This window comes from Streptomyces sp. NPDC088097 (assembly GCF_044741845.1).
GTDB lineage: Bacteria > Actinomycetota > Actinomycetes > Streptomycetales > Streptomycetaceae > Streptomyces.
Genome location: NZ_JBIUTJ010000010.1, coordinates 57,672 through 246,844, shown reverse-complemented (window position 1 = coordinate 246,844; position 189,173 = coordinate 57,672). Strand labels below are relative to the sequence as shown.

At 72.7% G+C, this 189,173-nt stretch carries 160 protein-coding genes, 4 tRNA genes, 3 pseudogenes and 1 riboswitch (1 of these 168 only partly in view); of the genes and pseudogenes, 117 read left to right on the top strand and 50 right to left on the bottom strand.

The annotated features are described in order from the left end of the window. Positions 1 to 120 (top strand): annotated as a pseudogene (locus tag ACIOD1_RS25810) (IS5/IS1182 family transposase); the annotation flags it as partial. Positions 121 to 129: 9 nt separating this feature from the next. Here ACIOD1_RS25810 and ACIOD1_RS25805 read toward each other — a convergent pair. From ACIOD1_RS25805 to ACIOD1_RS25790, 4 genes are all read right to left on the bottom strand, one after another. Further along, positions 130 to 477, bottom strand: coding sequence for a hypothetical protein (locus ACIOD1_RS25805; RefSeq protein WP_365626476.1), 348 nt, complete (start codon positions 475 to 477; stop codon positions 130 to 132). 179 nt (positions 478 to 656) lie between these two features. Continuing rightward, a complete protein-coding gene (locus ACIOD1_RS25800; protein WP_401904857.1) occupies positions 657 to 1,808 on the bottom strand; it encodes a chaplin in 1,152 nt (383 codons plus the stop codon). 121 nt (positions 1,809 to 1,929) lie between these two features. Next, positions 1,930 to 2,163 (bottom strand): chaplin, encoded by a 234-nt coding sequence (locus tag ACIOD1_RS25795; protein WP_365626482.1) that lies wholly within the window; start codon positions 2,161 to 2,163, stop codon positions 1,930 to 1,932. Between the two features lie 230 nt (positions 2,164 to 2,393). Further along, positions 2,394 to 2,804, bottom strand: coding sequence for a rodlin (locus tag ACIOD1_RS25790; protein ID WP_365626485.1), 411 nt, complete (start codon positions 2,802 to 2,804; stop codon positions 2,394 to 2,396). Positions 2,805 to 3,146: 342 nt separating this feature from the next. On the opposite strand from ACIOD1_RS25790, the gene ACIOD1_RS25785 reads away from it, so the two are divergent. The 9 genes from ACIOD1_RS25785 (at position 3,147) to ACIOD1_RS25745 (ending at position 14,054) form a co-directional block, all read left to right on the top strand. After that, the gene (locus ACIOD1_RS25785) at positions 3,147 to 4,250 is read left to right on the top strand and encodes a DUF3344 domain-containing protein (protein WP_365626488.1); all 1,104 of its coding nucleotides are present in this window, start codon (positions 3,147 to 3,149) and stop codon (positions 4,248 to 4,250) included. A 19-nt stretch (positions 4,251 to 4,269) separates the two neighbouring features. Beyond that, positions 4,270 to 5,493 (top strand): glycosyltransferase, encoded by a 1,224-nt coding sequence (locus ACIOD1_RS25780; RefSeq protein WP_401904853.1) that lies wholly within the window; start codon positions 4,270 to 4,272, stop codon positions 5,491 to 5,493. Positions 5,494 to 5,495: 2 nt separating this feature from the next. After that, the gene (locus tag ACIOD1_RS25775) at positions 5,496 to 7,031 is read left to right on the top strand and encodes an exopolysaccharide biosynthesis polyprenyl glycosylphosphotransferase (protein ID WP_401904880.1); all 1,536 of its coding nucleotides are present in this window, start codon (positions 5,496 to 5,498) and stop codon (positions 7,029 to 7,031) included. A 3-nt stretch (positions 7,032 to 7,034) separates the two neighbouring features. Beyond that, positions 7,035 to 8,420, top strand: coding sequence for an O-antigen ligase family protein (locus tag ACIOD1_RS25770; protein WP_401904852.1), 1,386 nt, complete (start codon positions 7,035 to 7,037; stop codon positions 8,418 to 8,420). A 13-nt stretch (positions 8,421 to 8,433) separates the two neighbouring features. Continuing rightward, the gene (gene murJ, locus ACIOD1_RS25765) at positions 8,434 to 10,203 is read left to right on the top strand and encodes a murein biosynthesis integral membrane protein MurJ (protein WP_401904878.1); all 1,770 of its coding nucleotides are present in this window, start codon (positions 8,434 to 8,436) and stop codon (positions 10,201 to 10,203) included. Next, a complete protein-coding gene (locus ACIOD1_RS25760) occupies positions 10,193 to 10,969 on the top strand; it encodes a polysaccharide deacetylase family protein (protein WP_365621239.1) in 777 nt (258 codons plus the stop codon). Before murJ ends, ACIOD1_RS25760 begins: the two co-directional genes overlap by 11 nt. After that, a complete protein-coding gene (locus ACIOD1_RS25755; protein ID WP_365621236.1) occupies positions 10,966 to 12,147 on the top strand; it encodes a glycosyltransferase in 1,182 nt (393 codons plus the stop codon). Before ACIOD1_RS25760 ends, ACIOD1_RS25755 begins: the two co-directional genes overlap by 4 nt. 78 nt (positions 12,148 to 12,225) lie before the next feature. Continuing rightward, positions 12,226 to 12,915, top strand: a complete 690-nt coding sequence (locus ACIOD1_RS25750; protein WP_365621233.1) for a lipopolysaccharide biosynthesis protein — start codon at positions 12,226 to 12,228, stop codon at positions 12,913 to 12,915. Further along, on the top strand, positions 12,912 to 14,054 hold the full coding sequence (locus ACIOD1_RS25745) for a GNAT family N-acetyltransferase (protein ID WP_365621230.1): 1,143 nt from the start codon (positions 12,912 to 12,914) through the stop codon (positions 14,052 to 14,054). The genes ACIOD1_RS25750 and ACIOD1_RS25745 overlap by 4 nt, the downstream gene beginning before the upstream one ends. A gap of 29 nt (positions 14,055 to 14,083) precedes the next feature. On the opposite strand, the gene ACIOD1_RS25740 is transcribed toward ACIOD1_RS25745, so the two are convergent. Continuing rightward, complete coding sequence (locus ACIOD1_RS25740) at positions 14,084 to 15,700, bottom strand: glycosyl hydrolase (protein ID WP_401904848.1); 1,617 nt, start codon at positions 15,698 to 15,700, stop codon at positions 14,084 to 14,086. Positions 15,701 to 15,994: 294 nt separating this feature from the next. Between ACIOD1_RS25740 and ACIOD1_RS25735 the strand changes: the two genes are divergently transcribed. The 5 genes from ACIOD1_RS25735 to ACIOD1_RS25715 all read left to right on the top strand — a co-directional run bounded on the left by ACIOD1_RS25735 (position 15,995) and on the right by ACIOD1_RS25715 (position 21,386). Beyond that, positions 15,995 to 17,272, top strand: a complete 1,278-nt coding sequence (locus ACIOD1_RS25735) for an ATP-grasp domain-containing protein (RefSeq protein ID WP_401904846.1) — start codon at positions 15,995 to 15,997, stop codon at positions 17,270 to 17,272. A gap of 31 nt (positions 17,273 to 17,303) precedes the next feature. Further along, positions 17,304 to 18,581: an NAD(P)-binding domain-containing protein gene (locus tag ACIOD1_RS25730; protein ID WP_365621306.1), complete on the top strand. Its 1,278-nt coding sequence runs from the start codon at positions 17,304 to 17,306 to the stop codon at positions 18,579 to 18,581. A gap of 38 nt (positions 18,582 to 18,619) precedes the next feature. Then, a complete protein-coding gene (locus ACIOD1_RS25725) occupies positions 18,620 to 18,979 on the top strand; it encodes a hypothetical protein (protein WP_401904843.1) in 360 nt (119 codons plus the stop codon). 141 nt (positions 18,980 to 19,120) lie between these two features. Further along, entirely contained in the window at positions 19,121 to 21,124 is a 2,004-nt protein-coding gene (locus ACIOD1_RS25720; RefSeq protein WP_365621303.1) for a SpoIIE family protein phosphatase, read from the top strand. Between the two features lie 94 nt (positions 21,125 to 21,218). After that, entirely contained in the window at positions 21,219 to 21,386 is a 168-nt protein-coding gene (locus tag ACIOD1_RS25715) for a hypothetical protein (protein ID WP_365621218.1), read from the top strand. Positions 21,387 to 21,477: 91 nt separating this feature from the next. Here the strand turns inward: ACIOD1_RS25715 and ACIOD1_RS25710 are convergent, their stop codons facing one another. Next, positions 21,478 to 21,924, bottom strand: a complete 447-nt coding sequence (locus ACIOD1_RS25710) for a DUF6299 family protein (protein ID WP_365621215.1) — start codon at positions 21,922 to 21,924, stop codon at positions 21,478 to 21,480. A gap of 287 nt (positions 21,925 to 22,211) precedes the next feature. Here ACIOD1_RS25710 and ACIOD1_RS25705 point away from each other — a divergent pair, with 287 nt between their 5' ends. Beyond that, positions 22,212 to 22,820: a hypothetical protein gene (locus ACIOD1_RS25705; protein ID WP_365621212.1), complete on the top strand. Its 609-nt coding sequence runs from the start codon at positions 22,212 to 22,214 to the stop codon at positions 22,818 to 22,820. A 57-nt stretch (positions 22,821 to 22,877) separates the two neighbouring features. Then, the gene (locus ACIOD1_RS25700) at positions 22,878 to 23,372 is read left to right on the top strand and encodes a DUF5949 family protein (RefSeq protein ID WP_365621209.1); all 495 of its coding nucleotides are present in this window, start codon (positions 22,878 to 22,880) and stop codon (positions 23,370 to 23,372) included. An 83-nt stretch (positions 23,373 to 23,455) separates the two neighbouring features. Here ACIOD1_RS25700 and ACIOD1_RS25695 read toward each other — a convergent pair whose 3' ends face one another. From ACIOD1_RS25695 to ACIOD1_RS25685, 3 genes are all read right to left on the bottom strand, one after another. Continuing rightward, entirely contained in the window at positions 23,456 to 24,712 is a 1,257-nt protein-coding gene (locus ACIOD1_RS25695) for a cytochrome P450 (RefSeq protein WP_365621206.1), read from the bottom strand. A gap of 126 nt (positions 24,713 to 24,838) precedes the next feature. Further along, on the bottom strand, positions 24,839 to 25,996 hold the full coding sequence (locus ACIOD1_RS25690) for a low temperature requirement protein A (RefSeq protein ID WP_401904840.1): 1,158 nt from the start codon (positions 25,994 to 25,996) through the stop codon (positions 24,839 to 24,841). 43 nt (positions 25,997 to 26,039) lie between these two features. Beyond that, complete coding sequence (locus tag ACIOD1_RS25685; RefSeq protein ID WP_365621200.1) at positions 26,040 to 26,774, bottom strand: CbiX/SirB N-terminal domain-containing protein; 735 nt, start codon at positions 26,772 to 26,774, stop codon at positions 26,040 to 26,042. 288 nt (positions 26,775 to 27,062) lie between these two features. Between ACIOD1_RS25685 and nirB the strand changes: the two genes are divergently transcribed. The 12 genes from nirB (at position 27,063) to ACIOD1_RS25625 (ending at position 43,002) form a co-directional block, all read left to right on the top strand. Then, on the top strand, positions 27,063 to 29,846 hold the full coding sequence (nirB, locus tag ACIOD1_RS25680) for a nitrite reductase large subunit NirB (protein WP_401904837.1): 2,784 nt from the start codon (positions 27,063 to 27,065) through the stop codon (positions 29,844 to 29,846). Between the two features lie 147 nt (positions 29,847 to 29,993). Continuing rightward, entirely contained in the window at positions 29,994 to 31,400 is a 1,407-nt protein-coding gene (locus tag ACIOD1_RS25675; RefSeq protein WP_401904836.1) for a NarK family nitrate/nitrite MFS transporter, read from the top strand. 37 nt (positions 31,401 to 31,437) lie between these two features. Next, on the top strand, positions 31,438 to 32,748 hold the full coding sequence (locus tag ACIOD1_RS25670) for an anaerobic C4-dicarboxylate transporter family protein (protein WP_401904833.1): 1,311 nt from the start codon (positions 31,438 to 31,440) through the stop codon (positions 32,746 to 32,748). A gap of 260 nt (positions 32,749 to 33,008) precedes the next feature. Continuing rightward, positions 33,009 to 35,279 (top strand): formate C-acetyltransferase, encoded by a 2,271-nt coding sequence (gene pflB, locus ACIOD1_RS25665; protein ID WP_365621188.1) that lies wholly within the window; start codon positions 33,009 to 33,011, stop codon positions 35,277 to 35,279. A 105-nt stretch (positions 35,280 to 35,384) separates the two neighbouring features. Next, a complete protein-coding gene (pflA, locus tag ACIOD1_RS25660; protein ID WP_401904831.1) occupies positions 35,385 to 36,212 on the top strand; it encodes a pyruvate formate-lyase-activating protein in 828 nt (275 codons plus the stop codon). Positions 36,213 to 36,281: 69 nt separating this feature from the next. Continuing rightward, entirely contained in the window at positions 36,282 to 37,370 is a 1,089-nt protein-coding gene (locus tag ACIOD1_RS25655) for an MFS transporter (RefSeq protein WP_365621182.1), read from the top strand. Then, the gene (locus ACIOD1_RS25650) at positions 37,367 to 39,697 is read left to right on the top strand and encodes a molybdopterin oxidoreductase family protein (protein ID WP_401904829.1); all 2,331 of its coding nucleotides are present in this window, start codon (positions 37,367 to 37,369) and stop codon (positions 39,695 to 39,697) included. Before ACIOD1_RS25655 ends, ACIOD1_RS25650 begins: the two co-directional genes overlap by 4 nt. Positions 39,698 to 39,701: 4 nt before the next feature. Then, the gene (locus tag ACIOD1_RS25645; RefSeq protein WP_365621176.1) at positions 39,702 to 40,301 is read left to right on the top strand and encodes a 4Fe-4S dicluster domain-containing protein; all 600 of its coding nucleotides are present in this window, start codon (positions 39,702 to 39,704) and stop codon (positions 40,299 to 40,301) included. Then, positions 40,298 to 40,942, top strand: a complete 645-nt coding sequence (locus ACIOD1_RS25640; RefSeq protein ID WP_365621174.1) for a Rieske (2Fe-2S) protein — start codon at positions 40,298 to 40,300, stop codon at positions 40,940 to 40,942. Before ACIOD1_RS25645 ends, ACIOD1_RS25640 begins: the two co-directional genes overlap by 4 nt. Next, on the top strand, positions 40,939 to 41,307 hold the full coding sequence (locus ACIOD1_RS25635) for a hypothetical protein (protein WP_401904827.1): 369 nt from the start codon (positions 40,939 to 40,941) through the stop codon (positions 41,305 to 41,307). Before ACIOD1_RS25640 ends, ACIOD1_RS25635 begins: the two co-directional genes overlap by 4 nt. 2 nt (positions 41,308 to 41,309) lie before the next feature. Then, positions 41,310 to 42,737, top strand: a complete 1,428-nt coding sequence (locus tag ACIOD1_RS25630; protein ID WP_365621168.1) for a NarK family nitrate/nitrite MFS transporter — start codon at positions 41,310 to 41,312, stop codon at positions 42,735 to 42,737. 43 nt (positions 42,738 to 42,780) lie between these two features. After that, entirely contained in the window at positions 42,781 to 43,002 is a 222-nt protein-coding gene (locus tag ACIOD1_RS25625) for a hypothetical protein (RefSeq protein WP_365621165.1), read from the top strand. A gap of 13 nt (positions 43,003 to 43,015) precedes the next feature. On the opposite strand, the gene mscL is transcribed toward ACIOD1_RS25625, so the two are convergent. The 6 genes from mscL to ACIOD1_RS25595 all read right to left on the bottom strand — a co-directional run bounded on the left by mscL (position 43,016) and on the right by ACIOD1_RS25595 (position 49,165). Continuing rightward, positions 43,016 to 43,528: a large conductance mechanosensitive channel protein MscL gene (gene mscL / locus ACIOD1_RS25620; protein WP_401904825.1), complete on the bottom strand. Its 513-nt coding sequence runs from the start codon at positions 43,526 to 43,528 to the stop codon at positions 43,016 to 43,018. Positions 43,529 to 43,660: 132 nt separating this feature from the next. Further along, complete coding sequence (locus ACIOD1_RS25615; protein WP_401904876.1) at positions 43,661 to 44,359, bottom strand: hypothetical protein; 699 nt, start codon at positions 44,357 to 44,359, stop codon at positions 43,661 to 43,663. A 234-nt stretch (positions 44,360 to 44,593) separates the two neighbouring features. Continuing rightward, positions 44,594 to 45,427, bottom strand: a complete 834-nt coding sequence (locus ACIOD1_RS25610; protein WP_365621159.1) for an S-methyl-5'-thioadenosine phosphorylase — start codon at positions 45,425 to 45,427, stop codon at positions 44,594 to 44,596. A 106-nt stretch (positions 45,428 to 45,533) separates the two neighbouring features. Continuing rightward, positions 45,534 to 45,851, bottom strand: coding sequence for an FmdB family zinc ribbon protein (locus ACIOD1_RS25605; RefSeq protein WP_365621157.1), 318 nt, complete (start codon positions 45,849 to 45,851; stop codon positions 45,534 to 45,536). A gap of 67 nt (positions 45,852 to 45,918) precedes the next feature. Then, entirely contained in the window at positions 45,919 to 47,250 is a 1,332-nt protein-coding gene (locus ACIOD1_RS25600; RefSeq protein WP_365621156.1) for an MFS transporter, read from the bottom strand. Between the two features lie 436 nt (positions 47,251 to 47,686). Further along, positions 47,687 to 49,165 (bottom strand): potassium/proton antiporter, encoded by a 1,479-nt coding sequence (locus ACIOD1_RS25595; protein WP_401904874.1) that lies wholly within the window; start codon positions 49,163 to 49,165, stop codon positions 47,687 to 47,689. A gap of 269 nt (positions 49,166 to 49,434) precedes the next feature. Here ACIOD1_RS25595 and ACIOD1_RS25590 point away from each other — a divergent pair, with 269 nt between their 5' ends. Beyond that, positions 49,435 to 52,320 carry a penicillin acylase family protein gene (locus ACIOD1_RS25590; RefSeq protein WP_365621154.1) on the top strand — a complete coding sequence of 962 codons (2,886 nt, stop codon included), beginning with the start codon at positions 49,435 to 49,437 and terminating at the stop codon, positions 52,318 to 52,320. Here ACIOD1_RS25590 and ACIOD1_RS25585 read toward each other — a convergent pair. Further along, positions 52,317 to 52,886, bottom strand: a complete 570-nt coding sequence (locus ACIOD1_RS25585) for a 5-formyltetrahydrofolate cyclo-ligase (RefSeq protein ID WP_401904821.1) — start codon at positions 52,884 to 52,886, stop codon at positions 52,317 to 52,319. The genes ACIOD1_RS25590 and ACIOD1_RS25585 overlap by 4 nt on opposite strands. Before the next feature lie 145 nt (positions 52,887 to 53,031). Here ACIOD1_RS25585 and galU point away from each other — a divergent pair, with 145 nt between their 5' ends. From galU to ACIOD1_RS25550, 7 genes are all read left to right on the top strand, one after another. Further along, a complete protein-coding gene (gene galU, locus ACIOD1_RS25580; protein ID WP_365621151.1) occupies positions 53,032 to 53,934 on the top strand; it encodes a UTP--glucose-1-phosphate uridylyltransferase GalU in 903 nt (300 codons plus the stop codon). A 4-nt stretch (positions 53,935 to 53,938) separates the two neighbouring features. After that, positions 53,939 to 55,279, top strand: a complete 1,341-nt coding sequence (glp, locus tag ACIOD1_RS25575; RefSeq protein ID WP_365621150.1) for a gephyrin-like molybdotransferase Glp — start codon at positions 53,939 to 53,941, stop codon at positions 55,277 to 55,279. Between the two features lie 81 nt (positions 55,280 to 55,360). Continuing rightward, entirely contained in the window at positions 55,361 to 55,840 is a 480-nt protein-coding gene (gene moaC, locus ACIOD1_RS25570) for a cyclic pyranopterin monophosphate synthase MoaC (RefSeq protein ID WP_401904818.1), read from the top strand. 50 nt (positions 55,841 to 55,890) lie between these two features. Next, positions 55,891 to 56,439 carry a MogA/MoaB family molybdenum cofactor biosynthesis protein gene (locus ACIOD1_RS25565; protein WP_365621295.1) on the top strand — a complete coding sequence of 183 codons (549 nt, stop codon included), beginning with the start codon at positions 55,891 to 55,893 and terminating at the stop codon, positions 56,437 to 56,439. 17 nt (positions 56,440 to 56,456) lie between these two features. After that, complete coding sequence (locus ACIOD1_RS25560) at positions 56,457 to 57,059, top strand: GNAT family protein (RefSeq protein WP_365621147.1); 603 nt, start codon at positions 56,457 to 56,459, stop codon at positions 57,057 to 57,059. A gap of 145 nt (positions 57,060 to 57,204) precedes the next feature. Beyond that, positions 57,205 to 58,251, top strand: a complete 1,047-nt coding sequence (locus ACIOD1_RS25555) for a hypothetical protein (RefSeq protein WP_365621145.1) — start codon at positions 57,205 to 57,207, stop codon at positions 58,249 to 58,251. Positions 58,252 to 58,348: 97 nt separating this feature from the next. Then, positions 58,349 to 58,422 (top strand) — tRNA-Ala (locus ACIOD1_RS25550). 179 nt (positions 58,423 to 58,601) lie between these two features. Here ACIOD1_RS25550 and ACIOD1_RS25545 read toward each other — a convergent pair. Continuing rightward, positions 58,602 to 58,675: transfer RNA gene (locus tag ACIOD1_RS25545), tRNA-Met, on the bottom strand. Positions 58,676 to 58,823: 148 nt separating this feature from the next. Between ACIOD1_RS25545 and ACIOD1_RS25540 the strand changes: the two genes are divergently transcribed. The 21 genes from ACIOD1_RS25540 (at position 58,824) to ACIOD1_RS25440 (ending at position 77,901) form a co-directional block, all read left to right on the top strand. Beyond that, the gene (locus ACIOD1_RS25540) at positions 58,824 to 59,633 is read left to right on the top strand and encodes an endo-1,4-beta-glucanase (RefSeq protein ID WP_401904815.1); all 810 of its coding nucleotides are present in this window, start codon (positions 58,824 to 58,826) and stop codon (positions 59,631 to 59,633) included. 54 nt (positions 59,634 to 59,687) lie between these two features. Continuing rightward, entirely contained in the window at positions 59,688 to 61,067 is a 1,380-nt protein-coding gene (locus ACIOD1_RS25535; RefSeq protein WP_401904814.1) for a polysaccharide lyase family 1 protein, read from the top strand. A gap of 85 nt (positions 61,068 to 61,152) precedes the next feature. Then, entirely contained in the window at positions 61,153 to 61,695 is a 543-nt protein-coding gene (locus tag ACIOD1_RS25530; protein ID WP_365621139.1) for a SigE family RNA polymerase sigma factor, read from the top strand. Continuing rightward, positions 61,692 to 62,363 carry a hypothetical protein gene (locus ACIOD1_RS25525; RefSeq protein WP_401904811.1) on the top strand — a complete coding sequence of 224 codons (672 nt, stop codon included), beginning with the start codon at positions 61,692 to 61,694 and terminating at the stop codon, positions 62,361 to 62,363. Before ACIOD1_RS25530 ends, ACIOD1_RS25525 begins: the two co-directional genes overlap by 4 nt. Positions 62,364 to 62,971: 608 nt before the next feature. Further along, the gene (locus tag ACIOD1_RS25520) at positions 62,972 to 63,151 is read left to right on the top strand and encodes a hypothetical protein (RefSeq protein WP_401904809.1); all 180 of its coding nucleotides are present in this window, start codon (positions 62,972 to 62,974) and stop codon (positions 63,149 to 63,151) included. A gap of 82 nt (positions 63,152 to 63,233) precedes the next feature. Further along, positions 63,234 to 64,316, top strand: a complete 1,083-nt coding sequence (locus ACIOD1_RS25515; protein WP_365621292.1) for a PqqD family protein — start codon at positions 63,234 to 63,236, stop codon at positions 64,314 to 64,316. Between the two features lie 25 nt (positions 64,317 to 64,341). Continuing rightward, positions 64,342 to 65,706, top strand: a complete 1,365-nt coding sequence (locus ACIOD1_RS25510) for a TldD/PmbA family protein (protein ID WP_365621133.1) — start codon at positions 64,342 to 64,344, stop codon at positions 65,704 to 65,706. Continuing rightward, entirely contained in the window at positions 65,703 to 67,043 is a 1,341-nt protein-coding gene (locus ACIOD1_RS25505; protein WP_401904806.1) for a metallopeptidase TldD-related protein, read from the top strand. Before ACIOD1_RS25510 ends, ACIOD1_RS25505 begins: the two co-directional genes overlap by 4 nt. Next, complete coding sequence (locus ACIOD1_RS25500) at positions 67,040 to 67,987, top strand: ABC transporter ATP-binding protein (RefSeq protein WP_365621129.1); 948 nt, start codon at positions 67,040 to 67,042, stop codon at positions 67,985 to 67,987. Before ACIOD1_RS25505 ends, ACIOD1_RS25500 begins: the two co-directional genes overlap by 4 nt. Next, positions 67,984 to 68,784 (top strand): hypothetical protein, encoded by an 801-nt coding sequence (locus ACIOD1_RS25495; RefSeq protein ID WP_365621127.1) that lies wholly within the window; start codon positions 67,984 to 67,986, stop codon positions 68,782 to 68,784. The genes ACIOD1_RS25500 and ACIOD1_RS25495 overlap by 4 nt, the downstream gene beginning before the upstream one ends. A gap of 3 nt (positions 68,785 to 68,787) precedes the next feature. Beyond that, entirely contained in the window at positions 68,788 to 69,582 is a 795-nt protein-coding gene (locus ACIOD1_RS25490; protein WP_365621125.1) for an ABC transporter permease, read from the top strand. A 20-nt stretch (positions 69,583 to 69,602) separates the two neighbouring features. After that, a complete protein-coding gene (locus ACIOD1_RS25485; RefSeq protein WP_365621123.1) occupies positions 69,603 to 70,883 on the top strand; it encodes a hypothetical protein in 1,281 nt (426 codons plus the stop codon). A gap of 54 nt (positions 70,884 to 70,937) precedes the next feature. Further along, complete coding sequence (locus ACIOD1_RS25480) at positions 70,938 to 71,882, top strand: hypothetical protein (protein ID WP_401904803.1); 945 nt, start codon at positions 70,938 to 70,940, stop codon at positions 71,880 to 71,882. Beyond that, complete coding sequence (locus tag ACIOD1_RS25475) at positions 71,879 to 72,097, top strand: (2Fe-2S)-binding protein (RefSeq protein WP_365621117.1); 219 nt, start codon at positions 71,879 to 71,881, stop codon at positions 72,095 to 72,097. The genes ACIOD1_RS25480 and ACIOD1_RS25475 overlap by 4 nt, the downstream gene beginning before the upstream one ends. Next, positions 72,084 to 73,058: an acetylxylan esterase gene (locus ACIOD1_RS25470; RefSeq protein WP_401904801.1), complete on the top strand. Its 975-nt coding sequence runs from the start codon at positions 72,084 to 72,086 to the stop codon at positions 73,056 to 73,058. The genes ACIOD1_RS25475 and ACIOD1_RS25470 overlap by 14 nt, the downstream gene beginning before the upstream one ends. Next, a complete protein-coding gene (locus ACIOD1_RS25465; RefSeq protein WP_401904799.1) occupies positions 73,055 to 74,029 on the top strand; it encodes a hypothetical protein in 975 nt (324 codons plus the stop codon). The genes ACIOD1_RS25470 and ACIOD1_RS25465 overlap by 4 nt, the downstream gene beginning before the upstream one ends. Then, positions 74,026 to 74,682, top strand: coding sequence for an MOSC domain-containing protein (locus ACIOD1_RS25460; protein WP_401904797.1), 657 nt, complete (start codon positions 74,026 to 74,028; stop codon positions 74,680 to 74,682). The genes ACIOD1_RS25465 and ACIOD1_RS25460 overlap by 4 nt, the downstream gene beginning before the upstream one ends. After that, positions 74,679 to 75,341, top strand: a complete 663-nt coding sequence (locus ACIOD1_RS25455) for a hypothetical protein (RefSeq protein ID WP_365621106.1) — start codon at positions 74,679 to 74,681, stop codon at positions 75,339 to 75,341. The genes ACIOD1_RS25460 and ACIOD1_RS25455 overlap by 4 nt, the downstream gene beginning before the upstream one ends. Then, positions 75,338 to 76,084 carry an HAD family hydrolase gene (locus ACIOD1_RS25450; protein WP_401904794.1) on the top strand — a complete coding sequence of 249 codons (747 nt, stop codon included), beginning with the start codon at positions 75,338 to 75,340 and terminating at the stop codon, positions 76,082 to 76,084. The genes ACIOD1_RS25455 and ACIOD1_RS25450 overlap by 4 nt, the downstream gene beginning before the upstream one ends. After that, complete coding sequence (locus ACIOD1_RS25445; protein ID WP_401904792.1) at positions 76,074 to 76,544, top strand: adenylate cyclase; 471 nt, start codon at positions 76,074 to 76,076, stop codon at positions 76,542 to 76,544. Before ACIOD1_RS25450 ends, ACIOD1_RS25445 begins: the two co-directional genes overlap by 11 nt. A gap of 40 nt (positions 76,545 to 76,584) precedes the next feature. Further along, positions 76,585 to 77,901, top strand: a complete 1,317-nt coding sequence (locus ACIOD1_RS25440; protein WP_401904790.1) for a CoA transferase — start codon at positions 76,585 to 76,587, stop codon at positions 77,899 to 77,901. Positions 77,902 to 77,926: 25 nt separating this feature from the next. Here the strand turns inward: ACIOD1_RS25440 and ACIOD1_RS25435 are convergent, their stop codons facing one another. Continuing rightward, complete coding sequence (locus tag ACIOD1_RS25435) at positions 77,927 to 78,421, bottom strand: GNAT family N-acetyltransferase (protein ID WP_401904787.1); 495 nt, start codon at positions 78,419 to 78,421, stop codon at positions 77,927 to 77,929. 38 nt (positions 78,422 to 78,459) lie between these two features. Between ACIOD1_RS25435 and ACIOD1_RS25430 the strand changes: the two genes are divergently transcribed. Then, on the top strand, positions 78,460 to 79,263 hold the full coding sequence (locus ACIOD1_RS25430; RefSeq protein WP_365621092.1) for an exodeoxyribonuclease III: 804 nt from the start codon (positions 78,460 to 78,462) through the stop codon (positions 79,261 to 79,263). 39 nt (positions 79,264 to 79,302) lie between these two features. Here the strand turns inward: ACIOD1_RS25430 and ACIOD1_RS25425 are convergent, their stop codons facing one another. Beyond that, positions 79,303 to 80,028: a MerR family transcriptional regulator gene (locus ACIOD1_RS25425; RefSeq protein WP_401904784.1), complete on the bottom strand. Its 726-nt coding sequence runs from the start codon at positions 80,026 to 80,028 to the stop codon at positions 79,303 to 79,305. A gap of 183 nt (positions 80,029 to 80,211) precedes the next feature. On the opposite strand from ACIOD1_RS25425, the gene ACIOD1_RS25420 reads away from it, so the two are divergent. The 4 genes from ACIOD1_RS25420 to ACIOD1_RS25405 all read left to right on the top strand — a co-directional run bounded on the left by ACIOD1_RS25420 (position 80,212) and on the right by ACIOD1_RS25405 (position 83,796). Continuing rightward, positions 80,212 to 81,744: an NAD(P)/FAD-dependent oxidoreductase gene (locus ACIOD1_RS25420; protein ID WP_365621289.1), complete on the top strand. Its 1,533-nt coding sequence runs from the start codon at positions 80,212 to 80,214 to the stop codon at positions 81,742 to 81,744. Continuing rightward, positions 81,741 to 82,667 (top strand): alpha/beta hydrolase, encoded by a 927-nt coding sequence (locus tag ACIOD1_RS25415; RefSeq protein WP_365621086.1) that lies wholly within the window; start codon positions 81,741 to 81,743, stop codon positions 82,665 to 82,667. Before ACIOD1_RS25420 ends, ACIOD1_RS25415 begins: the two co-directional genes overlap by 4 nt. Beyond that, positions 82,664 to 83,551, top strand: coding sequence for an SDR family oxidoreductase (locus ACIOD1_RS25410; RefSeq protein ID WP_365621083.1), 888 nt, complete (start codon positions 82,664 to 82,666; stop codon positions 83,549 to 83,551). The genes ACIOD1_RS25415 and ACIOD1_RS25410 overlap by 4 nt, the downstream gene beginning before the upstream one ends. Positions 83,552 to 83,628: 77 nt before the next feature. Further along, positions 83,629 to 83,796 carry a hypothetical protein gene (locus tag ACIOD1_RS25405; RefSeq protein WP_365621080.1) on the top strand — a complete coding sequence of 56 codons (168 nt, stop codon included), beginning with the start codon at positions 83,629 to 83,631 and terminating at the stop codon, positions 83,794 to 83,796. 73 nt (positions 83,797 to 83,869) lie between these two features. On the opposite strand, the gene ACIOD1_RS25400 is transcribed toward ACIOD1_RS25405, so the two are convergent. Continuing rightward, on the bottom strand, positions 83,870 to 87,157 hold the full coding sequence (locus tag ACIOD1_RS25400) for a S41 family peptidase (RefSeq protein ID WP_365621078.1): 3,288 nt from the start codon (positions 87,155 to 87,157) through the stop codon (positions 83,870 to 83,872). Between the two features lie 228 nt (positions 87,158 to 87,385). Here ACIOD1_RS25400 and ACIOD1_RS25395 point away from each other — a divergent pair, with 228 nt between their 5' ends. Beyond that, positions 87,386 to 87,988, top strand: a complete 603-nt coding sequence (locus tag ACIOD1_RS25395; protein WP_365621075.1) for a TetR/AcrR family transcriptional regulator — start codon at positions 87,386 to 87,388, stop codon at positions 87,986 to 87,988. A 126-nt stretch (positions 87,989 to 88,114) separates the two neighbouring features. Further along, positions 88,115 to 90,325 carry an MMPL family transporter gene (locus tag ACIOD1_RS25390; RefSeq protein WP_365621073.1) on the top strand — a complete coding sequence of 737 codons (2,211 nt, stop codon included), beginning with the start codon at positions 88,115 to 88,117 and terminating at the stop codon, positions 90,323 to 90,325. A 120-nt stretch (positions 90,326 to 90,445) separates the two neighbouring features. Here the strand turns inward: ACIOD1_RS25390 and ACIOD1_RS25385 are convergent, their stop codons facing one another. Further along, positions 90,446 to 90,835, bottom strand: a complete 390-nt coding sequence (locus ACIOD1_RS25385) for an SsgA family sporulation/cell division regulator (RefSeq protein ID WP_365621070.1) — start codon at positions 90,833 to 90,835, stop codon at positions 90,446 to 90,448. A gap of 176 nt (positions 90,836 to 91,011) precedes the next feature. Between ACIOD1_RS25385 and ACIOD1_RS25380 the strand changes: the two genes are divergently transcribed. The 4 genes from ACIOD1_RS25380 (at position 91,012) to ACIOD1_RS25365 (ending at position 94,889) form a co-directional block, all read left to right on the top strand. After that, a complete protein-coding gene (locus ACIOD1_RS25380) occupies positions 91,012 to 92,067 on the top strand; it encodes an energy-coupling factor ABC transporter permease (RefSeq protein WP_365621067.1) in 1,056 nt (351 codons plus the stop codon). 1 nt (position 92,068) lies between these two features. Continuing rightward, positions 92,069 to 92,830 carry a cobalt ECF transporter T component CbiQ gene (gene cbiQ / locus ACIOD1_RS25375; protein WP_365621064.1) on the top strand — a complete coding sequence of 254 codons (762 nt, stop codon included), beginning with the start codon at positions 92,069 to 92,071 and terminating at the stop codon, positions 92,828 to 92,830. After that, complete coding sequence (locus tag ACIOD1_RS25370; RefSeq protein WP_401904776.1) at positions 92,818 to 93,609, top strand: energy-coupling factor ABC transporter ATP-binding protein; 792 nt, start codon at positions 92,818 to 92,820, stop codon at positions 93,607 to 93,609. The genes cbiQ and ACIOD1_RS25370 overlap by 13 nt, the downstream gene beginning before the upstream one ends. A gap of 104 nt (positions 93,610 to 93,713) precedes the next feature. Beyond that, positions 93,714 to 94,889: a serine hydrolase domain-containing protein gene (locus ACIOD1_RS25365; protein ID WP_401904774.1), complete on the top strand. Its 1,176-nt coding sequence runs from the start codon at positions 93,714 to 93,716 to the stop codon at positions 94,887 to 94,889. 6 nt (positions 94,890 to 94,895) lie between these two features. Here the strand turns inward: ACIOD1_RS25365 and ACIOD1_RS25360 are convergent. The 4 genes and pseudogenes from ACIOD1_RS25360 to ACIOD1_RS25345 all read right to left on the bottom strand — a co-directional run bounded on the left by ACIOD1_RS25360 (position 94,896) and on the right by ACIOD1_RS25345 (position 100,536). Further along, a pseudogene (locus ACIOD1_RS25360) lies at positions 94,896 to 95,381 on the bottom strand (YbaK/EbsC family protein). Then, positions 95,378 to 97,000 (bottom strand): penicillin-binding transpeptidase domain-containing protein, encoded by a 1,623-nt coding sequence (locus ACIOD1_RS25355; protein ID WP_365621052.1) that lies wholly within the window; start codon positions 96,998 to 97,000, stop codon positions 95,378 to 95,380. Before ACIOD1_RS25355 ends, ACIOD1_RS25360 begins: the two are co-directional and overlap by 4 nt. Before the next feature lie 146 nt (positions 97,001 to 97,146). After that, positions 97,147 to 98,613, bottom strand: a complete 1,467-nt coding sequence (locus ACIOD1_RS25350; protein WP_365621049.1) for a membrane-associated oxidoreductase — start codon at positions 98,611 to 98,613, stop codon at positions 97,147 to 97,149. 153 nt (positions 98,614 to 98,766) lie between these two features. Next, a complete protein-coding gene (locus ACIOD1_RS25345; protein ID WP_401904771.1) occupies positions 98,767 to 100,536 on the bottom strand; it encodes a dolichyl-phosphate-mannose--protein mannosyltransferase in 1,770 nt (589 codons plus the stop codon). 134 nt (positions 100,537 to 100,670) lie between these two features. On the opposite strand from ACIOD1_RS25345, the gene rsmI reads away from it, so the two are divergent. The 13 genes and pseudogenes from rsmI (at position 100,671) to ACIOD1_RS25280 (ending at position 116,766) form a co-directional block, all read left to right on the top strand. After that, on the top strand, positions 100,671 to 101,588 hold the full coding sequence (gene rsmI / locus ACIOD1_RS25340) for a 16S rRNA (cytidine(1402)-2'-O)-methyltransferase (RefSeq protein WP_365621043.1): 918 nt from the start codon (positions 100,671 to 100,673) through the stop codon (positions 101,586 to 101,588). Positions 101,589 to 101,727: 139 nt separating this feature from the next. Then, entirely contained in the window at positions 101,728 to 102,219 is a 492-nt protein-coding gene (locus ACIOD1_RS25335) for a hypothetical protein (protein ID WP_401904769.1), read from the top strand. A gap of 10 nt (positions 102,220 to 102,229) precedes the next feature. Next, a complete protein-coding gene (locus ACIOD1_RS25330; RefSeq protein WP_365621040.1) occupies positions 102,230 to 103,174 on the top strand; it encodes a TatD family hydrolase in 945 nt (314 codons plus the stop codon). 701 nt (positions 103,175 to 103,875) lie between these two features. Beyond that, positions 103,876 to 105,009, top strand: a complete 1,134-nt coding sequence (locus tag ACIOD1_RS25325) for a ubiquitin-like domain-containing protein (protein WP_365621283.1) — start codon at positions 103,876 to 103,878, stop codon at positions 105,007 to 105,009. Further along, positions 105,006 to 105,929 (top strand): 16S rRNA (adenine(1518)-N(6)/adenine(1519)-N(6))-dimethyltransferase RsmA, encoded by a 924-nt coding sequence (gene rsmA / locus ACIOD1_RS25320; RefSeq protein ID WP_365621037.1) that lies wholly within the window; start codon positions 105,006 to 105,008, stop codon positions 105,927 to 105,929. The genes ACIOD1_RS25325 and rsmA overlap by 4 nt, the downstream gene beginning before the upstream one ends. Next, positions 105,926 to 106,837, top strand: coding sequence for a 4-(cytidine 5'-diphospho)-2-C-methyl-D-erythritol kinase (locus tag ACIOD1_RS25315; protein WP_401904767.1), 912 nt, complete (start codon positions 105,926 to 105,928; stop codon positions 106,835 to 106,837). The genes rsmA and ACIOD1_RS25315 overlap by 4 nt, the downstream gene beginning before the upstream one ends. 106 nt (positions 106,838 to 106,943) lie before the next feature. After that, positions 106,944 to 108,095: pseudogene (locus ACIOD1_RS25310) on the top strand (acyltransferase). Between the two features lie 28 nt (positions 108,096 to 108,123). Further along, positions 108,124 to 109,920 carry an ABC-F family ATP-binding cassette domain-containing protein gene (locus tag ACIOD1_RS25305; protein ID WP_365621028.1) on the top strand — a complete coding sequence of 599 codons (1,797 nt, stop codon included), beginning with the start codon at positions 108,124 to 108,126 and terminating at the stop codon, positions 109,918 to 109,920. A gap of 176 nt (positions 109,921 to 110,096) precedes the next feature. Beyond that, entirely contained in the window at positions 110,097 to 111,794 is a 1,698-nt protein-coding gene (locus tag ACIOD1_RS25300; RefSeq protein WP_401904764.1) for a PQQ-binding-like beta-propeller repeat protein, read from the top strand. A gap of 58 nt (positions 111,795 to 111,852) precedes the next feature. Continuing rightward, positions 111,853 to 113,523 (top strand): PQQ-binding-like beta-propeller repeat protein, encoded by a 1,671-nt coding sequence (locus ACIOD1_RS25295; RefSeq protein WP_365621022.1) that lies wholly within the window; start codon positions 111,853 to 111,855, stop codon positions 113,521 to 113,523. A gap of 158 nt (positions 113,524 to 113,681) precedes the next feature. Continuing rightward, the gene (locus ACIOD1_RS25290) at positions 113,682 to 114,389 is read left to right on the top strand and encodes a response regulator transcription factor (RefSeq protein ID WP_401904871.1); all 708 of its coding nucleotides are present in this window, start codon (positions 113,682 to 113,684) and stop codon (positions 114,387 to 114,389) included. A 119-nt stretch (positions 114,390 to 114,508) separates the two neighbouring features. Continuing rightward, positions 114,509 to 115,465 (top strand): UDP-glucose 4-epimerase GalE, encoded by a 957-nt coding sequence (gene galE / locus ACIOD1_RS25285; protein ID WP_401904761.1) that lies wholly within the window; start codon positions 114,509 to 114,511, stop codon positions 115,463 to 115,465. 533 nt (positions 115,466 to 115,998) lie between these two features. Continuing rightward, a complete protein-coding gene (locus ACIOD1_RS25280) occupies positions 115,999 to 116,766 on the top strand; it encodes a response regulator transcription factor (RefSeq protein ID WP_365621016.1) in 768 nt (255 codons plus the stop codon). Here the strand turns inward: ACIOD1_RS25280 and ACIOD1_RS25275 are convergent. Next, positions 116,725 to 117,222: a MarR family transcriptional regulator gene (locus tag ACIOD1_RS25275; RefSeq protein WP_365621013.1), complete on the bottom strand. Its 498-nt coding sequence runs from the start codon at positions 117,220 to 117,222 to the stop codon at positions 116,725 to 116,727. The genes ACIOD1_RS25280 and ACIOD1_RS25275 overlap by 42 nt on opposite strands. Before the next feature lie 146 nt (positions 117,223 to 117,368). On the opposite strand from ACIOD1_RS25275, the gene ACIOD1_RS25270 reads away from it, so the two are divergent. Beyond that, positions 117,369 to 118,235 (top strand): trans-aconitate 2-methyltransferase, encoded by an 867-nt coding sequence (locus tag ACIOD1_RS25270; protein ID WP_365621010.1) that lies wholly within the window; start codon positions 117,369 to 117,371, stop codon positions 118,233 to 118,235. Between the two features lie 2 nt (positions 118,236 to 118,237). Then, complete coding sequence (locus ACIOD1_RS25265; protein WP_401904868.1) at positions 118,238 to 118,618, top strand: VOC family protein; 381 nt, start codon at positions 118,238 to 118,240, stop codon at positions 118,616 to 118,618. A 76-nt stretch (positions 118,619 to 118,694) separates the two neighbouring features. On the opposite strand, the gene ACIOD1_RS25260 is transcribed toward ACIOD1_RS25265, so the two are convergent. Together ACIOD1_RS25260 and ACIOD1_RS25255 are read right to left on the bottom strand one after the other, a co-directional pair. Continuing rightward, entirely contained in the window at positions 118,695 to 119,369 is a 675-nt protein-coding gene (locus tag ACIOD1_RS25260) for a TetR/AcrR family transcriptional regulator (protein ID WP_365621007.1), read from the bottom strand. Next, entirely contained in the window at positions 119,366 to 120,355 is a 990-nt protein-coding gene (locus tag ACIOD1_RS25255; RefSeq protein ID WP_365621004.1) for a fatty acid desaturase, read from the bottom strand. Before ACIOD1_RS25255 ends, ACIOD1_RS25260 begins: the two co-directional genes overlap by 4 nt. A 409-nt stretch (positions 120,356 to 120,764) precedes the next feature. Between ACIOD1_RS25255 and ppc the strand changes: the two genes are divergently transcribed. Continuing rightward, complete coding sequence (gene ppc, locus ACIOD1_RS25250) at positions 120,765 to 123,458, top strand: phosphoenolpyruvate carboxylase (RefSeq protein ID WP_365621275.1); 2,694 nt, start codon at positions 120,765 to 120,767, stop codon at positions 123,456 to 123,458. A 73-nt stretch (positions 123,459 to 123,531) separates the two neighbouring features. Here the strand turns inward: ppc and pth are convergent, their stop codons facing one another. The 5 genes from pth to ACIOD1_RS25225 form a co-directional block, all read right to left on the bottom strand. Next, positions 123,532 to 124,122 (bottom strand): aminoacyl-tRNA hydrolase, encoded by a 591-nt coding sequence (gene pth, locus ACIOD1_RS25245; protein ID WP_365621001.1) that lies wholly within the window; start codon positions 124,120 to 124,122, stop codon positions 123,532 to 123,534. Between the two features lie 95 nt (positions 124,123 to 124,217). Next, positions 124,218 to 124,799: a 50S ribosomal protein L25/general stress protein Ctc gene (locus ACIOD1_RS25240; RefSeq protein ID WP_365620998.1), complete on the bottom strand. Its 582-nt coding sequence runs from the start codon at positions 124,797 to 124,799 to the stop codon at positions 124,218 to 124,220. Between the two features lie 198 nt (positions 124,800 to 124,997). Beyond that, on the bottom strand, positions 124,998 to 125,975 hold the full coding sequence (locus ACIOD1_RS25235; protein WP_112451977.1) for a ribose-phosphate diphosphokinase: 978 nt from the start codon (positions 125,973 to 125,975) through the stop codon (positions 124,998 to 125,000). A gap of 134 nt (positions 125,976 to 126,109) precedes the next feature. Continuing rightward, entirely contained in the window at positions 126,110 to 127,558 is a 1,449-nt protein-coding gene (gene glmU / locus ACIOD1_RS25230; RefSeq protein WP_365620995.1) for a bifunctional UDP-N-acetylglucosamine diphosphorylase/glucosamine-1-phosphate N-acetyltransferase GlmU, read from the bottom strand. 110 nt (positions 127,559 to 127,668) lie between these two features. After that, positions 127,669 to 127,740: transfer RNA gene (locus tag ACIOD1_RS25225), tRNA-Gln, on the bottom strand. Positions 127,741 to 127,872: 132 nt separating this feature from the next. Here ACIOD1_RS25225 and ACIOD1_RS25220 point away from each other — a divergent pair. Next, positions 127,873 to 129,138 carry a histidine kinase gene (locus ACIOD1_RS25220; protein ID WP_365620993.1) on the top strand — a complete coding sequence of 422 codons (1,266 nt, stop codon included), beginning with the start codon at positions 127,873 to 127,875 and terminating at the stop codon, positions 129,136 to 129,138. Between the two features lie 54 nt (positions 129,139 to 129,192). On the opposite strand, the gene ACIOD1_RS25215 is transcribed toward ACIOD1_RS25220, so the two are convergent. Then, positions 129,193 to 129,717 carry an SUKH-3 domain-containing protein gene (locus tag ACIOD1_RS25215; protein ID WP_401904754.1) on the bottom strand — a complete coding sequence of 175 codons (525 nt, stop codon included), beginning with the start codon at positions 129,715 to 129,717 and terminating at the stop codon, positions 129,193 to 129,195. 4 nt (positions 129,718 to 129,721) lie between these two features. Continuing rightward, the gene (locus ACIOD1_RS25210) at positions 129,722 to 130,261 is read right to left on the bottom strand and encodes a YwqJ-related putative deaminase (protein ID WP_365620987.1); all 540 of its coding nucleotides are present in this window, start codon (positions 130,259 to 130,261) and stop codon (positions 129,722 to 129,724) included. Positions 130,262 to 130,491: 230 nt separating this feature from the next. Between ACIOD1_RS25210 and ACIOD1_RS25205 the strand changes: the two genes are divergently transcribed. From ACIOD1_RS25205 to ACIOD1_RS25195, 3 genes are all read left to right on the top strand, one after another. Then, entirely contained in the window at positions 130,492 to 131,487 is a 996-nt protein-coding gene (locus ACIOD1_RS25205) for an SMI1/KNR4 family protein (RefSeq protein ID WP_365620984.1), read from the top strand. Between the two features lie 7 nt (positions 131,488 to 131,494). After that, on the top strand, positions 131,495 to 133,942 hold the full coding sequence (locus ACIOD1_RS25200; RefSeq protein ID WP_401904752.1) for an SUKH-4 family immunity protein: 2,448 nt from the start codon (positions 131,495 to 131,497) through the stop codon (positions 133,940 to 133,942). 136 nt (positions 133,943 to 134,078) lie between these two features. Next, positions 134,079 to 134,957, top strand: coding sequence for a DivIVA domain-containing protein (locus ACIOD1_RS25195; protein ID WP_401904750.1), 879 nt, complete (start codon positions 134,079 to 134,081; stop codon positions 134,955 to 134,957). An 88-nt stretch (positions 134,958 to 135,045) separates the two neighbouring features. Here the strand turns inward: ACIOD1_RS25195 and ACIOD1_RS25190 are convergent, their stop codons facing one another. Next, complete coding sequence (locus ACIOD1_RS25190; RefSeq protein ID WP_365620975.1) at positions 135,046 to 135,903, bottom strand: alpha/beta hydrolase; 858 nt, start codon at positions 135,901 to 135,903, stop codon at positions 135,046 to 135,048. A gap of 88 nt (positions 135,904 to 135,991) precedes the next feature. Between ACIOD1_RS25190 and ACIOD1_RS25185 the strand changes: the two genes are divergently transcribed. Further along, on the top strand, positions 135,992 to 136,546 hold the full coding sequence (locus ACIOD1_RS25185; RefSeq protein WP_365621272.1) for an ABATE domain-containing protein: 555 nt from the start codon (positions 135,992 to 135,994) through the stop codon (positions 136,544 to 136,546). Next, complete coding sequence (locus tag ACIOD1_RS25180) at positions 136,543 to 137,280, top strand: DUF6193 family natural product biosynthesis protein (RefSeq protein WP_365620972.1); 738 nt, start codon at positions 136,543 to 136,545, stop codon at positions 137,278 to 137,280. Before ACIOD1_RS25185 ends, ACIOD1_RS25180 begins: the two co-directional genes overlap by 4 nt. Positions 137,281 to 137,301: 21 nt before the next feature. On the opposite strand, the gene ACIOD1_RS25175 is transcribed toward ACIOD1_RS25180, so the two are convergent. Together ACIOD1_RS25175 and ACIOD1_RS25170 are read right to left on the bottom strand one after the other, a co-directional pair. Beyond that, positions 137,302 to 138,189: a hypothetical protein gene (locus ACIOD1_RS25175; RefSeq protein ID WP_401904748.1), complete on the bottom strand. Its 888-nt coding sequence runs from the start codon at positions 138,187 to 138,189 to the stop codon at positions 137,302 to 137,304. Positions 138,190 to 138,297: 108 nt separating this feature from the next. Beyond that, positions 138,298 to 139,989: an MFS transporter gene (locus tag ACIOD1_RS25170; protein ID WP_401904746.1), complete on the bottom strand. Its 1,692-nt coding sequence runs from the start codon at positions 139,987 to 139,989 to the stop codon at positions 138,298 to 138,300. Positions 139,990 to 140,320: 331 nt separating this feature from the next. Here ACIOD1_RS25170 and ACIOD1_RS25165 point away from each other — a divergent pair, with 331 nt between their 5' ends. Next, positions 140,321 to 141,097 (top strand): ABC transporter ATP-binding protein, encoded by a 777-nt coding sequence (locus ACIOD1_RS25165; protein WP_401904744.1) that lies wholly within the window; start codon positions 140,321 to 140,323, stop codon positions 141,095 to 141,097. Beyond that, positions 141,094 to 143,670 carry an ABC transporter permease gene (locus ACIOD1_RS25160; protein ID WP_365620945.1) on the top strand — a complete coding sequence of 859 codons (2,577 nt, stop codon included), beginning with the start codon at positions 141,094 to 141,096 and terminating at the stop codon, positions 143,668 to 143,670. The genes ACIOD1_RS25165 and ACIOD1_RS25160 overlap by 4 nt, the downstream gene beginning before the upstream one ends. Positions 143,671 to 143,801: 131 nt before the next feature. On the opposite strand, the gene ACIOD1_RS25155 is transcribed toward ACIOD1_RS25160, so the two are convergent. Further along, a complete protein-coding gene (locus ACIOD1_RS25155) occupies positions 143,802 to 145,268 on the bottom strand; it encodes a DUF2079 domain-containing protein (protein ID WP_401904741.1) in 1,467 nt (488 codons plus the stop codon). Between the two features lie 203 nt (positions 145,269 to 145,471). Here ACIOD1_RS25155 and mfd point away from each other — a divergent pair, with 203 nt between their 5' ends. The 3 genes from mfd to ACIOD1_RS25140 all read left to right on the top strand — a co-directional run bounded on the left by mfd (position 145,472) and on the right by ACIOD1_RS25140 (position 151,591). Beyond that, complete coding sequence (gene mfd / locus ACIOD1_RS25150; protein WP_365620941.1) at positions 145,472 to 149,032, top strand: transcription-repair coupling factor; 3,561 nt, start codon at positions 145,472 to 145,474, stop codon at positions 149,030 to 149,032. 400 nt (positions 149,033 to 149,432) lie between these two features. Then, complete coding sequence (locus tag ACIOD1_RS25145; protein WP_401904739.1) at positions 149,433 to 150,086, top strand: hypothetical protein; 654 nt, start codon at positions 149,433 to 149,435, stop codon at positions 150,084 to 150,086. Then, a complete protein-coding gene (locus ACIOD1_RS25140) occupies positions 150,083 to 151,591 on the top strand; it encodes a serine/threonine-protein kinase (RefSeq protein WP_365620935.1) in 1,509 nt (502 codons plus the stop codon). The genes ACIOD1_RS25145 and ACIOD1_RS25140 overlap by 4 nt, the downstream gene beginning before the upstream one ends. Positions 151,592 to 151,606: 15 nt before the next feature. On the opposite strand, the gene ACIOD1_RS25135 is transcribed toward ACIOD1_RS25140, so the two are convergent. Further along, positions 151,607 to 154,003 carry a YfhO family protein gene (locus ACIOD1_RS25135; protein WP_401904737.1) on the bottom strand — a complete coding sequence of 799 codons (2,397 nt, stop codon included), beginning with the start codon at positions 154,001 to 154,003 and terminating at the stop codon, positions 151,607 to 151,609. Between the two features lie 176 nt (positions 154,004 to 154,179). On the opposite strand from ACIOD1_RS25135, the gene ACIOD1_RS25130 reads away from it, so the two are divergent. Beyond that, positions 154,180 to 154,806 carry a SurA N-terminal domain-containing protein gene (locus ACIOD1_RS25130; protein WP_401904734.1) on the top strand — a complete coding sequence of 209 codons (627 nt, stop codon included), beginning with the start codon at positions 154,180 to 154,182 and terminating at the stop codon, positions 154,804 to 154,806. 112 nt (positions 154,807 to 154,918) lie between these two features. Beyond that, a complete protein-coding gene (locus ACIOD1_RS25125) occupies positions 154,919 to 155,893 on the top strand; it encodes a nucleoside triphosphate pyrophosphohydrolase (protein ID WP_401904866.1) in 975 nt (324 codons plus the stop codon). Here ACIOD1_RS25125 and ACIOD1_RS25120 read toward each other — a convergent pair. Then, on the bottom strand, positions 155,883 to 157,088 hold the full coding sequence (locus tag ACIOD1_RS25120; RefSeq protein ID WP_401904732.1) for a globin domain-containing protein: 1,206 nt from the start codon (positions 157,086 to 157,088) through the stop codon (positions 155,883 to 155,885). The two genes, ACIOD1_RS25125 and ACIOD1_RS25120, sit on opposite strands and share 11 nt — an antisense overlap. 121 nt (positions 157,089 to 157,209) lie before the next feature. Between ACIOD1_RS25120 and ACIOD1_RS25115 the strand changes: the two genes are divergently transcribed. The 9 genes from ACIOD1_RS25115 (at position 157,210) to ACIOD1_RS25075 (ending at position 167,912) form a co-directional block, all read left to right on the top strand. After that, complete coding sequence (locus ACIOD1_RS25115; RefSeq protein ID WP_365620920.1) at positions 157,210 to 158,487, top strand: cytochrome P450; 1,278 nt, start codon at positions 157,210 to 157,212, stop codon at positions 158,485 to 158,487. A gap of 135 nt (positions 158,488 to 158,622) precedes the next feature. Beyond that, positions 158,623 to 159,645: a transglycosylase family protein gene (locus ACIOD1_RS25110; RefSeq protein ID WP_401904729.1), complete on the top strand. Its 1,023-nt coding sequence runs from the start codon at positions 158,623 to 158,625 to the stop codon at positions 159,643 to 159,645. A gap of 277 nt (positions 159,646 to 159,922) precedes the next feature. Continuing rightward, positions 159,923 to 160,094, top strand: a riboswitch (cyclic di-AMP (ydaO/yuaA leader). A gap of 2 nt (positions 160,095 to 160,096) precedes the next feature. Further along, positions 160,097 to 160,825: a transglycosylase family protein gene (locus ACIOD1_RS25105; RefSeq protein ID WP_365620915.1), complete on the top strand. Its 729-nt coding sequence runs from the start codon at positions 160,097 to 160,099 to the stop codon at positions 160,823 to 160,825. 255 nt (positions 160,826 to 161,080) lie between these two features. Continuing rightward, positions 161,081 to 162,367, top strand: a complete 1,287-nt coding sequence (eno, locus tag ACIOD1_RS25100) for a phosphopyruvate hydratase (protein WP_365620912.1) — start codon at positions 161,081 to 161,083, stop codon at positions 162,365 to 162,367. A gap of 104 nt (positions 162,368 to 162,471) precedes the next feature. Continuing rightward, the gene (locus ACIOD1_RS25095; RefSeq protein ID WP_365620910.1) at positions 162,472 to 162,960 is read left to right on the top strand and encodes a septum formation initiator family protein; all 489 of its coding nucleotides are present in this window, start codon (positions 162,472 to 162,474) and stop codon (positions 162,958 to 162,960) included. 42 nt (positions 162,961 to 163,002) lie between these two features. Then, positions 163,003 to 163,542, top strand: a complete 540-nt coding sequence (locus tag ACIOD1_RS25090) for a DUF501 domain-containing protein (protein WP_365620907.1) — start codon at positions 163,003 to 163,005, stop codon at positions 163,540 to 163,542. Further along, the gene (locus ACIOD1_RS25085) at positions 163,539 to 164,480 is read left to right on the top strand and encodes an exopolyphosphatase (protein ID WP_401904727.1); all 942 of its coding nucleotides are present in this window, start codon (positions 163,539 to 163,541) and stop codon (positions 164,478 to 164,480) included. The genes ACIOD1_RS25090 and ACIOD1_RS25085 overlap by 4 nt, the downstream gene beginning before the upstream one ends. A 531-nt stretch (positions 164,481 to 165,011) precedes the next feature. Then, positions 165,012 to 166,397 carry an NAD(P)/FAD-dependent oxidoreductase gene (locus ACIOD1_RS25080; protein ID WP_365620901.1) on the top strand — a complete coding sequence of 462 codons (1,386 nt, stop codon included), beginning with the start codon at positions 165,012 to 165,014 and terminating at the stop codon, positions 166,395 to 166,397. A gap of 135 nt (positions 166,398 to 166,532) precedes the next feature. Continuing rightward, positions 166,533 to 167,912 (top strand): cyclopropane-fatty-acyl-phospholipid synthase family protein, encoded by a 1,380-nt coding sequence (locus tag ACIOD1_RS25075; RefSeq protein WP_365620898.1) that lies wholly within the window; start codon positions 166,533 to 166,535, stop codon positions 167,910 to 167,912. A gap of 85 nt (positions 167,913 to 167,997) precedes the next feature. Here ACIOD1_RS25075 and ACIOD1_RS25070 read toward each other — a convergent pair whose 3' ends face one another. After that, positions 167,998 to 170,550, bottom strand: a complete 2,553-nt coding sequence (locus tag ACIOD1_RS25070; protein WP_365620895.1) for an FtsX-like permease family protein — start codon at positions 170,548 to 170,550, stop codon at positions 167,998 to 168,000. Between the two features lie 53 nt (positions 170,551 to 170,603). Then, on the bottom strand, positions 170,604 to 171,368 hold the full coding sequence (locus tag ACIOD1_RS25065) for an ABC transporter ATP-binding protein (protein ID WP_365621266.1): 765 nt from the start codon (positions 171,366 to 171,368) through the stop codon (positions 170,604 to 170,606). A 463-nt stretch (positions 171,369 to 171,831) separates the two neighbouring features. On the opposite strand from ACIOD1_RS25065, the gene ACIOD1_RS25060 reads away from it, so the two are divergent. Continuing rightward, a tRNA-Leu gene (locus tag ACIOD1_RS25060) sits at positions 171,832 to 171,913 on the top strand. A 172-nt stretch (positions 171,914 to 172,085) separates the two neighbouring features. After that, a complete protein-coding gene (locus tag ACIOD1_RS25055; RefSeq protein WP_365620892.1) occupies positions 172,086 to 172,940 on the top strand; it encodes a Bax inhibitor-1/YccA family protein in 855 nt (284 codons plus the stop codon). A 97-nt stretch (positions 172,941 to 173,037) separates the two neighbouring features. Here the strand turns inward: ACIOD1_RS25055 and ACIOD1_RS25050 are convergent, their stop codons facing one another. After that, the gene (locus tag ACIOD1_RS25050; protein ID WP_365620889.1) at positions 173,038 to 173,268 is read right to left on the bottom strand and encodes a DUF4287 domain-containing protein; all 231 of its coding nucleotides are present in this window, start codon (positions 173,266 to 173,268) and stop codon (positions 173,038 to 173,040) included. A 101-nt stretch (positions 173,269 to 173,369) separates the two neighbouring features. Between ACIOD1_RS25050 and ACIOD1_RS25045 the strand changes: the two genes are divergently transcribed. After that, on the top strand, positions 173,370 to 173,720 hold the full coding sequence (locus ACIOD1_RS25045) for a hypothetical protein (RefSeq protein WP_401904724.1): 351 nt from the start codon (positions 173,370 to 173,372) through the stop codon (positions 173,718 to 173,720). Here the strand turns inward: ACIOD1_RS25045 and ACIOD1_RS25040 are convergent. The 3 genes from ACIOD1_RS25040 to ACIOD1_RS25030 all read right to left on the bottom strand — a co-directional run bounded on the left by ACIOD1_RS25040 (position 173,704) and on the right by ACIOD1_RS25030 (position 177,281). Then, a complete protein-coding gene (locus ACIOD1_RS25040) occupies positions 173,704 to 174,510 on the bottom strand; it encodes a hypothetical protein (RefSeq protein ID WP_401904864.1) in 807 nt (268 codons plus the stop codon). The genes ACIOD1_RS25045 and ACIOD1_RS25040 overlap by 17 nt on opposite strands. A gap of 413 nt (positions 174,511 to 174,923) precedes the next feature. Continuing rightward, positions 174,924 to 176,141 (bottom strand): acetyl-CoA C-acetyltransferase, encoded by a 1,218-nt coding sequence (locus ACIOD1_RS25035; protein WP_365620883.1) that lies wholly within the window; start codon positions 176,139 to 176,141, stop codon positions 174,924 to 174,926. 141 nt (positions 176,142 to 176,282) lie between these two features. Next, entirely contained in the window at positions 176,283 to 177,281 is a 999-nt protein-coding gene (locus ACIOD1_RS25030) for an SGNH/GDSL hydrolase family protein (protein WP_401904721.1), read from the bottom strand. A gap of 122 nt (positions 177,282 to 177,403) precedes the next feature. Between ACIOD1_RS25030 and ACIOD1_RS25025 the strand changes: the two genes are divergently transcribed. Then, positions 177,404 to 178,786, top strand: coding sequence for a cystathionine beta-synthase (locus ACIOD1_RS25025; RefSeq protein ID WP_365621260.1), 1,383 nt, complete (start codon positions 177,404 to 177,406; stop codon positions 178,784 to 178,786). A 354-nt stretch (positions 178,787 to 179,140) separates the two neighbouring features. Here ACIOD1_RS25025 and ACIOD1_RS25020 read toward each other — a convergent pair whose 3' ends face one another. Next, positions 179,141 to 179,524, bottom strand: coding sequence for a hypothetical protein (locus tag ACIOD1_RS25020; protein ID WP_365620877.1), 384 nt, complete (start codon positions 179,522 to 179,524; stop codon positions 179,141 to 179,143). A gap of 167 nt (positions 179,525 to 179,691) precedes the next feature. Here ACIOD1_RS25020 and ACIOD1_RS25015 point away from each other — a divergent pair, with 167 nt between their 5' ends. Beyond that, a complete protein-coding gene (locus ACIOD1_RS25015) occupies positions 179,692 to 180,534 on the top strand; it encodes a MurR/RpiR family transcriptional regulator (RefSeq protein ID WP_365620874.1) in 843 nt (280 codons plus the stop codon). A gap of 52 nt (positions 180,535 to 180,586) precedes the next feature. Here the strand turns inward: ACIOD1_RS25015 and ACIOD1_RS25010 are convergent, their stop codons facing one another. Next, positions 180,587 to 181,789, bottom strand: a complete 1,203-nt coding sequence (locus ACIOD1_RS25010; protein ID WP_401904719.1) for an FAD-dependent oxidoreductase — start codon at positions 181,787 to 181,789, stop codon at positions 180,587 to 180,589. Positions 181,790 to 181,895: 106 nt separating this feature from the next. On the opposite strand from ACIOD1_RS25010, the gene ACIOD1_RS25005 reads away from it, so the two are divergent. Continuing rightward, positions 181,896 to 182,489: a TetR/AcrR family transcriptional regulator gene (locus tag ACIOD1_RS25005; protein WP_401904717.1), complete on the top strand. Its 594-nt coding sequence runs from the start codon at positions 181,896 to 181,898 to the stop codon at positions 182,487 to 182,489. Here ACIOD1_RS25005 and ACIOD1_RS25000 read toward each other — a convergent pair. Then, on the bottom strand, positions 182,486 to 183,856 hold the full coding sequence (locus ACIOD1_RS25000; protein ID WP_365620865.1) for a diaminopimelate decarboxylase: 1,371 nt from the start codon (positions 183,854 to 183,856) through the stop codon (positions 182,486 to 182,488). The two genes, ACIOD1_RS25005 and ACIOD1_RS25000, sit on opposite strands and share 4 nt — an antisense overlap. Before the next feature lie 152 nt (positions 183,857 to 184,008). Here ACIOD1_RS25000 and hutU point away from each other — a divergent pair, with 152 nt between their 5' ends. The 4 genes in view from hutU to hutI are tightly spaced (at most 38 nt apart) and all read left to right on the top strand, a layout consistent with a single transcriptional unit that may run on beyond the window. Beyond that, positions 184,009 to 185,673, top strand: coding sequence for a urocanate hydratase (gene hutU / locus ACIOD1_RS24995; protein ID WP_365620862.1), 1,665 nt, complete (start codon positions 184,009 to 184,011; stop codon positions 185,671 to 185,673). A 38-nt stretch (positions 185,674 to 185,711) separates the two neighbouring features. After that, positions 185,712 to 186,902 (top strand): allantoate amidohydrolase, encoded by a 1,191-nt coding sequence (locus ACIOD1_RS24990; protein ID WP_401904860.1) that lies wholly within the window; start codon positions 185,712 to 185,714, stop codon positions 186,900 to 186,902. Continuing rightward, positions 186,893 to 188,248, top strand: coding sequence for a formimidoylglutamate deiminase (locus ACIOD1_RS24985; protein ID WP_365620859.1), 1,356 nt, complete (start codon positions 186,893 to 186,895; stop codon positions 188,246 to 188,248). Before ACIOD1_RS24990 ends, ACIOD1_RS24985 begins: the two co-directional genes overlap by 10 nt. A 25-nt stretch (positions 188,249 to 188,273) precedes the next feature. Next, on the top strand, positions 188,274 to 189,173 hold the 5' portion of the coding sequence (gene hutI / locus ACIOD1_RS24980) for an imidazolonepropionase (RefSeq protein ID WP_401904714.1). 279 nt of this gene lie beyond the right edge of the window; only the first 900 of its 1,179 coding nucleotides appear in the window; the start codon lies at positions 188,274 to 188,276; its stop codon lies off the right edge, out of view.

The following is a 189,173-nucleotide window of genomic DNA, read 5'->3' as shown; positions in this document are numbered from 1 at the left end:
ATGGCCTGGCTCGCCGGCTGCCGACGCCTCCACCGTCGCTACGAACGCAAAGCCGAACACTTCCTCGCCTTCACCAGCATCGCCTGCACCCTCATTTGTTACCGCAGACTCACCAAATGAGATGACTTCTCAGTGCGCGCCGCCGTTGAGCTTCACTCCGCCGAGCAGCGGGGACGCCTGGGTGGCGCCGTTCGCGAGGCCCAGCACCTCACCGGGGGCGTCGTTGCGCACCTTGTTCACGCGCTGGGCGGTGTCGAAGACCTTGCCGACGTTGTCGCCCTGCTCGGCCAGGCCGTTGTTGACGGTCTGGGGGAGCGCCTCGGTGACCGGACCGACGGCGTTCAGCGCCTCGGTGATCCCACCCGTCGCGCTCATCGGAGGCATCGCGGCGGGGACGTCCGTCGCGAAGGCCGGGGACGCGGCGCCGAGGGCGGCGACGGATCCGACGACGACAGCGGCGACCTTGGAAAGCTTCATTATCGAAATCCTCATTCTTTTCGATGGCAGAGGTGTCGGCGGCGACCGTCGCGCCGCTTTCGCCCTGGGTAACGATCGCCCGCCGCTGCGGAAACGCCGGCGGGGCGTACGTCAAACGGCCGGAGAATCCGACGAGGGATTCTCCGGCCGATATTTCTTCTGATTACCGGTATTCCCGGTCAGGCGATCCGGGACCGCCGGTACAGAATCGCGCCGCCCAGGACCAGGGCCGAGGCGAGGGCCGCGGCGGCCCCGGCCTGACCCGCTCCGGTGGCCGCCAGCTCCGGGGCCGTCGCCACGGCGGGCGCGGGGGCGACCTCCGCCGGCGTGACCACCGAGGGGGCGGGGGCCGGCGCCGGCGGGGGCGCGGGAGCCGGGGGCAGGGTCACCGGGAGGTCGCCGGCGGGGGCCGCCGGGGGCTGGTCGGCCGGGACCGCCGGAGCGGCCGGCGCCGCCGGGACGACGGGGGCCTCCGCCACGGGCGCGGGCACCGGCGCGGGCCGCTCCACGGGCAGGCTGCCGTGCGGCGGCCCGGGAGCGGGAACCTCCGCGGGCGGCGCCGGGGCGGGGGCCGGGAGCGTGTGGGGCTGCTCCTCGGGCCGCGGCGGAACCTCCTGGACCGGGGCGGGAACGGGGGCGGGCTGCACCTCGGGCGCGGGGACCGGAACCGGAGCCGGCAGGGGCACCGGGTGTTCCGCGACGGGGCCCGGCTGGTGCGCGGGCCGCGGCTCGGGGTTCGGCTCGGGCTTCGGGGGCGCGGGCGGCGCCGGGTGCGGATGCGGGGTCGGGTGCTCCGCGTGGGGGGCCGTCGGGGTCGGGTGGTCGTCGCACTCCTCCTCGCCCCCGCTCTCGGCGGAACCGCCGTACGCGTCCTCCTCGTGGCGGGGCGCGGCGTGCCGCGGGGCCGCGTGCCGGGGGGCGTGGGCGCGGGGTTCCCCGTCACCGCGCTCGGTTTCCCGGCGCTGCTCGGGCAGCGCGTGACGGCCGCTCCCGCGCTCGTCGAGGTAGCGCTCGAAGGCCTCGGCGTTCTCGGGGCTGAGGTAGCGCTCGTAGTCGTGGTGGGTGTCGGAGCCGGTCGTGGTGACGCAGGTGTTCCCCATGGAGGGGTTGAGCGCGGCGCCCCCGTCCACGCTGTTGCCGCAGACGTTCGGCGCGAAGGTGATCGGTACCGAGACGCTGTTGCCGGCCAGCACGCCCGGTGAGTGCGAGGCCTCTGACATCGCCCCGGGATGCGCGTAGGCGGCGCCGGCCGCGATCGACAGCAGGCTGGAGGCGGCCGCGGCCGTGAGCACCCCCTTGCCCAGTACCTGTCGGCTCAGTACCTGTCGCATGGGTCGTTCCCTGTCTACCGGCGCTCGGGCCGGTGCTGAATCGAAGGTGGCCTCGGAGTGCACCGCCGTGCACTCCGAGGCCACCACGAGGAGGTCCGCCCTGGCGGGCGCAGGTGCTGCGTCAGTCGTTGACGCAGGTGTTGCCGAACGCGGGGTTCAGCAGGGCGATCACGTTGACGGTGTTGCCACAGACGTTCACCGGGACGTGCACGGGAACCTGGATGAGGTTGCCGGACAGGACGCCGGGAGAACCCGCGGCCTGACCCTGTGCCGCGGAGTCGGCCATGGCGGGGGCGGCGGCACCGGCGGCCATCAGGACGCCGGCGGCCAGCACAACTGCCTTCTTGTACGTCATTTTGTTTCGATCCTTCCCGCAGAGGTCTATCCGCTGCACCAATGACAACGAGTGGCTCCGGGAAAAGAAACCGAAGTTTTTCGGGGGGTGTCCGGCAATTCACTCCGATGCCCTCGGAGGCCCTTGCGTGAAATTCCGCAGGGGATTTATGCGGGGGAATTGGGGTGCCCGACATGCGGCGAGGCCGCCGCGACCCGAGGGTGCGACGGCCTCGCGGGCGCGGTCTGCGGTCAGCTGCCGGCGGAGGCGTTGCCGGAGAGGACCGGGATGTTGCTGAGGATGTGCGAGAGGGCCTCGTCACCCTTGGCCTGGGTGGAGTTCTCGGTGCACTGCTGGTTCTGCGGGCTGGACAGGACGGGGATGTCCTGGACGCCGACGTTGACCAGGGCGAGGATCGACTGCACGTTGGCCTTGGCCGGCAGGGCGATGCAGGGCTTGTTGAACGAGCCCTGGATCAGCGCCATCTGGGGGCTCATGTTGCCGTAGGTGGCCTGGTTGCCGTAGATCTGCGCGGCGTTGTTGCCGTTCGCGGTGTTGATGCCGTTGTCGTTCCCGATGGCCATCGCCTGGGGGGCCATGGCGGCACCGAGACCCACGACGGAGGCGGCAACCGCTGCGCCGGCCACAAACTTCTTGATCATTATCGTCCCTTTTTTGCAGGATTGCCCGGTACTGGAGCACCAGGAACAACGCCCGTCCCCCCGCTCGGGTTGCGTGACTTCACTCGGATGCCGACGTTTCGGGCCACGCGGTTGACGCTCGGGCGTTCAGGCGGGTGTTGCCGGACGAGGGGTTCGGCAGGGCGGATCCGCCCGCATTTGTTTTCGGTTCGAGCAATGGTGCACCGCATAACGACCCGCCCGGGGGGAGGGTGCGTGCCATCGCCCAAAAGGCCGTACGAGCGAGTCCGGCGTGATTTCCGGCCTGATTTCTGACAAAGTTCACTCCTGTTTTGCCCCCTTGATCGAAAATGGAGACAGGGCATGGGTTCCTCCCGCAGAATCCTCGGCACACTCGGCCTGCTGTCCTGCCTCACGCTTTCCGCCCACGTCCCGACGGCGGGGGCCGCGGCCCCCGCCGCGCAGCGCGAAGCGACCCGCGTTCCCTTCACTCAGCGTTACCAGGCCGTCCAACACGGAGGGCTGGTCAGGGCCTCCAACTCCGCCATCGGCTGCCGCCGGGTGGAGACCGAGCGGGCCGAGCCGTGCGAGGAGGTCGCGAAGGGGGCCGCCGGGGTCAACGGCGACTACGAGATGTTCTACGACGAGGTCGACAAGGACCCCGACACCTACAACTCCACCCGGGCCGAACTCCGGGTGCCGCGGGGCGCGAAGGTCTCGTACGCCCGGCTGTACTGGGGCGGGAACCTGCGGGTGGGGGAGCAGAAGCCGCCGGAGGACAGCGGGCGGGTGCTGGTCGCCGAGCCCGGGGGCGCGTACAAGGAAGTGCTCGCCGACACGGTGATCGGGCACCGCAGCGACGCGGGCAGCGATGCCTACCAGGCCTCCGCCGACGTCACCCCGATGGTGCGCAGGGGCGGGACCGGGATGTGGACGGTCGCCCAGCTCAACATCGCCATGGGGCACTCCGAGGTGGGCGCCTGGGGCGGCTGGACCCTGGTCGTCGCCTACGAGCACCCGCAGGAGCCGGTGCGCCGGATCTCGCTGTGGGACGGCTTCGAGTCGCTCGCGGCCGGGGCCGGCGAGGCCGCCGGGGAGACCGTCGAGCTGGCCGGGCTGGACGTGCCGGCCGGGGCCTCGGGCCGGGTGGGCGTGGTCGCGTACGACGGGGACCGGGGGGTCCTCGGTGATTCACTCACGGTGACCGCCGACAGTGGTCGCCGGGTCAGCATCAGTGATGCGGAAAATCCTTTTAATGATGTTATGAATTCCACGATCACGGAATTCGGACGTCACCCGTTCGTGCGACAGCCCGAACATATGAATAATCTCGGATATGACGCTGATGTGTTCGATCTGAGTCCCGCCCTGTCCGGTGGCGCCCGCAGCCTGAGTTTCAGGTTCACGGGCGAAAGCCAGGGTCAATTCCTCGGCGTGCTCTTCGTTCAGACAGACGCGCGCCGCTGAACGCAGGAGACCACTCCACGTGCACGAACAACCCGCTTCAGCCTCTCCCGATCCCTCCCCCTCCCCGGCCGCGCCCAGGCGGCCCCTCACCGTCCTGCACCTCTCCCAACCCGTCGACGGCGGCGTGGCCCGGGTCGTGACCGACCTCGTACGGGCACAGACCGCGGCCGGGCTGCGCGTGGTCGTGGGCTGCCCGACCGGCGGCTCCCTCGCCGACACGGCCGCGGCGGCCGGCGCCGAGGTGCTCACATGGCGCGCCGGGCGCTCCCCGGGTCCCGCGCTGCCCGCCGAAGTCCTCGGCGCCGCCCGGCTGGTGCGCCGCGTACGGCCCGACCTGCTGCACGCCCACAGCGCCAAGGCGGGCCTGGTCGGGCGCCTCGCCGTACGGGGCTCCCTGCCCACGGTGTTCCAGCCGCACGCCTGGTCCTTCGACGCGGTCGGCGGGGCCACCGCCGCCCTGGCGCTGCGCTGGGAGCGCTTCGGCGCCCGCTGGGCCGACCGGGTGCTCTGCGTCAGCGAGTCCGAACGCCGGGCCGGGGAGACCGAGGGCATCACCGCCCGCTGGACGGTGGTCCGCAACGGCGTCGACCTCGACCACTTCCGCCCCGAACACCCCGACCGCGACCAGGACCGGGCCCGGGCCCGCGAGGCGCTCGCGCTGCCCGCCGACTTCCCCGGCGAGGGCCCGCTCGTGGTCTGCGTCGGCCGGGTCTGCCCCCAAAAGGGCCAGGACGTGCTGCTGCGCGCCTGGCCGGAGCTGCTCGGAACCGTCCCCGACGCCCGCCTCGCGCTCGTCGGGGACGGCCCCGACGCCGAGCGGCTGCGGCGCGGCGCGCCACCCCGCGTGCTCTTCGCCGGAGCCGCCCGCGACATCCGACCGTGGCTTCGGGCCGCCGATCTCGTTGTACTGCCGTCGCGGTGGGAAGGCATGGCGCTCGCCCCGCTCGAAGCCATGGCCTGTGCTCGACCGGTCCTGGTCTCCGACGTCAGCGGTGCCCGGGAGAGCCTGCCGGCCGGCCAGGGACGGCTCTGCCTGGTGCCGCCGGAGGACCCGACGGCCCTGGCCAAGGCCCTGGGGCGGCTGCTCTCCGAACCGCGGCTGCTCGCCGAACTCGGGGAGCAGGCCCGGCAGCACGCCCGGACGGACTGCGACGTGCGGCGGACCACGGACGCGGTCACCGGCCTGTACCACGAACTGCTGGGCAGGCCCCGGCCCTTGAACCAGGAGCGCATCAGCCGATGACGATGGACAGCGCACCCGCCCGGCACACCGGGCAGGGCGGTACGGGGCCCGCCGGCGGCAGCGCCGCCTTCGCGCCCGCGCCCGCGGCGGAAGCCCGCCGCGCGGTGACCGCCATCCACCCCCCGCGCGGTCCCCGCGCCGTCCGGGCACGGCCCGCCGTCCGGCCGCAGCGGGTCCGCCGCCGTGGTGGGACCGCCCCGCTGGTGGCCTCCGACGCGCTGGCCGCCGCCGTCACCGTCGCGGCCCTGTCCGGACCCCGGCTCCCGCTCCTGGCCGCGCTGCCCGCCGCCGCCGCGCTGACCGCCCTGCACGCGCGGGCCGGGCTCTACCGGCCCCGGCTCGCGCCCTCCGCTCTGCTGGAACTGCCCGCGCTGCTGGGGCGGGCGACCGTGCTCTGGTGCGGGGCGGGCGCCGTACTCGCCGCCGCCGCGCCCGGCAACGGCCTGGACCGGGGCCTCGACTGGGGCACCCTGCTCGGCGCCGTCTGCCTCCAGGTCGTCCTGGTCTGCGCGGGACGCGGCCTGGTGCACCAGCTGCGCCGCCGCTCCGCCCTGCGCCGTCCCGTCTCCGCGCTCGTCGTCGGCCCCGGGGACGGCGCCGGGGCGGTCGCCGCCGCCCTGCACGGCCGGCCCGAATACGGGCTCAGGCCCGTCGGGATCGTCGGCGCGGACGCCCCCGCCGACGGGGAGGGCGGTCCGCTGCCCGTCCTCGCCACCCATGAGGACGTCCGGCGCGCCGTCATCCAGAACTCCGTCCGGGACGCCGTCTTCACCCGGCCCCCCGAGGCCGACGAACGCACCGCCTCCCTGGTCCGCCTCTTCCACGACCACGGCTGCCGGCTCTGGCTCGCCGACCCCGCGGGGACCGCCAAGGTCACCGGCATGCGCGTGGCGCAGCCCGCCGACCAGCTGTGGGGGTACGCCGTCCAGCCGCTCCTGCCGCGCCCCGCCCGGCTGCTGGAGCGGTCCGCGAAGCGGGTCATCGACTCCTCCCTCGCGGCCGTCGCCCTGCTCGCCGCCGCCCCCGTGATGGGTCTGTGCGCGCTCGCGGTCCGGCTCTCCGACGGCCCCGGGGTGATCTTCCGCCAAGAGCGGGTCGGCCTCTACGGGCGGCCCTTCACCCTGCTCAAGTTCCGCACGCTGAGCGCCGACGCCCACGAGTCGGCCACCCGCTGGACGGTGGCCGGCGACCGCCGGATGAGCCCGATCGGCTCCTTCCTGCGCAAGTCCTCGCTGGACGAGCTGCCCCAACTGTGGAACGTCGTAAGGGGTGACATGAGCCTGGTCGGGCCCCGCCCCGAACGGCCCTTCTTCGTCGCCAAGTTCAGCAGCGTCCACCCGGGCTACGAGGCCCGCCACCGGATGCCCGTCGGGATCACCGGGCTCGCGCAGATCAACGGGCTGCGCGGGGACACCTCCATCGAGGACCGGGCCCGCTTCGACAACCACTACATCGACACCTGGTCGCTGTGGCAGGACCTGTGGATCCTCGCCCGGACCGCGGCCTCCTTCTTCCGCTTCCGGCTCGGAGGGAGTTGAGCCATGAGCCTCGCCGCACCCCGCCCCGGGGCCGGAGTCCTCGCGCGCCTGGACGTACCGGGCCTGCTGCGCCGGCACTGGCCGCTGCTGCCGCTCGCCGCGACCGTCCTGTTCCTCCTCGCACCGCTGCCGGCGGGCGATGCCGCCGCCTCCGGCAAGGTCGGGCCGGCCGACGCCGCCTCGCTGCTGTTGGCCCTGGTCTGCGGGGTGCAGGCGCTGCGCGGCCGGGTGCGGACGCTGACCCCGCTCGGGGTGCTCGTCCTCGGCGCCCCCGGGGTCGGGCTCGCCGTCTCCACCATGACCGCCGCGGACCCGTACGCCGCCCTGCCGGGCTTCGTGCGCTACCTCCAGGTCTTCGTGCTGGTCCCGGCGGCCGTGGTGCTGCTGGTGCGCGACGCCCACGAGTTCCGGCTCGCCGCAGGGTGCTTCGTGGTGCTGGGCCTGGTCCAGGGCGCGGTCGGCGTGATCCAGTTCGCGACCCACACCGGCGCCTCCTACCAGGGCGCGGACATCCGGGCCGTCGGCACCTTCGGCCCCGGCGACGTCATGGGCATGGCCACCGTCGTGGCGTACGGGCTGATCGTGGCCACCGCCGCCGCCCTCGCCGTCGGGCTCCCGCCCAAGGTCCGGCGGATCGCCGGGGGCTGCGCGTTCGCCCTGGTGGTGCCGCTCGTGCTGTCCTTCAGCCGGGGCGCCTGGATCGCCACCCTCGGGGCGGTCGTGCTGGTCATGGTCATGGCCGGGATCCGGCGGGCGCTCAAGGTGCTCGTCGCGCTGGCCGCGGTGGGCGTGGTCCTCGTCGGCGGGCTCGGAGTGGGCTCCGAGATGGTCGCCGAGCGGCTGACCTCGATCACCCAGGTCTCCAGCGCCCCCGACCAGTCGGTGACCGACCGCTACACGATGTGGGCCGCCGCCGAGTCCATGTGGCGCGAGCGCCCCGCCGTCGGGGTGGGCCTCAAGGGCTTCCCCGCCAACCGGGACGGCCACTCCTCCCTCGGGCTCTCCTCCGGCAGCGACACCGCGGGCGCCGGACAGGCCTTCATCAAGCAGCCGCTGCTCTCCCCGCACAACATGTACCTCCTCGTCCTGAGCGAGCAGGGGTTGATCGGCCTCCTCGCCCTCGCCGGCGGCTGGGCCGCGGTGCTCGTCGCCGGGCTGCGCCGGTACGCGGCCGGCGAGGGCATCCGCGACTGCGGGCTGATCGCGATCGGTCTCCTCGTCTGGCAGCTCACCGACTTCCTCTACGCCGACATCGGAGGCCCGTCCACCGTCCTGACCGGTGTGATCGTCGGCCTCGCCGCCTGGTGGGCGCTGCCCTCCGGGGACGGCGCGGGGTTCGGCGCCCGCGTCTCCGGCCGGCCGGCCCCCGACGGGCCGGCCGCCCGGTGACCGACACCACTCCCTGGCGGCGGGCCAGGCCGCTTCCCCCGCGCCCACGACCCCGCCCGGCGCCCGGCGCCGGGCACAGGGGGCGCCCGGGCCGGGCGAGGGCTCCGGCGGCGCGGGAGGTTCCGCACCCGGTTCCCCCGGGGGCGCTCCCGCCCCGCTCGGGCGGTTCCTCGCCAAGGCCGCCGCCGTCACCGCCGGACTGAGCGTCGCCGGCGCGGTGTTCGGACTCGTACGGGACCAGACCATCGCGCACCTCTTCGGGGCCGGCCACGACAGCGACGCCTTCCTGATCGCCTGGACCGTGCCCGAGATGGCCTCGACCCTGCTGATCGAGGACGCCATGGCCCTGCTGATGGTCCCCGCCTTCAGCCACGCGCTGGCCCGGCGGGCCGCCGGCCGGGCCGGGCTCACCCGCCGGGAAGCCCGCGCGGCCGACCCCGTACGCCTGCTCGTCGCGGCCACCCTGCCCCGGCTCGCCGTCCTCCTCGCCGCCGTGGCCTCCGTGCTCGTCGTGGCCGCGCCGCTCGTCGTCGGCGTCCTCGCGCCCGGCCTGCCCGATCCCGAACTGGCCGTGCAGTGCACCCGGATGACCGCCCTGACCGTGCTCACCTTCGGCGTCGCCGGATACTTCAGCGCCGCCCTGCGCGCCCACCGCTCCTTCCTGCCGCCCGCCGCGATCTACGTCGCGTACAACGTCGGGATCATCGCCACGATGGTCGCCCTCCACACCCTGTGGGGGGTACGGGCCGCCGCCGCCGGGGTCGCCGTCGGCGGCGCGCTGATGGTCCTCGTCCAACTCCCCGCATTCATCCGCAACGTCGGCTTCGGGCCCGCCCGCGCCAAGGGCGCCCCGCGCAACCAGCGCGACCGCGACCGGCCGACCCTGATCGCCTTCGGGCTCATCGCCCCCGTTGTCTTCTTCGCCGTCTTCCGCCAGTCCCAGGTCCTCGTCGAGCGGTTCCTCGCCGCCTCCCTGCCCCCCGGCGCCATCTCGCACCTCAACTACGCGCAGAAGGTCGCGCAGATGCCGATGGTGCTCTCCCTGATGATCTGCACCGTCACCTTCCCCGTCGTGGCCCAGGCCATGGCCGGCGGAGAACGGGAGAAGGCCCGGCGCCGGGTGGAACAGGACCTCGCCCTCGCCTCCCTGGCCGTGCTCATGGGCAGCGCCCTCGTCATCGGCTACGCCCCGCAGATCATCCAGGTCCTCTTCGAACGCGGGGCCTTCACCCACCGCGACACCCTCGCCACCGCCGACGTCATGCGCGTCTACGGAGTCGGACTGCTCGGCCACTGCCTTGTCGGGGCGCTCTCCCGGCCCTTCTTCTCGACCGCCCGGCCCACCTGGTTCCCGGCGCTCGCGATGGGCGCCGGGCTGCTCGTCAACATCGTGGCCGGGGCCCTCGCCGTCGGCTGGTGGGGCACCTACGGGATCGCCGCCGCCAACGCCGCCGGCATCTCCACCACCGCCGTCCTGCTCCTCACCGGACTCGGCTCCCGCATCATCGCCATCCACGTGCGCCGGGTCGCCGTCAGCATCGGACGCCTCGCCGTCTCGGCGGCCGCCGCCTGCGGCACCGGTTGGCTCGCCGGGCCGATGATCCCCGACCCGCTGCTCAGCGTCGCCCTCGGCTGCCTGCTCGTCCCGGCCATGTTCGGGGCCACCGGCATGGCCATGCGGGCCATCGAGGTCACCGCACTCCCCGGGCAGCTCGAACGGCTCAACGCACAGCTCCGCTCCCAGCTCACCCAGCTCACCCAGAGGTTCCGCAATGTCCGCTGACACCGACACGGCCCCCGTGGCCGTGCGGGGCCCCGCCCGCCGGAGCCCCTCCCCGTGGGTCCTGATGTACCACTCGGTCACCGAGTTCACCGATCCCGCCGAGGACCCGTACGGGATCACCGTCACCCCTCGCGCCCTGGAGACCCAACTGCTCTGGCTGCGCTCCCGGGGCCTGCGCGGAGTGTCCGTCGGCGAGCTGCTGCGCGAACGTGCCGCCGGTCGCGGCCGGGGCCTGGTCGGGCTCAGCTTCGACGACGGCTACACCGACTTCCTCACCACGGCCCTGCCCCTGCTGCGCCGCCACCACTGCACCGCCACCCTCTTCGTCCTGCCGGGCCGGCTCGGCGTGGACAACGTGTGGGACCCGCTCGGGCCCCGCAAGCCGCTGCTCACCGCCGAGGGGATCCGCGCGGTCGCCGCCGCGGGCCAGGAGATCGGCTCCCACGGCCTCCTCCACCAGGACCTCACCACCACCCCCGACGACGTCCTCCAACAGGAACTGCGGGGCAGCCGCGACCTGCTGCGCGAGCTGACCGCGACCCTCCCCGCCGGCTTCTGCTACCCCTACGGACACCTCGACACCCGCGTGGTGGAAGCCGCCCGCACCGCCGGGTACGCCTACGCCTGCGCCATCGTCCCCGGCCCGCTGACCGGCCCGCACGCCCTGCCCCGCACCCACGTCAGCCAGGCCGACGGACCGGCCCGCCTACGGATCAAGCAACTGCGCCACCAGGCGCGCGAGCTGCGGCGGACGGTGCTCCGATGAAGGACGTCAAGGCCCTCCACGTGATCACCGGACTCGGCGTCGGCGGCGCCGAGCAACAACTGCGCCTGCTGCTGCGCCACCTGCCGATGCACTGCGACGTCCTCACGCTGACCAACCCCGGGCCGGTCGCCGAAGGGCTGCGCGCCGACGGGGTCCGGGTCGTGCACCTGGGCATGCGCGGCAACCGCGACCTGGGCGCGCTGCCCCGGCTCGTCCGGTTCATCCGCCACGGCCGCTACGACCTGGTCCACACCCACCTCTACCGGGCCTGCGTCTACGGGCGCATCGCCGCCCGGGCCGCCGGGGTCCGGGCCACCGTCGCCACCGAACACTCGCTGGGCGCCGCCGAGATCGAGGGCCGCCCGCTCTCCGCCGGGGTCCGGGCCCTGTACCTGACCGGCGAACGCCTCGGCGCGGCCACCGTCGCCGTGTCCGACACCGTGGCCGCCCGGCTGGAGGCGTGGGGGGTCCCGGCCCCCCGGATCCACGTGGTCCCGAACGGCATCGAGGCCGCCCGCTTCCGCTTCGACGAGGGCGTCCGCCGCGCCACCCGGTCCCGCACCGGGCTGCCCGAACGGGCCTTCGTGGTCGGCGGCGTGGGCCGGCTGGTGCCGGGCAAGCGGTTCGACGTACTCGTACGGGCCGTCGCCGCGCTGCCCGGAGCGCACCTGCTGCTCGCCGGGGACGGGCCGGAGCGGGCCGCGCTGCGGCTGCTGGCCGCCGAGCTGGGCGCACAGAGCCGGATCCACCTCCTCGGCGAGCGGGACCCGCTCGGGGACAGCCCCGACGGGCGTACCCCCGGCATCCCCGCCCTGCTGGCGGCCATGGACGTCTTCGTGTCCCCGTCCAAGGAGGAGGCGTTCGGTCTGGCCGTCGTCGAGGCGCTGGCCGCCGGGCTCCCCGTCCTGCACGTCACCTGCCCCGCCGTCGACGACCTCCCCGCCGGCGAGGCCCCCGGCGCGCGGCGCATCGGCCCCGGCACCGAGGAACTCGTCGCCGCCCTGCGCGGGCACATGGAGGCCGGCTCCCGCCGGCTCCCGCCACCGCCCGTGGCGCGCCGGTACGACATCGCGCGCAGCGCGGAGCGGCTCCTGCCCGTCTACGAGATCGCGCTGGCCGGGCGCGGCACGGCGGCCGGGGCGGGCCCCTCGCGGGCCGTCCGCGCCGGGAGCGGCTGACCCCCCCCGTACTCCCACTCCGGCCGGGTCAACGGCCGGACGAACGCACTCCCCTCCACCCAGGAAAGGGCACCGCACATGGCCGACACCGCCGACCAGAAGAAGTCCGACCACCGTTCCGGCAGGAAGCGCCGGCTGCTCCCGCCGCCCGCCTGGTGGCCCCTGCCCGCCTGCGCCCTCCTCGGGCTGGCGGCGGGCGGAGCGTACGGGGTGCTCAAGGCCCCCGAATACGCGGCCACCGGCTACGTGGTCGCCGTACCCAACGAGACCACCGAACCGGCCACCGCCCTCGGCTTCGCCCAGGCCTACGGCCGCATCGCCACCAGCAGTTCCACCCTCGCCTACGCCCAGCCCCGCGCCGGCATCGGGCCGCGGCAGCTGCGCACCCAGGTGCGCGCCGAGACCTCCCCCGACTCCCCGATGATCGCCATCACCGGCACCGCCAAGAGCGCCTCCGAGGCCGCCGACATCGCCAACGCGGTCGCCGACGCGCTCACCCTGAGCAGCAACCAGGCCGCCAAGAACACCGGCGTGCAGCTGCTCCTCTTCAACCAGGCCGTCGCGCCCTCCGAGCCCGCCTCGCCCTCCGCCGCCATCAGCGGGGCCGTCGGGCTGTGCGCGGGCGGGCTGCTGGGCGGGCTGTGGCTGCTCGCCCGGCCCGGCCGTCGCAAGGGGGACGGGCCGGCGCACGCGCCGGTCGAGGAGTACGCCACGCTGCCCGCGCAGGGTGAGCACGCCGAGACCAAGGAGAAGGAGTCCGTGCGATGACCGGGGGCTCCACCGGGGCCCTGTCGGTGACGCTGTGCCGCGACCCCCGACAGTTCGCCGCGCTGGAGGAGCCGTGGAACCGGCTCGTCCGCGCGTGTCCCTCCGCCACCCCCTTCCAGAGCCACGCCTGGCTGCACTCGTGGTGGCTGTCCTACGGGAAGGAGGGCCGGCTGCGGATCGTCCTGGTGCGGCGCGGCGGGGAACTCGTCGGCGCGGCCCCGCTGATGCTCGTGCACCGGCCGCTGCCGCGGCTGGTGCCGCTCGGCGGGCCGATCACCGACTACTCCGACGTGCTCGTGGCCGCCGGGGACGGCGAGCAGGTCGTCCCGGCGCTGGCGCGCGGCCTGCACCGGGCCGCCCGCAGCGCGGTCGTCGACCTGCGCGAGGTCCGGCCCGGTGCGGCGGCCGAGGCCCTGTTCGAGGCGTGGCCGGGCGTGTCGAGCAGGCTGGCCGACTCCACCTGCATGGAGCTGCCCGCGCTGCCCTTCGACGAGCTGGTCAAGCGGATGCCGGCCTCCGGGGCCCAGCGGGTGCGGGCCAAGCTGCGCAAGACCGACGCCGCCGGGATCGAGGAGCACGAGGTCACCGAACAGGAGGTGCCGCAGGCCGTACGGACCCTGCTGCGGCTGCACGAGAAGCAGTGGCGCGGTCGCGGGGTGACCCCCGAGCACCTGCGGCCCCGCTTCGCCGAGCACCTGACCCGGGCCACCCGGCGGATGGTGCGGGCGGGGGAGGGGCGGCTGACGGAGTTCCGGCTGGACGGGAAGGTGGTCGCCGCCAACGTCACCCTGCTGTCGGCCGGGCTCAGCGGCGGCTACCTCTACGGAGCCGACCCGGACCTGCGGGAGCGCAAGGTGGACGTCGCCACCCTGCTGCTGCGCTACGAGGCCGGCCGGGCCCTCGCGGACGGCCGGCCCGTGGTGAGCTTCCTGCGCGGCAACGAGCCGTACAAGAACCACTGGCGGCCCGAGACGGTCGTCAACCAGCGCCTCCTGCTGGCCACGCACGCGCTCGCGCCCCTGCTGCGACTGCACGAGTCGCAGATCTCGGGGCGCGAGCGGGCGGTGGACGCGCTGCGCGAGGCGCTGCCGGCCGCCCGGGACTGGCGCGCGCGGCTCAACGAACTGCGCGTGCGGTGACCCGTCCCGGGGGGTCGGACGGACGGGTCCTAGAAGGGCCAGAGGCCGGATTCCTTGCCCCAGTCGAGCTTGACGCAGACCGCCTGGTTGCCGACCAGCTTGGAGAGCCACTCCCCGAAGTTGAGGGGGACGCACCACTGCTTGCTGTTGGTGGGGGGCTTCGGCGCGGGCGGCTGCGGCTTGGGCACGAGCGGGCTGGGGACGGGGGCCGGGGACGCCGGCGCGGACACCTCCGGGGAGGGCGCCGGAGGGAGCACGGGCGGTACGGAGACCTCCGGAGTCGGGGTGGGGCTCGGCTCGACGACGGGCGGCTCGACGACCGGCGGGACGGGGACCTCGGGCGTCGGGGTGGTGGGTGCGGGCGTCGGCGTGGGGTCGACGAGCGGCGGGACCGAGGGGGTCTCGGGGCTCGGGACGGGCGCCGGGGTGGGCACCTCGGGCGCGGGCACCGACGGGGTCGGGACCTGCGGGGTCGGGATCGCCGGGGTCGGGACCTGGGGCTTCGGGATCTCGGGCTTCGGGATCTCCGGCGTGGGCACGGACGGGGTCGGGACCTGCGGGGTCGGCACGGCGGGGGTGGGGACGACCGGCGTCGGGACGACCGGGGTCGGGACCACGGGCGTCGGGATCACGGGCGTCGGGACCACCGGCGTCGGGACGACCGGCGGGACCTGCGGGGTCAGCGCCTCGCGGAAGACCCGCGAGGAGTCCGGGTTCTGCTTGCACTGCCAGACGCCGTGCGGGCAGTAGTCGGTGATGGTGTGGTAGATCGGCTTGTGCTGCTCGATCCACTTCAGCATGCGCCGGACGTACTCCGGGTTGTCCCCGTTGCGGAACAGCCCCCACTCCGGGTACGAGATCCGCTTGCCGTGTGCCTTCGCGAAGTCCACGTGCTGCTGGAGTCCGTACGGCTGGCTGATCTGCTCGTCGAAGGTCCGGCCGGGGGCTTGGTCGTAGGAGTCCATGCCGATGATGTCGACGACGTCGTCACCGGGGTAGCACTTGGTCCAGCCGATCGCGTCCGTACCCCTGTTCGGGGCGAAATCGAACTTGAACTCCTGGCCGGGCACCGCGCGCATCGCGTTGACGACGCGCTTCCAGTACGCCTTCCAGTTCTCCGGGTCCGGCCCGCAGCGGTGGGTGTAGGTGGTGCCGTTCATCTCCCAGCCGAGCACGATCACCGTGTCCGGCACGCCCAGCGACACCAGCCGCTCGGCCAGCTTCGTGAAGTGCGCGTCGTTCTGGCCCTCCGCGCCCTCCCTGATCAGCCGGGCCACCTGCCGGTCGGGGATCCGGCCCTCGTTGCGGGCCTGCATCGGCACGTTGAGGACGAACATCCGGTCGTCCCCGTCCTTGCGCCACGCGGCCCAGTCGGCGAGGAAGGAGACGTTCCCCTCGATGCCGGCCCACTGGTCGCCCGGGAGGTAGGTGTGGCCGACCCGGATCTCCTTGCCGCCCAGCCAGCGCGACAGGGTCGGGATCCGGGCGACGCCCTGGGGACCGAAGTCGAGATAGGCGCCCATCGCGATGTCGGAGCCCTGGGGGAGGTCCTCGTCCGGCGCGGTGAGCGCGGCGCCGGTGGCCAGCAGTCCGGCCGTGACCGTACCGATGCAGGTGCTCGCCAGTCGGCGGCGTGTTCTGGGCATGGCGTCTCCCGAGCTTTCCTGAACCGGTGTGCTTACCAAAGACGTTAGGCATCACATCTGACGAATGGCCTGTCCGATGGCCGCTGCGTAGGCCATTCGCAGGTGCGCATCCATCCCGCTTGGTCCGACTAGGTGAAAGACACCGTTTCCATGCACGCGTTCGCCAACCATGTGCCCGCCGTTCTGCTCCGACTCGATCGCAATCCGTTCCACCACGGAACCCTCGGCGCCGTCAGGTCCCTTGGGCGCAAGGGCGTGGAGGTCCATGCCGTCGTCGAGGCCGGGGGAGGCCCCATGGGACGTTCGCGGTACCTGCGCGCCACGCACCCGGGGCCGGAGGGCGGCATCGACCCCGAGGCGCCGGAGGCCTTGCTGGAGTGTCTGACCGCGGTGGCGGAGCGGATCGGCCGGCCGGCCGTGCTCGTCGCCATGGACGACCTCAGCGCCATCGCCGTCTCCCGCATCGGCCCGAAGCTGACGGACCGTTTCCGGATCCCCCATCAGCCCGACAACCTGCCCGCCCGGGTGGCCGACAAGGCGGAGCTCGCACGGCTGTGCGCCCGCTGGGACGTCCCGCACCCGGAGACCGTGATCCCGGCGGGCGGGGCCGAGGCGGCCGAGGCCGCCTGGCGGCTGGGGCTGCCGGTGGTGGCGAAGTGGAGCCGGCCCTGGCTGCTGCCCGCCGGAACCGGACTGCGCAGCACCACCCTGGTGCACACCGCCGCCGAGGCGCGGCGGCTGTACGAGCGCACGGACGAGGCCGGGAGCCGGCTGCTGCTCCAGCGGTTCCTGCCCGCCGGGCCGGACACCGACTGGTTCTTCCACGGGGCCTTCACCCGGGGCGGGCACCCGCTGCTCGCCGGTTCGGGCCGCAAGGAGCTGTCCTGGCCGGTGCGGACGGGGCTCACGGCCGTCGGGCGCTGGCTGCCCGACCCGGCGGTGGAGGAGGCCGGGCTGCGGCTCGCCGAACGCCTGGGCTATCAGGGGATCCTGGACCTGGACTTCCGCCGGGACGAACGGGGCACCTTCCGCCTGGTGGACTTCAACCCGCGCCCCGGAGCGCAGTTCAGGCTCTTCACCGACGACTCGGGGCTCGACGTGGTCCAGGCGATGTACCTGGACCTGACGGGGCAACGGGTCCCGGAGCCCTCGGGCGGTCCGGGCCGGGTGTTCGTCGCGGAGAACTACGCGCTGCTGGCCGCCGTACGGGGACGCTCGCTGCCCCGGCGCCGGCCCCCGACGCTCGCCCCGGTCCCGGCCCCCGCGCCCGCGTCCGGCAGGGTCGCGGCCGCGGCCCCCGTACGGCGGGCGGCGCGGGGGGAGCGGGGGCGGACGGAGGCGGCCTGGTTCGCCGCCGACGACCTCGGCCCCTTCGTGGCGATGCTCCGGGCCTTCCTGGGGCGGGGACTGGACAAGGGGGCCCGTGCCCTGCGCGGGGTGCCGCAGCAGGGGCGGCGCACCGCCCGCGCGGTGCGGGCGCCCCGTCAGCGGGGCAGCGAACGGCCGGCGTCCCCGGCCCCGCAGGCCCCGCCGGAGGCTTCGGCCGAGCCGGACGAGCTGGTGACCCGGTGACGATCGAGCTGGAGGTGCGCCCGTGAGGCGGATGGAGGACCTGGTGGTGGTCGGCGCAGGCCCGTACGGGCTGTCGATCGCCGCGCACGCGGCCGCGGCCGGGCTCGGGGTGCGGGTGCTGGGGCGGCCCATGGCCTCCTGGCGGGACCACATGCCCGAGGGCATGTACCTCAAGTCGGAGCCCTGGTCCTCCAACCTCTCCGCGCCCGGCGGGCGGCACACGCTGGCCGACTTCTGCGCGAGCCGGGGCGAGAGCGCCGAGCACGGCAGCCCGCTGCCGATCGGCACCTTCAGCGCGTACGGCCTCTGGTTCGCCCGGCACGCCGGGATGCCGGAGGTGGAACAGGCCACGGTCACCGAGGTGGTCCCCGAGGGCGGGGGCTTCCGCGTCGGCACCGCCGAGGGACCGCCGGTGCTGGCCCGTACGGTGGCCCTCGCGGTCGGGGTGATGCCCTTCACGCACGTGCCCGAGCCCCTGCGGGAGCTGCCCGAGGGGCACTGGTCGCACAGCAGCGGCCACCGGGAGCTGAGCTCGTTCGCCGGGCGGGAGGTGGCCGTCCTGGGGGCCGGGCAGGCCGCCCTGGAGACCGCCGCGCTGCTCGCCGAGCTGGGGGCCCGGCCCTCCCTGGTGGCCCGGCGCACCACGCTGAACTGGAACTCCGTCCCGCAGCCCCTGGCGCGACCGCCGCTGCGGGCCCTGCGCGACCCGCACAGCGGCCTGGGCACCGGATGGCGCAGCTGGGCCTGGTCGGAGCTGCCGTGGGCGGTGCGCCGGCTGCCCGCGTCGACCCGGGAGCGGATCGCCGCCACCGCGCTGGGGCCGGCCGGGGCCTGGTGGCTGCGGGAGCGCTTCGAGCGGCGCGTGCCGGTGCTGCTGGGGCACCGGTTGCACCGGGCGGTCGCGGTGGGCGGGCGGACCCGGCTCGCGCTGACCGCGCCGGGCGGAGGGGCCGTCGTACTGGACACCTCGCACGTGATCGCGGCGACCGGCTTCGCCCCCGACCTGCGGCGCCTGCCGCTGCTGGACGCGGGGATGCGGGCGGCGCTGGCCACCGTGGGCGGCGGCGGGAGCCCCGAGCTGAGCGCCCGCTTCGAGTCCTCCTGGCCCGGACTCTTCTTCGCGGGGCTGCTGACCGCTCCCTCGTTCGGCCCTTCCATGCGATTCGTACACGGTGCGGGCTTCACGGCGGGGAGACTGGTCAAGGGGGTCCTCGGACACCTCGGTTCCCGCCGCCCGCCGGCGGGTTCCTCCGGCGGTCCCCGTTCGATCGGGGCCGCCGCCGGGCATCCCGACACGTATGGACGCTGAACTTCTACGCTGAACTCCACCGGTGAGAGGGGTCCGCGATGGGCGCGGAGCGAGCACAGGGCGGTCGTGGCTGGGTGCGCATTCCGGCCAGCCGCGCGGAGCAGTCCCCGGCGCGGCCCGCCGGGCCCGCCGGGCCGGGCGGCCCGTCCCGGGCGGCGCCCTACGGCTCCGCGCCGTACGGGTCGCCGCAATACGGCTCCGCGTCGTACGGGTCCCCGCAGTACGGGTCCCCGCAGTACGGGGCTCCCGGCTCGTACGGCTCCTTCGGCGCGGGCGATCCGGCCGCCATCTACCTGGCCCTCGTCAAGCGCTGGCGGGAGGCCGGGCGGACCCTTCCGGGGCATCCTGACGAGGAGTGGGAACGGCTCATCTCCCAGCCGTGCTGGCCCGGCCGTTAGGTGGTGTGACGCGTGGCAGCGGCGGAGCACGACAGGCCCCCGCACAGCGGGGCGGACGGGTCCGGCCGGCCTGACCCGTCGGGCGGCGCGGGCGGAACCGCGAGGGTGACCGGTCCGGGCGAGCGGCTGGCGCTCAACGGCATGGGCAGCTTCGAATGGGACCTCGACGCGGGCACCCTGGACCTGGACGAGGCCGGGATGACGGTCTTCGACCTGGACCCGGCGGAGTTCGACCGGACCCCCGAGGGCCTCGGGGTGCGGATCCCGCCCGAGGACTCGGCGCGGCTGGCGGACTCCGTGATCGGGGTGCTGGACGACGGCGGCGACACGTACGGGTCCTACTTCACGGTGCGCCGGCGCGACGGGCGCGACCAGTGGACGCACACCCAGGGCCGGGTGCTGCGGGATTCCGACGGGCAGCCCCTGCGGATCGTCGGGATCGTGCGGGACGCCACGGCGGAGCTGGCGCACGCCACCGTGCTGCGGAAGCTGGAGACGGCGCGCACCCAGCAGGCGGCCATCGTGCAGCGCACCACGGACGCCCTCTCGCGGGCGGTGACGGTCGACGACGTGACGGCCGCCCTGACCGGCGTGGGGGCGCTGGAGCGGCTCGGCGCGGAGGGGCTGGCGCTGGGACTGGTCGAGAACGACGCCATCAAGATCATCGCGCTGAGCGGGGAGTCCCTGGAGATCCTCAGCGAGCGCCAGTTCACCCGCATGGACGGATCGCTGCCGCTGTCGCAGGCGGTGATCACCAGGAAGGCACGTTTCGTCACCTCCCTGGCCGAGCTGGCGCAGGAGTTCCCGGCGCTCGCCGACTACCTGAACCGGATCCAGTACGACGCGGCCGCCTACCTCCCGCTGATCGCCCAGGCCAAGGCCATCGGCGGGCTCGTGCTCTTCTACCGGCGGCGCACCGACTTCAGCCCCGAGGAGCGCAACCTCTGCCTGGGCCTCGCCGGCATCGTCGCCCAGTCCCTCCAACGGGCGCTCCTCTTCGACCAGGAGCGCGAGTTCGCCACCGGCCTCCAGGCCGCGATGCTGCCGCGCCGGATCCCCGAGATCACCGGCGGGGAGATCGCCGTGCGCTACCACTCCGCCTGGAGCGGGCGGGAGGTCGGCGGGGACTGGTACGACGTGATCGCGCTGCCCCGCGACCGGGTCGGGATCGTAGTGGGCGACGTACAGGGCCACGACACGCACGCGGCCGCCATCATGGGCCAGCTCCGCATCGCGCTGAGGGCCTACGCGGGCGAGGGGCACCCCCCGTCCACCGTCCTGGCGCGGGCCTCGCGCTTCCTCGCCGAGCTGGACACCGAACGGTTCGCCACCTGCATGTACGCACAGGTGGACCTGGAGACCGGCAGCGTACGGGCGGTCCGCGCGGGCCACCTCGGGCCGCTGATCCGGCACACGGACGGGCGTACGGGCTGGCCCAACGTGCGCGGCGGACTGCCGCTCGGCCTGGCCACCCTCTTCGAGCGCGAGGAGTTCCCCGAGACCCGCCTGGACCTGGTGCCCGGCGAGACCCTCGTGCTGTGCACGGACGGCCTCGTGGAGGAGCCCGGAACCGACATCTCCCAGGGCATGGAGGCCCTCGCCCACGCCGTCCGCAGCGGCCCCGAGGAGGCCGGGGCGCTGGCAGACCACCTCTCGGACCGGCTGTGGGAGCGCTGGGGCTCCGGGGACGACGTGGCCCTCCTGGTCCTGCGCCGGGCCCCGGACCCGGGGACCCACCGGGCCCCGCGCATCCACCAGTACGTCCACCAGGCCGACCCGGAGGGGCTCTCCGAGGCCCGCTACGCCCTGCGGCTGGCCCTGCGGGACTGGGGCATGTCCGAGCTGGCCGACGACATCGAGCTGGCGGCGGGGGAGCTGCTGGTCAACGCCCTGCTGCACACCGACGGCGGGGCGGTGCTGACCATGGAGGTGCTGCCGGAACCCGTCCGGCGGATCCGGCTGTGGGTCAAGGACCGCTCCAGCGTGTGGCCGCGCCGGCGCACCCCGGGCGAGGCGGCCACCACCGGGCGCGGACTGCTGTTGGTGGACGCCCTGGCCACGCACTGGGGGGTGGAGTCCCGGGGCGACGGGAAGGCCGTCTGGTGCGAGTTCGACGTCGCGAGCACCCCGCGCGGCGACGGGTGACCGGTCGGTCACTCCGAGTTGTGGGGCGCCCGGCGCGGGGTGATGATGCGGCCATGGAACCGAAGCTTGTTCTTCTCGTCGCGGGGAGCGTGCCGTGCGCCGTCTGAACCGGGGCGCGGTCACGGGCCTGCTGGCGGCCCTGCTGCTGGTGGCCGGGGTGCCGACGGTCGTGGACTGGACGACGGGGCGCCCGCACGCGGCCCCCCGGTGCCAGACCATCGCGTTCATGTCCATGACGGGCGAGGCACCCGCCTGCCGTTGAGGCCCGCCCGCCGTTGAGGCCCGCCCGCGCTGAGGCCCGCGTGCCGGTAGCGGCGGCTACCGACCGACGGGCGCACGGCGACCGGACGGTGTCAGCGGTGGTCGCTCACCTGGACGTCCCGCTCGTCGAAGGCGACCTGGTCCACCGCGCGGGGCAGCAGCCCGCCGCCGTAGTGGATCTCCTGCAGCTCGGCCTGCACGCGCGCCCCGCCCTCGTGGATCCCCGGGGTCAGGCGCAGGGTGCCGTGGGCCGCCCACTCGTGGTCGCGGCCGTCGCAGACCGCGTCGCCCGCGCCGAGACCGAGGCGGATCCGGTCCTGGATGACGGTCGCCCTGATCTGAACCGCCCCCACGGGTGACGCGGGCTCGCACCGGTAGGTGCCGGAAAGAGTGATCGTTCCGTCCCGGGCGATGTCGACCGCCGGGTGGACGGAGATCGCCTGCTGGTAGACGGTCGCGGCGGCGGGGGCGGCGAACAGGGCGGTCGCGGCAAGGGCGGAGAAGGCCGAGAGGGCCATTCGGCGGGCGGGCGTACGCATTCTTCCTCCAGATGGGTGCGGGGGGCGGCATTCCGCCGGAACGCATTGTGCTGGCAGATGGCGGGCAACATCTCGCACCCCGGCTCCGGGCCGCTCGTGTCGGTGTGTGCAATTCTCCGCTCGGGCGCGTGAGACTGGCCGAAATGCCTCCCGGCCTTTTCGTCCCGCCCCGGTGTTCCGCCTCCGTCGCGGCCCCGTGTTCCGCCGTTTCGAATCCCCGTCGCCCCGTCGCCCCGCTTTTCCGCCGCCCGGCCTTCCTGCTCGCAGTTCCCCGAAGGGGTTCCCGCATGCGTCAGCCCGTTTCCGTACTCGCCGCCGCCCTCCTGCCCTTCCTGCTGCTCGGCGCCACCGGCTGCCAGAGCGCCTCCGAGGGGGCCGCGCTCGCCCCCGCCGCCGCGCCCGCCGTCCCGATCGACGACGGGGCGCCCGGGGCCGAGGAGGACCCCGCCACGCCCGAGGGCCCGGGGGCGGCCCGGGCCGCGAAGGACGCCCGTGTGGGTGACTCCGTACGGGTGCGGGGGCGCGAGGTCGGCCGCCACCTCCAAGCGGTGCTGGCCGCGTACGTGGACCCGGCGGTCAGCGTCGAGCCGAACTACGCGCCGCCCTCGGGCAAGCGCTGGGTGGCCGCCTCGATGTCGTTCGTCAACGTCGGGGGAGCCTCGTACGGGGCGCTCGGGCGCATGTGGGCGTACGACAGCGCGGGCAAGCGGCACCCGGCGGTGCGCACGGGCGAGCTGACCACCGGCAAACCGCTCGTCTTCGATTCCCTCGCGGTCGGTGAGCGGGCCGAAGGATGGGTCGTGTTCGAAATCCCGGAAAAGCTCCGCATTGTGCGGCTCCAGTACCAGGACACGAACATGCAGGCGAATTCCGGAGGTGGATACTGGACGGTCTAGCCCGCCCGGGTGAAAGGCCGTGAAAGGGCCGGGCGGTGGAGCACTAAGGTGCCGCCCATGACTTCAACGCAAGCCGAAATCGACCGTACTCAGCTCGGCACCCTTTCGGTGCTCGCCTGGATCGGCGACCCCTCCGAGGGCCACGACATCCCCTACCTCCTCGCCTACACCCTGGGCGACGGCCCCCAGGGCCGCGCGGCGGGCGAGGCGGCGGCCCGCGGGCTGCTGGAGGAGATCGGCCTGCCGATCGGCGACATGGTCATGGACGGCACCCGCAGCCCGCGCACCTTCGCCGTGCAGATCGTCCTCGCCGGCAACCAGGTCGCGTTGACCCTGCCCGGCCTGAACGCCACCTGCACCGCCCCCGACGAGTGGGTCGAGGCGGCCCAGGAGAGCGGCCGGGCGTACTTCCTCTTCGCCACCCGGGCCTGGCCCGAGGCGGTCCCCGGCAAGCCCGTCGCCCCCGAGGTCCTCCAGGCCTTCGCCGGCGACGAGGCCGTGCTGACCGGCAGCGCCCACTGCGTGCTGACGGTGCAGACCCTCCAGCGCTGACGGGGGCGTTCTCCGGCCGCCGGGCCCCCAGCCCGCCCGGCGGCCGGTCACCCCCCCCGCCCATCTGTGGTCGCTCCCCCTCGTCAGGGGCGTTCGAAGGCGAACCGGAGGGATCGGACCCGGTTGTCGAAGTTCGATCCCGCCAGATCGGGCAGCCCCACCGCCCGCAACCCCACCGGCCGGGTGAGCAACTCCCGGAACAGGGCCCTCATCTCGACCCTGGCCAGGTGCGCGCCCAGGCAGAAGTGCGGTCCCCCGCCGCCGAAGCCCAGGTGGGGGTTGGGGGAGCGGGTGATGTCGAAGCGGTCCGGGTCGGGGAAGACCGCCTCGTCCCGGTTGGCGGAGGCGTAGTACAGCACCACCTTGTCGCCGGGCCGGAACAGGTGCCCGCCCAGGCGGTGTTCGGCCGCGACCGTGCGGCGGAACTGGATGATGGGTGTGGAGTGGCGGATCATCTCGTCCACCGCGCCGTCCGCGTACTTCTCGAAGTCCGACAGCAACAGCTCCCGTTGGTCCGGGAAGTCGGTCAGCAGGGCCAGCCCGTGGGTGATGGCGTTGCGGGTGGTCTCCACCCCGGCCACCATCAGAAGGCTGAAGAAGGCCCCGAGTTGACGGGCGCCGAGTGCCTGACCGTCCACGTTCGCGCAGACCAGTGCCGAGATCAGGTCGTCGGTGGGGTGCTTGCGCCGCTCCCGGCCGATGCCCGCGACCATCCGCTGCATCCGGGCCAGCGCCCGCAGTCCCCGACCGGGCATCCGCAGGCGCGCCGCGAGGTCCCGCTCCACGCCGATGTTCTCGGAGGCGTGGTTGACCCGGTCGGAGATCTCCGCCCGGTAGTGCTCGGGGATGCCCATCATGTTGCAGATGACCTCCAGGGGCAGCCGGGAGGCCACCGCGGAGACGAACTCCTCGGGCCCTTCGGCCAGTACGTCGTCCACGATCCGGGCCGCCACCGCGTGGATGTCCTCCTCGGCCGCCGCCAGGAGGCGGGGGGTGAAGGCCCGCTGCACGACCTTCCGCAGCCGCGCGTGGTCCGGGCCGTCCAGGTTGACCATGGAGTCCCCGAACAGGGCGCGCACCCAGCGGGGCGGCTCGGGCGTGGTGACCCCGGGGGCGCTCGCGAACACCTTCGGCAGCCGGCTTGCCTCCTGTACCTCCGCGTGCCGTACGAGGGCCCAGTGGCCGGCTCCGCCGCCGCCCTCGGGGACGAACGCCGGTCCGTCGAGGGCGCGCAGGCGGGCGAACGCCGCCAGCCGGCGCTCCGGGGGGAGCTGCCAGAAACCCGGCTCGGCCAGTTCCCTGCCGGTGGCCCCGCCGTGCCGTGGTGGGGGGAGTGTCATGGCCTGCCTCTTCCTGAGCCCGTCGTACGTGTCGCCCCGCGCGCGGTCCGACCGCCGCGGGCGCGCTGTCCTGCGCTGGAGAACGCCGGGGGCGGCGCGGGGTGACGGCCTCGGGTCGGGCGTGCCTCAGGCGGTGGCGTAGTGCGCCTCGTGCCCGCCTCCCCGTACCGCCAGGGTCAGGCCGACGGCCACGGTGACCGCCGCCACGAGGCCCGCGTAGAAGACGGCGTACGCGCCCGTCCAGGTGCAGCAGAGCACCGCGAGGGCGGAGACCGGGAGCACCAGTTGCTGGGCGGCGCCGCGCTTGAAGTGGCGGGAGTGCAGGAGCCACACCATCATCAGGAACAGGGCGCTGGGGACGGTGACGGCGGCGTTCGCGGCGATCTGGGAGATGTGCGCCTTGCCGACGGCGTGCTCGACCGCGACCTCGATGCCCGCGCCGATCGCCGCGCCCGCGGCGAAGACCAGCAGGTGGCCGTAGCCCCACGGGATCGCGTCGCGGTTGGTGTGCAGCCGCTGGTGCATCGGCACCGCGAAGTAGATCCACCAGGCGGCGAAGACGATCAGCAGCCCGCCCGCCGCGATGGGCAGCAGTTCGCCCAGGGCCTCGTGCTCGTCGAGGGCCGACTTCACGGCCACGGTGCTCGCGGCGATGGTCTCACCGAGCACGATGATGGTGAACAGGCCGTACCGCTCCACGATGTGGTGGGCGTGCCAGGGGGTCTGGTGATGGCGCTCGGCGATCACGGGGACCAGCAGTTCCAGCACCACCATCAGGAAGAAGAGCCAGCGCTTGGAGTTCGCCGGGGCGAACAGCAGCCCCACCCAGCCGGCCTGGCAGAGCATCAGCCCCACCGCGTACTGCAGGGCCGCCGTGCGAGCCGGACCGCTCTCCCCGGCGGCGGCGCGCAACCACTGGGCGGTGAGCGCCACGCGCATGATCAGGTAGCCGATGACGGCCACGGTCCAGTCGTTCTGGTCGAAGGCGCGGCTGACGCCCGCCGCGTAGACGAGGACGCCGGCGATCTGGACGAGCGTGGCGATGCGGTACGGGACGTCGTCGCAGTCGTAGGCGGAGGCGAACCAGGTGAAGTTCATCCACGCCCACCACACGCCGAAGAACACGAAGAAGTAGCCGAGCACCCCCGTCCCGGGATGTCCTTCGGCCAGCGCGTGCACCAGGCGCTGGCCCGCCTGGGCGATGGCGACGACGAAGCAGAGGTCGAAGAACAGCTCCAGCGGGGTCGAAGCCCGGTGGCTCTCGTCCCGGCTGCGTGCGGTCATGGGTACGTATGTCATACCGCCCAGGAGATCAGGGCCCCGACGGCTACGCGGCGAGGCGCGCGGCCCGCGACCTCCGGGTGCCCCGCCCGGACTCGTGGGCCTCGTAGCGGGCCAACACCAGGCGGGCGACCCTGGGGTGGTCGGCCAGCGGGTCGGACACCGTCCAGGCGTCCGACGCGGCCAGGGCGCGCGTGAAGCGGCCCGGGGCCAACAGGTGCGCCGCCACCGCGATCCGCTCGTGCCCCGCCGCGCGCAGCGCGGAGACGGCCTCGGGGACGGTGGGGCCGGCGGAGGTCAGGTGGGCGGGGACCACGGGGACGGCCGGGCCGGGCGCGCGGTCGTACTCCAGCAGGGCGGCCAGGCGCTCCGCGCAGTGCGCCGTGCCGGCGTTGCCGCCGGGGCGCGAGGAGCCGGCGCCCGCCACGACCACCGCGTCCGCGCGGAGCCAGGCACCGCGGCGGCGCTCGGCCTCGCGGAGGCGCTCGTACAGGGCCAGGGTGATCTCCCGCTCCCCGCTGAGGCCCTCGGTCAGGACGCAGTCCGTGCCCTCCAGGACGGCCGGGACGTCCACGCGCCGGTGGTAGCCGTCGCCGAGCAGCAGCGGGACCACCACGGCGTGGGGGTGCTCCCGGACGACCTCGGCGAGGCAGGGGCGCTGGACGTCGAGGTGGCCGACGACCGCGCGGATCCCGCTCAGGGCCTCGATGGCGGCGGTGAGCCGGCGGACGGTGGCGGCGGCGGCAGGTGCGGCGCTGCCGTGCACGGCGAGGACGAGCATCCGGTGCCTCCCGTTCGTGGTGCGCGATCCTGGTTCGCGTCCCTTCCACGCTAGGGCGGCGCGGGGCGGCCCCGAGCCGGCCCAAGGGCCTCCGTCGCAGGCCACAGGTCCTGTGCGGAAGGGGCCCGGCGGCCCCCGCGGGCGGGCCCTTTTCGGCCCCCCGGGGCCGCGGGACGCACCTACCGTCAAGAGGGTCGGCGATGCGCCCGCGCATCTCCGAACATCCCCGCGAACACCCCCGCGCTTGCCGGCGCGACCCCGCACATCCACGGACACGGAGTGAGAACCATGGCGCAGACGCTGGTTGTCATCGGCCACGGCATGGTGGGACACCGCCTGCTGGAAGCGCTCGCCGAGCGCGACGCGCTCGCCGGTCCCGCCCGGCCGGGCGGGACCGGCTGGCAGGCCGTCGTCCTGGCCGAGGAGGACCGGCCCGCCTACGACCGCGTCCACCTGTCCGCCGCCTTCACCGGCGCCACCGGGGAGGAGCTGACGCTGGGTGAACCCGGTTTCGTCGAGCGGCACGGCATCGACCTGCGCCTCGGGGACCCGGCCGTCGCCATCGACACCACCGCCCGCACCGTCACCAGCCGCTCCGGCGCCGTCCTCGACTACGACGCGCTCGTGCTGGCCACCGGCTCCCACCCCTTCGTACCGCCCATCGAGGGCGCCGACGCCGAGGGCTGCTTCACCTACCGCACCCTCGACGACGTCCGGGCACTGACCTCCTACGCGGCCGCCGCCCGGGTGAGGAACGGCGTCGTCATCGGCGGCGGGCTGCTCGGGCTGGAGGCCGCCGGCGCGCTGCGCACCCTCGGCCTGACCACGCACGTCGTGGAGTTCGCCCCCCGGCTGATGCCGCTCCAGGTGGACGACGGGGGAGCCGCCGCGCTGCGCTCCACCATCGAGTCCATGGGCGTGGCCGTGCACACCGGCGTCGGCGCCGTGGGCGTCCAGGTCCACTCCGACGGGCGGGCGCAGGCGCTGCGGCTGACCAACGGCGAGGAGATCAGCGCCGACGTCGTGGTCTTCTCCGCCGGCGTGCGGCCCCGCGACCGGCTCGCCCGCGAGTGCGGCCTGGCCGTGGGCGACCGGGGCGGCGTGGTCGTCGACGCGCACTGCCGCACCAGCGACCCGTACGTCTACGCGGTCGGCGAGTGCGCGCAGACCGTCGACGGCAAGGTGTACGGGCTGGTCGCGCCCGGCTACCAGATGGCCGAGACCGTCGCCGAGGCCCTGGCGGGCGAGGGCGGACTGACCTTCACCGGGGCCGACACCTCCACCAAGCTCAAGCTGATGGGCGCCGACGTGGCCTCCTTCGGCGACCCCTTCGCCCCCGAGGGCCGCGACGGGGCCGTGTCCGTGGTCTTCTCCGACGCCCGCGAGGGCGTCTACAAGAAGCTGCTGCTCGGCCCGGACGGGGCCCTGCTCGGCGGGATCCTCGTCGGCGACGCCGAGGCCTACGGCTCCCTCAAACCGCACGCCGGACGTCAACTGCCGGCCCCGGCCGAGGCCTTCATCCTGCCCCTGTCCGACGGGCCGGCGCTGCCCGGCGCCGACTCCCTGCCCGACGACGCGGTGGTGTGCTCCTGCCACAACGTCACCAAGGGACAGGTCCGCGAAGCGGTGGGCGCCGAATCCCTCACCGACATCGGCGGGATCAAGAAGTGCACCAAGGCGGGCACCGGCTGCGGCGGCTGCGTCGGCACCCTCCAAGCCGTCTTGGACGTCGAGTTGGCGGCCGCGGGCATCGAGAGGCCGCGCGGGCTGTGCGAGCACTTCACCCTGACCCGGGCCGAGATCTACGAGAAGGTCCGCACCGAGCGCATCCGGGGCTTCGGCGAGCTGCTGGAGACCTATGGAGAGGGCGGCGAGGGCTGCGCCGTCTGCAAGCCGGTCGTCGCCAACGTCCTGGGCACCCTCGCCCCCGACCTGGGCCTCGGGCACATCCTGGACGGCGAGCAGGCCGGCCTCCAGGACTCCAACGACCTCTTCCTCGCCAACCTCCAGAAGGACGGCAGCTACTCCGTCGTCCCGCGCGTCGCCGGCGGGGAGATCACCGCCGACCAGGTCATCGCCCTCGGCGAGGTGGCCCGCGACTACGGCCTCTACACGAAGATCACCGGCGCGCAGCGGATCGGCCTCTTCGGCGCCCGCAGGGAACAGCTCCCGGACATCTGGCGACGCCTGGGCGGAGCCGGCTTCGAGTCCGGCCAGGCCTACGGGAAGTCCCTGCGCGCGGTGAAGTCCTGCGTCGGGGCGCGCTTTTGCCGCTTCGGCCAGGGCGACTCCATCCAGCTCGCCATCGACCTGGAGCTGCGCTACCGCGGCCTGCGCACCCCCCACAAGTTCAAGGGCGGGGTCTCCGGCTGCCTGCGCGAGTGCGCGGAGGCCCGAGGCAAGGACATCGGCGTCATCGCCACCGCCAACGGGTGGAACCTGTACGTCGGCGGCAACGGCGGGGCGACCCCCCGCCACGCCGACCTGCTCGCCTCCGACCTGACCACCGGGGAGCTCCTCGCGCTCGTCGACCGCTTCCTCATGTACTACGTCCGCACCGCCGAACGCCTGGAGCGCACGGCGGCCTGGGTGGAGCGCCTCGGCGGCAGCACGGCCGGGATCGCGCACCTCAAGGAGGTGCTGATCGAGGACTCGCTGGGGATCCGCGCGGAGCTGGAGGCGCAGATGGAGCGGCACGTGGCGGCCTACCAGGACGAATGGCAGGCCGTCCTGGAGGACCCGGCGGCGCTGGAGCGGTTCGGCGCCGTGGACTTCGGGAGCGGGCGGGCGACCGGCGACGCCCGGGACGCCCTGGAGCCCGGCCGCGGCCGGACCGTCGTCCTGGCCGACGGGACCGAGGCGGCCGTCTTCAAGGACCGCGCGGGCACCGTGTACGCCGTCGGCAACCGCGACCCCTTCTCGGGCGCCGACGTGATCGCCAACGGCATCATGGGCTCCCGTGACGGAGTGCCGGTCGTGGCCTCCCCGATGCACAAGCAGGTCTTCGACCTGCGCACCGGTGTCTGCCTGGACGACCCGGAGGTCTCCCTCCCGGTGCTCGACGTGCGCTGAGGCGCACGCGCCCCGGGGGGCGACCAACGTCGTGTGGGCGACAGGACCTTGTCCTGTCGCCCACACGACGTTCGCCCCTGATGCCGGGGCCGTCGCAGGGCGGAGTCTGGATAGGTCAGGACCCCTCTCAACGTTCAGGACCACGCCATGAGTTCCGCCACGCAGCAAGCGCCGAAGGTGCTCGCCGATCCGGCGCAGTACCGGCCGGGGGGCACCATCACCGAGTGGACCCCGGAGGATCCGTCCTTCTGGCGCGCCACCGGCAAGAAGGTGGCCACCCGCAACCTGTGGATCGCCGTTCCGGCGCTCTTGGTGGCCTTCGTGGTCTGGCAGGTCTGGAGCATCACCGCCACCAACCTCAAGGACGTCGGCTTCGGCTTCTCCCAGTCGCAGCTGTTCTGGCTGACGGCCGTCCCGGGCATCACCGGCGGTACCGCCCGCATCTTCTACACGTTCCTCGGCCCGATGATCGGACAGCGCCGCTTCACCGCGCTGTCGACGGTGGTCCTGATCGTGCCGCTGCTGTGGCTCGGCTTCGCCGTGCAGGACCCGAACACCTCCTACGGCACGATGATCGCGATCGCAGCGCTCTGTGGCATCGGCGGCGCGAACTTCTCCTCGTCCCTGGCCAACATCGGCTTCTTCTACCCGAAGCAGGAGAAGGGCAACGCGACCGGCATCAACGGCGGCCTGGGCAACCTGGGCGTCTCCGTGGTCCAACTGCTCACCCCCATCCTGATCACCTCCTCCGTCCTGGCGATCGGCGCGGGCCAGAAGAAGGCCGACGGCAGCGAGATCTACCTCCAGAACGCCGCCTTCGTCTGGGTCCCCGTCCTGATCGTGCTCGCGGCGCTCGCCTGGTTCGGACAGAACGACCTGAAGGTCGCCTCCACCCCCTTCAGCCAGCAGAAGATCATCTTCAAGCGCAAGCACAACTGGCTGATGACCTGGCTCTACGTGGGCACCTTCGGCTCCTTCATCGGCTTCGCCGCCGCACTGCCGCTGCTCATCAAGACCACCTTCCCGGACTACTCGGTCGCCACCTACGCCTGGATGGGCCCCGCCCTCGGTGCGCTGGCCCGCTGGGGCGGCGGCTGGATCGCGGACAAGCTCGGCGGAGCGCGCGTGACGATCCTGTCCTTCGTGGGCATGGGCATCTCGATCATCGGCGTCATCAACTTCCTTCCCGGCGGGTCCGACCCCGGCTCCTTCTACGGCTTCTTCTTCTGCTTCCTGGCGGCTTTCTTCTTCTCCGGGATCGGCAACGGCTCGACCTTCCGGCAGATCCCGGTGATCTTCCGGGGTCAGCACCTCAAGGGGCTGACCGAGGGCACGCCCGAGCACGCGAAGGCGCTCAAGCAGGCGGAGATCGAGTCGGGCGCGGTGACGGGCTTCACCGCCGCCATCGCCGCCTACGGCTTCTTCTTCATCCCGGCGATGTTCGCCAACTTCGCCGTGACCAGCGCCATGTGGGGCTTCGTGGCCTTCTACGCCAGCTGCGTCGTCGTCGCCTGGTGGTTCTATGCCCGCAAGGGCGCCGAGGCCCCCAGCTAAGGGCTGTCCCGTACCGAAAGGCCACGCCGTGCTCGGCATGTTCCTGCAACTCGCCGTCATGGTGGCGGCCATCGCCCTGGGGTCCCGCAAAGGCGGGGTGGCCATGGGGCTGTGGGGGGCCGTCGGGGTGTTCGTGTTGGCCACCTTCTTCGGGGTGGCCCCCGCCGACACCTCCGGCATCGTGGACGTGATGCTGATCATCCTCGCGGTGATCATGGCCGCCTCCGCCATGGAGGCCGCCGGCGGCATCGACCACCTGGTCGGCCTGGCCGAGCGGGCGATCCGCCGCAACCCCCGCCGCGTGGTCTACGTCGCGCCCCTGGTCTCCTGGGCCTTCACCCTCGGGGCCGGCACGGCCCACGTCTTCTACCCCCTCCTGCCCGTCATCCACGACGTGGCCCGCGAGGGCGGGGTCCGCCCCGAGCGGCCCATCGCCGTCTCCTCCATCGCCGCGACCTTCGGCATCACCGCCTCACCGGTCTCCGCGGCCATGGCCGCCATGATCGTGATGTTCGACGGCGACGGCTGGAACCTCCCCCGGATCATGGCCGTGGCCATCCCCTCGACCCTGCTCGGCGTCCTCGTCGCCGCCACTCTCCAGTCCCGGATCGGCAAGGAACTCGGGCAGGACGCGGAGTACCTGCGCCGACTGGCCGCCGGCGAGATCGAGGCCGTGGCCCCCGCCGAAGCCACCGCGCGGCCACCGCTGCGACCGCGGGCCCGCTGGTCCGCGTACCTCTTCCTCGGCGGGACCGCGGCCGTGGTCGTCAGCGGTATCTTCCCGGCCCTGCGCCCCCACTCCGGCAAGGGCCCGCTGTCCATGCCCGCCACCATCGAGATCCTCATGATGGCCGTGGCCGCCCTGATCCTGCTGTGCTGCAAGGTCGACGCCAAGCGGATCCCCGCCACCGACGTCGCCCGCTCGGGACTGGTCGCCGTCATCGGTGTCTTCGGGCTGTCCTGGCTCGGGCTCTCCTTCATCGGGGCCAACGAGGCCCGGATCACCGGCGCCCTCGGCGGCGTCGCGCAGGACCACCCCTGGTTCTTCGCCGTCATGCTGCTGCTCCTCTCCGCCCTCCTCTTCAGCCAGGCCACCACCACCAAGGCCCTCATGCCCCTCGGGCTCGCGCTCGGCATACCCGCCCCCTTCCTCATCGCCATGTGGCCGGCGGTGAACGGCTACTTCCTGCTGCCCACCTACGGAACCTTCATCGCCGCGATCAACTTCGACCGGACCGGCACCACCCGGGTCGGCCGCTTCGTCGTCAACCACTCCTTCATGGTGCCGGGCCTCGTCACGACGTGCGTCGCGGTATCCACAGGCTTCGCTCTGGTTCGGATCATCTGACTTACGCACCTGCCGACCCGCCCTTCAAGCCCCTCCCGCAACCCTTCCGCCACCTCCCTCCAAATTCTTGTGAAAGTTTTCACAAGCGCACGAAGGACCTTTGACCCACATGAAATGCCAGGTCAGCAGTGCCGGGGGAGTCGGGGGAGCGTTGACCGAGGGACTTTCGGGCCCCAGCTCAGGACCAACGCGGCCACAAATGATCGATCAAAAGGCGTGCAATGGATACAAGCAATGAGGCGACTCGGAAGGTGCCGGCCATGACTGCCACCCCTGCGGAAACCACGAAGAACGGCGAAGCCTGGGACGGCTTCAAGGGCGGACTGTGGCGCGACGCCATCGACGTCCGCGACTTCATCCAGCAGAACTACACGCCGTACGAGGGTGACGACTCCTTCCTCGCCGGTCCCACCGAGCGCACCACCGCCGTGTGGAAGGCGATCACGGACAAGTTCCCGGAGGAGCGCGAGAAGGGCGTCTACGACGTCGCCCACGACATCCCCTCCACGATCACCTCCCACGCCCCCGGTTACATCGACCGCGACAAGGACCTGATCGTCGGCCTCCAGACGGACGCCCCGCTCAAGCGCGCGATCATGCCCTACGGCGGCTGGCGCATGGTCGCCGGCGCCCTGGAGACCTACGGCTACCCGGTCTCCGAAGACCTGGAGAAGGTCTTCACGGAGTACCGCAAGACCCACAACGCCGGTGTCTTCGACGCCTACACCCCCGAGATCCGCGCCGCCCGCAAGGCCGGCATCGTCACGGGCCTCCCGGACGCCTACGGCCGTGGCCGGATCATCGGCGACTACCGCCGCGTGGCCCTCTACGGCGTCGACCGCCTCATCTCCTTCAAGAAGGAGGAGAAGGAGGAGCTGAACGCCCTCCCCGCCGGCAACCGCTCGCTGGAGGAGACGATCCGTCTGCGCGAGGAACTCTCGGAGCAGACGCGCGCCCTGGCCGAGCTCAAGGCGATGGCTGCCTCCTACGGCCACGACATCTCCGGCCCGGCCAAGACCGGTCGCGAGGCCGTCCAGTGGCTGTACTTCGCCTACCTCGCCGCCGTGAAGGAGCAGAACGGCGCGGCCATGTCGCTCGGCCGCACCTCCACCTTCATCGACGTCTACCTCCAGCGCGACATCGAGGCCGGTCTCCTCACCGAGGAGCAGGCCCAGGAGCTGGTCGACGACTTCATCATCAAGCTCCGCATCGTCCGCTTCCTGCGTACCCCGGACTACGACGAACTGTTCTCCGGCGACCCCACCTGGGTCACCGAGTCCATCGCCGGCATGGGCGAGGACGGCCGGCCGCTGGTCACCAAGTCCTCCTTCCGCTACCTCCAGACCCTCTACAACCTCGGCCCGGCCCCCGAGCCGAACATGACGGTCTTCTGGTCGCCCCAGCTCCCGCAGGGCTTCAAGGAGTTCTGTGCCCGCGTCTCGATCGACACCTCCTCGGTGCAGTACGAGTCCGACGAGCTGATGCGCCCCCGCTTCGGCGACGACACCGCCATCGCGTGCTGCGTCTCGGCGATGCCCGTCGGCAAGCAGATGCAGTACTTCGGCGCCCGGGTGAACGTCGCCAAGACCCTCCTCTACGCGATCAACGGCGGCCGCGACGAGAAGTCCGGCGACCAGGTCGGCCCGCGGACCGGGGCGCTCACCTCCGACGTCCTGGACTACGACCAGGTCATGGCCAAGTTCGACGAGCAGATGGAATGGCTCGCGCAGACCTACGTCCACGCGCTGAACGTCATCCACTACATGCACGACAGGTACGCCTACGAGCGCATCGAGATGGCCCTGCACGACCGCGACGTGCGGCGCACCATGGCCTGCGGCATCGCCGGCCTCTCCGTCGCCGCCGACTCCCTCGCGGCCATCAAGTACGCCAAGGTCACCGCGCTGCGCGACGAGACCGGCCTCGTCACCGACTACGCCATCGACGGCGAGTACCCGGCCTTCGGCAACAACGACGACCGCGTCGACGACATCGCCGTCTGGCTCGTCGAGGAGTTCATGAAGAAGGTGCGCAAGCACGAGACGTACCGCGGCGCCGAGCACACCCAGTCCGTCCTGACCATCACCTCGAACGTGGTCTACGGCAAGAAGACCGGCAACACCCCCGACGGCCGCCGCGCCGGCGAGCCCTTCTCCCCGGGCGCCAACCCGATGAACGGCCGCGACACCCACGGCTACGTCACCTCGGCGCTGTCGGTCGCCAAGCTCCCCTACGAGGACGCCGAGGACGGCATCTCGCTGACCAACACCGTCACCCCCGACGGCCTGGGCCGCACCCCCGAGGAGCGGATCAAGAACCTGGCCGGCGTGCTCGACGGCTACATGGCCAGCGACGGCTTCCACATGAACGTGAACGTGCTCAACCGCGACACGCTCATGGACGCCATGGAGCACCCCGAGAACTACCCGCAGCTGACCATCCGCGTCAGCGGCTACGCGGTGAACTTCGTCCGGCTCACGCGGGCCCAGCAGCTCGACGTGCTGAACCGCACCTTCCACGGCTCGCTCTAGAGCCACCAGGCCCGCGCGGCCCGGGGCCGGGTCCTCACCCCGGCCCCGGGGCCGCGCGACTCCACCGGACACCAGATCAGCGAACCCGAATCTGGAGCACCCGCCATGACCGTCCTCTTCGGTACGAGCATCCCCGTCGGCCAGGCCAACGCCGTGGCCACCAGCGCGGGCCGGACGCCCGCGGCGGCCGCCACCCAGCGGCCCAGCGAGGGCTCGGTGCACTCCTGGGACCTCTCCACCGGAGTCGACGGCCCCGGCACGCGGTTCGTGACCTTCCTCGCAGGCTGCCCGCTGACCTGCCTGTACTGCCACAACCCCGACACCATGCGGATGCGCAACGGCAAGCGCACCTCGGCCGACGCCGTCATCGCCGAGGCCCGCAAGTACACCCGGTTCATCTCCGCCTCGGGCGGCGGCGCCACCATCTCCGGCGGCGAACCCCTCCTCCAGCCCGTCTTCGCGGGCGAGCTGCTGCACCGGATGAGGAACGACCTCGGCCTGCACACGGCCCTGGACACCTCCGGCTTCCTCGGCGCCCGCGCCACCGACGCGCTGCTGCGCGACGTGGACCTGGTGCTCCTCGACATCAAGTCCTGGGACCGGGAGACCTACAAGAAGGTGACCGGCCGCCCGCTGGAGCCCACCCTGGACTTCGCCCGCCGCCTCGCCGACCTCGGCAAGGAGGTCCACCTGCGGTTCGTGCTCGTGCCCGGACTAACCGACGCGCGCGAGAACGTCGAGGGCGTCGCCGCCTTCGCCGCGCGCCTCGGCAACGTCTCACGGGTCGACGTACTGCCCTTCCACAAGCTCGGCGAGAGCAAGTGGGAGGCCCTGGACATGCCGTTCTCCCTGCACGACACCCCCTCGCCGACCGCCGAGCAGGTCGCCGAGGCCAAGGCCGTCTTCGAGGCGCAGGGGCTGAAGGCCGTCTGACCCCCGTTCGGAGCAACCATAAAGGGGATATAACGGGCTGAAACGGTACTGACCACCTAGCGTGGTGCTGTGTCCGAGCCCACAGAAGTCCTCGCCGCAGCCCCGCCGCCACCCGCGGCCCCACCGCCGGCCCGGCGGTCCGTCAGCGCACGGGCCACCCTGGCCGGCACCGTCGTCTCGCTGCTGCTCGTCGTCGCGATCGTGCTGGGCAGTCGGCTGCTGAGGGACTTCGACTCCGCCCTGTTGCCGTACGCCGTCGCCGGCGTCTTCCTGGCCTTCGGCGTGGCCTACCGGTACACGGTCTGGGTCTCCGCGCCCGGCGCGCGGCGCCTCTTCAAGAAGGGCTTCGGCAGCTTCTTCTCGGTCGCCAACTTCAAGAAGGCGCCCACCGCCCTGCCGAAGATGATCGCCACCTACCTGGGCTTCCAGAAGTTCCTCGGCGCACGCTCCCGTGCCCGCTGGGCCGCCCACCAGCTGATGTTCTGGGGCTGCCTGCTGGCCGCCGCGATCACCTTCCCGCTGACCTGGGGCTGGTTCACCTTCACCTCCGCCACCGGCTCGGGCCCCGGCTACGAGATGCGGATCTGGGGCATCAAGGTCCTCGGCTTCGACTCCCTCGACATCCTCGGCTGGCTGATGTTCCACGGCCTGGACATCGCCGCCGTGCTCGTCATCCCCGGCGCCTCCTACTTCCTGTGGCGCCGGATGAAGGACCGCGGGGCCATCACGGGCCAGCGCTTCGCCTACGACCTGCTTCCGCTGATCTGCCTCATCGTGATCTCGGTGACGGGGCTGCTGCTGACCTTCTCGTCGATCTTCCTGCACGGCGGCGGATACGAGTTCCTGGCGCTGCTGCACATGGTCTCGGTGGTCTTCACCCTCATCTACATCCCCTTCGGGAAGTTCTTCCACATCGTCCAACGCCCGGCCGCCGTCGGCATGCAGCTGTTCAAGTACACGACCCGCGAGGACGAGCAGATCTTCGCCTGCAAGCGCTGTGGCGAACCCGTGGACACCGCGCCGTACGTCGAGAACCTGCGCGGAACGATGAAGGACCTGAACCTCGGCTTCGACGCCTGGGCCGAGTACTGCCCGCGCTGCAAGCGGGTCCTGCGCGGCAACGCCTACCTGAACCACGTCAAGAAGGGCTTCAAGTGACCGCGACCGACCCCGCCCGGGTGGCGCAGGCCGCTCCCGCCCCGTCCCTCGACCCGTCCATCGCCCCGCCCGGCACCCGCAACTTCCGCGATGCCGGGGGCATCCCCGCCGACCAGTGGCACGCCGACCAGAACGGCGAGACCCTCGTCCCCACCCACTGCTGCTTCTGCGGCGTGCAGTGCGGGATGTACCTGCGCGTGGACAAGGGCGGCAAGGTCTTCGGCGTCGAACCCCGCAACCACGACATCAACCGGATGCGGCTGTGCCCCAAGGGCATCAACGCCTACCAGCAGGTCAACCACCCCGACCGGCTGACGGCCCCGCTGATGCGCCGCTCGCGCGAGGAGGAGTTCAAGGAGGTCTCCTGGGACGAGGCCCTCGACTTCACCGTCGCCGAGGTCCGCCGCATCCAGGCCGCCCACGGCAACGACGCCTTCGGGCTGCTCGGCGGGGCCAGCCTCTACTCCGAGAAGACCTACCTGGTCGGCAAGTTCGGCCGGGTCGCCCTCAAGACCCGGCACGTCGACTACAACGGCCGCCTGTGCATGGTCAGCGCCGCCGGGGCCAACAAGCTGTCCTTCGGCATCGACCGGGCCGCCAACCCCTTCGCCGACATCCTCCTCACGGACTGCCTGCTGATCGCCGGGTCGAACGTGGGGGAGTGCTTCCCCGTGATGACCCAGTACGTCTGGGGAGCCCGCGACCGGGGCGCCTCGCTGATCGTGGTCGACCCCCGCGAGACGGCCATCGCCCGCACCGCCGACATCCACGTCGCCCTCAAGCCCGGCACCGACTCGGCGTTCTTCAACGCCGTCCTCCACGTGATCGTCGCCGAGGGGCTGACCGACGAGGCCTACCTCGCCGCGCACACCACCGGCTGGGAGGAGGTCCGCGAGACCGTCCAGGCCTATCCTCCCGCCCGGTCGGCCGCCATCTGCGGCGTCCCCGAGGAGCAGATCGTCCAGGTGGCCCGCACCTTCGGCCGCGCGGGCAAGGCCATGGCCTTCCACGCCCGGGGTGTCGAGCACCACTCGCAGGGCGTCGAGAACTGCCTGTCGATCATCAACATGTGCGTCGCCACCGGGAACCTCGGCAAGCCCGGAGCCGGCTACGGCACCATCACCGGTCAGGGCAACGGCCAGGGCGGACGCGAACACGGCCAGAAGTCGGACCTGTTGCCCGGCGGCCGTTCCATCATGAACGAGGAGCACCGCCTGCAGATCTGCGCCATCTGGGGCATCGAGGAGTCCGAACTCCCGCTCGCCGGCACCTCCATGATGGAGATGGTCTGGCAGATGCAGCGCCGGGAGATCCGCGGCCTCATCGGGATCTGCAACAACCCCTTCGTGTCCCTGCCCAACTACGCCGTCGTCAAGGACGGGTACGACGCCCTCGAATTCCACGCCCAGTTCGACTTCTTCCTCTCCGAGACCGCCGACAACGCGCACGTGGTCTTCCCCGTCACCGTCTGGGCCGAGGACGAGGGCGTCATGGCCAACACCGAGGCCCGCGTCGTCAAGCACAACAAGGCGCAGGAGCCGCCCCCGGGCGTCCGCACCGACACCTGGGTGATCTGCGAACTGGCCCGCCGCCTCGGCGCGGGCGACAAGTTCGACTTCCCCGGCTCCCGCGAGGTGTTCGAGGAGCTGCGGATCGCCTCCGCCGGCACCGTCAACGACTACTACGGCATCACCTACGAGCGCCTGGAGGAGACCGGCGGGATCATGTGGCCCTGCCCCTCCACCGACCACCCGGGCACCCCGCGCCTGTTCGAGGGCGGCCAGACCTACCATCCCGACGGGAAGGTCCACCTCCAGGTCGTCGAATGGCACGCCCCGATGGACCCGTACACCGAGGAGTACCCGCTCTCCCTCACCACCGGTCGGACCGTGGCGCACTTCCTCTCCGGCAACCAGACCCGCCGGCTCGGCGCACTCGTCGAGCAGACCCCGCGCCCCTGGGTGGAGGTGCACCCCTCCCACGGCTTCCGCAACGGCGATCCGGTCCGGGTGGTCACCCGCCGGGGCAGCGAGGTCTTCCCGGCCCTGGTCACCGAGGCGATCCGGCCCGACACCGTCTTCATCCCCTACCACTGGCCCGTCCCGACGGCCGCGAACGCCCTCACCATCGACGCCCTCGACCCCCGGTCGAAGATCCCCGAGTACAAGGTCTGCGCCGCCCGGATCGAGGCGGCCGAACGGGTCGACGAGGTGCCCGCGCCGCCCATGCCCCCCGGCCGCGAGGCCTATCCGGAGACCCAGGTATCCCGTACCGATCCCCTGCCTCCCACGTCCCCGCAGGGTCGTGGCACGGCGGAGAGGAACTGACGCCATGATGGGTCGCACGATCTTCATCGACCCGGGCCGCTGCATCGGCTGCCAGGCCTGTGTCTCCGCCTGCCGCGAATGCGACTCGCACCGCGGCAAGTCGATGATCCACCTGGACTACACCGAACCCGGCCAGTCCGTCGCCTCCCTCCCCACGGTCTGCATGCACTGCGAGGACCCGGTCGCGCCCTGCGCCGAGGTCTGCCCCGCCGACGCGATCCTGGTGACCGCCGACGGGGTGGTCCAACAGGCCGACACCACCCGCTGCATCGGCTGCTCCAACTGCGTCAACGCCTGCCCGTTCGGAGTGCCGAAGATCGACCTCCAGGCGAAGCTCCAGATGAAGTGCAACCTCTGCTACGACCGCACCGCCTACGGACTCGCGCCGATGTGCGCCACCGTCTGCCCGACCGGAGCCCTCTTCTACGGAACCCTCGAAGAGCTGCAGGCCGAGCGCCCCGGCGTGCAGGTCGCCGACTCCTTCACCTTCGGGGACGTGGTGGTCTCCACCGGAGTGGCGATGGTCGTTCCCGCAGACAAGGTCCGTTGGCCGGTCCCCGGCGGCCTGCCCATCGTCGAGGTGAACGGAGTGGACGTCCGATGAGTGTGACCGAACAGCCCTCGCCCGGGCAGGAGCACGGCTCCGACGCCGCGGCCGACCAACTGCGCGACCGGATCAGCGCCGACTCCCTCACCACCCGCCGCGACTACCTGCGGATCGTGGCCACCGTCTCCGGCGGCCTGGCCATCGGCGGCGTCGGCGTGGCCGCCGGCATCCTGCACCGGCACGGCGACAGCGACTCCCTGCCCACGCCGAAGCGGGTCACCGACGCGCTGGCGCCCGGCCAGTCCGTGGCCTTCCGCTTCCCGGGCGAGGAGGACCGGGCCATCGCCGTCCGCCTCTCCGACGGCAACCTCGTCGGCTACTCGGCCGTCTGCACCCACCTGGCCTGCGCCGTCCTCTGGCGCGAGGACCGGGGCGCCGACGGGGAGCTGTACTGCCCTTGCCACGAGGGCGTCTTCGACGCCCGCAGCGGCGAGGTGACGGCCGGACCGCCGCCCCGTCCCCTCCCGAAGGTCTTCCTGACCGAGCAGGCCGACGGCAGCGTCTGGGCCGTGGCCACCGCCCGCTCGGGAGAACCGGCCAAGGAGGCCCTGTGCCGACAGTTCGGCCCGTCCAGTCCCGAGGCGGCCCGACTGGGCTGTCCCGGGGCGGCCCCCGGCCCCGAGAGCAGGCGGACATGAGCGACCTCCCCCCGCCTCCCGGCCCCGACTACCGCCCGGGGAGCGCCCAACCCCGGCTGAACCGGCCGGTGCGCGAGAGGTACCCGCAGATCCGCTCCACCAGCGGTTACGGCGACCCGCGGATCCGGCACACCGGCCCGGGCCCGGGCGCCGGCAGCGAACAGGAACCGGAGCGCTCCTCCAAGCTCAACGCCCGGCTGGTGCTGGCCCTCACCGTGGTGATCGGGCAGCTCTGGGCGCTGACCGTGACCGTCGACGAGTGGATGAAGGGAAACACCCACACGGCGTGGTGGGGGGCGGGGTTCCTGGTCCTGTCCTTCCTCGTCGTGATCGGCCTGTGGCTCCTCGACCCGAAGGACCGATGACCATGACCATCCCCACGCCCACCCCGCCCGCGGTGCGTTCGCACCGCGCCGAGACCTACAAGCCCGGCGCCACCATCGCGGACTGGCGGCCCGAGGACGACGGCTTCTGGCAGTCCACCGGCCGCCGGGTCGCCCAGCGCAACCTCTGGGTGTCCATCCCGGCCCTGATGCTCGGCTTCGTGGTCTGGCAGGTCTGGTCGGTGACCGTCGTCAAGCTGAACGACGTCGGCTTCGGCTTCACCAAGTCGCAGTTGTTCTGGCTGACCGCGATCCCCGGCCTCACCGGCGGCACCTTCCGGATCCTCTACACCTTCATCGGGCCCATCTTCGGCGAGCGGAAGTTCACCGCCTTCAGCACGATCATCCTGGTCGCCCCGATGCTGTGGCTGGGCTTCGCCCTCCAGGACAACGGCACCCCGTACTGGGAGCTGGCGCTCATCGCGGCCGTCTGCGGGATCGGCGGCGCGAACTTCGCCTCCTCCATGGCCAACATCGGCTTCTTCTTTCCCAAGCGGGAGAAGGGCAGCGCCAACGGCCTCAACGGCGGCCTCGGCAACCTCGGCGTGAGCGTGGTCCAGCTGGTCGCGCCGCTGGTGGTCACGGCCGCCGTGCTGGGCGCCCCGGCGGGCGGCCCGCAGCACGACGGCAAGAAGGACACCGACATCTGGTTGCAGAACGGCGCCTTCCTGTGGGTGCCGCTCCTGGTGATCATGGCGCTGCTCGCCTGGTTCCTGATGAACGACCTGAGGGTGGCCGCGGCCCCCTTCAGCCAGCAGAAGATCATCTTCAAGCGCAAGCACAACTGGCTGATGACCTGGCTCTACGTGGGCACCTTCGGCTCCTTCATCGGCTTCGCCGCCGGTCTGCCCCTGCTGATCAAGAACAACTTCGAGGCGCAGGGCTACCAGGCCACCACCTACGCCTGGATCGGCCCCTTCGTGGGCGCGCTCATGCGTTGGGCCGGTGGCTGGTTCTCCGACAAGATCGGCGGCGCCAGGGTCACCATGCTGTCCTTCGTGGGCATGGCGGCGGCTCTGGTGGTCGTGATCTTCGCGCTTCCCGCCGGTGACGACCCGGGCAGCTTCTGGGCCTTCTTCATCGGCTTCCTGGTGGCCTTCGCCTTCTCCGGGCTGGGCAACGGGTCGACCTTCCGACAGATCCCGGTGATCTTCCGGGACCAGCACATGCAGGCGGTCGAGGGTCAGGGCCCCGAGGCGCAGGCCGCCGCGCTCAAGCAGTCGGAGATGGAGGCGGGCGCCGTCACCGGCTTCTCCTCCGCCATCGCGGCCTACGGCTTCTTCTTCATCCCCGCGATGTTCGCCGCCATGGCCGTCACCAACGCGCTCTGGCTGTTCATCGGCTTCTACGCCACCTGCCTCGTGGTGTGCTGGTGGTTCTACGCGCGCAAGGGCGCGGAAGCCCCCAGCTGACCGGCGCCGGAAGAGGGGTCGGGTGCGGCCGTACCCTGGAGGCATGAGCACCGCGCCCACCCCCGCCCCGGACCCGCAGTCCCCCAAGCCCGGGTCCGAGCCGAAGCCCCGGCCGAAGGCCAAGCCCGGGCTGGTCTTCGACGACCCGCTCGACCGGCAGTCCTCCGACGACACCGACCGGGGCTGGGGCGAGCGGCCGCCCGCCGGCGGAAGCGCGGGCGACCTGGCCCGCTTCCTCGACGAGAAGCCCCCGCACCACATCTGAGCCGCGGGGACGGTCAGAAGGCGTCGCGCGCCCCCGGCGACCCGCCGTTGTTCGCGCCGCCGCCGCCGTTCGCGTTGCGCTGGGCGACGAGGGTGTCCCGGATCTCCTTGAGGACCTCCAGCTCGGTGATCTCGATGGTCTCCTGCACGCCTTCCTTGGCCTTGCGGCGCGCCTCCTGCTTGGCGAGGTACTTCGCCATCGGGAGCACCATCAGGAAGTAGACGACGGCCGCGGTGATCAGGAAGGTCAGCGTGGCGTTGAGCACCGAACCCCACAGGAGTTCCACGCCCGTCGGCTTGCCGTCGGCGCCGATCCCGCAGGGGTCCTTGATGCAGCTCTTGTAGGCATCGAGACTCTGCGTGCCCGCGAGGCCGATCACCGGGCTGATGAGGCCCTTCACGACAGAGTTCACAATGTTCGTGAACGCGGCGCCGATCACCACGGCGACCGCCAGGTCGACCACGTTGCCGCGCATCAGGAAGGCCTTGAAGCCCGCCAGCACGCTCACTTTCTTCGTCTCGCTCATCGTCGAGCCTTTCTTCGTATCCACGGAACACGGAGTCAACGGTTCCGAAAGCTACGGCAGTCGAGGCCCGGCCTGTCCAATCGAGGCCCTTGCGCAGGTGACTTGCGCGCGCGGATGTGCGAATTGTCGTGGTCAGCACAGGGTCACCGCCAGTCGTGCCGTCGCGCCCGCGCCCACCAGGGCCCGCGCCGTCTCACGGGGGACGGAGAGCACCACCAGGGCCCCGCCGTCGCCCACGTCCTTCTCCGGGGCGGGTACTTCGGAGACCCGGGCCCCCGCGGCGACCACCCTCGGCGGCCCGGACCGCTCCGCCGCGACCACGTCGACCCGGTCCCCGGGGCGCAGCAGCCGCACCGTCGCCGCGTCCGCGATGCGCACCGGAGCCGACACCGGGCGGACGGCCGCGGGAGGCGGTTTCACCTCCGGAGGCGGGGCGCCCCGGGAGGCCTGGGCTTGGGTCCCGCCCACCGCGAGGGCCGCCGCGGCCATGGCCAGCCCGGCCGCCCCGGCCCGCCGCCGACGCCGTACCGCGCGCCGCAGCCGGCCTCCCGCCCGACCCACGCGCAGCGGGGGGAAGAGGGGAATCGCACGGGCGGGGGGACAGGTGGCGAAGTGGACCGGGCCGGAGGGGCCTGCCGAACGACCGAAGTCCGAGGGATGCGCCATCTGCGCCACCTGCGCCACCCGCGCGACCTGAGCCACCTGCGCGGCGTACGGGCCGTACGAGGACGAGGAGGCCGGCGCGGGTGACGAGGCCGGCGCGGCCGACGGGGGGAGCGCGGGTGAAGCGGTCGCGGGGGAGGGGGAGTTCTCGTAGGGCAGCATGGACATGGCGAGCACCGCCGAATCGTTCGGAACGAAGCCCGGGCCCAGCGCCCGGACATCCCTCACGATCGGCCGGCCCGCCCGATCCCGCTCGGGCCTGTGGACGATCCCCAGCCTGTGGACAACTTCCCCACCCTCAAGGGTGAGCCGCCCCGGAGTTCCAGGCACCCGGCCCCGGCCCCGGCACCCGGCCCCGGCACCCGACGCCCCGACCCCGCGACCCCGGCCGCCCCCGCCCCCCTACGGCAGCTCGATGCCCAGGTCCCAGCCGTCGTGGGCGTGGGTGCACAGGCAGGCGCGGGAAGCGGTCTCCGGCAGGGCCGCCACCGCGTCGAAGAGGACCTCGCGGAGCCGGCCGACGTTCTCGCCGAACACCTTCAGGACCTCCGTGTGCGAGACCCCCTCGCCCGTCTCGGCGCCCGCGTCCAGGTCCGTGACCAGGGCCATCGAGGTGTAGCAGAGCCCCAGCTCGCGCGCGAGGACCGCCTCCGGGTGGCCGGTCATGCCCACCACCGACCAGCCGGCCGCCGCGTGCCACCGCGACTCGGCGCGCGTCGAGAAGCGCGGCCCCTCGATGACGACCATGGTGCCGCCGTCCACCGGCTCCCAGTCCCGCCCCCGCGCCGCCGCGAGCGCCACGGAGCGCCCGACCGGGCAGTACGGGTCGGCGAAGGTGGTGTGCACGACGTTCGGGACGCTGCCGTCCGGCAGCGGCTCCCCGTCGAAGAAGGTCTGCGCGCGGGACTTCGTACGGTCCACCAGCTGGTCCGGCACCAGCAGGGTCCCCGGGCCGTACTCCGTCCGCAGCCCGCCGACCGCGCAGGGGCCGAGCACCTGACGGACGCCGACCGAGCGCAGCGCCCAGAGGTTGGCCCGGTAGTTGATCTTGTTGGGCGGCACGGTGTGGCCGCGCCCGTGGCGCGGCAGGAAGGCCACCTGGCGTCCGGCCAGCTCGCCGACGTAGAGGGAGTCGCTCGGAGGCCCGTACGGGGTCTCCACCCGGACCTCGGAGACGTCCTCCAGGAAGGAGTAGAAGCCCGAACCGCCGATTACACCGATCTCCGCGTTCACCATGGCGCCACCCTAACCGGGTACGCGTGAGGCCCCGCTGCCCAGGAGGGCGTACGGGGCCTTGCGAAACACTGACGGAGCGTGCGGCGCTCGCGCGCCGCGCCCGACCTCAGGCGGCCGAGGAGCTGCCGGAGGAGGAGGACGAGGACGACGACGACGTCGAGGACGACGACGAAGAAGACGACGCGGCCGGAGCGGCGGTCGACGTCCCCGTCGACGGCTTCGAGGCAGGGGTGCTGCTCGACGAAGCGCCACGGCTGTCGTTCCGGTAGAAACCGGATCCCTTGAAGACGATGCCGACCGCGCTGAACACCTTCTTCAGGCGCCCGTCACAGTTCGGGCACACGGTCAGTGCGTCATCGGTGAACTTCTGCACGGCCTCAAGGCCCTCACCGCACTCGGTGCACTGGTACTGGTAGGTCGGCACGAATTTCCTCCTGGCACTCTGACTCAATGAGTGCTAACGACGCTCCATGGTGACGTATTCCGGCGGATCAGTCCACCGTCACCGGCGTGCGGTGACCGATCCCACGCTCGTTCACCCGGTTACGGGAGACCGCCGGGGCGGCCGGAGCGGATGAGCTGACGATACGGCTAGGGGCCTTCGGGGCCAGCTTCGCGCGCAGCGCCAGCAGGGTGACGAGGGCCAGCGCGGTGGCGACCAGGGGTACCAGGAAGCCGTACGAGGACCCGTGCGCGTCCGTCAGGCGGCCGGCCAGGGTCACGGCGACGGCCTGTCCGAAGGCGACCGCGCCGGTCAGCCAGGTGAAGGCCTCGGTGCGCGCGGCGGCCGGGATCAGCTGCTCGATCATCGTGTAGCCCGTGATCAGCGCCGGGGCGATGCACAGACCGACGACCAGGCCGAGCCCGCCCAGCACGATCGCGGAGTCGGCGGCCCACAGGACCGAGGCGGCGGCGGTGAGGCCGATGTAGCCCATGATCAGGCGGCGGCGGGGGCCGATCTTCCAGGCGATGGCGCCCATCGTGATGCCGGCGATCATGTTGCCCGCGGCGAAGACGCCGTAGAGCAGGCCGTTGGCGCCCGGGTTGCCGATCTCGTTGGCGAAGGCGGCGAGCGAGATCTGCATGCCGCCGAAGACGGCGCCGATCCCGAGGAAGGCGACGATCAGGACGCGCAGGCCGGGGAAGGACAGGGCGGAGGCGTGCCGCTGACCGTCGGCCGCGAGAGCGGCCGGCTTGGGCTCGCTGGAGCGCTGGGCGGCGAAGAACAGGCCGCCGAGCAGGCTCAGGGCCGCCTCGGTGGCCAGACCGGCCGCCGGGTGGATGCCGGTGCACAGCGCGGTGGCGAGCACCGGGCCGACGACGAAGGTGAACTCGTCGGTGACGGACTCGAACGCGGCCGCGGTCGGCAGCAGCGGGGAGCCCTCCAGCTTGGCGGCCCAGCGGGAGCGGACCATGGGCCCGACCTGCGGGACGGAGGCGCCGGCCGGGACGGCGGCCAGCGCGAGCGCCCACAGGGGGGCGCCGAGGAGCGCCAGCACGGTCAGAGCGGAGACCGTGGCGGCGTGGACGAGGGTGACCGGTACGAGAACGGCGCTCTGGCCGAGGCGGTCGGTGAACTTGCCCATGACCGGGGCGCACAGGGCCATGGAGACGCCGGTGACGGCGGCGACGATGCCGGCGTCGCCGTAGGAGCCGGTGGCGTGCTGGACGAGCAGCAGGATGCTGATGGTCAGCATGCCGAAGGGCAGGCGAGCGGCGAAGCCGGGGAGGACGAAGCCGAGGGCACCGGGGGTGCGCAGGAGCTGTCCGTAACCGGGGCGGGTGGACGTGGCGTGCTTGTCGGTCGTGACCGCGGATGTCACGGCCTGGCCTTTCCGCTGCCTGGTAGAACTCCCCGTCTGCGGACGATGCGTCGCCTTGTGAGCGACCGCACCCGTACATGTGGGAGCCCCGAGAGCTGTCCTCTTGCGCAGAACCGAGTGATACCTGGGCGCCCACTGCGGGAGGGAGCCACGGCCGCTTTGCGGTCGCGCCAGCTCTGCGTCAGGCAGAGTTGGTTCGATCTGTTGTGCCTTCATCGTACAGGGAGATTCACTGCAACGCCCTGTGATTACGACGACAAGGCATGTCTTCACCTGCGATTAACTGGAACTTCGCATTCCCGAGCCCTGGATATGGGGGCAATAGTGGGCACAGGCCACCGAAAGTGGCCGAATTAGAGCGTCACTCAAACGAGAAATGCTCCACCGGGCCTCCAGCCGCCCGGCCGCCGACCCCCTCGGCGGCCCGTCCCGTCACCTAGAGCGACGGCCCGCCCCCGGTGCCCAGCCAACCCGCCAGCTTGCCGCCCCGCGCCACCGCGCGCAGCCGCGCCTCGGCCGCGTCCCGCACCGGGTCCGTGGCCACCACCAGCAGCTCGTCTCCGCGCCGCAGCACCGTCGAGGGCGCCGGTACGAAGCTCTTCGCGTCCCGGACCACCAACGTCACCGAGGCTCCCGCCGGGAGCCGCAGCTCGCCGACCTCCACGCCGTGCATCCGCGAGGCGGACGGGATCGCGAAGGACAGCAGGTGCCCGCGCAGCTTCTCCAGCGGCGCCGACTCGATTCCGAGGTCGGCCGCCGTCTCGTCGGAGTCGCGCAGGTTCAGCTCGCGCGCCAGCCAGGGCAGCGTCGGGCCCTGCACCAGTGTGTAGACGACCACGAGCACGAAGACGATGTTGAAGACCCGGTCGGAGCCCTCGATCCCCGACACCATCGGGATGGTCGCCAAGATGATGGGCACGGCCCCGCGCAGCCCCGCCCAGGACATCAGGGCCTGCTCCTGCCAGGGCACCCGGAAGGGCAGCAGGCTGACGAAGACCTCCAGCGGGCGCGCCACCATCGTCAGCACCAGCCCGATGATCACCGCGGGCCAGAAGTCGTGCACCAGCTCGTGCGGGGTGACCAGCAGGCCCAGCAGGACGAACATGCCGATCTGGGCGATCCAGCCGAGCCCGTCCGCGAAGCCTCGCGTCGCCGGCCAGTGCGGCAGCTTCGCGTTGCCCAGCACCATCGCCGCCAGGTAGACGGCGAGGAAGCCCGATCCGTGGGCCATCGCGCCCGCCGCGTACGCGGCCACGGCGATCGCCATCACCGCGATCGGGTAGAGGCCAGAGGCGGGCAGTGCCACGTGCCGCAGTCCGTACGCCCCCATGAAGCCCACCGCCAGGCCGATCGCGGCGCCGATGGTCAGCTCCAGGGCGATCTTGCCTATCAGCACGTACCAGTCGTCCACCGGGCCCACGGTGGCGAAGGCCACCACCAGGATCACGACGGGAGCGTCGTTGAACCCGGACTCCGCCTCCAGCACGCCCGTCACCCGTGACGGCAACGGCACCTTGCGCAGGACCGAGAAGACGGCCGCCGCGTCGGTCGAGGACACGACCGCGCCGATCAGCAGCGCCTGGCGCCATTCCAGTCCGACGAGGTAGTGCGCGCCCAACGCCGTGACGCCCACGCTGATCGCGACGCCCACCAGGGACAGCGAGATCGCGGCCGGCAGGGCCGGCTTGATCTCTTTCCACTTGGTGCCCAGACCGCCCTCGGCGAGGATCACGACGAGTGCCGCGTAGCCGATGACCTGGGTGAGTTCGGCGTTGTCGAAGACGACGTTGCCGATCCCGTCCTGGCCTATGGCGATGCCTATGCCGAGGTAGATGAGCAGGCTGGGAAGGCCGCTGCGCGAGGAGATGCGCACCGCCGCGACGGCGACGAGCAGGACGAGCGAGCAGACCAGCAGGAGCTCGTTGAGCGTGTGGACAGTCAGCGGGCGACCCTTTCCTCAATGCGCGGACGGATTGGACGAAACGTTCCTCCCGAGGCGACGGGAGGCAAGTACTTCGTTACCTTACCTAATCTTTGACGATTTCTTGACGCGCTCCTCACATTGTGAAACGGGCATTCCCCCTTGTCCTCGGGACCGTGACCCCTGGCGGATCATCGGGGGTGGTCCTGCGCCTATGGTTGCTCCCAGCAATCCCAGGACCACCTGCCCCGCTAAGGACAGCGATGCCCGCCAATGAATCCGGACCTTCCGTCAAGAAGAAGGGACGCCGCGCACGCCTGCTCGTGCTCGTCATGGTCCTGGCGCTCTTGGCGGTCCTCGGCTACGGCGCGTACTGGAGCGCGGACACCGTGCGCTCCTCCTTCCCCCAGGCCACCGGCTCCCTCAAGGTCCCAGGCCTGACAGGGACCGTGGACGTCAAGCGCGACGAGCACGGGATCCCCCAGCTCTACGCCGACAACGACGAGGACCTCTTCCGCGCGCAGGGCTTCGTGCACGCGCAGGACCGGTTCTGGGAGATGGACGTACGCCGCCACATGACCTCCGGCCGTCTGTCGGAGATGTTCGGCTCCGGCCAGGTCGAGACCGACGCCTTCCTGCGCACGCTGGGCTGGCGACAGGTCGCGCAGGCCGAGTACGACACCAAGCTCTCACCCGAGACCAAGAAGTACCTCCAGGCCTACGCCGACGGGGTCAACGCCTACCTCAAGGGGAAGTCCGGCAAGGACCTCTCCGTCGAGCACGCGACCCTCAAGCTCTCCGGCGATTACGCCCCCGAGCAGTGGACGCCGGTGGACTCCGTGGCCTGGCTCAAGGCGATGGCCTGGGACCTGCGCGGAAACATGCAGGACGAGATCGACCGCTCCCTGATGGCGACCGCCCTCTCGCAGCAGCAGATCGACGAGCTGTACCCGCCGTACCCCTTCGACCGGAACAAGCCGATCGTCGAGGGCGGCACCGTCGCGGGCGGCAAGTACGCCCCGCAGGGCACGGGCACCGGTACGGGCACGGGCTCCGGTACGGGCACGGGCACCGGAACCGGAACCGGAACCGGTTCCAGCACGGGCACGGGCACCGGATCGGGCACGGGCACCGGAACGGGCACCGGCACCGGAACCGGCACCCAGTCGGGCACCGGCCTCGCCAACAACGCCTCCGCCCAGGGCGCCACCGTCGGCCTGCGCACGCAGCTCGCGGCCCTCTCCAAGTCCCTGGACGAGATCCCGGCCATCCTCGGCCCCAACGGCAGCGGCATCGGGTCGAACTCCTGGGTCGTCGCGGGCAAGTACACGACGACCGGCAAGCCGCTCCTCGCGAACGACCCGCACCTCTCCCCGCAGCTGCCCTCGGTCTGGTACCAGATGGGCCTGCACTGCCGCACCGTCTCGGCCCAGTGCCAGTACAACGTCTCCGGCTTCACCTTCTCCGGCATGCCGGGCGTGGTCATCGGCCACAACGCCGACATCGCCTGGGGCATGACCAACCTCGGCGCCGACGTGACCGACCTCTACCTGGAGCAGGTCAAGCCCGACGGCTACGTGTACGACAACAAGACGCTGCCCTTCACCACCCGCGAAGAGACGATCAAGATCGCGGGCGGCAAGAGCAAGAAGATCACCGTCCGCAGCACCAACAACGGGCCGCTGATCTCCGACCGCAGCGACGAGCTGGGTACGGTCGGCACCCGCGCCCCCGTCCCCAGCTCCGCCCCCGACCGCGGCAACGGCTACGCCGTCGCCCTGCGCTGGACGGCGCTGGACCCGGGCAAGTCCATGGACGCGGTCTTCAGGCTGGACAAGGCCAAGGACTTCGCCTCCTTCCGGGCCGCCGCGGCCGACTTCGAGGTCCCGTCGCAGAACCTGATCTACGCCGACAACAAGGGCCCGAGCGGCAACATCGGCTACCAGGCCCCGGGCCGCATCCCCGTCCGCGCCGCCGGCGTCGACGGCCGCATGCCGGCTCCGGGCTGGGACCCGAAGTACGCCTGGAAGGGTGGCAAGGACGGCGCTTCGGGCTACATCCCGCAGAACGAGATGCCCTGGGAGGCCAACCCGGCCCGCGGCTACATCGTCACCGCCAACCAGGCCGTCACCGAGTCCGGCCCCGGCAAGTACCCGTACGTCCTGACCACGGACTGGGGCTACGGCGCCCGCAGCCAGCGGATCAACGACCTCATCGAGGCGAAGATCAAGGACAGCGGCAAGATCTCCACCGACGACATGCGCACCATGCAGATGGACAACAGCAGCGAGATCGCCACGCTGCTGACCCCGATGCTGGCCAAGATCCAGGTCTCCGACCCGGACGTGCGCTCGGCGCAGAAGCTGCTGGAGGGCTGGAACTACACCCAGGAGCCCGACTCGGCCGCCGCCGCCTACTTCAACGCGGTCTGGCGCAACATCCTCAAGCTCTCCTTCGGCGACAAGATGCCCAAGGAACTGCGCATCGAGGGCGACTGCGTCAACGTCACCGAGGGCAGCGGTCCCGACGACGACCTGGCCGAGGTGGTCCGCGAATGCGGCACCCGCGGCCCGGACTCGGCGCAGCCCGACGGTGGTGACCGCTGGTTCGAGGTGGTCCGCCGGCTGGTCAAGGACGAGAAGTCGCCCTGGTGGAAGTCCCCGGCCCGCAAGCTCGGCGAGAAGGAGACCACCACCCGCGACCAGCTCTTCGCGCGGGCCATGGAGGACGCCCGCTGGGAGCTGACCGCCAAGCTCGGCAAGGACCAGTCCACCTGGAGCTGGGGCCGGCTGCACCAGCTGAACCTCAAGAACCAGACGATCGGCACCGAGGGCCCCGGCTTCATGAAGTGGCTCCTCAACCGCGGCCCGTGGAACCTGGGCGGCGGCGAGGCCACCGTCAACGCGACCGGCTGGAACGCCTCCAGCGGGTACGGGGTCACCTGGGTGCCGTCGATGCGGATGGTCGTGAACCTCAACGACCTGGACAAGTCCCGCTACATCAACCTGACGGGCGCCTCCGGTCACGCCTACCACTCCAACTACACGGACCAGACGACCCTGTGGGCCAAGGGCGAGCTGCTCGACTGGCCCTTCGGCAAGGAAGCCGTGGACAAGGCGACGGTCGAGACCCTGACCCTCAAGCCTTAGAAGCGCACCACCCCCGACGGGGTGGCCACCGCCCGGACGGGGTGGTCGTGCGGCTCCTCCGGGACCCGCGCGACCACCTCTTCGTCGTAGAGGAGCACCACCAGCGCGGGATGCGCCCCGGCGCGCTCCAGTCTGGCCAGCACCCGGTCGTACGAGCCCCCGCCGCGCCCGAGCCGCATCCCGCGCCGGTCCACGGCCAGCCCCGGCAGCAGCACGGCGTCGGCCCCGGTGACGGCCTCCGGGCCGAGCGGCGGGCCGCAGGGCTCCAGCAGGCGCATCTTCCCGGCGTGCGCGGTCTCGGCGAGGCTCTCCGGACCCTTGTAGAGCGCCCAGTCGAGGTCGTTGTCGGGCAGCAGCAGGGGGAGCAGCACCCGCTTGCCGGCGGCCCGTAGCGCGTCGAGCAACTCGCGCGTGCCGGGTTCCGCGCCGACGGAGACGTACGCGGCCACCGTGTGCGCGCCGGTCAGTTCGGGCAGGGCCAGCGCCGAGTCGGCGAGCGCGCGGGCGGCGGCGCGACGGGCCTCGGGGGACAAGGCCCGGCGGGCGGACCGGAGTTCGCTTCGCAAGGCGGCCTTTTCCGGTGAAACCGGCAGATTCCCGGTCGGGTCTTCTGTCACAGCTGCGTCACATCTCCTTTGGTATTACCCCATAACGGGATCTATTCACCGGAATCTTGCTGAGCGTTCGGTGCGAACCACTATCGTTCTGCCCATGAATCAGTCGCACCCCGTGATCAAGAAGGCCGTCATTCCGGCTGCGGGCCTCGGCACTCGCTTCCTCCCGGCGACCAAGGCGACCCCGAAGGAAATGCTTCCCGTCGTGGACAAGCCGGCCATCCAGTACGTGGTGGAGGAGGCCGTCTCGGCCGGCCTCGACGACGTGCTGATGATCACGGGGCGCAACAAGCGCGCCCTCGAAGACCACTTCGACCGGAACTACGAGCTGGAATCGGCCCTGATCGCCAAGGGTGACGACGACCGGCTGAAGAAGGTCCAGGAGTCCAGCGACCTGGCCACCATGCACTACGTCCGCCAAGGCGACCCGCGCGGACTCGGCCACGCCGTGCTGTGCGCGGAGCCGCACGTCGGGCGCGAGCCCTTCGCCGTCCTCCTCGGCGACGACCTCATCGACCCGCGCGACCCGCTGCTGCGCCAGATGGTCGACGTCCACGCGCGCACCGGCGGCACGGTCATCGCGCTGATGGAGGTCGACCCGGCCAGCGTGCACCTCTACGGTTGCGCCGCCGTCGAGCCGACGGACGACGGGGACGTCGTCCGGATCACCGGTCTCGTCGAGAAGCCGGAGCCCTCGGAGGCCCCCAGCAACTACGCGGTCATCGGACGGTACATCCTCAATCCCGCGATCTTCGGCATACTGCGGGAGACCGAGCCGGGCCGCGGCGGGGAGATCCAGCTCACCGACGCCCTGCAGAAGCTGGCCGCCGACGAGAGCGTGGGCGGCCCGGTGCACGGCGTGGTCTTCCGGGGCCGCCGCTACGACACCGGGGACCGCGGGGACTACCTGCGGGCCATCGTCCGACTCGCGTGCGAACGAGAGGACCTCGGCCCGGAGTTCCGCACCTGGCTTCACCGTTACGTCACGGAGGAGATGTAGGACCTTGAGCAGTTCCGCACCGCAGGACAGCGCCCACCACCGCCTGTGGTCGGTCGACGAGCACCTCGCGGACGTCCTCGCCGCCGTCCGGCCGCTGGAGCCCATCGAGCTGCAGCTCCTCGACGCCCAGGGCTGCGTCCTGGTCGAGGACGTCACCGTGCCCGTCGCGCTCCCGCCCTTCGACAACAGCTCCATGGACGGGTACGCCGTCCGCGTGGCCGACGTCCAGGGTGCGAGCGAGGAGTTCCCCGCGGTGCTCGCCGTCATCGGCGACGTCGCCGCGGGCAGCGGTGAACTGCCCACCGTGGGACCCGGCCAGGCCGCGCGCATCATGACCGGCGCCCCGCTGCCCCCCGGCGCGGAGGCCGTCGTACCGGTCGAGTGGACCGACGGCGGCACGGGCTCCGGCGCCGCCTCCGGGATGACCCCGGCCAGCGCCGCGCCCGACGGCGCGCGGGGCGACGTACGGGTCCACCGGCCCGCCGAGGCGAGGGCGCACGTCCGCTCGCGGGGCAGCGACGTACAGGCCGGGGACCTGGCGCTGGCCGCCGGTACCGTCCTGGGGCCGCCCCAGATCGCCCTGCTGGCCGCCATCGGCCGCGGCACGGTCCGGGTCCGGCCGCGCCCCCGGGTGGTCGTCCTGTCCACCGGCAGCGAGCTGGTCCAGCCGGGTGAGCCGTTGACCCCGGGGACGATCTACGACTCCAACAGCTTCGCGCTCGCGGCCGCCGCCCGGGACGCGGGCGCCATCGCCTACCGGGTCGGAGCCGTCGCCGACGACGCCGACACCCTGCGCTCGACCATCGAGGACCAGCTGGTGCGGGCCGACCTCCTCGTCACCACGGGCGGCGTCAGCGTCGGCGCCTACGACGTGGTCAAGGAGGCCCTGACCTCGGTCTCCGCCGGGGACGAGGCCGCCGAGGCGGGCAGCGTCGACTTCCGCAGGCTCGCGATGCAGCCCGGCAAGCCCCAGGGCTTCGGCACCATCGGCCCCGACCACACCCCGCTGCTGGCCCTGCCCGGCAACCCGGTGTCGTCCTACGTCTCCTTCGAGCTGTTCGTGCGCCCCGCGATCCGCGCCCTCATGGGCCTGCCGGAGTCCGAGGTCAGCCGCCCGGCGGTACGGGCCGTGCTCAAGGCCGACCGGCCGCTGGGCTCGCCGGCCGGACGGCGCCAGTTCCTGCGCGGCAAGTACGACGCGGAGAGCGGGACGGTCAGCCCGGTCGGCGGATCCGGCTCGCACCTGATCGCCGCCCTGGCACACGCCGACTCACTGATGGTCGTACCGGAGGAGATCACGGCGGTGGAGCCCGGGACCGAGCTGGAAGTGATCCTGCTCGGCTGAGGGGCCCCCGGTGCGGGTAGCGTGTTGCACCACACAGGCCCCAGGGCTCCAGGGGCCCGGAGCGGGAGCGGCACGACAGACATGAGTACGCAGAACAGGCTGACCCACATCGACGAGGCCGGCGCGGCCCGGATGGTCGACGTCTCGGACAAGGACGTCACCACCCGCACGGCGCGGGCCAGCGGACGCGTCCTCGTCTCGCCCCGGGTGATCGAACTGCTGCGGGGCGAGGGCGTGCCGAAGGGCGACGCCCTCGCCACCGCGCGGATCGCCGGGATCATGGGCGCCAAGAGGACCCCCGACCTGATCCCGCTGTGCCACCCCCTCGCGGTCTCCGGGGTGAAGGTGGACCTCACGGTCGCCGACGACGCCGTCGAGATCCTGGCCACGGTCAAGACCACCGACCGCACGGGTGTCGAGATGGAGGCGCTGACGGCCGTCGCGGTCGCCGGCCTCACCGTGATCGACATGATCAAGGCCGTGGACAAGGGCGCGGTCATCACCGACGTCCGGGTGGAGGAGAAGACCGGCGGCAAGTCCGGCGACTGGAACCGCGCGTGAACCCCCCGCGCGGCGGCGAGGCCCACTCGCACGTCCACACACCTCCCGCGGTGGGAGAGGCCTGGCGGGCGCCGGGTCCCGCCGACGGGGCTCCCGCGCCGCGCGGTCTGGTGGTCACCGCCTCCAACCGCGCCTCGCGGGGCGTGTACGCCGACAAGGGCGGTCCGCTGCTGGCCGAGGCCCTGGAGAAGCTCGGATTCGTGGTGGACGGTCCGCGCGTGGTCCCGGACGGGGACCCGGTGGAGCAGGCCCTGCGCGAGGGCGTGGCCGCCGGGTACGACGTCATCCTGACCACCGGCGGCACCGGGATCTCCCCGACCGACCGGACCCCGGACGCCACCGCCCGGGTGCTGGACTACGAGATCCCGGGCATCCCGCAGGCCATCCGCGCCGAGGGCCTGGCGAAGGTGCCGACCGCGGCCCTCTCGCGCGGGCTCGCGGGGGTCGCCGGGCACACCCTGATCGTCAACCTGCCCGGTTCCACCGGCGGGGTGAGGGACGGCCTCGCCGTCCTGGCCCGGATCCTTCCGCACGCCGTCGACCAGATCCGGGGCGGAGACCACCCCAGACCGGCGGATTCCCCCGGGAGCACGAGCTGAACGGCCCCTCTTGGCCGGTGGTGCTGGCGGACGGCGATGTCACGCTCCGGCCGATAAGGTTCCGCGACCAGGCCGCCTGGCGGGAGGTCAACCGCCGCAACCGTGACTGGCTGCGGCCCTGGGAGGCCACGATCCCGCCGCCCGCGCCCTGGGGTCCGGTGGTCCAGCGGCCCACGTACCGCCAGATGGTCCGCCACCTGCGGGCCGAGGCGAACGCGGGCCGGATGCTGCCCTTCGTCATCGAGTACCAGGGCCGGCTCGTGGGCCAGTTGACGGTCGCCGGGATCACCTGGGGCTCGATGTGCGCCGCCCACGTGGGCTACTGGGTGGACCGGGACGTCGCCGGGCGCGGGGTGATGCCGACCGCGGTCGCGCTCGCCGTCGACCACTGCTTCCGCAAGGTCGGCCTGCACCGGATCGAGGTCTGCATCCGCCCGGAGAACCGGCCGAGCCGGCGCGTCGTGGAGAAGCTCGGCTTCCGCGAGGAAGGGATGCGCCCGCGCTACCTCCACATCGACGGTGCCTGGCGGGACCACCTCGTCTTCGCGCTCACGGCCGAGGAGGTGCCGGAGGGATTGCTGAGCCGCTGGCAGCGCCGGAGGAAGCAGGAAAGCGCTTAATCGCAAAAGTGTTCGAATTCTGGGCGGATTCATCCATAACCTGATCCGAAGAATCACAAAAAAAGTCCGTGATATCAGACTGATCGTGCGACACACCGGCGCAATTGGCTGATCCCCTCGGTCGCGCCCCTCTACGGTGTGGGGTGTGAGCAGCAGCGGCCTCATCTACGCAGTCATCGTCGGGGCCTGGGCCGCCTACTTGGTGCCCATGTGGCTCCGGAGGCAGGACGAGCTGAACGAAGCCCGTCCGACGGAACGCTTCTCCACCGCCATTCGGCTGCTTTCCGGCCGGGCGGGAATGGAGCGCCGTTACGCCAAGGGACTGCGCGAGCGCGGTGAGGAACAGGCGGAGCCCGAGCCCCTGACGGACCCGGACGCGGCGACGGAAACGGTGAACGCCGTGGAAGCCGACGACCGGGTCTTCGGCGTGCCCCCGACCAGGAGCGAGCCGAGGTCCGCCGAGGCGGAACGGGTCGAACGCAGCGAACGGGCCCGCCGTCAGCAGCGCCTCGCGGTGCTGGCCCGCCGTCGGCGCACCACCGCGCTGCTCTTCCTCGTCTTCAGCGTCGGCGCGGTCTTCGCCGCCGTCGGCGGACTCCGGTACCTGTGGGTGCCGGCGGTGCCCGCCCTGCTGCTGAGCACGTACATCGTGCACCTGCGGGTCCAGGAGCGGCGGCGCTACGAGTTCACGATGGACCGCCGTCGCGCCGAGGCCGCCGCCCGCGCCCTGCGCGAGAACCGCTCGCGCCGCCGGGAACCCGATCCCGCGCCGGCGACCTCCGCCGAGCCCGATCCCGCTCCGCCGCTCTCCCCACAGGAGGCCGGCCGACGAGCACTGGTCGAGCAGACCGATCACGCCGAGTGGGTGGACCAGCAGCGCGAGCGCGAGCGCGGTCCGGCGCGCGGGGACAGCTGGGAGCCCGTACCGGTCCCGCTGCCGACCTACGTGACGGCCCCGGTCGCCCCCCGGGCCACCGGCCCCGCGTCCCCGGACGGCTGGAGCTCGACCCGCTCCAGCACCGCCGAGCCGACGGAACCCCGCCTGCGCGCCCAGCCGGGACCGCCGGCTCCGCAGCCCGCCCCGGACCCCAAGATCCCGTCCACGCCCCGCCCTCGGGGTCAGGGTCGCGGTCGTACGCCGCTCTTCGACCAGTACGAGAGCGACGACCGCCCCCGCGCCGCGAACGAATGACCGTACGTCCGACCGTCGGTCGGTGACCTGCGCGGACGCTCCTGACAACCGGTTTTGGAGCACCCGCGCGGGGATGCTAATGTTTCACACGTCGCAAGGGCCTGTGGCGCAGTCTGGTAGCGCACCTCGTTCGCATCGAGGGGGTCTGGGGTTCAAATCCCCACAGGTCCACAAACGACAGTTCGCGAGTAGCTCTCGGGAACGTCATGAAATCCCGTTCAGCCGAAAGGCTGGGCGGGATTTCTGCGTTTCCCCGGTGGGGGTGAGCGGGTGGGGGCGAGCGGGGCGCGCGTGCGACGGCGCCGGGCACGCAGAAGGGGCCCGGCTGATGCCGGGCCCCTTCGCCTTTGTAGCGGGGACAGGATTTGAACCTGCGACCTCTGGGTTATGAGCCCAGCGAGCTACCGAGCTGCTCCACCCCGCGTCGGTAACGCCACTCTACGTGGTCCGGGCGGGGTGGCTTGACCAGGGTCGGCCGCGGACCGGGACGCAGTGGTGTGGATCACGGCAACGTATCGGGCGCGGGCGGCGACTGAGGGGGGCAAGGTCACCGAGCGAAAGGCTCCACCCTCATGGCAGCTTCCGGACGCCACCGACTCATCCGCACGCGGCTCACCGCCGGAGCGGTCGCCCTGGCCGCACTGGCAGGCGCGGTCGCCTACACCGTGGCCTCCCCGGCCGAGCGGGCGAGCGCGGCCGGCGGATGCGCACCGTACGAGTCGATCCCGATGGGCAAGTACTGGATCAACAACAACACGTGGGGCGCGAAGAACGGCCGGGGCTGGAGCTGTAGCTGGGACGTCTACCGGTCGGGCTCCACCATCGGGTGGGGCACGAACTACGCGTGGTCGGGGGACCCGAACGCGGTGAAGTCGTACGCGAGCAGCGTTCTGGGGTGGCACTGGGGCTGGAAGGTGCAGCAGAGCGGACTGCCGGTGCGGGTCTCGGACCGCAAGCCGGTGCGGACGTCCTGGTCGTACCGGGTGAGGGAGGCCGAGGAGAGCGTGTACAACGTCGCCTACGACCTGTGGCTGCACGACTCGGACCGTACGGACTGGCAGAGCGAGCCCAAGCACGAGGTCATGGTCTGGCTCGCGAAGGACGGCGGGGCCGGGCCGCTGGGCACCAAGCGCGAGCGGCTGGAGATCGGCGGCGCGGCCTGGGACCTGTACGTCGGCGACATCGGCTGGAACGTCTACTCCTTCGTCCGGGTCGGCAACACCGACTCCGCGCACCTGAACCTGGACGACTTCCTCCAAGCCCTGGTCCAGCGCGGGCTCGTGGACCGGACCGACTACCTCAGCGGGATCGAGGCCGGTACGGAGGTCTTCACCGGCAAGGCGCAGCTCGACACCACCGCCTACTCGGTGGACGTGGGCTGACACCCCCGGCCGGCCCCCTCCCCCCTCCCCCCTCCCAGGCAAGGAACGCTCCGCATGTCCGCTCCCTCGCACCGTCGCCCCCGTGCCCGCCGCTTGACCGTCCTGGCCGCCGCTTCCGTGGCCGCCGCGGGTGCGCTCAGCGCCCTGCCCCTGACGGTGAGCGCGCACGCCGCCCCCGATCTCGCGCACGCCGCGCTGCCCGCACGCGACGGGTGGGCGGCGAGCGGCAAGGGGACCACCGGTGGCTCGGCGGCCGGCGCTTCCCGCGTGTTCACCGTCTCCACCCGGGCCGAGCTGGTCCGGGCGTTGAGCGCCGGCTCCGGGACCGCGCCGCGCGTCATCCGCGTCAGGGGCTCCCTCGACGCGAACACCGATGACGACGGCCGCTCCCTGCGCTGCGAGGACTACGCCAAGGGCACGGGCTACTCGCTCGCCTCCTACCTGAAGGCGTACGACCCGAAGGTCTGGGGGCGCTCCGAGGTGCCCTCCGGCGCGCAGGAGTCGGCCCGGGCCGCCGCGCAGAAGAAGCAGGCGGCGCGGATCGTGTTCAAGGTGCCGTCGAACACCACGATCGTCGGCGTACCGGGAACAGGCGCCGGGCTGACGGGCGGCAGCCTCCAGGTCAAGGGCGCGGACAACGCCATCATCCGCAACCTCTCCTTCACCGACGTCCGCGACTGCTTCCCCCAGTGGGATCCCACGGACGGTTCGGACGGCAACTGGAACTCCGCCTACGACGCGCTCTCCCTGCGGGGCGCCACCCATGTCTGGGCCGACCACAACACGTTCACCGACGGCCCCCGCTACGACGGCGCCAACCCCCGGTACTTCGGGCGCGAGTATCAGGTCCACGACGGGGCGCTCGACATCACCAACGCCTCCGACCTGGTCACGGTCTCGTACAACCGGTTCGCCGACCACGACAAGACGATGCTCATCGGCGGCAGTGACGAGGACACCGGGCTGCGGGTCACCCTGCACCACAACGTCTTCCAGGGGACCGTCCAGCGCGCCCCGTTGGCCCGCGTCGGAGAGATCCACCTGTACAACAACCTCTTCGAGACGGCCGAGCGCCACGGCTACGCCTTCAGCTACTCCATCAGCTCCCGGGCGCGGGCCCAGGTGGTGGCCGAGTACAACCACTGGACGCTCCCCGAGGGCGGGAAGGTCTCCCGGCTGCTGACCGGCGACGGCACCGGCGCGCTGGCGGGCACCGGCAACCTCGTGAACGGCCTGAGCGCCGATCCGGTCGCCGCCTACAACGCCGAGAACCCCGGCAAGCGGATCCACCCGACGGTGAATTGGCGGCCCACGCTGTCCGCCGGGCTGGAGACCTCCGCGGCCGGACTGCCCGGCTCGCTCGGTCGGGCGGCGGGCGCCGGCGTCCTGACCGCCGCCGGTGGTCTCGCCGGGCCCGCCGTCCGGACTCCGTGAGGCGAGGTTCCCGGACATGGCTGTTACCGTCGCCGCCGTTGCCGTCCTGCGGCATGACATGGGCACAACGAACGGAGGGTCGCGCATGGTCCCCGTCCAGGAGATCCACGACAACGCCTCCATCGAGTTCCACGCCTTCTTCGAACGACACCACGCCGAACTCTCCCGGCTGGCCTGCATGCTCATCGGCGAGCCGGACGCCGCCGACGACCTGGCCGCGGACGCCCTCGTCGCGGTGTGGCACCGCTGGGACCGGGTGCGCCGTGCCGAGCACCCCCTCGCCTACGCCCGCGGGATCGTCGCCAACATGGCGCGTACGCGGATCCGGGCGGCGGTGCGCGAGCGCAGGCGCGTCGTCCTCTTCTGGTCGAGCCGTCCCGAGGAGGCCCACGCCCCGGACGTCGCCGCCGCCGTGGACGTACGAAGGGCCCTGGCCGGGCTGCCGTTTCGAAAACGGGCCTGTGTGGTCCTGCGCCATGCCCTGGACCTGTCCGAGAAGGACACGGCGCTCGCCCTCGGCATCTCGGTCGGAACGGTGAAGAGCCAGACCTCCAAGGGCATGGCGGAACTGCAGAAGCTGCTCGGCCCGCGGGCCGTCGGGGAACTCGCCGAAGGGGGGAGCCGGTGAACGACGTGGAGGGAAGGCTGCGGGAAGCCGCCCAGGGCCACGAGCCCGACCGGGAGCGGATGCTCGCGCGGCTGCGGCACGGCATGGCCGCGGTCGACACCGACGCCCGGCGCGCGCGTCGGCCGTCGCGGGCCCTCTCGTGGAGCCGCGTCGCCCTCGCCACGCTCGCCGTCGGCGTCACCACCCTCGTGGCCGGGGTGTTCACCGCCTCGCACGCCCCGGACGACGGGGAACGCGGCCGACAGCAGGCGACGGCGCCCGACGGCACCGGCGCCCCGAGCACCCGGAGCGGGCCGCTGTGGTCCGACGGCTCGGTCGACCCGCACAGCAACACCTACTGGGCCCAGAGCAACATCACCCTCCAGAGCGGCGAACCGCTCGCCGCGTTCACCCTGGAGGTCCGGATCGTCCAGACCGGCGGCGTGGCGACGACCGGCACCTGGCAGACCCTGCCGGGGGACGACTTCGAGGTCAGTGTCCGTCGGAGCGGCGCTGCGACGGTCTACCGATGGACCCTGAAGGCCGGCAGGACCGTCCCGGCCGGCCGGCACGTCTTCGCCGGCCAGTACAACCACGCCCCGGGCGGGCGCGACGCGGGGAAGGACACCTACGAGGCGACGGCCACCACGGCCGCGGGCGGCTCGTGCGAGGTCGGGGGCGCGTTCTGACCGGCGGGCCGCCCGCCGGTGGTTCCCTTCGGCCGATCGGTGGCGAGGAGCGACGCATTCCGGCGGGCGTCGTCCGACATGTCCGCTACACCACCATGAACCGGGAAGGCTCCCCTTTTGGAGCGGTAGAGCCGCAAGGCGCCATGTTGAAGTCAGTTGTGCATTTAGCCTTCGCTTTGCGGGGTGGTGTACCTCGCGAAGCGCGGAACCAATAAATGGAATCCTTTAATCCGCGAGCGAGTTCTTGACCTAAGCGGTTGATCATGCCTAAGGTTCAGGTGATCTTCACGGGGGAAAGACGGTACGGCCCGAACGGCGCTGTATCGGAAATGGGGGAGTAGCGAAGTCCGCGGTTGGATAGCCGAGGGACCGCATCACGATCATCGCTCTGGTTGGGCATTTGCGTATCTGCGCCGTCGCGCAATTGATTCCGCATGCCCGCCGGTCATTTCTCTTCTTCTTTTCACGTGTGGTGGCTGCATCCATCGAACTTCGGGATCGCTCTGTGCGCTGACGCGTGCGGGGTGCGACCGATGGGAGGCCTGCGCGTTTGTAGGCCTCCTCTGAGCGCCCGACCGGGCGACTACGTGTACGGGGAGGTGAAGAGCATGGAGAACCTGGACGTCATCGAGGTCGAGGACGACATCGTCGAGTTCGAGTCCGCCGAGGACAATGCCGCGAACGTTGGCAACATCGGCAACATCGGCAACATCGGCAACATCGGCAACATCGGCAACATCGGCAACATCGGCAACATTGGGAACATCGGCAACATCGGCAACATCTGATGAAGTCGGCTGGCGGGGGCCTTTCGGCCCCCGCCACATTACGGGGAGGCCGGACGTGGCGCGCTCGATCATAGAAGAGAAGATGGAAGCGGCGCGCAAGTTGGCCCGCGTGCTTTCCGACGGCAATGACGGATCGATCGACTCGATCTATATAGCGGGAAGCCTGACGGCCGGCCTCGGAAATCCCACCAGTGACGCGGACTTGTTCGTCCTCTATGCCGAGGAATCGGCAATGGGTGACGACGTGTCGCAATACAACGTCGACGGGCACCGGGTCGATGTCGAGCGTTACACCCTCGCTTTTGTCGAGGAAGCCGTCGAAGAGGTCACCTCTTTCCGGCTGCAGCGCGACAATCTGACGGACTTGCACAAGCTCCCGTCGAAGTTGGATTTCGTCTGTCGTCTCCACACCTCGGAGATCCTGCTCTCGTCCCCCGCGCTCGACGCTCACACGCGGCGCATCGACGAGTCCATCGGCGACATCCGCCAGGTCGCGGTCAACTATTCGGCCATCGCCATCAACGGACACCTGGAGGACTTCCTCGGCGCCTCCGTCGACGGTGACCTGGAGACCGCCGCGCTCGTCGGCCAAGACCTCACCGCGTACGCCGGCAAGGCCGTCGCGGCCGCCTCGGGGGACCTCTACCACAGCAAGAAGTGGGTCTACAAGCAGCTCGCGCGCACCCCCGTCGAGGGCTTCCCGAAGGACACGTTCGCGGACTTCCAGCGCGGTACCTGGACCGATCGGGGCTCTCAGGGCGCCGAGGACCTGGTGTTCTTCGTGCAGACCTGCATCGCGGTGAGTCAGCTGCTCAGCCGCCAGGGCGTCCCGCTGGGCGTGTGGCCGGCGTGGACCGCCCCGTCAGTGCCCGCCGCCGACGGACTGTGGCGCAACCCCTCGTACAACGTCCTCGGGCAGAGCGACGGGATCCTGCTCCACTGGGAGCTGCGTCGCCAGCTGATGCTGCGCGACCCCGCCGCCTTCGTCTGGGCGCTCTGCGACGGACGCGGGAAGCAGGACGTGGTCGAGGCCGTGGCACGGCTCGCCGAGCACGTCCCCGTGCTGAAGACGATGACCGCCGAGCGCGTCGAGAAGCTGCTCCGGTCGCTGAGCGAGCGCGACCTGGTGCGGGCAGAGCCGTTCTCCGTCCTCGACTCGATCTGATCGGCCCCGGGGGATGGGAAGCGTGATGAGCGGGGGATCCGCGCGGACCGGCGGCGCCGAGGGGCTCCTGGAGCTGGCCCAATGGGCGGTGGAGCGGCTGCGGGACTCGGCCGACTACGTGCAGGTCTACGCCGAGAGCACCCTTGAGGTGCGCGTCGAGTGCCTGGACGGCGAGGTCCTCGCGACCTGCGTCGAACCCCGCGAGGGGCTCGGCTGCATGGTCCGCAAGGACGACCGCTGGCGTCACCGGGCCTTCTCCGCGGAGGAACTGGCGGAACTGCCCTCCTGGCAGGCGGGATCCACCCCGCTCGGGCCGGAGGCGGTCGCGGCGCGGTGGCCGGAGCGCGAGGACGTGCCCTTCACGCCGGTCGCCGCACGCGACTGGCTCGTCCACGACACGAAGACGCCCCATTCCCTGCGCACGATGGAGGACTTCACCGCGCGCGCCGTCGCCGTCGTCGACACCGAAGGCGTACGGGCGAGTTCCGCCACCCGGCTGGTGCGACGCCGCGCCGAGGCCACGGTCACCGTCGACGGCGGACGCTACCGCGGCCTCAACCGGCAGCTGGAGCGCGGTCCGAAGGCGGGTCTCGGTCTCGGTGGCGGCGCCGTGCTCCCCGCCGACGTGGCCCGCGAGGCCCTCGGCCACGCGCAGGACTCGGCGCGCGCCGCGCTGCGGGGGAGCCACCGCACCCCCGTGGTGTTCGGCCCCACCGCCGCGGTCGGCTTCCTGCACGAACTCGTCGGCCACGCCCTCGAAGGCGACAACTTCGCGATGCGCAGCGACTACATCACCGCGCTGCGCAAGCCGGGCGCCATCCCCGCCGGACTCTCGCTGTACGACGACGCCACCCTGGCCGACGGCTACGGCTCGTACGCCATCGACGACGAGGGCCACGCCGGCCGCTCCACCGTCCTGGTGGCCAACGGGGAGATCGGCTCACCGCTCACCTCCGTACGGGCCGCGCAGCGCCACGGCTACACGCCCACCGGCAACGGACGCCGCCGGGACCACCGCGAACTGCCGCTGCCCCGCGCCAGCAACACCGTGGTCCCGCCCGGTGCCGAAGACCCGGCCGCGCTACTGGGGGCCGTCCGTGAGGGAGTGCTCCACGTCGGCAGCCTGGGCGCGGGGATGATCAACCTGGCCACCGGCGAGTTCTCGTTCGCGGCCCTCAACTGCACCTACCTCACCCCCGACGGCCACCGCGTCCCCGTTCGCGACGTCAGTCTCTTCGGCGACGCGCTGGACGTGCTGCGCCGCGTGGAAGGCGTCGGCTCGGATTTCGGCGGCGACAGCATCACCTGTGGAAAGCAGGGCCAGATGATCGGGATCGGGCTCTTCTCGCCCTCGATGCGCTACTCCGCACTGGATTGGAGCGCGGCATGAGAGTGCTGGAGACCAGGACCGCCCGCGGTCTGGCCACGGTGGACGCCGTCCAAGGCGCCCTGCGCGAGGGCGAGTACGCGGCCACCCACGTCGAACGGACCGCCCGGCGCCGACTCACGGCCGACCAGGACGGCCGCAAGCGCCTCTTCGTCGATGACCCGGGGTTCGGCGGCTTCGTACGCCTGGGCCGGGGCGGCCGGGAGCTGTACCTCAACGCGAACGACCTGAGCGAGCGGGGTGCGGCCCCGCTCCTGGACAGCGGGCGCCGATTCTTCGGCCTCGGCACCCCCGCCCCCGTCACGGAAGCCGGCGCGGCGCACGTCGTCGCCCCGGGCGCCGACGGGGGTTGGGAGACCACTGCCGACCGCCTCGACATGGGCGCGGCGGCCTCCGGGGCCGCCGGGCTGTCGGACGCCCTCGCCGCTCGGCTGCACGCCGGGCAGGGTGTCGGCAGCCTGCAGATCTCCGACGTCCTGCGGGAGTCGGTGTACGCGGACGGCTCCGGGACCCGGCGCTGGGAGCGTTGCTACGGGGTCGAGCTGACGGCCGTCGCCACGAGCGCCGACGGCGCCCGCGCCGTCTCCGCCTCCCGCTACGCCACCGGGCTCGACGGGATCGACCCGGCGTGCCTGGGCCGCGAACTGAGCCTGATGGAGAGCGGCACGGGCCCGGGGGAGCGACCCTTCGAGGGGTCCCGCGTCGTCTTCGCCCCCACCGCGACCGCGCAGTTGCTGCGGGCCCTGACCCAGACGATCCTGCTCAATCCCGTTACGCGGCCCGAACCCCTGGCCACCTCGCTCGTGGACGAGGGGCCGCGCCGTGACGCGTACGGCGCCCGCTCCTTCGACTGCGAGGGCACCCCGACCGGCCGGACGGAGCTGATCGGGCACGACGGCGCCCAGCGCGCCGTCGTCACCCGCAAGGGCCGCGCCGGTTGTGGTCCGGCGGACGGCCGGTCGCTGACGGGGCACGCCCGGTGGAACCCGCTGAAGAACTTCCCGCAGCCGACGGCCGGCAACGTCCGGCTGACACCGACCGGCGGCGGCGACCTGCTGGCCGGCGCGCGGTGCGTGGTCGTGGACGCCCGGACCCTGGGCGTCGAGGAGTTCCGCTCCGGCGGCCAGCTGGCGTTCCGACTGATGGCGGCCCACGTGGTGGACGGGGTCCCACAGGGCCCCTTCCGCCCCATGTCCGTCGAGGGCGAGGCCATCGACTTCCTGGCCTCCGTCACGGCGGTCGCGGACCACGTCTCGTACTTCCCCGGGCAGATCTCGGCCGGGGGCGGCTACCTGGAGATGGACCTCACCCGGGTCACCTCGAAAGCGAGAGAGCGATGAGCACGAACGGCACGGGCCTCGAAGCCCGCGGACTCGTCCGCGAATTCACCACCAAGGACGGCGCCGTGCGGCGGGCGGTCGACGACGTCGCGCTGACCGTCCGGCCCGGTGAGCTGGTCTCGGTGCTCGGCCCCAACGGGGCGGGCAAGACCACCACCGTCAAGATGCTCACCGGCCTGCTGCTGCCCACGTCGGGCACCGTGCTGATCGACGGCCACGACGTGGTGCGCGCGCGCCGGCGCGCCTCGCTGGCCTGCGGTTTCAGCCTGGGCGGCGACACCGGTCTCTACCCGCGGCTGACGGCCCGGCAGAACCTGGAGTTCTTCGGGCTCATGTACGGCCTGCGCGGGTCGCGGTTGGACGCCCGCGGTCGGCTGCTGCTGGAGGAGGTCGACCTCGCGGACCGCGCCGGTGACCTCGTGGGCTCGTTCTCGCGGGGCATGAAGCAGCGCCTGCACCTGGCGCGCGCCCTGCTGCACGACCCGGCCGTGCTCATCCTGGACGAGCCGTCCGCGGGGCTCGACCCGCAGTCCGCCGCCGCCATGCGCGCCCTCGTGGCCCGGCTGGCGGGGGAGGGCCGCAGCATCCTGCTGACGACCCACGACATGCGCGAGGCCGAGGAGCTCAGCAACCGCATCGTGCTGATGAAGGGCGGCCGGGTCCACACCGAATCCACGGCCGCCGAACTGCGGCTCACCGCGGCGGAGCGGCTCGGCCACGTGGTGAACGCCGTCTTCTCGGCGGGCGGGGCCCCCGAGGCGATCGGGGACTGCCCGGGGCTGACGCGGTGGGAGCAGAGCGGCGGTTCGGTCACCCTGCGGGTCTCCGACGGGGCCGCCGCGGTCCAGTGGCTGCTGGCGACCTTCCCGGGCGCGACCAGCAGCGTCGCCGTCACGCCGCCCACCCTCGAAGAGGTCTTCCTCGACATGGTGGCCGCGAAATGACGACCGCGACCCAGAAGCGCACGGGCGCCGCGCTCGGCCGGACCGGCTGGTTCCTGCCCACCTTCACGCGGGCGCTCACGGACCAGGTGCGCATCCACGCCTCCAGCCCGATGGCAGTCTTCTCCACCCTGGCGATGCCGTGCGTGTTCGCCTTCATCGTGCACGCCAACGCCAGTGGCGGTGCGGCGCGCGACACCACCGGTGACATGGCCGTCGGCTCCGCCGGGATCGGCATGCTCGACTCGATCATCGTGCTCGTCGTCGTCAGCCTGATGGGCGAGAAGCAGTGGAAGACGCTGTACGCGGCGCTGGGCAGCCCGGGCGGACTCGTCCCGGTGGTGCTCGGCCGGTTGACCGGCACCGCCGTGCAGTCGCTGACCGCGCTGCCCGGAACGCTGATCATCCTCGTCCTGCTGTTCGGCCTCGGTGACGGCTTCGACTGGGTCCGCTGGTCCGTCGGCGGAGTGCTCCTGGCCTTCTCGACCGCGTCCGTGGTCGGACTGCTCGGCTTCGCCGTGCTCCGCTACCCGTACTCGGCCGGCATGACGAACGGCCTGACCGGCCTCGTCATGGCCCTCAGCGCGCTGATCGTGCCGCAGTCCGCCCTGCCGGGACCGGTCCAGAAGATCGCGCTCGTGATCCCGCAGTCCCACGTCATGGCCTGGGTCCGCGGCGGTGGCACGGGCGAACTGTTGGCGGCGCTCGCGCTGACCGGCCTCTTCTGCGGGCTCGTCGTCCTCGCCATCCGGCGGCTGGAGCGCACAGCCCGCCACCAGGCCCTGCCCTTGGAGGCGTGACCCATGCCGATCAGTACCGAGGAACGTCCGGGCAGCGCGGCCAGTGCCGCCCTGCGGGGCGCCACGCTCTCGTACCGCGCCCTGTTCACCTGGCTCAACCCGCTCGGCTACCTGAGCTCGCGCATCGTCCGGCCCATCGGCATGGCGATCGCCTTCATCTCCCTGTCCACCCACTACGGGGCCGCCGCCGGACGCATGCTCGTGGCCTCCAGCCTGCTGGCAGGGGCCGGGGCCGTCGTCTACGGGATGGCGCTGTCGATCGGCAACGAGCGCTCCTTCGGCACCCTGGGGATCTGGCTCGCCTCACCCCAGAACAAGTTGGCCTCGGCCTGCCAGCGGGCGCTGCCGCACGTGGTGGACGGATTCGTCGGCGGGCTGTGCACCTACCTGGTGTGCTGCCTGCTCTACACGACACTGCCGATCGGGTTGGCCGAGTTCGCCGGCCTGCTGGCCGTCGCGGTCGTGACCACCGCCGGCTTCGGCCTCTCGCTGTCCGCGTTCGCCCTGGTCGTCGAGGACCTCTTCGTCGGCCCGAACATGGCCGAGCTGCTCCTCATGGTCCTGTCGGGAACCCTCGTTCCCCAGGACCGGCTGCCGGACTTCCTGCGGCCCGTGAGCGAGGCCATGCCGCTCAGCCACGTGATGGACGCGGTCGAGCGGAGCCTGGACGGGCGCCCGTACGGGTCGGCCCTGCCGCTCGAACTCCTCGTCGGCGCCGCCTGGTTCGCGGCCGGCGTGATCTTCCTGCACTGGGCAGTCAGCCGTGCGTCAGCCCGCACCGCGCTCGGCGACGCCTAGAACACCCAAGAAAGAGAGAAATGAGCAAGATGTCTACCTTCAGCCGTGCGGCAACCGCCTGGATCGACCCGCGGGGGACTTTCGGGGCCACGGCCGGTCGACGTGACGGTCTGATCACCCGCGACCACCTCGCGGCCCGTCCCCTGGCAGCCGCCGAGTCCTACTTCACTCCCTCCCTGCCGGTCGAGGTGCACTGCCACGGGCTGGGAGACGTCGATTTCTCCAACTTCGCGGAGATCGACCTCTTCGCGGTCGACAAGCACGCCGCCTCCGAGGGCCTGCTGTGCATCCCCACCCTCTACCTCCGCCAGGAACGGCTCGACGGATTCGTCGAGTTCATGCGGGGCTTCGCCGCGCTGAAGGCCGACGGCAAGCTGCCGTTCGTCCCCGCCATCGCGCTGGAAGGGCCGCTCGTCGCCAGCTTCGGCGGCACCCCGGCCTCCTCCGTGTGGGCCCCCTCCAAGGCGGAGTGGGAGAAGCTCGCCGGCTGCGGACCGCTCGGCCTCGTCTACATCATGATCTCGCCGGACGCGCTCCAGTCCAGCTCCTACCTCGCGGCCCAGTTCACCCCGGACCACCCCTCGCTGGAGTGGATCGTCACGCGCCTCGTCGAGAACGGCGTTCGCCCGGCCCTGGGCCACTTCGCCAAGGAGAACCCGCAGATCGGGGCGGACTGCGTCGAGGAGGTGCTCGCGACGGCCGAGGCCGCCGACTGCCCGCACTCCGGCGTCCGCGTGGTCACCGACCACCTCTTCAACGAGATGCCGCTGCTGATCAAGCACGCCTTCCGCACGTCCAAGGCCCGCGCCAACCGCGACGCGCTGCTCGCGAGCTACGACCTGCCGTCCTGGAACTTGAAGGACCTGCACGAACAGGTCGGACCCGTCCCGGCGGCCATCATGCGCGGCGCCCACGCGGGCCGCATCGCGGCCTGTCTCAACTTCGACGGCGAGCACGTCGACTTCGCCATCGCCAAGCGGGCCATCGAGATCGTCGGTCCGCGGAACATGATGCTGATGACCGACCGCAGCGACACCGCGCGCCTGGCCGGTCAGGACCTCCACCAGGAGGCGGGCAGCGACCTCTGGTACCAGGAGGCGGGAGTGGTCGCGGCCGGCACCCAGCCGATCGACCAGCAGATCGCCAACGTCCGGGCCCTCGGCGTCTCGGAGGAGGACATCTGGCACCTGGTCTCCTTCACCGCCTACCGCACCTTCTTCCCCGAGGTCGACCTCGGCGCCGAGCAGTACCGCACGGGCTGTCACGTCGACGCCGAACGGCAGCGCGTCGCGCTGATCTGAACCCGGCGCGTCCGACGAGGAAGCGAAAGCACAGCGAGGAGAACAGCCATGGGGATGGGGACGACGCGGAACCCCGAAGAGCGGGCCCACGACATACCGCCGCAACTCCTGGCGGCCGTGACCCGGTCGCCGGTGAAGGCGCGGTTGTTCGGAGCGGACACCTACCTGAGGGAAGCCGCCTGGACCTTCGCAGAGGACGCCGACGTCCTCGGGGGCACCACCCTGTGCGTCCTCAAGCCGGACGCCGCCGTGGGACGCCGGTACGGGACGGCCCTGGAAGCGCTGCGGGACAACGGCTTCCACCCGGCCGACGTCCTGCGGGTGCGCCACTCCAGGCTGACGATCCGCGAGACGTGGCGCTTCCAGCTCAACTTCGCCGACCGCGAGCGGATCGCCGCCATGGACCTGTACCTGGGCTCCCTGGACTGCGTCCTGCTCGTCCTGCGCGACGAACGCCACCGGCCCGGCGACGTTCCGGCATCCGTCCGGCTCGCCGCGCTGAAGGGCCCCGCCACGGCGGAACTGCGCCGGCCGGAACACCTGCGCGCACGGCTCGGGGCGCTCAACGGCCTGTTCAACTTCGTACACACGGCCGACGAGCCCATCGACGTCCTGCGCGACCTCGGGCTCCTGCTCGAACAACCCCGACGCGAACGGGTACGGGAGCGCCTCCTCGCACGCCACGACGCGTCCGAGGAGGCCCGGCGGATCTGCGACACGATCGAAGCCGAGACCCCGCCCCACGACCTCGACCCGGAACGGAGCCTGCACCGCCTCACGCGGTCCGCCGGACCCGCCGGCGACGTGGCGCGCGCGGGCCGGGCGGGGGCCACCGTCACCCCCGCGGACCTGCTGCGCGCCGCGCACCACCCCGACGCGGACCCGGCGGACCTGTGGGACCTGCTGTCCGTCCTCACCGCGACCCTGCGGTTCAACACCCCCGGCATCGAGCGCATCTTCCCCAACGTCCTGCTGGGCGCCTGGCAGGAGGAGCGGTGAGCGTCCCGAACCTCTGCGTCTGCCTCCACGTCACCGAGGAGGAGGTCGTCTCCCTGATCCGGCGCGGCGTCACCACCGTCGACGCCATCGGCGAGCGGTGCGGCGCCGGGCAGGGCTGCGGCGGCTGCCGGGACGACCTCGCCGAACTCATCGAGGACTTCGCCGACGCGACGGACGACCGTCCGGTGGAGGCGGTGACCGGTGCCCGGTACTGAGGAGCGCCCCGCGTCCTTCTGGCGCACCGCCCTGGAGGAAGCCGCGGCCTTCGCGCTCGACACGGTGACCGTCGAGGAGGCGACCCCGCTCGTCGGCGCCGAGGTGTACGACCTGTCCTTCGCCGGAGCCCACGGCCACCGGATCGGCGGCCGGCTCCTCCTCCCGCGCGGCGCCGACGGCCCGCTCCCCTGCGTCGTCCAGTACCTCGGCTACGGCGAAGGCCGGGGGCACGCCCTCGACGGGCTGCTGTGGCCGGCCCTGGGCTACGCCACGCTGGTCGTCGACACCCGGGGCCAGAGCGGCGCCGGCGGTCGCCGGGGCACCACCCCGGACCCCGTCGGCCTCACCCACCCGCAGATCCCCGGGTTCACCACCCGCGGCGTCCTGGATCCGCGGACCTACTACTACCGGGACGCGTACGTCGACGCCGTACGGGCCGTGGAGGTCGCCGCCGCGCACCCGGCCGTCGACCCCGAACGCATCGCCACCGCCGGCTGCAGCCAGGGCGGCCAACTGGCCCTGGCCGCAGCCGTCCTGAGCCCGTCGGTCGCCGCCGCGCTCGTGGAATCGCCGTTCCTGTCCGCCGTCACCGACCTGGCGGCGCTGCCCGACCGGCAGCCGTACCGCGAGCTGTTGCGGTTCCACGCGTCCTACCCGGACCTCGCCCCGCGGGCCCTGCGGACCCTGCGCCTCTTCGACGTCGCCGAACTGGCCGCCCACGGACGCTGCCCCGCGCTGTTCTCCGTCGCGGGCCGCGACGTCCGGTGCGCACCCGAGACCGGCTACGCCGCCCACGCCCGCTACCCGGCCGACAAGCGGCTCCTGACGTGGCCCACGGCCGAACACGCGGCCCCCAACACTCCCTTGCGGCTGGCCGAGGCGGAGTTCCTCGCGGACGTCTTCACCCGACCGCCGGCACCGGGCGTACCGGCTTTTTGGCAGGAAGGACAGGACATATGACACTGCCGCGCTCAGACAGCCCGCCGGTCGACCGGCTGACCGAGATCGACCCCCGGATCCGGGAGGCGGTCACCTGGTCGCGGGAGAAGGCCGACCTGTACGCGGTCGACCAGTACTTCCGCGAAGCGTGCTGGGCCTTCGGCGACATCGTCCCGCAGATGCTCGGCATCGCCCTGTGCATGCTCAAGCCCGAGGCGACGGCCGGACGCAGACTGCGGCCCGCGTTGCGCATCCTGCGCGAGGAGGGGTTCCATCCCGTCGACGCGGTGCGCTTCCGGCACGACCGGCTGACGATCCGCGAAGTCTGGCGCTACCAGTTCAACATCGCCTCCCGCGAGCGGATCGAGGCCATGGACGCCATCCTGCCCAGCACCGACACCGTCGCGCTGGTCCTCAGGGACGAGCGGTGGTCCCCCGGCGCCCTCCCCGCGGCGGTACGCCTCAACGCGCTCAAGGGGCCGGCGGACCCGGCGCTGCGCGGCCCGCAGCACCTGCGGCACCGGCTCGGGGTCGTCAACGGCCTGTTCAACTTCACGCACATCTCGGACGAGCCGGCCGACGTGCTCCGCGAACTGGCGGTGATCTGCGACGAGCCCCGCCGCGACCTCGTGCGCCGCCGCGTCCTCGCCGGGCACAACGCCCGCCCCGAGGTCCTCGCCACCTTCCAGGACCTCGAAGGCGAGCACCCCGAGCACGACTTCGACCTGGAAGCGAGCTGGCGGCGGCTGGAGGCGGCCCCCGGAGCCCCGGGTGAGCCTGCCCGCCGCCGCGCGCGCGGAGAGCGACCGTCCCTGGACACCGTCCTCGCCCTCACGCGCGCCACACCGGTGGACAGCCCGCACCGCTGGGACCTGCTGACCGTGGTGACGCACCTGCTGACCGAGATGAACGTGCCCGGCGTGACACCCTCCGTGCCCAACGTCACGGAGGCCTGGCGCCCCGAGGGCGTCGCGGTCGGAGCCGCCTCGTGAGCGCCGTGCTCGCCACCCTCAACCTCGGCATCGAGAGCACGGGCCCGTGGACGGACGTCGGCCGCAGCGGCATCGACAAGCGTCCCGTCGCCCACCGGGTGACGGCCCGCACCTGGGGCCTGGAGGGCGACCTGATCGCCAATCCGAAGGTGCACGGCGGCCCGAACAAGGCCGTGTACGCCTTCGCCCGCGAGGACGCCGTGTTCTGGGAGCGGGAACTCGCGCGCGAGATCCGACCCGGCAACTTCGGCGAGAACTTCTCCACCCTCGGCCTCGACATCACCGGCGCCGAGGTCGGGGAACAATGGGCCGTCGGGGACGCCGTGTTCGAGGTCATCCGGGCCCGCAAGCCGTGCCGTGTCTTCGCCGGGTTCTGGGACGTGCCCGACCTGATCAAACGCTTCATCGCACACGGGGCCCCCGGCGCGTACCTGCGCGTGCTGAAGGAGGGCGACGTCGGGGCGGGGGACCGGATCGAGGTCATCAGGCGCCCCGGCCACGGGGTCACCATCGGACTGATGCTGAAGGCCCTGACCACCGAGCGCCACCTGCTGCCGCGTTTCCTCGACGCGCCCGAGATGCTCCCCAAACACCACGAGAAGGCCCGCCAGTGGCTGGCCGCACAACAACCCACGGAGAGTGCGACGCGATGACGACGACCGACACACAGCCGCTGATCGCCCCGGCCCGGCTGGCCGCGCTGGACTGGAGCGACATGCCGGCCCTGCACGGCCCCATGGAAGCGCTGCTCGACGAGCTGGTGACCCCGACCTGGCTGAACGAGGCCTTCGACCACGTGCTGCGCACGCCCGAGCTGCTCGACCAGTGCGAGCGGCTGGAGGAGCTCGACCGGGTCGTCCTGGTCAACGACAAGGCCAGCGACGTGCGCGTGCGGCTGCACGTCTTCACCGGCAGCGGCTTCGACCGCCCGCACAACCACCGGTGGAGCTTCGGCAGCCGCATCCTGTACGGCAGCTACGAGCACTACCTCTTCGGCGACTACGAGGACCTGGACACCGACACGCGCATCGGCTCCCCGGCGCTGGTCCGCGAGGAGACCGCCGGGTCCGGCTACGTCATCCGCCACACCATGGTCCACACGGTCAGCTCGGCGCCCGACACTACTTCGTTGATCGTCCGCGGCCCCTCCGAGAAGGACCGCTTCGTCGTGATGAACCGGGACTCGGGCGAGGCCTGGTGGCAGTACGGCCAGAAGGCGGAGAAGCCGGAGGACCAGGCGGGGCGGAGGCTGGGCGCGGCCCGGGTCGAGGAGATCCGGCAGCTGCTGATCAGCCAGGGCTGCATCCGATGACCGGGCAGCAGGTGAACGAGGCCGAGGCGGCCGTCGAGGCCGTCGAGCGCGTGCAGCCCGTCGAACTCGTCGTCTTCGACTGCGACGGCGTCCTCGTCGACAGCGAGCCCATCGCCGTGCGCACGCACGTCGCGCTCGGCGCCGAGCTGGGCTGGCCGCTCGGTGAGGCCGAGGTCATGGAGCGCTTCGTGGGCCGCTCCACCACCTCCATCGGCGAGCAGATCGCCGAACGGGTCGGCCCCGACACCGCGCGGATCTGGGACGAGCGCTTCCGCGAGGAGCACGCCCGCGCCGTGGACAGCGGGCTGACGTCGGTCGACGGCATCGAGGAGGCCCTCGACGGCCTGGAGGCCGCGGGCCTCGGGCCCCGGCAGTGGTGCATCGCCTCCAGCGGCAGCCACGACAAGATGCGGCACACCCTGGGCCGCGTCGGACTGTACGAACGCTTCGAAGGCCGGATCTTCAGCGCCCACGAGGTCGAGCGCGGCAAGCCCGCCCCCGACCTCTTCCTGCACGCCGCCCGTTCCATGGGCGTGGACCCGGCGCTCTGCGCGGTCGTCGAGGACAGCCGCTTCGGCATCCAGGCCGCCACGGCCGCCGGCATGCGCGGCTTCGGCTACGCGGGCGGCCTGACCCCCGCCGAGTGGTTGACCGTCCCGGGCACGGTCGTCTTCACCGACATGAGGCGGCTCCCGCGTCTGCTGGTGGCGCACGGGGAGGGCACGGTCGGACATGCCGCTTGAGATCGAGCGCAAGTTCCTGCTGGACGGCTTCACCCCGCCGTCCTCGGTGGCGGCGGAGCCCATCGAGCAGGGCTACATCGCCATCACCGCCGACGGCACCGAGGTGCGCCTGCGCAGCATCGCCGGCGCGTACGTCCTCGGCGTCAAGCGGGGGACCGGCTCGCTCGCGCGCACCGAGGTGGAATGCCCGCTGACGGAGTCGGAGTTCGACGAGCTGTGGCCGTCCACGGCCGGCGCCCGTCTGGTGAAGACCCGCTACGCCGTGCCGCTGGACGCGACGACGGCGTACGTGGACGTCTACGCGGAGTCCCTGGCGGGCCTGCACACCGTCGAGGTCGAGTTCGGGTCGGAGGAGGAGGCCGCGGACTTCACCCCGCCGACCTGGTTCGGCCGGGAGATCACCGGGGTCAAACGCTACAAGAACCGGGTCCTGGCGACCGAGGGGCCGCCGCCCGCCTGAAGTGGCCGTGCGGGGCGCCGCCGGTCGGCATCATGGGCGCATGACGGTCATGGACGGTGCGACGGCGCAGGCGTGGGAGGCCCTCGGCGGGGCCGCCGCCTCGGTGGGGCGGGTGGGTTACCGGGGGGCCGGTGGGTTGGAAGGTCCGTTGCCCGTGCGGGAGTTGGCGCGCGCCACCGTCGCCGTGTGCGGGCTGGCCGCCGCCGAGCTGGCCGCGGTGCGGGCGGGGACGCCCGACGTGGCGCCGGTGGTGGTGGACGAGGGGGCGGTGGCGACCGCGTTCGTCAGCGAACGCCACCTCAGGATCGACGGGCGGGCGCCGGTCTCCTTCGCGCCGCTCTCCGGTTTCTGGCCGGCCGCCGACGGGTGGGTGCGCACGCATGCCAACTACCCCCACCACGAGGCCGCGTTGGTGCGGGCGCTCGGCGTGCCGGCGACCCCGGACGCGGTGCGGGAGGCGCTCGGCGCGCTGAGCGCGGTCGAGGCGCAGGAGCGGGTCTACGGGGAGGGCGGGCTCGCCGTCGCCGTGGCCGACCGGTACGGGGCGCCGCAGCCGCTCGTGGAGACCGTACGGGGCCCCGGGCGCGGGCGGGCCCTGGGGCCGGGGGCGTCGCCGGCCTCCGGGGTGCGGGTGCTCGACCTGACCCGGGTCATCGCCGGACCCGTCGCCACCCGCACCCTCGGGGTGCTGGGCGCCGACGTGCTGCGGATCGACCCGCCCCGGCTGCCGGAGTCCGACGACGCGTACGCGGACACCGGCTTCGGCAAGCGGTCGGCGCTGCTGGACCTGGCCCGGGCGCGGGACCGTGCCGCGCTGGAGGGGCTGCTCGACGGGGCCGACGTGGTCGTCTCGGGCTACCGGCCGGGCGCGCTGGAGCGGTACGGGCTCGGCGGCGAGGAACTCCTGGCGGGCCGCCCCGGCCTGGTCGTGGCCGAGCTGTGCGCGTGGGGGCGCGGGGCGCCCGCGCCGTGGGCCGGGCGCAGGGGCTTCGACTCGCTGGTGCAGGCGGGCTACGGGATCGCCGCCGCGTGCGGGGGACCGCAGGGCCCGGGAGCGTTGCAGGCGCAGGCGCTGGACCACGGGACGGGCTACCTGGTGGCGGCGGGCGTCCTGCGGGCGCTGGCCGAGGGGGGCGGGCAGCTGCTGCGCTTCTCCCTGGCCGGGACGGCGTCGTGGCTGGTGCGGGAGGTCCCGCGGGCCGGGGAGCCGGCCTCGGGGTACGCGGCGGAGCCGTGGCTGAGGCAGACGGGGGAGTCCGGCTACGGGCCGTTGCGGTACGCCGCGAGCCCCTTCGGGGAATGGCCCACCGGCCCCGCCCGCTGGGGCACCGCCCCCGCCCGCTGGCTCCCGTCCTAAGGGCTGAGGGCGGGCCGGGGCGAGGTCAGGGGCGCAGGGTCTTCGCCATGCAGCGGCTGGAGTCGTGGAAGCGGTAGTGGCCGAACTTCTGCGCCGGGGCGTAGCCCGACGACAGGTACAGCGCGATGGCCTCCGGCTGCTGGTCGCCCGTTTCGAGGACCATCCGGGTGCGGCCCGCCGCGAGGGCGTCCGCCTCCAGGGCCGCCAGGATGCGGCGGGCCAGGCCCAGGCCGCGGGACCCGGGGACCACGTACATGCGCTTTATCTCGGCGTCGCCGTCCGAGTAGCCGTCCTCGTTCTTCTCCTGACGGCGCCACGCGCCGCTGGCCAGGGCCGAGTCCGAGGCGTCGTAGGCGAGCAGGTACAGGCCGTTCGGCGGCACGAACATCGCCGGGTCGAGGAAGGTGGCGTCGCCTTCGCCCTGGTAGCGGACCTGGTACTCGACCTGGACCTGGGCGTCGAGCTCGACCGAGTCGGGGTGGTCGTAGGTGACGGTGCGGAGGTGTATCCCGTGAGACATCAGGACATCGTACGGAAGCCTGCGGCTATGGTGCTGTGATGCTCATCGTGACCTCCGTGAATGTGAATGGGATCCGCGCCGCCGCGAAGAAGGGCTTCGTGGAGTGGCTGGCGGGATCCGACGCCGACGTCGTGTGCCTCCAGGAGGTGCGGGCCGAGGAAGCGCAGATTCCGGCGGAGGCCCGGGAGCCCGAGGGCTGGCACACCGTGTTCGCGCCGGCCGCCGCCAAGGGCCGGGCCGGGGTCGCGCTGTACTCGCGACGGGCGCCCGAGCGGGTGCGGGTGGGCTTCGGCAGCGAGGAGTTCGACGCGAGCGGGCGCTACGTCGAGATCGACCTGCCGGGCGTCACCGTGGCCAGCCTCTACCTGCCGTCCGGCGAGGCCGGCACCGAGAAGCAGGACGAGAAGTACCGCTTCATGGGCGAGTTCCTCGTCTACCTCAAGGGGCTGCGGGAGCGCGCCGCCGCCGACGGGCGGGAGGTCGTCGTCTGCGGTGACTGGAACATCTGTCACCAGGAGGCCGACCTCAAGAACTGGAAGACCAACCGCAAGAACGCCGGCTTCCTCCCCGAGGAGCGGGAGTGGCTGGGGAAGGTCTACGAGGAGGCCGCGTACGTCGACGTCGTGCGCGCGCTGCACCCCGACACGGAGGGGCCGTACTCCTGGTGGTCCTACCGGGGTCGGGCCTTCGACAACGACGCCGGCTGGCGCATCGACCTTCAGGTCGCCACCCCGGGGCTGGCCGCCAAGGCCGTGAAGGCCTTCGTCGAGCGGGCCGAGACGCACCCCGAGCGGTGGTCCGACCACGCGCCGGTGACCGTCGCCTACGAGCTGGGCGTCTGAGGGCCCGGGTCTACGAGCCGGGCGTCCGAGGGCCCGCGTCTACGAGCCGGGTGTCCGAGGGTCCGTCGGCGGGGCCGGTCGCCGGGCGTGGAGGCGGTCCATCGCCATGGTGAGTTCCGCCTCGACCACGCTCTTGGCCAGCGGCCGCATCCGGGGCACGGCCTCCGCCGAGACGTGGGTGGAGATCAGCTCCGTGAACAGCTCCGCCATCGCGTCGGCGTGCTCGCGCACCCGGCGGCCGGCCTCCAGGACCGCCGCGAGGGGGACGCCCTCGCGGACCAGGGCCGAGGAGACGTCCAACAGGCGACGGCTGACGTGGACGATCTCCTCGCCGTCGGTGGCGAGGTAGCCCAGTTCCAGGGAGGCCGCCAGGTTCTCCGGGGTGACCTCGCCCTCGAAGCGGTCGGCCAGGGCCTCGGGCGAGAGCCGGACGGGGGTCTCCTCCGACCAGCCGATGCCGAGCAGCTCGCCGAGCTGGGTGACGTCGCGGCCGTTCTCGAAGGCGGCGGTCAGCTCCGCGATGCCGCCGAGGGTGTGGCCGCGTTCCAGGAGGCCCGCGATGGTGCGCAGGCGGGCGAGGTGCCGGTCGTCGTACCAGGCGATGCGGCCCTCGCGGCGCGGGGGCGGCAGGAGCTTGCGCTCGCGGTAGAAGCGCAGGGTGCGCACCGGGATGCCGGCCGCCTCGGCCAGTTGCTCCGTCCGGAATTCGCGCACCGTGCCGCCCGCCTCCGTGATGCCTGCCTCCTCAGTCCGTATCTTCGCCACAGGCCGCAGCCTAAGGGCGGGACAGCCCTTGGGCCGTGTCCGTGGAACGTACCCGCAGTAACTTTCCCGGCGTGACCCCTACCCATGAGTACGGGGCTGCTCTACTCTCCCGATTGTGCCAGTGATTGCTGGCAACGTTGCGAAGACTGCGGGAGCGGAAGGCGGCGGGCGGGCATGGGCGGCTTGGCAGGGCGTGAGCACGTACGTGTGGCGGTGATCGGGTCCGGGTTCGGCGGACTCGGGGCGGCCGTGCGGTTGCGGCGGGAGGGGATCACCGACTTCGTCGTGCTGGAGCGGGCCGACTCCGTCGGCGGGACCTGGCGCGACAACAGCTATCCGGGGTGCGCCTGCGACGTGCCGTCGCACCTGTACTCCTTCTCCTTCGCACCCAACCCCGACTGGCCCCGCACCTTCTCCGGCCAGCCGGCCATCCGGGAGTACCTGGAACACGTCGCGGACGTCTTCGGACTGCGCCGCCACATCCGGCTGAACCACGAGGTCCGGATGATGCGCTGGGACGCCGAGGAACTGCGCTGGGAGATCGAGACCTCGGCCGGAGAACTCACCGCCGACGTGGTCGTCTCCGCCACCGGGCCCCTCTCCGACCCGAAGATGCCCGAGATTCCCGGGCTCGCCGGTTTCCCCGGCAAGGTCTTCCACTCCGCCCGCTGGGACCACGACTACGACCTGCGCGGCAAGCGCGTCGCCATGATCGGTACGGGTGCCTCCGCGATCCAGATCGTGCCGGCCATCGCCCCCGAGGTGGAGCGCCTCACGCTCTTCCAGCGGACCCCGCCGTGGGTCATGCCGCGCACCGACCGGGCGATCGGCTCCGCCGAGCGCTGGCTGCACCGCCAACTGCCCTTCACCCGGGCGGCCCGGCGCGGTCTGCTGTGGGGGATCCGCGAGCTCCAGGTCAGCGCCTTCACCAAGCGGCCCAACCAGCTCGGACTCGTCGAGTCCCTCGCCAAGGCCAACATGGCCCGCTCGATCAAGGACCCGGAGCTGAGGGCCAAGCTGACGCCCTCGTACCGGATCGGCTGCAAGCGGATCCTGCTCTCCAGCACGTACTACCCGGCGCTGGCCCGGCCCGACGTGGACCTGGTGGCCTCCGGGCTCAAGGAGGTCCGCGGCTCGGTGCTCGTCGCCGCCGACGGCACCGAGACCGAGGTCGACGCGATCATCTTCGGCACCGGCTTCCACGTCACCGACATGCCGATCGCCGACCGGGTGGTCGGCGCGGACGGGCAGACCCTCGCCGAGGCCTGGAAGGACGGGATGCAGGCGCTGCGCGGGGCGACCGCCGCCGGCTTCCCCAACTGGATGACGATCATCGGCCCGAACACCGGGCTCGGGAACAGCTCGATGATCCTGATGATCGAGTCCCAGCTGAACTACATGGCCGACTACATGCGCCAGCTCGGCGTCCTCGGCGGGCGCACCGCCCTGGCGGCGCGGCCCTCCGCGGTGAACCGGTGGAACCGGCACGTGCAGGCCCGCATGGAGCGGACGGTCTGGAACACCGGCGGCTGCACCAGCTGGTACCTGGACTCCTCGGGCCGCAACACCACGGTCTGGCCGGGCACGACGGGCGAGTTCCGCAAGGAGACCCGGACCGTGGACCTGTCGGAGTACGAGGTGGTCCGCGCCCGGGACCGGGACCCGGAGCGGGCCCCCGCCCCGGTGGCGGCCGTCGCCGAGGAGGGCGTCGCATGAGCCGGCCCCCGTACGCGACCGCCGGGCGGTACGCGCCCCGCGCGCCGGAACGCGAGCTGAGCGCCGTCTCCGCCGACGGGTCCCGGCTGCACGTCGAGGTGCACGGACCCGAAGGGGCCCCGGCCGTGGTGCTGTCCCACGGCTGGACCTGCTCCACCGCCTTCTGGGCCGCGCAGGTGCGCGACCTGGCCGCCGACCACCGCGTCGTCGCCTACGACCAGCGCGGCCACGGCCGCAGCCCGGCCGCCGGCGCCTACAGCACCACCGCCCTCGCCGACGACCTCGCCGCCGTGCTGAAGGCGACCCTCGCCCCTGGCGAGCGGGCCGTCGTCGCCGGGCACTCCATGGGCGGCATGACCGTCATGGCCGCCGCCGGGCGCCCCGAGTTCGCCGAGCACGCCGCCGCCGTCCTGCTGTGCAGCACCGGCAGCGGGCGGCTCGTCGCCGAGGCCACCGTGCTGCCGATGCGCGCCGGGCGCGCGAGGACCCGTATGACGCGCGCGGTGCTCGGCTCGCGCGCACCCCTCGGGCCCGTCACGCCCGTCGCCCGCTCGGTGCTCAAGTACGCCACGATGGGCCCCGGATCGGCCCCGGACCGGGTGGAGGCCTGCGCCCGGATCGTGCACGCCTGTCCGCCCCGGGTCCGACACGCCTGGTCCGAGGTCCTCGCGGGGCTGGACCTGGACGCCGAACTGGCCGCGCTGACCGTTCCCACCGCCGTCATCGCGGGCAAGGCCGACCGGCTCACCCCCCTCGCGCACGCCCGGGCGCTCGCCGCCGCCCTGCCGCACTGCGTCGGGCTCACCGAGCTGACCGGCATGGGCCACATGACCCCCATCGAAGCCCCCGAGGCCGTCACCGCCGCCATCCGCGAGCTGGTCGACCTGCACCTCCCCAGCGCAGAGAAGGAGAAGACCGCGTGAGCGCTCGCAGGAGTCTTGAAGGCCAGGTCGCCGTCGTGACCGGAGCCGCCCGCGGCGTCGGCGAGCTGCTGGCCCGCAAACTGTCCGCCCGGGGTGCGAAGGTGGCGCTGGTCGGACTGGAGCCGGAGGCCCTCAAGGAGGTCTCCGAGCGGCTGCACACCGAAAGCGACCACTGGTACGCCGACGTCACCGACCACGAGGCGATGGCCCGGGTGGCGCAGGAGGTCAAGCAGCGGTTCGGCAAGGTGGACATCGTCGTGGCCAACGCGGGCGTCGCCTCGGGCGGGCCCTTCGTGGACTCCGACCCGGTGGCCTGGCGCCGGGTCATCGAGGTGAACCTGATCGGCGGGGCCGTCACGGCCCGCGCCTTCCTGCCCGTCCTCACCGAGAGCCGCGGCTACTTCCTCCAGATCGCCTCCCTCGCCGCGATCACCCCGGCGCCGATGATGACGGCGTACTGCGCCTCCAAGTCCGGGGTCGAGGCCTTCGCGCACTGCCTGCGCGCCGAAGTGGGCTACAAGGGCGTCAAGGTGGGCGTCGGCTACCTCTCCTGGACCGACACCGACATGGTGCGCGGGGCCGACCAGGACGAGGTCATGCGCGAACTGCGACAGCGGCTGCCCTGGCCCTCGAACCGGACCTACCCCCTCGGGCCCGCCGTCGACCGGATCGTCGCCGGTATCGAGCGTCGCTCTCCGCACGTCTACGCGCAGTGGTGGCTGCGGGGCATGCAGGGCGTGCGCGGCTACCTCCCGGCGGTCATCGGCGGGGCGGTCGGACAGCGCGAGGTGAAGCGGTTCGCGCCCCGACTGGCCGGGGTTCCCAAGGGACTCGTGGGTGCCGGCGGGGCCGCCGACGAGGAGGAGCGGGCCCGGACCCGCTGACCGGAATGCGCGGTATGTCGGTGCGTGTCAGTCTGGTCGGGTTCCCCTTGCCGAACATTCTTCCGGGAGTGCACACCATGGGTATCAGGGACCAGTTCCAGGACAAGGCCAAACGGCTCGCCGAGCAGGCCAGGCAAGCTGCCGAGGGCCAGCAGGAGAAGACCCCCGAGCGCGCCGCGACACGGAGCGCGGAGCGGACGGAGCCCCGGGCCCGCGACACCTTCGACGACACCTTCGACAAGTAGCCCGCACCACCCAGGAGGGGCGCGACCCGGTACGCCGGACCGCGCCCCTCCGTCGTGTCGTGCCGCCGCCGGCCTACGGCCTCGGCGGGAGCTTCGGGCGCCGGCGGTCGGGGACGTCCGTGTACCCGGGCGGGACGGCCGCCGGGTCCTGCTCCAGAAGCTCCAGCGCCAGGTGCACGGCGTCGTCCAGTTGCGCGTGCCGGCCCTCCGCCCAGTCCAGCGGGCTGCGCAGGATGGCGAGGTCGGGCTCGACGCCGTGGTTCTCCACCGACCAGCCGTACTCCGGGAACCAGGCGGCGTTCATCGGCACCGTGATCACCGTCCCGTCGCCCAGGGTGTGCCGGCCGGTCATCCCGACCACCCCGCCCCAGGTGCGCTGGCCGACCACGGGGCCCAGCCCCAGCAGCTTGAACGCAGCGGTGATCATGTCCCCGTCGGAGGAGGTCGCCTCGTCGGCCAGGGCGACGATCGGGCCGCGGGGCGCGTTGGAGGCGTAGGAGACGGGCTGGGCGTTGCGGGTCAGGTCCCAGCCGAGGATGGAGCGGGTGAGCTTCTCCACCACCAGCTCGCTGATGTGCCCGCCCGCATTGCCGCGCACGTCCACGATCAGGGCGGGCCGGGACACCTCCAGGCGCAGGTCGCGATTGAACTGCGCCCAGCCGGAGCCGCCCATGTCGGGGATGTGCAGGTAGCCGCAGCGACCGCCGCTGATCTCGCGGACCACCGCCCGGCGCTTGGAGACCCAGTCCTGGTAGCGCAGCGGCCGCTCGTCGATCAGCGGCACGATCGCGACCCTGCGGGGCCGGCCCTCCCCTTCCGCCGGCCGGAAGGTCAGCTCGACGGTGGTGCCGCCGGCCGCCGCGAGCAGCGGGTAGGGGCCGGTCACCGGGTCCACGGGCCGGCCGTCCACGTGGGTGAGGGCCGCGCCCTCGCGGATGCCGGTGCCCGCGAGCGGGGAGCGGGCCTTGGAGTCGGAGGACTCGCCGGGCAGGATCCGGCCGAGGGTCCAGACCCCGTCCCGGGGGACCAGGTTGGCGCCGAGCAGCCCGATCGCCCGCTGGTAGTGGGGCGGGCCCTCGTTGCGGCGGGCGGGGGAGACGTAGGCGTGGGAGGTGCCGAGCTCGCCGAGGACCTCGCGCATCAGGTCGGCGAACTCGTCGGGGGAGGCGACCCGTTCGACCAGAGGGCGGTACTGGCGCAGCACCTCGTCCCAGTCGATCCCGCACATCCCCGGGTCCCAGAAGTAGGCGCGGATGATCCGCCCCGCCTCCTCGAAGGCCTGGCGCCACTCGGCGGCCGGGTCCACCTCGTGGAGGATGCGCCGCAGGTCGAGGTAGACGGTTGAGTCGTTGTCCCCGGACTCGGTGGACGGGACGGCGCGCAGTTCCCCGTCGTCGTGCACGACCAGGCGGGTGCCGTCGCCGCTGGGCGCGAACCAGTCCAGCCCGGAGGCCAGTTCGCTCTTGCGGGCCTTGGTGATGTCGAAGTGTTCGAGGGTCGGCTTGCCGCTGGTGTCGGCCGGGTTGGCGAAGGTCTCGCCGAGGGCGCCCGAGATGGGCCAGCGCAGCCACACCAGACCGCCGCCGCTGACGGGGTGGAGGGCCGAGTACTTCGACGCGGAGACCGGGAAGGGCGTGACCCGGCTCTCCAGGCCCTCCAGCTCCACGGTCACCGAGCCGTCGCCGTCGCCCGACTCCCCCTCGACGGGGTCGAGTCCGCCCGCCGCCGGGCGGCCCTCGGCGGAGAGGGCGAAGGGGGAGGGGGTGGCCGAGGACAGCGGCACCAGGTAGGGGCGGCAGCCCAGCGGGAAGGACAGGTCGCCGGTGTGGACGTCGTAGACCGGGTCGAAGCCGCGCCAGGACAGGAAGGCGAGGTAGCGGCCGTCGCGGGTGAAGACCGGACTCTCGTCCTCGAAGCGGCCGTTGGTGACGTCGATGATCGTGTGGGCGCCGGGGCCGGAGATCCGGGCCATCTTGATCTGCCGCAGGGAGCGTCCGATGCCCGGGTGCGCCCAGGTGAGCCAGCAGCCGTCGGGGGAGAAGGCGAGGTCGGTGACGGGCCCGTTGATGGACCGGATCAGCTCGCCGACCTCCCCGTCGGAGTCCTCCGTCGCGTCGAGGAGCAGCAGCCGCCCGTCGTGGGAGGCGATGGCGAGGCGCTCCCCGTCGGGGTCGGACAGCAGTTCCAGTACGCGGCCCAGTCCGCCCGAGGCCAGCCGGCGCGGCTCCCGGTCCCCGGAGGCCCGGGGCAGGTAGGCGATCTCGACGGCATCCTCGCCCTCCGCGTCGGTGACGTAGGCGACCTGCCCGCCGCTGCCGAGCATCTCGGGCAGCCGCACGCGGACCCCGGGGGTGTCGGCGATGGTGCGGGCCGGGCCGTCGCGGTGGGTGAGCCAGTACAGGCTGCCGCGCACGACGACGGCGCTGGCCCGGCCGGTGGCGTCGACGGAGAGCGAGTCCACGTGGGCGGCGGCGGGCACCTGGTACGTACGCCGTCCCGCGCGCGGTCCGCCCAGGCGGACCCGGAGCTTGCGGGGCACGGCGCCGGCCGCGAGGGAGTCGACCAGCCAGAGGTCGCCGCCGCACTGGTAGACCACGCGGGAGCCGTCGCTGGAGGCGTGCCGGGCGTAGAACTCGGCGTGGTCGGTGTGGCGGCGCAGGTCGCTCCCGTCGGGGAGGCAGGAGTAGAGGTTGCCGATGCCCTCGTGGTCGGAGAGGAAGGCGATCCGGCCGTCCACGAACATCGGCGAGTCCAGGTGGCCCTCGATGTCCTCCAGCAGCCGCTGCCCGTGCAGCCACAGCCGGCCGGTGGCGCCGCCCCGGTAGCGCTTCCAGGCGGCGGGCTCGTGCGGGGGCTTGCCGGTCAGGAGCAGGCTGCGGCGCTCGCCGCCGGGCCCGTCGGGGGCCTGGACGGCGATGTCGGAGACGGGGCCCCAGGGGAGCCGGCCGCCGGGGCCGCCGTCGGTGGGCAGGCTGTAGGCCCACGCGAAGTAGGAGAAGGGCTGGCCGTGCGAGGACACCGCCAGGATGTCGCTGCGCCCCTCCTCGTCGGGCGGGGTCCAACCGCAGACGCGGGTGTCGGTGGCCCCCCAGTAGCTGAGCCGGCGGGCCGGGCCGCCGTCCACGGGGGCGAGGTGGATCTCGGGGTCGAGGCTGCGCCAGGTGGTGTAGGCGATGTGCCGTCCGTCGGGGGAGAAGCGGGGGTGGCCGACCCGGGTGCGGTCGACGGTGATCCGCCAGGCCCGGCCGGGGCTCTGGCCGTCGGGGACCAGCGGGGCGACCCAGAGGTCGTCCTCGGTGGCGAAGCACAGCAGGTCGTCGTGCAGGTGCGGGAACCGGAGGTACGCGACGTCGTGACTCACCCCCCAATGCTTTCCGCGGCAGGGGGGCGCGGCAACTCGTACAGGTGTGCAGGCGTGTCGGCCGGGGGCGCGGGGGCGCGTCCGGGCGTGACGGACGCCACTCCCGCTGCGAAACGGAACGGTTTCGTTTCGCTGGGAGTTGAGGGTATGGTCGACGGGTACGGTAAGCGTACGAAACGGTTTCGTTCTGGTGGGATGGGAGGCGGCGTGGTGAAGGCGGCCTGCAAGGTGACCGACAAGGTGACCGACGCGATCTCCGCCCGGCGCAGCCGGATCACTCCCGAACGGGAGGCCGAACTCCACGGGGCGGTCCTCGACCTCCTGCGCGAGGTCGGCTACGAGGCCCTGACCATGGACGCCGTCGCCACCCGCACCAAGTCCAGCAAGGCCACCCTCTACCGCCAGTGGGGGAGCAAGCCGGAGCTGGTCGCCAAGGCCCTGCGGTGCACCCAGCCGGTCTCCCTGCGGGAGATCGACACGGGCAGCCTGCGCGGGGACTTCGCCCTCATGGTCGAGCGCTCCGACGACGCGCAGATGGCCAAGGACACCGCGCTGATGCGGGGTCTGGCCCATGCCGTCCACGAGAGCCCCGAGCTGCACAGGGCGCTGCGCGACCTGCTGGTGGACCCCGAGCTCAACGGCCTCCAGGAGATGCTCCAGCGCGCCGTGGCGCGGGGCGAGGTCCGACCGGAGTGTCCGGCGCTGGACTTCGTACCGCACATGCTCATCGGCGCGTTCATCGCGCTCCCGCTGATCGAGGACCGGTCCGTCGACCGGGCCTTCCTCGGCCAGTTCATCGACGCCGTGGTCTTCCCCGCCCTCGGCGTCTGACTCCCTCCCCGACCCGGACCACAGTTCTCCGCTGCTCCTGACACGCCGCTCTCGTCGTCGGGCCGGCCCTCCACGCCCTGATCCGTCCCGGATCCATCCCACGACCTGAATCGGGAGCACCACGACGTGGCTACCTTCCTCTACCGGCTCGGCCGCGGAGCCTTCCGGCGCCGCGGCCTCGTCGCCCTGCTCTGGGTGGCGCTGCTGTTCGCCGCGGGCTTCGGCGCCGCTACGGCCTCCGCGCCCACCTCCGGCTCGTTCTCGATACCCGGCACCGAGGCCCAGAAGGCCTTCGACCTGCTGGACCAGAAGTTCCCGGGCATGTCCGCCGACGGCGCCACGGCCCGCATCGTCGTCAAGGCCCCGGCCAACGCCAAGGTCACCGACCCGGCCGCCAAGACCGAGGTCGAGAAGCTCATCTCGGACCTGAAGGCCGGCCCGGGCGCCGACCAGATCGCCAGCCTCGACGACCCGTACCAGACGAAGGCGGTGAGCCAGGACGGCTCCACCACCTACATCAGCGTCAAGTACAAGGTCAGCGGGATGGAGCTGAAGGACGACGCCCGCGAGGCGCTCAAGGACTCGGGCCACGCGGCCCAGGCGGCCGGCCTCCAGGTGGAGATCGGCGGCGACGCGCTGATGTCCGTTCCCGAGACCGGGCCGGGCGAGATCGTCGGCATCGCGATCGCCGCGGTCGTCCTGGTCATCACCTTCGGCTCGCTCATCGCGGCCGGACTGCCGCTGCTGACCGCGCTGATCGGCGTGGGCATCGGCGTCTCCTCCATCACCGCCCTCGCGAACGTGCTGGACCTCGGCTCCACCACCTCCACCCTCGCGATGATGATCGGCCTCGCGGTCGGCATCGACTACGCCCTCTTCATCGTCTCCCGCTACCGCGCGGAGCTGGCCGACGGGCACAAGCGCGAGGAAGCCGCGGGCAGGGCGGCCGGCACGGCCGGTTCCGCCGTGGTCTTCGCGGGTCTGACCGTGGTCATCGCCCTGGTGGGCCTGGCCGTCGTCAACATCCCGATGCTGACCAAGATGGGCTTCGCCGCCGCCGGCACGGTGGTCATCGCGGTGCTCGTCGCCCTGACCCTGGTCCCGGCCATCCTGGGCTTCGCGGGCAAGAAGGTGCTCCCCGCCGGGGAGAAGAGCAAGCTCTTCGGCAAGGGCAGGTCGGGCAAGGGCGCGGCGGCCGGCGCCGAGCCCAAGCCCAACGGCGGCACCCGCTGGGCCCGTTTCGTCCTGCGCCGCCCGGTGACGGTCCTGCTGGTGGGTGTGATCGGCCTCGGCGCGATCGCCCTGCCCGCGAGCAAGCTGGAGATGGGCCTGCCGGACGACGGCGCCCAGCCGGTCTCCACCACCCAGCGCAAGGCGTACGACCTGCTCTCCGACGGCTTCGGCCCCGGCTTCAACGGCCCGCTGATGGTGGTCGTCGACGGGGACAAGGCCCTCGCCGACCGTACGGTCGACCGGATCAAGGGTCTCGACGGCGTGGTCGCGGTGATGCCGCCCATGCAGAACAAGGCCAAGGACGCCGCGGTCATCAGCGTGATCCCGAAGGAGCGTCCCTCCTCCACAGGCACCGAGGACCTGGTCCACAAGATCCGCGAGGGCAGCGACGGCGACGTCTACGTCACCGGCGCCACCGCGATGAACATCGACTTCTCGCAGAAGATGAACGACGCGCTGCTGCCCTACCTGGCGCTCGTGGTCGGCCTGGCCTTCCTGCTGCTGATGCTCGTCTTCCGCTCGATCCTGGTCCCGCTCAAGGCCGCCCTCGGCTTCCTGCTCTCGGTCGTCGCCGCCCTCGGCGCGGTCGTCGCGGTCTTCCAGTGGGGTTGGCTCGGCTCGGTCTTCGGGGTGGAGCAGACCGGCCCGATCATGTCGATGATGCCGATCTTCATGGTGGGCGTGGTCTTCGGCCTGGCCATGGACTACGAGGTGTTCCTCGTCACCCGCATGCGTGAGGCGTACGTCCACGGCGAGCGTCCCGGCCAGGCCATCGTCACCGGCTTCCAGTACAGCGCCCGGGTGGTCGTGGCCGCCGCCGTCATCATGATCGCGGTGTTCTCCGGCTTCATCGGGGCCGGCGAGCAGATGATCAAGATGATCGGCTTCGGGCTCGCGATCGCCGTCCTCTTCGACGCCTTCGTGGTCCGCATGGCCATCGTCCCGGCCGTGCTCGCGCTGCTCGGCCACAAGGCCTGGTGGCTGCCGAAGTGGCTCGACCGGATCCTGCCGAACGTGGACGTCGAGGGCGAGAGCCTGCGCAAGCACCTCGGCGAGGCCGGCTCCGACGGCCCCGACAAGGACCGCGAGCTGGTCGAGGTCTGACCTCCGGGGTCCGACCCCGCGGCCCGCGACTCCCGCCGCTCCCGCACGAAGGCCCGGCCCCGTACCGCCCGATCACCGGGTGGTACGGGGCCGGGCCTTTTCCGGCGGGTCCGCCTGCTCCTACCGGGTGACGGGGGCGTTCGTACGGCGCAGGAAGCGGCGCAGGGCGGCGATGTCGAACTGGACGACGGCCACCCCTTCCGGGGAGTGGAACTCGACGACGGCCTGGACCCGGCCGCAGGGCCACACGCGCACGTCCCCGGTCCCGGTCGGGGCCGACAGCCCCGCCTCCAGGAGGGCCCGGGGGAAGACCCACTCGTTGTCGGTGCCCTCGGGGGACAGCTCGGCGGGGAAGACGATCCGCACGGCCAGCGGCTCCTCGGGCGTGAACCGCAGGGAGACCGGGATCGCGCGGTAGAGCGGGTCGTCCGTGATCACTCGGGCGCGCACCCGCTCCTCGATGGCGGTCGCGATCGTCGTCGCGGCGGGATTCTCGGCGCTGGCTGACATCGACAAGACTCCTCGAAATCGGAACATATGAGTCCGTTTGTCCGTCCAGCCTCGCACATTCCCACGAAAGCGCGAGGCTCTATTTGTGACGCAGCCGCTCTTGCCAACGGTTTGCAAGTGGGCACTATTCTTGAACGGTTAAAGACTTTGTGAGGAAGAGGAAGCGGAGCCACTCCATGCATGTGCCCGACGGATTCATCAACGCACCCGTCTCGGTGGCCGCTGGAGCGGTGGCCGTGGCCGCTGTCGCGGTCAGCCTGCGGGGCGCCCGCCGCGAGCTCGACGAACGCACCGCCCCCCTGGCCGGACTCGTCGCGGCCTTCATCTTCGCCGTTCAGATGCTGAACTTCCCGGTGGCCGCGGGCACCAGCGGCCACCTCCTGGGCGGGGCCCTCGCCGCCATACTCGTCGGCCCCTACACGGGCGTGCTGTGCGTCTCCGTGGTCCTGCTCATGCAGGGCATCCTCTTCGCCGACGGCGGCCTGACCGCCCTCGGCGTCAACATCACCGTCATGGGCGTCGTCACCGTCGTCATCTCCTACGCGATCTTCCGCGGGCTCCTCAAGGTGCTGCCCCGCACCCGCCGGTCGGTGACCGTCGCCGCCTTCCTCGGAGCCCTCCTCTCCGTGCCCGGCGCCGCCACCGCCTTCACCGCGATCTACGCCATCGGCGGGACCACCGACGTGCCCGTCGCCAAGGTCTTCACCGCGATGGTCGGCGTGCACGTCCTCATCGGCATCGGCGAGGCCGTCATCACCGCCGCGACCGTCGGCGCCGTGATCGCCGTCCGGCCCGACCTGGTGCACGGCGCGCGCGGACTGACCGCCCCGCTGAAGCTGCGCGTCGACGGCGAGCTGGTCGACGCGCCGGCCGCCGCCCCGGTCCCCGTCGCCGCCCGCTCCACCCGCCCCGTCTGGATCGCCGGCCTGGTCACCGCCCTCGTCCTGGCCGGGTTCGTCTCCTTCTACGCCTCCGCCAGCCCCGACGGCCTGGAGAAGGTCGCCGCCGACAAGGGCATCGACGCCAAGGTCGAGGGCCACGCCGCCGCCGACTCCCCGCTCGCCGACTACGGCGTCAAGGACGTCGGCAACGCCCGCCTGTCCGGCGGCCTCGCCGGGATCATCGGCGTCGGGGTGACCATCGTGGTCGGCACCGGGATCTTCTGGACCGTGCGCCGCCGCCGCGCCGAGGACCTCACCGCCACCTCCACGGCCGCGCCCTCGGTCCACTGACATGGGAGCGGGTCACGCGCACAAGCTCTACCGGCACGGGCACTCGCCGGTGCACGAGCTGCCGCCGCACTGCAAGCTCGCCGCGACCTTCGCGTTCGTGGTCGTCGTCGTGTCCACACCGCGCGAGGCGATGTGGGCCTTCGGCCTGTACGCCGTCCTGATCGCCGCCGTCGCGGCCGCCGCCCGGATCCCGGCCGGCTTCCTGCTGCGGCGGCTGCTCATCGAGGTCCCGTTCGTCCTGTTCGCCGTGCTCATGCCCTTCGTGGCCGAGGGTGAGCGGGTGGACGTCCTCGGCATGTCGCTGAGCGTCTCCGGCCTCTGGGGCGCCTGGAACGTCCTGGCCAAGGGCACCCTCGGGGTCGCCGCCTCCGTCCTGCTCGCCTCGACGACCGAACTGCGGGCCCTGCTGCTGGGCCTCCAACGCCTCAAGCTGCCGCCGCTGCTCGTCCAGATCGCCTCCTTCATGATCCGGTACGGCGACGTGATCACCGGCGAGCTGCGCCGGATGTCCATCGCCCGCCGCTCCCGCGGCTTCGAGGCGCGCGGGATCCGCCACTGGGGGGTCCTGGCCAAGACGGCCGGCGCGCTCTTCATCCGTTCCTACGAGCGCGGCGAGCGGGTCTACCTCGCGATGGTCAGCCGCGGCTACGCCGGCTCGATGCCGGTGATCGACGAGGTCACGGCCAGTCGCGCCCAATGGGCGTACGCGGCCGTACTCCCGGTGACGGCCCTCGCCGTCTGTCTGATGGGATGGACGCTGTGACCGCTCCCTCCGCCTCCGCTCCCGTTCCCGCCGCCGCTCCCTCCCTGGAGGTCTCCGGGGTCGCCTACGCCTACCCCGACGGGCACCAGGCCCTCTTCGGGGTCGACCTCACCGTCGGTCACGGCGAGCGGGTCGCCCTGCTCGGACCCAACGGCGCCGGCAAGACCACCCTCGTCCTCCACCTCAACGGCATCCTCGGCGGCGGGGTCGGCAGCGTCACCGTCGCCGGCCTGCCCGTGGAGAAGCGCAACCTCGCCGAGATCCGCCGCCGGGTCGGGATCGTCTTCCAGGACCCCGACGACCAGCTGTTCATGCCGACCGTCCGGGAGGACGTGGCCTTCGGCCCGGCCGCCGCGGGCATGCGCGGGGCCGAGCTGGAGGCACGGGTCGCCGAGGCCCTGGAGCAGGTCGGCATGGCCGCCTTCGCCGACCGGCCCCCGCACCACCTCTCCTTCGGCCAGCGCCGCCGGGTCGCCGTGGCGACCGTCCTCGCGATGCGGCCCGAGATCCTCGTCCTGGACGAGCCCTCCTCCAACCTGGACCCCGCCTCCCGACGCGAGCTGGCCGACATCCTGCGCTCGCTGGACGTCACCGTGCTGATGGTCACCCACGACCTGCCCTACGCCCTGGAGCTGTGCCCGCGCGCGGTCATCCTCAGCGACGGGGTCATCGCCGCCGACGGTCGCACCCACGACCTGCTCTGCGACGAGGCCCTGATGGGCGCGCACCGCCTGGAGCTGCCGTTCGGCTTCGACCCCCGGTCGGTCTCCTCCGGCTGAACGGCCTTCGCGGGGCGACGGGCGTGCCGGCGGATGCCGGCGGGTGCCTTCCTCGGGCGGGGTCGCGGCGGCATAACCGCACGTCCGCGGGCGTTGGACGGCGTGTGGACATCCAGGGTGTGGTGAACGAGGGCTACGAGCCCGTCAGGGACGCCTTCGCGCGCAACTTCGAGGTGCTCGGGGACCGGGGAGCGGCCGTCGCCGTCTACCGGGACGGCCGCAAGGTCGTCGACCTGTGGGCGGGCACGAAGGACGCGGACGACACCCGGCCCCCGGCCCCCTGGACCGAGGACACCGCGCAGATCGTGCGCTCCGCCACCAAGGGCGTCGCCGCCGCCGTGCCGCTGCTGCTGCACCAGCGCGGACTGCTGGACCTCGACGCGCCCGTGGGCTCGTACTGGCCGGAGTTCAAGGCGGGCGGCAAGGACAGGACCCTCGTGCGGCACCTGCTCGCCCACCGGGCGGGCGTGCCGGCGCTGGACCGGGGCCTCACCGCCGCGCAGGCCGCCGACGGGGTGTCCGGGGCGCGCGCGGTCGCCGCGCAGCGGGCCTTCTGGGAGCCCGGGAGCGCGCACGGCTACCACGCGCAGACCTTCAGCTGGCTGCTGTCCGAGCTGGTGCTGCGGGTGACCGGGCGCACCGTCGGCGGGATCCTGGCCGACGAGATCGCCGAGCCGCTGGGTCTGGACTTCTGGATCGGCCTGCCCGAGACCGAGGCGCCCAGGGTGGGCCGGGTGGCCCCCGTCGAGCCGCCGGCGGGCGCGGGCCTGCTCAAGACCCGGCCGAGGAGAAACGTTTCCGAGGCCTACGCCGACCCGGACTCCCTCACCCGCCGCGCCTTCGCCGCCATCGACCCCCTGCCGGACGAGAACGACCCCGCCTACCAGGCCGCCGAACTCCCCGGCTCCGCGGGCATCGGCACCGCGCGCGCCCTGGCCCGCTTCTACGCCGCCACGATCGGGGTGGTGGAGGACGGCGCGCGGATCTTCAGCCCCGCCACCACCGCGCTGGCCGGCACCGAGCTGTCGGCCGGCCCCGACCGGGTCCTCGTCGTGAACACCCGCTTCGGACCGGGCTACATGCTGCACGGCCCCGCCTCCCCGCTGCTGTCGCCGACCTCCTTCGGCCACCCGGGCCGGGGCGGCTCGCTGGCCTTCGCCGACCCGGAGGCGGGCATCGGCTTCGGCTACGTCACCAACGCCCACGCCAAGTCGGTCACCGCCGACCCGCGCGCGCAGGCCCTGGTCCGGGCGGTACGCGGCTCCCTGCGGGATGCCTAGCGGCCGCTACCCGGGGGTGTTCGCGGCGCCCTCGCGGACGTCGGTCGGCGTTGCCGAGGCGTGCCGGATCACGTCCCGCGGGGCCATCGCGAACACCGTGTGCGGGGTGCCGGCCGCCGCCCAGACGACCTCGTGAGCCAGGAGCGAGCGGTCCGCGAGCACCCGTAGGCGGGTGGTGTGCCCGAAGGGCGGGACCCCGCCGATGGCGTAACCGGTGCTCGCGCGGACGAGCGCGGCGTCGGCCCGGGTGACCTTCCCCGCCCCGAGCTCGCGGCGCACGGCCTCCACGTCGACGCGGGAGGCGCCGTCCATGAGGACCAGGACGGGCACCCCGTCGGCGGCGAAGACCAGCGACTACACGGTCTGGCTCAGCGCGCAGCCGATCGCGGCGGCGGCGTCGGCGGCCGTACGGGTCCCTTCGGGGAAGGCGCGCACGGTGAGGTCGGCCAGGCCGAGGTCTTCGAGGGCCCGGGCGAAGAGGGGGTGGGTCAGGGGGTGAGGACCTGGGCGACTATGGGGCCCGCCGTGTCCACGCCGTGGCCGCCGCCCTCGACCATCGCCGCCGCCGCGACGTCACCGCTGAAGCCCGTGAACCAGCTGTCGGGGGCGGTCGCGCCGTCGACCTCCGCCGAGCCGGTCTTCGCGCCCTTGTCCCCGCCGACGGAGGCCATCGTCCCGGCCGCCGTCCCCGAGGTGGCCGTCTGGCGCATCATCTTGACCAACTGGGCCGACACCCCCGGAGCCAGCGGGCGCGCGGCCGTCGCCAGGGTGCGCCCGTCCAGGTCGGCCTTGACGAGCACCGGCTGGCGGAACGTACCGGTGCGCGCGGTGGCCGTGATGGAGGCGATGTTCAGCGGGTTCATCGTGATCGCGCCCTGACCGATGTACTCGGCCGCCGCGGCGGCGCCCGAGGCCGACGGGACCGACCCGTCCTGCGAGGGCACGCCCGTCTTCCAGTCCAGGCCGATCCCGAAGGAGTCCTTCGCCACCCTCGGCAGCGCCCCGTTCTCCTTCACCTCGTCGATGAGGCCGATGAAGGCGGTGTTGCAGGACCGCGCGAAGCTCGTGGAGAAGGGCTGCCCCTGGAGGGAGAAGTTGTTCAGGTTGTGGAAGACCTTGCCCTCCCACGAGACGGTCGCCGGACACGCCGCCGGACGGTCCGCCGCGACCAGGCCCTTCTCCAGCAGCATCGCCGCCGTCACGATCTTCATCGTCGAGCCCGGCGCCCGCTTGCCCTGCATCGCCGCGTTGAAGTTGTCCCGGCGGTGGTTGGCCACCGCCAGGATGTCGCCGGTGCTCGGCTGGACCGCGACCACCGAGGCCTCCGCGTGCTGCGCCACGGCCTTCTCCGCCGCCGCCTGCACATCGGCGTCGAGCACCGTCTCGACCTGTCCCGGCTTGCCCTCGACCAGGGTCAACAGCGTCCGCTTGGGGGCGTCCTGCGCGGCCGGTTCGATCCACAGCTCGACGCCGGAGGTGCCGCCCGCCTTCTCCCCGTACGTCTTGCGCAGGGTGTCCAGGATCGGCCGCAGCGAGGGGTAGAGCTCGCCGGTCAGCTCCTTGCCGTTGCGGTCGACGGCCTTGACGGGCGGGGCGGCGGGGCTGCCCGCGCGCAGGGTCTCGCCCGTCTGGAGCTGCGGGTGGAGCACGGAGGGCTGCCAGTCGACGAGCGCCTTGCCGGTGGTGGCGCCGCGGACGACCGTCAGCCGGGACGCGTACGCGAGGGGCTTGGTCGTGCCCTCGTAGGTGACCTCGGCGTCGACCGTGAAGGGCACGACGGTGCCGTTCGGGGTGCCGGGGGTGATGACCGCCTTCGACACGTACGCCTTCGTCTTGAACTCCCCCACCGCCGCCTGCGCCGCCTGCGCGTTGTTCGTCAGGTCCGCGGCGGCCCGGTCGTCGCCGGAGGCCCACGCGGCGAGGAAGGCCTTCGCGGTCTCGGCCGTCTCCTCGTCGGTGACGGGGCCGGTGCTCTGCGCCCGGGGGGTCGCCCGCCCGCCCCCGTCGCCGGCGTCGCCGTCCGAGACGAGGGTGTACGCCCCGTACCCCGCGCCCGTGACCATCGCGAGGAACACCCCGCCGACGATCGCGCCCTTGGCCGCCCCGTTCATCTACGTCCCCTCCCCAGGAGCCCCGTTCCCTGAACATGTTCAAAGAACTTCGGTACGGACCTTACTCTGTGCGAGCGGTGACAGCGGTCCTCGTTACCGGACCGGAACATCCCCCCGGGGCCGGCGGAACGGGTCGACCCCGAGGGTCATGGGCGGTTGATCGCGCGGGTCACGCCCGCGACGACCGTCGTCGCGAGGATCCAGCCGGTGATGACCAGGGCGTACGACAGCCACTGGTACGGGCCTTGCGGGGCGAAGGCCGACTCCTGGCCGAAGTTGATGATCGGCAGGAGCAGGTCGAGGGTGTAGAAGACGGGGTTGAAGTCGGGCGTCTCGTTCGCCTTGACGGGGCGCGGGTGGTGCAGGCCGTACGCGATCGACCCGACGGCCAGAAGGGCGGCCAGCCAGCCGGCCGCGCGCATCGGGCGGAAGCCGTAGCCGACGGTGGCGTCCTGGAGCCGGCCCCACAGCCGTCCGTACCAGGCGAGCGCGGCCCGTCGGCGGCGCTGCCCGGCGAGTTGGACGAGCCGGGCCGCGTCGTCGTCGCCGACCTGCCGGTAGGCCGCCGCCAACTGCGCGTACCCGTGCGGCTCGAACCGTTCGCCGTCCCGCTCCAGCATCGGAAGGCGGCTCGCGGCCGGCTCGTGCGGGGTGAGCGCGGTGTAGGTGAGATGGGCGAGGTGGACCCGGTCCGGCAGCATCCGCGGGTCGAGGTTCAGGACCTCCAGGTGGGAACGCCGCAGGTTCAGGGCGCCCTCGATGCGAGCGCCGTCGAGCAGCCACAGCTCGCCGATGACGCAACTGCTCGCCCGCAGCGCCGTGTCCCCCGGATGCGACAGGCGGGCCTGGAGCAGGTCCAGACGGCCCGCTATGCGCGAGCCGCGCAGCTCGATCCGGCCCCGCGCGCGCAGCCGCCGCGCCCGGACGTGGGCCCCCACGCCGAGGTTCTGCGCGTCGAGCGCGGTGCCGCCGGGACGGTCGAGCACGGCATCCTGGATGTTGATCCGCCCGGTGACGGAGGCGCCGGTGAGCCGTACCTGCCCCCGCGCGCGCATCTCCGGCGCCCACACGTCGGCCCCGAGCACCGCCTGGTTGAGCTGGAGCGCCGGCTCGGAGTCGTCCGTCGCCGTGAACTGCGCCCGCTCCATGAACAGCGCCCCGGAGATCCGCGCCCCGCCGAGCCGAACCGGCCCCCGCACACGGCAGTCCGTCAGCCGCAGTACCCCCTCGACCCGCAAGGTCCCCGCGGTCAGGCCCGGCAGGACGGACCCGCTCAGGTCGAGTTGGCGCAGCCGGGCGCCGTACAGGTCGGGGACCTCGTCGAACCGGCAGTGGCCCAGCAGGACGGCGGCCTCGATGGTGGCGTGCCCCAGGTCCAGGACGCCGGTGATCCGCGCCCCGGTGACCCGGAGCGCGGCGATCTCCCCCTCCTCCTGCGGAGCCCTGACCAGCAGCGTCCGCAGCACGCGCGCCCGTACGGTCCGCTCCGGGCCCCAGGCGGCGTCGAGCGCCGGGTCCTCGTCCCCGGCGGGGCGGAAGTCCACGGACCCGCCCCGCCGGAAGGCGCGCCACACGCGGGCCTCGGCCGGCGTCAGGTCCCCGGGCGGGCTCACCGCGGGATCCCGACGTGTCGCGTTCGAGCTGTCGTCTGCCGAGCCGAGCACGCCATGCCGTCCGAACCCCCCCGTACCGCCCGGCCCGCGCCGAGTCCGGCGTCAAGCTATCAACCGGCGCTCACCGCAACCGGGTTGACGGGATCGGCGCGGTCAGACCCAGGTGTCCAGCCACATGCGGCCGCGCCAGGAGTCCATCGGGAGGGTGGCTCCCGTGTAGATGGGCCAGAAGTAGATGAAGTTCCACACGATCAGCAGGACCAGGACCCCCGCCCCGATCGCGCCCAGCGTGCGGCGGCGTTCCGAGGAGCCGGACGGGCCCAGGAGGGCGCCGATCATCATCGCCACCGCCAGGCACAGGTACGGGACGAAGACCACCGCGTAGAAGTAGAAGATGGTCCGCTCCTGGTAGTTGAACCAGGGCAGCAGGCCGGCGGCCAGCGCGCAGGCGATCGCGCCCGCCCGCCAGTCGCGGCGGAAGAACCACCGCCACAGCACGTACAGCAGCGCGAAGCAGCCCGCCCACCACAGCAGCGGCGTGCCCAGGGCCAGGACCTCGCGGGCGCACTTGCCCGCCTCGGTGGCCGGGCAGCCGTCGGTGCCGGGGGAGGGGGACTCGTAGAAGTAGGAGACGGGGCGGCCCAGGACGAGCCAGCTCCACGGGTTCGACTCGTAGGTGTGGCCGTCGGTCAGGCCCACGTGGAACCGGTAGACCTCCGTCTCGTAGTGCCACAGGCTGCGCAGCCACTCGGGCAGGAACGACAGCGAGCTGTGCCGGTCGTTCTTGGCGGCCCAGTCGCGGAAGTAGCCGCCCTTGCCGTTGTCCGGGCTGAGGATCCAGCCGAGCCAGGACGCCAGGTACACCGCGATGGCCACCGGCGCCGTCGACAGGAAGGCCGGCAGCGCGTCGCGGCGCAGCATCGAGGCGTACGGGGTGCCCGCGCCCGCGGTGCGGCGCGCCGCCGCGTCCCACAGGACGGTGAGCAGCCCGAAGAAGGCCAGGACCACGAGGCCGTTCCACTTGGTGCCGAAGGCCAGCCCCAGGCAGACGCCGGCCAGCAGCCGGTAGGGCCGCCACCCCAGCCGCAGGGTCTCTGCGATCTTCGGGTCGGGGTGCGCGCGGCCGTACTCGTCGACGGGGAGGGCGGCGGCGAGCCGGGCCCGGGCCCGGTCCCGGTCGACGACCAGCGCTCCGAAGGCCGCGAGCACGAAGAACATCAGGACCAGGTCGAGCAGGGCGGTGCGGCTCATCACCAGGTGCAGGCCGTCCACCGCCAGCAGGGCGCCGGCGAGGCAGCCCAGGAAGGTGGAGCGGAAGAGGCGGCGCCCGATCCGGCAGAGGAGGAGGACGGAGAGGGTGCCGAGCACCGCCGTCATGAACCGCCAGCCGAAGGGGGTGAAGCCGAACATCCACTCGCCGAGCCCGATCACCCATTTGCCGACGGGCGGGTGCACGACGTAGCCCGGGTCCAGGGGGAGGGGGACGGCGTCCGGGTTGGCGAGGATCGACTTGTCGATGTCCTTGGGCCAGCTCGCCTCGTACCCCTGGCGGACCGTCGCCCAGGCGTCCTTGGCGTAGTACGTCTCGTCGAATATCACCGCCTTCGGGCTGCCGAGGTGCGTGAACCGCAGCACCCCCGCCACCAGCGTGACCAGCAACGGACCCGCCCAGGCCATCACCCGCTGCCAGTTCTCGCGGGCTGCCCCCTCGATCCCGAGCGCCGTCCAGAGCTGGAGCGAGGGCCGGGCGTACGGGGGAACGAGGCGCGTCCGGACGTCCGCCGCCGGGCCGGCCGGTGCGTAGCCGAAGCCGCGCAGGCGGCGCAGCCACGCGGACTGCGGGTCGGGCTCGGGTGCGTGGCCGCCCGGGGGGACGGGCGGGGCCCCCGCGGGGCTGGGCGGCGGCGTCGCGGTACTGGTCACCGGGTCATCGTAGGGAACGCCCCTGTGGGTACCCCAGTCCCCACGAGCATCGGCTTCCTCCGGGGGGCCGTCGCACCCGGGGCGCCGGGCCCCGGCCCCGGAGGCGGGCGCGTCGCGGATGAGAGGATGTCCGGGTGACTGCTGACCAGCCCCGCCCCGCCGAAGGCCCCTCCTCGATCGGCGTCCTCGTGCTCGCCGGCACCCCCATCGGGGACCTCGCCGACGCCCCGCCACGGCTCGGGACCGAGCTGGAGCGGGCCGACGTGATCGCGGCCGAGGACACCCGGCGGCTGCGCCGGCTGACGCAGGGACTCGGGGTGTACACCACCGGGCGGGTGCTGTCGTACTTCGAGGGGAACGAGTCCGCCCGCACTCCCGAGCTGGTGGAGGCGCTGGAGGCGGGCAAGCGGGTGCTGTTGGTGACGGACGCCGGGATGCCCTCGGTCTCCGACCCGGGCTACCGGCTGGTCGCCGCCGCCGTGGAGAAGGACATCAAGGTCACGGCCGTCCCCGGGCCGTCCGCCGTGCTCACCGCGCTGGCCCTGTCCGGGCTGCCCGTGGACCGGTTCTGCTTCGAGGGGTTCCTGCCGCGCAAGGCGGGCGAGCGCCTCGGCAAGCTCCGCGAGGTGGAGGGCGAGCGGCGCACGCTCGTCTACTTCGAGGCCCCGCACCGGCTCGACGACACCCTGGCGGCGATGGCCGAGGTGTTCGGCGCCGACCGCCGGGCCGCGGTGTGCCGCGAACTGACCAAGACCTACGAGGAGGTCAAGCGCGGCGGGCTCGGCGCGCTGGCGCTCTGGGCGGCCGAAGGCGTACGGGGCGAGATCACGATCGTGGTCGAGGGCGCTCCGGCGGCCGCTCCCGGCGACGTCGACGTGGAGGAGCTGGTGCGCAGGGTGCGGGTGCGCGAGGAGGCGGGGGAGCGCCGCAAGGAGGCCATCGCGGCGGTCGCCGCCGAGGTCGGGGTACCCAAGCGCGAGGTGTTCGACGCGGTGGTGGCGGCAAAGAACGCGGCACAAAAGGTGCCTCAGGTCGGTAAAGAGCTAGCCTGAAAGGCAAAGCCCAGACCGCGCACCGGGCGCTTTGGGCATGAGTGGCCCAAAGACCGTCCAACAGTCGACAGGGCCTGATGCGCTCCCGCCCGAAGAGGCGTCCACTGGCAATGGCACCAGTGGAACAAGAGGAGCTGGCATGAGTGAGATCGCAGACACCCCGGTACCCGCCCCCGCCGCCGCCGCGGCGCTCTCCGCACCCCCGTTGCAGATCGTGCACGAGGCGTACTCCTTCGCGTGCATGAAGTGCGGGTACGGATGGGAGCAGGCCTACGCGATCGAGCACCACGTCGACGGCAAGGGTCAGCCCTTCATCATGTACATGGCGCAGGGGGAGCGGGTTCCCTCCCCGCTGTCCAACCCGACCTGCCTGAACTGCGGCGGCCACGTCGTACGGATCATGCGGGCGGGCCAGGTCTCCTCGGTCCAGGGCATGCTGGACCAGCTCTACCACCACCCCGTCGCGCCCGGGATAGCCGGACCGGTCCCCGCGGGGGCCAACGTCCCGCGAGCCCCGAAGCCCCGCAAGGCACCGCGGGCGCACTCCTCCCCGGGACCGGTCGCCCTCGACGGACCGGAACGGCGCCGGGGCTGGTTCGCCCGACTGATGGGCCGGCTGCGCCGGTCATAAGATCGGCCGTATGAGTACGAGCCCCTCCGGTCCCTCCGCCCCGTCCTCCGGGCCCGCGTCCGCCAAGGCCGCCAAGGCCCCGAAGGACGGGCCGCCCCCGCTGCCCGAGCCGCTGCGGGTGGCGGTGGCCGACTCCCACACCCACCTCGACATGCAGGCGGGCACGGTCGAGGAGGGCCTCGCGAAGGCGGCCTCGGTGGGCGTGACCACCGTGGTGCAGGTCGGCTGCGACGTGAAGGGCTCGCGCTGGGCCGCCGAGACCGCCGCCGCGCACCCGAACGTCCACGCGGCGGTGGCCCTGCACCCGAACGAAGCCCCCCGGATCGTGCTCGGCGATCCGGACGGCTGGTCGCGCCAGGGGGCCCGGCCCGGCGGCGGCGAGGCCGCCCTCGACGACGCGCTCGCCGAGATCGAGGCACTGGCGGCGCTCGACCACGTGAAGGCGGTCGGCGAGACCGGCCTCGACTACTTCCGCACCGGACCCGACGGCATGGCCGCGCAGGAGCGCTCCTTCCGGGCCCACATCGAGATCGCCAAGCGGCAGGGCAAGGCCCTGGTCATCCACGACCGCGAGGCCCACGCCGACGTGCTCCGCGTGCTGCGCGAGGAGGGCGCTCCCGAGCGCACCGTCTTCCACTGCTACTCGGGGGACGCCGAGATGGCCCGGGAGTGCGCGGCCGCCGGCTACTACATGTCCTTCGCCGGGACCGTCACCTTCAAGAACGCCGCCCCGTTGCGCGAGGCCCTCGCCGTGGCCCCGCTGGAGCTGGTCCTGGTCGAGACGGACGCCCCGTTCCTGACGCCCGCCCCGTACCGCGGCCGGCCCAACGCCCCGTACCTCATTCCGTTGACGGTGCGGGCGATGGCGGCGGTCCGCGGGATCGACGAGGACGCCATGGCCACGGCCCTGGCCGCCAATACGGCGCGCGCATTCGACTACCGACCCACCTCCTGACACACCTGTTCGTTCGACACGCTGGGTAGTCGAACGGCTTTGGTGCGTGACGACCGCTCCCGTTAGGGTGCCGTGCCCGAACCAGCCTGGGCCGGACCAGTGGAGCGAACGACGTGAGCGATACGCAGGGCAGTCACCGCCGTGTGTCCTGGCCGGACGCGGCACCGGAGCCCGCTCCGGACCCGCGCTCCGGCCCGTCCGAGCCCGACCAGGACGGCGGCGCGTACGACCACGACGCAGATCCCGACCGCGCCTTCGACCCCGACCGCGACCGCGCCTTCGACCCCGACCGCGCGGCCTTCGAGCCCGCCGGGGCCGTCGCGGACGCCTCGGGGGAGCCGGCCCACGGCGCCCCGCCCGGCGCCCCGCCCGGCATCGAGGGCGGCTTCGCCTTCGGCTTCGCCTCCGAGACCGCGCCGCCCGTGCTCGACTCCGCCCCCGTACCGGGGGTCCCCTCCCCCCGGGGCGAGGGCCGCAGGGCCGCACGCCGCCGGGGCTCCGTCCGTACGGCCGCGATCCCCGCGCCCGCCGCCCCGCCCGGCCCGCCCGACACCGAAGCCCCCGCCACGGGCAGACGTCGCGGCCCGGCCTCCCCCCTCGACGGGGAACTCGCCGCCACCGCCCCCGCCCCCGCCACCGGCCGGCGCCGCGGCGCGCTCGCCGCCCCGCCGGCCCCGCCCGCCTCCCCGGAGCCCGCCCCCATCACCGCGGCCCCCGGCCGGGCCCGCCGCGCGCCGGGCGCCCGCGACAGCTGGCGGCGCATCCTCCCGCAGGCCCTCGTCGTCGCCTTCCTCGCGGGCGGCACCACCGCCTTCGTCGCCGCCGACAAGGCGGTCCGCCTCACCGTCGACGGAGTGCCCCGCACCCTCCACACCTTCGCCGGGACCGTCGACGAACTCCTCGCCTCCGAAGGCCTCGGCGTCGGCGCCCACGACCTCGTCGCCCCCGCCCGAGGCTCCGCCCTCGACGACGGCGAACAGATCGCCGTCCGCTACGGCCGCCCGCTGCGCCTCACCCTCGACGGCGGCACCCGACAGCTGTGGACCACCGCCCGCACCGTCGACGGCGCGCTGCGCCAACTCGGCGTCCGCGTCGAGGGCGCGTACCTCTCCGCCCCCCGCACCGCCCCCGTCCCGCGCTCCGGACTCACCCTCGGCGTGCGCACCGAACGCGGGGTCACCTTCATGGCCGACGGTCGCGAGACCACCATCCGCACCAACGCCGCCACCGTCCAGGAGGCCCTCGGTCAGGCGGGCATCACCCTGCGCGGCGAGGACACCACCTCCGTGGCCCCGCAGTCCTTCCCCCGCGACGGCCAGACCGTCACCGTGCTCCGCATCACCGGCACCCGCGAGGTCCGCGAGGAGCGCGTCCCGTACGCCACCGAGCGGATCGAGGACGACGACCTCTTCGCCGGCACCGAGGTCGTCGAGCGCTCCGGCCGCCCCGGCGCCCGCAGGGTCACGTACGGCCTGCGCACCGTCAACGGGGTCCGCCAGCAGCCGCGCAAGATCGCCGAGGAACTGGTCCGGGAACCCGTCAGCCAGGTGGTCAAGGTCGGCACGAAGCCCCTGCCGCGCGCCGTCTCCGGCGCGGACGGCCTCGACTGGGCGGCCCTGGCCCGGTGCGAGTCCGGCGGCCGGGCCTCCGCCACCGACGCGTCGGGCACCTACGGCGGCCTCTACCAGTTCGACGTGCAGACCTGGCAGGCCCTCGGCGGCAGCGGCCGCCCGCAGGACGCCTCGGGATCGGAACAGACGTACCGGGCCAAGAAGCTCTACGTGCAGCGGGGGGCGAGTCCGTGGCCGCACTGCGGCCGTAGGCTTAACCGGTGAGCACCGCAGAGCAGCAGCCCGACCAGACCCCCCAGACCCCCGCCGAGACCCCGTCCGACGCCCTCCTCGGGCCGGCCGAGATCCGCGAGCTGGCCGAGGTACTCGGCGTACGACCGACGAAGCAGAAGGGCCAGAACTTCGTCATCGACGCCAACACCGTCCGCCGGATCGTCCGCACCGCCGGGGTGCGGCCGGACGACGTGGTCGTCGAGGTGGGGCCGGGACTCGGCTCGCTGACGCTCGCCCTGCTGGAGGTCGCCGACCGGGTCGTCGCCGTGGAGATCGACGACATCCTGGCCTCCGCGCTGCCCGCGACCATCGAGGCGCGGCTGCCCGGCCGCAAGGACCGCTTCGCGCTGGTCCACTCCGACGCCATGCTCGTCAAGGAACTGCCCGGCCCGGCGCCGACCGCGCTCGTCGCGAACCTCCCGTACAACGTGGCCGTGCCGGTGCTGCTGACCATGCTGGACCGCTTCCCGACCATCGAGCGCACCCTCGTCATGGTCCAGGCCGAGGTCGCCGACCGGCTCGCCGCCGAACCCGGCAACAAGGTCTACGGCGTCCCCTCCGTCAAGGCCAACTGGTACGCGCACGTCAAGCGCGCCGGCTCCATCGGCCGCAAGGTGTTCTGGCCGGCGCCGAACGTCGACTCCGGGCTGGTCTCGCTGGTCCGCCGCACCGAACCGGTCAAGACCACCGCCACGAAGGCCGAGGTGTTCGCCGTCGTCGACGCCGCCTTCGCACAGCGCCGCAAGACCCTGCGCGCCGCGCTGGCCGGCTGGGCCGGCTCTGCCGCGGGCGCCGAGGTCGCGCTCGTCGCCGCCGGGATCTCCCCGCAGGCGCGCGGCGAATCCCTCACGGTGGAGGAGTTCGCGGCCATCGCCGAGCACAAGCCGGCGGCGGAACGGCCCGCGCTGTGACCGGCGCGTCCTGCGTCACCGTCCGGGTCCCCGCCAAGGTCAACGTCCAACTGGCCGTCGGCGCGGCCCGCCCCGACGGCTTCCACGACCTGGCCAACGTCTTCCTCGCCGTCTCCCTCTTCGACGAGGTCACCGCCACCGCGGCCGACGCGCTGACCGTGAGCTGCGAGGGCCCGGACGCCGACCAGGTGCCGCTGGACCGTACGAACCTGGCCGCGCGGGCCGCCGAGATCCTCGCCGCCCGCGCCGGCATCGCCCCCCACGTCCACCTGCACATCGCCAAGAGCATCCCCGTCGCGGGCGGCATGGCCGGCGGCAGCGCGGACGGCGCGGCGGCGCTGCTGGCCTGCGACGCGCTGTGGAAGCTGGACACCCCGCGCGCGGAACTCCTCGACATCTGCGCGGAACTGGGCAGCGACGTGCCGTTCAGCCTGGTCGGCGGCGCGGCCCTCGGCACCGGGCGGGGCGAGATCCTCACCCCCGTCGACGCCGGCACCTTCCACTGGGTCTTCGCCGTCGCCCACGGCGGGCTGTCGACCCCGGCCGTCTTCCGCGCGTTCGACCGGCTCACGGCCGACACGGTGGTCCCGGTGCCGCGGGCCTCGCCGGAGCTGCTCGCGGCCCTGGCCTCGGGCGACCCCGACGCGCTGGCCGCGACCCTGGTCAACGACCTCCAGCCGGCCGCCCTCTCGCTGCGGCCGGAGCTCGCCGACACCCTGGCGGCGGGCACCGGAGCCGGGGCCCTGGCCGCCCTGGTCTCGGGATCCGGCCCGACGACCGCGTTCCTGGTGCGCGACGCCGAGTCCGCGGCGAAGGTCGCCGCCGCGCTCGAAGCCGTCCCGACCTGCCGCGCCACCCGCCCGACCACCTCCCCGGCCCCCGGCGCCACGGTGGTAGCCGCTTCCTGACGCGGTCCGGGGCCGGGACCGCCCGGCGGGCGGGCGGGGGTACTCATCCGGGAGATGAGTAGGCGCGCTCTGTCGGGGGTTCCGGGGTGCCGGACACCGTGGGGCCATGACAGTCAGCGCACGCGCCGCGGCCGCGGCCACACCCGACTCCCGGGACCGGTACGTCGACCTGCTCCGGGTCGCCTCGCTCGCCGCCGTCGTGCTCGGGCACTGGTTGATGGCCGCCGTCAGCGGCGACGGCATAGGGAACCTGCTCGCCCTCGTGCCCCCGCTCCAGGTCCTCACCTGGGGGTTGCAGATCATGCCGGTCTTCTGAGGAAGGCGGCGTAGACGGGCCCTTGCGCACGGCGCTCCAGGGAGCGGTGGGAGAGGGCGTGCGAGAAGCCGCCGACGAAGACCGCGCCCGGCTGCGGCGACTGCTGCGGCCCACCCTGGTGTTCATCCTCGTGTGGGCGGCGCTCGCGCCCGAGGGCGAAGCGCAGGACGTCGACCAGCGCGGCCGCTCCGGGTGCCGTACGTGGAGTTCCTGAACTTCGCCCTCGTCTGGCTCGCCGTCCACCAGCTCGGCTTCCTGCGCGCCGACGGCCGCCTCACCCGCCCCGCCCTCCTCGCCGCCGCGGGTCTCGCCGGCGCCGTCCTGCTCGTCGCGTTCGGGCCGTACCCGCTGTCCATGGTCGGGATGCCGGGCGAGAAGGTCTCCAACATGGCCCCGCCCACCCTCGCCCTGCTCTGTCACGGCCTGTGGCTCGTCGGCGCCGTCCAACTGCTCGCCCGGCCCGCGACGGCCTGGCTCGCCCGGCCCCGCGTCTGGCGCGGGGTCGTCGCCGCCAACGGCGTCGCCATGACGGCCTTCCTGTGGCACCTCACCGCCATGCTCGGCGTCTACGCCGCCCAGCTCGCCCTCGGCCTGACCCTGCCCGAGCCCGCCACCGCCGCCTGGTGGGCGCAGGTCCCGCTCCGGATCCTGGCCGCCGCCGCGCTGACGGCCGCCCTCGTCGCCGCCTTCCGCCGCCACGAGGCCCCCGCGCGCGACGCCGCCCACCCCGGCAGCGGCCCCGCCGCCGTCCTCGGCATCACCCTGTGCGTGCTCGGCGTGCTCGGCCTGTCCGTGACCGGCCTCGGGGGCCTCCTGGAAGGCCACACCGCCACCCTGATCGCCCTCCCCGTCACCGCGCCCGCCGCCATCGGCATGGCGCTGGGGGGCCTGCTCCTGGTGGAACGGTCGGGGTCGGCCCGGAGGGTTAGGCTGGGGGGCTGATCCACACCCCTTCCCTGGAGCGCGTCTGATGGCCGTCAATCTGGTCAATGTCGAGGCAGTCAGCAAGGTGTACGGCACCCGTACCCTGCTCGACGGCATCTCCCTCGGCGTATCCGAGGGGGACCGGATCGGTGTCGTCGGCCGCAACGGCGACGGAAAGACCACCCTCATCCGCATGCTCGCCAAGCTGGAGGAGCCCGACACCGGCCGGGTCACCCAGAACGGCGGCCTGCGCATGGGCGTGCTGACCCAGCACGACTCCCTCGATCCGACGGCCACCGTCCGCCACGAGATCATCGGGGACATGGCCGACCACGAGTGGGCCGGCAACGCCAAGATCCGCGACGTCCTCACCGGCCTGTTCGGCGGCCTCGACCTGCCCGGCTTCGGCCAGGGACTCGACACCGTCATCGGCCCGCTCTCCGGTGGCGAGCGCCGCCGCATCGCGCTCGCGCAGCTGCTCATCGCCGACCAGGAACTCCTCGTACTCGACGAGCCCACCAACCACCTCGACGTCGAGGGCATCTCCTGGCTGGCCCGCCACCTCCAGGAACGCCGCTCCGCGCTCGTCTGCGTCACCCACGACCGGTGGTTCCTCGACCAGGTCTGCACCCGCATGTGGGACGTGCAGCGCGGCGACGTCCACGAGTACGAGGGCGGCTACAGCGACTACGTCTTCGCCCGCGCCGAGCGCGACCGCATCGCCGCCACCGAGGAGGGCAAGCGGCAGAACCTGATGCGCAAGGAGCTGGCCTGGCTGCGCCGCGGCGCCCCCGCACGGACCTCCAAGCCGCGCTACCGCATCGAGGCGGCCAACGAGCTGATCGCCGACGTGCCGCCGCCGCGCGACACCTCCGCGCTGATGAAGTTCGCCAACGCCCGCCTCGGCAAGACCGTGTTCGACCTGGAGGACGTGACCGTCCAGGCCGGGCCCAAGACCCTCCTCAAGCACCTCACCTGGCACCTCGGCCCCGGTGACCGCGTCGGTCTCGTGGGCGTCAACGGCGCCGGCAAGACCTCCCTGCTGCGGGCCCTCGGCGAGGCCGCCCGCACCCAGGGCGAGGTCCAGCCGGCCGCCGGCACGGTGACCGTCGGCAAGACCGTCAAGCTGGCCTACCTCTCCCAGGAGGTCGGCGAGCTGGACCCGTCGCTGCGCGTCCTGGAGGCCGTCCAGCGCGTCCGCGACCGGGTCGACCTCGGCCAGGGCCGCGAGATGACGGCCGGGCAGCTGTGCGAGCAGTTCGGCTTCACCAAGGAGAAGCAGTGGACGCCCGTCGGCGACCTCTCCGGTGGCGAGCGCCGCCGGCTGCAGATCCTGCGCCTGCTGATGGACGAGCCCAACGTGCTCTTCCTCGACGAGCCCACCAACGACCTCGACATCGAGACCCTGACCCAGCTGGAGGACCTCCTCGACGGCTGGCCCGGCTCGATGATCGTGATCTCCCACGACCGGTTCTTCATCGAGCGCACCACCGACACGGTGATGGCGCTGCTGGGCGACGCGAGCCTGCGGATGCTGCCGCGCGGCCTGGACGAGTACCTGGAGCGCCGGCAGAAGATGATCGAGGCGGCGGCCCCGGCGGCTCCCGTCGCCTCCGCCAAGTCCTCCGCGTCCGGTGACTCGCGCGCGGCGAAGAAGGAACTCCAGAAGATCGAGCGCCAGCTCAACAAGATGTCCGACCGCGAGTCGAACCTGCACGCGCAGATCGCCGAGAACTCGACCGACTACGACAAGGTCGCCAAGCTCGACGCGGAGCTGCGCGAACTCATCTCGGAGCGGGACGAATTGGAAATGCGCTGGCTGGAACTGGCCGAGGACGCCTGAGGTCCGGACCGGCCGGACACCGGTCGGAGCGATAACGGCCACATCACGGGCCGGTCCGCCCTTGGGAACAGGGGACGGACCGGCCCGTCGCATGTCGGCCACGAGTGATAGAAAGGGTCGGTTCTCCTGGACATCCTCGTCCGTTCCGGACCGCCCGACGTCGAAGGTATGCGCTGATGACCGAGCCGCCCCAGCCGCCGAACCAGCCGCCTCAGCCGCCCGGTTACGGACATCTGCCGGGCCCGCCCCAGCCGGGTTACGGCTACCCGCAACAGGGCGCCAACCCGTACGCCCAGGAGCCCCGGCCCCACCCTCAGCAACCCCAACAGCCCCAACAGCCCCAACAGCCCCATCCGCAGCAGCCGCCCCCGCCGTACCAGCAGGGCGGCTACGGGTTCCCGGCGCAGCCCCCCGGCATGCCGCCCACCGTGCCGATCGCCCCGCACCCCGGCCCGCCGCCGGGCGGGGGCCGGCGCAAGGGCCCGTTGCTGATCGCCGCCGCCGTGGCGGGGGTGCTCGTCCTCGGCTCCGTCGGCTACTTCGCGTTCCTCAAGGACGACGGCTCCGCGACCGGGACCCCCGTCGCGAAGGCCTCCACGCCCGCCGCCCCCGAGCCCTCCGGCTCCGCCCCGGTGGACAAGGGCGACGGCAAGGGCGTCGGCGACGCGGACACGACCGACCTCAACGCGGGCCGCAAGGCCGGCGAGGACAAGGCCCTGTGGCTCAAGACGTCCAACCTCGTGGGGCCCGGCGCGGGCATCCCCACCAAGGGCCAGTGGGTGGTCGGCGACACCGTCGTCAAGACCGTCGACAAGGGCTTCGTCGCCTATGCCGTGACCGACGGCAAGGAGAAGTGGAAGCTCGACGCCCGCGGTGAGATCTGCGGAGTCACCGGCCAACTGACCTCCGACGGCAAGACGGTCGTGATCGTCAAGGACGGCGACAACTGCAACCAGATGAAGCTGGTCGACCTCAAGGCGGGCAAGGAGGTCTGGACGAAGGAGGTCCAGAAGGAGGGCCTCTTCGAGAGCGACATCGACGCCTCGGTGACCTTCACGGGCGACACCATCGCCGTCAACCGCATGGGCGGAACCGGTGCCTACCGGCTCGCCACCGGCGAGCGGCTCTTCTCCGGGATCGGCCCCGAGGGCTGCCAGCCCGCGAGCTACGCCGCGGGCAACGGCAAGATGATCGGCTTCGCCACCTGCATGGACGCCGACAACATCGTCGAGATCCAGGACGCCGACCCGAACACCGGCAAGAAGACCTGGTCCTACCGGCTCCCCAAGGGCTACGCGGTCACCGCCGTCTATTCGGTGAACCCGATCGTCGTCGACGCCTCCAACCGGGAGACCAGCCAGCGCGCCATCCTCGCCCTCAACAACGACGGCACCAAGCGCTCCACGATGTCCGGCGAGGGTTCCTTCCAGCTCAACTGCGGCGGCTCCAGCAGCAGTGAGGGCCTGCAGAACTGCGGCGACGCCGCCGTCGACGGAGCCACCCTCTACCTGAGCACCGCCGCCGAGGGCGGCTTCAACAACGAGATCGTCGCCTTCGACCTCGGGAGCGGCAAGGTCAAGTGGCGCACCGCGGCCGGCGACAAGCGGAACTACGTCCCGGTCAAGGCCGCGAACGGGCAGCTGACCGCCTACCGTCGGGGCGCCCTGGACCAGCCCGGCGAGATCGTCTCGCTGCCGGCCGCCGGCGGGGGCCCCAAGGTCCTCCTGCGCATGCCCTCCGGCTCCTCCGCGAAGATCGAGGGCTCCTTCAACGACGCGTACCGGAGCTACGAGGGCGGCCGGTTCTTCCAGTCCACCACCTCGCTGCTCGGCAACGGCAAGGACGAGAGGCTCCTGATGGTCTTCGGCAAGTGACGGCCTCCGGCCAGCGAACGAGTCCACCGAGCCGCCCACCGAGAGGCAGTAGTACCGCATGAGCATCCCGCCGCCCCCCCACCAGCCGCCGGGCCCCCCGCCGAACCAGCCGCCGAACCAGCCGCCCGCCGGCGGCTTCGGCGGCCCCCCGCCGGTCCCGCCGAACGCCCCGGCCGGCGCGCCGTCGTACGGGTACCCGCAGCAGCAGCCGGGCTACGGCTACCCGCCGCAGCCTCCGCAGACCGTCCCGCAGCCCTCGCTCGGCGCCCCCGCGGCGTCCGGCGGCAACGACAAGCGCACCCAGCTGATGATCGTCGGGGCGGCCCTGGTCGCGATGGCCCTCATCATCGGCGGCGGCTTCTGGTACGTCTCGGGCGACGGGGACGGCGGCGGCACGCGGCCGATCGCCCAGGACGGCCCGAGCGGCTCCCCGGACCCCAAGAACCCGGCGGGCGCGGGCGGCACCGAGAAGGTACCGGCCAACCCCAAGTCGAAGACCCTGCTCAACGTCCCCAGCCCGGCGCCGGAGGACGTGGTCTCCGTCGACGGCTCCTGGCTCACCGACACCACGTACGTGAAGTCGGACCTGGCCAAGGTCGTCGGCTACAACCTGGTCGACGGCGGCAAGAAGTGGGAGCTGCCGCTCCCCGCCAACGTCTGCGGTGCCACCAAGCACATCAGCGACAACAAGACCGCCATCCTCTTCGAGGAGGCCAAGGCGACCCCCGAGAAGAAGTACCCGCAGTGCACCCAGGTCGGCGTCGTCGACCTGAACACGGGCAAGCTCCTCTGGTCCGCCAACGCCAAGTCCGCCACCGGCGGCGACCGGTCCGTGGCCTTCACCGAGGTCACCCTCTCCGGCCAGACCGTCGCCGCGGGCGGCCTCTCCGGCGGCGCCGCCTGGAACCTCACCGACGGCAAGTCGCTGTGGAGCCCCAAGGTCGACGGCCAGGGCTGCTACGACCTCGGCTACGCGGGCGGCGAGGCCCTCGCGGTCCTGCGCAAGTGCGGTCAGAGTCCCAACCAGAGCCTGCTCGCGCAGGTCCTCGATCCGGCCACGGGCGCGCCCAAGTCCTCGTACAAGCTGTCTCCCGGCATCGAGTGGGCGGGCATCATCTCCACCAAGCCGCTGATCGTCGCGGCCGACGTCGGCGACACCGCGAAGAACGCCACGGGCGTCAGCGACCTCTTCGTCATCGACGACGCGGGCCAGCTCAAGTCGCGCATCGGACTGTCGTCCGGCAACTACGCGCCCGAGTGCCCCGCCACCGAGGTCGAGAAGTGCTCGAAGATGGTCGTCGGCAACGGCAAGGTCTACATGCCGACCTACGAGCACGAGGGTTCCTCGGGCTCGGTCGGCCGGACCAACGAGATCGTCTCCTTCGACCTGGAGACCGGCAAGCCCACCTCCGACCGCGCCGACGCCGGTGACCGCTACACCGTCGTCCCGCTGCGCATGGACGGATCGAACGTCATCGCCTACAAGGAGCCCCCGTACGACGGGGGCGGACAGATCGTCAGCATCGACGGCAAGACGATGAAGCAGACCGTCCTCATGCAGAACCCCGCCGACAAGGCGAGCCAGCGGGCCGAGAGCGGCTTCTCGCTGGACCACTCGGAACTGCTCTACCACAACGGCAAGTTCTTCCTCTCCCGCACCATGGTCCGCAAGCCGTACTCGGACAAGGCCGACCCGGAGTACCTGTTCGTCTCCTTCACCGCGAGCTGACACCGGCTCCCGCACCGCGCGACGGGCGCACACGCGCCGAAAAGCACCGAAGCCCCCGGAAGGTCCGCCCTTCCGGGGGCTTCTGCGCGGTATCCGGGACGGCCCGTCGAACATGCGTGTAGCTTGCCGGGTCAGAAGGATCTGGGGTGGGAGCCTTGATGGGCGTACGGGTCATGGTGGTCGACGAGCACCGCCTGCTGGCCGAGGCGCTCGCCTCGGCCCTGAAACTGCGCGGGCACCGGGTGCTCGCGGCGGCCGCGCCTGCGGCCGGGGCGGCCGAGCTGGTCATCGGCCGCGCCCCGGAGGTCTGTCTCTTCGGCACGGCCACCCCCGCCGAACCGGGCGTCTTCGAACCGGTCGCGCGGATCAAGCGGGAGCGCCCGCAGATCGCCGTCGTGGTCCTCGGACCGGTCCCGAGCCCGCGCGGGATCGCGGCCGCCTTCGCCGCCGGCGCCTCGGGCTACGTGCGCCAGGACGAGCGCATCGAGGGCGTCGAGCGGGCCCTGGCCAAGGCCCGGGCGGGGGAGTCGGCCATCTCCCCGCAACTGCTCCAGGGGGCCTTCGCGGAACTCCTCAACCCCGCGGCCCAGCCCGACGACGAGGGCAGCAGGCTGCTGCGGCTGTTGACCCCGCGCGAGGTGGAGGTGCTGGTCCGGGTCGCGGAGGGCGAGGACACCCGGCTGATCGCCGCCGGGATGGACATCGCGCCGAGCACCGCCCGTACGCACGTCCAACGGGTCCTGATGAAGCTCGGCGTGGGATCCCGGCTGGAGGCGGCGGCCATGGCCGCCCGTACGGGACTGCTCGACCGGGCGCTGCTCCCCGTGCGCGAGCAGTGGGAACAGGGGCAACCGGGGCGCTCGTGAGGGGCGGGCCCGTCCGGGGGGCGGTCCCGGGCGACGGGCGATTTCCCCGGAGCCGCGGAATCCGGTAAGCCAGTGCCTGCACGCGTGCCCGCGTGCGTCCGCGAGAGGTAGGAGTGCGCGTGAGCAAGTACCTGGTCACCGGCGGGGCCGGCTATGTGGGCAGCGTCGTCGCCGCCCACCTGCTGGAGGCCGGCCACGAGGTCACCGTCCTCGACAACTTCTCCACCGGCTTCACCCGGGGCGTGCCCGCGGGCGCCACCCTGATCGACGGCCGCATCCAGGACGCCGCCGAGCACCTGGACCCCTCCTACGACGCGGTGCTGCACTTCGCGGCCTCCTCGCAGGTCGGCGAGTCGGTGGCGAACCCCGGCAAGTACTGGGACAACAACGTCGGCGGCACCCTGGCCCTGCTGACCGCGATGCGGGAGGCGGGGGTGCGCAGACTGATCTTCTCCTCCACCGCCGCCACCTACGGGGAGCCGACGGACGGCCCCCTGACGGAACGTTCGGTCACCGCGCCCACCAACCCCTACGGCGCCTCGAAGCTGGCCGTCGACCACATGATCGCGGGGGAGTGCGCGGCGCACGGCCTCGCGGCGGTCTCGCTGCGCTACTTCAACGTGGCCGGCGCCTACGGGGAGTTCGGCGAGCGGCACGACCCCGAGACCCACCTGATCCCGCTGGTCCTCCAGGTCGCCCTGGGGGAGCGGGAGTCGATCTCGGTCTACGGTGAGGACTACCCCACCCCCGACGGCACCTGCGTGCGCGACTACATCCACGTGGCGGACCTCGCCGAGGCCCACCTGGCGGCGCTCACCGCGGCCGCCGAGGGCGAGCACCTGGTCTGCAACCTCGGCAACGGGAGCGGGTTCTCGGTCCGCGAGGTCATCGAGACGGTCCGCAAGGTCACCGGCCACGAGGTCCCCGAGGTCGTGGCCGCGCGCCGGCCGGGAGATCCGGCGGTCCTGGTGGCCTCCGCACGCACGGCCCACGAGCGCCTCGGTTGGACCCCGACCCGCTCCGACCTCACGCGCATCGTCACCGACGCCTGGGGCTTCGCCCGCGCCCGCCGCTGAGCCCGCCGCTGGGCCCGCCGCTGGGCCCGCCGCGCCCCGGCCGCACCACAGGTCCCTCCCCTCCTGTTCGAACCGCGGGCCCCACCCGTACGCGCCTCCCGTACCCCGGTGCGGGGGGCGCGCGTGCGTACGACGGGCGCTGTGCGCGGGCGCTGTGCGCGGGCGCCCGGCGCGCGTACGCCGGGTGAAACCGTCCCCGTGCAACTGCCCGTGGCACTCGCACGGGACGCAATCACCCATGAGCCCTCCCGAATGGGCGAAATCAAGCCACCGCCACGCCCGTTCCGGACCGTCCCACCGGAAAATCGCTCGAAAAACTTCCGCTATTCGGCCAACCACGGGACGTCACCGGGCCTACGCTGATGCGTGACACCGGTGGGGGCCGGTGTTGATTCAGGGGTCGAGACACGCCGGGTACGGCGTCCGGTCCGGGGTAGTGCACAGATGTCGCGGCGGCGGCCGCGGCGGCTCGTGGGCCACCCGGTCCGGGCGTCGTACCAGCAGCAGTCCGTTCCCCGACCCTTGGGGGTTTTGTGGTCCGTATCCGGGTTCTGGTGGTCGACGACCACCGCATCTTCGCCGAGTCTCTGGCAGCCGCGCTCGCGGCCGAGCCGGACGTGGACGTGTCCGCGGCCGGCAGCGGTCCCGCCGCCACGCGCTGCCTGGAACGAGCGGTGGCCGAGGGTCGCCGCTTCGACGTGCTCCTCGTCGATGCCGACCTCGGCGCCGTCGTCGGGGCCCTGCCCGCGCAGCGGGGGTCGGGCTCCGGCCCGCCGACGCCAGTGTCCGACGGGATCGCCCTCGTCGCGGGCGTACGGGTGGCCCACCCGGGCGTCCGTACGGTGGTCCTCGCCGAGCGCGACGACCCGCGCCGGGCCGCGCTCGCCCTCCAGGCGGGAGCCTCGGGGTGGGTGGCGAAGGACTGCTCGCTGTCCCGGTTGCTGGCCGTCGTGCGGGGGGTGCTCCGCGAGGAGACCCACCTGCCGCCCGCGCTGCTCACCGGGGTGCTGCGCGAGCTGACCGCCGCCCGCAAGCACCGCAGCGACAGCGAACAACTGGTGGAGTCCCTCACCCCGCGCGAGCACGAGGTGCTGCGCTGCATGGTGGCCGGCCTGGGCCGCAAGGACGTGGCGGCGCGGTTGTTCCTCTCCCCGCACACCGTCCGCACCCACATGCAGAACGTGCTGGGCAAGCTGGGCGTGCACTCCACCCTGGCCGCGGTGGCCCTGGCCCGGCGGGCCGGGGTGCGGCCCGCGGAACTAGCCGGGGATGTTGTCGAACGGAGCGGTCAGCCGGCGTAGCAGCCCGGCCAGATCGCCCCGTTGGCCCGCGGAGAGGCGGCCCAGGATCGCCCGTTCCTGGGCCAGCAGGCCGGCGAGCGACTGGTCCGCGCGGTCGCGCCCCTCGGGCGTGAGTCGAACCAGTACTCCGCGCCGGTCGCTGGGGTCCGGGAGGCGCTCGACCAGGCCCTTCTTCGCGAGCCGGTCGATGCGGTTCGTCATGGTGCCCGAGGTGACGAGCGTCTGGGTCAGGAGTTGCCCGGGGGAGAGCTGGTACGGCGCGCCGGCCCGGCGCAGCGACGTCAGGACGTCGAACTCCCAGGGCTCCAGTCCGTGCTCGGAGAAGGCGAGCCTTCGGGCGCGGTCGAGGTGGCGCGCGAGCCGGCTGACCCGGCTGAGCACCTCCAGCGGTTCCACGTCGAGGTCAGGGCGCTCCCGCCGCCATGCCGCGACCAGTCGATCGACCTCGTCCTCCATGCCGATCAGTGTAAGGGGTCTGTCGACATGAAGTCTCTTCAATTCAAGAATCTTGACATCGAGATATATTCTCGCCGAGCATGGGGCATGGAGGGGGCCGGAACGGCTTCCGCTTCCGACCGCCCCACCAGTAGGGAGGCTCGAACATGCATTCCGACACCGCACCCGCCGAGCGCACCGCCGCGTTCGACGGCTCCACCCCTTCCGCGCCCACCTGGGATCCCCAGCAGTACCTCCGCCACGCGGGACACCGCACCCGCCCCTTCCTCGACCTGCTGAACCGGATATCCGAGCTGCCGACCCGCCCCGCCCGCATCGCCGACCTGGGCTGCGGCCCCGGCAACGTGACCGCGCTGCTCGCCGAACGCTGGCCCGACGCCCGGATCACCGGCTACGACCTCTCCCCGGAGATGCTCCACCGGGCCGCCGAGGAGTACGCCGGACCCACCTCGGGCGGCGGCAGCCTCGACTTCGCCCACGGGGACCTCGCGAGCTGGCTGCCCGAGGAGACGTACGACCTGATCGTCTCCAACGCGGCCCTCCAGTGGGTGCCCAGCCACCCCGGCTCCTTCGCCCCCTGGATCAACGGCCTGCGACCCGGCGGCACCTTCGCCTTCCAGATCCCCGGCAACTTCACGGCGCCCAGCCACCGGCTGCTCGCCGAGCTGTGCGACACCCCGACCTGGCGGCACCGGCTCGCCGGCCACGGCGCCCGCTACATCCACATCCTGGAATCCGCCGAGTACTTCACCCGGCTCACCGAGCTGGGTTGCGCCGTCGACGTGTGGGAGACCACCTACTACCAGCTCCTCGAAGGGCCCGACCCCGTCCTCGACTGGGTCAAGGGCACCGCCCTGCGGCCCGTGCTCACCGCCCTCGGGGACGACCGCGAGGCCGTCGAGCGCTTCCTGGCCGAATACCGCGAGGCCCTGCGCGCGGCCTACCCGCCCGGCCCGCACGGCACCGTCTTCCCGTTCCGGCGCATCTTCGCCATCGCACGCAAGGAGGCATGACCGTGCTCACCGCCCTGGACCACGTGCAACTCGCCGCGCCTCCCGGATCCGAGGACAGGCTGCGCGCCTACTACCAAGAGGTCCTCGGCATGACGGAGGTCCCCAAACCGCCCGTCCTCGCCGCCCGCGGGGGCTGCTGGTTCGCCGCCGGACCGGTGCGGCTGCACCTCGGGGTGGAAGAGGACTTCACACCCGCCCGCAAGGCCCACCCCGGACTGCGGGTGACCGGCATCGAGGGGTACGCGCGCAGACTCCGCGACCGCGGCGCCGAGGTCGTCTGGGACGACGCCCTGCCGGGCCACAGGCGGTTCTACTCCCAGGACCCGGTGGGCAACCGGCTGGAGTTCCTGGAGGCCGCCGGCCCGCCGGCCCGCGAGGCCTGACACGACGGCGCCCCGCCACCGGAGGTCCGGTGGCGGGGCGCCGTCACGGCGGGGGCGGCTCGTGCGCGCCGCCCGCTCAGCTCTTGCGGTGGCCCACCAGCCGGGGCCGGGCCTCCAGGTTCTCCAGGCCGTGCCAGGACAGGTTCACCAGGTGCGCCGCGACCTCGGCCTTCTTCGGCTGCCGGGTCTCCAGCCACCACTGGCCCGTCAGCGCCACCATCCCGACCAGCGCCTGCGCGTACAGCGGGGCCAGCTTCGGGTCGAAACCGCGGGCCTTGAACTCCAGCCCGAGGATGTCCTCGACCTGGGTGGCGATATCGCTGATCAGCGAGGCGAAGGTGCCCGTCGACTGGGCCACCGGGGAGTCCCGGACCAGGATCCGGAAACCGTCCGTGTAGTTCTCGATGTAGTCGAGCAGAGCGAACGCGGCCTGCTCCAGCAACTCCCGCGGGTGCCCCGCCGTCAGCGCGCCGGTCACCCCGTCCAGCAGCTGGCGCATCTCGCGGTCGACGACCACCGCGTAGAGCCCTTCCTTGCCCCCGAAGTGCTCGTACACCACCGGCTTGGACACCCCGGCCTTCGCCGCGATCTCTTCCACCGACGTCCCCTCGAAGCCCTTCTCGGCGAAGAGGGCGCGGCCGATGTCCAGCAGTTGCTGGCGCCGCTCGGCGCCCGTCATCCGGACCCGGCGGCCCCGCCTGGGCTTGTCGCTGCTGGAACTGTTGCCGTCGATCGCCACGTCCCCCATCATGCCGCGTTCGAGGTCTCTTCCTTGCGCCGGGCATCGATCCTGGCGTCCGAGGGCCAGCGCACGTCGCTCGCCCATCCCAGCTGTTCGAACCAGCGGATCAGGCGCGCGCTGGAGTCGACCTGGCCGCGCAGCACCCCGTGCCGCGCCGACGTCGGATCGGCGTGGTGCAGGTTGTGCCAGGACTCCCCGCAGGACAGCACCGCCAGCCACCACACGTTGCCCGAGCGGTCCCGGGACTTGAACGGTCGCTTGCCCACCGCGTGGCAGATCGAGTTGATCGACCAGGTCACGTGGTGCAGCAGCGCCACCCGCACCAGCGAGCCCCAGAAGAACGCGGTGAAGGCGCCCCACCAGGACATCGTCACCAGACCGCCGACCAGCGGCGGGATCGCCAGCGAGACGTTCGTCCACAGCACGAAGTCGCGCGAGATCCGCCGGATCGCCGGGTCCTTGATCAGGTCGGGGGCGTACTTCTGCTGATCGGTCTGCTCCTCGTCGAAGAGCCAGCCGATGTGGGCCCACCACAGGCCCTTCATCAGCGCCGGCACGGTCTCGCCGAAGCGCCACGGCGAATGCGGGTCGCCCTCGTGGTCGGAGTACTTGTGGTGCTTGCGGTGGTCCGCGACCCAGCGCACCAGCGGACCCTCCACCGCCATGGACCCCATCACGGCCAGCGCGATCCGCAGCGGCCGCTTCGCCTTGAAGGAACCGTGCGTGAAGTAGCGGTGGAAGCCGATCGTGATGCCGTGGCACGCCAGGAAGTACATGAACACCATCAGCCCCAGGTCCAGCCAGCTCACCCCCCAGCCCCAGACCAAGGGGACGGCCACCAGCAGCGCGAGGAAGGGCACCGTGATGAACAGCAGCAGCGCGATCTGCTCGATCGACCGCTTCTGCTCGCCGCCGCGCGTCGCGGACGGATCCGGGGCTGACTCTTGGGAGGGCGACGCGGAGGCGTCCTCGACCAGATCGGGACTGCGGGTCATGGGGTTCCCTGGGGGGTGAGAGGTCGGCAGGCTCCGGGTCCACGGACCTACGGGCCCGTAACCTACGGCAACGTAAGTATGGCAAAGCCGGCTCACAGGGCAAGAGGAGCGCGCTCGCGTCGCCCGTACGCGGGCCCGCGCGTGTCCGCGTACCGGTCGCTCTACCGGGGCACGGGCACGGGCCACCTATCCTGGTGTCGTCGGACAGCGCGGTCCGCACGGGCAGCCCGGGCTGCGCACATCAGGACGGCATGCGCCGCGCGTACCCGGGAGCCCCCCGCCCAGTAGCGCTCGAACACTGCAAGGAGCCGCACCTGTGAGCAGTGCTGACCAGGCCGCCCAGGCCCCCGCCAGCCAGGCCCCCGCCACGCCGGCCGCCGCCTCGCCCGCCGAGACGGCCAACGCGGAGCTGCGCGCGGACATCCGCCGCCTCGGCGACCTCCTCGGGGAGACCCTCGTCCGCCAGGAGGGCCGAGACCTCCTCGACCTCGTCGAGCGAGTACGCGCGCTCACCCGGACCGACGGCGAAGCCGCCGCCGAGCTGCTCGGCGACATCGACCTGGAGACCGCCGCCAAGCTGGTGCGCGCCTTCTCCACCTACTTCCACCTCGCCAACGTCACCGAGCAGGTGCACCGCGGCAAGGAGCTGAGGGCCCACCGCGCCGCCGAGGGCGGCCTCCTCGCCCGTACCGCCGACATGCTCAAGGACGCCGATCCCGAGCACCTGCGCGACACGGTCAAGAACCTCAACGTCCGCCCGGTCTTCACCGCGCACCCCACCGAGGCCGCCCGCCGCAGCGTCCTGAACAAGCTGCGCCGCATCGCCGCCCTGCTGGAGGAGCCCGTCGCCGGCGCCGGCGAGCGCCGCCGCCACGACCTGCGGCTCGCCGAGAACATCGACCTCGTCTGGCAGACCGACGAACTGCGCGTCGTGCGCCCCGAGCCCGCCGACGAGGCCCGCAACGCCATCTACTACCTCGACGAGCTGCACGCCGGCGCCGTCGGCGACGTCCTGGAGGACCTCGCCGCCGAACTCCAGCGCGTCGGCGTCGAGATTCCGCCCGGCACCCGCCCGCTGACCTTCGGCACCTGGATCGGCGGCGACCGCGACGGCAACCCCAACGTCACCCCCGAGGTCACCCGGGACGTGCTGATCCTCCAGCACGAGCACGGCATCACCGACGCCCTCGAACTCGTCGACTTCCTGCGCGGGCTGCTCTCCAACTCCATCCGCTACACCGGAGTGACCGAAGAGCTGCTCCTCTCCCTGCAGGGCGACCTGGAACGGCTCCCCGAGATCAGCCCGCGCTACAAGCGGCTGAACGCCGAGGAGCCCTACCGCCTCAAGGCCACCTGCATCCGGCAGAAGCTCGTCAACACCCGCGAGCGCCTCGCCAAGGGCACCGCCCACGAGGAGGGCCGCGACTACCTCGGCACCGCCGAGCTGCTCACGGACCTCACCCTCATCCAGACCTCCCTGCGCGCGCACCGCGGCGCCCTCTTCGCCGACGGCCGCATGGACCGCACCATCCGCACGCTGGCCGCCTTCGGCCTCCAGCTCGCCACCATGGACGTCCGCGAGCACGCGGACGCCCACCACCACGCGCTGGGCCAGCTCTTCGACCGCCTCGGCGAGGAGTCCTGGCGCTACGCCGACATGCCCCGCGACTACCGCGGCAAGCTGCTGGCGAAGGAACTGCGCTCGCGCCGCCCGCTGGCCCCCACCCCGGCCCCCCTCGACGCCGCCGGTCAAAAGACCCTCGGCGTCTTCGGCGCCATCAGGGACGCCTTCGAGAAGTTCGGCCCCGAGGTCATCGAGTCGTACATCATCTCGATGTGCCAGGGCGCCGACGACGTCTTCGCCGCCGCCGTCCTCGCCCGCGAGGCCGGCCTGATCGACCTGCACGGCGGCTGGGCCAAGATCGGCATCGTCCCGCTCCTGGAGACCACCGACGAGCTCAAGGCCGCCGACGTCATCCTCGACGAGATGCTCGCCGACCCCTCCTACCGGCGCCTCGTCTCCCTGCGCGGCGACGTCCAGGAGGTCATGCTCGGCTACTCGGACTCCTCCAAGTTCGGCGGCATCACCACCTCCCAGTGGGAGATCCACCGCGCCCAGCGCCGGCTGCGCGACGTCGCCCACCGCTACGGCGTGCGCCTGCGCCTCTTCCACGGCCGCGGCGGCACCGTCGGCCGCGGCGGCGGCCCCTCGCACGACGCGATCCTCGCCCAGCCCTGGGGCACCCTGGAGGGCGAGATCAAGGTCACCGAGCAGGGCGAGGTCATCTCCGACAAGTACCTCGTCCCCTCCCTGGCCCGCGAGAACCTGGAGCTGACCGTCGCGGCCACCCTCCAGGCCTCCGCCCTGCACACCGCCCCGCGCCAGTCCGACGACGACCTGGCCCGCTGGGACGCCGCCATGGACATCGTCTCGGACGCCGCGCACGACGCCTACCGCGCGCTGGTCGAGGACCCGGACCTGCCGTCGTACTTCTTCGCGGCCACCCCCGTCGACCAGCTCGCCGACCTGCACCTGGGCTCGCGCCCCTCGCGCCGCCCCGACTCCGGCGCCGGTCTCGACGGACTGCGTGCCATCCCGTGGGTCTTCGGCTGGACCCAGTCCCGCCAGATCGTCCCCGGCTGGTACGGCGTCGGCTCCGGCCTCAAGGCACTTCGCGAGGCCGGCCAGGACGCGGCCCTCGGCGAGATGGGCGAGCGCTGGCACTTCTTCCGCAACTTCCTCTCCAACGTCGAGATGACGCTGGCCAAGACGGACCTGCGGATCGCCCGCCACTACGTCGACACCCTCGTGCCCGAGAACCTCAAGCACGTCTTCGCGCGCATCGAGGCCGAGCACGAGCTGACCGTCCGCGAGGTCCTGCGGATCACGGGCGGGCAGCGCCTGCTGGACTCCAACCCGGTCCTCCAGCAGACCTTCTCCGTCCGCGACGCCTACCTGGACCCGATCTCCTACCTCCAGGTCTCCCTGCTGGCCCGCCAGCGTGCCGCCGCCGCCCGCGGCGAGGAGGCGGACCCGCTGCTGGCCAGGGCCCTGCTGCTGACCGTCAACGGCGTCGCCGCCGGTCTGCGCAACACCGGCTGAACCGCCCCGTACGCGAAGGAGCCCCCCGCCGGATCGGCGGGGGGCTTCCTCGTGGGGCCGTGGGACGGCTCCGTCAGGAGTTGTAGGAGGACTGAGCGCGCTCCAGGCCCTCCTGGAGTAGGCACTCCACCGCGTCCGCGGACCGGTCCACGAACCAGTCCAGCTCCTTGCGCTCCGTTGAGGAGAAGTCCTTCAGGACGAAGTCCGCGACCTGCATCCGGCCCGGCGGGCGGCCGATGCCGCAGCGCACCCGGTGGTAGTCGGGGCCCATCGACTTCGTCATCGACTTCAGGCCGTTGTGGCCGTTGTCCCCGCCGCCCAGCTTCACCCGCAGCGTCGGGTAGTCGATGTCCAGCTCGTCGTGGACGGCGACGATCCGGTCCAGGGGCACCTTGTAGAAGTCGCGCAGGGCCGTGACCGGGCCGCCCGACAGGTTCATGAACGACATCGGCTTCGCCAGCACCACCCGACGGTTCGCCGGTCCGGGCGGGCCGATGCGGCCCTCGACCACCTGGGCCCGCGTCTTGTGGGCCTTGAACTTCCCGCCGATCCGCTCGGCCAGCAGGTCGGCCACCATGAAGCCGATGTTGTGGCGGTTGCCCGCGTACTCCGGCCCCGGGTTGCCCAGGCCCACGATCAGCCAGGGTGCCGCGTCGTCCGACATCAAAAGCTCCTCGGTTCCTCTACGAAGACGACCGCCGTCCCGCTCCAGTGGAGCCGGACGGCGGTCGGTCGGCAACTGCTGTGGTGGGGCGAGGCTCAGGCCTCGGTGCCCTCGGCGTCGGCAGCCGGCTCCTCGGCCTGCGGGGCCACGACCTGCAGGACGGCCAGGTCGCCGTCGACGGCCAGGGTGGTGCCCTTCGGGAGGACCAGGTCCTTGGCGTGGATGGTGGCGCCGGCCTCCAGGCCCGCGATCGAGACGGTGACCTCGGTCGGGATGTGGGTGGCCTCGGCCTCGACGGAGACGGTGTTCTGGAGGGTCTCCAGCATGTTGCCGCCCGGGGCCAGCTCGCCCTCGGTGACGATCGCGACGTCGATGGTGACCTTCTCGCCCTTCTTGACGATCAGGAAGTCGACGTGGGAGATCGAGCGCTTCAGCGGGTGCTTCTGCACGGCCTTCGGGATGACCAGCTCGGTGCCGCCGTCCGCGAAGTCCAGGGAGATCAGGACGTTCGCGGTGCGGAGCGCCAGCTGCAGGGCGTGGGCGTTGACGCTGACGTGGCGGGACTCGGTGCCGTGGCCGTAGATGACCGCGGGGGTCTGACCGTCACGACGGGCCTGGCGGGCAGAGCCCTTGCCGAAGTCGGTGCGGGTCTCGGCGGCAAGCTTGATCTCGGGCATCTTCACTCCTCGTGGGGTGACGGAAACGGACGAGTCACCCGGCCGGAACGGCCTGCTACGAAGAGCGCGTCGATAACGGAGCATCCGTACCGGAAAACAGGTACGGCCTCCCTCGCCGAGCAACTCGTGGAGTGTACCCGGCGGGGAGGCCGTACCCAAAAACGATCTACGGCGCCATGAGCGCCACGACCGGTGCTCCTACTGCTGCTCTTCGAAGAGGCTGGTGACCGAGCCGTCCTCGAAGACCTCGCGGACCGCGCGGGCGATCATCGGGGCGATCGACAGGACCGTGATCTTGTCGAGCTCCAGATCGGACGGGTCCGGCAGGGTGTTCGTGAAGACGAACTCGCTGACCTTGGAGTTCTTCAGGCGGTCGGCGGCCGGGCCCGACAGGATGCCGTGCGTGGCCGTCACGATGACGTCCTCGGCGCCGTGCGCGAAGAGCGCGTCGGCCGCGGCGCAGATGGTGCCACCGGTGTCGATCATGTCGTCGACCAGGACGCAGACGCGACCCTTGACCTCACCGACGACCTCGTGGACGGTCACCTGGTTGGCGACGTCCTTGTCGCGACGCTTGTGCACGATGGCCAGCGGCGCGTCCAGGCGGTCGCACCAGCGGTCGGCCACGCGCACGCGGCCGGCGTCCGGGGAGACGATCGTCAGCTTGGAGCGGTCCACCTTGGCGCCCACGTAGTCCGCGAGGACCGACAGGGCCGAGAGGTGGTCCACCGGGCCGTCGAAGAAGCCCTGGATCTGGTCCGTGTGCAGGTCGACCGTCAGGATGCGGTCGGCACCCGCGGTCTTCAGCAGGTCGGCGACCAGGCGGGCCGAGATCGGCTCGCGGCCCTTGTGCTTCTTGTCCTGGCGGGCGTAGCCGTAGGACGGGACGATCACGGTGATGGAGCGTGCCGACGCGCGCTTGAGCGCGTCGATCATGATCAGCTGCTCCATGATCCACTTGTTGATCGGAGCCGTGTGGCTCTGGATCAGGAAGCAGTCCGCGCCGCGAGCCGACTCCTGGAAGCGGACGTAGATCTCACCGTTCGCGAAGTCGAAAGCCTTGGTCGGCACGAGGCCGACTCCCAGCTGGTGTGCGACCTCCTCGGCCAGCTCGGGGTGGGCGCGGCCGGAGAAGAGCATCAGCTTCTTCTCGCCGGTCGTCTTGATCCCGGTCACAGCACTGTCTCCTCAGACGTGTGGAAAGCTGCTCGCCCCCGTGTGCGTCCGTCCCGCACACGGTGAGCCAGCCGAATTGCGTTCACCTATCACGGTACGCCGTCACGGGCGCACCTGTTTCCGGTCAGTTCACCTCAGCGGTGGCCGGAGTCCTCCTGCGGCGACGACTGCGCCGCCGTCGCGGCCGCGCTGCCGGGCCGCTTGCGGGCCACCCAGCCCTCGATATTCCGCTGCTGGCCACGGGCCACGGCCAGGGCACCGGCCGGGACGTCCTTGGTGATCACCGAGCCGGCGGCCGTGTAGGCACCGTCCCCGATGGTGACGGGAGCCACAAACATGTTGTCCGAGCCCGTCTTGCAGTGTGAGCCGACGGTCGTGTGGTGCTTGTGTTCCCCGTCGTAGTTCACGAAGACGCTGGCCGCGCCGATGTTCGTGTACTCGCCGATCGTCGCGTCGCCCACGTACGAGAGGTGGGGGACCTTGGTGCCCTCGCCGATCGTCGCGTTCTTCATCTCCACGTACGTGCCGGCCTTGGCCTTGAGGCCGAGGTTCGTGCCCGGACGGAGGTAGGCGAAGGGGCCCACGGTGGCCTGCTCGCCGATCACGGCGCTGTCGGCGACGGTGTTGTCCACCCGGGCGCGCGGACCCACGTGGGTGTCCTTGAGCCGGGTGTTGGGGCCGACCTCGGCGCCCTCGGCGACGTGGGTGGAGCCCAAGAGCTGGGTGCCCGGGTGGACCAGGGCGTCCTGCCCGAAGGTCACCGTCACGTCCACGAAGGTGGACGCCGGGTCCACGACCGTCACGCCCGCGAGCATCGCCCGCTCCAGCAGGCGCGCGTTCAGCAGGGCGCGGGCCTCGGCCAGCTGCACCCGGTTGTTGATCCCGAGGATCTGCCGGTGGTCGGCGCCGACCGCCGCGCCGACGCGGTGGCCCGCCTCGCGCAGGATGCCGAGCACGTCGGTGAGGTACTCCTCGCCCTGGCTGTTGTCCGTGCGGACCTTGCCGAGGGCGTCCGTGAGGAGGGCGCCGTCGAAGGCGAACACCCCGGAGTTGATCTCGCGGATCGCGCGCTGCGCGTCGGTGGCGTCCTTGTGCTCGACGATCGCGGTCACGGCGCCGGTGGCCGGGTCGCGGACGATGCGGCCGTAGCCGGTGGAGTCCGGCACCTCGGCGGTGAGCACGGTGACGGCGTTGCCGTCGGCCTCGTGCGCGGCGGCGAGCGCGTGGAGGGTCTCGCCGGTCAGCAGCGGGGTGTCACCGCAGACGACGACCACGGTGCCGGTGATCTCGCCGCCGAGCTCTTCGAGGGCCATGCGGACGGCGTGCCCGGTGCCGTTCTGCTCGTACTGGACGGCGGTGCGGACGCCGGCGTCGGCCTCGGCGAGGTGCGCGGTGACCTGCTCGCGGGCGTGGCCCACGACGACCACGAGGTGGGTCGGGTCCAGTTCGCGGGAGGCGGCGACCACGTGACCGACGAGCGAACGCCCGGAGATCTCGTGCAGAACCTTGGGAGTGGCCGACTTCATGCGGGTGCCTTCACCCGCTGCGAGTACGACGACGGCTGCCGGGCGGGTTGCGCTCACGGGTGTGCCCTTCGGCTTCGGGTGGTGGACGCACGAAGGATACCGGGGGGTTGCCCACCGAAAACGAAGCCGGGTCCCGACCGAGGAAGTCAGGACCCGAACAAGTGAAGCTCCCCCGCCAGGACTCGAACCCGGACTTAAGGCACCAAAAGCCTCAGTGCTGCCAATTACACCACAGGGGATGGCAATCCAGGTTGAATCGGACATCCTTGCCCTGCCGCTCAACCGGACGCCCCTACTATGCCGCACCACCGGCCCCGGACGCGACGGTAAACCCCCCGGGTGTTCCGGGGCCCCTGCGTAGGCTGGACGGCATGACCAGTACGGGGGAAGAGCGGGGCGGGGTCGGACGGGACGGACCGTGGTGGTGGGGGCGGCCGAGGGCCGCCGCGTTGGACGTGGGACTCGGCGCGGTGTCCGCCGTCGAGTGCGCGCTGGAAGGGGTGCCCTTCGCCCACGAGGCGGGGATCCCGGTCCCCCTCGGGGTGTTGTTCGGACTCGTGGTGGGGGCCACGCTCGTCCTGCGCCGCCGGTGGCCGGTCGCGGTGGTCCTCGTCGGCATCGCCGTCGCGCCGGCGATGATGGGCTTCCTGCTCGGGGTGGTCGGGCTCTACACGCTGGCCGCCTGGGAGGCGCCCCGCCGGGTGGTCGCGACCCTGACCGCCATGTCCCTCGCCGGGACCTTCGTGGTGACGTACCTGCGCACCCGCGGGGACGTGGACGCCGACACCACGCTCGTCGTCGTGCTGTCCGGCTTCATGGCCGTGGCCCTGACCGTGCCGCCCGTCCTCCTCGGCCTCTACCTCGGCGCGCGGCGCCGGCTGATGGAGAGCCTCCAGGAGCGCGCGGACTCCCTCGAAAGAGAACTGTCGCTGCTCGCCGACCGGGCCGAGGAGCGCGCCGAGTGGGCCCGTACGGAGGAACGGACGCGGATCGCCCGCGAGATGCACGACGTGGTGGCGCACCGGGTGTCGCTGATGGTGGTGCACGCGGCGGCCCTCCAGGCGGTGGCGCTGAAGGACCCCGCCAAGGCCGCCCGGAACGCGGCGCTGGTCGGCGACATGGGCCGGCAGGCGCTGACCGAGCTGCGGGAGATGCTCGGCGTGTTGCGGTCCGGGCCTGCGGCGCCGCGCCCCCGGAGCGTGCCCCCGGCGGTGGTGGTTCCGGTGGGCGGGACCGAGGACGGGCCCTCGCTGGCCGAGCTGGAGCACCTGGTGGGGCAGTCCCGGGCGGCCGGGATGAGCGTGGAGATGGTGGTGCAGGGGGACGCGGGGGCGTATCCCGGGGAAGTGGAGCAGACGGCCTACCGGGTGGTGCAGGAGGCGCTCACCAACTGCCACAAGCACGCCCCCGGCGCCCGGGTCGTCGTACGCCTCGCCCACCGGGACGGGGAGGTGGCGATGCAGGTGGAGAACGGGCCCTGCGCGGCGGACGCGGGCCGGCCCGAGCTGCCGAGCGGCGGCAACGGGCTCGTCGGGATGCGCGAGCGGGTGCTCGGGCTCGGCGGGGTGTTCGTCTCGGGGCCGACGGACGCGGGCGGCTTCAGGGTGTCGGCGGTGCTGCCCGGCGTCGCGGGCTGAGGTGTCGCGGGCTGGGGCGCCGCGGGTCGGGGTGTCGCGGGCTGGGGCGCCGCGTCAGGACTCCGTGGTGAGGCGGGCCGGCTGGAGGCCCGTCAGCAGGAGGGTGAAGGCCTCGTCGAGGCTCGCCCCCAGGTACCAGTCGCCGGTGTGGTCGATCCCGTAGACCCGGCCCTCGCGGTCGATGGCCAGATGGGAACCGCCGTCGGAGTCCGTGCCCAGCGGGCTGAGCTCCGTGGACAGGGCCCGGCCGAGGTCGGCGAAGGTACGGGCCAGGTGGAGGCCGGTCAGCGGGTCCAGGCGGACCGGCGTCGGTGCTATCTGGCGTCCCGGCCCGGGGGCGCTCACCGTCAGCCCGCCGAACTCGGCCCAGGCCTCGACGGCGGCCGGGAAGACGGTGTGCCGGTGGCCGGCCGGGGTGGTGTGGTCGCGCAGGGCGTCGGCCCAGTACTCGGCCTGCTTGATGTCCCAGCGGCCCGGCTCCCACCCGGCGGTGCGCAGGGCGGCGTCCACGGCGGCGGGGAAGCGGGTCGCCGAGGAACGGCCGTAGGAGGAAGAGGAGGAGGGTGCGGTGGCGGTCATGTGACTACTCGGGGTGGGTGAGGTCGACGGGACGTACGCCGAAGTGGTTGAGGAGGGCGTCGCAGGAACGGCACGGGGGCGCGTAGCTGCCGTGGAGCGGGTCGCCGTCCTCGCGGATGCGGCGCGCGGTGATGCGGGACTGCTTCAGGGAGCGACGGGCCTCGCTCGCGGTGAGGGGCTTGCGGGAGGCGCGACGGCTGCGGGCGCCCTCGACGGCGGCGAGGTGGCGGGAGAGCAGGATGGCCTCCGGACATCGGCCGGTGAAGCGTTCCCGCTGGCCGCTGGTGAGGGTGTCGAGGAAGTCCTGGACGAGGGGGTGGAGGGCGGGCGGCTGGTCGCCCTTGCCGGCCGTTCCGGTGAGGGTCTCCCCGCGCACGGACAGGGCGGCGGCGACGGTGGGCAGGATGCCGTCGCGGCGGAACTTGAGCACGGGCGCCGCGGTGGGCCCGTCGGCGCTACCCCAGCGCAGTCGGGGGTCGCCGACGGCTCCGGCCTCGGCCGCGTCGGCGCGATCTGCCGTGTGGTGCGTGGTCGCGGTCTGCATGGTCGCTTCTTCCCTCCCGTGGCGGCGGTGGTGGCCGTGGTGACGCGGGCCCCCGTGCCGGGGGGACAGCCTGTCAAATGTCCCCTGTGGTGTGGAAGCGGGGTCGAATATTCGTATCAATTCGGATGTTCCCGCCCGGTGCGCGCCACCGTGGCCGGCGGACGGGTGAGGGTCTTGCCGGAACACATAGGCTGTGGTGAACCAGCCGGATCCAGCAGGGGGCTACCGCCATGACGACAGGTCGGCTCGGGCAGCACGCCGCGCCACCCAACGCCGCTTACTCGGGGCAGGTCGTGCACTTCCCGGACCCCGTCCGGGCCGCTCGGCATCCCCGCGGAGTCCGCATGGACGCGGAAGGGCATCCCGACTTCGCCCCCTACGCGCGCGCGGCGGTGGAGATCGCCGAGCCCCCGGAGGGCTTCGGCGTGGACGAACTGCGACTGACGGACTGCGTGTCCGCGAACGCGGCGATGAAGGCCTCCGGCCACGCGCTGTGGGACACCGTCGGACCGGTGGCGACCCCGCACGGATGGACCTGGCACCACGTGTCCGGCTCGCGCCGGATGGAGCTGGTCCCGGTCGAGGTGAAGGCGCTGCTGCGACACCACGCGGGCCTGGTGACGGCCCCGGTGGACCACGACAAGCGCGGCACACGGGCGTTGCAGGAGCTGCGCCCGGTGCACATGGGGCTGCCCAAGACGGTGGTCTCGGTGTCGGAGGAGCAGGTGCAGGGGGTCGAGGAGGACCTCGGCTACCGGCTGCCCGAGGCGTACCGATCCTTCTTGAAGGCGGCGGGCGGTTGCGCGCCGGTGGGCGCGGGCCTGTTCGTGGAGCTGGGCATGCTCGTCGACCAGCCCTTCTTCACGGTGCGCGAGGAGGCGGCGGTCAACGACCTCGTCTACGCGAACAAGTGCCTGCGGGACCACCTCACGAAGGACTACCTGTGCGTGGCCTTCGTCCAGGGCGGGTTGCTCGCGGTGAAGGTGCGCGGCGAGGGGGCCGGATCCGTCTGGTTCTCCCCGTACGACGACGGCCGCGACCGGGACGGCTGGTCGGTCCAGGAGCGCGTGGAGCGGCTGTTGCTTCCGTGCGGTGCCGATTTCGACGCCTTCCTGGAGGGTTTGGCGGGCAATCCGCCGGAGCTGGAGACGGTGGCCGGTCTGATGGTGGACGGCGGATTCGCGCGCGCGGTTCCGGTGTCGCCTTCCACGTCGGGTGAGGGGTGATCGCGCGGTGGTGACCTTCGCGCAGGCGCAGGAGCGCGCCGAGGAGTGGATCAACGGGGACGTGCCCGGCTACCAGCACCGTGAGGTGCGGGTACGGGAGTTCGGCCTCGGGTTCGTCGTGTGGGCCGAGGACCGGCCGGCCGGACCGGTGTCCGGCGGTGGCCGGCAGCGGCTGGTGATCGCCCGGGACAGCGGCGAGGTGACCCTGTGGCCCGGCCTGCCGGTGGGCGAGGTCATCCGGCGCTACGAGGAGGAGTACGGGGCCGCGGCCGCGGCCGCCGCCTCGGAGGCATCGGTTCCGCCGCCGCGCATCGACGCGGAGCAGACCTCCTTCATGCTGAGCCCGCCCGAGTGGCTCCAGGAGGCGGCGGACCGCGCGGGGATCCCGCCGGCGAACCCGGCTCCCGCGCCCGCGCCGGCCGCCCCGGCCTCCCCGGTCGAGGCGCCCGTGGCTCCGCCGGCTCCGGTGGGGGCGCCCGGTCCGGTGCCGTTGCGGCGCGGGGGAGAGGTGCCCTACGAGCCCACCGCGAACGACGGGGTCCCCTCCGGGAACACGCCGTGGGCCGGTACCGATGTGAACTCCGGTGCGGACCAGGGGTCCGTACCGCTGCCCGCGACCGTGTTCGCGCCGCCGCTGTCCGGCTACGACCTGGACGAGGCCCCGGGCTCCGGCTCCGGGGTGGCCCCGGAGGCCCGGACCACGCTGATGCCGGGCGGCAGCCGGTTGCCGCGGACCACGATCGCTCCGGCGCTCAACGCTCCCGACAGCCAGGGGGGTCAGGCCGGTCCCGCGGGTCAGGCCGGTCCCGCGGCCGGGGCTCCGGCCCCCGCCCCGGTCGCGCAGGGCGCGGCCGACATCGCCGACGCGCCGACCAGCCGGGCCTACGTGTCCCGGCCGGGCGGCTCGTCCGGTGGGCCCGGCGCCCCGACCCCGCCCGGTCCGCCCGGCGCTCCGGGTGCTCCCGGCGGCGGTGCGCCGCAGCACGCGGCGACGATGCTGGCCGGTCCCGGTGGCGTGCCCGCCCCTCCCGGCACCCCGCCCGCGCCGCCCGGTCCGCCGGGCGCTCCCGGCTCCCACGGTGGCCCGGGTGCGCACCGGTCCTCGGGCAGCGGGCTCGACCACGCCGCCACGATGTTGGCCGGTCCGGCCGTCGTACAGCCGCCGGGCGCTCCCGGCACGCCCGCTCCTCCCGGTCCGCCCGGCGCTCCGGGTGCTCCCGGCTCCCACGGTGGCCCGGGTGCGCCCGGCGCTCCGGGGGGCGGGCTCGACCACGCCGCCACGATGTTGGCCGGTCCCGCCGTCGTCCAGCCCCCCGGTCCGCCCGGCGCTCCGGGTGCTCCCGGTGCTCCCGGCGGCGGTGCGCCGCAGCACGCGGCGACGATGCTGGCCGGTCCCGGCGCGGTGGCCCCTCCCGGACCGCCCCCCGGCCCGACGGGTCCGCCGCCCGGTCCCGCGCGGACTCCGGCGCCGTCCGGGCTGCCCACCGTCGGACCCGGCTACCAGGCCGTACTGCGCTACCGCGCGCCCGACGGCTCCGAGCAGCAGATCATCCGCCGCTCGGCGCCCGGCACCCCGCACCCGGAGTGGCAGATCCTGTACGAGCTGCGCGCCATGAACGTGCCGCCGCAACAGGTGTTGGAACTCCACACGGAGCTGGCCTCCTGCGAGCTGCCGGGCGGCTACTGCGCCCGGATGATCCGGGAGACCTGGCCGCAGGTGCGGATCACCAGCGTGGCCCCGTACGGGACCGACCACGCGGGCCGTCAGCAGGGCATGCGGCACCTCCTCACCCATCAGGGTGAGCTGCACCAGGTGGCGGACGGTCCGGCGCGCCCCGCGCCGCTGCGGATCCCGCCCGCGCAGGTCCCGCTCCAGCCGGCGATCCCGATGGACGCCATCGGGCAGGAGCTGGCCGGGGCGTTCGGGCCGCAGGGCGTGTTCCGCTTCGACCAGCGGGCCGTGTCCCGTCAGGGCGTGCCGGAGATCGTGGCGCAGACCCTGATGTGGGCGGGCCTGCCGGTCGATTTCGGGCCGTTCTTCTGGGCGCAGGCGGTGCCGGGACAGCCGGTGCCGACGCTGGCCGAGCTGGCGGCGCAGCGGCAGGTGCTGCCGGCGTCGGACGCGGGCTCGTACCTCGTGATCGGCAGTGACTTCGGCAAGGCGCTCTGCGTCCAGTACGGGACCGCGCACATCGTGGCGGTGCCGGTGGAGGCCGGTCCGGGCGGAGCGCCCGTACCGCCGCAGTTCGTGAATTCGAGCCTGCCGCAGTTCGCGCGGTCCCTGGCGATGCTGGGTCACATGTGGCGGCTGCGCCAGCACCTGACGCCGGAGCAGGCGGGCCGCTGGACGGTCGATTTCCAGGCGAACCTGGCGGGCCTGGACAGCGCCGCGCTGGCCTCCCCGGAGAGCTGGTGGTCGGTGCTGCTGGAGCAGATGTGGGACGGGCTCCTCTGATCCGATGATCGGATCGTTGGCCGGGCCGGGGCCCCCCGAGAGGGGCCCCGGCCCGGCCATTCGGGCTTCCGGGAGCAAATGACGCATCCTTGACAGGAATCCCCGCGAGAGAGGCGCTTCCAGGATGAGTGCACCCATGTCACCTCACGGACCTCAGGGGTTCTCGACCGTCCGCGGTCGCGGCTACCGCACGGAAGAGGTCGACCGGTACCTGGCCCGGCTGTCCGGCAGCCGGGACGAGGAGTGGGAACGGGTGGCGCGGCTGACCGTCCTGGCCCGGCGGATGGAGGCGGAGGCCGAACGGCTCCGGGAGGTCGTCGCCGGCCTGTCCCCCCAGACGTACGACGAACTGAGCGAGCGCGCCCGGCGGATCCTGCAGCTGACGCACGAGGAGTCCGACATCCTGCGGAGCGAGGCGCGGGCGGACGCGTCCGACGAGGCCGCCGCGGCGCGGGCCCACGCGGACCGGGTGGCGGAGCTGGCCCGGCACGACGCGGAGGCGGTGCGGGAGCAGGCCGAGGTCCGGGCGCGGCAGGGGCTGACGCGGGCGCGGAGCGAGGCGGACGGCACGCGGGCGGAGGCCCGCGAGGACGCGGAGGCCTGGCGGGCGCAGGCGCAGGCCGATCTGGTCGAGACGGACCGCCGGGCGGAGGCCCTGCTGGCCGAGCAGGCGCGGGAGCAGGCGGAGCGGCGGGACGCGGAGACGCGGGCCGAGGCGGAGCGGGAGGCCGAGCGGGAGACGCGGGCCGCGGAGCTGGAGCGGTACGCGCAGGCGCGGCTGGAGGAGGCCCGGAGGGGCTTCGCGGAGACGCGGGAGGCGGCGCGCCACGGCCAGGAGGACGCGGAGGCGCGGGCGGCGGAGCTGATCGCGGAGGCCAGGGCCCGCGAGGAGCGGACCGGCCGTGAGACGGACCGGATCCTGCGGGAGCACACCGAGGCGCAGGAGGAGATGCGGGCCCACATGGACCACGTCCGCTCCAGCCTGGCGGCGCTGACGGGCAGGGCCTCGGCGTAGCGCGGGCGGCCCGGCCCGTCCCTCAGGGCCGCACCGCGCCACCGCGAGGGGGCCGCACCGCCACCGCGACGGCCCGGCCCGGGGTGCGTCAGGGGAGGCGGCTGAGGAAGGTGGAGATCAGGGGGGCGATCTCCGAGAGGTGGGTCTCCAGGGCGAAGTGGCCCGCGCCGTCGAGGAGGTGGACCTCGGCGTCCGGGACGTCGCGGAGGTACGCCTTGGCGCCCGCCGGGACGAAGAGGGGGTCCCCCGCGCCCCAGACGACCAGCAGCGGCGGCCGCGCGGCGCGCAGCCAGGCCTGCCAGGCGGGGTACCGCGTCAGGTTGGAGGCGTAGTCGAAGGCCAGGTCGACCTGCGCGTCGGCGCGGCCCGGCAGGGCGAGGTGGTGGAGGTCGAGCGCCTGGCCGTCGGGGGAGACCAGGGAGGTGTCCGCGACCCCGGTCTCGTACTGGAAACGGACGCCCTCGGGGCCGAACAGCCCGCGCACCGCGTCCTCGTCGCCCGGCACCTCGCGCCGCAGTTCGGTGAAGCCCCGGGCGGCGTCCGAGAGGCCCTCCTCGTACGCGTTGCCGTTCTGGACGATCAGCCCGCTCACCCGCTCCGGCCGGCGCTCGGCCAGCCGCAGCCCGACGGGGGCGCCGAAGTCGAAGACGTAGAGGGCGTAGCGCTCCAGGCCGAGGGCGTCCGTGAAGCCCTCCAGGACGTCCGCGAGGCGGTCGAAGGTGTAGGTGAAGTCCTCGGGCGCCTCGGTCCGGCCGAAGCCCGGGTAGTCGGGGGCGACGAGTCGGTACGGGGTGTCGCCGAGGGCGTCCATCAGGCGGGTGAACTGGTGGGAGGAGGTGGGGAACCCGTGCAGGAGCAGCAGGGTCGGGGCGTCGGCGGGGCCGCTCTCGCGGTAGGCGACGTGCACGCCGTCCACGGTGACGGTGCGGTGCGCGATCACGGTCATCACATGCCTCCTTGAGGTGTTGTGGCATTAGTCTGGCCGAAGATCACCTAACGGGTCAAGGGTGTTGGGTAGCATTAGTTCCGTGACGATGTTTCCGCTCACCGGTGAGCCCCTCGCCCTGGACCTCCTCAACACCCGATCCGCCCTCGGCGACCTCCTCGCCGACCCCGCCGACCTCGCGGCCTGGCTGACCGAGGAGACCGGACGGCTGGGGCCGGTCACGGAGGTGGGGCCCGCGGAGCTGGCCGCAGCGTGCGCCGTACGGGAGGCCGCGGGGCCCCTGTTGGCCGCCGCCCGCTGCGGCGAGCGGCCCCCGGCGGCGCCGTTGCGCGTGCTGAACGCGATGCTGGCCGCCGCCCCCGCCCACCGCGAGGTGGCCTGGGCGGAGCCGGGCGGCGCCCTGGCGGCGGTGGCCCACCGCAGCGGCGACCCGGCCCGGCGGTTGGCGGCCGAGCTGGCCGAGGCGGTGGCCGACCTGCTCACGGACCCCCGGGTCGGGCAGGTCAGGGAGTGCGAGGGGGAGGGCTGCGTCCTGCTGTTCCTGCCGGCCCACCCGCGCCGCCGCTGGTGCGTGGCGGCCGTCTGCGGCAACCGGGCCCGGGTGGCCCGCTACTACGCCCGACACAAGGAGGCCGGCGCATGAGTTCCCCGACCCCGTACCCCGCCCCGGAGCCCGGGGACGACCTGCCCGCCGCCGTCGAGCGGCTGGCCGGCGAACTCGGCGTCGCCCTCAGGCTCGTCCCCGACCGGTGGGGGGCGGCGAACGCCGCGGGCATAGCCGCCTCCGTCCCGGGCCGGGAGCCGCTCTTCGTGGAGTTCGTCGTCGGCGAGGAGAGCCGCTGGTTCGACGTCTCCGGCCGCAGCGAGGGGGTCCAACTCGTCACGGGAGGGACCACGGACCTGCGCGAGGTCATCGCGGCGGGCGTGGCCTGGGGGAGGGGCGCCAGCCTGCGGGAGATGCGCGAGCAACTGCCGTTCCTCCGCTTCGACGAGCTGGCCGAGGCGCACGAACGCGGGCCGGCCGACGCGGTCGACGTGCGGTGGCGCCGGATGTTGGAGGAGGTCGCGACCGAGTGGTCCTACCCGGGCTTCCGCCCCCTGTTGGAGGCCGCGCACGCCAGCCCCGAACTGCGGCGGCTGTACCCCTTCGCCAGCCACTGGATGCTCTGCTTCAGCGCCTGTACCGGCTACCCGTACGCGGTGAAGGCCGCCGTGTGGCCGTTGAAGGGCGGCCGGTACGCGGTGCAGCGGGGCATGTCCCAGTCGAGCGCGGTCGGCGAGGCCGACACCGTCGCGGAGGCCGTCGCCCTGGCCGTGTCCCAACTCCCGTCCGGCCTCGGGCCGGCCGTCGCCGGAAGCGCCGACCGGGACGGCTGACCCGGCCGGCCGGCCGGTCCCTCAACCGCCCTGTGCGGCGGCGCGCTCCGGCTGTGGCTGTGCCTGTGGTTCCGGCTGGGGCTCCTGCTGCGGTTCCTGCTGGGGCTCGTAGCGGTACGGGTCGCCGCGCAGGCCGCGCGAGGTGACCACCACCGTGAACGGTGGCCTGATCGCGGGCGGGAGCGGGGCCGTCAGGGCGCCGGTGAGCGGGTCCGCGGTGACCGGGAGCGGGACGTCGTCCACGGTGAGGCGGGGCTCGGTGAACCCGCCGCCCTCGACGGTCAGCACCCCGTCGCGGACGCCGACGTCGGTGACGACGGGGTTGGCGCGGGTGGCCAGCTTGTTCACCAGGTACGCCCCCGCCGGCGCGCCCGTCAGCGCCCACATCTCGGCGGGCAGCCGGGGCAGTCCGGCGCGCACGTCGGTGAGGAAGAACAGCACCACGTAGAGCATGGTGACGACGCCGAGGGCCACGTACTGGAGGTCGACGAGGTCGGTGCGGCCGCTGTCGTTGGAGATCAGCTCGCGCAACGGGCGGCGGCCACCGGGGGTGGGCTTCGGCGCGGGTTTGGCCATGCTGCCGTTCTCCACGCGCGTCCCGACCACCGTCTTCGCGCCGATCATGGCCAGGTACGGACCCCCGAGCAGCGGCAGGTACACGTCGTTCAGCGAGGACAGGGGCCCGTCGGCGCCCTGGAAGTAGGCGGTTCCGCCGCCCGCGGTCAGCCCGTAGGCGAGGATCACGAGCAGCAGCCAGACCAGGATCACGGTCCAGGCCAGGGCGAGGCTGGTGGAGGTGGAGAGCCGTCCGTCGCGGCCGGTCACCAGGCCGGACCCGCGGCGCAGGCGCAGGACCACGGGTGCGGTCAGGGCGGCCAGTAAGGCCAGAGCGAAGAGTGCGGAAACCATGCGTCGTCCCCCCGGGTGCGGTCGTCGGCACGAGGGTCACCCATCGGCCCTGCACATGACAAGCCGACGCGACCGGAGACGACGGGATCCGGAAGGAGCCGAGGCGGCCTAGTCGTTCTCCTGGAGGACCGGGAACGTGCGCGGGGCCACCAACAGCAGGGCCAGGAGCGCCGCCACCCCCGCGACCGTCGCGCACAGGAAGATGTTGTCCACCGCGGCCGCCACCGCGGTCCGCAGGTGCGTCGAGGCGGCGGCGCCGAGGCTGCCCGGCTGCGCCAGCGCCCGCGACACGTCGTCCAGCCGGTCCGGCAGTCCCGGCATCGGGGCTGCCGCGAGGCGGGCGGAGACGGTCGCGTTGGCCACCGCCCCCAACAGCGCGGCCCCCACGCTCTGTCCGACGGTGCGGCAGAACAGCACCGAGGCCGTGGTGGTGCCCCGCTCGGCCCAGCCCACCGTCGACTGCACCCCGATGATCAGCGGGAGTTGGAACAGCCCGAGCGCGGCGCCCAGCAGCAGCATCACCAGGGCCGGTTGCCACGGCCGGGCGGGGTGCGGGAGCAGGGTGAAGGAGAACATGATCACCGTGGCCAGACCCATGCCGAGGACGGCGCTGTCCCGGAAGCCGATGCGCCGGTAGACGTGCTGGCACAGGGCCGCCGACACCGGCCAACTGAGCGTCATCAGGGCCGTCAGGAAGCCCGCCCCGACCGGACCCAGACCGAGCACGGACTGCGCGTAGGTCGGCATGAACACCGCCGGGGCGACGATCACCACGCCCAGCGCCCCCAGCGCCAGGTTCACGGCGGCGATGGTGCGCCGGCGCCACACCCAGCCGGGCAGGATCGGATCCTCGGCCCGGCGCTCCACCCCGACCACCACCACGGCCAGCGCCGCGCTCGCCCCCAACAGCCCCAGCGAGGGCGCCGACAGCCAGGGCCAGGCCACTCCGCCCTGCACCAGCGCGAAGAGCAGCACCCCGCCGCAGGCGAAGACGCCGAGCGCCCCCGCCCAGTCGATCCGGCTGCGGCGGGCGGGCGAGCGTACGGGTTCCACGAGGTGGCGGGCGATCAACCACAGGGCGAGACCGGCGAGCGGGACGTTGATCAGGAAGGTCCACCGCCAGCCCGCGTACGCGGCCAACAGGCCGCCGAGCGCGGGGCCGAGCAGGGAGGAGCCGGCCCAGACGGTGGTCATCCGGGCCTGGATGCGGGGGCGTTCCCGCAGCGGGTAGAGGTCGGCGGCCAGGGTCTGCACGGTGCTCTGGAGGGCGCCGCCGCCCAGCCCCTGCACGACCCGGAAGGCGATGAGCGCGGCCATGTTCCAGGCGCAGGCGCACAGGACGGAGCCGACGAGGAAGAGCGCGATCCCGAAGAGGAGGACGGGCTTGCGGCCGAAGGTGTCGCTCAGCTTCCCGTACACGGGGAGGGTGACGGTGACGGCCAGCAGGTAGCCGGAGAAGAGCCAGGTGAAGTACGAGAATCCGCCGAGGTCCCCGACGACCTGGGGGATCGCGGTGGAGACGATCGTGCTGTCCAGGGCCACCAGCGCCATGCTCACCATCAGCGCGGCCACCACCCGTGTCGGCGGCTGCACGCGCGGCGCGGCGGCCGTCGCGCTCGCCCCGGTGCCGGCCGTCGCGCTCGCCCCGGTGCCCGCCTGTCCGCCGCCCTCGGCCCCCGCCTGTCCGCCGCCCTCGGCGCCCGCCTTCCCGCCCGCCGGCGCTCCCGTCGCCGCGGCCCCCGTTCCCGCTCTGTTCTCGGCTGCCTCCACCCCTGCCCCCTCCGCTCGGAGAATCACCATCTCACCGGGGGTGTGTCCGGCGGTATCCCCGACCCCGGATGGTTCGAAGGGTGGACAACCCCTAGGGGAGGCTCCGCACAACGGACCAGGGGTCTTTCGTCCCGCCGGAGGAGGCCGAAGGTCCCGCGGCGTTCTTAACTGATTCATATGAACGGGGTCGTGGGGGTGGGGTTAACCCCCCGGCCGATACGGCGACGCGCACCAGCGCGCCGGGCGGCCCCGCCCAACAGACTTCATGACGGCGAAGAACGCGAGCACGCGGTCGGATCCGGATCCGCGACGCGGCGGAACGAACGAGCCACCAACAGGGGAGAAGACCGTGACAACGGCGATGACCGAAACCAGGCACGAGGGCACGGGAGGGCACGGACCCGCCGCGGCCCGGGCGCGCGGGGTCGTCAAGGCCTACGGCTCCGGCGAGACCCGCGTCGTCGCCCTCGACTCCGTGGACGTGGACATCCACCGCGGCCAGTTCACCGCGATCATGGGCCCCTCGGGCTCCGGCAAGTCCACGCTGATGCACTGCCTCGCCGGCCTGGACACGGTCACCAGCGGGCGGATCCACCTCGACGAGACCGAGATCACCGGCCTCAAGGACAAGAAGCTCACGCAGCTGCGCCGCGACAAGATCGGCTTCATATTCCAGGCCTTCAACCTGCTGCCGACGCTGAACGCCCTGGAGAACATCACCCTCCCCATGGACATCGCGGGCCGCAAGCCCGACCAGCAGTGGCTGGACCGGGTCGTGGACACGGTGGGCCTCGCGGGCCGCCTCAAGCACCGCCCGACCGAACTGTCCGGTGGCCAGCAGCAGCGCGTGGCCGTAGCCCGCGCCCTCGCCGCCCGCCCCGCGATCATCTTCGGCGACGAGCCCACCGGAAACCTGGACTCCCGGGCGGGCGCCGAAGTCCTCGGCTTCCTGCGCCAGTCCGTCGACGAGCTGGGCCAGACCATCGTCATGGTCACCCACGACCCGGTGGCCGCCTCCTACGCGGACCGCGTCATCTTCCTCGCCGACGGCCGCATCGTCGACGAGATGTACGGGCCCACGGCCGACCAGGTCCTGGACCGGATGAAGGACTTCGACGCGCGCGGGCGGACCTCGTGACCGTCATGAAGACCGCGCGACGCAACTTCGTCGCGCACAAGGGCCGGATGGCGCTGTCCGCCATCGCCGTACTGCTCTCCGTCGCCTTCGTCTGCGGAACCCTCGTGTTCACGGACACCATGAACACCACCTTCGACAAGCTCTTCGCGGTCACCAGCTCCGACGTCACCGTCAGTCCCAAGAGCGCCGCCGAGGGGGAGGACACCCCCGACACCGGCAAGCCGGACACCCTGGAGCCGGCCCTCGTCGCCAAGGTCGCCGCGGCCGAAGGGGTCCGGGCGGCCGAGGGCGCGGTCATGTCCTCCGCCGTCACCGTCGTCAACGCCGAGAACGAGAACGTGGGGTCCACCACCGGCGCCCCGACCCTCGCCGGCAACTGGAACGACAACGAGCTGAAGTCGATGAAGATCACCTCGGGGCACGCCCCGCGCGGTCCCACCGAGATGATGCTCGACAGCGACACGGCCGAGAAGCACCACCTCGCCCTGGGCGACGAACTGCGCACCATCACCGTGACCGGTGACCTCCGCGCCAGGATCGTCGGCATCGCCACCTTCCAGGTGACCAACCCGGGCGCGACCCTCGTCTACTTCGACACCGAGACCGCCCAGCGCCACCTGCTTGGCGCCCCCGGTGCCTTCACCCAGATCAACGTCACCGCCAAGGACGGGGTGAGCGACGAGCAGCTCAAGAGGAACGTCGCCCAGGCCGTCGGCGCCGACACGTACAAGCTCCAGACCTCCAAGGAGGCCGCGGACGCCAACCGCAAGGACGTCGGCTCCTTCCTCGACGTCATGAAGTACGTGATGCTCGGCTTCGCCGGGATCGCCTTCCTCGTCGGCATCTTCCTGATCTTCAACACCTTCTCGATGCTGGTCGCCCAGCGCACCCGGGAGATCGGCCTGATGCGCGCCATCGGCGCCGACCGCCGGCAGATCAACCGCTCCGTCCTCGTCGAGGCCTTCCTGCTCGGGGTCTTCGGCTCCCTCCTCGGTGTCGGCGCGGGCATCGGCCTCGCCGTCGGCCTGATGAAACTCATGGGCCAGATGGGCATGGAGCTGTCCACCGACGACCTGACGGTCGCCTGGACCACCCCGGTCGCCGGCCTGGTCCTCGGCATCGTCGTCACCGTCGTCGCCGCCTACGTCCCCGGCCGCCGCGCCGGGAAGGTCTCCCCGATGGCCGCCCTGCGCGACGCCGGCACCCCCGGCGACCGCAAGGCCGGCGTGGTCCGCGCTGTGCTCGGACTGGTCCTCACCGGGACCGGCGGCGCGGCCCTGTTCCTCGCCACCGGCGCCGACAAGGCCTCCGCGGGCTCCCTCTGGCTCGCCCTCGGCGTCCTCTTCACCCTCATCGGCTTCATCGTGATCGGCCCGCTGCTCGCCGGCGGGGTCGTCCGGGTGCTCGGCAGGGCGGTCCTGCGGCCCTTCGGCTCCGTCGGCCGGCTCGCCGAGCGCAACGCGCTGCGCAACCCGCGCCGCACCGGCGCCACCGCCGCCGCGCTGATGATCGGACTGGCCCTGGTCGCCTGCCTGTCGGTGGTCGGCTCCTCGATGGTGGCCTCCGCCACCGACGAACTCGACAAGTCGGTCGGCGCGGACTACATCATCGCCTCCGAGACCGGACAGCCCGTCATGCCGCAGGCCGAGAAGGCCCTGCGCGACAACGGCCGGCTCGACCACGTCACCGCCTACCGCCAGCTGCCGGTCACCATCACCGCCCCCGACGGGAGCAGCGAGAAGACCGACGTGGGCGCCACCGACCCCACCTACGCCACGGACCTGCGGCGCAAGATGGTGGCCGGCGAGCACGCGGCGGCGTACGGCAAGGGCGCGATCGGGGTCGGCTCGATCTACGCCGACGCCCACCACGTCAAGCTGGGCGACGAGCTGACCGTCGCCTTCACCGGCGGCAGCACCGTCAAGCTGAAGGTCGCGGCCATCACCAGCGACGAGGGCAACCTCGACAAGGGCATGAAGTACGTGAGCACCGCGCTCGCCGAGGCGAACGTCCCGGCCGACAGGATGCCGCGCCCCTTCATGCTGCTGGCCGCCGCCAAGTCCGGTCAGGCCGACGCCGCCTACGCGGAGGTCAAGAAGGCCCTCGCCGAGTACCCGCAGTACAAGGTCCGCAACCAGGCCGACTACAAGCAGGCGCTCAAGGACCAGGTCGGCCAACTGCTCAACATGGTCTACGGCCTCCTCGGCCTCGCGATCGTCGTCGCCGTCCTCGGCGTGGTCAACACCCTGGCCCTCTCGGTGGTCGAGCGGACCCGCGAGATCGGCCTGATGCGCGCCATCGGCCTCTCCCGCCGGCAGCTGCGCCGCATGATCCGCCTGGAGTCGGTGGTCATCGCCCTGTTCGGCGCCCTGCTGGGCCTCGGCCTGGGCATGGGCTGGGGCGCCGCCGCCCAGCGGCTCCTCGCCCTGGAGGGCCTGAAGGTCCTGGAGATCCCCTGGCCGACCATCCTCGGGGTGTTCGCCGCCTCGGCCCTGGTGGGCCTGTTCGCCGCACTGGTGCCGGCCTTCCGGGCGGGGCGGATGAACGTACTGAACGCGATCGCCACCGAGTAACCGGACGGGCGGTCGTACGGGGGACCCTCCGCGGGGGAGGGGGTGGGCGCCGGCCCCGGGCCGTCCGAGAGGACGGTCCGGGGCCGGCGTCGTGCGCTGCTCCGGCGGGAGCGGGCCGGACCGTGCGGGAGCTACCGCACCCGTTCGAGCAGGACCATCCCGCCCGCCTCGCCCACCCGCACGAAGCGCGAGCCCGGGTGGAGCTGCTCGGCGTAGGCGGGGAGGTCCTCGCCGGCCCAGCCCGAGGAGTTGTCGAAGGCCAGGAAGGCCGGGAGCCGCCCCCGGGCGTCGCCGATCCAGAAGACCCGGCAGCGCGAGGTCAGCCGGGTCAGCGCGGCGTTGTCGGCCTCGACCTCCGATCCGTCCGGGATCCGGTCGAGGAGCCGCTCCGCGGCGAGCACCCGGGCGGGCTTGCGGTAGAGGCTCCCGTCCCCGAGCCGGGCCAGCGGCAGGCTGGTCGCGCTCAGGGCGAGGGCGGCGGCGAGCACGGCGGGGGGCAGCTGGAGGGCGTACGCGCGCATCCGGGGCCGGCTCCCGCGCCGGACGGTGTCGAGGGCGTCGGCCAGGGCGAGCGCGACGACCGGCATCAGGACGGCGCTGTAGTGCCAGTCCGTGGACCAGTAGTGGGACTCCCCGGACAGGAAGCGCCAGCCCAGGGTGGGGACGGCCACCAGCAGCAGCGGGGAACGCAGCGCCAGCAAGCCGGTGGTGGGGACGAGCACCCAGGCGAGGGTGGCGAGCTTCGTGCCGAGCCCCCGGAAGGGTCCGCCGCCCGCCCCGTCGAGCTTGTTCCAGTACGGGTAGCCGTCGGCGGCGAAGGCCGGGATCACCACGGTGAACACCAGGGCGGCGACGGCCACCCCGGCCACCGCCACGGCGAGCGCCAGTCGGGCGGCCCGCCGGTCGACGCCCCGGGCCCGCCAGGCCACCACCAGGGCCAGCGCCGCGAGGGTGACCCCCAGGTCCTCCTTGACCAGCAGCAGCCCCGCCCCCCACCCCAGGGCGGCCCGCCAACGACGCGCGAGCAGGGCCTCCAGGGCGAAGGCCAGCAGCGGGACGGCGAACGCGATCTCGTGGAAGTCGAAGGCGACGGCCCGCTGGACCCCCCAGGACAGTCCGTACGCCGCCCCGAGCGCGAGCCCCCGCGCCGGCCCGAGCAGGCGCGCCGAGGCCCGGGTCACGGGGAGCGCGGACAGGGCGAACAGGAACGCCTGCGCCACGAGCAGGGTCTGCGGACCGGGGAAGACCCGGTAGAGGGGCGCGAGCAGGGCGACGACGGGGCTGAAGTGGTCCCCGAGGATGTTGAAGCCGGGGCCCTTGAGCTCGACCACGGGCGCCCGCAGGTACGCGTAGGCCCGTACGGCCTGCTCGAAGATCCCCAGGTCCCACGAGCTGTTCTCCATCCGGCGCAGGAGGCCCAGGGAGAGCGCGGTGTAGACGAGGAAGAGCAGCGCCGCGAGGAGGTACGGGGACGCGCGCGCGACCCGCGCGGCCCGGAGCCCGTCCCGGTCGGCCCGGTCGGCGGCGACGACGAGGGGGCCGACGACCACGGCGGTCATCGGCTTCCCGGCGCGTGCCGGGCCCCCGGATATGGACATAAAGAAAGATTGTCACCCCGCACGGCGGCCTCCGAAGGCGCCCCCTCACCCGCGCGGGTGCTCACACCGATGAGGGGGGCGGGCCCCGGGCGTAGGGTGGGAACCCCCGGCCCGTTCACGTGTCGGGTCCTTCGCGTTGTCCCGCTTCCACGCCTCGGCGTGGCCCCGCTCCACGCCCCTCCACCGGATGGAAAGCCTCCTTCATGAGCCTGCAAGGACTGCTCGACGCCGTCACCCGGGACCCCGCCCTCGCCGAGGCGATCACCGCGGCCGGCCACGGCAACCGCATGCACGTGGACCTGGTCGGCCCCGCCGCCGCCCGCCCCTTCGCGATCGCCGCGCTGGCCGCCCGCACCGGGCGGACCGTGCTCGCCGTCACCGCCACCGGGCGGGAGGCCGAGGACCTGGCCGCCGCGCTGCGCTCCCTGCTGCCCCCCGACGAGGTCGTGGACTACCCGTCGTGGGAGACGCTGCCGCACGAGCGGCTCAGCCCGCGCAGCGACACCGTCGGCCGGCGGATCGCCGTCCTGCGCAGGCTCGCGCACCCGAGCGAGGACGACCCGGCCACCGGCCGCGTCTCGGTGATCGTGGCGCCGATCCGCTCGGTGCTCCAGCCCCAGGTCCAGGGCCTGGGCGACCTGGTGCCGGTGAGCCTGCGCCAGGGACAGAGCGTGGACCTCGGGGAGATCACCGCCGCCCTGGCGGCGGCCGCGTACGCCCGGGTCGAGCTGGTGGAGAAGCGCGGGGAATTCGCCGTGCGCGGCGGGATCCTCGACGTGTTCCCGCCCACCGAGGAGCACCCGCAGCGCGTGGAGTTCTGGGGCGACGAGGTCGAGGAGATCCGCTACTTCAAGGTCGCCGACCAGCGCTCCCTGGAGATCGCCGAGCACGGCCTGTGGGCCCCGCCGTGCCGCGAGCTGCTGCTCACCGACCAGGTGCGCGCCCGGGCGGCGGCCCTGGCCGAGGCCCATCCGGAGCTGGGCGAGCTGCTGCACAAGATCGCCGAGGGGATCGCCGTCGAGGGCATGGAGTCCCTGGCCCCGGTCCTCGTCGACGACATGGAACTGCTCATCGACGTGCTGCCGGCCGGGGCGATGGCCGTGGTCTGCGACCCGGAGCGGGTCCGCACCCGGGCCTCCGACCTGGTGGCGACCTCCCAGGAGTTCCTGATGGCCTCCTGGGCGGCCACCGCCGGCGGCGGCGAGGCCCCCATCGACGTGGGCGCGGCCTCCCTGCGCGGGATCGCCGACGTCCGCGAGCACGCGCGCGAGCTGGGCATGATGTGGTGGTCGGTCTCCCCCTTCGCCGCCGACGAGACGGACCCGGCGGGCAGCGCGGTGACGTCGGCGGGCGAGCCGGCGGTCCTCAGGCTCGGCATGCACGCCCCCGAGGCCTACCGGGGCGACACCGCCCGCGCGCTCGCCGACACCAAGGGCTGGATCGCTGACGGCTGGCACACCGTCTACCTCACCGCGGGCCACGGCCCGGCCGCCCGGACCGTCGAGGTGCTCGGCGGGGAGGGCATCGCCGCCCGCCTGGAGGCCGACCTGAAGGTCCTGGAGCCCTCGATCGTGCAGGTGACCTGCGCCTCGATCGACAACGGCTTCGTGGACCCGGCCCTGAAGCTGGCGGTCCTCACCGAGACCGACCTGACCGGACAGCGCACGGCGACCAAGGACCTGGGCCGGATGCCGACCCGGCGCCGCAAGTCCGTCGACCCGCTGACCCTGGAGGTCGGCGACTACATCGTGCACGAGCAGCACGGCGTCGGCCGCTACATCGAGATGGTGCAGCGCACCGTCCAGGGCGCCACCCGCGAGTACCTCCTCGTCGAGTACGCGCCCGCCAAGCGCGGCCAGCCCGGCGACCGGCTCTACATCCCCACCGACCAGCTGGAGCAGGTCACCAAGTACGTCGGCGGCGAGGCCCCCACCCTGCACCGGCTCGGCGGCGCCGACTGGACCAAGACCAAGGCGCGGGCGAAGAAGGCGGTCAAGGAGATCGCCGCCGACCTCATCAGGCTCTACAGCGCGCGCATGGCGGCCCCCGGCCACACCTTCGGCCCGGACACCCCCTGGCAGCGGGAGCTGGAGGACGCCTTCCCGTACGCGGAGACGCCCGACCAGCTCACCACCATCGCCGAGGTCAAGGAGGACATGGAGAAGTCCGTCCCCATGGACCGCCTGATCTGCGGAGACGTGGGCTACGGCAAGACCGAGATCGCGGTCCGGGCCGCCTTCAAGGCGGTGCAGGACGGCAAGCAGGTCGCCGTCCTCGTCCCCACCACCCTGCTCGTGCAGCAGCACTTCGGGACCTTCTCCGAGCGGTACGCGCAGTTCCCCGTCAACGTGCGGGCGCTGTCCCGCTTCCAGAGCGACACCGAGTCCAAGGCCACCCTGGAGGGCCTGCGGGAAGGGTCCGTCGACATCGTCATCGGCACCCACCGGCTGTTCTCGCAGGAGACGAAGTTCAAGGACCTGGGCCTGGTCATCGTCGACGAGGAGCAGCGCTTCGGCGTCGAGCACAAGGAGCAGCTCAAGAAGCTCCGTGCCAACGTGGACGTGCTGACCATGTCCGCTACGCCGATCCCGCGCACCCTGGAGATGGCGGTGACCGGCATCCGCGAGATGTCGACGATCACCACCCCGCCGGAGGAGCGCCACCCGGTGCTGACCTTCGTCGGGCCCTACGAGGAGAAGCAGATCGGCGCGGCCATCCGCCGCGAGCTGCTCCGCGAGGGCCAGTGCTTCTACATCCACAACCGGGTCGAGTCCATCGACCGGGCCGCCGCCAAGCTGCGCGAGATCGTGCCCGAGGCGCGGATCGCGACGGCGCACGGGCAGATGTCGGAGCAGGCCCTGGAACAGGTGGTCGTGGACTTCTGGGAGAAGAAGTTCGACGTCCTCGTCTCGACGACCATCGTCGAGTCCGGCATCGACATCTCCAACGCCAACACCCTGATCGTGGAGCGCGGCGACAACTTCGGCCTCTCGCAGCTGCACCAGCTGCGCGGTCGCGTCGGCCGAAGCCGCGAGCGCGGCTACGCGTACTTCCTGTACCCGCCGGAGAAGCCGCTCACGGAGACCGCGCACGAGCGGCTCGCGACCATCGCCCAGCACACCGAGATGGGCGCGGGCATGTACGTGGCGATGAAGGACCTGGAGATCCGCGGCGCAGGCAACCTGCTGGGCGGGGAGCAGTCCGGCCACATCGCGGGCGTCGGCTTCGACCTCTACATCCGGATGGTCGGCGAGGCGGTGGCCGACTACCGGGCCGCGATCGACGGCGGGGTGGAGGAGGAGCCGCCGCTGGAGGTGAAGATCGAGCTGCCGGTCGACGCGCACGTCCCGCACGACTACGCGCCCGGCGAGCGGCTGCGCCTGCAGGCGTACCGCTCGATCGCCTCGGCCAACTCCGAGGAGGACGTCAGGGCGGTGCGCGAGGAGCTGACCGACCGCTACGGCAAGCTGCCGGAGCCGGTGGAGAACCTGCTGCTGGTGGCGGGGCTGCGGATGCTCGCGCGGGCCTGCGGGGTCGGCGACATCACCCTGGCGGGGCCCAACATCCGCTTCGGCCCCGTGGAGTTGCGCGAGTCGCAGGAGCTGCGGCTCAAGCGGCTCTACCCGGGGACGCTCCTCAAGCCGGCGACCTCACAGGTGCTCGTCCCGAGGCCGAAGACGGCCCGGGTGGGCGGCAAGCCGCTCGTCGGGCGCGAACTGCTCGGCTGGACCGGCGAGTTCCTGACCACGATCCTCGGGTCCTAGGCGTCGAAACGCCGCCGTCGCGGGCCCCGCGCGACGGGCCCCGCGACGGCTTCGGCGTGGCGGCCCGTGGCGCGGGCGCCCGCGCTCGGCGAGGGCCCGACGTCACGGGCCCGAGCGCTCAGGCGGCCCCCGGGCTCGCGGTGGGCGAGGCGCCGCCACCGTCCGCTCGGCAGTCGGTCCGGGTCGGCGGGAGCGTGTCGCGCGCGCTGAAGCGCCGCACCGGGTACGGGGTCGACCGGCGCCGCCCGGAACGTCGTGCGCGGCCGTGGCCGCCGGGTTCCCGGCCCGGTCCGGCGGCCGTGCTGCGACCCTGCAACGGTTGGGTCCATCCCTCACCGGCGGCGCGAAAGCGTGTATACGCTCAGACCCGAAACTTCCGTACGGCCCGTCAGGAGCATCGATGCACGGCCCCGGCATCCCGCCGCAGCAAGGCCCGCAAGGCCACCGTCCCGTCTCGTCGACGACGATGACGCTGCGCGTGCTGTTCACCGCGCTGCCCGTGCTCAGCTGCGGTTTCTTCGCCTGGGGATCGCTCGTGCGGCTCGCGGTGCTCACCCGCAAGGGGAGCGACTGGGCGCTGATGGTGTTCACCGCCCTGCTGTTCTTCGTCTGGATCGCCTTCATCGAGGCCGACCCCACGGCCGACACCAGCGGCTGGCAGGGCAACGTCGGCGCCGGCGGCACCCTCCTCACCGGGTTCGCCGTCGCCGTGTACTACCTCGTCGCCGACATCAAGCACCACGAGCGGGCTGCCCTCGTCACCGTCCAGGTGCACGGCGCCGCCCCCTGGTACCCGGCCCAGCAGACCCCGTACGGACAGCAGCAGACCGGACCCGCCTACGGCTACCCGCCCGCCGGGACCACCGCGCCCGTCCCCCCGCAGGTCCCGCAGACGCCCCCGCACCACACCCCGCCGCCCCGCATCGGCCAGGTGCGCGCCGAACTCGACGAACTCAGCGAGCTGCTGCGCCGGCAGCCCCCCGCGGGCCCGCCGCAGCCCGGCGGCCCCTACCGCGACCCGAACAACACCTCGGTCCAGGACCCGAATCAGTGACCGAGGGGCAACGGACCATCGGCGAGCGCTACCAGCTCGCCGCGATCCTCGGGCAGGGCGGCATGGGCCAGGTGTGGACGGCCTACGACCGCCGACTGGACCGCCGCGTCGCCGTGAAGCTGCTGCGCCCCGACAAGGTGGCCGGCCCCGGCACCGTCGCCGAGGAACTGCGCCGCCGCTTCGTGCGCGAGTGCCGGGTCACCGCGCAGGTGGACCACCCCGGCCTGGTCACGGTGCACGACGCGGGCAGCGACGGCGACGAACTCTTCCTGGTGATGGGCTACGTGGAGGGCTCCGACCTCGCCGACCACCTCGCCGCACACGACCCGTACCCCTGGCCGTGGGCGGTCGCCGTGGTGGCGCAGCTGTGCTCGGTGCTGTCCGCCGTGCACGCGGTGCCGATCGTCCACCGCGACCTCAAGCCCCGCAACGTGATGGTCCGCCCCGACGGGACCGTGCTGGTCCTCGACCTCGGCGTGGCCTCCGTGATGGACACCGACACCACCCGCCTCACCAGCACCGGCACCCCGATCGGCAGCCCCGCCTACATGGCCCCCGAGCAGGCCATGGGCGGCGCCGTCGGCCCCTACACCGACCTCTACGCGCTCGGCGTGCTGCTGTACGAACTCCTCAGCGGGAACGTCCCCTTCGCCGGATCCACCGCCCTCGGCGTCCTGCACCGCCACCTCTACGAGCCCCCTCTGCCGGTGCGCGGCCGGCGCCCCGAGATCCCCGCGGAGTTGGAGGCGCTGCTGCTGCGCCTGCTCGCCAAGGACCCGCAGGACCGGCCCGGCTCCGCGCAGGAGGTCTACGAGGCCCTCGAACCGTTGCTACCGACGCGCGGCAGCCGCGCCCCGGCGGGCCCCCTCGACCCGACCCGCCCCTTCCTGCGCCCCTCGGCCCCCTGGCCGGACCGGGCCACCGCGGTGATCCCCCCGCAGCCCACGGCGCCGCCGCGGCCCGACATCCCGGGGGCGGTGGACGAGGCCCGCAAGCTGCTGGACCAGGGCCGCCTGACCCAGGCCGTGGACATCCTCGGCGGGATCCTCCCGGCCGCCGCCGCCGAGCACGGGCAGCACTCCCCGGTGGTGCGCTCGCTGCGCAAGCAGTACGCGGCCACCCTGATGGACGACGGGCAGTACCGCCGGGCCCTGCCCGAACTGCGCCGCCTCGCCGACGAGTTCCCCGCCGGCGACCCCCAGGCCCTGCGCTTCCGCTACGACGCGGCCCAGTGCCTGGAGCAGCTCGGCGAACCGGCCGCCGCCTTGGCGGAGTACCGCTCGCTGCTGCCCCTGTTCGAGAACCACTACGCCAACCCCGACCCGGGGCTGCCGCTGGAGGTCCGCCGCCGGATAGCGCACCTGCTGCTCTCGCTGGGCGACCGCCCGGCGGCCCACGACACCCTGGTCCGCCTGCTGTTCGACGCGGACCGGCTGCACGGACCCAACCACCCCCTCCCGGTGGAGGTCCGCCGCACCCTGCAATGGCTCGGCCAGGTGCGCTGACGCCGTCGGCCGGCCCTACGCCGCCGTGCCCCGCCGCCGGCGCCTGAGCGCCAGAGCGAGCACCACCAGCGCCGACAGGGCCGCCGCCGCCGTGCCCGCGAACAGCCCCGGCGGGCGGAAGGTACAGCTCACGGTGGTGCGGCCGTCCAGGGGGACGGCCAGGAGGCCCAGGTACGAGCCGCCCGGGCGGCCGTCGCAGCTCCAGCCCGCGACCGCCGGGGTGGCGATGACGGCCGTGCCCGCGCTGCCCGGCGGGAGGGTGGCGCGCACCCCGGAGTCCGTCACCTCCACCGCGCCGGCCCCCGAGGCCCGCAGGGCCGCCACCGCCGGTTCCAGGCGGCCCCGGTCCAGGCAGGACAGGGCCCAGGAGGCGGGGGCGGGCCGGTCGAAGCGGAGCTTGGAGGCGGAGCCGTTCGAGGTCCCCATCGGCTGGAGCGCGGCCCGGTTGCGGGGGGCGTAGCCGTTCAGCCGGACGGGGAGGCCGTCGCCGAGGCGGGCCGTGGCGTTGTACTCCGGGGCCCACAGGAAGGCCTCGGTGCCCGCCCGGCAGACCCCGGGCGCGAGCGGATCCTCGTAGACCGGCGCGCCCAGCAGGGCCTCCTGGTTGGCGAACGGGGAGTCCCCGTAGGCGCGGGGCGGCCCCGCCGGACGGACGGTGACCAGCGGCGGGACCTCCGTACGGGCGATCGTGCCGTCGGGGCGCAGCCGGGCGCCCACCGCGAACACCGCGTCCGTGACGGGGTTGTCGAGGCTCTGGACGTTGCGGCCGCGCGAGGTCCAGCCCGCGCCCAGCGCCGCCATCGTCCGGGTGAACACGTCCGGGGTGTGACTGCTGTAGTACGAGCCGCCCTCGCCGCCGAGCAGCATCGGGTCGTTGCCGCTCAGCGCGGGCCGGCCCGCGTCCGTCCGGTAGGCGGGCCAACCGTCGGCCCCCGCCAGCGCCTCGGCGCGCGCGGTGTGGGCCCCGTTCCAGGACGGGTAGTCGTCCAGGCCGGCCAGCTTGCCCTTGTGCCCGTACGCCGTCGTCGCCGCCGCCTGCGCCACCAGCACCGCCGCGAGCAGCCCCGCCGCGGGCACCAGGAGCCGGCGCCGGCCCAGCGACCACCAGGCCCAGGCCGTCACGGCCAGGCCGCCGCCGAACAGGGCGTAGCCCCAGGTCGTGGCCAGTGCGCTGGAGCCCGCCGACAGCACGGCCGCCGTCAGCAGCCCCGCCCCGGCGATCAGCGGCCTTGCCCCGGGCGGGCTTTGGGACAGCCCCGTCCAGGCGGCGATGACGACGATCCCGGCCAGTACGAAGGTCTGCCGGTACGCGCTGCCGTTCGGCGTCGCGAACAGGTGCCAGGCCAGGTGGGTCGGCTCCCACTGGAAGGACAGCGCCACCCCGACGACCAGCCCCGTCCACCCCCACCGGGTCCGCGCCGGCACCGCCCGGTGGAAGGGCAGCGCCGCCGCCAGCAGCAGGGTCCCGGTCCCCACGAACACGGCGGGGGAGTTGAAGGAGTACGTCGCCGGCATCAGCCGCGCGAACAGGTCCGCCCACGACACCGGGGAGAACTCCCGGAACCACCCCGGGTAGGCCTGCTTCGAGCTGAGGAACAGCGGCGCGAGCACCGGAGCCGCCAGCGCGATCCCGAGCACGGTGGTCACCGCCGCCCGGCCCACGACCAGGGCCCGCTCGCGCGTCCCCTCCCGTGTGAGCACCACCCGCAGCAGCAGCACCAGCGCCGCGCCCAGCGTCGCCATGTAGGCGGTGTAGAAGTTCGCCGTCCAGGAGACGGCCACCACCAGCACCCCGAGCACCGGGCGCCGCGAGCGCAGCGCCCACTCCCCGGTCAGGCACAGCAGCGGGAAGGCGATCATTCCGTCCAGCCACATCGGGTTGTAGGCGGCCTCGATCACCGACCAGCCGCACAACGCGTACGAGGCGCCGAGCAGCCCGGCCGCCCACCACGGTCCTCGCGCCTGGGTGCGCAGCAGCCAGGCCATGGCCGCCGCCGCGGCCGCCATCTTCAGCACGGTCACCACGTACACCGCGAGGTCGATGTCCTCGCGCGGGAACAGCGCCACCAGCACGGCGAACGGACTCGTCAGGTACGTGCCCAGGTCCGGCAGGAAGCTGGTGCCGTACCCGGACTGCCAGTTGAAGAGCAGCCCGCCCTCGGCGCGCCCGTGCAGCAGGTCCCACAGGTGCGCGTGGAAGGGCACGAACTGGTTTCCGAGGTCGTTGACGCTGCGGTGGCGCGAGCCGTACGGGAACACCCGCGCGACGGCGTCCCCGCCGGCCACGGCGACCGCGGTGACCAGGGCGGCGAGGGCCGAGCCGAGCAGACCGGGGCGCCGGCCGGGCCGGGCCGCGGGGGGCGCGGGGCGCCGAGCGGGGGTGCGCTGTGGGGCGAGCTGCGGTGTCGACATGGTGGACCGACGATCCCAGGAACGGTGGTCCCGGCGGTAGCCGGGGGTGAACTCGCACCCCAACACCCCCGGAATCGTTGGTCGAAGCGGTGGCCCGGACCATCCTGACCTCATACCATCGATCACCGCACGGCCCTTGTGCACTGACGCACAATCTCCCGGCCCTGGAGGCTCCTTTGCACCGTCGCACAGCGCTCTCCGTCTCCGCCGCCCTCCTGGTGGCGGCCCCTCTGCTGTCCGCCTGCTCGGGCGGAACCCGCCCCGGCACGGCGGCGGTCGTCGGCGGCGACCGCATCACCACCTCCGCCCTCCAGGCCCAGGTCAACGACGTCCGTGACGCGCAGAACCGTTCCGGGCAGGGCGCCCAGCTCATCCAGGCCACCGCCGGCCTGGAGCGGCTCAAGCTCAACAAGATGATCCAGTCGGCCGTCCTGGAGCGGGCCGCGAAGGACGCCGGGTTGAGCGTGAGCACCAAGGAGATCGAGGACGTCCGCAAGGCCCAGCTGAAGACGGCCGGCGACGAGAAGACCCTCGTGGCCGCCGCGCTCCAGGAGGCGCAGCTCGCCCCGGACCAGATCGCCGCCGACGCCCGCTTCAAGCTGCTGCGCGACAAGGTCTTCGCGCACTTCGGCAGCCAGGACAAGGCCCTGGTCGGCCTCGGGGAGGCGGCGAAGGCCCTGCACATCGAGGTCAACCCGCGCTTCGGGCGCTGGGACTCCCAGCAGCTCCTGCTCGGGGACCAGGAGACGCCCTGGATCACCCAGCGCACCCAGCCCGAGCAGGCGGCACCCGCCGGGGCCTGACCTCCGCGCGCGGAGGTAGGTTCGGAGGGTGACCGACCACACCGCCGAACCCGCCTCCGCAGCCTCCGCGGCCTCCGCCGGGGACTCCGCTCCCGCCGTTCCGACCGGCCGGATCGTCCTGCTGACCGCCAGCCACCGGGTCGCCCCCGGCCTGCTCTCCTGGCCCGCCTGGCAGGCGCTGCGCGCCGCCGACCGGGTGCTGTGCTCCGACCCGGCCCACCCGCAGCTGCCGTACCTGCGCGAGGCGGGGGTGGAGGTGGCGTACGAGGACCCGGACGCGCACGCGCTCGTCGAGGCCTGCGCCGGGGGCCGCACCATCGTGGTGATCCCGGGCGGCGAGGGCGACCGGCGCCTCACCGACGGCTTGGCCCGGCTCGCGGGCTCGGGCCGGCTGTCCATGCCCGACCTGGAACTGCTCCCCGGCTCCTACGACCTGCCGGGCGCCCGCCTGCTCGACCTGGTCCAGGTCATGGACCGGGTCCGCCGCGAGTGCCCCTGGACCTCGGCGCAGACCCACGAGGGCCTCGTGAAGTACGCGCTGGAGGAGGCGTACGAGCTGGTCGAGGCGATCGAGGACGGGGACCGGGCCGCCCTGCGCGAGGAGTTGGGCGACGTACTGCTCCAGGTGGTCTTCCACGCGAGGATCGCGGAGGAGGGCGAGGCCGCGACGGAGGACGAGGACGGGGACGACGGCGAGGGGCCGTTCTCCGTGGACGACGTCGCCGGAGACCTGGTGGACAAGCTGATCCGGCGCCACCCGCACGTCTTCGGGGACGCCGAGGCCACGACTCCGGAGGACGTCAACGCGCACTGGCAGGCCACCAAGGCCGTGGAGAAGCGGCGGGAGTCGGTCACCGACGGGGTCCCCCTCGCCCAGCCCGGACTGGCCCTCGCGGCCAAGCTCGCCGGCCGGGCCCGCGCGGGCGGCCTCGCGGTGGAACTGCCCCGGGGCGAGGGCATCGGCTACGAACTGCTGGCGCTCGCGGCGCGGGCCGAGGAGGCGGGGACCGACCCCGAGACGGCACTGCGTGCGGCGGCCCGCGCCTACCGGGACGCGATCCGCGCCGCCGAGGGCATCAAGGACTAGGCCGTGGAGCGCGCCCCGACGGGTTGTGCCAGTGGGGGGCGGGACGGTTCAGGAACCACTCGCCGAAGCCCACCGGGCGGCCCGGGGAGGAGCCGGAGGCGGGGACGGCGTCACAGAAGAGCCGGTCGGGTCGGGCCCCGAGTTCCTCCAGGAGGTAGGAGGTCTCCTCGACGAACTCCGCCGGGCCGCTGAGGTAGACGTCCTGCTCCCGCCACAGCCCCCGGTTGCCGAGCGCGGTCCCCAGCCGGTCGGTGGCCTGGGTGCGGTGCTGCCCGGGGGCGGGGGTGATGTAGGTGACGGCGAGCCAGTCGAAGGCGGCGGCGTACCGGTCGATCAGCGGCCGGTCGTAGAGGTGGGCGGCGTCCCGCGCGGTCACGAAGAGGCGTACGTCGTGATCGGGAGGGTGCTCCGCCAGCTCCTCCACCATGGCCCGCACCGGCGCCCACCCGGTGCCGGCGGCGATGAAGGTGACGGGCCGGTCGTCGCGGCGCAGGGTCGCGTGCCCGCCGGGCGCCCCCAGCCGCAGCACCTCGCCGGGCCTGACCTCCCGGACCAGGGCGGTGCTCAGCCGGCCGCCCTCGATCCGGCTGACGTGGAGGTCGACGGTGTGGTCGGCGCGGGGCGCGTTGGCGAGGGAGTAGGTGCGCCAGGTGGTCGGCACCCGCTCGCTGCTCACGCTGACGTACTGGCCGGGTACATAGGGGAGCGGTGCGTGCGGCAGCAGGGTCAGCACGCCGATGTCCTCCCCGTACTGGAGGTGACGGACCACCTCGGCGTCCCACCACGGCGGATCGGTGCTCCCGGCGGCGCCGGCGGTCATCGCGTCGGCGATCAGCTGGTAGGCCTCCGCCCAGGCCTTCTCCACGGGCGGGGTCCACGCCTTCCCGGAGGTCTCCGCGAGGGCGGCGAGCAGGCTCGCGCCCACGGCCGCGTAGTGCTCGGGACCGACCAGGAACTTGCGGTGGTCACGGCCGAGGTCGTGGAGGTAGCCGGGGAGGGTGTCGCTCTCCAGGTGGGAGATGACGTGGGTGAGCGCGGCGAAGAGCCGGTCCCGCTGCCGTTCCATGTCCGGGGAGGAGCCGGGGAAGAGCGGGCGGATGTCCGGGTTGTGCCAGAAGAGGTGGGAGTAGAAGAACTTGACGGCGTGCTCGGCCCGTCGCTCCACCACGGCGAAACTGCTCTTCAAGATCCTCACGTCCACAAAACCGAAAGTAGGAAGGCCGGGGAACGTGAGGTCAAGACCTCACCGATCTACGGACAGCCGCGACGAACCACCTATATGGGATGGCCGCTCCGCGCCGGGATACGGTCGTCGGGTGCATGAGCAGACCTCCGCGGACCCCGCCGACACCCCTTCCTCCCCGGAGGGCCCCACCCTCTTCGACTGGGAGTTCGCCACCGACCCGTACCCGGCGTACGCCTGGCTGCGCGAGCACTCCCCGGTGCACCGCACCACGCTCCCCAGCGGGGTCGAGGCCTGGCTCGTGACCCGCTACGCCGACGCCCGCCAGGCCCTCGCCGACCAGCGGCTCAGCAAGAACCCGGCCCACCACGAGGGGACCGCGCACGCCAAGGGCCGCACCGGGATCCCGGGGGAGCGCAAGGCCGACCTGATGACGCACCTGCTGAACATCGACCCGCCGGACCACACCCGGCTGCGACGGCTGGTGTCGAAGGCGTTCACCCCGCGCAGGGTGGCGGAGTTCACCCCGCGGGTGCAGGAGCTGACCGACCACCTCATCGACGCCTTCCAGGAGAAGGGGGAGGCCGACCTCATCCACGACTTCGCCTTCCCGCTCCCCATCTACGCCATCTGCGAGATGCTCGGCGTTCCGCGCGAGGACCAGGACGACTTCCGCGACTGGGCCGGAATGATGATCCGGCACGGCGGCGGTCCGCGCGGGGGCGTGGCCCGTTCGGTGAAGCGGATCCGCACCTACCTCGGGGAACTGATCCACCGCAAGCGGGACGATCCAGGCGACGACCTCATCTCGGACCTGATCCGGGCGAGCGACCACGGGGACCACCTGACGGAGGCCGAGGCCACCGCGATGGCCTTCATCCTGCTCTTCGCCGGCTTCGAGACCACCGTGAACCTCATCGGCAACGGCATCCACTCCCTCTTCGTGAACCCGGACCAGCGCGAGCGCCTCCAGGCCTCCCTGGCGGCCGGGGAGAGCGCCCTGCTGGAGACGGGGGTGGAGGAACTGCTGCGCTACGACGGCCCGGTGGAGCTGGCCACCTGGCGGTTCGCGACCGAGCCGCTGACCCTCGGCGGGCAGGAGGTCGCGGTCGGGGACCCGGTGCTGGTCGTCCTCGCGGCGGCCGACCGTGACCCCGAGCGGTTCGCGGACCCCGACACGCTGGACCTTTCCCGAAGTGACAATCAGCACCTCGGCTACGGCCACGGGATCCACTACTGCCTCGGCGCCCCCCTGGCCCGACTCGAAGGCCAGACGGCCCTCGCGACCCTGCTCACCCGCCTGCCTGATCTGGAACTTTCCGTTCCGTCAGAGGATCTGCGCTGGCGCGGCGGACTGATCATGAGGGGCCTGCGCACCCTCCCGGTCCGCTTCACGCCCCGAAACGCCTGAGTCGGGCATCCCGGGTCATCCCGGGCCGCCACGGCCCCCGTTGACCGGAAGCCGGGCCCCTTCGAACTTGTGACATCCGTTCGAAGGGGACTAGGTTCTGCCGTTACCCCGCCGTTATGCGAAAGGTGCATCCTCATGCTTCCCGGGAACGGCCGCCACAGACGCCCCCGCCAGGTACCCGCCCTGGTCGTCACCGCCGGAGTTGCCGGCTCCGCTCTGGCCCTGCCACTGCTCGCCACGACGAACGCGAGCGCGGCCGACATCGCCACGTGGGACAAGGTCGCCGACTGCGAGAGCGGCGGCACCTGGAGCGCCAACTACGGCAGCGGTGCATACGGAGGACTCCAGTTCACCCTGGAGCAGTGGAAGGCCGCCGGCGGACTCGCCTACGCGGCGCGCCCCGACCTCGCCAGCCGCTCCCAGCAGATAGCCGTCGGCGAACGGGTCCTCGCCTCCCAGGGCCCCCAGGCGTGGCCGCTGTGCTCCACGTCGGCCGGGCTGACCCGGACCGGCCCCGCGGCCGAGGTGGACCCGGGCCACGAGCCCGCGCCGATCACGCCCACCCCCTCGCGCCCCGACGCCTCGGTCCCCGTCACCGGGTCCGGTTCGAAGGCGACGGACTTCGGCGCCCCGACCCCGCAGCCCGCCGACCCGCAGGGCGGCGGCCCCAGCGGCCTGCCGGACTACCCGCTCGGCCCCTCCAGTGGACTGCCCGTCATGCCCGACCCGGACTACACCACGCCACCCGCCGTCCCGACGGTTCCGCCGTCCACCGCGCCCGGCACCCCGACCGCGCCGGGCACTCCCACCGCGCCCGGCACCCCCACCGCCCCGGTGGACCCGACGGCCCCGGTCACCCCGACCGCCCCCGTGGACCCGAGTGCCCCCACCGTTCCGGTCGACCCGAAGGCCGAGGCCGGTGACGGCGCGGGCAAGCACCGCGGCCCGGCCGCGCTGGAGCTCCCCGGCACTCCTGGCGCGTCGTCAGGGACCGCTGAGCCCACGTACACGGTGAAAGCGGGCGACAACCTGACCGACATCGCGAAGGCCAAGGGACTCGGCGGGGGCTGGAACGCGCTCTACGAGGCCAACGAGCAGGTCATCGGCGGGGACGCAGACCTCATCAAGCCCGGCCAGAACCTGGATCTAACCAAGTAATAGGGGCAGTTCGGGCATCCAGAAAGAGCTGAATGTCCGTTATCGCCAAATGAGACATGCGTCTCTTCCGGTCAACTGGCGTGTCCCGTTCCGGAACTTCCGCAAACCCCGTCCTCACCTGCGCAAACGTGGTTCGCAACGGTGCAAGTGGGGCGGTTTCTCCCCGATGTCGCGCGTTGAACATCGGGGAGAGACCTGCCTACCTTCTGAATCGCTCGCCACCGCGGGCTCCTTCGACCGCATCGCCGAATCCTGCCGGCGGACGGAGGGAACACACGTCGCGTAAGCGCCGAAGGCAGGAGCGGGGGAACCAAGGTAGGCGCCGGGAACGGCCGTTGAGAGACGGTCACGAACCGGCTAGGGGTTAAGACGTGCGCTAGGTCGCACGGCCGGGCAACTCATCCGCCCGAACCCGACAGCTCACCTCGAAGGCGTCGGTGAGGAGAAATCCATGCTGCTTTCCGGCAAGGGCAAGCACCGCCGCGGCTCCAAGGCCGTCCGTATCGTCACGCTCGCCGGTGTCGCCGGTGTCGCCGTCGCCGCCCCGCTGATGACCGCGGGTGCCGCGAGCGCCGCCACCGCCTCCGAGTGGGACAAGGTCGCGTCCTGCGAGGCCGGTGGCAACTGGTCCATCAACACGGGCAACGGCTACTACGGCGGCCTGCAGTTCTCGTCGTCCACGTGGGCGGCGTACGGCGGCAAGGCGTACGCCTCGCAGGCCAACCAGGCCAGCAAGTCCCAGCAGATAGCCATCGCCGAGAAGGTCCTCAAGGGCCAGGGCAAGGGCGCCTGGCCGTCCTGCGGCGTCGGCCTGTCCAACTCCTCCTACAACGGCGGCGGCTCGACCACCACGCCCGCCAAGCCGAAGCCGGAGACCCCCAAGCCCGCGAAGCCGGCCACGCCGAAGCCGACCGCGCCGAAGACGCAGACCCCCCGCGACGAGGCCCCGGTGACCCGCTCCGAGCGCACCGAGACCCCCGCGCCGACGAAGACCGAGACCTCGACCGAGGCCCCCAAGACGGGCAACGGCTCCTACGTGGTCAAGTCGGGCGACACCCTCGGCTCCATCGCCAAGGCGAACAACGTCAAGGGTGGCTGGGAGAAGCTCTTCGAGCTGAACAAGGACATCGTCAAGGACGCGAACCTGATCTTCCCGGGTCAGAAGCTGCACCTCGGCTGAACCTTCGGGTAACAGCACCCCCGCACCACCCGCCGCCCGGCGCGCCGTTCGCGCGCCGGGCGGCGGCATGTCCCGGCCCGGGGCCCGGCTGATCAAGAGTCGTATGTCCTGGATGAAGGGTATTCGGGCCCTTTTTCGTCCCAGGACCCGGGCGGTCGGCCGGTCGACCGGCCCGATCCGGTTAGGCTCTAGTCGGCAAGGCCGTCCCGCGGCCTGACACACCACCGCACACCCAGCGTCACATCCCAGAAGGAGATGCTCGTGCCCTCCATCGACGTCGTCGTAGCCCGGGAAATCCTGGACTCCCGAGGCAACCCCACGGTCGAGGTCGAGGTGGGCCTCGACGATGGCAGCACCGGCCGTGCTGCCGTTCCGTCCGGCGCCTCCACCGGTGCGTTCGAGGCCATCGAGCTGCGTGACGGCGACCCCAGCCGTTACTTCGGCAAGGGCGTCGAGAAGGCCGTCCTCGCCGTCATCGAGCAGATCGGACCGGAGCTCGTCGGCTACGACGCCACCGAGCAGCGCCTGATCGACCAGGCCATGTTCGACCTGGACGGCACCGACAACAAGGGCTCCCTCGGCGCCAACGCCATCCTCGGCGTGTCCCTGGCCGTGGCCCACGCCGCGTCCGAGGCCTCGGACCTGCCGCTCTTCCGCTACCTCGGCGGCCCGAACGCGCACCTGCTGCCCGTTCCGATGATGAACATCCTCAACGGGGGGTCGCACGCCGACTCCAACGTCGACATCCAGGAGTTCATGATCGCCCCGATCGGCGCGGAGTCCTTCTCCGAGGCGCTGCGTTGGGGTGCGGAGGTCTACCACACCCTCAAGAAGGTCCTGCACACCAAGGGCCTCTCCACCGGTCTCGGCGACGAGGGCGGCTTCGCCCCGAACCTGGAGTCCAACCGCGCCGCGCTCGACCTCATCGTCGAGGCCATCAAGCAGGCCGGCTACGTCCCGGGCAAGGACATCGCGCTGGCGCTCGACGTCGCCGCGTCCGAGTTCTACAAGGACGGCAAGTACGAGTTCGAGGGCCAGTCCCGCTCGGCCGCCGAGATGACCGAGTACTACGAGGAGCTCGTCTCCGCGTACCCGATGGTCTCCATCGAGGACCCGCTGTACGAGGACGACTGGGCCGGCTGGAAGACCCTCACCGACCGCCTGGGCTCCAAGGTCCAGATCGTCGGCGACGACCTCTTCGTCACCAACCCCGAGCGCCTCGCCCGCGGCATCGAGGAGGGCTCCGCGAACGCCCTGCTCGTCAAGGTGAACCAGATCGGTTCGCTGACCGAGACCCTCGACGCCGTCGAGATGGCCCAGCGCAACGGCTTCAAGTGCATGATGTCGCACCGCTCCGGCGAGACCGAGGACGTCACCATCGCCGACCTCGCCGTCGCCGTGAACTGCGGCCAGATCAAGACCGGCGCCCCGGCCCGCTCGGACCGCGTCGCCAAGTACAACCAGCTGCTGCGCATCGAGGAGATCCTCGACGACGCCGCCGTGTACGCGGGCCGTTCCGCGTTCCCGCGCTTCAAGGGCTGACGGCTCCCGGGCGAAGGCCGCGCCTAGCCTCCGTACGTCCCCGCACTCGGTCCCGTACCGTGGGCGGGGACGTATTGCGTACTGCGCACAGGGGAGGCGGGGCGATGGCCGGGAACCGTGATCGGTTCTCCACCTTCTCGACGGCGACCAGGCTCAAGGAGCTCGGCGAGCGGACCGCGGCGCACGTCTACCGCTCCCAGTCGCGCCGTCACATCCGCCGCAGCCGGCTGACGGGCCGTGCGGCGCTGCTGGTGCTCGTCCTCTGTACCCTGGTCGTCGCCCTCGCGTACCCGATGCGCCAGTACGTCTCCCAACGCTCGGAGATCGCCGACCAGCAGCGGGGCGCCCACGACGCGCGCAAGCGCCTCGACGAGCTCCGCGACGAGAAGGCCCGCTGGCAGGATCCGGCGTACGCGGAGCAGCAGGCGCGCGAGCACCTGCACTTCCTGCGCCCGGGGGAGATCGGCTACATCATGACCGACCCCGGTTCCGGGGCCGCGGAACACCGCCGCGGCGGCCAGGCCGGTGCCGACCGGCCCTGGTACTCGAACGTCTGGGACGGGGTCGACAAGGCCGACCGCCCGGGCGAGTGATCCCGCAACCCACCCACGAGAACGAAGAGACTTCCTCCAGGCATGCAGACGCCCCCGCCCCAGACCGACCGGACCGAGCCGACCGACGCCGACATCGAGGCCTTCCAGCAGCAGCTCGGCCGCCCCCCGCGCGGGCTGCGCGCGATCGCGCACCGCTGCCCCTGTGGTCAGCCGGACGTGGTCGAGACCGCCCCCCGGCTGCCCGACGGCACGCCCTTCCCGACGCTGTTCTATCTGACCTGCCCGCGCGCCGCCGGTGCGATCGGCACGCTGGAGGCCAACGGCGTGATGAAGGAGATGCAGGCCCGGCTCGCCGAGGACCCGGAGCTGGCCGACGCCTACCGGGCCGCGCACGAGGACTACCTCACCCGCCGCGACGCCATCGAGGTGCTCCAGGGCTTCCCGAGCGCGGGCGGCATGCCCGACCGCGTGAAGTGCCTGCACGTGCTGGTCGGCCACTCCCTGGCCGCCGGCCCGGGCGTGAACCCCTTCGGCGACGAGGCCCTGGCCATGCTGCCCGAGTGGTGGGCCAAGGGCGCCTGCGTCACCCCGTGCGCGGAGCGCAAGGAATCCGACGCGTGATCCGGGTCGCGGGCATCGACTGCGGTACGAACTCCATCCGCCTCCTCGTCGCGGACCTGGACCCGAGCACCGGCGGGTTCACCGAGCTGGACCGCCGGATGATCGTCGTCCGGCTGGGCCAGGGCGTGGACAAGACCGGCCGGTTGGCCCCGGAGGCCCTGGAGCGCACCTTCGCGGCCTGTCGCGAGTACGCCGCCGTGATCAAGGAGCTGGGGGCCGAACGGCTCCGCTTCGTGGCCACCTCGGCCTCGCGCGACGCCGAGAACCGGGACGAGTTCGTCCGGGGCGTCCTGGACATCCTGGGCGTCGAGCCCGAGGTGATCTCCGGGGACCAGGAGGCGGAGTTCTCCTTCACCGGCGCCACCAAGGAGCTGACCGGTCGCCAGGACCTGGAGCGGCCCTTCCTGGTCGTGGACATCGGCGGCGGCTCGACCGAGTTCGTGGTCGGCGAGGAGCACGTGCGCGCCGCCCGCTCCGTGGACGTGGGCTGCGTCCGCATGACCGAGCGCCACCTGGTCGTGGACGGCGAGGTCACCGACCCGCCCACCGCCGAGCAGGTCGCCGCCATGCGCGCCGACATCGAGGCGGCCCTCGACCTGGCCGCCGAGACGGTGCCGCTGGCCGAGGCCCGCACCCTGGTGGGCCTGGCCGGCTCGGTCACCACGGTGGCCGGGATCGCGCTGGGGCTGTCGGAGTACGACAGCGAGGCGATCCACCACGCCCGGATCTCCTACGACCGGGTCCGCGGGATCAGCGACCGGATGCTCACCGCCACCCACGCCGAGCGCGCCGCGATCCCCGTGATGCACCCGGGACGGGTCGACGTGATCGGTGCGGGCGCCCTGGTGCTCGTCGCGATCATGGAGCGGACCGGCGCCGCGGAGGTCGTGGTCTCGGAGCACGACATCCTCGACGGCATCGCGTGGTCCCTGGTCTGACCGACGCACGGCTGAACGGCGGCGCCCCGGTGGGTTCACCGGGGCGCCGCCGTCGTGTGCGGCAGGTGCTCCGGCGGATGCCGATCCGGAGCCGGTGGAGGCCCTTTCCCGGTCGGCCGAACCGGTCCGCAGGGGCTGTTCGGTGGCCCTTCGGAGGCCTTCCGGGGGTCGAAAGGCCCGTCGTCCACATGAACTTCGTGAAGTTCTTCACAAGGAAAAGAGGTCCGTTGGGGCGAGGAAGGGGCCCTTCGGGGCCGATCCGGGGGTCGAGAGGCCGTTTCGGCGGGTGTTTGTGCGATGAACGGAGGCTGCGGGTTTCGTATCGGAGGTAAGAACGAACCCGGGTGGTCCACTCCGCTTGAGGGCCTGGAGGCCAGTTCAGGACGGGTGAACAACGACTCCCGTTACACAGTGGTTCCCGTTGCGCGGCATGACTTGAGTCACGTGGGCCGCGCAGTGTAGCAGAGGCCTCACGACACCTTGTGAAGGGGCTCACGAGCGTCACCCCCAGGGGTGCTGGATACTCGTTCCATGAGCACCACGGAGCGTCCCAGGATCCTCGTTGTAGGAGGTGGGTACGTAGGCCTGTACGCAGCCAAGCGCATCATGAAGAAGATGCGCTACGGCGAGGCGACCGTCACGGTCGTCGACCCGCGCTCGTACATGACCTACCAGCCCTTCCTCCCCGAAGTGGCCGCAGGCAGCATCTCGCCTCGGCACGTCGTCGTACCGCTGCGACGCGTGCTGCCCAAGGCAGAGGTCCTCACCGGCCGGGTCACGAACATCGACCAGGACCGCAAGGTCGCCGTCGTCACGCCGCTGGTCGGCGAGGCGTACGAGCTGCCCTTCGACTACCTGGTGATCGCGCTCGGCGCCGTCTCCCGCACCTTCCCGATCCCCGGCCTCGCCGAACAGGGCATCGGCATGAAGGGCGTCGAAGAGGGCATCGGCCTGCGCAACCACGTCCTCGAGCAGCTCGACAAGGCCGAGTCCACGACGGACGAGAACGTCCGCCGCAAGGCGCTCACCTTCGTCTTCGTCGGCGGCGGCTTCGCCGGCGCCGAGACGATCGGCGAGGTCGAGGACATGGCCCGCGACGCCGCGAAGTACTACACCACCATCAAGCGCGAGGACATGCGCTTCATCCTGGTGGACGCGGCCGACAAGATCCTTCCCGAGGTCGGGCCCAAGCTCGGCACCTGGGGCAAGGAGCACCTCGAGTCGCGCGGCATCGAGATCTACCTCAACACCTCCATGGACTCCTGCGTGGACGGCCACGTGGTGCTGAAGAACGGCCTTGAGGTCGACTCCAACACCCTGGTGTGGACCGCGGGCGTCAAGCCCAACCCGGTCCTGGCCCGCTACGGCCTCCCGCTCGGCCCCCGCGGCCACGTGGACGCCGAGCCGACCCTCCAGGTCAAGGGCACGGACTACATCTGGACCGCCGGCGACAACGCCCAGGTGCCGGACCTCGCCGCCCGCAAGGCCGGCGTGGAGAACGCCTGGTGCCCGCCGAACGCCCAGCACGCGCTGCGCCAGGCCAAGGTCCTCGGCGACAACGTCATCTCGGGCATGCGGGGCTTCCCGCAGGCCGAGTACTCGCACTCCAACAAGGGTGCGGTGGCGGGCCTCGGCCTCCACAAGGGCGTCGCGATGATCGTCATGGGCAAGATGAAGATCAAGCTCAAGGGTCGGCTCGCCTGGTACATGCACCGTGGCTACCACGGCATGGCCATGCCGACCTGGAACCGCAAGATCCGCGTCTTCGCCGACTGGACCCTCGGCATGTTCCTCAAGCGCGAGGTGGTCTCCCTGGGAGCCCTCGAAACCCCGCGCGAGGAGTTCTACGAGGCCGCCAAGCCGGCGCCGGCCCCGGCCGCCGCCGCAGCACCCGCCGAGAAGGCCAAGGCTTCCTGACCCGGGTCTGACCGGACAACTCCAGCACGGCCCGAAGGGGCCGCCCGCCATCCGTGGTGCGGGCGGCCCCTTCGGCATGCCGCGGGCCCCGAGTGGGTAGGCCGTTCCGTCGGAACGTATCGGAGGTGACCCGAGATGACCGACGCCGCGCCGCGGCTGGCCGCCCTCGCCGAGACCCTGCTCGGTGCCCCCCTGCCCGTCCGGATACGGGCGTGGGACGGGAGCGAAGCGGGTCCGAACGACGGCCCCACCCTGGTACTGGCCCACCGCCGCGCCCTGCGCCGGGTGCTGTGGAAACCGGGCGAGCTGGGACTGGCCCGCGCCTGGGTCGCCGGAGACCTCACGGTCGAGGGCGACCTGTTCGAGCTGCTGGACCGCGTCGGCGGCCTGCTGTGGGAGCGCGCGCCCGCCGGGACGTCCGCCGAGCCCGTTCCCGCCGCCCTTACCGGCCCGGCCAAATTCGCCGCCCTGCGTCCCCTGCTGCCCGCGCGGGCGGCCGGAGCCGTCGGTACGGCCGCGCTGCTGCGCGACCCCGTCGCACGGGCGGCCGTACGGGACCTCGTCACCCTGGCGCGGCCCTGGCCCGCGCCCGCCCCGCCGCCCGAGGAGGCGGTCCGCCAAGGCGGCCCGGCCCACACCAGGGGCCGCGACCGGCAGGCCGTCAGCCACCACTACGACGTCGGCAACGCCTTCTACGAGCACGTCCTCGGCCCCTCCATGGTGTACTCCTGCGCCTACTGGAGCCCCGGCTCCACCCTGGAGGAGGCCCAGCACGACAAGCTCGACCTGGTCTGCCGCAAGCTCGCCCTGCGCCCGGGCGACCGGCTCCTCGACGTGGGCTGCGGCTGGGGCTCCATGGCCCTGCACGCCGCCCGCGCCCACGGCGTCCGGGTCACCGGCATCACCCTCTCCGGGGAACAGGCCGCCCACGCCCGCAAGCGGATCGCCGAGGAGGGACTGACCGACCGGATCGAGATCCGCGTCCAGGACTACCGGGACGTCAAGGACGGCCCCTACGACGCCATTTCCTCGATCGGCATGGCCGAACACGTCGGCGCCGAGCGCTACCGCGAATACGCCCGCACCCTGCACGCCCTGCTGCGCCCCGGCGGCCGACTCCTCAACCACCAGATCGCCCGGCCCCCGGAGCCCGACGAGACGGCCCACCGGATGGACGAGTTCATAGAGGCGTACGTGTTCCCCGACGGGGAGCTGTCCCCGCTCGGCACCACGGTCGGCGAACTGGAACGGGCCGGCTTCGAGGTCCGCGACGTGGAGGCCCTGCGCGAGCACTACGCCCTCACCCTGCGCGCCTGGGTGGCCCGGCTGGAGGAGCACTGGGAGGAGGCCGTACGCCTCACCTCGCCCGGCCGGGCCCGCGTGTGGCTGCTGTACATGGCGGCCTGCGCGCTCGGCTTCGAACACGGCCGCCTCGGGGTCAACCAGGTCCTGGCGGTCCGCCCCGACGGGGGCGCCTCGGGCCTGCCCCTGCGCACCCGCGCCTGGGGCGGGTAGGCCGCCGGTACGCGCGGACGCCGAAGGGCCCCGGGGCGGATGCCCCGGGGCCCTTCGGCGTACCGTTCCCGCACCGTCCCCGCGGCTACTCGGTCTTGATGGCGGTCAGCATGTTCAGCCGCGCGGCGCTGCGGGCCGGCCACATTGCGGCCAAGGCGCCGACGATGCCGGCGAGCACCATGAAGATCGCGATCCGGTCGAAGGGGACGACCAGGGCGTAGTTCGGGATCGAGCCCTTGATGGTCTCGCCGACGGCCCAGGCGATGAAGGTGCCGAGGACGACGCCGATCACCGCTCCGAAGAGCGAGATCACGATGGCCTCCAGGCGGATCATGTTCTTGACCCGGCCGCGGTCCAGGCCGATGGCCCGCAGCATGCCGATCTCCTGCGTCCGCTCGTAGACGGACATGGCCAGGGTGTTGACGACGCCGAGGACCGAGATGATCAGCGCCATGGCGAGCAGGCCGTACATGATGTTCAGGGCGGTGTTGATCATGCCGCCCATCTCGTTGCGGATGTCCTGCTGGGTGGCGAAGGTGATCGCCGGGTTCTTGCCGAGGGCGTCGACCAGGGCGGTTTCGGCCTTGTCGGAGACACCGCCGTCCATCTTGACGTAGACCTCGCGGACGTACTGGTCCTCGCCGTGCCCGTTGAGGACCTTGTAGTCGATCACGTAGGGGGAGAGCATGCCCTCCATGTCCTTGTAGACCGCTCCGACCTTGAGGTCGGCCTTCTTGGTGTCCTCGAAGGTCACCTTCAGGGTGGAGCCGACCGACAGGCCCTGGTCCTTCGCGGTCTTCTCGGCGACCGCGACCTCGCCCTGGGCGAGGCTCGACAGCCGGCCGCCGACCACGTCGAAGTTGAGGAGCCGGTCGATGGTGGCCGGGTCGACGCCGGAGACGGACTGGAACTCCTTGCCGTCGCCGGTCCGGAAGTAGCCGGCCTGCTGGGGCGAGACGGCCTGGACGCCCGGGGCCTTCCGCAGGGCCGGGACCACCGAGGGGTCCATGCTGCCGAAGCTGTCGCCCATGGAGACCTTGTAGTCGGCCCTGAGGTTGTCCGTGGTCATCCGGTCGATGGCCTTGCCCATCGTGATGCCCAGCACCGACAGCGCGGTGACCAGGGTCAGGCCGATGGCCAGTGAGGCGGCGGTCACGGCGGTGCGGCGCGGGTTGCGCACCGCGTTCTGCGCGGCCAGCTTGCCGGCGACGCCGAACACCTTCTGCAGCAGCGGGCGGACGGCCGCGATGACCGGGCGGGAGAGGGCCGGCAGCAGGATGATGATGCCGATCATCGTGAAGAAGGCGCCGGCGCCGATCAGCGTCTTGCCGTCCTTGCCGGTCAGCGCGCCGCCCAGGATCGCGAGCAGACCGAGCAGGGTGATCGCCCCGCCGATGCTGTTGCGCAGCACCAGGGACTTCGCGGTGGCCGGCAGGTGGGCGCTGCCCATGGCGGCGACCGGGGCGATCCTGGCGGTGCGGCGGGCCGGCAGCCAGGCGGCCAGCATGGTGACGACGACGCCGATGCCGATCGCGGCGACGACGGTGAGCGGGGCGACGACCAGCGGACCGGCCGGGATCTTGGCGCCGAAGGCGCCCATCGCGGAGCGCATGCCGACGGCGAGGCCGACACCGGCGAGCAGACCGACGGCGGAGGAGACCACGCCGACGACCAGGGCCTCGGCGAGGACCGAACGCTTGACCTGGCCGCGGTTGGCGCCGACGGCGCGCAGCAGCGCCAGCTCCTTCGTGCGCTGGGCGACCAGCATGGTGAAGGTGTTGTAGATCAGGAAGACGCCGACGAAGAGCGAGATCAGCGCGAACACCAGCAGCATCTGGTTCATGCTGTTCATCTGTTGGCTGATGAACTTGGCCTGCTCGGCGGCGAGCTGGGCGCCGGTCTGGGCGGTGGCGTCCTTGCCGACGATCGGCTTGATCTCGGTGAGCAGCCGGTCGGCGGAGGCGCCGGCCGCGGCGCTGACCGAGAGCTCGTCGTAGAAGCCGGGCTGGAGGTACATCCGCTGGGCGGTCGCGGTGTCGAACAGGGCGAGCGAACCGCCCGCGTTGACCGCGCCGTCCTCCGTGGTGAAGATGCCGGAGAGGGTGTACTCCTGGGCCGGACCCTTGCCGGCGACCCGGACCTTGTCGCCGACCTGGTAGGCGCCGCGTTCCGCGGTGTCCTTGTCGAGGGCGACCTGACCGGCGGCGGCCGGACCCTTGCCGGTGGTGAAGGCGTAGCGGGGGTCCTTGCCGTCCTTGAGGGGGACGAAGTTGGCCCCGGTGTTGGACCAGCCGTTGCCGATCAGCTTGCCGTCCTGGTCGCCGACGGCGGCGAAGCCGTGGACGCGGCCGGAGGCGAGGCCGACGCCGTCGAGCGCCTTGACCTTGTCGAGGGTGGCCTGGCTGATGCCGGGCTCGCCCTCCTTCTTGCCCTCCTCGTCGCGGGCGGGGCCGTTGGAGGTGACCGAGACGGCCACGCCGTCGAAGCTCTTGGCGGACTGGTTCGACATCGCCTTGCCGACGGTGTCGGTGAAGACGAGGGTGCCGGAGACGAAGGCGACGCCGAGGACGACGGCGAGCACCGTCATCAACAGCCTGGCCTTGTGCGCGAGCACGTTGCGCAGGGCGGTACGGAACATGGTGGAGGAGTCCAGGGGGTAAGGGGTCAGCGGGGACGGCGAGGGGCGGTCCCTCAGCTGGTGCGGCCCTTGGCGTCGAAGGCCTTCATCCGGTCGAGCACGCCGTCGGCGGACGGGTCGACCATCTCGTCGACGATGCGGCCGTCGGCGAGGAAGATCACGCGGTCCGCGTAGGAGGCGGCGACCGGGTCGTGGGTGACCATCACGACGGTCTGGCCGAGTTCGCGGACGGAGTTGCGCAGGAAGCCGAGGACCTCGGCGCCGGAGCGCGAGTCCAGGTTTCCTGTGGGCTCGTCACCGAAGATGATCTCGGGGCGGGAGGCCAGGGCGCGGGCGACGGCCACGCGCTGCTGCTGGCCGCCGGAGAGCTGGGTCGGGCGGTGGGACAGGCGGTCGGAGAGGCCGACCATCTCGATCACGTTGTCCAGCCACTGCTTGTCGGGCTTGCGGCCCGCGATGTCCATCGGCAGCGTGATGTTCTCCAGGGCGGTCAGGGTCGGCAGCAGGTTGAAGGCCTGGAAGATGAAGCCGATCTTGTCCCGGCGCAACTGCGTCAGCTGCTTGTCCTTGAGGGTCCCCAGCTCGGTCTCGCCGATGCGGACCGAGCCCGAGGAGAAGGTGTCCAGCCCCGCGACGCAGTGCATCAGCGTGGACTTGCCGGAGCCCGAGGGGCCCATGATCGCGGTGAACCGGCCCCGGCCGAAGTCGACGGAGACGTTGTCCAGCGCGACCACCTGGGTCTCGCCCTGGCCGTACACCTTGGACAGTTGGACGGCACGCGCCGCCACGGCCTGGGTGACGGGCGGGGCGTAGTTCATGGCGGTCACGGAGGACTCCTGTCGAGCGGCTGCTGCGGTGGGGCGGGACCCTTCCATCCTCGCGGCGCCCGTCGCGCGGCGGATCAGCCGCGGTGCCCGTTCCGAGGCCCACTGGAGTCTGACCGCGAGGACCCGCGCCTCCTCCTTTGGTATGACCGGCGTCCCGCCGGAGTCAGGGTCGGGGCCCCTCGCCGGAGGATCGCCACAGCCTCGCCGGAGCGCTGGTGGAGGCCGGATCGAGGGGGTGGCCCGGGGTGGCGGGAGGCGGCGAAATCCCGTCAATCCCGCGGGGGCCGAGAGCCTTGCCCGGAACGGTGCCCACCGTGACTTATCGTCCCTGACGCCCCCTCAATCGCCAATAAAATCAGACAACATCGGATAGACGCCCGTCTGCGACGAAGGGTGTTCCGGATAGGCTCATGACAGCGTTCAAAGCTTTTCCACGGGGGCCCCGCTGCGCCTTGCCCGGATGGTGGAATGCAGACACGGCGAGCTTAAACCTCGCTGGCCCTCGGGCCGTGCCGGTTCAAGTCCGGCTCCGGGCACTCCGCAGCGCCTCACCTCGAAGGACTCCCCGGCGGCGCCCGATCCCGCGGCCGCCCCACACGGCGTTGCCGCGCCTCCCTCCGAAGATCCTCCTTCAGCAGTACGGTGCTTTCTTTGCGACCGCATTACTCTGGAGGACAAGGCTGCGCACGGTGGCCACGGAGGAGTGAGATGAGGAGCAGTAACCCGGTCTTCTCGCGACGGGGGTTCAGCCGCGACAACGGCGGCTACGCGGGCTTCGAGGCGCAGCACGCGCAGGCCGGGACCGCGACCAACCCGTACGCGACGAATCCTTACGCCACCGACCCGGCCACCGGGATGCCATCGGCTCCGGTCAACGCCGGCGCGATGACCATGGACGACGTCGTGAGCCGTACGGCCATGACGCTCGGCACCCTGATCGTCACCGCGACGATCTCGTGGATCGCGCTGCCCGTCGACCCGGCGAACCTCAACAAGTCGTACGGCATCGCCATCGGCGCGATGATCGTGGCGTTCGTCTTCGCGATGATCCAGTCCTTCAAGCGCAAGGCCTCCCCGGGCCTGATCCTGGCCTACGCGGCCTTCGAGGGCGTCTTCCTCGGTGTGATCAGCGCGGCGACCAGCACCTACCTGAGCCCCGGCGTGGTCATCCAGGCGGTGATGGGCACGATGTGCGTCTTCGCCGGCGTGCTCTTCGCCTACAAGATGCGCTGGATCCGCGTCACGCGCCGCTTCACCGGCTTCGTGATGGCCGCCGCCATGGGGTTCCTGCTCCTGATCGTGGTCAACCTGCTGTTCTCGGTGTTCGCGGGCGGCGACGGCCTCGGCTTCCGCAGCGGCGGCCTCGGCATCCTCTTCGGTGCCATCGGCATCATCCTGGGCGCCTGCTTCCTCGCCTTGGACTTCAAGCAGGTCGAGGACGGCATCGCCTACGGCGCACCGCGCGAGGAGGCCTGGCTGGCGGCCTTCGGCCTCACCACGACCCTGGTGTGGATCTACATCGAGATGCTTCGCATCTTCCAGATCCTCTCGGGCAACGACTAGCCGGACCGCCTCACGGCATCCGCCGTCCACAGCATGGGGAAGGCCCCGCGAGCACAGTGCTCGCGGGGCCTTCCCGCGTTCGGGCCGTCGCGCGCCGTCAGCCGAACCGGCGTGCGGCTCTGCGCAGGTCGTACTCGTGGATGATCGCCTTGGCCTGGCCGTACGACAGCTCGTGCGCGCCGAGCAGCCAGCCGACCTTCTCCTCGAACCGGACGAGGGAGGGGCCTTCGTCGACGGTGCGGAGCCAGTCGGAGAGTCCACGACCGGTGGTCAGGGGGATTCTGTCGATCATGTTGCGGTGGGTCTGCTCGGAGAACTCTACGGACATGGGCGCCTCCGGTGGTGTCGCCGTGCTGTTCCCTTCACGTCACCGTGCCGGCGCGTTCGCCCGTTGGCAATGGTGCCGGGGCGGCGCGTAAGGTCGGCCGGGTGCTCGATACCTCACCCCTGAACGCCGTCGTGGAACGTTTCGCGGACCGGCTCCGGGCCGCCCCGCAGAGCTGTCTGACGCGCGGAGCCGCGGCCGAGGCGCTGGAGCTGGCCCGGGAGCTCGCCGTACGCGCACAGCGGCTGGAGGACCCTTCGGGGGCGGCTCCGGCGCGAGAGGTGCCCGACGAGGGGATCTTCCTCGTCGGGGATCAGGTCGCGGTGACGGGCCTGGACCTCGCCGAGGCGCTGCGCGGCGCGCCGGCCGCCGGGAACGACGCGAAGGCCCCGTCCGAGGTGCTGGACGAGGCCGTGGCGCTGGTGGAGCGGGCGGAAGTCAGAGCGATGCGATGACGCGGTCGGCGAGGATGTAGACGTTGCCGTCCGGGCCCTCGGCGTCACCGCAGGAGAAGGTCAGGGCGTAGGCGCCCGAGATGCCCGAGCCGCCCAGCAGGACGGGCGCGGTACCGGCGCGCAGGGCGTCCGCGAGGCGCTCGGCGGTCTCCCGGTGGCCCGGGGTCATGCAGAGCGTGGTGCCGTCGGTGAAGACGTACACGTCCAGGGTGCCCAGCGGGCCGGGGCGGACGTCCGCGAGGGCCGTACGGGCCTCCGCGAGCTCCTCCAGCCGGCTGACCGTGCGCTCGTGGTCGGCGCCCGAGTAGGAAGGCTGGACCGGGACGAAGTCCGGGTGCGAGGGATGGCGCCGGCGGGCCGCGGCCAATTCGGCCGAATCCTCCGGGTAGTCGTCGACCAGGTCCTCGCCCAGTACGGGCTCCAGGCCGACCATGTCGGCCTGCCGGGGCAGGAACAGCGGGCCGTCCTCGCCCAGGCCGGGCAGGCCGCCCAGCAGCGAGGGCGCGTCGGCCGCGTCCCGGGCCTCCTGCGCGGCCCAGAAGGCCCGCGCCTCGGCCAGCTCGCGCTCCCGCTCCTCGGCGAGGGCCTCGGCCACGGCGGCTCGTATCTCGGCGGCGGGGGACTCCACGGCGCCGCGGGCGTGCGGAACGGTCGCGACGCGCGCGTGCGCCGACACGGCCAGCTCACCGCGCAGGGCCGTGACCTGCTTGCGCAGTCCGTGTACGGCGTGCAGCGCGGCAGCGCCCACGGCCGTGGCAGCGGCCGTGGTGAGTAGCAGGGCAAGAGGCATGGCGCTCACTGACTAACTCCTGGTTCATTCGATCCCCCGACTTCCTACATCAGCTTGACCTCCGCTGGGAATGGCGTGCAGTGCATTACGTCATGAATTGGACAGGCCTTTGGGCCCTGCGGGCTCGGGGTGGCCCCTTCTGACCTGGGCAAATGTCGAACCCCCAGGACAAAGGTCACATCCTGGGGGAGATTAGGTCACAGGTCGGCCGCGAGGGGATTAGAAGCGGCGTCAGTACGACGTGTGGGCCGAGGGGAATCCCAAGGGGCGCGCGGGCCCCGCCGTGATCGCGTCGCGAACCCCCTACTTTCCGCGACGACGGGCCTTGTGAACTGGGTCACACGACCCGGGGCGGGGCGGGGAGGGCGGGGGCGACCTCGGGCGCCCTCACCCCTCCCCCTGACCCGGTCGCGCTAGCTGAGGCGCTCGATGACCATCGCCATGCCCTGGCCGCCGCCCACGCACATCGTCTCCAGGCCGAACTGCTTGTCGTGGAACTGCAGGCTGTTGATCAGGGTTCCGGTGATGCGGGCACCGGTCATCCCGAAGGGGTGACCCACCGCGATGGCCCCGCCGTTGACGTTCAGCTTGTCGAGGGGGATCTCCAGGTCCCGGTACGACGGGATGACCTGGGCCGCGAAGGCCTCGTTGATCTCGAACAGGTCGATGTCGCCGACCGTCAGACCGGCCCGCTTGAGGGCCTGCTTCGACGCCTCGACCGGGCCCAGGCCCATGATCTCGGGGGAGAGGCCGGTGACGCCCGTCGAGACGATGCGGGCCAGCGGGGTCAGGCCCAGCTCGCGCGCCTTGGTGTCGCTCATGACGACCAGCGCGGCGGCGCCGTCGTTCAGCGGGCAGCAGTTGGCCGCCGTGATCAGGCCGTCGGGGCGGAAGACGGGCTTGAGGCCCTGGACGCCCTCCAGGGTGACCCCGGCGCGCGGGCCGTCGTCCGCGGAGACCACCGTGCCGTCCGGGGCGGTGACCGGGGTGATCTCGCGCTCCCAGAAACCGTTCTTGATGGCCGCCTCGGCCAGGTTCTGCGAGCGGACGCCGAACTCGTCCATGTCCGCGCGCGTCACGCCCTTGAGGCGGGCCAGGTTCTCCGCGGTCTGCCCCATCGCGATGTACGCGTCCGGGATCAGGCCGTCCTCGCGCGGGTCGTGCCAGGAGGCGCCCTCGCTCTGCGCCACCGCGGCCGTACGGGCCTCGGCGTCGGCGAAGAGCGGGTTGTGGGTCTCGCGGATGTCGGAGGAACCGTGGACGGAACGGGAGACCATCTCGACGCCCGCCGAGATGAACACGTCGCCCTCGCCGGCCTTGATCGCGTGCAGGGCCATGCGGGAGGTCTGGAGGGAGGAGGAACAGTAACGGGTGAGCGTGAGGCCCGGCAGGTGGTCCATGCCCATCTGTACGGCCACGATCCGGCCCAGGTTGCTGCCCTGCTCGCCGCCCGGCAGGCCGCAGCCCAGCATCAGGTCGTCGATCTGGCGCGGGTCCAGCTCAGGGATCTTGGCCAGCGCGGCCTGCACGATCGTGGCGGTCAGATCGTCCGGCCGGAAGTCCTTGAGGGACCCCTTGAAGGCCCGTCCGATGGGGGAGCGGGCGGTGGAAACGATGACGGCTTCGGGCATCGGGACTCCAAGGGGGTGCGTCGTTGCGGGACCGCAAGCGAAGTTACCGCCCCGTACGGTCGAGGTCACCGCCGCGGACGTGTGATCCGGGTCGCTCGTGCCCGGCGGGGCGCCGCGCCCCGCCCGGCCGGCGCGCTCCCGTCAGGCCGCCACGTCCTCGGCCGGGACCCGGCGGCGCCGGCGGTGTTTGAGCAGGGCCCACGGGCCGCGGCCCGCCGTGACCTCGGTGCCGGGCTCGCCGGCCGCCGCGGAGGCGGCCTTGGCCACCGGGAGCATGTCCTCGTCGCGGGAGACGTCCAGCCGGTCCGCGTCCGGCCACAGGCCGAGCGTGGCGCACAGCGTCGGCAGGACGGCCATCGCCGCCGTCGCGTACCCCTCGGCGGACGGATGGTAGGAGTCCGGGCCGAACATCTCGCGCGGGTTCGCCGCGAACTCCGGACCGAGGAGGTCGCCCATCGAGAGCGTACGGGCGCCCAGCGCCAGCACCCCGATGGTCTGCGCCGCCGCCAGCTGCCGCGAGACCCGGCGGGCCAGCCACCGCAACGGTTGGTAGACCGGCTCGATCGTGCCCAGGTCCGGACAGGTGCCGACCACCACCTCGGATCCCGCGAGCCGCAGCCGGCGCACCGCCGAGGTCAGCAGCCGCACCGACTGGGTGGGCGGCATCCGGCGCGTCACGTCGTTCGCGCCGATCATGATCACGCATACGTCCGGCGGCGGCGCGTCCCCGTCCAGCAGCAGCCCCACCTGGCGGTCCAGGTCGTCAGACATCGCCCCCGACAGCGCCACGTTCCGCAGGACGACGGGCCGCTCGGCCACCGCGGCCAGCCCCGAGGCCAACAGCGCGCCCGGGGTCTGCCGGGCGCGCCGCACCCCCAGCCCGGCCGCCGTCGAGTCGCCCAGCATGCCCATCCGCAGCGGGCCCGGACTCTGCTCCGGCCCCGCGAACTCGCCGCCGTACAGGCCGTCCGCGCGCGGCGGGTCCGGCAGGCCGTGGCCCACCGTCCGCTTCGCGAACTGCATCTCCGCCAGCACCAGCCCCACCGCGGCGACGCCCACCAGTCCCAGCCCGCCACCGCCGTACGCCGCGCCCGCCGCGATGCGGCGGGCCGTCCTCGCCCTGGACACCCTTCGGGCCACCTCGCTTCCCTGTCCGGCCTCGTTGACCTTCCTGCCCCGTGGGCACGGTCCGCCAATCCCTTTCCGCATACTCTGACCGGACCTCCCGGAGAACCCGTGGAGTCCCCTCCTTGGAGAACATGGTGCAATTCCACGACTCGATGATCAGCCTCGTCGGCAACACCCCGCTGGTGAAGCTCAACCGTGTGACCGAAGGCCTCCGGGCCACCGTCCTTGCGAAGGTCGAGTACTTCAACCCCGGCGGGTCCGTGAAGGACCGGATCGCCGTGCGGATGATCGAAGCCGCCGAGCAGAGCGGTGCCCTCAAGCCCGGCGGCACCATCGTGGAGCCGACCAGTGGCAACACGGGTGTCGGACTCGCCATCGTGGCCCAGCAGAAGGGCTACAAGTGCATCTTCGTCTGCCCTGACAAGGTGTCCACGGACAAGATCAACGTGATGCGCGCGTACGGCGCCGAGGTCGTGGTCTGCCCGACCGCCGTCGACCCCGAGCACCCGGACTCGTACTACAACGTGTCGGACCGCCTGGCGCGCGAGCCCGGCGCCTGGAAGCCCGACCAGTACAGCAACCCGAACAACCCCCGTTCGCACTACGAGACCACCGGCCCCGAGCTGTGGGACCAGACGGACGGGAAGATCACCCACTTCGTCGCGGGCGTCGGCACCGGCGGCACCATCTCCGGCACCGGCGGCTACCTCAAGGAGGTGTCCGGCGGCAAGGTCAAGGTCATCGGCGCCGACCCCGAGGGCTCGGTCTACTCCGGCGGCTCCGGTCGCCCGTACCTCGTCGAGGGCGTCGGCGAGGACTTCTGGCCGAGCGCCTACGACCGCAACGTCACCGACGAGATCATCGCGGTGTCCGACAAGGACTCCTTCCAGATGACCCGCCGCCTCGCCAAGGAGGAGGGCCTCCTCGTCGGCGGCTCCTGCGGCATGGCCGTGGTCGCCGCGCTGCGCGCCGCCGAGGGCCTCGGCCCCGACGACGTGGTCGTCGTCCTCCTCCCGGACAGCGGTCGCGGCTACCTCAGCAAGATCTTCAGCGACGAGTGGATGGCCGGCCACGGCTTCCTGGAGGAGGCCGGTCCCGCCGCGCGCATCGGCGACGTCCTCGCCGACAAGGAGGGCGGCATCCCCTCCCTCGTCCACATGCACCCCGAGGAGACCGTCGGCGAGGCCATCGAGGTCCTGCGCGAGTACGGCGTCTCGCAGATGCCCATCGTCAAGCCGGGCGCCGGTCACCCGGACGTGATGGCCGCCGAGGTCATCGGCTCCGTGGTGGAGAAGGAACTCCTCGCCGCCCTCTTCGCCCAGCGCGCCTCCCTCGGGGACCCGCTGGAGAAGCACATGAGCGCGCCGCTGCCGAAGGTCGGCTCCGGTGAGCCCGTGTCCGAGCTGATGGCGGTCCTGGGAGAGGCCGACGCGGCCATCGTGCTCGTCGAGGGCAAGCCCACCGGCGTCGTCAGCCGCCAGGACCTCCTGGCGTTCCTGGCCAAGGGCGCCAAGTAACGGCACGTCGCGCCCGCGACGCGCAAACGGTACGGGCCCGACACGTGACGGCAGCACCGGCTTAACACGGCTCCCGCACAGTGGTGGTTGTCGGCGGGGAACACCGGGGCACCGGGAACCGGCCGACACCACGCACGGCGTCGACGTACTTCCGGAGCGGCTCCCGGACCGCGTTGGCGCTCAGGACGCGGAACGGCCCTGACCCGGCCCGTGTCCCAGCGGGAACCGCCGTCGTCCCGCCCCCCGGGCAACCGGGGGTGCGGCGGTTCCCGCTCATTTCTCTTTCCGGGCCGGCTTGGCCCGACCCGATGCGCCCGTTCCTCGTGGGCCCCGTCGGACCCGTCGGACCGTCGGCTACGCGTCGGCGTCGCGGCGGAGGAAGTCCTTGCGGGCGTGGACGAAGTTGACGCCCAGGATGCCCAACCAGCACACGATCAGGCCGCTGAGGTGCGCCTGGGTCGCGGCGATGGCCGACAGGGGGACGGCCAGGACCAGCGTCACGATCGCGAAGCCGAAGCGCTCCCCGAAGTTGCCCACGGCGGCCGCGGCCGGGTCCGAGCCGCCCCGGGCGTACTGCAGGCGCTCCTCGGCGAGGCGCCGCCTGACCTGGGTCTCGACCTTCTCCACGAAGGAGTCGACGAGCGCGGCCTCGTACTCGGGCCCCAGCTCGCGCCGGGCGTCGAGGGCGGCGCCGAGTTCCTTCTTGAGTTCCTGGGCCTGCGGAGAGTGCTCTGTCATGCCCCCACCCTAGGAACGCGGGCACCCCCCGGCACTGGGGCTGGCCCCCGTATCCCCGTACCCCCGCGTCGTCCCGGATCGCGGGCGCGGCTTGCCCAGCTGCATAAGTCGATGCAGAGTGCACCGTGACTGAATATCTCACCGGGGACGGGACGGAGGGGACGGCCATGAGCGACGGCACGGCCGCACGGCTGCAGAAGCTGTTCGAGGGGCACCGGCTGACGCCGACGCAGCGGCGGATCGCGCACTGCATGGTGCGCGGCGCGGCGGAGGTGCCCTTCCTGTCGAGCGTGGAACTCGCCGAGTTGGCCGGGGTCAGCCAGCCCTCGGTGACCCGCTTCGCGGTGGCCCTGGGGTTCGACGGGTACCCGGCGCTGCGCCGGCACCTGCGCGAGGTGGCGCCCGCCGGACGCTCCGAGGACGGGCCCGAGGACACGTACAACGAGTACCAGCAGGCCGTCCGGGGCGAGATCGAGAACCTGCGCCGGCTCGCCGCCATGCTCGCCGATCCGGCGCCCGTGGAGGAGGCCGGTCGGATCCTCGCCGCATCCCGGCCGCTGCCGGTGCTCGGGCTGCGGGCGGCGTCCTCGCAGGCGCGCGGGTTCGCGTACTTCGCGGCGAAGGTGCACCCGGACGTACGGCTCGTCGACGAGGGCGGCTCGATGCTGGAGGACCGGATCGACGCCGCCCTGTACGACGGCGCGAGCGCCCTGCTCTGCTTCGCGCTGCCCCGCCATCCCCGCGAGGTCGTGGACACCCTGGAACGGGCCCGCAAGGCCGGGCTGACCGTGGTCACCGTCGCCGACTCGGCCTTCGCGCCCGTCGCCCGCCACTCCGACCTGCTGATCCCGGCGCCGGTCGGTACCGGGCTCGCCTTCGACACGGCGTGCGCGCCGATGCTGCTGGGCCGGGTGCTGCTGGAGGCCATGGCGGACGCGCTGCCGGACGCGCAGGCCCGCCTGGAGGCCTTCGACGCCCGGGCGGCGGCGCGCGGGCTGTTCGTGGAGTGAGCGGGGTGGGCCGGGGGAGCCGCGTGGGCCGGTCGCCCGCCGGGGCCCCCGCTCAGCGGTAGTCCAGCTCGGCCAGCTCCCGCGCCAGGCGGTCGCGCAGTGCCGGGACGCGGGCCAACAGGGGGAGCAGGGCGTTGCGGGCCGCGCGCGGGACGGCGCCGCGGGTGGTGGCGACCCGGGTCATCCGGTCCGTCAGGGCCACCACCCGCAGGGCCACCGGGCGGCGCAGGGCCTCGTAGGCGTCGAGGGCCGCCGCGGGGTCCGGGGAGCCGGCGCCCGCCGCCAGGGCGAGCCCGAGGGCGTGGCCGTCCTGGATGCCGGTGTTCATGCCCTGGCCGCCGGCCGGGCTGTGCACGTGCGCGGCGTCCCCGGCGAGCAGCAGGCGCCCGGCGCGGTACCGGTCGGCGACCCGGTGGTGGACGCGGAAGCGGGAGGACCAGGCGAGGGAGTGGACGACGGCCTGTCCGGGGACCCGCTCGTCGAGGAGGTCGCGCACGAAGGCCAGGTCGGGTTCGGCCGGGGCCTCGTCGACGGTGGCGACGATCCGGAAGCGGCTGCCCGCCCCGCCCGCGGTGGGGCCCCCGGGTAGCGGGGCGATCACGGTGAGCCCGGCCGCGCCGAAGGAGAGGGAGACCTCGTCCGCGCCCGGGGCCCAGTCCATGACCACGTCGGCGAGGACGAAGGACTCCCCGTAGGAGCTGCCGGTGAAGCCGATGCCGGCCGCCTCGCGGACGGCGCTGTGCATCCCGTCGGCCCCGACGACGCGGGCGGCGCGCAGGGTCGCGCCGGTGGCGGTGGTGAGGGTGACGCCGTCGGGGTCCTGGACGACGGAGACGACCTCGTGGGGGCGGTGGACCTCGTGGCCGAGCGCGCGCAGCCGGCGCAGCAGGACGGCCTCGGTCTCGTACTGGGGGACCATCAGCGCGTACGGATGGGCCGTGGGCAGTCCGTCGAAGGGGATCGTGGCGAGGGGGCGGGCCCCGTCGCGGACCTGGAAGCGGGTGACGGGGATGCCGAGGCCGACCAGCTCGGCGGAGAGGGCCCCCGAGGGATCGAGCTCGTCGAGGACCTCCAGGGTGCGGGCGTGGACGACGGCGGCGCGGGAGGTGTTGGCGCCCTCGGCCAGCCGGTCGAGCAGGACGAAGTCCACGCCGGCCCGGGCGAGGGTGACGGCGAGGGCGAGCCCGGTGGGGCCGGCGCCCACGACGGCGACGTCGGTGCGGGAGGGGGGCGGGAGTGCGGCGGTGCTGGTCACGGCGGACCTCCTCCAGTGGGCCAACGTTGGTTGGCCAACGGCCGTTGACTTCACTGTGCACCTGGGGGGCTGGCATGTCAACGACTGTTGGCCTACGGTTGTTGGCATGACGGTGCGACGTACTTCCGAGCAGACCAAGACGATCATCCTGCGGGCCGCCCGGGACGCCTTCGCGGCCCACGGGTACGAGCGCACGACGATCCGGGCCGTCGCGGCGGACGCCGGGATCGACCCCTCGATGGTCATGCGGTACTTCGGGAGCAAGGAGGGCCTCTTCGACGCCGCGCTGACCGTGGACCTGCGGCTGCCCGACCTCTCCGCCGTGTCGCCGGACGAGCTGCCGGCCGCCCTGGTCGGGCACTTCGTGGAGCGGTGGGAGGGCGACCCGGCCGACGACGCCCTGCTGGTGCTGCTGCGTTCGGCGGTCACCAACGAGCAGGCGGCGGAGCGCATGCGGGCGGTCTTCGCCGACCAGGTCGCCCCGGCGCTGGCCGCGGCCCTCGGCCCCGAGCGGGCGTCCCGCGCGGCCGGTCTGGTCTCCGCCCAGCTGCTTGGTCTCGCCCTGGCCCGCTACCTGCTGCGCCTGCCGGCCGTCACCGCGCTGGGCCCCCGGGAGCTGGTGGCGGGCCTGGCCCCGGCCGTGGCCGCCACGCTGGCCGCCGCCCCCGCCGACGCGATCACCCCGTCGGACACCCCCTAGAGCAGGGCGTCCCGGAACGCGCCGCCCGCCTCCGCCACCAGGTCCGCCGTCGACTGGGCCGGGCGGGCCGTGGTGAAGCGGACCCCGCCCGCCGGGTCGGCGGCGAAGCCGAGGACGGTCGGGCGCGGGAGGCTGTTGTAGCCGTAGTGGGCGGTGAAGAAGTAGGCGCCCGTGTCCGGGACGGCGATCACGTCGCCCGGGGACAGTTCCGGCAGCTCCCGGGCGCGCGCCAGGAGGTCCCCGGCGAAGCAGGCCGGGCCCGCGACGTCCTGGGCCACCGGCGGACCGGTCCGCGGGGCGCCCTCGGCGTCGTACGCCAGGATCCGCACCGGCCAGGCCTCCGGGGCGTACACGGTCCGGGTCGCCACCTGGACGCCCGCGTGGGTCAGGGCGATCCGCCGACCGCCGGCGGACTTCGTGTACTCGACCCGGGCCAGCACCGTGCCGTGCTTGGCCAGCAGGGACCGGCCGAACTCCGTGACCAGCCCGTACGAGCCGTCGAAGAGCGCCGGGACCGCCTCGCGCAGGGCCGCCACGTACGCGGTGTACGTCGGGGCGTGCTCGTCCGAGGCGAAGTTCACCGGCAGGCCGCCGCCGATGTCCAGGGTGTCGACTTGGCGCCGCCCCGCCGCCGCGTTGACCTCCTCGGCCAGCGCGTGCAGCTCCCGCACCCCTTCGGCGATCAGGGGCAGCGGCACCCCCTGCGAGCCCGAGTGGGTGTGCAGCCGGGTCAGCCAGGGCCGCTCCAGGAAGGCCCGTACGAGTCCCTCGCGCGCACCCGGATCGCGCAGCGCGAAGCCGAACTTCGAGGTGGCCGTGGCCGTGGACAGGGCGTCGATGGCGCCGGCGCCCGTCTGGGGGTTGATCCGCAGCCCGATCGGGGAGCGGGTCGGGGCCGCGGCCACCTGCGCGTCGAGGCGCTCCAGCTCCTGGGGGTTGTCGGCGTTCACCGCCACGCCCAGCGCGAGGGCCTCCCGCAGTTCGTCCGGGGTCTTGGCGGGGGAGTCCAGGACCGTCCGGGCGGCCGTGACCCCGGCCGCCCGGGCCAGCGCCAGCTCGCCGGGGCTCGCCACCTCGCAGCCGACGCCCGCGTCGGCGAGCAGGCGCAGCACCGGGACCAGGGGGGCGGCCTTGACGGCGAAGGTGTGCAGGACGGGCGTGCCGGGCGCCGCCGCCGCCGCGAAGGCGCCGGTCAGGGCGGCGACGGAGGCGCGGACGCCGGCCGTGTCCAGCAGGCAGAGCACGGGCTCGCGGTCGAGGAGGCCCCCTTCGACGGCCGCCCGCACGGCCCGGTCGCGGAGCGCGGAGGCCTCGTACGGGCCGTACGGGCCGTGGGGGACGGGGGACGCGTGCGTCTCGGCAGCCATGCCGGCCATCCCATCATCAGGCGGGTCGGCCCGCAGTTCTTCGGCGGACCCGTTTCGCGGTTCGTTCGGCGTCCGGGCCCGTAGCTGTTGACTGGATCTATTCATACCGACAGGATGTGAATGGATTGACCAACACCGGAGGAGGCACCGCCATGTCAGGACCCCGCCCCGTACGGGCCGCGCGAGGCACCGAGCTCAGCACCCTGGGATGGCAGCAGGAAGCCGCCCTCCGGATGCTCCAGAACAACCTCGACCCCGAGGTCGCGGAGCACCCCGACAAGCTCGTCGTCTACGGCGGCACCGGCAAGGCGGCCCGCGACTGGCGCTCGTACGACGCCATGGTCCGCACCCTGCGCACCCTCAAGCAGGACGAGACCATGCTGGTCCAGTCCGGCCGGCCGGTCGGCGTCATGCAGACCCACGAGTGGGCGCCGCGCGTGCTGCTCGCCAACTCCAACCTGGTCGGCGACTGGGCCAACTGGGAGGAGTTCCGCCGCCTGGAGCACCTCGGCCTGACCATGTACGGGCAGATGACCGCCGGTTCGTGGATCTACATCGGCACCCAGGGCATCCTCCAGGGCACCTACGAGACCTTCGGCGCCGTCGCCGCCAAGAAGTTCGGCGGGACCCTCGCCGGCACCATCACCCTCACCGCCGGCCTCGGCGGCATGGGCGGCGCCCAGCCGCTGGCCGTGACGATGAACGACGGCGTCGCGATCTGCATCGACGTCGACCCGCGCGCCATCGAGCGCCGCATCGAGCACCGCTACCTCGACGTCAAGGCCGACAACCTCCGCCACGCCCTCCAGCTGGCCGTCGAGGCCCGCGACGCCCGCAAGCCGCTCTCCATCGGCCTGCTCGGCAACGCCGCCGAGCTGCTCCCGCAGATGCTCGCCGAGGGCGCGCCGATCGACATCGTCACCGACCAGACCAGCGCCCACGACCCGCTCGCCTACCTGCCCGTCGGCGTCGCCCTCGACGACATGGCCGACTACGCGGCCAAGGACCCGGCGGGCTTCACCACCCGCTCCCGCGAGTCGATGGCCCGGCACGTCGAGGCCATGGTCGGCTTCATGGACGCCGGCGCCGAGGTCTTCGACTACGGCAACTCCATCCGCGGCGAGGCCCAGCTGGCCGGCTACGACCGCGCCTTCGCCTTCCCCGGCTTCGTCCCCGCCTACATCCGGCCGCTGTTCTGCGAGGGCAAGGGCCCCTTCCGCTGGGCCGCGCTGTCCGGCGAGGCCTCGGACATCCACAAGACCGACAAGGCGATCCTGGAGCTCTTCCCGGAGAACGAGTCGCTGCACCGCTGGATCAAGATGGCCGGCGAACGCGTCCACTTCCAGGGCCTGCCCGCCCGCATCTGCTGGCTCGGCTACGGCGAGCGCGACCGGGCCGGCGAGCGCTTCAACGACATGGTCGCCTCCGGCGAACTCGCCGCCCCCGTCGTCATCGGCCGCGACCACCTCGACTGCGGCTCGGTGGCCTCCCCGTACCGCGAGACCGAGGCCATGCTCGACGGCTCCGACGCGATCGCCGACTGGCCGCTGCTCAACGCCATGGTCAACGTCGCCTCCGGCGCCTCCTGGGTCTCCATCCACCACGGCGGCGGCGTCGGCATGGGCCGCTCGATCCACGCGGGCCAGGTCACCGTCGCCGACGGCACCCCCCTGGCGGGCGAGAAGATCCGCCGCGTCCTCACCAACGACCCCGGCATGGGCGTCATCCGGCACGTCGACGCCGGCTACGACATCGCCGAGACGGTCGCGGACGAGCGCGGCGTCCGCGTCCCCATGCGCGAGGGTGACCAGGCGTGACCCAGGACGCCCCCGCGGTCGGAGCCTCCTTCCACGAGATGTGGGCGGAGCTCCGGCCCCTCGGCCGCCACGCCGACTCCGGCGGCTACCGCCGCTACGCCTGGACCGGCGCCGACACCGACTGCCGGGCGTGGTTCCGGGCCCAGGCCGAGGCGCGCGGCCTGACGTACGAGAGCGACCGCAACGGCAACCAGTGGGCCTGGCTCGGCGACCCCCTCGCGGGCGACGCCGTCGTCACCGGCTCCCACCTGGACTCCGTCCCCGACGGCGGGGCCTTCGACGGCCCCCTCGGGGTGGTGTCCTCCTTCGCGGCCCTGGACGAACTCCGCCGGAGGGGAGCGGAGTTCTCCAGACCGCTGGCCATCACCAACTTCGGCGACGAGGAAGGGGCCCGCTTCGGCCTCGCCTGCGTCGGCTCCCGGCTCGCCGCCGGACAGCTGACCAAGGAGAAGGCCTACGAGCTGCGCGACGCCGACGGCGTCTCCCTGCCGCAGGCCATGGAGCGGGCCGGCCACGACCCGGAGACCATCGGGGCCGACCCCGAACGCCTCGCCCGCATCGGCGCCTTCGTCGAGCTGCACGTGGAACAGGGCCGCGCCCTCGACCTGTCCGGGGACCGCGTCGGCATCGCGTCGGCGATCTGGCCGCACGGCCGCTGGCGCTTCGACTTCCACGGCGAGGCCAACCACGCGGGCACCACCCGCCTGGTGGACCGCCGCGACCCGATGCTCACGTACGCGGCGACCGTGCTCGCGGCCCGCCGCGAGGCCGCTCTCGCCGGGGCCGTCGCCACCTTCGGGAAGATCTCCGTCGAGCCCAACGGGGTCAACGCCATCCCCTCCCTGGTCCGCGGCTGGCTCGACTCCCGCGCCGCCGACCAGGCCACCCTCGACACGGTTGTCACGGCCATCGAGAAGGCCGCCCGCGAGCAGGCCTCGGCCGACGGCATCGACCTGGACCTCGTCCGCGAGTCGTTCACCCCCGTCGTCGAGTTCGAGCACGCCCTGCGCGACGAACTGAACCGGATCCTCGGCGGGTCCGTCCCCGTCCTCGGCACGGGCGCGGGACACGACGCCGGAATCCTCTCCGCGGCCGTCCCGACCGCGATGCTGTTCGTGCGCAACCCCACCGGCGTCTCCCACTCCCCGCGGGAGTCCGCCGCCGAGGACGACTGCGTGGCCGGAGTCCTCGCCCTCGCCGACGTACTGGAAGGCCTCGCATGTCGTTGAGTCCGCACGGGCCGAAGACGTACTGGCTGGAGCACGCCTGGCTCGGCACCTTCGTCGAGCCGGGCGTCGCCCTGGACGTGTCCCCCGACGGGCGGATCGCCGCCGTGCGCACCGGGGTGGACACCCCGCCGCCGGGCGCCGAGGTCCTGCGCGGCCTCACCCTCCCGGGCCTGGCCAACGCGCACTCCCACGCCTTCCACCGGGCCCTGCGCTCCCTCGTCCAGGTCGGCTCCGGGACCTTCTGGACCTGGCGCGACTTCATGTACAAGGTCGCCCAGAACCTCACCCCCGAGACCTACTTCGACCTCGCCCGCGCCGTGTACGCGGAGATGGCCCTGGCCGGCATCACGAACGTCGGCGAGTTCCACTACGTCCACCACGCCCCCGGCGGCGCCCCGTACGCCGACCCCAACGCGATGGGCGAGGCCCTCATCGAGGCCGCGTCCGCCGCCGGCATCCGGATCACCCTCCTCGACACCGCCTACCTCGCCTCCGGCTTCGGCGAGGGCCCCGACCACCACCAGCTGCGCTTCTCCGACGGCACCGCCGACGCCTGGGCCGAACGGGTCGGCGCCCTCAAGCCCCGCGAGCACGCCCTGATCGGCGCCGCGATCCACTCCGTGCGGGCCGTTCCCGCCGAGCAGCTCGCCACCGTCGCCGCCTGGGCCCGGGAGCGGCGGGCGCCGCTGCACGTCCACCTCTCCGAGCAGACCGCCGAGAACGACGCCTGCCTGGCCGCCCACGGCCGCACCCCCACCCAACTCCTCGCCGACCACGGAGTGCTGGGCGCGCACACCACCGGCGTCCACAACACGCACCTGACCGACACCGACATCGCCCTCCTCGGCGGCACCGGCACCGGCACCTGCATGTGCCCCACCACCGAACGCGACCTCGCCGACGGCATCGGCCCGGCCGCCCGGCTCCAGCGCGCGGGCAGCCCGCTCTCGCTCGGCAGCGACAGCCACGCGGTGATCGACCTCCTCGAAGAGGCCCGCGCGATGGAGCTCAACGAGCGCCTGCGCAGCCACACCCGGGGCCACTGGACGGCGAACGCCCTGCTCACCGCGGCCACCGAGGACGGCCACGCGGCCCTCGGCCGCCCCGACGCGGGTCGGCTGGAGCCGGGCGCGCTCGCGGACTTCACCACCGTCGCGCTGGACTCCGTCCGGACGGCGGGCGCGCTGGCGCGCCTCGGCGCCGAGACGGCCGTCTTCGCGGCCTCGGCCGCCGACGTCCGCCACACGGTCGTGGGGGGCCGCCACATCGTCCGCGACGGCGTCCACGCCCTGGTGCCGGACGTACCGACCGCCCTGACCGCCTCCATCGCCGCCCTCCGCGACTGAGGCCCCTTCCCCCCCGGAGGAACCCGTGACCACCACCGTCATCACCGACATCGGCAGCCTCGTCACCAACGACCCCACCCTCGGCGACGGCTCCCCCCTCGGCCTGATCGAGAACGCCGCCCTCGTCCTCGACGGCGCGACCGTCGCCTGGGTCGGCCCCACCGAGGACGCCCCGGCCGCGGACGAGGCGTTCGACGCGCGGGGCCGGGCCGTGATCCCCGGCTTCGTCGACTCCCACTCGCACCTGGTCTTCGCCGGCGACCGCACCGCCGAGTTCAACGCCCGCATGTCCGGCCGCGCCTACTCCGCCGGCGGCATCCGCACCACCGTCGCCGCCACCCGCGCCGCCACCGACGCCGCACTGGAGGCGAACCTGCTGCGCCACCTCCACGAGGCCCGCCGGCAGGGCACCACCACCTTCGAGACCAAGTCCGGCTACGGGCTCACCGTCGCCGACGAGGCCCGCGCCCTGCGCATCGCCGCCGCGCACACCGAGGAGGTCACCTACCTCGGCGCGCACATCGTCTCCCCGGACTACGCGGACGACCCCGCCGGCTACGTGGACCTCGTCACCGGCGCGATGCTGGAGGCCTGCGCCCCGTACGCCCGTTGGGTGGACGTCTTCTGTGAGAAGGGCGCCTTCGACGGGGAGCAGGCCCGCGCCATCCTCACGGCGGGCGCCGCGGCCGGACTGATCCCCCGCATCCACGCCAACCAGCTCTACCACGGTCCGGGCGTGCAACTCGCCGTGGAGCTGGAGGCCGCCTCCGCCGACCACTGCACCCACCTCACCGACGCCGACGTCGACGCGCTGGCCCAGGCCGCCGGCACCACCGTGGCCACCCTGCTGCCCGGAGCCGAGTTCTCCACCCGCGCCCCGTGGCCCGACGCCCGCCGGCTGCTCGCCGCCGGAGCGACCGTGGCC

Bases quoted from the DNA above. Each gene is read 5' to 3' on its own strand.
- ACIOD1_RS25805 (WP_365626476.1), bottom strand. From the start codon at position 477: ATGAAGCTTTCCAAGGTCGCCGCTGTCGTCGTCGGATCCGTCGCCGCC.
- ACIOD1_RS25800 (WP_401904857.1), bottom strand. From the start codon at position 1,808: ATGCGACAGGTACTGAGCCGACAGGTACTGGGCAAGGGGGTGCTCACG.
- ACIOD1_RS25795 (WP_365626482.1), bottom strand. From the start codon at position 2,163: ATGACGTACAAGAAGGCAGTTGTGCTGGCCGCCGGCGTCCTGATGGCC.
- ACIOD1_RS25790 (WP_365626485.1), bottom strand. From the start codon at position 2,804: ATGATCAAGAAGTTTGTGGCCGGCGCAGCGGTTGCCGCCTCCGTCGTG.
- ACIOD1_RS25785 (WP_365626488.1), top strand. From the start codon at position 3,147: ATGGGTTCCTCCCGCAGAATCCTCGGCACACTCGGCCTGCTGTCCTGC.
- ACIOD1_RS25775 (WP_401904880.1), top strand. From the start codon at position 5,496: ATGGACAGCGCACCCGCCCGGCACACCGGGCAGGGCGGTACGGGGCCC.
- ACIOD1_RS25770 (WP_401904852.1), top strand. From the start codon at position 7,035: ATGAGCCTCGCCGCACCCCGCCCCGGGGCCGGAGTCCTCGCGCGCCTG.
- ACIOD1_RS25760 (WP_365621239.1), top strand. From the start codon at position 10,193: ATGTCCGCTGACACCGACACGGCCCCCGTGGCCGTGCGGGGCCCCGCC.
- ACIOD1_RS25755 (WP_365621236.1), top strand. From the start codon at position 10,966: ATGAAGGACGTCAAGGCCCTCCACGTGATCACCGGACTCGGCGTCGGC.
- ACIOD1_RS25750 (WP_365621233.1), top strand. From the start codon at position 12,226: ATGGCCGACACCGCCGACCAGAAGAAGTCCGACCACCGTTCCGGCAGG.
- ACIOD1_RS25745 (WP_365621230.1), top strand. From the start codon at position 12,912: ATGACCGGGGGCTCCACCGGGGCCCTGTCGGTGACGCTGTGCCGCGAC.
- ACIOD1_RS25740 (WP_401904848.1), bottom strand. From the start codon at position 15,700: ATGCCCAGAACACGCCGCCGACTGGCGAGCACCTGCATCGGTACGGTC.
- ACIOD1_RS25735 (WP_401904846.1), top strand. From the start codon at position 15,995: ATGGGACGTTCGCGGTACCTGCGCGCCACGCACCCGGGGCCGGAGGGC.
- ACIOD1_RS25730 (WP_365621306.1), top strand. From the start codon at position 17,304: ATGGAGGACCTGGTGGTGGTCGGCGCAGGCCCGTACGGGCTGTCGATC.
- ACIOD1_RS25725 (WP_401904843.1), top strand. From the start codon at position 18,620: ATGGGCGCGGAGCGAGCACAGGGCGGTCGTGGCTGGGTGCGCATTCCG.
- ACIOD1_RS25720 (WP_365621303.1), top strand. From the start codon at position 19,121: ATGGGCAGCTTCGAATGGGACCTCGACGCGGGCACCCTGGACCTGGAC.
- ACIOD1_RS25710 (WP_365621215.1), bottom strand. From the start codon at position 21,924: ATGCGTACGCCCGCCCGCCGAATGGCCCTCTCGGCCTTCTCCGCCCTT.
- ACIOD1_RS25705 (WP_365621212.1), top strand. From the start codon at position 22,212: ATGCGTCAGCCCGTTTCCGTACTCGCCGCCGCCCTCCTGCCCTTCCTG.
- ACIOD1_RS25700 (WP_365621209.1), top strand. From the start codon at position 22,878: ATGACTTCAACGCAAGCCGAAATCGACCGTACTCAGCTCGGCACCCTT.
- ACIOD1_RS25695 (WP_365621206.1), bottom strand. From the start codon at position 24,712: ATGACACTCCCCCCACCACGGCACGGCGGGGCCACCGGCAGGGAACTG.
- ACIOD1_RS25690 (WP_401904840.1), bottom strand. From the start codon at position 25,996: ATGACCGCACGCAGCCGGGACGAGAGCCACCGGGCTTCGACCCCGCTG.
- ACIOD1_RS25685 (WP_365621200.1), bottom strand. From the start codon at position 26,774: ATGCTCGTCCTCGCCGTGCACGGCAGCGCCGCACCTGCCGCCGCCGCC.
- nirB (WP_401904837.1), top strand. From the start codon at position 27,063: ATGGCGCAGACGCTGGTTGTCATCGGCCACGGCATGGTGGGACACCGC.
- ACIOD1_RS25675 (WP_401904836.1), top strand. From the start codon at position 29,994: ATGAGTTCCGCCACGCAGCAAGCGCCGAAGGTGCTCGCCGATCCGGCG.
- ACIOD1_RS25670 (WP_401904833.1), top strand. From the start codon at position 31,438: ATGTTCCTGCAACTCGCCGTCATGGTGGCGGCCATCGCCCTGGGGTCC.
- pflB (WP_365621188.1), top strand. From the start codon at position 33,009: ATGACTGCCACCCCTGCGGAAACCACGAAGAACGGCGAAGCCTGGGAC.
- pflA (WP_401904831.1), top strand. From the start codon at position 35,385: ATGACCGTCCTCTTCGGTACGAGCATCCCCGTCGGCCAGGCCAACGCC.
- ACIOD1_RS25645 (WP_365621176.1), top strand. From the start codon at position 39,702: ATGATGGGTCGCACGATCTTCATCGACCCGGGCCGCTGCATCGGCTGC.
- ACIOD1_RS25640 (WP_365621174.1), top strand. From the start codon at position 40,298: ATGAGTGTGACCGAACAGCCCTCGCCCGGGCAGGAGCACGGCTCCGAC.
- ACIOD1_RS25635 (WP_401904827.1), top strand. From the start codon at position 40,939: ATGAGCGACCTCCCCCCGCCTCCCGGCCCCGACTACCGCCCGGGGAGC.
- ACIOD1_RS25630 (WP_365621168.1), top strand. From the start codon at position 41,310: ATGACCATCCCCACGCCCACCCCGCCCGCGGTGCGTTCGCACCGCGCC.
- ACIOD1_RS25625 (WP_365621165.1), top strand. From the start codon at position 42,781: ATGAGCACCGCGCCCACCCCCGCCCCGGACCCGCAGTCCCCCAAGCCC.
- mscL (WP_401904825.1), bottom strand. From the start codon at position 43,528: ATGAGCGAGACGAAGAAAGTGAGCGTGCTGGCGGGCTTCAAGGCCTTC.
- ACIOD1_RS25615 (WP_401904876.1), bottom strand. From the start codon at position 44,359: ATGTCCATGCTGCCCTACGAGAACTCCCCCTCCCCCGCGACCGCTTCA.
- ACIOD1_RS25610 (WP_365621159.1), bottom strand. From the start codon at position 45,427: ATGGTGAACGCGGAGATCGGTGTAATCGGCGGTTCGGGCTTCTACTCC.
- ACIOD1_RS25590 (WP_365621154.1), top strand. From the start codon at position 49,435: ATGCCCGCCAATGAATCCGGACCTTCCGTCAAGAAGAAGGGACGCCGC.
- galU (WP_365621151.1), top strand. From the start codon at position 53,032: ATGAATCAGTCGCACCCCGTGATCAAGAAGGCCGTCATTCCGGCTGCG.
- moaC (WP_401904818.1), top strand. From the start codon at position 55,361: ATGAGTACGCAGAACAGGCTGACCCACATCGACGAGGCCGGCGCGGCC.
- ACIOD1_RS25540 (WP_401904815.1), top strand. From the start codon at position 58,824: ATGGCAGCTTCCGGACGCCACCGACTCATCCGCACGCGGCTCACCGCC.
- ACIOD1_RS25535 (WP_401904814.1), top strand. From the start codon at position 59,688: ATGTCCGCTCCCTCGCACCGTCGCCCCCGTGCCCGCCGCTTGACCGTC.
- ACIOD1_RS25530 (WP_365621139.1), top strand. From the start codon at position 61,153: ATGGTCCCCGTCCAGGAGATCCACGACAACGCCTCCATCGAGTTCCAC.
- ACIOD1_RS25520 (WP_401904809.1), top strand. From the start codon at position 62,972: ATGGAGAACCTGGACGTCATCGAGGTCGAGGACGACATCGTCGAGTTC.
- ACIOD1_RS25515 (WP_365621292.1), top strand. From the start codon at position 63,234: ATGGAAGCGGCGCGCAAGTTGGCCCGCGTGCTTTCCGACGGCAATGAC.
- ACIOD1_RS25510 (WP_365621133.1), top strand. From the start codon at position 64,342: ATGAGCGGGGGATCCGCGCGGACCGGCGGCGCCGAGGGGCTCCTGGAG.
- ACIOD1_RS25505 (WP_401904806.1), top strand. From the start codon at position 65,703: ATGAGAGTGCTGGAGACCAGGACCGCCCGCGGTCTGGCCACGGTGGAC.
- ACIOD1_RS25500 (WP_365621129.1), top strand. From the start codon at position 67,040: ATGAGCACGAACGGCACGGGCCTCGAAGCCCGCGGACTCGTCCGCGAA.
- ACIOD1_RS25495 (WP_365621127.1), top strand. From the start codon at position 67,984: ATGACGACCGCGACCCAGAAGCGCACGGGCGCCGCGCTCGGCCGGACC.
- ACIOD1_RS25490 (WP_365621125.1), top strand. From the start codon at position 68,788: ATGCCGATCAGTACCGAGGAACGTCCGGGCAGCGCGGCCAGTGCCGCC.
- ACIOD1_RS25485 (WP_365621123.1), top strand. From the start codon at position 69,603: ATGAGCAAGATGTCTACCTTCAGCCGTGCGGCAACCGCCTGGATCGAC.
- ACIOD1_RS25480 (WP_401904803.1), top strand. From the start codon at position 70,938: ATGGGGACGACGCGGAACCCCGAAGAGCGGGCCCACGACATACCGCCG.
- ACIOD1_RS25465 (WP_401904799.1), top strand. From the start codon at position 73,055: ATGACACTGCCGCGCTCAGACAGCCCGCCGGTCGACCGGCTGACCGAG.
- ACIOD1_RS25455 (WP_365621106.1), top strand. From the start codon at position 74,679: ATGACGACGACCGACACACAGCCGCTGATCGCCCCGGCCCGGCTGGCC.
- ACIOD1_RS25450 (WP_401904794.1), top strand. From the start codon at position 75,338: ATGACCGGGCAGCAGGTGAACGAGGCCGAGGCGGCCGTCGAGGCCGTC.
- ACIOD1_RS25445 (WP_401904792.1), top strand. From the start codon at position 76,074: ATGCCGCTTGAGATCGAGCGCAAGTTCCTGCTGGACGGCTTCACCCCG.
- ACIOD1_RS25440 (WP_401904790.1), top strand. From the start codon at position 76,585: ATGACGGTCATGGACGGTGCGACGGCGCAGGCGTGGGAGGCCCTCGGC.
- ACIOD1_RS25435 (WP_401904787.1), bottom strand. From the start codon at position 78,421: ATGTCTCACGGGATACACCTCCGCACCGTCACCTACGACCACCCCGAC.
- ACIOD1_RS25430 (WP_365621092.1), top strand. From the start codon at position 78,460: ATGCTCATCGTGACCTCCGTGAATGTGAATGGGATCCGCGCCGCCGCG.
- ACIOD1_RS25415 (WP_365621086.1), top strand. From the start codon at position 81,741: ATGAGCCGGCCCCCGTACGCGACCGCCGGGCGGTACGCGCCCCGCGCG.
- ACIOD1_RS25405 (WP_365621080.1), top strand. From the start codon at position 83,629: ATGGGTATCAGGGACCAGTTCCAGGACAAGGCCAAACGGCTCGCCGAG.
- ACIOD1_RS25385 (WP_365621070.1), bottom strand. From the start codon at position 90,835: ATGTCAGCCAGCGCCGAGAATCCCGCCGCGACGACGATCGCGACCGCC.
- ACIOD1_RS25380 (WP_365621067.1), top strand. From the start codon at position 91,012: ATGCATGTGCCCGACGGATTCATCAACGCACCCGTCTCGGTGGCCGCT.
- cbiQ (WP_365621064.1), top strand. From the start codon at position 92,069: ATGGGAGCGGGTCACGCGCACAAGCTCTACCGGCACGGGCACTCGCCG.
- ACIOD1_RS25370 (WP_401904776.1), top strand. From the start codon at position 92,818: ATGGACGCTGTGACCGCTCCCTCCGCCTCCGCTCCCGTTCCCGCCGCC.
- ACIOD1_RS25355 (WP_365621052.1), bottom strand. From the start codon at position 97,000: ATGAACGGGGCGGCCAAGGGCGCGATCGTCGGCGGGGTGTTCCTCGCG.
- ACIOD1_RS25335 (WP_401904769.1), top strand. From the start codon at position 101,728: ATGAGTGAGATCGCAGACACCCCGGTACCCGCCCCCGCCGCCGCCGCG.
- ACIOD1_RS25330 (WP_365621040.1), top strand. From the start codon at position 102,230: ATGAGTACGAGCCCCTCCGGTCCCTCCGCCCCGTCCTCCGGGCCCGCG.
- ACIOD1_RS25305 (WP_365621028.1), top strand. From the start codon at position 108,124: ATGGCCGTCAATCTGGTCAATGTCGAGGCAGTCAGCAAGGTGTACGGC.
- ACIOD1_RS25300 (WP_401904764.1), top strand. From the start codon at position 110,097: ATGACCGAGCCGCCCCAGCCGCCGAACCAGCCGCCTCAGCCGCCCGGT.
- ACIOD1_RS25295 (WP_365621022.1), top strand. From the start codon at position 111,853: ATGAGCATCCCGCCGCCCCCCCACCAGCCGCCGGGCCCCCCGCCGAAC.
- ACIOD1_RS25290 (WP_401904871.1), top strand. From the start codon at position 113,682: ATGGGCGTACGGGTCATGGTGGTCGACGAGCACCGCCTGCTGGCCGAG.
- ACIOD1_RS25275 (WP_365621013.1), bottom strand. From the start codon at position 117,222: ATGGAGGACGAGGTCGATCGACTGGTCGCGGCATGGCGGCGGGAGCGC.
- ACIOD1_RS25270 (WP_365621010.1), top strand. From the start codon at position 117,369: ATGCATTCCGACACCGCACCCGCCGAGCGCACCGCCGCGTTCGACGGC.
- ACIOD1_RS25260 (WP_365621007.1), bottom strand. From the start codon at position 119,369: ATGATGGGGGACGTGGCGATCGACGGCAACAGTTCCAGCAGCGACAAG.
- ACIOD1_RS25255 (WP_365621004.1), bottom strand. From the start codon at position 120,355: ATGACCCGCAGTCCCGATCTGGTCGAGGACGCCTCCGCGTCGCCCTCC.
- pth (WP_365621001.1), bottom strand. From the start codon at position 124,122: ATGTCGGACGACGCGGCACCCTGGCTGATCGTGGGCCTGGGCAACCCG.
- ACIOD1_RS25240 (WP_365620998.1), bottom strand. From the start codon at position 124,799: ATGCCCGAGATCAAGCTTGCCGCCGAGACCCGCACCGACTTCGGCAAG.
- ACIOD1_RS25220 (WP_365620993.1), top strand. From the start codon at position 127,873: ATGACCAGTACGGGGGAAGAGCGGGGCGGGGTCGGACGGGACGGACCG.
- ACIOD1_RS25215 (WP_401904754.1), bottom strand. From the start codon at position 129,717: ATGACCGCCACCGCACCCTCCTCCTCTTCCTCCTACGGCCGTTCCTCG.
- ACIOD1_RS25210 (WP_365620987.1), bottom strand. From the start codon at position 130,261: ATGCAGACCGCGACCACGCACCACACGGCAGATCGCGCCGACGCGGCC.
- ACIOD1_RS25205 (WP_365620984.1), top strand. From the start codon at position 130,492: ATGACGACAGGTCGGCTCGGGCAGCACGCCGCGCCACCCAACGCCGCT.
- ACIOD1_RS25195 (WP_401904750.1), top strand. From the start codon at position 134,079: ATGTCACCTCACGGACCTCAGGGGTTCTCGACCGTCCGCGGTCGCGGC.
- ACIOD1_RS25190 (WP_365620975.1), bottom strand. From the start codon at position 135,903: ATGACCGTGATCGCGCACCGCACCGTCACCGTGGACGGCGTGCACGTC.
- ACIOD1_RS25185 (WP_365621272.1), top strand. From the start codon at position 135,992: ATGTTTCCGCTCACCGGTGAGCCCCTCGCCCTGGACCTCCTCAACACC.
- ACIOD1_RS25180 (WP_365620972.1), top strand. From the start codon at position 136,543: ATGAGTTCCCCGACCCCGTACCCCGCCCCGGAGCCCGGGGACGACCTG.
- ACIOD1_RS25175 (WP_401904748.1), bottom strand. From the start codon at position 138,189: ATGGTTTCCGCACTCTTCGCTCTGGCCTTACTGGCCGCCCTGACCGCA.
- ACIOD1_RS25170 (WP_401904746.1), bottom strand. From the start codon at position 139,989: ATGGTGATTCTCCGAGCGGAGGGGGCAGGGGTGGAGGCAGCCGAGAAC.
- ACIOD1_RS25165 (WP_401904744.1), top strand. From the start codon at position 140,321: ATGACCGAAACCAGGCACGAGGGCACGGGAGGGCACGGACCCGCCGCG.
- ACIOD1_RS25155 (WP_401904741.1), bottom strand. From the start codon at position 145,268: ATGTCCATATCCGGGGGCCCGGCACGCGCCGGGAAGCCGATGACCGCC.
- mfd (WP_365620941.1), top strand. From the start codon at position 145,472: ATGAGCCTGCAAGGACTGCTCGACGCCGTCACCCGGGACCCCGCCCTC.
- ACIOD1_RS25145 (WP_401904739.1), top strand. From the start codon at position 149,433: ATGCACGGCCCCGGCATCCCGCCGCAGCAAGGCCCGCAAGGCCACCGT.
- ACIOD1_RS25135 (WP_401904737.1), bottom strand. From the start codon at position 154,003: ATGTCGACACCGCAGCTCGCCCCACAGCGCACCCCCGCTCGGCGCCCC.
- ACIOD1_RS25110 (WP_401904729.1), top strand. From the start codon at position 158,623: ATGCTTCCCGGGAACGGCCGCCACAGACGCCCCCGCCAGGTACCCGCC.
- ACIOD1_RS25105 (WP_365620915.1), top strand. From the start codon at position 160,097: ATGCTGCTTTCCGGCAAGGGCAAGCACCGCCGCGGCTCCAAGGCCGTC.
- eno (WP_365620912.1), top strand. From the start codon at position 161,081: ATGCTCGTGCCCTCCATCGACGTCGTCGTAGCCCGGGAAATCCTGGAC.
- ACIOD1_RS25095 (WP_365620910.1), top strand. From the start codon at position 162,472: ATGGCCGGGAACCGTGATCGGTTCTCCACCTTCTCGACGGCGACCAGG.
- ACIOD1_RS25090 (WP_365620907.1), top strand. From the start codon at position 163,003: ATGCAGACGCCCCCGCCCCAGACCGACCGGACCGAGCCGACCGACGCC.
- ACIOD1_RS25080 (WP_365620901.1), top strand. From the start codon at position 165,012: ATGAGCACCACGGAGCGTCCCAGGATCCTCGTTGTAGGAGGTGGGTAC.
- ACIOD1_RS25075 (WP_365620898.1), top strand. From the start codon at position 166,533: ATGACCGACGCCGCGCCGCGGCTGGCCGCCCTCGCCGAGACCCTGCTC.
- ACIOD1_RS25070 (WP_365620895.1), bottom strand. From the start codon at position 170,550: ATGTTCCGTACCGCCCTGCGCAACGTGCTCGCGCACAAGGCCAGGCTG.
- ACIOD1_RS25065 (WP_365621266.1), bottom strand. From the start codon at position 171,368: ATGAACTACGCCCCGCCCGTCACCCAGGCCGTGGCGGCGCGTGCCGTC.
- ACIOD1_RS25055 (WP_365620892.1), top strand. From the start codon at position 172,086: ATGAGGAGCAGTAACCCGGTCTTCTCGCGACGGGGGTTCAGCCGCGAC.
- ACIOD1_RS25050 (WP_365620889.1), bottom strand. From the start codon at position 173,268: ATGTCCGTAGAGTTCTCCGAGCAGACCCACCGCAACATGATCGACAGA.
- ACIOD1_RS25040 (WP_401904864.1), bottom strand. From the start codon at position 174,510: ATGCCTCTTGCCCTGCTACTCACCACGGCCGCTGCCACGGCCGTGGGC.
- ACIOD1_RS25035 (WP_365620883.1), bottom strand. From the start codon at position 176,141: ATGCCCGAAGCCGTCATCGTTTCCACCGCCCGCTCCCCCATCGGACGG.
- ACIOD1_RS25020 (WP_365620877.1), bottom strand. From the start codon at position 179,524: ATGACAGAGCACTCTCCGCAGGCCCAGGAACTCAAGAAGGAACTCGGC.
- ACIOD1_RS25015 (WP_365620874.1), top strand. From the start codon at position 179,692: ATGAGCGACGGCACGGCCGCACGGCTGCAGAAGCTGTTCGAGGGGCAC.
- ACIOD1_RS25005 (WP_401904717.1), top strand. From the start codon at position 181,896: ATGACGGTGCGACGTACTTCCGAGCAGACCAAGACGATCATCCTGCGG.
- ACIOD1_RS25000 (WP_365620865.1), bottom strand. From the start codon at position 183,856: ATGGCTGCCGAGACGCACGCGTCCCCCGTCCCCCACGGCCCGTACGGC.
- hutU (WP_365620862.1), top strand. From the start codon at position 184,009: ATGTCAGGACCCCGCCCCGTACGGGCCGCGCGAGGCACCGAGCTCAGC.
- ACIOD1_RS24990 (WP_401904860.1), top strand. From the start codon at position 185,712: ATGTGGGCGGAGCTCCGGCCCCTCGGCCGCCACGCCGACTCCGGCGGC.
- ACIOD1_RS24985 (WP_365620859.1), top strand. From the start codon at position 186,893: ATGTCGTTGAGTCCGCACGGGCCGAAGACGTACTGGCTGGAGCACGCC.